The organism is Actinoallomurus soli (assembly GCF_024055715.1).
Taxonomy (GTDB): Bacteria; Actinomycetota; Actinomycetes; order Streptosporangiales; family Streptosporangiaceae; genus Actinoallomurus; species Actinoallomurus soli.
In genome coordinates, this window is record NZ_JAMXMV010000007.1 from 113,169 (window position 1) to 343,854 (window position 230,686).

Below are 230,686 nucleotides of genomic sequence, written 5' to 3' on the forward strand. Positions count from 1 at the left end.
GCAGGTAGGGGTAGTTGTCGAAGGTCAGGTCGATGCCCTTCGCCCGCGCGTCGTCCACCATCGCGATCAGGTGGTCGCGGGGGCCGTGGTAGTGGGAGACGTGCGCCGCGACCCCGCCGGCCTCCGCGATCCGGCGCACCTCGGCCATCCCGTCGCCGGCCTTGGCCTCGTACCCCCGCATGTGCGTGACGTACGGCAGGCCGGCCGCGGCGACCGGCGCGCACAGCGCGGCGATCTCGCCGGCCTCGGCGTACGCGCCGGGGAAGTACTCCAGGCCGGTGGACAGGCCCGCCGCGCCCTCCTCCAGGCCGCGTTCGACGTCGCGGAGCATGGCGGCCAGTTCGTCGGCGTCGGGCGCGCGGCGGGCGGCGCCGAGCGCGTTGCGCCGGATCGTCCCGTGCGGGAGCAGGTAGACCGTGTGGAGGGGAAGGCGGCGGTCGTAGCCGGCGAGCAGCTCCGCGACCGTCACCGGGCCGTCGTCGAGGCCGGGGTGCCGGCCGTTGACCGGCGCGAAGTACCGCGAGACGTACGCCAGCGTCGCCGCGCTCGCCGGGGCGAAGGAGACGCCGTCCTGGCCGAGCACGAAGGCGGTGACGCCCTGGCGCAGGGCGGCGAGCTGGACCTCGGGATCGAAGACCGCGGCGTCGCCGTGGACGTGCGTGTCGATGAACCCCGGCATGACGTACCGGCCGGTCGCGTCGATCTCCGTCGCCGCCTGGACCCCGGGCAGCGAGCCGATCTCGGTGATCCGGTCCCCGGAGATCGCGATGTCGGCGCGGAAGGCGGGCGAGCCGGTCCCATCGACCACCCACCCACCACGAATCACCGCATCAGCCATATCTCACCCCTTAGGTAACGAAACCCCCGAAAAGCGGCGTTCGTCCGCATGGCAGGCGACGTTAGGAGCCGGGGAGCCGGGCGCGCCAGATCTGCAACACAGAATTTTGCGATGCAGAACGTGATCTATCGCCGCAGGTCACAGGGGTTTACGAGCGAGCGTAGCGCCCGATTCGACCCGCCGGCCCGGCCCCAAAGGGGCGGTTTCAGACCCCGCGGGCTTACGGCACGCGACCCAGGCGGCAGTCGTCCTTGAGGTCCATCTTGTTGGCGAGGACCGGGTACCCGTCGCGCTCCCGCGCGTGCACGAAGACCACCGGCGCCCGGCCCCGGACCTCGAGGTACGCCGCGCCCGTCCGGCACAGGGCCAGGGCGTCCGGCGAGTTCGCGTCGGTGGCGGGCAGGTCGGTGTAGACGCGCAGGATCGGCGCGGTCCAGATCACCTCGCGCACGTGCCCGGCGGCCCGGGGATCCGCGCTCCGGTAGTACGCGACGGCCGCCGTGTCCCGGGCGTCGTCACGCCCCGCCGGCACGGTCGGCGCCGCGCTGGGCGCCGCCGGTGTCGGCCGTTCCCCCTCGACCACCGGCCGGCCCGGCCGCCGGTGCGGGGCGGACGGGGTGAGCACGACGGCCACCAGCACGAGCCCGGTCGCCCCGCCGAGCAGCAGGCACACCGGGCGTACGACGGAGACCGGCAGCAGCCGGACGAGCATGCCGGGCACACCGGCGCGCGGCCGCACGTGTCGCCCCCTCCGGCCCCCTGATCGAGTCACGCGTGGAATACTCCGCCGCACCGCACCGACCGACCCACTCGATGGCCGATTCTTCGACCGTCCTTGACTCCCCGATGGAAACCCCGCACTTTCCCCTTGTGGACATCGACCGCCTGGACCAGAGCACCAAGGACGACCTGAAGCAGCGAAATCTGTTCCTACGGCAGCGTGGTACGCCCACGGTCGTGGAGATCCGTGTGGCCGACGGCAGTCCCACCGGGCTTCTCATCGGCTGGGCCGAGCAGGTAGAACATCCGTCTTTCCCGGGAACGCTCGCCTGGCGGGACCACGCTCGTCGTGCCACACTGCAGGCCGGCTACTGGCACCGTCGAGTCGACGCCCCGTACGACGGGATGGAGGGGACTGAGACGGAGTCGCTCGAGCTGGCCATCTCAGAGATACTCGACCGCGCTTCGTACGGGGACGTCCTAGCCGCCCATGAGAGGGCATCCGGCAGGGTGGAGACCTACACCGCCACGATCCATGAGGAACAGGCAGAATGGCTGGCCGACTGCGACGAGCCGAAAGGCATGACCCACCGTGGTGGCGGCAAGATCGAACTCACCAACATCGCCGTCGCCTACCTTCGAGGCTCACCACGAAATACGCCGTACGTCGACGCCAGTAACCAGTTCTACTTCGATCGGTGGGAGGACCCCTACCAACTCACGCTCGAACGCACCTGAACCCCGTCACACGAGGTCAGGGCTCGGCAGCTCCGACACACCTTCTTACAGCGCGATGCGCTCGCGGAGCGTGCCGCGCTGGGCGGGCAGTCCGTCCCCGAGGGAGAGACCGAGGATGGGGAATCCGAATCTATCGGGAGCCGTTGCCCAACAGTATTTCGATGAAAGCTATAACCCCTACGAAGATCACGATGAATGCCAGCCCCCCGATAATACATCCAGCGTCTGTCCTCAAGAATTCAGAAAGAGAAGTAGTTCTTTTTGGCTCGTCGACGGGCCTTCTGATCACATCGCCTGCCTCGGCTGAGGCAGGGACGTCATCTGGTCGGGAGGTAGCGACGGTGATCCCTGTCGTAGCCGACAGTTCAACCTCCCCATTGGTCTCCGCCGGTGGGGGGATGCGGCTCGGTCCGACGGCGTGGGCGTGGTCGAGTCGTCGTAGTGCCTGGGCGAGGGCGGCGGCGTTCGGGTACCGCTGTGCGGGGTCCTTGCGCAGCAAGGTCAGTACGAGGTCGTCCCAGGCGGATGGGATGGTCGTGGAGACGGAGCTGGGGGCGGGGGGTTCCTGGGTGAGGTGAGCCGAGAGATAGCCCACGGTGTCGGGGGCCTGGAAGGGCAGTCGGCCTGTGATCAGCTCGAAGAGGAGACAGCCGAGCGCGTACAGATCGCTGCGCGGTTCCGGGAGGCCGCGTGCTTGTTCGGGCGCCATGTAGGGGGGTGTGCCCACGATGAAGCCGGTCTGGGTGATTCGGTCCGCGGTCGCGTAGGGGTCGGCCGCCCTCGCGATGCCGAAGTCGAGGACCTTCACGTTGCCGGACGGCGTGATCAGGATGTTGGACGGCTTGATGTCCCGGTGCATGATTCCGGCGTTGTGCGCGTCAGCGAGGGCGTCACCTATCTGCGCGCCCCATCGGGCCGCGTCCGGCAAGGCGACGGCGCCTCGGCGCAGCATCGCGTCCAGGCCCTCGCCTCGGAGCAGTTCCATTACCAGGAACGGGACCCGTTCGTTTCCCGCGCCGGTCTCGCCGAGGTCGTGGATGGTGACGATGTTGGCATGCTGCAGTTGGGCGGTGATCCGTGCCTCGCGCAGGAATCTGGCGCGCGCCTCGTCGCCGCGGCTTCCGCCACCGGCGAGTAGGGAGATCACCTTGACCGCGACGTTCCGGCCCAGCGTCTCGTCCTGCGCCTCCCATACTTGCCCCATTCCGCCCTCGCCGAGTTGTCGCACCACCCGGTAACGGCCCCCGAGGAGCTGGTCTTGCACTGTTACGCCTCTCCCGTTTCGAACATTCCTGTCCCTCCTGCCGGCGAACCAGCGCGATGGGGATCATGACGCGATCGCGAAGGCGACACACCCAGCATGCGCGGACCGCCGTCGGTGTTCTCGTCGATGTCGAACACCGTGGTGATCCCGGGGTGGTTCAAGGTGGCGAGATCCCGCTCTCCCACCGGAATCGCGCCACCTCGGCCCCGCCGCCCCCCGCTCAGCGAGAGGATCTTGACCGCGACCGGGCGGAGCAGGCGCAGGTCGACGCCCTGCCAGACCTCACCCGTGCCGCCCTGGCCGAGAGGCGCATCCCGTCGATATCGTCCGGCCGACTCCAAACCACTGCGCATCGGCTCTCCTCGGCCTGGAAGGCGCTGGCCAGATGGACATGAATGTTCGCTGGATCAGCATAGGCCCGGCTTCGGCGACGGCGTGGGCGACGCGTTCGGCGGTGAAGGTGCGTTCCATCGCGGCGAACAGGGCCAGGAGTAGAAAGGCGATGCGGCCCATGCCTTCATCGGCGGTGTTGATGGGCAGCGGATCGGCCGGTGACCGTACGCCGATCCCCTCGTCGAACAGGCGATCAGGAAGATGACCCCATGAACATGGGCATCACGTCGATCGACGAATTGGCGAAAGAGCCGCGTCCCCATGGCCAGAACACGGGAACTTACGACTCAGACCGCTTAGTTCTCGGTTTCGGCGAGCCCGCAGGCTGGGCGGGAACCGGATGCCCAGGCGCTGCTCGGTGGCCGCGGTGGTCTGAACGTCGACGGGCTCGGCGCCCAGCCAGTGGGTCTCGATCTGCTCGGCGGTCAGGCGTGGGCGTACGTACTCGTTCGCGGTCCGTACACCTAGGGCAGGGAGGCGACGAGTTCGGAGACGGGCTTGCGGGCGCCGGTGTAGAAGGGGATCTCCTCGCGGACGTGCCGACGGGCCGTCGCGCCGCGCAGGTGGCGCATGAGGTCGACGATACGGTGCAGTTCGTCCGCCTCGAAGGCCAGGATCCACTCGTAGTCGTTCAGCGAGAACGACGCGACCGTGTTGGCCCGCACGTCGGGGTAGCCGCGCGCCATCATCCCGTGCTCGGCGAGCATCGCGCGGCGCTCCTCGTCGGGCAGGAGGTACCACTCGTACGACCGGACGAACGGGTACACGGAGAGGTACGCGCGCGGCTCCTCGTCGGCGAGGAAGGCGGGGATGTGGCTCTTGTTGAACTCGGCCGGGCGGTGCAGGGCCATCACCGACCACACCGGCTCGGAGGCGCGGCCGAGCGCCGTACGGCGGAAGCGGTGGTAGATCTCCTGCAGGTCGTCGGAGCTCGGCGCGTGCCACCAGAACATGTAGTCGGCGTCGGCGCGCAGCCCGGCGACGTCGTACAGGCCGCGGGTCGTGACGTCCTTGGCCGCCGCCTGCTCGAGCAGGTCCTCGACCTCACGGGCGACCGCGGCGCGGTCGGCCTCGGCCAGGTCGCGGGCCCGGAACACCGACCACATGGTGTACCGGATGACCTGGTTGAGCTCCCGTGCCTTCGGTCGGCCCGTCTCTGCGGCACTCACGGTCGCACTCCTCTTCGCTGTTCGGGGGAACGCCCGGGGTCACACGGGCCGGTCGCCGACCGGCTCGGCACCCCGGTTCGATTGTCCCCGACCGTTCAGATGGTCGAGCACCCGGGCCGCCGCGACCCGGGCGGACGCGACGCAGGCGGGAACGCCGACGCCGTCGTAGGCCGCGCCGCAGAGCGCCACGCCGGGCAGTGCGGCGACCGCCGCGCGGATCCGCGCGACCCGGTCGAGGTGCCCGACGGCGTACTGCGGCAGCCCGCCGCCCCATCGGGTGACCCGCGTGTCGATGGGCAGCTCGGTGACCTCGGCGGTGCGGGCCAGCTCGGTCATGGCCGCGGCCGTCAGCTCCTCGTCGGAGCGCTGGAGGGCGAACTCGTCGCCGTACCGGCCGATCGAGCAGCGCGCGACCACCAGGTCGGGTGAGCCGTCGGTGAGGTGCGGCCACTTCGTGGTGCTGAACGTCACGGCCTTGACCTCGCGCGTCTCGACGGCGGGCACGAGGTAGCCGCTGCGGCGCGGCCGCTCGGGGAAGGCCGTGCCGGAGTAGGCCAGCGTGATGATCGCCATACTGGCGTACTCGACGCGGTCGAGCTCGGCCGCCGCGGCCGGGGACTCCTCCTTCAGGAGGCGTCCGGCGGGCCGGGCGGGCACCGCGAGGACGACGGCGTCGACGTCGAGGGCCTCGGGGGCGCGGGCGGGCCCGATCGTCAGCCGCCAGCCGCCGGGCGTACGGGCCAGCTCGCGGACCATCGCCTCGGTGCGCACGTCGGCCCCGAGGTCGGCGAGTCCCGCGGCCAGCGCGCCGGGCAGCGAACCCATGCCGTCGACGAGCGTCGTGAAGACCGGCCCGGGGTCGGCGGGCGCCGCCGCGACGACGGAGCGGGCGGCGTTGATCAGGGACCGGTGGCTGCGGGACGCGGCGGCCAGCCCGCCCATCGTCGCCTCGAACGACAGCTCCTCGACCCGCCCGGCGTAGACCCCGCCGAGCAGCGGCTCCACCAGGCGGTCCACCACCTCGCGGCCGACCCGCGCGCCGACGTAGTCGGCCACCGACACGTCCTCGCCGCGCGGGGTCTCGGGGCGGACCAGGTCGAGCGGCACCCGGGCCAGGCCGGCGGGCGAGAGGACCTGGGAGCGGGCGAGGGCGGTCAGGTCGGCGGGCACGCCCATCACCTGACCGGCGGGCATGGGGTGCAGCGCGCCCCGGCTCCAGATCGCCGAGGACGTGGTGCCGGGGAAGGCGAGCCGCTCGCCGAGCCCGAGCTCGCGGGCGAGCTCCAGGCCCTCGGGGCGGCGCGCGAGCATCGCCTCGGCGCCCTCGTCCACGGCGACGCCCGCGATCTCGCTCACCCGGAGCTTGCCCCCGACGTCCGGCGTCCCCTCCAGGAGGGTGACGCGGACGCCCTTCTTCGCCAGCTCGTACGCGGCGGTCAGCCCGGCGACGCCCCCGCCGACGACGGCGACGCGGCCGCGATGCGACTCATCGGTCATGGCTTCCACGATGGCAGACGGTCCGGGCGATGGGCGTTCAGGGGCGCGTGTCGGCGGTCAGCGCGCCGACTCCTCGTGGACGAAGTCGACGAGCCGGGTCAGCTTGTCGGGGTCGGCCGCGGGCGGCACGCCGTGGCCGAGGTTGAAGACGTGGCCCTCGGCGGTGCGGCCGCGGGCGAGCACGTCGCGGGTGCGCTCGGCGATGACGTCCCAGGGGGCGAACAGGATCGCCGGGTCGAGGTTGCCCTGCAGCGCCTTGCCGGGCCCGACGCGCAGGACCGCCTCGTCGAGGGGCACCCGCCAGTCGACGCCGACGACGTCGGCGCCGGCCTCGCCCATCAGGCCGAGGAGCTCACCCGTGCCGACGCCGAAGTGGATGCGCGGCACATCGTACGGCTCCAGCGCCTCGAAGATCTTGCGGCTGTACGGCAGCACCGACGCCCGGTAGTCCTGCGGGCCGACGGCGCCGGCCCACGAGTCGAACAGCTGGATCGCGCGCGCCCCCGCCTCGACCTGGACCTTCAGGAAGGTCGCGGCGATGTCGGCGAGCCGGTCGAGCAGCCGGGCCCACAGCTCGGGCTCGCCGTACATCATCGCCTTGGTCCGGTCGTGGGTCTTGGACGGACCGCCCTCGATGAGGTACGACGCGAGCGTGAACGGGGCGCCGGCGAACCCGATGAGCGGAGTGCCGCCGAGCTCGCCGGTGAGCGCCCCGACCGCCTCGGTGACGAAGGAGACGTCGCCGGGCTCGAGCGGGCGCAGCCGGTCGACGGCGGCGGCGTCACGGATCGGGTCGGCGATGACCGGGCCGACGCCGGGCTTGAGGTCGAGGTCGACGCCGATCGCCTTGAGCGGCACGACGATGTCGCTGAAGAAGACGGCCGCGTCGACGGCGTAGCGCCGGACGGGCTGCATCGTGATCTCGACGATGAGGTCGGGCCGGGCGCACGCCTCGAGCATGGGGATGCCCGCACGCGCCTCGCGGTACTCCGGCAGGGCGCGGCCCGCCTGGCGCATGAACCACACGGGCGTGTACGGCACCGGCCGGCGGCGGCAGGCGAGCAGGAAGGGGCTCTCCTCGCCCGGCCCCGAGGCGGCCGTGGCGCTGTCTTGCGGCATGACAGTGCTCTCCTGTCTGGCTTCCCGCGGAAGGTCATGGGCTTGAGGCACGCTCTGGATCGTCCCACGAAACGACGAGCCCCGCGCATCGCCCTGTGGACGACCCCGCTGGAACGGTCCCGGACCGGTTCGCGGTCCCGTACGATGTGGTGCCCGCGCGGGCGGCCGGGGAGCGCCGCCGGGGCGTGGCCCTACGTCCGTTATGAGAATCTTCAGGACACGCCGAGCGAGGTCCTGCGAACACGGCGGGGCGCATGCGAACGTGTGAACGCTCCCCCTGCCGAATCGAGGGAGGTCACCGAGAGATGGCCCTCACACGTCATTGTTCCGCCTGTGGCGGCGAACGCCGCTTCGAGCAGCCGCCGTGCGCGGACGACCACGGCGCGGACTGCCCCGAGTGGGCGTGTGCGGACTGCGGCATGGCGATCCTGATCGGCGACGCGCCGGAGGCTCCGGTCACCGCCCGTTCCGAGGCCGCCTGAGGCCCCTGTGCTGATGTGCCCGTCGAAGCGTTCCGAGGTGTGCCCGGTGGATCGGCCGTACGCCCGATGACGGCGCGGAGTGATCCCGCGCCGGGACCGTTCCAACGCGTGCTCGACACCTTGCGCGCCGTCGTCGACGCCGAACCCACGCGACCCGAGCTCCTCATCGAGGACATGCCGGCGCCGCAGCGGCTGGCGCCGTACGCCGCGGCGATCATGGCGACGGTGTACCGCGAGGACGACACCGAGCTCGCCGTCGGCCGCCTCATCGTGCTGTACGACCCCGAGGGGCAGCGCGGCTGGGACGGGGACTTCCGGCTGGTCGCGTACGTGCGCGCCGAGCTGGAGCCGGAGATCGCGGCGGACCCGCTGATCGGCCCGGTCGGGTGGAGCTGGCTGACCGAGGCCCTGGAGGGCCACCGGGCCGGGTACAAGGCCGCGTCGGGGACCATCACCCGCGCGGTGTCGGAGAGCTTCGGGGACAAGGGCGCCGATCCGGCGACGACCGAGCTGGAGCTTCGCGCCTCCTGGTCACCGACGAGTGATGATATTGCTGGGCATATCAGTGCGTGGTGCGATGTTCTATGTCAGGCGGCCGGCTTGCCGCCGGCGGGAGTCACCTCACTGCCGAGTCCAGGAGCTTGAACACATACGGTAGGCGCGTGGAAGTGTCGGAAGCAGAAGTCGTACCCCTCCTCGAACCGCGGGAGGGCATTCCTCCGGTCATCGAGACCCCGGAGGCGCTCAGGGACGCCGTCGAGCGCCTGGCCGCCGGGGACGGCCCGGTCGCAGTGGACGCCGAGCGCGCGTCCGGCTACCGCTATGGCCAGCGGGCCTATCTCGTGCAGCTGCGCCGTTTCGGCGCCGGCACGTTCCTGATCGACCCGGTCCCCTGCTCCGACCTGTCCGCGCTGGACGCCGCGCTGGCCGGCACCGAGATGGTGCTGCACGCGGCCAGCCAGGACCTGCCGTGCCTGGCCGAGCTCGGGCTCGTGCCGCGGCGGCTGTTCGACACCGAGCTCGCCGGCCGGCTGCTCGGCTATCCCCGCGTCGGCCTCGGCACCATGGTGGAGACCGTCCTCGGCTTCACCCTCGAGAAGGGGCACTCGGCGGCCGACTGGTCCAGCCGCCCGCTGCCCGCCGACTGGCTCCGCTACGCCGCGCTCGACGTCGAGCTCCTGGTCGAGCTGCGCGACGCGCTGGAGGTCGAGCTGAAGCAGGCGGGCAAGCTCGAGTGGGCCCTGGAGGAGTTCGCCGCGATCCTGGCCACGCCGCCGAAGGAGCCCCGGCAGGACCCCTGGCGGCGCACCTCCGGCATCCACCGGCTGCGCAGCCGCCGGAGCCTGGCCGTCGTCCGCGAGCTGTGGACGACCCGCGACCGGATCGCCCGGGACCGCGACCTGTCCCCCGGCCGGGTCCTGCCCGACGCCGCGATCGTCGAGGCGGCGCTCGAACTCCCCCGCACGCCGGACGACCTGGCGGCGCTGTCGACGTTCCGGGGGCGCAACACGCGGCGGCACGCGCCGGCCTGGTTTCGCGCCGTGCAGCGCGGCCGTACGCTGCCGGACGCCTCGCTGCCCGAGCACAGCGTCCCCGGCGACGGACCGCCGCCCGCGCACCGCTGGGCCGAGCGCGACCCGGCGGCGGCCGAGCGCCTCAGCACCGTGCGGGCCGTGGTCGCCGCGCTGGCCGACGAGCACACGCTGCCCACGGAGAACCTCCTGCAGCCCGACACCGTACGACGGCTCGCCTGGGATCCGCCCGAGGACGCGACGCCGGAGGCCGTCGGCGTGGTGCTCACCGCCCTCGGGGCGCGGTCCTGGCAGGTCGAGCTGACGGCCACGCCTCTCGCCAAGGCGCTGTGCCGGCTGGCCGCCAAGCGTGAGGCCTGACCCCCGGGCCGCACGCGCCGCGGGCCGGATCGTCACGCGGCGTCTGGTCCTGGACCGCCTCGATCCCGGCTCCGCCCGTGCCCTCGCCGAGGGCGACTGCTCGGGCGTGGTCCCCGCGCGCGGGTGGCCGACGGACGCGACCGCGATCGTCGCCCACCGGGCGGCCACGGACGCCGAGGCGCTCACCTGGCTGATCCAGCGCGAGGGCGCGGTGATCGGGGAATGCGGGCTCAAACACGCGCCGGGCGCCGACGGGATGGTCGAGATCGGCTACGGGCTCGGCGCGCCCTGGCGGTCGCGGGGGTACGGGACGGAGGCGATCCGCGGACTGCTGAGCCGGCTTGAGGAGTCCCCGGCCTACCGCGGGGTGACCGCCGAGGTCCACGAGGGGAATCTCCCGTCCCGGCGGCTCCTGGAGCGGCTCGGGTTCGCCGTCGACGACTTCACGCCGCCGTACGTCTGGTATGCCCGCGCGCTGCGGTGACGGGCTCGGCAGAGCCCGGGGGAAGGGCCGTCAGAGCTGGATGAAGGACAGGCCACGGGCCTGGAGCTTGGGGAGGACCTTCCGCAGCGCCTTGATGGTCTCGGAGCGGTCGCCGCCGCCGTCGTGGCACAGGAGGATGTCGCCGCCCTTGGCGGCCAGCATGCTGCGCCTGATGTGGGCGGTGCCCGGGCGGGCCCAGTCCCTCGGGTCGATGTCCCAGTCGATCGGCACCATGCCGTGCCGGGCCGCCGAGGCGAAGATCGCCCGTGACCACGCCCCGCCGGGCGAGCGGAAGAACCTCGGGGCGACGCCGGTCGCGTCGGCGATCCGTTCGTGCGCCTCGGTGATCTCCTTGTCGACCTTGTGGGACGACATCTCGGCGATCCACAGCGGGTGGTTCATCGTGTGGTTGCAGAGCTGGTGGCCCGCCTGGACGATCCGCTGCGCGAGTTTCGGGTACTGCTTCACCTGGATGCCGATCAGCGAGAACGTCGCCTTCACGTCGTGCTCGGCGAGCACGTCGAGCATCTTCGGCGTCCACTCCGGATGCGGCCCGTCGTCGATGGTCAGCGCGATCGCGTTGGGCGGCGCGTCGGGGAGGATGTCGTGGATCCGGTACACGGCCTCCTTGCGGCGCGGTACGGGCGTCGGCGACGGCGGCGTGGGTGTCGGCGTGGGCGACGGGCTGGTGTTCACGGGCGGGATGACGGCACGGCCCCGCGCCAGCGGGTGCCGGGCACCGGCGGGCGCCCCCGTGACCCGGTCCCCGGCGAGCAGCAGTGCGGCGCTCGCGGCACCGAGGGCGAACATCCGACGACGGGTCATCACGTCCCGAAACTCCACATGTCGAACGCTATGCCGTAACGGCCGTCGGCGGATGTAATTGATCGGATCGAAACAAGGAGCCGGTACCGGGAACGTGACCGATTCAACATTAAATCGGCTTCTGAGTGACATTCCGGGCTTGCGATCGCGGACCCACTCCCCCAAACTCGGGTTAGGTTAGGTTTGCCTAAGACCCCCGGTCGTCCGAAGGAGCGCGTCCCTTGTTGCTCGGCAACTTCCTCATCGGCCTGCGCGAGGGGCTGGAAGCCTCACTCGTCGTCAGCATCCTCATCGCGTACCTGGTCAAGTCGGGCAACCGCCGGGCACTCGTTCCCGTCTGGACCGGCATCGGCGCCGCCATCGCCCTCAGCGTCGCGTTCTGCGTGGTGCTGAGCGTCGCCTCGGGCGAGATGCAGTTCAAGACGCAGGAGACCTTCGGCGGGTTCCTGTCGATCCTCGCGGTCTGCCTGGTGACGTGGATGGTGTTCTGGATGCGCCGGGCCGCGCGGTCCATGAAGGCCGAGCTCGAGGGCAAGCTGGAGGGCGCGCTGTCCCTGGGGACCGGCGCCCTGTTCGCCGTGGCGATCCTCGCGGTCGGGCGGGAGGGGCTGGAGACGGCCCTGTTCCTGTGGACCAACATCAACGCCGCCCAGGACAGCAGCGCCCAGCCGATCGCCGGCGCCGTGCTCGGCCTGCTCACCGCCGCCCTGCTGGGCTACCTGCTCTACCGGGGCGGACTCCGGCTCAACCTCAAGCGCTTCTTCACGATCACCGGCGCGGCGCTGATCGTGGTGGCAGCCGGGGTGTTCGGCTACGGCTTCCACGACCTGCAGGAGGCCGACATCCTGCCGGGCCTCAACTCCTGGGCGTTCCAGCCGCATACCTGGTTCGACGGCATGGGCAGCGCGGGCCAGTGGCTGCAGACCGCCCTCCAGGGCGTCTTCAACCTGACGCCTCAGGTGACCAAGGTCCAGGCCGTGATGTGGGTCCTCTACCTGGTGCCGGTCATGTTCTTCTTCCTGCGCCCGGCCAAGCCCGCCGCTCCCAAGCCGGAGCGGCAGACCGCCCCGGCGCGCGGCTGATCGCCGGCGGTACGCGCACGGACCCCTGGTGGCAGGGCCCGGGTTACCCGTCAGTCGTTACCGACGAGTAACGTAGGGGTAGGAGTACTCAGGAGTGCTCCGCAGGCTCTGTCAGAAGGAGAACCGACCGTGCCCCGTACCGCACGTGACGTGGTCTTCGTCGACGGCGTTCGCACGCCGTTCGGCAAGGCGGGCCCCAAGGGGCTCTACGCCGAGACCCGCGCAGATGATCTCGTCGTCCGCGTGATCCGCGAGTTGCGGAGGCGCAACCCCTCCCTGCCTGCCGACCGCATCGACGAGGTCGCCATCGCCGCGACCACGCAGATCGGCGACCAGGGCCTCACCATCGGCCGCTCGGCCGCCGTGCTCGCCGGACTGCCCAAGAGCGTCCCCGGGTTCGCCATCGACCGCATGTGCGCGGGCGCGATGACCGCCGTCACGACCGTGGCCGGCGGCATCGCCTTCGGCGCGTACGACGTCGCGATCGCCGGCGGCGTCGAGCACATGGGCCGGCATCCGATGGGCGAGGGCGTCGACCCGAACCCGCGGTTCCTCGCCGAGAAGCTCGTCGACCCCTCCGCGCTGATCATGGGGTCCACGGCCGAGAACCTCCACGACCGGTACCCGCATATCACCCGCGAGCGCGCCGACGCGTACGCCCTGCGCAGCCAGCAGAAGGTGGCCGCGGCGTACGAGGCCGGCAAGATCCAGCCGGACCTGGTGCCGATGGCGATCCGCTCGCAGGAGAAGGGCTACGGCCTGGCGACCGCCGACGAGCCGCCGCGCCCGGAGACGACGCTGGAGGGCCTGGCCGGCCTGAAGACGCCGTTCCGGCCGCACGGCCACGTCACGGCGGGCAACGCCGCGGGCCTCAACGACGGCGCCACCGGCTGCATCGTCGCGGCCGAGGACGTCGCCGCCGAGCTGGGCCTCACCGCCAAGATGCGGCTGGTCGACTACGCGTTCGCGGGCGTCGAGCCCGAGGTCATGGGCGTCGGACCCGTCCCGGCCACCGAGAAGCTCCTGGCCCGCAACTCGATCACGATGGACGACATCGGCCTGATCGAGATCAACGAGGCGTTCGCCGTGCAGGTCCTCGCCTTCCTCGACCACTTCAAGATCGCCGACGACGACGCGCGGGTGAACCCCTGGGGCGGCGCCATCGCGCTCGGCCACCCGCTCGCGTCCTCCGGGGTGCGGCTGATGATGCAGCTGGCCCGCCAGTTCGCCGAGCGGCCCGACGTCCGTTTCGGCCTCACCACCATGTGCGTGGGCATGGGCATGGGCGGCACCGTGCTCTGGGAGCGAGTGTGACGCAGCGAGCGCAGCGGTCCGCCGCCCACCGGTCGCAGGCCGTCCCCGCGGCGGCCCGCGGAGCGAGTGAGGAGCGCGAGCGACCCATGAACAGGGAGAACCCGAACTTCGAGGGGGGCAAGTGACCACGGTGCAGACGTGGCGTTCGCTGCTGGACGCCGGGAACGTCGACCACGACGAGGTCGTGACGCACGCGCGCGTACGCGACGTCGAGCTGCCGTACGGCGCGGGCACGATGGCGCTGATCACGCTCGACAACGGGTTCGACCACACCAAGCCGAACACCTTCGGCCCGCGCGGCCTGCTGGAGCTGAACGACGCCCTCGACCAGGTCGCGACGCGCGACGACCTCGTGGCCGTCGGCGTGACCGGCAAGCCGTTCATCTTCGCGGTCGGCGCGGACCTCAAGGGCGTGCAGGCCCTGGAGGGCCGCGAGCAGGCCGAGCTCGTGGCCCGGCTGGGCCACGACGTGTTCCGGCGCCTCGGCGAGCTGAACGTCCCCTCGTTCGCGTTCGTGGGCGGCGCGGCGATGGGCGGCGGCGTCGAGGTGGCGTTGCACTGCACGTACCGCACGATCTCCTCCGGCGTGCCCGCTCTGGCGCTGCCCGAGTGCTTCCTCGGCCTGGTGCCCGGCTGGGGCGGGACGTATCTGCTCCCCCGGCTGATCGGCGCGGAGAAGGCCCTCAAGGTCATCATCGAGAACCCGCTGAACCAGAACAAGATGCTCCGCGGCCCCCAGGCGTACGACCTGGGCATCGCGGACGTGATGTTCGAGCCGGCCGACTTCCTGGAGGAGTCGCTGCGCTGGGCCGCCCGCGTGCTGACCGGCGAGGTGACGGTCGAGCGCGCCGAGGTCGACACTGGCAAGGCGTGGGACGACGCGGTCGCGCAGGCCCGGTGGTTCGCCGAGGGCAAGCTGCACGGCGCGGCCCCGGCGCCGCTGCGGGCGCTGGACCTCGTCGCGGCGACCAAGGACCGGAGCCGCGATGAGGGCTTCGCCGCCGAGGACGAGGCCCTCGCCGACCTCATCATGAGCCCGGAGCTGCGCTCCGGCCTGTACGCCTTCGACCTGGTGCAGAAGCGCGCCAAGCGACCCGCCGGCGCGCCCGACAAGTCCCTCGCGCGGCCGGTGACGAAGGTCGGCGTGGTCGGCGCCGGGCTGATGGCCTCGCAGTTGGCGCTGCTGTTCGCCCGGCGGCTCAACGTCCCGGTCGTGCTCACCGACCTGGACCAGGAGCGTCTCGACAAGGGCGTCGGCTACGTCCACGGCGAGGTCGACAAGCTCCTCGGCAAGGGCCGGATCTCGGCGGACACGGCGTCGCGGCTCAAGGGCCTGGTCACCGGCTCGCTGACCAAGGACGCGTTCGCCGACGCGGACTTCGTCATCGAGGCCGTGTTCGAGGAGATGGGCGTCAAGCAGAAGGTCTTCGCCGAGGTCGAGGCGGTCGTCTCGCCCGAGTGCGTGCTGGCCACCAACACCTCCTCGCTCTCGGTGACCGAGATGGCCGCCAAGCTGAAGCACCCCGAACGGGTCGTCGGATTCCACTTCTTCAACCCGGTCGCCGTCCTGCCGCTGCTGGAGATCGTCCGCGGCGAGCGGACCGACGACGCGGCGCTGGCCACGGCGTTCGCCACCGGCAAGGCGCTGAAGAAGTCCTGCGTGCTGGTCAAGGACGCGCCCGCGTTCGTGGTCAACCGCATCCTGCTGCGGCTGCAGGCGGAGATCCTCAAGACCGTGGAGGAGGGCACGCCGATCGAGGTGGTCGAGCGCTCCACCAACCCGCTCGGCCTGCCGATGTCGCCGTTCGTGCTGATGGGGCTCGTCGGCCCGGCGATCGCGCTGCACGTCGGCGAGACGCTGCACGCGGCGTTCCCCGAGCGGTTCCCGCTGTCGGCGGGCCTGGCCAAGCTGGTCGCGGCGGGCAAGCCCGGCGTCTACCGGCCGGACTTCACCTTCGACCCCGAGGCCGTGGCGCTGTTCGAGGGCGGCACGTCGCCGTCCACGGAGGAGCAGGTCATCGCCCGGGCCCTCGACGGGCTCGCCGAGGAGATCAGGATCATGCTGGACGAGGGCGTCGTCGCCGCGCCCGAGGACATCGACCTGTGCCTGATCCTGGGCGCGGGCTGGCCGTTCCACCTGGGCGGCATCACGCCGTACCTCGACCGCACCGGTATCGCGGAGAAGGTCAACGGAGTTCGCTTCCACTCCTGACGCCTCGATCCGCCACGGGCGCCCCGGCACACCGTGCCGGGGCGCCCGCGCGTGCGCCATCCCCGGCGCGTCGGCAGAATCGGGCCCATGGAGGTCTTCCGATGCGCGGCCTGTGGCACGATCCTCAGTTCGCCTCTGCAGCGGGTCGCCTTTCCTCACCGCGAGACGCGGCCGCCCGGACACGACGTCCACCGCCCGGCCCGGATGACGTACGGCACCTACGCGATCGATCCGGAGCCGTTCCACTACGCCGTGGAGGAGGTCCTCGACGGCGCAGGGAACCTGATCGGCCGGAGGTGGCCGCCCGCTCCGCGGAACACCTACGTGCTGGCGCCCGGGAACACGCGCAACACGCGGTTGATCATCGAGCGGTGCCACACCGGATGCTGGGCCCTGGACGGAGGCGGTGGCCCGAACCTGGCCTGTGACGGCTGTGCGGCACCGGTGGCGACGCGGATCGACGACTGCGGACGCTGGCTGGAGGTACGGCTCGAGCCGGCGGCGGTCACCGTCGGCACTACGTCCGACGGGGTCGCCGAGGGCCGGGACCCGTTCCCGTGGGAGACCGCCGAGGAGGATCGGCTCGGCGTCGCCCCCTCGCCTGAACCGGACGCCACGCTGCCGGACTGGCTGTGGTTCCAGACCCTGGCGTCGTGTGCGGCGCGGATCCTCGTCGCCGCGGACGGGGAGCAAGTCTTCGTGATCGAAGGCGCCGGCGACCTGATCCACGACCTGCTGTCGACCGTGCTGCGGGGCACGTCGCTGGCCGGGATCCCCCGTCGTCTGCCCGCCCCCGCACCCGTCGCCTCCGGGGCACCGCGCGTGGACGGCGCGGCGAACGCCCTCAGGGCCGCGTTGCCGGCCGGTGGGCGGCCGGTCGCCGTCTGCGACCTCGCGGGTCCGGGCCGGCCTTTCACCGACGTCCGCGGGCTCCTCGGCGTACGGCCCGGCGATCCCCTGCCCGGCGGCCTGCGGTTCATCGCGGTGGTCCCCGTCCCGGGCTCGGGTCCCCGGCACCGGTCCGAGACGAGGCGGTGGACGCGGGACCTTCCCTCGCCGGCGGTACGGAGCGTCGGTCTCGACGTCAGAATCTGGTCCTACCTGGTTCACGACCAGACCCAGACCGTTCGATCGCTGTCCCGTACCCGATGGGGTCACCGGGGGCTCGCCGCCGCCGTGCACCGGGAGGAGGATCTCCCGTCGCGTGACCTCCCGCCGGAGGCCCGGTCGTCGATCGGTCCGTGGGAGTTCGCGGAGCAGCTCGACCGGCTGCCCGGACCGCGTGGTCCCCGGCTGCGCGCGCTGGCCCGGGAGCTCCGCGGCGGCTCGTGAAGGCGGCCGGCCGGGGTCAGGGCGTGTGCGTGCCGCAGGCGTGGCGGAGGGCGTCCCAGCCGGCGAGCTTGACCCGCTCCCCGCGGGCGAGCGTACGGGCCAGCTCGATCTCCTCGGCGTCGATGCGGAGCCAGTCGTCGTACGTCACCGCGCGGACGTTGCGCGCCTCCAGCAGCCCCTCGATCGACGGGTGCTCGCGGGCCCGGCCGCCCAGGTCGGCGAGCAGGGCGCGGACCGTCTCGGCGGCGTCGGCCTTGTTCGTGCCGATCACCCCGGTGGGTCCGCGCTTGAGCCAGCCGGCGACGTACTCCCCCGGCATCGGCGCGCCGTCCTCGCCGAGCACCCGCCCGGACTCGTTCGGCACGACGTACGCCCGCGGATCGAACGGCACGCCGGTCAGCGGAACGCTCTGGTAGCCGACCGAGCGCAGCACCATCCCGACCGGCAGCGTCTCGTACGCGCCGGTGCCGACGACCCGGCCCTCGGCGTTCAGCGTGGTGCGCTCCAGGCGCAGGCCCTCGACCCGGTCGGTGCCGAGGATCTCCACGGGCCGCAGCCAGAACCGCAGGTCGAGCCGGCGCGCCCGGCCCTCAAGCGGGCGCCCGACCCAGTCGCGCATGACGGTGACGTTGCCGCGCACGTGCCGGTCGGACTCGGCGAGCGCGGCGCTCGCCGGGTCGAGCTCCAGGTCCTCAGGCCGCACGTGGACCTCGGTGTACGGCAGCGCGCCCAGCTCACGCAGCTCCTTCGTGGTGAACTTGGCCTGCGCCGGACCGCGCCTGCCGATCATGTGGATGTGGCGTACGGCGCTGCCGCCGAGCAGGTCGAGCACCGGCTCGGGCACGTCGGTGGCGCGCAGTTCGTCCGCGGTCTTGGCGAGGATCCGCGCGACGTCGACGGCGACGTTGCCGACCCCGATGACCGCGACCTCGTCGGCGGACAGGTCGACGTCGAGGCCGGCGGCGTCCGGGTGACCGCAGTACCAGTTGACGAAATCGGTCGCGGCGACGCTGCCGGGCAGGTCCTCCCCCGGTACGCCGAGATGCCGGTCGACCATGGCGCCGGTCGCGTAGATCACCGCGTCGTAGCAGGCGAGCAGGTCGTCCCGCGTGACGTCGGCGCCGAACTCCACGCCGCCGAGGAAGCGCACCCCGGGGTGCTCCAGCACCCGCTGCAGGTAGCGCGCGATCGATTTGATCGACGTGTGGTCCGGCGCGACGCCGTACCGTACGAGGCCGTACGGGGTCGGGAGCCGGTCGAAGACGTCGATGAGTACGTTGCCGTCCGCCTGCTTCACCAGGGCCTCGGCGGCGTAGATGCCCGCCGGCCCGGACCCGATGACCGCCACGCGGAGCGGAGGTGTGTCCGCCACCTCGCCATTGTGCGCGCCGGAGGCGGCCGGCGTCAGGACCGGCGGGGCCACATCACCGGGATTCGACCGACGGTTTACCGGCCCTGCTGTGGGCGTACCCGTACGTGAAGTAGATGGCGAAGCCGATGAGCATCCAGACGACGAAGCGGATCCACGTCTCCACGGGCAGGTTCAGCATGAGGTAGACGCAGGCCAGGACGGCCAGGATCGGCACGAGCGGGGACGCCGGGACGCGGAACGACCGCTCCAGGTCCGGCCGGGTGCGCCGCAGAAGCACGACGCCGACCGAGACGACCACGAACGCGAACAGGGTGCCGATGTTGACCAGGTCGGCCAGGGCGGAGAGCGGGACCAGGCCGGCGATCGCCGCGACGACCACGCCGATGATGACGGTCATCCGGGCGGGCGTGCCGTACTTCGGGTGGACCTTGGCGAGCCACGGCGGGAGCAGCCCGTCCCGGCTCATCGCGAAGAACACCCGGCTCTGGCCCAGGATGAGGATCAGCACGACGGTGGTCAGGCCGGCGAGCGCGCCGACGCTGACGATCGTGGCGAACCCGGAGTGGCCGATCGCCTTGAACGCGTCCGCCAGGGGCGCGTCGACGCTCAGCTGCCGGTAGTTCTGGATGCCGACGACGACGAGGGAGACGGCGACGTACAGCGTGGTGCAGATGGCGAGCGAGGCGATGATGCCGACGGGCAGGTCGCGCTGCGGCTTCTTCGTCTCCTCGGCGGCGGTCGCGACGATGTCGAAGCCGATGAAGGCGAAGAAGACGATCGCGGCGCCCGCGAAGACGCCGGCCCAGCCGTACGTGGACGGGACGAAGCCGAAGATGACCTGGATCAGCGGGGTCTTCCCGCCGTGCGCCTCGGGCGTGGGGACGGCCTTCGGGACGAACGGGTGGTAGTTGGCGCCCTTGATGAAGAACAGGCCCGCGACGATCACGAACAGGACCACCGCGATCTTGATCGCGACGATGACGGCGTTGACCCGTGAGGAGACCTTCACGCCGAGGACGAGGACGCCCGTCACGACCAGCACGATCAGCGCGGCCGGGATGTTGAAGGTCGCGTGTTCGCCGGCGACGGAGGAGGGCAGATCCCAGCCGAGGTCGCTGAGGAGCGTTCTGGCGTACCCCGACCAGCCGACCGCCACGGTCGCCGCCGCCAGCGCCAGCTCCAGGACCAGGTCCCAGCCGATGATCCAGGCGGGCAGTTCGCCGAGCGTCGCGAACGAGAACGTGTACGCGGAGCCCGCCACCGGAACGGTCGAGGCGAACTCCGCGTAGCACAGCGCGGCGAGGCCGCAGGCGATGGCCGCGGCGACGAAGGACAGCGCCACCGCGGGCCCGGACTTCTCCTTGGCGACCTCGCCGGTGAGCACGAAGATGCCGGTGCCGATGATGACCCCGACGCCGAAGACGGTCAGGTCCAGTGCGCTCAGGTCCCGACGCAGCCGGTGACCGGGCTCGTCCGTATCTCGAATGGACCGCTCAACCGATTTCGTTCGGAAGACACGCACCAGAGACTCCTTTGCCGCCTTTTTGGCCCTCCTCTACCCAACGTCGGAGAAAATCAACGAACCGCGTCTATCCGTCCTCGGTCAGGACTCGGTCGGTTCGAGGACTTCGTCCCTGGCGGTGGCCGCCGTGATGTCCCGGGCGAGGCCCTGTGGGGTCAGCCCCATGTCGGCGAGGATCTGCGCGCGCTTGGCGTGGTCGAGGAACCGGTCGGGGATGCCGAACGTCCGGACCGGCACGTCCACGTCGGCGTCGCGCAGCGCCCGCGCCACCGCGTCGCCCACGCCGCCGACCCGGCAGTTGTCCTCGACGACCGCGACGACCCGGTGACCGGCGGCCAGAGCGGGCAGCTCCGCGTCCAGCGGCTTGACCCAGCGCGGGTCGACGACCGTGACGCCGATGCCGTGCGCGTCGATGGTCCGGGCGGCCTCGACCGCCACGCCCGCCATGGGGCCCGCCGCGACGATCAGCACGTCCTGCGCGCCCGAGCGTACGAGCACGTCCATCCCGCCGACCCGGTCGACGGCCGCAACGTCCTCGGCCACCGGCCCCTTCGGGAACCGGATGGCCGTCGGCCCGTCGGCGACGCCCACCGCCTCGCGCAGCAGCTCCGTCAGCCGCGCGCCGTCCCGCGGCGCGGCGACGCGCAGGCCCGGCACGACCTGCAGGATCGACATGTCCCACATGCCGTTGTGGCTCGGCCCGTCGTCGCCGGTCACCCCGGCCCGGTCGAGGACGACCGTGACCGGCAGCTTATGCAGCGCGACGTCCATGAGCAGCTGGTCGAACGCGCGGTTGAGGAACGTGGCGTACACCGCGACGACCGGGTGCATGCCACCGAAGGCCAGTCCCGCCGCCGACGTCACCGCGTGCTGCTCGGCGATCCCCACGTCGAACGTGCGCTCGGGGTATGCCTCGGCGAACGCGGCGAGGCCCGTCGGGTGCAGCATCGCCGCGGTGATGGCCACCACGTCGGTACGCTCGGCGCCCAGCGCCACGAGCTCGTCGCTGAAGACGTTCGTCCAGGTGCGGGAGCTCTTGGCGAGCTTGCGCCCCGTCGCCGCGTCGAACAGGCCGGGGGCGTGGAACGCCTCCTCCTCGTCGTTCTCCGCGGGCGCGTAGCCGAAGCCCTTGCGGGTGATGCAGTGCACGATCACCGGCTCGCCGAAGTCCTTGGCCTTGCGCAGCGCGTGCTCCACGGCCTCCTCGTCGTGGCCGTCGATCGGCCCGAGATACTTCAGGCCCAGATCCTCGAACATCGCCTGCGGCTGCAGGATGTCCTTGATCCCCTTCTTGATGCCGTGCAGCGCCTCGTACGCCATCGGCCCCACAACCGGGGTGCGCGGCACCGTGCGCTTGATCAGGTCCAGGGCGTGCTCGTACCCCCGCGTCATTCGCAGGTCCGCGAGGTGACTGGCCAGCCCGCCGATCGTCGGGGAGTAGGACCGGCCGTTGTCGTTGACGACGATGACCACCCGGCGGTCCTTGCCCGCCGCGATGTTGTTCAGCGCCTCCCAGGCCATGCCGCCGGTCAGCGCCCCGTCGCCGATGAACGGCACGACGAACCGGTCGCCCTCGCCGCGCAGCTGGTACGCCTTCGCGAGCCCGTCGGCGTACGACAGGGCGGTGGAGGCGTGGGAGTTCTCGATCACGTCGTGCTCGGACTCGGCCTGGCTCGGGTAGCCGGACAGCCCGCCCGCCTGCCGCAGCGTGCCGAAGTCCTGCCGCCCGGTGAGCAGCTTGTGGACGTACGCCTGGTGGCCCGTGTCGAAGAGGATCCGGTCGCGCGGGGAGTCGAAGACGCGGTGCAGGGCGATGGTGAGCTCGACCACACCGAGGTTCGGGCCGAGGTGACCGCCGTTCTTCGACGTCGACACCGCGGTGACGAGGAGGTCTCGTATCTCGCCGGCGAGCTGCGGAAGCTGCTCCGGAGCCAGGCGCTTGAGGTCCTCGGGCCCTCGGATCGACTCAAGAAGGGTCACGCGGGTCATCTCCTCGTTTTTTCTGCGGATGCTGATTTTAGTGGCCGCTCGACTATGAGACGCGAAGCCCCTGAGCCGAGTTCACGTGGCGCAGCGTAGCGATCGGATATAAAGAGAGTGATGGATGACGAACGAATCGTGCTGCTGGGCGCCGACGGCCATGCCATCGGCACGGCCCCGAAGGCGTCAAGTCACCACGGCGCCACGCCCCTGCACCTCGCGTTCTCGTGCTATCTGACGGACCCGGCGGGGCGCATCCTGATCACTCAACGAGCGCACGACAAGCGAACGTTCCCATCCGTGTGGACCAACAGCTGCTGTGGTCATCCGGCACCCGGCGAGGGCCTGCGCGACGCCGTACGCCGCCGCGTCCGCCTGGAGCTGGGCCTGGAGATCGAGAGCATGACGCTCATTCTCCCGGAGTTCCGCTACCGCGCGACCGCCGCCGACGGCGTGGTCGAATACGAACTGTGCCCGGTGGTCCGCGCCGCCGCAACGGGCGACCTGCGCCTCCACCCCGGCGAGACCGCCGTGGCCGACTGGCGCGACTGGGCGTCCTGCGTGGCGCTGGTGGACGACCCCTCCGCGTCTCCGTGGTATCGCGAGCAGATGGCCCAGCTCATCCCGCTCGGCAAGCCCGCCGACTGGCCCGCCGCGCCCACCTCCCTGCTGCCACCCGCCATCGCCTGGTAGCCGGAGCCCACCGCCCGGCGCCTCGTCCGCCCGTTCTGAGAACCTCGTTGGCACACCCGGCCCCGTCCGCGCTCGACCTTGACACTGATGTGACGGTCTACCGTCCCGTCATCGACTGATCCCCGAAAAGGAGTCGGTGATGCCGGGTGCAGTGATCATCGGCCGCGTCGCCGCGCGGCGGCGGGACGTTCCTGGAAGCGCATTCGAGCCGGACGACATCGCCGGGCACTACTGGCGCCTCCACGCCCAGCCCCGGCGAGAGTGACAGCGGGAGATCGTCCGCTGGGGTCCTGGGAACGGGAGCGAACCGCGGGGACATGAGAGTGCATGCCCCCGCGGACGCTCTCCGTCAGTTCCCGGTCAGGTCGAAGTCGACCCGGACCAGCTGCTGGGAGGTGTCCTCAGGCCGGTAGTAGGTGAAGTACTGGGTCAGGCCGCCCCGGCTGGAGTACTCCGGGTGCGCGAACATCGCGTAGTCCCACAGGGTGTTGGTCGGCAGGCCGGTGAACATCGGCTTGGGCGCGGTCCACGGTCCCCAGGGGGCCGGCGCGGTCTGGTAGCGGCCGACGTTGTCGTAGAAGCCCATGAACGTGTTCAGATAGCCGTGCAGCGCCGGGACGTACTGGATGGTGGAGCCGGCCGCGCCGTTGCCGGCGCCGACGGTCACCGCCGCGTTCGGGTCGGTCGACCATTCCGGGGTGCCGTCGCCGGACCGGCCCGTGTAGTAGCGCCAGGCGAGCCGGTCCTGGATCCGCCCGGCCGGGACCCTGGCCAAGGCGCAGGAGTTCGCGGTGGTGTCGCACCGGCCGTACGTGTAGATCATGCCGTCGTGGAGCACCATCGAGCCGGACGCGAACTCCTTGCCCGGCGCGAACATCAGCGTCGGGTCGTTCCCCTCCGGCACGGCCCCGGTGACCGCCGGGTCGGGGTGCTCGACTTCGATCAGGCTGAGCTGGTGGGTGCGCATGTCCAGCTGGGCGAAGCCGGTGCCGAGGGCGGTGCCGACGAATCCGGACGCGCAGGGCGTGCCGTCCGGCGCCCCCCGGCACAGCTTGCCGTACGAGAAGATGATCCGGTGCCGGGCGGGGTCCGCGACGACCGGGCCGGGCCAGTTCGCGTACACGGTGCCGCAGTACTGGTCCCCGGCCGCGCAGGGCGCGGCATGCGCGTCCTGGAACTTCTTCTCCGCGTCGGTCAGCGGTATCAGCTGCTTCGGCGCGGTCGAGGAGTCCTCGGTGAACGGGTTGTTGGAGTACAGGTCGATGCCGTCGCGAGCGTCGAGGTCGCTCGTGATCGCGCCGGTGTTCGACAGGAAGTCGTCGGGGTCCCGCAGCATGGTGTCGTCGAAGATCCACACGGATTTCCCGGCGTAACCGGCGCTCTGGCCGTTGTCACGCCCGATGACGTGCGAGTTCTGCCGCAGCGGCGGCAGCTGCGCGGTACCGGTCACGGTGAGCAAGCGCACCGGTGGGACGGAGGTGGCGGCCACCGCCGGTGTCGCCGTGAGCGCGGTGGTCAGCGCCGCGGCGGTGCCGACCGCCGCGAGCGTGGAACGGATTCTCATCTACGCGTCTCCCTTGTCGAGGCAGCCTGGACCGGCCGGAGTAGGCCGGCACGAGTGGAGGGGCGGTGCGAGCGGGATGGGCGACCGGACTCAGGAGCCGCTTGCCAGGGCGTTGATCTCCTTCATGGTCTTGGCGACCCCGGCCGCGGTATCGGTCTTACCGGCGATCGCCGGGTTCCAGTCGGCCATCAGGATGTTGGTGGCCTTGGTGGCCCAGCCATCGAGGAACGCAGACTGCACCTTGATGGGGGCGTTCAGTTCGTACTTGATCGTGGCGGCCATGCTCTCCGGCCCGGGGCCCTGGCCGGCGAGCCCTTGGAAGTAGCCGGTCGAGCCGGGCAGGTACGCGATCGGCGCCACCGGGATCTTGCGCATCGTCTCGTTGAAGACGTTCGTCTCCAGGTACGACACCGCCTTCCACACCTGGTCGGGGTCGCCGAGGGTGGCCGGTGAGCAGACGCCGTTGCTCTCGGTGAACTGCACGTTCTTGGTGACCTGGGGCATCGGCGCGTAGCCCCACTCGAAGGAGGGCTTACTGGAGACCATCGTCTGGGCCACCCACTGGCCCCCGAACAGCATCGGTACCGAGCCGTTGGCGAACGCCGGGATCGCGGGGTCGGAGTTGTAGCTGTAGTCGGGGGTGGTGATCTGCCCGGCCTTGATGGCCGTGGCGTACCGCTGGGCGGCCTCCAGCATCTTCGGGTCGGCGGTGACCTGCTTGACGTTGGTGGCGGTCGTCGCCAGTGGCCGCCCGCCGGCCGAGACCGAGTACTGTGACAGCCCGAACGGATTGGTCAGCAGCGGCCACTGGGTGACCAGGCCCTGCTTGGCGCCGTTACGGCCGGTCAGCTTCGCCGCGTCGGCGAACATCTCGTCGTACGTCCAGCCGGCCGCCGGCACCTTGACGTGCGCCTTGTCGAAGAGTGCCTTGTTGTAGAAGACGCCGTACGTGTTGGCCAGCGTCGGTATGCCGTACAGCTTCCCCTTCGCATACCAGGAGTCCAGCGCGCCCGGTGAGAACTTGCTCAGGTCGATGCCCTGGTTCTTCTTGGCGTACGCCGTCCAGTCATAGAGCAGGCCCTGCGCGGCCAGCGTCTGCTCCTCGGTGTTGCTGCACCAGAAGAAGTCCGGGATCTTCTTCGACATGATCAGTGACGCGAGCTTCTGCGCGTAGTCGGCGTTCGGCGCCTCCTGGCGCTTGAGGGTGATGCCCGTCGACGTGGTGAACGCGCCGAACGCGGCGTCCATCGCGTTGTTCGTCTGGACCGTCTCCCAGGACATCCAGGTCACGGTCTTGGCGCCGTGCGAACCACCGCTGGAACCGCATCCGGCACTGGCGAGAAGGGCCGCGGCGACGGCGGCGACGCCGATCCTGTGAATTCTCATGAGAGCCTCCCGGGCCCGCCTGAATGCGGGTCCGCGCGAAAGGTGAAAAAGCGGGGTGAGAGTGCTACTTGGAGTTCATGCCGAGGGCGCCGATGCCCTGCATGAAGTGCCGCTGCGCGAAGAAGAAGAGCAGCAGTGGGGGCAGCATGTACAGCAGATTGGTGGCCATGAAGAGGTTGTACTGAGACGTCGCCTGGCCGGCGCTGTCGCTGACGAACCCTGCCATTCCCAGGGACAGCGTGAAACGATGGGCGCTCTGGAGGTAGACCAGCGGGTTGAGGTAGTCGTTCCAGGACAGCTGGAAGGACAGGATCGCGATGGTGATCCACACCGGCCGCGTCAGGGGGATCATGATCGACCAGAAGATCCGCAGGTGACCGGCACCGTCGATCTTGGCCGCCTCGTCCAGCGAGAAGGGGATGGCCAGGAAGTACTGGCGAGCCAGAAAGACGAAGATCGGAGCGCCGAGGAACGACGGCACGATCAGGGGGACCCAGGTGTCGATCAGCCCGAGGTCGATCCACAGCCGCTGCAGCGGGATCAGCCCGACGATCTGCGGCATGAAGATGCTCGCCGTGAACGCGTAGAACCAGAACTTGCGGCCGCGGAACTTGATGCGGGCCAGGCCGTAGCCGACGAGCATCGAGCTGACCACCGAACCGATCGTCGACAGCACCGTGACGATGACCGTGTTGGCCAGCAGCCGGTAGAAGTCGACCATCTTCGGCCCGTCGACGAAGTTCGACCACTGGAACTCGTGCGGCAGGAACTGCGGCGGTATCCGGTTGACGTCCGGACCGCTCTTGAGCGCGATCGAGAGCATCCACAGCAGCGGCAGCAGCATCGAGACGCCGAGCACCGCGCACAGCAGATACCAGGAGATCCGCGAGGCGCGCAGCGGCACTCGCATCGCCAGGCCCCCGGGACCGGATCGGACCGTCATTTGTCACCCTCCCCGGCGTAGACCCAGATCGAGGAGAACCGCAGAGTGATCGCGGTGACCACCATGACGATCAGGAACAGCATCCAGACCTCAGCCGTCGCGTATCCCAACTGAGGCGTGGACAGGTAGTTCTTGAACCCGTCGGAGTAGATCTTGTACATCAGCACGTCGGTGGTCGTGCCGGGGCCGCCCTTGGTCAGGATGGCGATCTGGTTGAAGGTCTGGAAGGCCGCATTCATCTGCAGGACGACCTGGAGAAGGAGGATCGGCGTGAGCATCGGCAGGGTGATGCGGAAGAAGGTCCGGATCGGTCCCGCGCCGTCGACCTGCGCCGCCTCGTACAGCTCGGCCGGTACGGCCTGGAGCCCCGCCAGAAAGATCATCATCGTGCTGCCGACGCCCCACAGGCCCACCACGACCACGGCCGGCATGGCCATGCGGGTGCTGCCCACCCACATGCTGGTCGGCAGGTGCAGCGTCTTGAGCACCTGGTTGGCGAGGCCGTACTGCGGGTCGTAGACGTACTTCCACAGCGCCATCACCGCGATGGAGGGCAGCACCACCGGCAGGTAGAAGATGGTCCGGAAGATCCGTACGCCGCGCAGAGACCGGTTGACCAACACCGCCAGCGCCAACCCGCCCGCCAGCATCGCCGGCACGGTGATGACGACGAACAGCAGCGTCGCCCGTACCGACGGCCAGAACGTCGGGTCGTGGCCCAGCAGGTATCTGAAGTTCTTCAGGCCGGTCCACTTGGCCGGGGTCAGGCCGTTCCAGTCGGTGAAGGCGTGGTACCCCGAGGTGACCAGCGGATAGACCACCAGAAGGCCCAGCCCGAGGATGCCCGGCAGGATGAACAGGTGGCCGGTGAGGAACGCGCGTACCGCTCCGCTCCGGCGGCGGGCCCGCGTCCGGGCGCCCCGGTCGACGCTCGCGGTCGAGGCGACCCCGGTCGCCGTCACCGGGCCCCTCCCCCGGCCGATCCGACGTGACCGGCCGATCGCACCAGCCGCGCCGCGCCGATCCGGGCGTCGGCCATGCCGTAGAAGCACAGCAGCCCGGTCTCGTGCGGGAGCAGCGCCGTCGGGAAGACGACGTTGTCCACGGTGCCGACGCGCTCCTGCTCCGACTCCGGCGACAGCAACGGCTCCTTGCTGCGCGCGAGGACGTACCCGGGGTCGTCGGCGTCGAGCAACGCCGCGCCGGCCTGGTACACCTGGCCGCCGTCGCCCGTCGGGCCGACGCCGTGATAGACGAGCAGCCAGCCGTCCTGGACGCGGATCGGCGGCGGCCCCGCACCGATCTTCGTCCACTCCCACGGCTGCTCGGGTTTCATGATCTCCCGATGACCGGACAGCACCATCAGCATGCGCGGGTCGGCGCGTGCCGCCTCCAGGTCGATGTAGGAAAGCCAGATCGACAGGCCCTCGCCGTCGTGGCCCGCCGGGGTGTACCGGCCGAGCTCCCGCCCATCGAGCGCCTCCCCCCACATCGGCCGGTGGAGGACGGCCAGCGCGGGGCGGCCGTCCGGGCCGGCGACCGGCTCGGGCAGGATGACGACGTCCTTGTTGCAGACGAGGTTCAGCTCGACGTCCGCGTCGTCGTCGTAGACGTACACCAGCGGGCCGAGCCGGCGCCAGACGATCAGGTCGGCGGAGACCGCCAGGGCGGTACGCGGTCCGAGCGGTCCGTACGCCACGTACGTCATGAGCCAGCGGTCCAGCGCGTCGATCCGGGTCACCCTCGGGTCTTCGACGCCGGCGTGGTCGCTCGCCCGCTCCCAGCTCCGGTCCGGCTTGAGGACCAGCCCCTCCCGGCGTACGCCCGTCGGGACGCCGTCCTCGAAGGTCACCGTGGCACGGGCGATCCTCGAGACGTTGCCGTCGGTCACGATCCGGGGGAACAGCACGATCTCGCCGGCCGGGGTGACGGCGCCGCCCGGGTTGAGGGTGCCCTCGGCCTCGGCCGGGTCGTCGGGGTCCGGGCTCATCACCACGCCCAGCCGCTCGAAGCGGTACGGGACGACGCTCATTCCGCCACCGCCGCGACCGCTTCGGGCTTGGCCAGCGAGTTGGCGAACTCCAGGTGCAGCTCGCGCAGGTGGCCCATGCCGTTCTCGTGGCCGTTGAAGGGCCAGACCTGGATCCGCTTCGGCCCGCCGTACGCGTTGTGGGCCGCGAACACGCTCGACGGCGGGCAGATGGTGTCCATCAGCCCCACGGAGAAGAAGGCCGGTGCCACCGCACGGCTCGCGAAGTGGACTCCGTCGTGGTAGGACACCGTTCGCTCGGCCCGGTCGAGCTTGTCCCGCTGGACCCGCAGGTACTCACGCAGTTCGGAGTAGGGCGCGTCGTCGGTGATGGTGGCGCACCGCATGATGTCGCACAGGAACGGTGCGTCGCTGATCAGCCCGATGACGTCCGGCCGGAGCCCGGCGACCGCCAGGGAGATCCCGCCGCCCTGGCTGCCCCCGGCCACGATGACGCGCTCCGGGTCGACGCCGTCGAACCGGCGCACCGCGTCGACGGCGCGTACGGAATCGGTGAAGACCCGCCGGTAGTAGTAGTCGTTCGGGTCCTCGATGCCCCGGGTCACCAGGCCGCCGGCCTGTGGCGCGCCGGTGCAGCCCAGGTCGGGGGTGTCCGCGCCGACCTGGCCCCGGCAGTCGACGAGCAGATGGGCGTAGCCGGCCGCGCTCCACATGAGCGACTCGGCCGGCTTCCCGCGACCGCCGGTGTACCCGAGGTACTCGACGACGGCGGGCAGCGGCCGGACGCCGTTGCGCGGCACCATCAGCCAGGCGGCGATGCGCTGTCCCGCGTACCCGCCGAACGCCACGTCGTAGACGTCGATGGTGGACAACCGGGTGTCCACCGGCGTGAACCGCGCGTCGAGCGGATGCGCCGCGGCCTCGGCGAGAGTTTCGGACCAGAAGTCGTCGAAGTCGTCAGGCGCCACGGCGGCGGAACGGAATTCGTACAACTCCTGAAGAGGCAGGTCGAACTGCACGGAGATTCCCCTCTCTGGGACTTCCAGATGACAGGGGCGGTGTCGCATGCGTCGCGTTAATCCCGTGTGTCACTGATGTGTCCCGCGTGTTAAACGCTCGCATACGACTAAGCCGATGTCAACGTTGACATTGTGTGGATGTGAAAGGCCTGACGGCCGGTCTCCGAGGAGGCCCTAAGGGCGCTGCCCGGTGGGCACGCCCTGGCCCCGCAGGCGCATGCGGACCGTCAGGATCTCGAACGGGCGCAGGGTGATCCGCACCCCGTCGCCATCGAGATCCGCCGGGCCGGCGTCCCGTTCGAGCAGGTCCACCAGCCGCGCGTCACGCACCGCCTCGGGAGTCGACAAACGCACCCGTGCCCGGTCGCCCAGCGGCTCGTAGAGCCGTACGACCAGGTCTCCCGAGCCGTCGTCGGCGAGCTTCACCGCCTCCACCACGGCCGGGCCGTCCGTCGTCACCAGCGGCGCGACGTCATCCCCGCCGACGACCGTCCGGGGCGGCAGGTTGATCCGGTATCCCTCACGCACCGCGGTGGCGACGTCGGCGCCGCAGACCAGGGAGTACCGGAAGACGTGCTCGCCCTGGTCGGCATGGGGATCGGGGAACTGCTGCGTCCGGGCCAGCGACAGGGCGACCACCGTCGTGGTGCCGCCGTCCGGGCGGACGTGCCGGGTGGCGTCGTAGCCGTACGTCGAGTCGTTGACCAGCGCCACGCCGTAGCTCGGCTCGCCGACGTGCACGAACCGATGCGCGTACACCTCGAACTTCGCCATCTCCCACGACGTGTTCCGGTGCAACGGTCTGCGGACGTGGCCGAACTGGATCTCCGCGGCGACGGTGTCCGCCCGGATGTCCAGCGGGAACACCGCCTTGCACAACCGCTGCGGTACGTGCCAGTCGACCGTGGTCTCGAAGTCGACCCTGCCGGCGCCGGCGGCCAGCCGTACGCGCTGCACGAACCGGCAGCCGTCGTGGGAGCGGACCACGGTGACGACCGGGACGCCGTCGTCGTCCGTCGCGAGATCCACGCTGTCGGCGTCGCGCAGGTCGAGCGCGGCGGCTCGGTAGTGCTCGTCGACGTCCCACGCGTCCGCGCCCACCGGATGGTCGGCGTGCAGGCGCAGCAGGCCGACGTCCGCGCCGGGCGGCACCAGCTCCCGGCCGCCCACCCGGTCGTACACCGAGACGACGGCACCACGCTCGTCGATCTCCGCCCGGACCAGGTCGTTGTCCAGGACGATCCGGCCCGAGTCGGCGCGCCCCGCACGCGGGACCGCGGCCTCCTCCGCCACCGCCGCGCCCAGTGCGGGTACGCCGTCGCGGTCGTGCGGGGCGGCGTTGAACACCAGCCTGCGCCGGCCGGTACCCGCCAGCGCGGCCATCGCCGCCCGCGCCAGGTCCGCGATCCGCCTCTCGAGTACCGCGTAACGCTCGGTCGTCTCCCGGTAGACCCAGGCGATCGACGAGCCGGGGAGGATGTCGTGGAACTGGTACAGCAGCACCTCTTTCCACAAGGCGTCCAGTTCCTCGTACGGGTAGGGGGCCAGGCCCCGGACGGCCGCGGTCGCGCACCACAGTTCCGCCTCGCGCAGCAGGTGCTCGCAGCGCCGGTTGCCGCGCTTGACCGCCGCCTGGGTGGTGTAGGTGCCGCGATGCACCTCCAGGTACAGCTCACCGGCCCAGACCGGCGCGCCGGCCGCCTCGGCCTCCGCCGCGTCGAAGAACTCGGCCGGTGTGCCGATCCGCACCTGGGGCAGTCCTTCGAGGTCGGACAGCCGGGCCGCGTGCTCGAGCATCTCCCGGGTCGGGCCGCCACCGCCGTCGCCCCAGCCGAAGGGGACCAGCGACCGGCTCGTACGGCCTTCGTCGGCGTAGCGATCCCGCGCTCCGGCGAGATCCTTCGCGGACAGGTCGCTGTTGTAGGTGTCCACGGGCGGGAAGTGGGCCAGCACCCGGCTGCCGTCGAGGCCCTCCCACCAGAACGTGCTGTGCGGAAACCGGTTGGTCTGATTCCAGGACAGCTTCTGGGACAGGAAACGGGTCGCTCCGGCGAGCCGGAAGAGCTGCGGCAGCGCCGCCGAATACCCGAACGAGTCGGGCAGCCAGATCTCGTCGGACTCGATGCCGTACTCGTCGAGGAAGAAACGCTTGCCGTGCACCAGTTGGCGCACCATGGCCTCACCGCCGGGCAGGTTCGCGTCCGACTCGACCCACATGCCGCCGACCGGCAGGACGGCACCGTCAGCCACCGCCGCCCGCAGGCGCTCGAACAGCGCCGGCTGGTGCTCTTTCAGCCAGGCGTGCTGCTGGGCCTGGGAGAAGGCGAAGACGAGTTCGGGATGCACGGCGCGAAGCGCGGTGACGTTGGCGACGGTACGGGCGACCTTGCGCACCGTCTCGCGGATCGGCCACAGCCAGGCCGAGTCGATGTGCGCGTGCCCCACCGCGGTCACCTGGTGCGCGGTGGCCGCCGCCGGGCTGCGCAGGACGTCGGCGATCATCTCCCGTGCGGTACGCGCCGACCAGGTCCCGGTCAGCTCGGTCCGGTCCAGGTAGTCCATCATCCCGGTCAGCGCCCGCATCACGGCGTACCGGCGCGGCCAGGCCGCCGGCAGCACGTCCAGCAGGCCGTCGAGCACCTCGACGTCGGCGACCAGCCGGCGGACCTCGTCGTCGACCACGGCGATCTCCGCGCCGCTGAAGCGGTACAGCGGCTCCCGGCCCGCCGTGCGGACGTCGCCCAGGTCGGTCGGCGCCCACGGGTACGGCTGGTGGATCGTCGGGTTCGCCGCCGCCTCGACGAGGAAGTCCACCCGCGTACCGGCCCGCAGCGGCCCGGCGGCCATGCCGACGCCGCCGGACCCGTCCGGATCGATCGGGACATACCGGTTGAGCGGGTGGATGCCCTTGAGCGGCACGCCGTCCGGTGAGTACACCAGGCCCTCGGCGGTGAATCCGGGGCCGACGCCGGTGAACCCGAGATCGACCGTCGCCTCGGCGTGGCGGCCGACCCACTCGGCGGGCAGCGCCGCCGTGCACCGCAGCCAGGTCGTCCCCCACGGCGGGCCCCACCGCTCCCCCGCACCGAACGGCGCGTAGTCCGCGCCCAGCGCGGTCGCGACGTCGACCGGCTCACCGGGCACGTGCCAGGCGGTCACCGCGAGCGGGAGCCGGGCGCCGTACCGGGCCGGCCGCAGCCGGCGCTCCAGGACCCGCCGCAGCCGTCCACGGAAGAGGTCCTCACTCACTCTGGCCTCCGGACGCGAACCGCAGTGTCACGATCTCGAACGGCCGAAGCTCCAGCACGATCGGGCCGCCCGCCCCGAACGACCGGCCATCCGGGCGCGGCTCCTCCAGCAGGTCGGTCTCGACCGCCGGTCCGGGCGTTCGCACGGACACGGTGGCTCGTGCCCGCGCGCCGCGCGACTCGTACAGCCGAACGATCAGATCGCCCGACCGGTCGTCGGCCAGCTTCACCGCCTCGACCACGACCGCCGGGTCGTCCACCACCACCTCGGGCTCGACCGGACCTCCGCCGGACAGGGTGCGCCGGGGCAGGTTCATCCGGTAGCCCGCACGGACGGCCGCGCCGAGGTCGGCCCCGCACACCAGCCCGTACCTGAAACCGTGGGCGCCCTGGTCGGTGTCCGGGTCCGGATACCGGGGCGCGCGCAGCAGGGACAACCGGACCGTCGAGTACGTCCCGCCGCCGGGGTGGAGCGTGCGCGTGACGTCGTGGCCGTAGGTGGAGTCGTTGACCACGGCGGCGCCGTATCCGGGCTCTCCGACGTGGACGAACCGGTGGGCGCATACCTCGAACCGGGCCGCGTCCCAGGTGGTGTTGGCGTGGGTGGGCCTGGTCAGGTGGCCGTACTGGATCTCGGCCGTGGCGCGGTCGGTGTGCACGTCGATGGGGACGGCGACCTTGAGGAACCGGTCGCGCTCGCGCCAGTCCACCTCCACGCCGAACTCGACGGTACGGCTGCCGGGCGCCAGCGTGATCGTCTGCACCGCCGATGACGAGCCGAAGGACCGCCGCACCCGCACCACCGTGCCCTCGACGTTCAGCGACTCGACCGTGGTCAGGTCCTCGACCCGGTTGCGGTAGAACTCGTCGACGTTCCAGGCGTCGAAGGTGTTGGGCCGGTCGGGGTGCAGCTGGAGGAGGTTCGCCGCCGTCCCGGCGGGCACGATCTCCCGGTCGGCGGTCAGGTCGCGTACGGACCTGACCAGTCCCCGCCCGTCGATGCCGACCCGCACCAGGCCGTTGTCGAGCACGATGCGGTCCGGCTCACGGGTCACCGTGACCGGCGCGCCGTCGTCGCCGGTCTCGGCGGCGCCCAGTGCCGGGACTCCGGCCCAGGGGTGCGGCGTCGCGTTGAAGGTGAGCTCCCGGTCGCCCGTGCCGGCGAGCGCACGCTGCGCCGCGTCACGCAGGACCTCCAGCTCCGCGATCACGCGCCGGTACGTCTCGCGGGCCTCGCGGTGCACCCAGGCGATCGAGGAACCGGGCAGGATGTCGTGGAACTGGTGAAGCAGCACCGTCCGCCAGAGCCGCTCCAGTTCCTCGTACGGATAGTCGGCCAGTCCCCGGCGGGCCGCCGTCGCCGCCCACAACTCGACCTCGCGCAGCAGGTGCTCGGAGCGCCGGTTGCCCTGTTTCATCAGGGCCTGGGACGTGTAGGTGCCCCGATGCGACTCCAGGTACAGCTCCCCCACCCAGACGGGTGCGTCGGGGTACTCGGCCTGCGCGGCGGTGAAGAACTCCGCCGGGGTCTGCACCGCCACCTCGGGCGAACCGGCCAGGTCGGCCTGGCGCCGCGCGCGCTCCAGCATCTCGCCGGTGGGGCCGCCCCCGCCGTCGCCGTGCCCGAAGGCCACCAGCGAACGGCCGGCGGCGCCGGTCTCGGTGAACCGCTCGGCCGCGAAGGCCAGATCGGCCGGAACGAGCTCGGCGTTGTAGTTCTCCACCGGCGGGTAGTGCGAGAAGATCCGGGTCCCGTCGATCCCCTCCCACCAGAAGGTGTTGTGCGGGAAGCGGTTGGTCTCGTTGTAGGCCAGCTTCTGAGTCAGGAACCAGTTCATTCCGGCGAGCGTGGCGATCTGCGGCAGCGCGGCGGTGAAGCCGAACGAGTCCGGCAGCCATACCTCGCGGCACGTGATCCCGAACTCTTGGCGGAAGAACCGCTGGCCCTGTACGAACTGGCGGGCGAGCGCCTCGCCGCCGGGCATGTTGGTGTCCGATTCCACCCACATGCCACCGACGGGAACGAAGGTGCCGGCCGTCACCGCCGCGCGGATCCGGGCGAACAGGTCGGGGTGGGCATCGCGGATCCACGCGTACTGCTGGGCCTGAGAACAGGCGAACCGCAGCTCGGGGTACTGCTCGGCGAGGCTCGTCACGTTGGCGAACGTGCGAGCGCACTTGCGGACGGTCTCCCGGATCGGCCACAGCCACGCGGAGTCGATGTGCGCGTGTCCGACCGCGGAGACGCGGTGCGCGCCGTGATCGGCCGGGGCCGCCAGCAACGGCTTGAGCGTCTCGCGGGCCCGCGCCGCGCCGTCCGCGACCTCGCCGGTGTCGAGGTCGTCGAGCATGCGGGCCAGTACGTGAAGGATCTCCCCGCCGCGGGCCGAGTTCTCCGGCAGCGCCCGCGCCAGCCCGAGCAGCACGTCGACGTCGTGGCCGAGCGCCCGTACGGTCTCGTCGATGTGGATCAGTTCGAGTGCGGTCAGAACATAGAGCGGATCGCGCGGCGCCGTGCGTACGTCACCGAGATCGGTGGGCCGGAACGCCTGCTCGATGACGGGCGGGTTCGCCGCCGCCTCCAGGTAGTAGTCGACGACCTCACCGCCGGCGGCCCGCTCCGCGATGAGCAGTTCGGTGTTGTCCGGTTCGATGCCCTTCACCGGAACGCCGTCGGGCCGGTAGACGAGTCCTTCGGCCTGGAAGCCCGGACCGCCGGAGAACCCCAGGTCGGCGCGGAATGCCACCCTGCCGCCGGACCACTCGGCGGGCACCCGCCCGGTCACGTGGAACCAGCTGGTGCCCCACGGCGGCCCCCACCGGTCACCGGCCCGGGCCGGGACGAACTCCCCGGCGATCGCCTCCAGGGCGGGGATCGGCTCACCGGGCAGGTGGTTGACGGTGATCTCCAGCGGCACGCTCGAGATCACGACGGCCGGTCGGATCCGCTCGCGCAACGCCCGCTCGACCCGTTCCTGGGTGAGCATGCGTCTGTCATGCACTCTCGGTACTTCCCTTCGCTACACCACGGTCGACGTGCCGGGCGGCACGGTGGCGCGGCCTTCTCAGCGAAGCACGAGGACGTGAGATGCAAACGGCGATGCGGCAGAGCCCGCAGCCGGTCCGGCACGCCGAACGTGTCACAGGCGAAGCGAAAATGTCAACGTTGACATCCGGAGCGCCGGAGGCGGACCATGACGACGACGGGCTGGTCGAGCGCGCTTCGAAAGGACCTCTGGTCTCACCGGGTCCGGCGGGACCGGACGGGGGCGAAGGCCGGCTGGTCGTGGACGATCAACTTCGCCCGGACGGTGGTCTGTGTCGGTGCGCGCTCCCGGTCGGCCAGCCGGCGGAACAACAGCTCCGCGCCGGCACTGCCGACCCGGAACGGATCGCTGTCGACCACGGATATCCCCAGCTGCGGTGCGAGATCGAAGTGGTCGAAGCCGACCACCTCCGGATGGCATGCCGCGTATCTCGGCGACTGGAGGATGCCGATGGTCATCCGGTTGTTGTCGGCGAACAGCGCGGTGGGCGGGTCGGGAAGAGCGAGGAGTTCCGTCGCCGCGCGCGCGGCGTCGGCCTCGGTGGTCAGGCCCCGACGGACGAGAGCGGCGTCGACCTCGATGCCGGCGTGGCGCAGCGCCTGGCAGTAGCCGAGCCACCGCTTTGGAGCGCCGTAGCCCTGCGGCGGGTGGCCGATGTATCCGATGCGCCGGTGGCCCCGCCCGATCAGGTGCGCGACCGCGTGCCGGGTGCTCGCCGTGTTGGTGGTGATGACGGCGTCGGTGGTGAGACCGAGCGGCGCGGAGTCGATGAACACGATGGCCGAGCCGAACTCCGACTCCTGGGCCAGGTAGCTGAAATCGGTACCCGTCGGAGAGATGATCAAGCCAGCGACCCGCTGGGCCAGGATGGTCTGGATGGACTCACGCTCCACCGCGCTGTCGCCCTGGGAATCCGCGCTGATCACGAGGTGCCCATGGCGCGCGGCGACCGAATGGATGCCTTGCAGCATCGGCGGGAAGAACGGGTTGGCGAGATCGCCGAGCACGACCCCGATGGTCTTCATCGTCTGCCGGGTACTGCGCAGACCGGCGGCGATGTCGTTGCGGCGGAAGCCGAGCCGCGCGGCCTCCGCCAGCACGCGTTCACGGGTCGACTCGCGCACGTTCGGCGCACCGGACAGCGCGCGCGAGACGGTCTTGATGCTGACGCCGAGCACGACCGCGATGTCCTGCATCCGTGGCCTCGGCACGGGCCCCGACCTGGCCTCGTCCCACTCGCCGTCCCCGATGCTCACCCCTGCGATCCTTCCCGCGGCGGACCGGTCCCCGCATGACCCGGCACTCCGCCGGTAGCCGTGTCCGGTCGGCATACTATGCCGAGTCGGCGCGAGAGCACCGATCCCGTGGTGGGGCCTCGGCGGACGTCCTACCCGGCGGCCTCTTTAACCCGGCGGAACTCCTCGGCCAGCGCGGCCGGCGTGTAGTGCGCGTTCAGGCCGGAGGGATTCGGCAGGATCCACAGCGCCGCCTCAGCCAGCCGCTCATCCTGCGGGCCGATCTTCACCTTCGGCCGCCCGAACGCCGCACGGAACGCGGTGACGCCGAGCACCGCGACGATCCGCGGCCGGTGCCGCTCCACGAACTTCTCCAGCAGCGCGCCGCCCTCCCGCAGCTCCTCGGCGGTCAGCTCGGCGGCCTGGGCGGTGGCGCGGGCCGCCAGGTTGGTGATCCCGGCCCCGTAGGAGGGCAGCAGGTCCTGCTCGCTGGGGTGCAGCAGCCGGTCGGTGAAGCCGGAGCGGTGCAGCGCGGGCCAGAACCGGTTGCCCGGCCGCGCGAAGTGCCATCCGGTCGCGGCGGAGTAGAGCCCGGGATTGATCCCGCAGAACAGCACCCCGCCAGGCGGCGGCACGACGTCCGGAATCGTCCGGTCCCGCGCGGCCTCCAGGTCGGCTGCGGTCGGTCGGCTCGTCACCCTCGGACCATACCGGCCGCCCTGCCGGGACCGGCCAGGACCTCGGCGAGGAACGACCCGATCCGCCCGGCCAGCTTCTCCGGCGACTCCTCCGCCATGTGGTGGCCGCAGTCCAGGCCGTTACCGCGCAGGTCGGTCGTCCAGGGGCGCCACACGGCGAGCGGGTCGCCGTACAGCTCCTCCATGTCGTCCTTGCGCCCCCACAGCACGAGCGTGGGGCAGGAGACCCGGCGGCCGGCGGCCCGGTCGGCGTCGTCGTGCGCGCGATCCACGCCGAGTCCGGCGCGGTAGTCCTCCATCATCGCGTGCACGGTCGCCGGATCGTGGATGGCGTTCTGGTAGTCCGCCCACGCCTCGGGCTCCATGTACTCGTCCGTCGCGGTGTACCAGGCGTCCGGATCGGCGCTGATGACCCGCTCCGCCCGCTTCTCGGTCTGCCCGAAGAAGAACCAGTGCCACCAGCTCGCCGCGAACCGCGCGTCACAGCGCGCCAGCGCCTCCCCGATCGGCACCACGTCCATGGCGATCAGCGCCGTGACGGCGCCGGCGTGGTCGAGCGCGGTGCGCAGGGCCACGTAACCGCCCCGATCGTGGCCTGCGACGGCGAACCGCTCGTGCCCGAGCGCCCGCATCAACGCCACGCAGTCACGGGCCATCGCCCGTTTCGAATACGGCGTGTGGTCCGGCGTCGTGGGCGGTTTGGACGACTGCCCATATCCCCGCAGGTCAGGGCAGACGACGGTGAACCGATCGGCGAGCAGGGGCGCGACCCTGTGCCACGTCGCGTGCGTCCGCGGATGCCCGTGCAGCAGCAGAAGCCCCGGCCCGGCCCCGCCGTACCGCACCCGCAGCTCGGCCTCCCCGACGTCCACCCGCTCAAGGTCGAAACCCTCGAAGAACATGGCGGGCGATCTGCCCTATCAGGCACGTCGCAAACTGACCAACCTTGATCACTGGCCGTCACTGCCGCCTAGCAACAGTGGCCACCAGCGATCACGCGCGTCCCGGTGAATCCGACCGCACCACGCCGACCTCGACACACTCGCCGCCGTTACCCCCGCTGTGGCTGCTCTTACGCCACAGGACGACCGTCGATTTCGTAGGACTCACAGGTACGCCTCCCGCGCTCGGCTCAACAGGTCGAGGGACTCGCCCCGGCTCAGAGCCTCACCCATTATCGTCTCGAAATCCACCCCGGCCTTGGAGACCATCTCCTTGCTTCCGGTCAGCTGACCGACGTCACTCGCCTCGGTGTACATCAAGTCGCTCTCCCGCTCGAAACTGAGCAGGATCAAGTTCCCTACCAGCGCTGCGGGCGTGACCCTGTCGAAGGGCATGATCCGCACCTGAATCCTCGGGGACTGAGCGAGGCCGATCAAATGGTCGACCTGATCGACCATGACCTTAGGGCCGCCGACCGGTCGCCGGAGCACGGATTCATCGAGGACGAACCTCGCGATCGGCGGCTTGTCACGGGTGAGAATCGTCTGGCGTTCCAGGCGACCTGCCACCCGAGCCTCCAGGGTCTCCCCCGGCGCGGCCGGGTCCATGAGGCCGCGCATGTAGTACTCGATCTGGAGAAGGCCCGGGACGACCTGCGGCGCGAAGCAACGAATCCCTACTGCTCTGGCTTCGTAACGCACGTAAGCGTCGAAACCCGGCAGCAGGACACGTCGTCGGCCGGAACTGCGCAGGTCCTCGTAGATGCGGTGAAAGAGGCCGTCGTCGCGCTCCCAGCCCTCGGTCTTGAAATAGGTGTCCAGGTCGTACGCCACCTGCTCGGAGACGGTCTTGTCGGTCTTCTCGAGCTTGTAGATCCACTGCGGACTGCAGCCGAGAGCCTCGGCGAGTCGATTCCTGGACAGACTCGCGTGCTCACGCAGGCGGCGTAGCTCCCGGCTGAAGTGGGCGCGTAGAGCGTCGATGTCGGTGTCGTACTGCTGAGCGCTGGACATGCCGACCTCCCGGTTCGGGCTACGGAGAGTGGAGCGGTACACCACTCTGATGCACACCGCTTCACAACCAACCGTAATCATTTGACAGCGGATTGTCATTAGAATCCAGGCGTTGGCGGCTTGAGGCCATCCAGGGCAGAACGTCCTCCAGCATTGACGTCGACATGGACGGGCAAAGGCGGCGAATCGGTCATCGCTCCGGCAACCGCGACGGCAAGGCGACAACGACGGCGAGCAGGCCGATAACACGCTCCCCAGCCCGTACGCCGGATCGGGCGTCATGCACCCCGTCCACAGTGATGACTCACAGTCGCGGATATCCCTGTGTCGCTCAGTGTCTACGGATCTGTCGACACGCTCCGTACACTGCGAGCATGGGGACGGTGACCGTGAGAGTCAGCGCCGACACTCGTGACCGCATCGCCGCGCTGGCGCGCGAGTCCGGCCGGCCTATGTCCGCCGTCATCGACGAGGCGATGCGCGACTATGAACACAAGAGATTCTTCGGAGATCTCAACCGGCAGATCGCCGCGACCAGAGCGGACCCCGAGGCATGGGCCGACCACCAAGCGGAGGCCGCCGTCTTCGACAAGGCCGCCGGTGACGGACTGTCAGATCTCGACGACACCGACTACTCCGCATGGTGAACACCCCGCGACGACGACCACCGAGCGTGGCTGGCGGACCCACGTCGAAGTCGGCACGCACACCGGACTCCGGCAGACGAGCTGGGGGCTGGTCGAGCAGCTGCGCAGCGCTTCCCCAGTCCGGCTGAGACGCCGGATCGGCGAGGTCGATCCGATGACCATGGAGCGGATCTGCGTGATCGTCCGGAGGCTTCTGGAGATGTGAGACGGGCCGCCTCCCTCTCGGGAGGCGGCCCGTTCGCTCGGGTGGTTACTTCTTCAGGAGGGAGCGCAGGACGTACTGCAGGATGCCGCCGTGGCGGTAGTAGTCCGCCTCGCCCGGCGTGTCGATGCGGACGACCGCCTGGAACTCCTTGTCGCCGGCCTTGACCGTGACCTCGCGCGGGGTCTCGCCGCCGTTGAGCGCCTCGATTCCGACGATGTCGAAGGTCTCGTGGCCGGTCAGGCCGAGTGACTCGACCGACTCGCCGTCCTTGAACTGCAGCGGCAGGACGCCCATGCCGATGAGGTTCGAGCGGTGGATGCGCTCGAACGACTCGGCCAGCACGGCGCGGACGCCCAGGAGCGCGGTGCCCTTGGCCGCCCAGTCGCGGGAGGAGCCGGACCCGTACTCCTTGCCGCCCAGCACGATCAGCGGCGTGTTCTCCGCGGCGTACGCCTGCGCGGCGTCGTAGATGGACTGCTGCTCGCCGTCCTTGACGGTGACGCCGCCCTCGGTGCCGGGCGCGAGGAGGTTGCGCAGCCGGATGTTGGCGAACGTGCCGCGGATCATCACCTCGTGGTTGCCGCGCCGGGAACCGTACGAGTTGAAGTCGCGCCGCTCGACGCCGTGCTCGGTCAGGTACCTCCCGGCCGGGCTGTCGGGCTTGATCGCACCGGCCGGCGAGATGTGGTCGGTGGTGACCGAGTCGCCGAGCAGGGCGAGGACCTTGGCGCCGCGGATGTCCCCGACCGGCTCGGGCTTCTCCGCCATGCCGTCGAAGTACGGCGGCTTGCGGACGTAGGTCGAGTCGGCGTCCCACTCGAAGGTGTTGCCGGTCGGCACCGGGAGGGCCTGCCAGCGCTGCTCGCCGGCGAACACGTCGGCGTAGTCGCGGCTGAACATCTCCTGGGCGATCGCCGAGTCGACGACCTCCTGGACCTCCTGCGGCGACGGCCAGATGTCCTTCAGGTACACCGGCTGCCCGTCGGAGCCCGTGCCGATCGGGCCGTTCGCGATGTCGACGTCCATGGAGCCGGCCAGGGCGTACGCGACGACGAGCGGCGGGGAGGCCAGGTAGTTCATCTTGACGTCGGGGTTGATCCGGCCCTCGAAGTTACGGTTGCCGGACAGCACCGAGGTGACGGCCAGGTCGCCCTCGTTGACCGCCTGGCTGATCTCCTCCGGCAGCGGGCCGGAGTTGCCGATGCAGGTGGTGCAGCCGTAGCCGACCAGGTTGAAGCCGAGCTTCTCGAGGTACGGGGTGAGGCCCGCGCGGTCGTAGTAGTCCATGACGACCTTGGAACCCGGGGCGAGGGAGGTCTTGACCCACGGCTTGCGGGACAGGCCCTTCTCGACGGCCTTCTTGGCGAGCAGCGCCGCGCCGATCATGACCGACGGGTTCGAGGTGTTGGTGCAGGAGGTGATCGCGGCGATCACGACCGCACCGTGGTCGAGCTCGAACTCGGCGCCGTCCAGGCTGACGGTGACCGGGTTGCTCGGCCGGCCGGCCGTCGCGTCGGCGGGGCCCTCGTGGGGCCGGTCGCCGTTGGAGCCGTGCGAGATCGCCGGGGAGTCCGAGGCCGGGAAGGACTCGGCGGACGCCTCGTCGGTCGGGCCCTCGACGCCGTCCGGGACGTAGTCGCGGACGGCGGTGCGCCAGGCGGACTTGGCGTCCGACAGCGCGATGCGGTCCTGCGGGCGCTTCGGGCCGGCGATCGAGGGGACCACGGTGGACAGGTCCAGCTCGAGGTACTCGGAGTACTCGGCCTCGCGGGACGGGTCGTGCCAGAGGCCCTGCTCCTTGGCGTACGCCTCGACGAGGTCGACCTGCTCGGCCGGACGGCCGGTGAGCCGCATGTACGAGACGGTCTCCTCGTCGATCGGGAAGATCGCGCAGGTGGAGCCGAACTCCGGGCTCATGTTGCCGATGGTGGCGCGGTTGGCCAGCGGCACGGCTGCGACGCCCTCGCCGTAGAACTCGACGAACTTGCCGACCACACCGTGCTTGCGCAGCATCTCGGTGATCGTGAGCACGAGGTCGGTGGCGGTGGTGCCGGCCGGCAGCTCGCCGGTCAGCTTGAACCCGACGACGCGCGGGATGAGCATCGAGATCGGCTGGCCGAGCATGGCCGCCTCGGCCTCGATGCCGCCGACGCCCCAGCCGAGGACGCCCAGGCCGTTCTGCATCGTGGTGTGGGAGTCGGTGCCGACGCAGGTGTCGGGGTAGGCCAGGCCGTTGCTGTCGAAGACCACGCGGGCCAGGTGCTCGATGTTCACCTGGTGCACGATGCCGGTGCCCGGGGGGACGACCTTGAAGTTGTCGAAGGCGTTCTGGCCCCACTTGAGGAACTGGTAGCGCTCCTTGTTGCGGCCGTACTCGAACTCGACGTTCCGCTCGAAGGCGTCCTCGCGGCCGAAGACGTCGACCTGCACCGAGTGGTCGATCACCATCTCGGCGGGGTTCAAGGGGTTGATCTTCGCCGGGTCGCCGCCGAGGTCCCGGACGGCCTCCCGCATCGTCGCCAGGTCCACGACACACGGAACGCCGGTGAAGTCCTGCATGATCACACGGGCCGGCGTGAACTGGATCTCCTGGTTCGGCTGGGCGTTCGGGTCCCAGGCCGCCAGGGCGCGGATGTGCTCACCCGTGACGTTCGCGCCGTCCTCGGTGCGGAGCAGGTTCTCCAGCAGGACCTTCAGGCTGTACGGGAGGCGCGCCGAACCCTCGACGGCATCCAGCCGGAAGATCTCATAGGACGCCTCGCCGACGCGCAGCGTCTGGCGGCTGCCGAAGCTGTTCAAGTCTTCTCCTCCTCTACGCGCTCCCCGAGCCTGCACGCGCTCACCGAGCGCGGTCACCGCTCGTTCGGCGTACGCGGGGATTCATGGGTGGATACGTCAGGATCCTGCCCCAGCCGCCCGCTTCCGCGCGCACTGAGGCTCGCCTAACTTCGCCGAAATTTCTCTCGACATCAAGGTATCACGAATATCTCGATATCAAGGTATCGACCCTCCCTGCTTGACTCCGAGCGTTTCCGATATATCGTTCGAGTATCGCGAACGCTCACAGATGGTTCTCGGAAGGGAGTACCGAACATGCACAACGCGACATTCGACTCTCCGTGGCAGGCCTGGGCCGCCGCCGGTCGCCGTGGCGGCCGGGGCGGACGTGGCGCGGGCAGGCGCGGCGGCCCGTGGGGTCCGCCCTTCGGCCCGTGGGGCGGCCCGCCGCCCTGGGCCGAAGGCAGGACGAAGGCCCGGCGCGGCGACGTACGCGCGGCGATCCTGGCCCTGCTCGCCGAGGAGCCGCGCAACGGCTACCAGCTCATCCAGACGATCGAGGAGCGGAGCCACGGCGAGTGGCGGCCGAGCCCCGGTGCCGTCTACCCCGCCCTGCAACAGCTCACCGACGAGGGGCTGATCGAGGGCGATGAGGGCGAGGGCCGGAAGACGTTCCGCCTCAGCGAGGCCGGCCGCGCGTACGTCGAGGAGCACCCGGAGGAGGTCAGCGCGCCCTGGGAGGCGATGACCTCGGACGTCCGCGACGACGTACGGGACCTGTTCAAGACGGCGGCCGGCGCCGGCGGGGCCGTGATGCAGATCGTCCGGACGGGCTCGGAGGCCCAGGTCGCCCAGGCCAAGGAGATCCTGGCGGAGACCCGCCGCCGTCTTTACCACCTGCTCGCCGAGGACGAGTGACCCGGCACCGGAGCGAGGACGAAAGTAGGTGAGCCGATGAACGGCGAGCTGCGGATCGGGGACGCGGAGCGGGACGCCGTGGCGTCGGCCCTGCACGAGCACTTCGCGCAGGGCCGGTTGGATCGGGAGGAGCTGGACGAGCGGCTGTCGGCGGCGCTCGCCGCCAAGACCGTCGGCGACCTGCGGCAGGTCACCCGGGACCTGCCCGGGAGCCCGGACCCGGACCCGGTCGCGCCCGTGGCCGAGGCGGGCCGGGCGACCCGGTCCCGCCGGCAGTGGGGCGGCCCGCACTGGGGCGACCCGCGCTGGGACGGTCTCCCCTGGGGCGGGCCGCGGTGGAACGGGCCGCTCGGGGCCGAGCGGTATCGGGACGGGCCGCCGTGGGCCGGGCATCCGGCGGCGGGGCGGATGGCGTACCGGGGGCACCCGCGGTTCGCGCCGCGCGCCGGCGTGTTCCTCGTCGCGTTCCTCGCGGTCGTGGCCCTGACCCGCGGCTGGTTCCTCGTCCCGATGTTCGCCTTCATCTGGTGCGCGATGGCGTTCACCTGGATCCGGCACGGGCGCCGTCGGCACCGCCTGAGCAGGTGACCGCGCCGCGAGCGGACGCCGGATGGCAGGGCCCCGGTGAGGGGCCCCGCCGGAGGCGCGTGGCGGGAGCCCGGTCAGGGGCCCACCCGGAGACGGGTGGCAGGCCCCCGGTCAGGGAAGCCCCGCCGGAGACGGGTGGCGGGCCCCCGGTCAGGGGAGCCCCGCCGGAGACGGGTGGCGGGGTCCTCCCTGAGGGGCCCCCGCCACCCGTGCCGTCACTGGGCCGTGACGGCGAACCGGTCGAACTGCGCGTTGATGTACGAGTCCAGCGCCACGCCCGACTGGCCGTGGCCGTAGGTCGCGTCGGTGACGGCGGCGACCTCCTTGCCGTCGATCAGCGCGCCGACCGCCGTGCCCTGGAAGCGCAGTGCCAGACGGTGCCAGGTGCCGGTGCCCAGGGCGTCGACCGTTCCCTCGGCGAGGGTCCGGGTCGTGCCGTCGCTCTGGATCACGTACAGGGACCACGCGCCGGTGTCGGACACCTTGAAGTGGTAGCCGTTCCAGAGGACCAGGTTGGGCTTCTTACGCGGGTCGTGCTGGCCGTTGATCCGGCCGAGCAGCTCGGCCGAGCCGGACTGCTCGAGCAGGACGTCCGTGCTCGCCTCGTAGTCGGTCCAGGAGGCGTCACCGACCAGGGTGAGCGGTGCCGGCACCTTCGTCCACTTGTTGGGCTGCTGGGTGATGACCTGGCGCAGGCACTTGCCGCGGTCGGATCGGCCGGCGCACTTCGCCACCTCGAACGCGCCCTCCATGTCGGAGAAGTACTTCGGGGTGGCGGTCTTCTTGTAGCCCTCGAAGGAGTCCTCGAACGGCAGCGACAGGGGCTTGGACGCCGGGGTCGCCGGTGCGGTCGCCTCCGGACGGCTCGGGGCGAGGGTGGTCAGCGTGTAGACGCGCCCGGGTTCCACGGTGAGCCGGTAGGAACCGTCGGCGGCGGGCCGCAGGTCGTCGCCGCGGGCGAACCAGGTCGCCGGGTCGGTCGAGGAGACCTGGGTCGACACCACGTGCAGCGGTCCGCCGGGCAGTCCCGCGCCGGGACGCAGGCTGATCGTCTGCGGTCCGGTGGCCTCGGTCGTCTCGATGACCGTGCTGTAGTCGGGACGCTCGTCCGGCGACCGCAGGGTCACGTACGTGCCGCCGCCGTTCAGGTAGCCGCTCGCCGCGTCGATGTACTGCCAGCCGGGACGGGCGAACTGCCCGGTCTGGGCGACGGTCCACAGGGTCGGGCCGAGCTCGTAGTGGCCCGTCCACGGCTCGTTGGCCTTCAGGAACCCGCTGCCCGCGTACTGCACGGTCGGGTACCAGCCGTACGCCGCCGGCCAGTTGATGAACGCCGTCATGCGCCCGTCGACGTACTCATGGTTGATCTCGGCCGCGAGGCGCGTGCCGCCGGTCATGTAGTCGTTCCAGCCGGACTCGCTGGCGAAGATCGGCTTGCCGAGGCTCAGGGCGTCGGCGGAGCTCGAGCAGTGCACCGCGGTGCAGGGGTAGTGGATGCCGACGACGTCGACGGCCGCGTTGAAGGCCGGGTCGTTCTTCAGGTCGGTCGCGATCTGCCAGCCCGCGTTATCGGCGGCGACGAGCTTGACCTTGTCGTACCCCTCGCGCCGCAGCGTGGCCTTCAGGTCGACGTACCACTGGGCGTTCCAGCCCTTCTCGTTCCACCCGCCGAGGTAGTCGATGTCCAGGTGGTGCCTGCGGGCGCAGCCGAGCCAGTCGGTCAGGTAACCGATGTTGTCCTGGGACCAGAATCCGCCCTTGAACCAGCTGGGCGCGCCCCATTCGAGGCCGTAGAACCTGATGTCGGGGTTGCGCTTCTTCGCCTCCTCCATCAGCCACCACTCGTACCCGCGGTCGCAGTTCACCTCCCCTGCGGCGCGTTCGTGGCTCGGCTCGGCGCCGTTGCTGGAGTTGGTGTCGCTGCCGATCTCGACCTTGAGGATGTTCAGCGAGGCGCCGTAGCCGGGCTTGAACAGGTAGTCGAGGATCTGGCGCTGCTCCCGCTTCGGGTAGTCGACGATCAGCCGAGACGTCCCGCCGCCGCCGCTGATCGCGCCGACGCCCTCGTACACGCGGCCGGTGCCGGTGGGGTCGACGGTGATCGTCTGTGGTCGGGTCTGCGTGTCGTCCGCGGTCGCGGGCACGGCCAGGCCGGTCAGCAGTGCCGCCGATAGGGCGAGCGCCGCCATCGGCCCTCGCCGTACCGATCTCCAGAGTCTCATCGGACTCCCTTTCTCATCGTCCCCCGAGCATGGGCGGAAAACGGCGTACGGACGCGCCGGCCAAGGATGTTCGATATCTCGAACCACGTCCGAGGAATGCCGGGACAATGGAAGCCTGAGATGACGATCACGTCAAGATCCGGCACGGAGCGCGATCGATCCGTCGGAGGGACGAAACGCCCGCCGCGGCCTCCCGCCGGCCTGCGGGAGAGTCAGGCGGCGAGGCTGGTGAGGACCCCGATCGGGTCCTCCAGGAGCGGCGCGAAGGCCAGCTCGGCGGCGCCGATCAGCTGGGCGTCCGAGCCCAGCACGGAGGCCGCCATCCGTACCTGCTCGCGCGGTGCCACGAGGGTCGACCGGGCGACGCTCTCCCGTACGACGTCCTCGGTCAGGGCGAACAGCTCCCCGAGCGGCCCGCCGAGCACGACGATGTCGGGGTTGAAGGTGTTGACGAGCATGCCGACGCCGATCCCGAGCCAGCGGGCCACCCGCGCGGCGGCCGCCACGGCCTTGGGTTCTCCGGCGGCGACCTCGGCCAGCACCGCACGGTAGACCTCCAGGCCGCCGCTGGCCGGCCGGCCGGCGGCGATCAGCAGGGACTCCACGCCGGTCTCGGTCTCCAGGCAGCCGACCGAGCCGCACCGGCAGAGCCGTCCGTTCGGATTGACGCGCAGGTGCCCGATCTCGCCGGCGTATCCGCCGCGGCCGCGCAGCGGTCGCCCGCCGACGAGGATGCCGCCGCCCAGGCCGATCTCCCCGGAGATCACGACGACGTGCTCGTAGCCGACGGCGGCGCCGCGCCAGTGCTCGGCGAGCGCGCCGAGGTCGGCGTCGTTGGCGAGGAAGGCCGGCAGGTCGAGCCGCTCCCCCAGCCGGGCGCCGAGGGGCTGGTCGATCCAGCCGAGGTTCGGGGCGAAGCGCAGGAGTCCGTCGTTCAGGCGGACGACGCCGGGAACGGACAGGCCGACGCCGACGCAGCGGGCGCCGTCCGGCGCCGCCTCCCGGAGGAGGCCGGAGGTCTCGACGATCGCGTCGACCGTCGTGTCGAGGTCGCTCCAGTCCCGCCCGGGATCGGCCTCGACCCGGTCGAGCACGCGCCCGCCGAGCCCGACCCGCGCCACCACCATGTGCCGGACGCCGAGGTCGACGGCGAGGACGTAGGAGGCCTCGGGGCGGGGCACCACCTCCAGTGAGGGCCGGCCGGCCCGTCCCCGAGCGCTCGCGGAGCGCTCGAGGACGAGACCCGCGTCGACCAGTTCGCTGACCAGGTCGCCGATGGTGCTCCGGTTGAGCCCCATCTCCGCGGTCAGCTGGGCCCGGGACCGGCATCCGTGCCGGTGCACCTCCGTCAGGATCGCGCCCAGATTGTGACGACGCACGTCGTCCTGGGTCGATCCGCGGATGCGCCGCCGTGTCACCGGGCCGCCCACGGAGCTCAGCGGCCGGTCGCGGAGCGCCGGCGCCGGGCCAGAGCGTCGATGCTCGCGGCGAGCAACAGGAACCCACCCGTGATCAGGTAGTTCGCGTACGCCTTCGCACCCAGCAGGCCGAGACCGTTGTCGATGATCGCGATGACCAGACCACCGAGGATCGCGTCACGCGCCTTGCCCTTGCCGCCGAACAGGCTGGTGCCGCCGATGACGGCGGCGCCGACCGCGTACAGCAGCGTGTTGCCGGCACCGGCGTCCGGGGTGACCGAGTTCAGGCGGGAGGCCGCCACGATGCCGCTGATCGCGGCGAGCAGCGAACCGATCATGAACACGGACATCCGGATGCGGTTGACGTTGATGCCGGCCCGCCGCGCCGCCTCGGCGTTGCCGCCGACCGCGTACACGTGACGGCCGTAGGCGGTCCGGCTCAGGACGAACGTGCAGATGATGAGCAGGACCGCGACCAGGGGCACGCCCCAGGGGATGCCGCCGAAGAACGGCGCCAGCGGGGTGCGCGCACGGTTCAGGTTGAGGATGTACGCGCCGCCCAGGAGCGCGATCGCGACCAGGACGACCTGGACGACGACGAGCGCCAGGGGCTGGTTGGACAGGCCCTTGGAGTTCTGCCGCTGCCAGCGCAGCAGCCTGACGGCGGCGAACAGGAGGACGCAGACGACCGCTATCGTCCAGCCCAGCCAGACCGGCATGTACTTGTTGGCCAGCGCGTAGACGACCTTGTCGTGGACGGGAACGGTCCCGCCCTCGCCGATCAGTTTCAGCGCGATGCCCTGCAGGCCGAGGAACAACGCCAGGGTCACGACGAACGATGGAATGCGCACGATGGCGACCAGCGCGCCGATGGCGGCGCCGATGACCAGACCGGTCACGGCCGCGGCGAGCACCGCGACGTACCAGGGCTGGCCTCCGTCGACCAGGAGCTTGCCCATCACCGCCGCGCACGCGCCGCTCGCGACGCCCGCCGACAGGTCGATCTCGCCGAGGAGCAGGACGAACACCAGGCCCATCGCGAGGATCGTGACGGGCAGCGCCTGCACGAGCAGGTTCGCGATGTTGCCCTTGCTGAGGAACGTCTCCGGGCGCAGCCCGTAGAACAGGATGATCAGGACGACGAGCCCGAACACCGCCGGCAGCGCGCCGAGGTCTCCGGACCGCAGTTTGACGACGTAACCGCTGAGCGCCGAAGACACCGTCTGCTGACGGGTGTCGGCCGAGAAGTCCGAGTCCGCCAGGGTGGCCGTCGCCGCCCGCTTCTCGGGCGCCGGCTCGACCACGTTCGGCTCGGGGGTTTCGGTGGACATGTAAACCTCAGATGCTTTCTGCCGCGGTCGAGGGGGCGAGGCCCAGGTCACCCGAGCGGCCCGTGGTGATCAGCTCGACGACCTGGCTGTGGGTGACCTCGGACCGTTTGACGTCGGCGGCGACGCGGCCGAGGTACAGGCACGTGATCCGGTCCGCCACCTCGAAGACGTCGTTCATGTTGTGCGAGATCAGCACGACGCCGTGGCCGGTCTCCGCGAGACGGCGCACGAGGTCGAGGACCTGCCGGGTCTGCGCGACGCCGAGCGCCGCGGTCGGCTCGTCCAGGATCACGACCTTGGACTCCCACAGCACGGCCTTGGCGATCGCGACGGTCTGCCGCTGGCCGCCGGACAGGCTCGCCACCTGCTGGCGGACCGACTTGACGGTGCGCACCGAGAGCCTGGCCAGCGTCTCGCGGGCGGCCTGCTCCATGCCGGCCTCGTCCAGGACGATGCCCTTCTTGCGCTCCCGGCCGAGGAACATGTTCTGGGCGATGTCGAGGTTGTCGGCCAGGGCGAGGTCCTGGTAGACGATCTCGATCCCGAGGTCGGCGGCGTCGCGGGGGCCGCTGATGCTCACCGGCTTGCCGTTGAACCTCACCTGGCCCGAGTCGATCGGGTGGATGCCGGCGATGCACTTGATCAGCGTGGACTTGCCGGCGCCGTTGTCGCCGACGAGGGCGGTCACCTGTCCGGGGTAGACCGCGAGGTCGATGTCGTGGAGCACATGGATGGCTCCGAAGCTCTTGTTGATCCCCGCCAGCTCGAGGGCCGGGGTTCCGTTGTCAGACAACGCTGCGTACTCCCTAAAAGGCGCGATGGGGCGCCCGGTGACCCGGGCGCCCCTCGTCCCTTACTGAATTCCGGCGGCCTTGCACTTGGCGGCGTAGGCGCCCTTGCAGAGGTCGGCGGCGGTGATGCCGCTGCCGCCGTCGGTGACGACCTGCTTCACGTTGTCCTTGGTGATCAGGACCGGGTTCAGCAGGATCGACGCCACCTGGCGGTGGCCCTGCGGGTCGTTGGAGGTCGCGTTGGTCTGGGGCTTCTGACCCTTCGCCAGCGCGGTGACGACCTGGACGAGGCTGTCGGCCTCCAGCTTGTTCGGCTTGTAGACCGTCATGCACTGGCTGCCGTCGAGGATGTTCTGCAGACCCTGGACGGTCGCGTCCTGACCGGTCACCGGGACGTTGCCGGCGTGGTTCTTCTTGAGGATCGAGATCGCGGCGTTGCCGAGGCCGTCGTTGGCGGCGAGCACACCGTCGACCTTGCCCTTCTGCTGCGTGTAGATCTGCTCGAAGATCGTGGCGGCCTGCTGGTTGTCCCAGTCGGGCACGGCCTGCTCGGCGACCTTGGTGTAGTTGGACACCTTGTCCAGGACCTCGTGCGCGCCCTGCTTGAACAGGGTGGCGTTGTTGTCCGTGGGCGAGCCGTCCAGGTAGACGATGTTCGACTTCTTGTCACCCAGGCACTTCTGCAGGCCCTGGCCCTGGACCCGGCCGACCTGGACGCCGTCGAACGACACGTAGTAGTCGGCGGACCCACCGAGGGTCAGCCGGTCGTAGTCGATCGTCTGGACGCCCTGAGCCTTGGCCTTCTGCTCGATCGCCGCGCCGGAGTTGGAGTCGAGGTTGACGATCGCCAGCATGGTCACGCCGCTGGTGATCATCTGGTCGGCGATCGTCTGCATCCGCTGCTTGTCGCCTTCGGCGTTCTGGATGTCGGCGGGGATGCCGGCGGCCGCGAACTCCTTCTTGAGCACCGGGAGGTCGAAGTTCTCCCAGCGGACGGAGGACTTCGTGTCCGGGAGGATGACGCCGACCTTGGCCTTCGCCTTGGCCGAGCCGCCACCCTTGGAGTCGCTCTTGTTGTCGCTGCCGCCGCAGCCGGCGAGGCCGGCGGTCGCCATGGCCGCGAAAGCGGCGATACAGGCCGTGCGCTTGAAGATCACGTCGACACCTTCTTCGGGGGTCCCCAGGAACGGTTTGTTTGGGCGCACAACGTATTCCGCTGGCCTGAGTTCGTATAGGGGTAGGAAGCCGGAGAAATCCGACGGTTACGACATCGAAATCTTCTCGTCACATAACACTCAGCAGGCATCAAGTCACTCAGAGCAACCGATTCGGCGAAGTCGTTTCCGGGCCCCCATGACGCCGCGCTCCGGAGCGGTCGCCCGATGGACGGGAAACTGTTTTCCCAGGTACGCCGCGGAATGCGAGCCGGGCGCGTGGCCGCCGGGGCGGGGCGGTTAGTGTCGGCATCATGGGTAGCCAGATCGGTGTCACCGGGCTCGCCGTCATGGGCCAGAACCTCGCGCGCAACATCGCGCGGCACGGGTTCCCGGTGGCCGTGCACAACCGAACCGAGAGCCGCACCAAGCAGCTCATCGAGCACCACGGCGACGAGGGCGACTTCACGCCCGCCTACTCCCTGGAGGAGTTCGTCGCCGCGCTGGACCGGCCTCGCCGGATCATCATCATGGTCAAGGCGGGTGCGCCCGTCGACGCCGTGATCAAGGACCTCATCCCGCTCCTCGACGCCGGCGACATCATCATCGACGGCGGGAACTCGCACTACGAGGACACCCGGCGACGCGTCGCCGAGCTCGCCGAGCACGACCTCCACTTCGTCGGCGCCGGGATCTCCGGCGGCGAGGAGGGCGCTCTGAACGGGCCGAGCATCATGCCGGGCGGCCCGCAGGAGGCGTACGCCCCCGTCGAGCCGATCCTCACCGCCATCGCCGCGCAGGTGGACGGCACGCCGTGCTGCGCCTACATCGGCCCGGACGGCGCGGGCCACTACGTGAAGATGGCCCACAACGGCATCGAGTACGCCGACATGCAGCTCATCGCGGAGGCGTACGACCTGCTCACGCACGCCGCCGGGCTGAGCGCCCCGGAGATCGCGCGCGTCTTCGAACAGTGGAACGAGGGCGACCTGGAGTCGTTCCTCATCGAGATCACCGCCAAGGTGCTCGCGCACACCGACGAGACCACCGGCGGGCCGCTCGTCGACGTGATCCTGGACGAGGCCGAGCAGAAGGGCACCGGCCGCTGGACCGCCCAGTCGGCGCTGGAGCTCGGCGTCCCGGTGACCGCGATCACCGAGGCGGTGTTCGCCCGCGCCCTGTCCGCCCGCAAGGACGAGCGGACCAAGGCGTCGAAGATCCTGCCGGGCCCGTCCGCCGGGCAGGCGGGAGACGACTTCGTCGACGCGGTGCGCGACGCGCTCTACGCCTCGAAGGTCGTGGCCTACGCGCAGGGCTTCGAGCAGATCCGCGCCGCGTCGAAGGAGTACGACTGGGACGTCCAGCCGGGCACGCTGGCGACGATCTGGCGCGGCGGCTGCATCATCCGCGCCCGGTTCCTCGACCGGATCAAGGACGCCTACGACCGCGACCCGGAGCTGTCCAACCTCCTCCTGGACGACTACTTCCGCGACGCCGTCGCGGGCGCCCAGGACGCCTGGCGGAAGGTCGTGCGCACGGCGGTGGAGCTGGGCGTTCCCACGCCCGCGTTCTCCTCGGCGCTGGCCTACTACGACGGCTTCCGCCGGGAGCGCGGCCCCGCCTCGCTCCTCCAGGGCCTGCGGGACTTCTTCGGCGCGCACACCTACCGCCGCACCGACCGCGAGGGCGTCTTCCACACGCTGTGGTCCGAGGACGGCCGCGAGGTCTCCGCGGACTGAGCCCGGCCGCGCCGGTCCATCCGGGCCATCCGGTCCATCCGGCCGCAGTGGTCCCTCCGTCCATCCGGCCGCCGGTGTCCGTACGGACGCCGGCGGCCGGTCGCGTGTCAGCGGGCGAACGGGCCGCCCGTGCCGAAGGCGTACGCTGCGAAGCGCTCCCCCATCCGGCGGTACCCGGCGGCGTTCGGGTGCAGCGCGTCGGGCAGGTCGGCGACGTCCGACTCGCCGAACAGCTCACGCCCGTCCAGGTAGTGCAGGTTCGGGTCCGCGGCCGAGCGCTCGCCCACGATCCGGTGCAGGACCTCCCGGATCACCGAGAGGCTCAGGGCGCCCTCGGCGAGCCGCGCCGCGTCGCCCGCCGTGCGGAAACGCACGGTCCCGTCCTCGATGTCGGGGACGGTCGGGCCGGGCAGGTCCTCCACCATCGGGCACAGGATGGGCGAGACGACCAGCAGCGGCGTGTCCGGATGGCCCTCGCGCACGGTGTCGAGGAAGCCGTGGACGGCGGGCTCGAAGGCCCGCAGCCGCATGGTGTCGCCGTTGACGACGTTGATGCCGAGCTTGAGGCTGATCATGTCGGCGGGCAGGTCGCGGATCGTCCGGGCGGTGAACGGATCGAGCATGGCGTTGCCGGCCAGCCCGAGGTTGAGCACGTTCACGTCGGCGGCGTGCGCGGCGACGACCGGCCAGGTGCCGAGGGGGCCGTCGGCCTCCATGCAGTGGCTGATCGAGCTGCCGTGGTGGACCCAGCGCGGCCGGGGATCGGGCTCCGGCGGATGCACCGGCCCGTCCGCGCGCAGCGCGATCAGCTCGACCTGGGCGCTCTGCGGGAGCCAGATCTCGACCTGCTTGCGCCCGGGCGGCAGCGGGCCGAAGCGCACCGTGGCGGGCTGCCCCGGCGTGACGTCCGGAGGCTTGATCCCGGACGGGTCCAGGGCGAGCACGTTGCCGTCGGGCGTGGGAACCCGCTCGGCCGGCACACCGTCCACGACCAGCGCGAAGACGCCGCCGGGGTTCGGCTCGCCGGTGAACGCCAGCGTCTTGGTGGTCAGCACGTCGAGTTCCAGCCCCGTCGCCTCGGTGACGAACACCATCCGGACGCCGGACGGCATGGCCACCACCAGCTCGCAGAACGGGCTCGGGATCTGCGACCTCGTCCAGCTCGGCAGCCGCCGGGGCCGGAGCCCGGCCGCGGTGCGCTCCAGGTCCAGCGCACCGCGGATCTCGACGGGACCATCGAGCAGGGGGACGTCGGCAGGTGGCATTTCGATCGACCTTTCGTTCCGGGGGGAGCGGCCACCACCGAACGTACGGCCCCGGAGACGCCGCGCGGAAGGTCGCGGAGACGTCGCGTCGAAGGTCACAGGAGCACCGCGCGGGAGGACATGGGCGTCCCCGCGCCGAAGGCCACGAGGACGCCGTGCGGGAGGTCGCGCCCGCGACCTCCCGCGCGCGCCCCTGGTCAGAGGCGGGGATCCACCGGCTCGGACTCGAGCGCGAGCACGCCGAACACCGCCTGGTGCACCCGCCAGAGCGGCTCTCCGGCCGCGAGCCGGTCGAGGGCCTCCAGACCGAGGGCGTACTCCCGCATGGCCAGGGACCGCTTGCGGCCCAGCGACCGCTGCCGCAGCCGGTCGAGGTGCTCCGGCTCGGTGTAGTCCGGCCCGTAGATGATCCGCAGGTACTCCCGGCCCCGGCATTTCAGACCCGGCTGTACGAGGCGGCGCTCCCCGTCCGGCCCGGCGTCCGCCGGGCCCGCACCGCCCCCGGCCGGCGGCAGCGGCTTGACGACCATGCCCTCGCCGCCGGCCGCGGTCAGCTCCGTCCACCACGCGACCGCCGCGGCCTCGTCGCCGTTCAGGTCGACGACGTGCGACCGCGTCGGCGCGAACAGCTCCTCGTCGGCGGCGGCCAGCCGGTCGGCGGCCTCCAGGTGCCACAGGTGGTCCCGCTCGGCGTACGAGCGGCCCTCTCCGGCCAGCACCTGGAACGGCGCCAGGCGCAGCCCCTTCAGCCCCTCCGTCGGCCAGCAGTAGCGCGCGTAGGCGTCCCGGAACAGCTCCGCGTTGGCCGAACGGCGCGCGACGCGGTCCCGCAGCGCCGCCACGTCGAGCCCCCGCGCGGCGGCGCGGTCGAGGGCGTCGGCGGCCATCGGCAGGGCGGCGCGGGCCGCCGCGCCGGTCGCGGCGTACTGGGTGCGCAGCAGCTCGACGGCCTTGGCCGACCAGGGCATCAGCTCGCAGTCCAGCACGAGCCACCCGGTCCCGAGGTCGGCGAACAGGCCGCCGGCGGCCGCCCGTACCCGCGCCAGGAACTCCTCGGTCATCGCCGGGTCCGGGAAGAACGCCCGGCCGGTCCGCGTGTAGACCGCCCCGGTCGTGCCGTCGTCGGCCCCGAAGCGGTCGGCGGCGGTCCGCTCGTCGCGGGCGACGACCACGACGGCGCGCGAGCCCATGTGCTTCTCCTCGCACACGACCCGCGCGACGCCCTGCCGCCGGTACGCCTCGAACGCCTCCGCCGGGTGCTCCAGGTACCCCTCCAGCGCGGACGTCGGCGCGGGGGCCATCGTCGGCGGCAGGTACACGAGCCAGCGGGGGTCGACGCCGAACCGGCTCATGACCTCCAGGGCCGGCCAGACGTTCTCGTCGCGGACGCTGACGCGGCCCATGAGCCGGGTCTCGACCGCCTCCCGTACGTCCGTGACGCGCAGTACCCCGGACTCCCGGTGCGAGCCGGGGACCGCCTCGGCCTCCGGGACCAGCGGGCGGACCGGCTCGTACCAGACCCGGTGCGCCGGAACCGAGACGAGGCTCTTCTCGGGGTAGCGCAGGGCCGTCAGCCGGCCGCCGAAGACACAGCCGGTGTCGACGCACAGCGTGTTGTTGATCCACTCCGGCTCGGGCACCGGGGTGTGGCCGTACACGACCATGGCCTCGCCCCGGTAGTCGTTCGCCCACGGGTACCGCACCGGAAGCCCGTACTCGTCCGTCTCCCCGGTCGTCTCGCCGTACAGCGCGAACGACCGTACGCGGCCCGACGCCCGCCCGTGGTAGGCCTCCTTGAGCCCGGCGTGCGCGACGACGAGGCGCCCTGCGTCGAGGACCAGGTGGCTGACGAGGCCGTCCATGAAGGCCAGGGCCGCCTCGCGGAACTCCTCGGGTTCGTTCCCGAGCTGTTCGAGCGACTCGGCGAGCCCGTGGCCGACCGTGACCCTGCGTCCCTTGAGCGCGCGCACGAGCTTGTTCTCGTGGTTGCCGGGGACGCACAGCGCGGTTCCGGCGGCGACCATGCCCATGGCGAGGCGGAGCACGCCGGGGGTGTCCGGTCCCCGGTCGACCAGGTCGCCCAGGAGGACGGCGGTCCGGCCCTCGGGGTGCGCGGCGCCCACCGGGCGGCCGAGCGGGTCGCGCTCGATCACGTAGCCGAGCTCGGCGAGCAGGTCCTCCAGCTCGGCCCGGCAGCCGTGCACGTCGCCGATCAGGTCGAACGGGCCGGTGAGCCGCCGCCGGTCCGACCACGGCTTCTCGTACGTGACGACGGCCCGGTCGATCTCCTCGCCGCGCAGCACGTACGCGCGCTTGAACTCCCGGTGCAGGCCGCGCAGCCCGCGCCGCAGCTCGCGGCGCTGCCGGGGCACGACGTGGTCGGGCAGGTCGCGGTCGGCCCGGGCGGCGTTGCGCTCCATCGCGACGGACTCGGGCACGTCGAGCACGATCGCGACGGCGAGCACGTCATGCTCCTTGGCGATCCGCACCAGCTGCTCGCGCGAGCGCGGCTGCACGTTCGTGGCGTCCACGACCGTGAGCAGGCCGCGCCGCAGGCGCTTGCGCACGATGTAGTGCAGCAGGTCGAAGGCGTCGGCGGTGGCCGACTGGTCGTTCTCGTCGTCCGACACGACGCCCCGGCAGTGGTCCGAGGAGACCACCTGCGTCGGCGCGAAGTGCCGGCGGGCGAAGTGCGACTTGCCGGAGCCCGACACCCCGACCAGCACGACCAGCGCCATCTCCGGGATCCTGAGCTCCGGGACCTCGATCCCCGGACTCCCCAGCTCGGTCATCGTGTGAACACCCCCATCTGGGTCGGCGGGCCGACCTCCGTGTCGTCGTCACCGACCGGGACGTACCGGACCTGGTAGCCGTACGCCCCGGCGACCCGCGCGGCCCACTCACGGAACTCGGCGCGGGTCCACTCGAACCGGTGGTCCGGGTGCCGGAACCCGGTGAGGCCCTCGTAGCGGACGTTGTGCTCGGCGTTCGGTGTGGTGACGACCACGACGCGGGGCCGGGCGTCGCCGAAGACGACGCGCTCGACGGCGGGCAGACGTGGCATGTCCACGTGCTCGATGACCTCCATCAGCACCGCCGCGTCGTACCCGTGGAACCGGTCGTCCGCGTACGTGAGCGCCGCGGTGAAGAGGTCCAGGCGCTCCTCCTGAGCCTGCGGGAGGCGGCCGACCCTGAGCCGCCGCTGGGCGATCATGATGGCGCGCGGCGAGACGTCGGTGCCCGCGACGAAGCGGAAGTACGGGTCCTGCAGCAGCCGGGACAGCAGCCTCCCGGAGCCGCAGCCGAGGTCGATGACCCGCTGCGCCTCCTCGGCCCGCAGCACGTCGAGCACCGCCTGGATCCGGCGCTCGGCCAGCGGCACCGGCGGGGTCGCCGCCTCGGTGCCGGTCTCCGCGTCGCCCGCCTCGGCCGCCGTCGGATCGGACGCGGCCGGTTCCTCGTCGATCGGGTCGCGGTCGAGCGCGTCGTCCGGGCGGTCGTCGGCGTCGGCGAGCCGGGCCAGCGCCGTACGGACCAGGCCCCTGCGGTTCGCGAGGTACCGGCGGGTGATCCGTCCGTGCTCCGGGTGGGCCGCCAGCCAGCCCTCACCCGCCCGGATGAGCTTGTCGACCTCGTCGGGGGCGATCCAGTAGTGCTTCGAATCGTCGAGGACGGGCAGCAGCACGTACACCTGGTTCAGCGCGTCGGACAGCCTCAGCTCGCCCTCGATCGTGAGGGTGACGTACCGGGAGTCGCCCCACTGCGGGAACTCCGGGTCGAGCGGGACCGGCCGCGCCGTCACCCGCCAGCCCAGCGGCTCGAACAGCCGGCGGGCCGCCTCGGGACCGCCCCGGCACGGCAGCGCCGGCAGCGTGATCGCCAGCGGGATCGGCGTGGCCGCCAACTCGGCGCGGTCCCGGCTCGCGCCGCGCATCGCGGTGCGGAAGACGTTCGCCATCGCCGACGCCAGCAGGGACGACGCGGCGTACGGCCGGTCGTTGACGTACTGCCCGAGGGACAGGTCCGGCGTCTTGCGCGCCTTCGCCAGCTTGATCGGGTCGACGTCGAGGAGCAGGGCCGCGGTGCACCGGTCGGGTGACGCGTCGGGGTAGAAGACGTGCGCGGTCCCGAAGGACTGCGCGAACGTCTGCACCCGCTCCGGGTGTTTGACCAGCAGGTACCCGAGGTCGGTGGCCGGGCGCGCGGTCGTCGTGATCGTCAGCAGCACACGGCAGAGTGTCCCGGACGCCCGCCCTGAGCCCTACCGATTTTCCGCGTGAGCGGCGGGCCTCGTCATCGCCAGACCGCGTTCTGCAGGATCCCCGACAGCTCCGGCATCGAGTCCCTGTCGATGATCAGGACCTGCTGCTCCGGCAGATACCACTCGCGCTGCGAGGGGAAGGAGACGTCCCGGTGGGCGCCCGAATCCTCGCGGCAGGTGTAGGTGTACTCGCTGTAGGTCGCGCTGCGCGAGCCGACGGGGCGCGGCTCGGTCGCCACGGCCTTGTCGGGCGTGACGAGCATGGTGTGAGGCAGGCCGGCGCACGGCACGACCCCGCCGTTCGGGTAGTACATGTGGCCGGGCTGATAGCTTCGCTGACCGTACGCGCCGGTGCTGATCTGGTCCGGCCCCATGATCCAGAATCCCGCGCAGTCGCTCTCCAGGAAGTTCGCCCGGGGGCTGCGGCACGACTGGGGCTGGGTCAGTACGTGAGTTCCCGAATCATCGGTGGCGCTGACGGCCCAGCCGGGTCGGAGCGCCAGTCCCAGGTGGCCGAACCACGTGACGTTCGTCGGCGTCGGCGTGGGAGTGGGCGTGGGCGTCGGTTTCCGGGCGCGGCCGGTCCCGGTGTTCCAGGGGACGAGCGTGACGGCGACGGCCACCAGCACTGCCACGACCACCAGCACTCCGGTGCCCGCGAGCAGCGCCGTCCTCCCGGCGGACCGTGGCCGGGGCACGGCCGGACCGCCCGCGGGTCCGTACGGGCCCGTCCCCGGCCCGTACGGACCCGTCCGGGGCATGGTGACGGGCGGCGCCGCGCCCGGCGGGGATCCGGGGGCCCATCGGAGGGTCGGCCCGGCCACTGTCGGCGCCGGGGCCTGCCCGGAGGACGGCAGCGGCTCCTCGCCGAGGAGCCAGGCCAGGGCCTGCCGCGCCGACGGCCGCCGGGCCGGGTCCTTGTCCAGGCAGATCGCCGCGATCTCCCGCAGCGGCCCCTCGAGGTCGCCGAGATCCGGCGGCGCGTGCTGGATCCGGCTCACCACCGCCCCGAGGTGGTCCTGGCCGAACGGGGCACGGCCCGTGGCCGCGTACACGATCGTCCCGCCCCACGCGAACATGTCCGCCGCCTGCCCCGGCGGCTCGTTGCGCAGTTGCTCCGGCGCCATGAACGCCGGGGTGCCGGTGATGTGCCCGCTGATGGTCGCGTCGACGACGTGCGCCACCCCGAAGTCGATCACCCGGGGCCCGTCGGGCCCCATCAGGACGTTGGCCGGCTTGAAATCGCGGTGCACGACCCCCGCCTGGTGGATGGCGACGAGGGCGGTCGCCGTGCCGATCGCCAGCCGCTGGAGCGCCGACCCGCGCAGCGGGGCGCCATCCCCGACCACCTGACGCAGCGACGGGCCGTCGATGAACTCGCTGACGATGTAGGGCACCTCGCCCTCGACGTCGGCCGCGAGGATCCGCGCCGTGCAGAACGGGTCCACCTTCCGCGCGGCGGCCAGTTCCTTGGCGAAGTAACGCCGCTCGCGCGCGTCGCCGGCGGACCGCAGGAGCTTGACGGCCACCCGCTCGCCCGCCGGCGACTCACCGAGGCAGACGACTCCCTGGCCGCCCTCCCCGAGGCGGCCGAGCAGGCGGTACCCGCCGACCTCCGTGGGGTCCTGGGCGGCCAACGGCTGCAGAGAGGGCATGCCGGGATTCTGCCTCAAAAAGGCGATCGCCCGGCATACTCCGATGCCGGGCGATCAGGACGTCAGCCGATCACATCTGGGGAAGGACCTCGCTCGCGATGAGTTCGAGGTGGTCCAGGTCGTCGAGGTCGAGCACCTGGAGGTACATCCGCTGGGCACCGATCTCCCGGAACCGCCCGATCTTCTCCACGACCTCGGACGGGGTCCCGGCCAGGCCGTTCTGGCGCAGCTCGTCGACCTTGCGGCCGATCGCCTCCGCCCGGCGCGCGATCTCCGCGTCGTCCCGCCCGCAGCACACCACCTGTGCGGCGGAGAAGGTCATCGACTGGCAGGACCGGCCGCCCTGCTCACAGGCGGCCCGCACGCGCTCGTACGCGGCCTTGGTCTCGCGCAGGCCGTTGAACGGGACGTTGTACTCGTCGGCGTACCGCGCGGCCAGCCGGGGCGTCCGCTTCGCGCCGACGCCTCCGATGATCACCGGTGGGCGGGGCTGCGCCGGCTTCGGCAGCGCGGGCGAGTCCTCCAGCCGGTAGTACTCGCCGCGGAAGGAGAACGACTTGCCGGTCGGCGTCTCCCACAGCCCCGTCACGATCTGGAGCTGCTCCTCCAGCCGGTCGAAACGCTCCCCCAGGCTCGGGAACGGGATGCCGTACGCGGTGTGCTCCTCTTCGAACCACCCCGTGCCCAGCCCGAGCTCGACGCGTCCTCCGCTCATCTGGTCCACGTTCGCCACGGAGATGGCGAGCGGACCGGGCAACCGGAAGGTCGCGGCGGTCACCAGCGTGCCGAGACGGATCCGCCGGGTCTCCCGGGCCAGTCCGGCCAGGGTGATCCAGGCGTCGGACGGGCCCGGCAGACCGCTGACGTCACCCATCTTCAGGTAATGGTCAGAGCGGAAGAACGCGTCGAAGCCGTACTCCTCGGTGGCCTTGGCGACACGGAGCAGAGTGTCGTAGCTCGCCCCCTGCTGGGGCTCAGTGAAGATCCGCAGAAGCATGGCACCCATCCTTCTACTCCGCAGCCGTCCAATGCACTATTTGGTCTAGACCTCTTCGCCGCGCCGCGTCCGGCCGATCCACACCAGGAGGAGGCCGACGGAGGCGAAACCGAGCGCGGCCAACGCGACCGTCCCGTACGGGAAGCCGGTGTGCGGCAGGCGGCGGACGCCCGGGTTCGGCCGGGCCGGCATCGGCCGGGCGTTGCGGGTGTGGCAGGCGACGCTGTTGTTCGCCGGGTTGTCGTCCGGCGTTCCGGACGCGACCGTGCTGAGGCAGCGGAGCCTGCCGGGGCGGGCGTGCGGCCGGGCCCGCACGGTCAGCCGGAGCTTGCGGGTCCGGCCCGGCGGGATCGCGCCGAGGGGGCAGACGAATCCCGGTCCCTGCGTCAGGCAGTGGCGGCCCTTACCGATCACGATCGGGGTGTCCGCGCCCGCACCGGGCCGCTCCGGCGCGATGCCGGGCCCGATCGGCGCCTCGGCCGGACCGCTGCGATGGATGCCGCTCTCGGCCGGGGCCTCCTTGCCGGGCGCACCCGCGACGCGGGCCGGGGACGGCGCGCCGCACGGCGGAGCGACGGGGCGATCGGTGAGGTCCGCGGCCGGGCCGTTCGGCGCGGAGCCGCACGCCGGGACGTCCTGCCGCCCCGCGCAGGCGCCGCACGCCGGGGCGTTCTGCCGGTCCGTCTGCTGTCCCGCGCAGGCGCCGCAGGCCGGGACGCCCTGCTGCTCCGCCGGCCGCCCCGCGCACGCCCCGCACGCCGGCCTCGCGGCCGGAACGTCCGCCGCGGGAGTGCGCGTCTCCGGCCGATCCGCCGCGGCGCCTTCCGCCGCCGGTCGCCGCACCGCGCAGGCGCCGCACGTCTGCCCGGCCGGTCGCGGCTCCGAGTCAGGCCGCAGCACGTGCGGCCGGTCCACCGTCGCGCCCTGCGCGCCCGGCTGCTGTGCCGCGCACGCGCCGCACGCCGGCTGCCGTCCCTCCGCTCCGCAGCGGGGAGCGGAGGCCGGATGCGCCTGAGCCGCCGCGCACGGCGGGACGGCGGCCGCCTGGCCGTCCGAGGCCGGCCTGTCCTGCGTGGACCCGCAGAGCGGGTCGGTGGGCTTGAGCGGGGCGCTCTTCCCGGCGAGCGGCCGCACGGGATCCGCCGTGGGCGCGCAGGGCCGCGTGCCCGGGTCCTCGGACCGCACGCCCGGATCCGTCGTCAGGGGTTGCGATCCCGGTCCGCTCGGCCACGCGTCCGGGTCGTTCGCCACCGAGCTGCGGACGACCACCGCCTCGGCGGTCACCGGGCCCTCGTTGGTCACGGTGATCTCGTAGGGGACCTCTCCCCCCGGCCGTACGATCTCCGGCAGGTCGTCACCGGTGACCGCCAGGTCGGTGGGCTGCGACGCCGTGACCGGGGGGAAGGCCATCTCCCGCGTCGTGGAGCCCGGCCGGCCGTCCCAGGAGATCCTGGCCGGGCTGGACAGCGTCCGGCCGTTCGGCGTCCTGGGGTCCACCGTCGCGGTGAGGCCGCCGTGCCTGGTCTGCCGGCCGGGGAGGACGCCGATCCGGCAGATGAGATCCCGTCCGTGCCACCCGCACTTCGGCGGCAGGGCGATGATCTTCAGGTCGTGGTTCGGCGTCGTCGTGAGCGTGACGTTCCGCACCGGCGCCGAGCCGGTGTTCGTCACCGAGTACGGCCAGGTGTACGTCCTGCCGGGCACGACGGCGCTCTGCGGCGCCCGGGTGTCGAAGATGATCTTCGGGCGCGGCGGGATCAGCCCCTTCTCGTCGCGTGCTCCCCCCGCCGGACGGTGGTCCCGGCCGGCGGCGTCGTGGTTCCGGTCCGACGATGCCCCGTGCTGCGATGCGGGATCGCGATCACCGTCCGCGAGCTCGTACTCCCGGCCTCCGGGGCGTGCGCCGCGCTCCCGCCCCGCGGCCCGGTGGTCGTGTGCGCGCGCCGATGGGCCGCCCGGCCCGTCGGCGTGCGCGGGTTCATGCGACGTGAGCTGCGGCATGATCGTGAAGCACGAGACGGCCGCCGCCGCCGCGATGCCCCGGGTTCCGGCACGCGTGGCGCGGCCAGAGAAGTCGATCATCGGTGTCCCCCGTGACGTGCTCGGATGCTTTCGACAACGCCCCGTTGTAACGGACCCCCGGATGGCCACCTAGCAGCGTGTCGGCGTGTCGTCACAATACGTGATGGTAAAAACCTAGGCGATCATGCAGAGATCACGACGCGCCCGGACACACGGCGATAGTTTTCGATCACCCCGACTTAGGAGCCGACCGTGCCCGAGAAGAAGGTCACCGCGGCCGCGATCGCCGGTGCCGTCGTGACCATCGTCGTCTGGATCCTGCGCCTCTCCCACGTCGACGTGCCGGCCGAGGTCGCGGCGGCCGCGACCACGCTGTTGTCCGCCGTCGCCGGTTACCTCGCCCCGCACACCCATCGCCCGGACCTGGAGCCGCCGGCGGCGACGCAGCCTCCTCCCGCCACGCGCTGACCGAGGCCCGCCACGCGCTGACCGAGGCCCGCCACGCGCTGGCCGAGGCGCGGCCCCAGGAGGCCGCCGCCCGTCCTCACAGGCCCATGCGGTCCTCGCAGGCCGGGCAGGAGGCTTCGAGGTAGCGCACGGGGAGCTGCTCCTCGTTCCACTCGATCGACGCCAGCACTCCGCAGCCGAAGCACACCGCGCACAGGCCGACGCCGGAGAGGGCCTGCCGTACGGCGACCAGCAGCCGGCTGGGCGGCAGGCCGCGGATGACCTCGTCCACCTCGTCGCGCGTGCAGCGGATGCGGATGTGCCCCGTCCCCTCGCACTGCGGGCAGTCCCCCAGGCGCAGCAGAGCGGGGTCCTTCTGGATGGTGACCAGCTCGCCGCTGCCGATGCACATCTGGCACGGCATCACGATCCCCTGGAACGCACCGTCGCCGATGGTCTCGTCGCTCATGCGCGGTCCCCCCTTCACGGCACCCCGTCCACCGGCCGCTCGGTCCGGGCACCGGATCGACCCGGCCGGACCCTCACCTGCCAGCTTCCTCCACCGAGAGCCTCGGCACCGCCGGTTTTCCGAGGTCACCCACCACTGGAACCGCGCGAACCACCTCTTTCGGGAGAAGCCGACTGGTATTCCAGCGACATTTCGCGATCATGGTTCGGATCTGCGCTGAGACGCCTCAAGATCACGAAGTGTCACTGGAGTACTAGATCGTGTCGAGCGGAAGGTCGTTGGTGCGCGGGCCGAGTGTTCGGACCGCGACGGCCATCACCACCAGCAGCAGGGCGCAGCCGGCGTAGAGGCCGCCGGACCCGACCGCGGACAGCAGCAGGACGGCGCCGAACGGCAGCATCGCGCTGATCAACCGGGACGCGGCGTACGGAATGGCGATGGAGGTGCTGCGGTTCGCGGTGCGGAACAGTTCGGTCTGGTAGATGTGCACGAAGTTGGACTGGATGATGGTGCTGACCGTGGTGGCGATGCCGGCGGCGATCACAACACCGGCGTTGGTGCCGAGGCCGAACACGACGCCGAACACGGCCGCGGCCAGGGTCGACGCGACCACCAGGGCGCGGCGCTCGAACCGCTCGGTCAGCCAGACGGACAACAGGGAGCCCAGCGGGTAGCCAATGGCCGTCAGCGCCGCGTAGGTGAGCGAGTTCGAGAGGTTGAACCCCTTGGACTGTAGGACGATCGGCGCGATCGAGGCGAAGGCGTAGAACCCGACCGGGGTGAAGATCCACATCAGCCACATCAGCAGCGACCGCCTCCGATACCTGCCTGGGTCCTGCCGCACTGGCGCGGGCGCGACGGGGACGGGCTGGTCGACCGGTGCCCCGGTTCGCCGTTCGATCGACGTGAGGATGTCGTCGGCCGCCGCGGTCCTGCCGACAGCGGCCAGCCAGCGGGGCGACTCGGGCAGGCGACGGCGCGCCGACCACACGAGCAGACCGCCGCCGGCCGCCAGCATCGGCAGCCAGCGCCAGCCGGCCATGCCGAGCACGGGCCCGGTGACGAGCTTGGCCAGCACACCGGCCACCGGAACGGCGGTGAGCCCGAGGGTGTAGCTCCACGCGATGTACCGGCCCCGCCACGGCGCGGGCAGCAGCTCGGACAGGTAGATGTCCAACAGCGTCAGCTCGGCGCCCAAGCCGACCCCGGTGAGCATGCGCAGGAGGAGGAACGCCGACAGGTTCGGGGCGAACGCGGTGGCCAGCGACAGGACCGCGTAAGCGACCAGGTTGATCTGGAACAGCGTGCGGCGGCCGAACCGGTCGGCCAGCGGCGCCAGCAGCAGCGACCCCAGCGTCTCCCCCACGAACGCCGATCCGACGACCATTGACTTGTCCACAGTGGTCAGGGACCACTGGGTGCCGAGCAGGACGCCGAAGAAGCTGCCGAGGGCGACTTCGAAGAAGCAGAAGAACGCGCCCAGTCCGATCAGGACGGCCATTCTGCGGTGCCATCGGGATATCGGCAGCCGGTCCATGCGGTCGCCGATCGTCAGTGATGGGAGGTCGGGCCGGTCGGTGTCCGTGTCCCGGTCAGGCATGCCACCCGGCGTGGGCAATGGCTCTGTCATGGGAGACTTCCTGTCAGGTCAGGCGCCGACCGGTTGTTTCGTGACGGTCGGCGGTTCCGGTGCGTTGGTCGGCGGAACACGGAGCAGGCGGGCCAGTCGGTCCGGTAGCCACCAGTTCCAGCGGCCCATGAGCGCCACCAGGGCGGGGACGAGCAGGGTGCGCACCACCAGCGCGTCGACGAGGATGCCGAAGCCCAGGCCGGTGGCGATCATTTCGACGACGACGTCCGGGGCACTGGACAGTGAGCCGAACGAGATGCCGAGGATCACCGCGGCACAGGTGACCAGCCGTCCGGTGCGGGCCAGGGCGCCGACGATCGCGTTATCGGTCGATCCGGTCCGGTCGTACTCCTCGCGCGTCCGGGCGAGAATGAAGACCTCGTAGTCCATGGACAGTCCGAACAGGAACGCGAACGACAGGATCGGGATCCAGTTGCGGATCGAACCGGTCGCGGCGACGCCGTAGAGCAGATGCGAGCCGATGCCGTACTGCCAGAAGACCACGAGGAAGCCGAAGGACGCGCCGAGTGAGACCACATTGAGCACGACCGCCTTGACCGCCAGGACGACCGAGCGGAACTCCCTGGCCAGCAACAGGAACGTGAGGACCGCGATCACCGCGAGAACCAGCGGGAAGTTGCCGTACACCGCCGTGGTGAAGTCGGAGTTCTGTGCCGTGTTGCCGCCGACTTCGACGCCGCCGGGCACGCCCGCGAGGGCGGTGCGCAGCCGTGCGACGGTCGCGACGCCGGCCGACGTGCTGCCCTCGTCGGTCGGGATCACGCTGATCAGCGATTCGCCGCCGTGGCGGAACGACGGCGTCGCCGGTGCGAGAACCGTGTAGACGCCGGGTGTCGCGGCGGCGATGGCCGCAGCGCGGTCGGCGGCGACCGGTCCGCCGTGGGTGAGCAGTTGGATCGGGAAGGTGACCGCGCTGGGCACCCCGCCGGCCTCCAGGTTGTGCAGCGTGACGGCGGGTGACGCGGCGCCGCCGAGTGAGTTGGCGCGTGGCTGGCCGGTGTTCATGACGAGCGCGGGGGCGGCCAGCCCGAGGAGGATGACGAGCCCGGCGATGGCGGCGATCCAGCGGCGGCGCACGATCATCCCGGTCCATCGCTGCCAGCCTCGGCTGAAGGTCGTCGAGCCGCGCCGGACACGGTGCCGGTCCAGCATGGGGCCGCAGGTGGCCAGGAGAACCGGCAGCAGGGTGGTGGCCGCGGTGATCGCGACCAGCGGGATGAGCATGCCGGCCAGACCGAGGCTGCGCAGGAACGACACCGGAAGAATCACCAGCGCGAGCAGTCCGATCGCGACGGTGAGCCCGCTGAGCATGACGGCGCGTCCCGCCGTGGGGCTCGCCGCGATGATCGCCTCCTGATTCGACTTGCCCGCCTCGCGTTCCTCGCGCCAGCGGGTGACCAGCAGCAGCGAGTAGTCGACGACCACGCCCAGCCCCATCACCGCGACCAGGTACTCGGCGAGGAAGCTGACGTCGGTGAATCGCTCCAGGCCGAAGATGAGCAGGAAGGTCGTCAGGATCGACGGAATCGCGATCAGCAGCGGCACGATCGCGATCGCCGAACCGTACACGAACAGCAACACCGCCAGGGCGCCCACCGCGCCGATGACGGTTTCGACCAGGACGCTGGGATTGCCGCCTTTGCTGGGGCCGGTGCTCTGGAGCTGCTCGAATCCGGTGACCGAGACGGTGACACCGGCGGGTGCCGCTGCCTTCAGAGCCGGGTCGATGCGGTCCATGACCCCGGCCCCGGACGGGATGTCGGGGTTGGGCATGTCGAAGACGGCCCAGGTCGTCCGGTGGTCAGCGGAGATCAGTTCGGGGTTGTGGGTGTTCGCGTAGTCGGCGACCGCGAGATGCCCGGCCCGGTTGGCGGCCGCGAAGGTCCGGGCCGCGATGTTCTGGCCGGCCGCGGTGTCCATGCCCGTGCCGGCCGGCAGTGTCAACACGGCGAGCGTGGGCTGCTCGTTGCCGTCGATGCCGAACGTCCGCAACAGGTGCAGGTTGGTGTCGTAACCGGACATCCCCGGCGTCGCGAAGGAGTGGGTCAGCCGGTTGACCGCCGGTCCGGTGGCCAGCGCGCCGACGACGGTGAGCGCCAGCCAGGCCAGCACGATCCAACCTTTGTGGCGCAAACAGAATCGAGTGACTCCATGCATGGGAGGCAGTCTGGCCACCCCTTCCTTACAGAAGGCTTTCACCTGCCTTTTCGTCCCTCTGGCTGGTGGCCATCACCCTGCATGCCGTCCCGCACCGCCTCGAAGCGGTGCGACTCGCCGTCGGTCGGGTGAAAACCGCGTTCAATGACGCACCCGCCGAAGCCGCAGCAGTTCCTCGACACTGAAATCGGCGGACCGAGACCAGGTGACGATGTTCTGCTCCTCTTCGCGAATTTCCTCGGCTTTCGCAAGGATGCCGGGGATCGCTTCGGTCGGGATGTTCAGCACGCCGTGCTCGTCCCCGTGCAGGAGATCACCCGGCCGGACCGTCAGACCGGCGACCGTGACGTCGGTGCCCACGTCGACCAGCCGCATATGAGAACGGGCGACGCACAGGCCGGTGGCGTACACCGAGTAGGGAAATGTACGAAGCTCATTGACATCCCGGACCCGGCCGTTGGTGATCAGACCCTGGATGCGTAGTGCGGCCAGCAGGCTGCCATTGACCTCGCCCAGGAACGCGCCGGCTCCGGCAGGATCGTCGCGGTCTTCCAGGACGACGACGACCGGACCGTCCGTCTCCGCGATCGCGCGGTGCAGTTGGGAGACGGGGATGCCGTCCTCGCCCGCGTCTCGGGCGACCATCCGGGCGGTGACCGCTCGCCCGACCATCGGCGCGGCTCCGGTGACCCGGCGTACAGAGCCGTTGGTGTAGCCCGCGTTGTACGACCGCAGGCGCAACGCGTCCAGTGCGTTGCTCAGCGCCGGGGTGTCCCAGGCGGCGAGCGCCTCGATCAGTTCGGGGCTGGTGGCCGTCATACGGTCGCTCCTTCGGTGTCAGGCGGCATCGGTGATCAGGTCGATGACCAGGTTGAGATGAGGGTCGACGGTCACCGTGCAGTCGGGGCCCACGGCACAGGACGTTTCGCGTTCCTCGAACAGCACCGGGCCCGCGAAGGTCGTGCCGGGCTGGAGCGTGTATCGGTCGTACACGTCGACGTCGAGCACACCGAAGCCGGTGAAGTACACCGCTCGTCGTCCGCGTGCCGCCGCCGTTGGCGACGGCTGGTAGGCCAGGCCGACCTCGGTGGCGGAAAGGCGGGCCGACATTCGCCAGTTGATGAACTCGGGTGTGCCGTCGCGGATGGTGCGGCCGAACACCGACCGGTAGGTCTCCACGAACGCCTGTCGGATGTCGTCTTCGTGGCCAGGGCCGAGCATGCCATCCGGTAGCGCGACAGTGATCTCGAAACCCTGTCCCACGTAGCGCATGTCGGCAGTCCGGGTGATGACCGGATCGGCGGTGGTGGACCGCTGCAGGAGTCGCCGCGCCCGGGTTTCCATGTCCGTGTACAGGGTGGTGACCTTGTCCCAGTCGACGGCGGTCAGCGGGACCGGATATCCACGGACGTCGTCCACGGTCGGGGCGGCCACCAGAAACCCGAACGCCGACATGACACCGGCGCCGGCCGGGACGATGACCCGCGGGATCTTCAGGCTCTTGGCCAGTGCGTAGGCATGCACCGGACCAGCGCCGCCGAACGCCATCAGGGCGTATCGCCCGGGGTCCCGGCCCCTCTCGGCAAGGTGCATGCGGGTGGCGGCCGCCATGTTCTCGATGACCACATCCTGGATGCCCACGACCGCACTTGGCGCGTCGACACCGAGCCGGTCGGCGAGCGCGTGAACGGCGCGCTGCACATCGGGCAAGGTCAGGGCCAGGTCGCCGCCGAGGAAGTGGTCCGGGTCGAGGTATCCGGCCAGCAGGTCCGAGTCGGTGACGGTCGGCTGTCGACCACCCCGCCCGTAGGCGACCGGTCCCGGCACCGAACCGGCGCTGCGCGGTCCCACCTTCAGCAGCCCGAGATCGTCCACGGCGGCGATCGATCCGCCGCCGGCGCCGATCTCGATCATGTCGACCACCGTCATCCGGAGCGGGAGTCCCGAGCCGGGCCGGAACTTCTCCGTTCGGCCGGCCTCGAACTCGTGCTTGATGTGCGGACGTCCGTTCTCGACGAGACACATCTTGGCGGTGGTGCCGCCCATGTCGAAGGAGATGACCCGGGGCTCGTGCGCGGCGGTGGCGAGGAATGCGGCCGCGATCGCCCCGGCCGCAGGCCCCGACTCGAGGAGCCGAACCGGAAACGCCTTGGCCTGGTCGATGGTGGTGATGCCGCCCCCGGACACCATGATGGACAGTTGCCCGGTGAATCCGATGCCGGCGAGTTCGTGCTCCAGTTGGTCGAGGTAGCCGTGCACGATCGGCTGGACGTAGGCGTTGACGCACGCGGTGTTGATGCGTTCGTACTCGCGGATCTCCGGTGCGACATCCGCCGACAGCGTGATCAGCAGATCGGGGAACATCTCGTGCACCAGGTCGCGGGCCCGGATCTCGTGCGCCGGATTCGCGTACGAGTGCAGGAACGCGATGGCCAGCGCGTCTATGCCGGACCCGTGCACCAGGCTGCGGGCGGCCTTGAGCACCGCCTCCTCGTCCAACGGCTTGTGCTCGGTGCCATCCGCCCGCATGCGGCCCGGCACGCCGTGCCGCAGGTGCCGGGGCACGATGGCCGGGGCGGGGCGGGCGTGCAGATCCTCGGCGTCGAAGCGGATCTCGCGCCCCATCTCCAGGATGTCGCGGAACCCTTCGGTGGTGATCAGTCCGACGGTGGCCCCGGTGCGCTCCAGCACGGTGTTGGTGATCAGAGTGGTCCCGTGCACCACACTGTCGACCCGATCGATCGCGGTGCCCGTGTCGGCCAGCAGTTGGCTGATTCCCTCGACGATGGCCCGGTCGGGTGCCTCGGGAGTGGTCAGTCGCTTGCCGATCGCGGTGACGCCGAGCGCCTCGTCGTGCAGGACGAGGTCCGTGAACGTGCCACCGACGTCGACGCCGATTCGTGCGGTCCGGTTCACGTTTCAGGCACCGGCCTTTCTGCTCGTATCACGGCATCCGTGCCGTAGTCGCGGATCGCGGCTTCCTGGGTGATGAACCCTTCACGCAGGTCCGCGGCGATGGCGGCCCGGTCGCGGCCGGCGGGCGGCCCGTACCCTCCTCCGCCGGCGAAGGAGATGGTGAGGCCGCCACCGGGTCGCACCACGGACACCGATTTGAGGGCGCGTACCGCGCCCTCGTCGTCGACGACTCGCGCCACCGCACCCGGCAGCCCGCCGTTGACACCGAGGGCCGGATGCTCCGAACGGTCGCCGAGCAGCACGACCCGCAGCGGAGCGTCGGTCGTGTTCCTGACCTCGATGTCCTGGCCGAGGCCGCCGCGATGAGTGCCGGCCCCACCGGAGTCGGCGCGGAACTCCTTCTTCTCGAACAGCAGCGGCGCGCTGGATTCCAGGGCCTCGATGCTGCCTCCGCCGGAGTTGGTCGGGAACGCGGTGGTGGGCAGGCCGTCATGCGCCGCGCCCGCGCCCATCCCGGCGCTGGCGAACAGCAGCAGCGCGAACGGCTCGCCCGTCGGCGTACGGCCGGAGAACTGCACCCGCAGTGCGGGCGCCCCACCGCTGTCGGCGATCACCCGGTCCGGCAGCACATCGGCCAGGGCGCGATACACGGCGCAGGACAGCAGATGACCGGTCAGATGCCGGGCCAGAACCGGTGCGGGGAAGACGGGGTTGAGGATGGAGCCTTCCGGCGCGGTCACCCTGATCGACCGGTACGAACCGTGGTTGCTGCGGGTGAACGGATCGAGCAGGATCTTCAGTGGATAGATCGAGTACGCGGTCGTGTAGTTGAGTGTGCAGTTGATCGCGTAGTCCACCTGCGGTGAGCTGCCCGTGTAGTCGACCACCATGTCCTCGCCGCGAACGGTCACCGCGCACTCGATGTGGGTGGGCTGTCCGAGGACGCCGTCCGCCTCGGTGACGGATCGGTAGGTCCCGTCGGGGATGGCGGCGATCGCGCGCCGCATGCCGCGGTCCGCGGTCGTGTGCACCGCCGTGGACAGCGCGGCGAAGTCGGCCTGGTCGGTGTCGCGGAGGAATTCCACCGCGCGGCGGCGGCAGACGTCGTTCGCAGCCATCTGGGCTTCGAGGTCGCCCCAGACCTGACCGGATAGCCGGACGTTGCTCAACAGCAGCGTGATGAGCGCGTCATTGCGCGTGCCGGCACGCTGGAGGTGCATGGGTGGGATGAGCAGTCCCTCGGACATCAGGTCGGTGACACCCATGCCAGGATTGCCGCCGATGTCGGGCACGTGGGCCGCGGTGCCGGTGAATCCGACCAGCACGCCACCGTGGAAGATCGGGGTCACCATGGCGATGTCGGGCAGGTGCCCGGTGCCGATCCACGGGTCGTTGGTGATGACGATGTCACCATCGCACCAGGTCTCGACCGGGAATCTCTCCAGCAGACGCCCGGTGAGCACACTCATCAGCGCGGCGAAGGCCGGGATTCCCGCTCGGCATTCGGCGATCGTGCGGCCCGACCGGTTCATCAGCACGACGGTGTAGTCGTTGGACTCGCGGATGATCGTCGAGAACGCCGTGCGCAGCAGGGTCGTCGCCGCCTCATCGGTGACCGAGACCAACCGGCTCCACCACACCTCGAGCTTGATGGGGTCGAACCCGTCAGTCGTCACGGCCGCGGCCCTTCGTGATCAGGTCATCATCTTCCGTGGGCGGTACGACGACGCCGGCCAGCGGGACGTGGTGCTGCCCTGCGTGCATGTCCCGGTCGTGCAGGCCGCCCTGCACCACCGGGCGGGGGAAGGACACCTTGACCACGCACAGGTCGGGAATCCGGAAGATCCGCAGCGACTCCGCGGCGACGTGGTACAGCTCGCTGATCAGTTCGGCGGTGATGAGGGCGTCCGCGATCCGATAGGTCCGGTCGTCGGGCATGAACGCCTCGAGGGTCAGCCAGAACGGGCCGGCGTTCTTCGACCGCACCTCGATCGCGAGCTCGCCCAGCGTGCTGGAATCCGTCATCGAGTCACCTCCGGCATCTCCAGGCGGAACAGTTCGGTCGGCGAATCGGTGTCGACGACGTGGTTGAGCACGAACTCGTAGGCCGCACCCCGGTCGATGTGTGCGGGCGAGGTGGCGAACGCGAAGCTGGGCAGATGGTTCATGGCCGGCGTCGGCAGGTGCAGGAGCAGCGGGTTGGCCAGCTGCGAGATCGCCGTCGCCGTCTGCTGGTCCCGCGCGTTGACCAGCAGCATCACGCCCACCTCCTGGGGCGTGGCCGGCGCCGGGTCCAACTCGCCGAGGACCGCGTTGTAGCCGTACAACCGGATGTCGGCGTCCCACTCCTCGGGCACCAGCCCCAGCACTTGGACGACCCGCTCGGCCAGCAGCTTGCGCAGCAGTCCCGCCCACTCGTCGATGCCGCGCAGCACCTGCGGGTCCCGGATGCCGACGAAGGACACCGTCTCGTATCCGGTGATCGCCGCGCCCTCCAGCTTGACCGTGTACTGCTCGGCCGGCTCGAACCGAGAACCCTCCACACGCACCACACGGTCGTTGACGGGCATGTAGCGCGCCTCGGTCACGTCGATCGTGCCGCCGGGCTCGCGCATCCGGTACGGGTCGGCGGTTTCGTAGAGCATGTGCGCGGCCACGGACATCGGCGTGCACGACGTGTCCAGGTCCAACGGCTCGACAGTGAAGCCGCCGTGGTCGATCCGGGCGAACACGCCGCCGGAGCGCGGGTCGGTGGTGCACAAACCCCCGCACTCGATGATCTTCGCTGCGTGCCAGGTGGGACCGGGTGGCATGCCGCGCATCAGTGGGACGGCCGCGGACACGGCCGTGTCGGTCGCCCGTCCAGCGAGCACCACGTCCGCACCGCCCCGCAGCGCCTGCTCGATGGGCTCATGCCCCATCACGCCGACGATGTGCACACAGCGGTCGAGTGTCGCCCGGTCGAGTTCGATGCTGGGCGGCAGCGGGTGAATGGCACCTCGGTCGAGCGCGGGCAGCAGGGTCTCGGTGCGCTGTTCGCTGAAGATCTTCGCGACGGTCAGGTCCAGTCCTGCCTCCAGGCAGATCCCGTGCACGATGTCGGCGATCCATTCCACGCCCGAGTCGGTTCCCGAGGTGCCGCAGGAGCCGATGACCAGCGGGATGCCCGCGCCACTCGCGGCCGCCAGGAGTAGCCGCAGATCGTGCCTGACGGCGCGCTCCGTGGTCTTCGCCCGCCCGGTACCCAGGTAGTAGGGGCCCGAGTCGGTCGAGCCGCCGTCCACGGCGATGACGTCGGGGCCGAGCGAGAGGCCACGGGTGATGGTGTCGGGATGGAAGCCGGCACCGAGCATGCCGGCGGGCACCAGGATGCCCACGCTGCCGCGCGGTGGACTTGGTTGTCGCGTCATCTGCGGTCTCCCGAGTGGGCTAGTTTTGCTATAGCGTACTTGCTATAGCAAGTATCAGCCTTCGTCAAGCTATATGCCACAGCAACAAGGGCTAGGTTGAGACCATGAGTTCCGAGCGTTCCGACCTGCCGCCGCTGTTCCGCGGCCAGTCCCTGGCCGAACAGGCGTACCAGGCGATCCGCGAGGGCATCGCCACCGGCCTGTTCGGCAGCGGCGAGCGCGTCACCGAACGCGGCCTGGCGGCCCGGTTGCAGGTCAGCCCGACCCCGGTTCGGGAGGCCCTGCGCCGGTTGGAACAGGAGGGGCTGATCGAACGGGTTTCGGCCCGCCAGCTACGCGTGGTCGACCACTCCGCGGAAACGTTGCGCGAACTCATGCTGACGGGTGCCGCGCTGCGCGCGATGGAGGCCCGGTTCGCGACACACAAGATCACCGACGCCGCGCTCGACCGGATGGAACGTCTGATCGACACCCTGGTCAACGAGCGCGACCTGGACAATTCCGAGCGCATGCGGCTTGCTCGCGAATTCGACGCGGAAATCGAGCGCGCGGCCAACAATCCCACGCTGCGCAGCATGATCGTCAGCCTGTCCGTGGTCGGCCAGGAACGGCGAGCGCGGTCCGTGGAGTCCACGGCCACGCACCCCGAGGTGGGCCGGCAACGAATCCGGGACCACCATGACATCCTGGCGGCGCTGCGCAGCCGCGACCCCGACCTGGTCGAACGGGTCTTTCACCAGCACGCCATCGCAGGCGTCGATCTCCTGCTCGACGACCTCGACTGACTGACCGGGTGACTCGGCCCCAACCGGATCGGGCCTTGGCCGGCAACTCGCGCAAGTCCGAACCATGATCGCGAAATGTCACCGGCACACTAGCCGAGGAGGGCGTAGACGGTGGTGGCGTGGGCCGCGACGGCACCGCCGGCGGCCAGCTCGACGTCCGCGAAGGCCAGCGTGCGGCCGATCTTGGTGATCCGCGCCGTGACGACCACGTCGGCGTCCACGACCGGACGCTGGAAGGTGCTGGACTGCTGCACGGTCGTCATCGGCACGTACGCGCCGCGCGCCGCCGCTACGGCGATCACCGTGGCCGTGTCCGCGGCGGCCATCAGCGCCTGGCCGGACAGCGACCCGCCCTCCCGGGCCAGCCTCGGCGACCAGGGCAGGCGCAGCACCGCGACCCGGTCGCCGACCTCCTCGACGACCAGGCCCAGGTCCTGCACCCAGGGCGCGAAGTTCTCCTTCAGGATCGCGTTGCCGTCGGCGGCGCTCAGCGTCATGGCGCCATCATCCCCGACCGGCGGTCTCGGGCAAGCCCCTCGCCGAGGCGCGCACGCGCGCCTCGGCGAGACGCCGGAGTCAGCCCCTGATCAGGGTGGCGACGCACTCCACGTGCTGGGTCATCGGGAAGGCGTCGAACGCGCGCAGCGCGGACAGCGTCCAGCCGTACTCGGAGAAGAACGCCAGGTCGCGGGCCAGGGTGGCCGGATCGCACGAGACGTACGCGATCCGGCGGCCGGCGAGCTCCGCCACGCGCTTGACGACGTCCCGGCCGGCGCCGGTGCGCGGCGGGTCCAGGACGACGAGGTCGGCGCGGTTCAGCGTGGACTTGCCGCGGCCGAACTTGATCTGGTCGAGGACCTGCTCGACCTCGCCGCGTTCCACGGACACGTGCGGGAGGTCGCGGAGGTTGAAGCGGGCGTCGCGGACGGCCTGCCCCTCCGACTCGATCCCGACGACCAGGCCGTCCGAGCCGACGGCCTCGCCGAGCACGCCGGCGAACAGGCCCGCGCCACAGTACAGGTCGACGGCGATGTCGCCCTTCCGGGGCTCCAGCGTGTCCAGGACGGCCGCGGCGAGCGTCTCGGCGGCGCCGGGGTGGACCTGCCAGAATCCGCTGCCGCTGACCTGCCACAGCCGCCCGGCGGCCTCCTCGCGGACGAACGGCGGCTTGTCCTCCCGCTTACCGCTGACGAGGCGTACGGGCGCGTCCATGCGGGGGACGCGGGCCCGGCCCCGGCTGGACAGGACGGCCAGGCGGTCGCCCGTGCCCGCCGACGCGATCGCCTCGACGCCGGTGGCGCCGGGCCAGCGCTTGCGCTCGATACCGAGCGCCTCGACCTGCGGGTGGGCGATCAGGCACTCGTCGATGGGCTCGATCTGGTGGGAGCGGTGCTTGCGAAGGCCGATCACGCCGTCGCGGCGGACCGCGAACTGCACCCGGGTCCGCCAGCCGAGGCCGTCCGGGGCGCCCGGCACCTCCTCGACGACGACGTCGCGCTCGATGCCGGCCAGCCGGCGGAGCTGCTCCTGGACGACCTCGGCCTTCAGCCGCCGCTGCGCGGGCAGGGAGGCGTGCTGCCAGTCGCAGCCGCCGCAGCGGCCCGGGCCGGCGAACGGGCAGGGTGCCTGGACCCGGTCCGGAGACGCCTCCAGGATCTCCACTGCGTCGGCGCGCAGGAAGTTCTTGGTCTCCTGCGTCACCCGGGCACGTACGCGCTCGCCCGGCAGGGTGTGCCGGACGAACACGACGCGCCCGTCGTGCCGGGCCACACACCAGCCGCCGTTGGCGACCGCTCCGATCTGGAGTTCGATCAGCTCAGACGATTCCACCGGCGGCACGGGTCCCCTCCGATTCGACTTCTTGCTCTGGGCCGTACGGGCGGCGTACGGAGCCGGGGGCCGGCGGCTCGAACCGGCCCTTGAGGCGGTCGGACGAGGCGAGCTGCCAGGGCACGCTCGTGACCATCACACCGGGCTGGAACAGCAGGCGCGTCTTCAGTCGGAGCGCGCTCTGGTTGTGCAGCAGGTGCTCCCACCAGCGTCCCACGACGTACTCGGGCAGGAACACGGTGACCACGTCGCGGGGGCTGCGCCGCCGGACGCTCTTGACGTACTCCAGGATGGGCCGCGTGATCTCTCGGTACGGCGAGTCGAGGATCTTCAGCGGCACGGGCAGCTCCTGCGCGTCCCACTCCTCCTGGAGCCGCTGCGACTCCTCGGGGTCCACCGCGACGGTCACCGCCTCCAGCGTCGAGGGGCGCGTGGCCCGCGCGTACGCCAGCGCCCGCATCGTCGGGCGGTGGATCTTGGAGACGAGAACGATGGCGTGGTTGCGGGAGGGCAGCGCGACGTCCTCCCCGGTGACGGCGAGCTCGGCGGCGACCCGGTCGTAGTGCCGCCGGATGCCCCGCATCATGAGGAACAGCACCGACATGGCGACGCAGGCGATCCACGCGCCGAGCAGGAACTTGGTGATCAGCACCACGACCAGCACGATCGCGGTGACGATCCCGCCGAACGTGTTGATGGCCCGCGAGATCTTCATCCGCCGTCGGGCGGCCGGGTCGGTCTCGGTCCGCAGCAGGCGGTTCCAGTGCCGGACCATGCCGGTCTGGCTCACCGTGAAGGAGACGAACACGCCGACGATGTACAGCTGGATCAGCGACGTGACCGAGGCGTCGTACGCGTAGATCAGCACGCCGGCCAGCGCGCCCAGGATGATGATGCCGTTGCTGAACGCCAGCCGGTCGCCGCGGGTGTGCAGCTGGCGGGGCAGGTAGCGGTTCTGCGCGAGCACCGAGCCGAGCACGGGAAAGCCGTTGAAGGCGGTGTTGGCGGCCAGCACGAGGATCAGGGCGGTCATCGTCGTGAGGTACGCGAAGCCCAGCGGGAAGTTGCTGAACACGGTGTGCGCGACCTGCGCGATCACCGGGTCCGGCGAGACCTCCCTGCCCGCCCGGTCCAGGATGCGGGCGCCCATCGCCGGGTCGCCGAACTTGGTCTTCGTGATGTACGCCAGCGCGACGATGCCGCCGAACATGGAGGCCGCGATCACTCCGAGCAGCAGCAGCGTGGCCGCGGCGTTCTTCCCCTTGGGCTTACGGAAGGCGGGCACGCCGTTGCTGATCGCCTCGACGCCGGTCAGCGCCGCGCAGCCGGAGGAGAAGGCGCGCAGCAGCAGGAAGACGAGCGCGAAGCCGCTGACGCCGACCGCCGTGCCGTGGATCGTCATGTCGGCGGTCGCGGCCCGCAGGTGCGCACCGAACGCCATGCGCGTGAAGCCCCAGATCAGCATCAGGAAGACGCCGAACATGAACAGGTAGGTCGGGATGGCGAACGCGACGCCCGACTCCCGGATCCCCCGGAGGTTCATGATCGTCAAGATGGCGACGATGAGGAGCGCGGCGAGGACCTTGTGCGGCTGCAGGAAGTGCAGGAGGGCGGCGAGGTTCTCGATCCCCGAGGACACCGACACCGCGACCGTCAGGACGTAGTCGACCATGAGGGCGCTGGCCACCACGATGCCGGCGTTGCCGCCCAGGTTGGTGGTGGCGACCTCGAAGTCGCCGCCGCCGCTGGTGTAGGCGCGGACGTTCTGGCGGTAGGACGCGACCACGGTGAGCATGATCACGATGACCGCCCCCGCCACCCAGGGCGTGAAGTGGTACGTCGCGAGCCCCGCGAGGCCGAGGGCGATCAGGATCTCCTGCGGGGCGTACGCCACCGACGACAGCGCGTCACTGGCGAACACCGGGAGGGCGATCGTCTTGGGAAGTGTCTGCTCGTGCGCTTGGGCGCTGCGGAGCGCCCGGCCGAGCAGGAGCCTCTTGACGAGGTCTGGAGCCTTCGACACGACAGGTAAGGCTAGTCGTTCCTCCGACCGTGAGATCCCCCTCGCCCGGGGGATGAATGCAAGTGCCGCCCTTAAGACGGGTCAGGAAGTGCTCCGCGCACCCTGGGCTGTGTAGGTTTCATCAGGTCAAGCGGAGCCAAGCGGACGGCACCGGCGCCGGGAAGGACGACCGTGCATATCGTGATCATGGGTTGCGGGCGAGTGGGATCCACCCTCGCCCACATCCTGGAGGACAAAGGCCATACCGTGGCCATCATCGATCAGAGCCCCGAGGCGTTCCGCCGGCTGCGCGGCGGCTTCAAGGGGCGCCGGATCACCGGGTTCGGATTCGACCGCGACGTGCTGGTCGAGGCCGGGATCGAGCAGGCCTCCGCTTTCGTCGCCGTCAGCAGCGGCGACAACTCCAACATCATCTCGGCCCGCGTCGCCCGCGAGACCTTCGGCGTGGAGAACGTCGTCGCGCGGATCTACGACCCCCGGCGGGCCGAGGTCTACCAGCGGCTCGGCATCCCGACCGTCGCGACCGTCCGCTGGACCGCCGACCAGATGATCCGGCGGCTGCTGCCCGAGGGCGTGTCCTCGCTCTGGAGGGACCCGACCGGCGAGGTGGTGCTGGCCGAGGTGCAGTCGGACCCGAAGTGGATCGGCGCCAAGGTCTCGGCGCTGGAGGAGGCCGCCAAGACGCGCGTCGCGTTCCTGTCCCGCATGGGCGAGGCGCTGGTGCCCACCGGCGACACCGTCATCCAGGACGGCGACGTCGTCCACGTGATGGCGGCGTCCTCCGACATCGAACGCATCAACGACGCCGTGTCCCAGCGGCCCGAGCAGAGGGTGGAGTAATGCGGGTCGCCATCGCCGGAGCGGGCGCCGTGGGCCGTTCCATCGCCCAGGAGCTCCTCGAGAACGGCCACGAGGTCCTGCTCATCGACAAGAACCCCCGGTCGATCAAGGTCGAGGCGGTGCCGCGCGCCGAGTGGCTGCTCGCGGACGCCTGCGAGATCGCCTCCCTCGACGACGCGGGCCTGGAGCGCTGCCACGTCGTCGTCGCGGCGAGCGGGGACGACAAGGTCAACCTGGTCGTCTCGCTGCTCGCCAAGACCGAGTACGGCGTCCCCCGCGTCGTCGCACGGATCAACCACCCCAAGAACGAATGGCTCTTCAACGAGTCCTGGGGGGTCGACGTCGCGGTCTCCACGCCCCGCCTGCTGTCCGCGCTGGTCGAGGAGGCCGTCAGCGTCGGCGACCTGGTCCGGCTGATGACCTTCCGGCAGGGTGAGGCGAACCTCGTCGAGCTGACCCTGCCCGAGGACGCCCCGCTCGCCGGTCAGCTGGTCGGCTCGGTGACCTGGCCGCGCGACACCGCGCTCGTGGCGATCCTGCGGGAGGGCCGGGTGCTGGTGCCCAGCCCGGACGACACCCTCGAGGCCGGGGACGAGCTGATGTTCGTCGCCAGCCAGGACGTCGAGGACGAGCTCGGCGACCTGCTGTCGGCGCACTGACCCGCGCCGGGGTCAGGACTCCGAAGCGCCCGTGGCCGTCTCCATCGGGGTACGGCCACGGGCCAGCAGCCAGACCATGGCGGCCAGCGCCGCCACCTGGAGCGGCCAGCCCATCACGACCTTGGCCGCGCCGAGCCAGCCGACGTGCCCCGCCAGGTAGAGGGGGTACTGAACGGCGACCCGCACGAGGCACGGGATCAGCAGCAGCCAGGTGAGCCGGGAGCACAGCCGGACGGTGTCGCGGTCGCGGTGCCAGGCGGTCGGGTCGCCGGTGACCGAACCGATCAGGAACCCGACGACGGGCCACCGGACGACGATCGACAGCAGCATCGCCGCGGCGTAGCCCGCGTTGTAGAGGATGCCGGGCAGGAACGCGTCGGCGGCCTTGCCCGAGCGCAGCGCGAAGAACGCCGCGATCGCGATGCCGAAGACGCTGTTGAGCACGAACTGGACCGTCGAGCGCTGAACCAGGCGCACGGCCAGCAGGACGACGGCGAGCCCGGCCCCGAGGATCAGTGACGCCTTGAGCTCGTGGCTCACGATCCAGGAGACGGTGAAGCCGATCGTCGGGATCGCCGCCTCCACGACGCCGCGCGGGCCGCCGAGCGCCTTGGAGAGCTGCTTGCGGACGGCCTCCTCGACGGTGTCGTACGCGGCCCGCCGCGCCTCGCCGGCGCCCTCCGCGGGCACCTCGGCACCGGGCTCGCCGTGAAGCCCGCCGTGGGCCTCGGCGTCCGCGGCACCGGCCTCGTCCACGGTCCGTCCCGGGCCCGAAGCCCGCACGCCCTCGTCGTCCGCGGCCTCGGCGCGCCGCCGCTCGCTCATGCGGACTCCTCCGTCGGCCTCATGAGCGAGCCGCCGTGCTCGTCGACTCGCCCGCTCATGCCCCTCCCCGCAGTTCGTACCGCGGGTTGAACATCACCTTGCGGCCGTCCTGGACGCTCACCAGGCCCTCCGCGCGCACCAGCCGGCCGGGCTCGATCCCGGCGATGCGCCGCCGGCCGAGCCACACCAGGCTGATCATGTCCGAGCCGTCGTACAGCTCGGCCTCCAGGGCGGGCGCCCCGCCACGCGGTCGGAGAGTCACAGTACGTAGCGTACCCGCCACGCAGGCGCGTCGCCGCGCGGCGCACTTCCTGATCGGAGTGGCGCCCTCCTCGCCGGTGGTCTTCTGCAGCTCCTCGGCCTCGAGCTCCGCCTTGGTCGAGGTCAGGCGGCGCAGGAAGCCGCGCAGACCCCGAGCTCCCTGTGCGCTCTCCTGTGCCGTCCCGGCAGGCACTTCCTCCATGATTCGCAAGCGTAAGCCATCCCCTGACGGAACAGACCACCACTAAGGGTTTACATCACGGCGTACCGGAGCGAACCCGTGTACGTGCGGCAAATTCCGCTCCCTCCGTGTGCCGCGCGAGAGCCGCCTCCGCCGAGCCGAGCTGCCAGGGGACGCTGGTCATCATCACGCCGGGCCGGAACAGCAGGCGCGCCTTGAGGCGCAGGGCACTGTGGTTGTGCAGGAGGTGCTCCCACCAGCGGCCGACGACGTACTCGGGGATGAACACGCAGACGACGTCGCGCGGGCTCCTGGTACGGATCCGGGTGACGTAGTCGAGCACCGGCCCGGTGATGTCGCGGTAGGGAGAATCGAGGATCGTCAGGGGTACGGGGATGTCACGTTCGGCCCACTCGCGCTCGAGCCGGTCGGCCTCCTCCGGGCTCGTCGCCACGCTCAGCGCGGTCAGCGTGTGCGGCCGCGTCGCACGGGCGAAGGCCAGCGCCCGCAGGGTGGGGGTGTGCACCCGTGACACCAGCACGACGGCGTGGATCCGGCTGGGCAGCGGCACGCCCTCCTCCCCCGGCTCCAGCTCGGCCGCGACCCGCCGGTAGTGCCGCTGGATCCCCTTCATCATCAGGAACACCAGCGGCATCGTCACCACGACGATCCACGCGCCGTGCATGAACTTGGTGAGCAGCACGATGACGAGGACGAGCCCGGTGAGCACGGCTCCGACCAGGTTGATCGCGCGGGCGTGGTGGACGGAGCGCCGTCCGGCCGGGTCGGCGAGGCGGCGCAGCTCACCGGTCCAGTGTCTGACCATGCCGCCCTGGCTCAGGGTGAAGGAGACGAACACCCCGATGATGTAGAGCTGGATGAGCCTCGTGGTGCTGGCGCCGAACGCCCAGATCAACGCGCCGGCCAGCAGGGACAGGATCACGATGCCGTTGCTGAACACCAGCCGGTCGCCGCGCCGCGCGAACTGCCGGGGCAGGTACCCGTCGCCGCCGAGGATCGAGGCCAGGATCGGGAAGCCGTTGAACGCGGTGTTGGCGGCCAGCACGAGGATCGCCGCGGTGAAGGCCTGGACCAGGAAGAACAGGATCGACCCGTGCCCGAAGACGGCCGCGCCGAGCTGGGCGATGACCGTTTTCTGTGCGTAGCCGTGCGGCGCGCCGATCAGCTGGGCCGGGTCGCCGGCCAGGTGCACGCGCGCCGTCCGCGCGAGGACCGTGATGCCGGCGAACATGACCACGGCCAGCAGGCCCATGATCGTCAGCGTGGAGGCGGCGTTCCGGCTCTTGGGCGGCTTGAAGTTCGGCACGCCGTTACTGACCGCCTCGACGCCGGTGAGCGCCGTGCATCCCTGCGCGAACGCGCGCATGGCGAGCAGGACGACCGCCGCGCCCGCCGTGCCGTGCACGGCGCGCACCCCGAAGGCGGCCGACTCCGCGGTCGGCGGGTGCCCGGTCGCCACGCGCAGCAGGCCGACGACCAGCATGAGGAGGACGCTCGCGACGAAGCCGTACGTCGGGATCGCGAACGCCGTCCCCGACTCCTTGACCCCGCGCAGGTTCATCACGGCGAGCACCGCGATCAGCGCCAGGGAGATCGCGACCGCGTGGGGGCTCAGCGCCGGGAAGGCGGAGATGACGTTGGCCACGCCGGCCGCGACCGACACCGCGACGGTCATGACGTAGTCGATCAGCAGCGCGCTGGCCGCGACGAGGGAGGCGTTCTCGCCGAGGTTGGCCCGGCTGACCGCGTAGGCCCCGCCGCCGTTGGGATAGGCGTGGCAGGTCTGCCGGTACGAGGCGGTGACGACCAGGAGCAGGAAGACGACGCCCGCCCCCACCCACCAGGAGAGCGCGAACATCGCCAGGCCCCCGAGGCTGAGCGCGAGCAGGATCTCCTCCGTCGCGTACGCGACGGACGACAGGGGGTCGCTGCAGAAGACGGGGAGCGCCAGTTTCTTGGGCAGCAGCGTCTCGCCCAGCTGCCCGGTCCGAAGCGGCCGGCCGACGAGGAAGCGCTTGGGCAGCTGCAACACGGCTTGCTTCACGATTGCCAGCAAACCGGCCCGAGTCCCTCGAAACCCCGCCCCCTAACGGCCTTCTTACGCCCCGGCACCGCTTCTTAACGCCGCCCTAACGCGGCGGATCGGGCGGGGTCAGGGTTCGAAGCGGTAGCCCATGCCGGGTTCGGTGATCAGGTGACGGGGGCGGGAGGGGTCCGGCTCCAGCTTGCGGCGGAGCTGGGCGAGGTAGACGCGCAGGTAGCCGGTCTCGTTCTCGTAGGCCGGGCCCCAGACCTCGCGGAGCAGCTGCTGCTGGGTGACCAGGCGGCCCACGTTGCGCACCAGCACCTCCAGGACGTGCCACTCGGTCGGGGTGAGGCGGACGTCCGCGCCGTCCCGGCCGACCTTCTTGGCGGCCAGGTCCACGGTGAAGTCGTCGGTGACGACCACGGCGGCCTCCTCGGCGGGCGCGGCCCGGCGTACGGCGGCGCGCAGCCGGGCCAGCAGCTCGTCCATGCCGAACGGCTTGGTCACGTAGTCGTCCGCGCCCACGTCGAGCGTCTCGACCTTCTCCTCGGACGCGTGCCGCGCGGACAGCACGATGATCGGCACGCTCGTCCAGCCGCGCAGGCCCTTGATGACCTCCGCGCCCTCCATGTCGGGCAGGCCGAGGTCGAGCACGACGACGTCCGGACGGCGGCGGGCGGCCAGGTCCAGCGCGGTACGCCCGTCGGGCGCGGCGTCGACCTCGTAGCCGCGGGCCCGCAGGTTGATCCGCAGCGCGCGGACGATCTGCGGCTCGTCGTCCACCACGAGCACCCGTGTCACGTCTCCCCCTCGCCGGTCCGTGCCGTGCGCCCGGTCGGCAGCAAGAAGACCATCGTCAGTCCGCCGCCGGGCGTGTCCTCGGCGCGCAGCTCGCCGCCGACGGCCTCGGCGAAGCCGCGCGCCACCGCGAGGCCCAGGCCGACCCCGCTGCCGCGCGGCCGGTCGCCGAGGCGCTGGAACGGCTCGAACATACGCGGCTTGGCGGAGTCGGGGACGCCCGGCCCGCGGTCGGCGACCCGCAGCTCCACCATGCCGTCCTGCTCGCTCGCGGTCACGCGGACCGGCTCCGGGCCGCCGTGCCGTACGGCGTTCTCCACGACGTTGGCCAGGGAGCGCTCCAGGAGCCCCGGATCGGCGACGACCGGCGGCAGGTCCTCCGGTACCTCGATCTTGACCTGGTCGGCGGGGACGTCGGCCAGCGCCGGCTGGATCACCTCGTCGAGGGCGACCCGGCGGGTGAGCGGGTTGACGACGCCGGTCTGCAACCGGCTCATGTCGAGGAGGTTGGCGACCAGGCGGTCGAGGCGGTCGGCCGACTCCTCGATCGTGGCCAGGAGCTCGGCCTCGTCCTCCGGATCCCAGCGCACGTCCGGCGAGCGGAGGCTGCCGACGCTCACCTTGATCGAGGCCAGGGGCGTCCGCAGGTCGTGCGACACGGCGGCCAGCAGCGCGGTGCGGATCCGGTTGCCCTCGGCCAGGCGCCGGGCCTCCTTGGCCTCCTCGGCCAGGCGGCGCCGGTCGAGGGCCGCCGCCGCCTGATAGGCGAAGGCGGCCAGGATGCGACGGTCGGCGGCCGGCAGGACCCGGCCGTCCAGCGCGAGGATCAGGGTGTCGCTGACCTGCACGGTGACGTCGGCGTCCCCCGGACGGGCGCACGGCTCCCGGCCCGCGAAGGCCACGGACGCCCAGCCCTCTCCGGAGCGTTCGAGGAGGCTCACCGACGTCAGCCCGAACGTCTCCCGGACGCGTTCGAGCAGCTGCGGCAGGGCGTCCTCGCCGCGCAGCACGCTGGTGGCGAGCATGCTCAGGGTGGTCGCCTCCGAACGCGCCCGCGCGGCCTGGGCGCTGCGCCGGGCCGCGAGGTCCACGACCGTGGAGACCGCGACGGCCACGGCGACGAACACCAGGAGGGCCAGGGCGTTCTCCAGGTGGGCCACGGTGAGGGTGTGCAACGGCGGCGTGAAGAACCAGTTGAGCAGCAGGAAACCGGCGACGGCGGCCACGATCGCCGGCCAAAGCCCGCCGACGAGCGCCACGCCCACGGCGACCGCGAGGAAGAACAGCAGCTCGGTGGGGAGCCCGAAGCGCCCGTCGAATGACAGCAGGCCGGTGAGCGCCGGCGGGACGAGCAGCGCGAGCAGCCAGCCGGCCGTGCGCCGCCGGCGGCCCAGGGACGTCGGCGGGACGGTCGCCCATCCCCGGCCCTTGCCCGCGTAGGCGTGGGGGACGATGTGCACGTCCACGTCGCCGGACGCGCGGGCGACGGTCGCGCCGACGCCGGGCCCGAGGACGTACTGCCAGCCGCTGCGGCGGCTGGACCCGAGCACGATCTGCGTGGCGTTCGCGGCCCGGGCGAAGTCGATGAGCGCCTTGGGCACGTCGCCGCCGGTGACCTGGTGGTAGGAGCCGCCCAGGCTCTCGACGAGGGCGCGCTGGCGGGCGAGCGCCTCCGGCGACCCGTCGGCGAGTCCGTCCGTGCGGGCGACGTGCACGGCGACCAGGTCGGCCCGGCCGGCGCGGGCGGCGATCCGGGCGGCACGGCGGATCAGCGTGTCGCCCTCCGGGCCGCCGGTCAGCGCGACGATGATCCGCTCCCGCGCCTCCCAGGTCGCGGTGATGCCCTTCTCGTCGCGGTAGCGGGCGAGCGCGTCGTCGACCCGGTCGGCGACCCAGAGCAGGGCGAGCTCGCGCAGCGCGGTGAGGTTCCCCACGCGGAAGTAGCCGGACAGCTCCGCGTCGACCTGATCGGCGTCGTACACGTTGCCGTGGGCGAGGCGGCGGCGCAGCGACTCCGGCGCCATGTCGACGAGCTGGATCTGGTCGGCCCGCCGGACGACCTCGTCGGGCACGGTCTCGCGGGGCCGTACGCCCGTGATGCGCTCGACGACGTCGGTCAGCGACTCCAGGTGCCGCACGTCGACGGTGGACACGACGTCGATGCCCGCGTCGAGGAGCTCCTCGACGTCCCGCCAGCGCCGGTCGTTGCGGGATCCCGGTGCGTTGGCGTGCGCGAGGTCGTCGACCAGGGCGATCCCGGGGCGGCGCGCGAGGATCGCGTCGACGTCCATCTCGGCGCGCACCCGGTCCCCGTCGGCGAACCGGCGGACGGAAACGGCCTCCAGCCCCTCCAGCAGCGCCGCCGTACGGGGCCGGCCGTACGTCTCGGCGTACCCCACGACGAGGTCCGCGCCGCGCTCCAGCCGCCGGTGCGCCTCGTCGAGCATCGCGTACGTCTTGCCCACCCCGGGCGCGGCACCGAGGTAGATCGTGAGCCTGCCCCGCGTCGCCATCCTGTTCAACCCCCTTCCTGCATTGTGTCCCGTATGCCGGGGCGCGAGACGCCGAACCGGCGGGTGACCGGGCCCGCCGGGGCCCTGCCGGGTCAGGACGACCGTCCGTCCCGTACCGCGTCGGCGTGCGCCGCCGGCGCCGGGTCGGCGAGGCCGGCCGGGCCGGGCCGGCACGCGGGCAGCGAGACGACCATCGTCAGGCCGCCGCCCGGGGTGTCCTCGGGGACGAGGGTGCCGCCCATGGCCTCGACCAGCCCGCGCGACAGGGCGAGGCCGAGGCCCAGCCCCGCGCCGGCGCCGCGGTCACCGGCGCGCTGGAAGGGCTGGAAGATCCGGTCGCGGTCGGCCTCGGGAACGCCGGGCCCGCGGTCGATGACCCGCACCTCGACGTGGCCCGCGTGGGCGCTGGCCGTGACCAGCACGGATTCGCCCGGAGGACCGTGGTGCACCGCGTTGGACAGCAGGTTGACCAGCACGCGTTCGAGCAGGACGGGGTCGGCCAGCACCTCCGGCAGCCCGTCCGGCGCCTGGAGCCGTACGCCGGTCGCGCCGAGCTCGTCGATCGCGCACGGGACGATCTCCCCCACGGCGACGGGCTCCCGGTGGACGCCGAGCGCCCCGGACCGCAGGCGGCTCATGTCGAGGAGGTTGGTGACGAGACGGTCGAGCCGTACGAGGGACTCGTCGGCGGTGGCCAGGAGCTCGGCACGTTCCTCGTCGGACCAGGTGACGTCGTCGGTGCGCAGGCTCTCCACGGCGGCCTTGGCGGACGCCAGCGGGGACCGCAGGTCGTGGCCGACCGCGGTGAGCAGCGCGGTCCGGAGCCGGTCCGCCTCCGCCAGCGGACGGGCCTGCTCGGCCTCCTCGGCGAGGCGCTCCTGGCGGAGCGCGACGGCCGCCTGCGCCGCGAACGCCTCGAGGACGCGCCGGTCGGACGCCGAGGGGGTGCGGCCGCGCAGGACGAGGGCCAGGTCCTCCTCGACGGGAACGTCGGCGTCGCCGTCGCCGGGACTGCACGCCGGTTCGTCGCCGACCGCCGCGACCACCCGCCAGCACTCCGGATCGCGCTGCCGGACCGGGGTCAGCGGCGCCTCCGGCCGGCGCTCCAGCAGGGTGACCGACGCGAGGGCGAACGTCACCCGCAGGCGCTCCAGCAGATGCCGCAGCGCGTCCGCGCGGGCGCCGCCCCAGCCGCGGAGCACGCTGCCCGCCAGGTCGGACAGCAGTTCGGCCTCGGCGTGGGCGCGGGCGGCGTCCCGGGTGCGCCGGGCGGCGATCTCGACCACGACGCTGACCGCGACCCCCACGAGGACGTAGCAGGCGAGGGCGAGGACGTTCTCGTGCTCGGCGATCGTGAAGCGGTACAGCGGCGGGGTGAAGTAGTAGTTCAGCAGCAGCGAGCCGACCACCGCGGCGAACAGGGCGGGGTAGACGCCGCCGGCGAGCGCGATGGTGACGACCGCGACGAGGAAGACGAGGATGTCGCTGGGCAGGGAGAGCCGTTCGCGCAGGTTCGCCAGCAGCAGCGTGAGCAGGGGCAGGCCCGCGGCGGCCAGGAGGACCCCGATCGCGTGGCGGCGCGGGGTCAGCCCGCCGGCGCGGCGCGTCGCCGAACGCGGCCGGTTCACCTCCTCGTGGGTGACCATGTGGACGTCGATCGGCCCGGACAGCGCCGTGGTCGTGACGCCGACGCCCCGGGACAGCACCTGGGCGAACCGGCCCCGCCGTGAGGCCCCGAGGACGAGCTGCGTGGCGTTCACCCCGCGGGCGAAGTCCAGCAGGGCCTGCGGGACGTCGTCGCCGACGACCTGGTGGTAGGTGCCGCCCAGGCTCTCGACCAGGGCACGCTGGCGGGCCAGGTGCCCGGGGCCGGCGCCGGTCAGCCCGTCGCCGGTCGTGACGTGGACGGCGAACAGGTCCGCGCCCCTGGCCCGGTCGGCGATCCGCGCCGCACGGCGGATGAGCGTGTCGCCCTCGGGACCGCCGGTGAGGGCGACGACGACCCGTTCGCGCGCCTCCCACGTCGTGTGGATGTCGTGGTCGGCGCGGTACCGGTCGAGCTGGTCGTCCACCTTGTCGGCCAGCCACAGCAGCGCGAGTTCACGCAGCGCGGTGAGGTTGCCGACACGGAAGTAGTTGCCCAGCGCCGCGTCGATCCTGTCGGGGGCGTAGACGTTGCCGTGCGCCATGCGGCGGCGCAGCGCCTCAGCCGTCATGTCCACCAGCTCGACCTGGTCGGCGCGCCGGACGACCTCGTCGGGCAGGGTCTCCCGCTGCGGCACTCCGGTGATCTGCTCGACGACGTCGTTGACCGAGTCGAGATGCTGGATGTTCACCGTCGTGACCACGTCGATGCCGGCATCGAGGATCTCCTCGACGTCCTGCCAGCGCTTGGCGTTCCGGGTGCCGGGCACGTTGGTGTGCGCGAGCTCGTCGATCAGGGCGACCTTCGGGGCGCGGGCGATGACCGCGTCGGTGTCCAGCTCGGTGAAGGTCGTCCCCCGGTACTCCAGCGTCCGGCGGGGGACGATCTCCAGTCCGTCGAGGAGCTCGGCCGTACGGGGCCGGCCGTGGCACTCGACGAAGCCGACCACCACGTCGGTCCCCCGTTCCTTCCGCCGCCGGCCCTCGCCGAGCATGGCGTACGTCTTGCCGACCCCCGGGGCCGCGCCGAGATAGACGCGCAGCCGGCCGCGTGCCATGCCCGTCACCTCCCTTCTCACCCGCGGTACGGGTACTTCCGGTCGAGTTCGAGGTCGAGCCGCAGGACGTTCACCCGCGGCTCGCCGATGAAGCCCAGGGTCCGGCCGTCCTCGTTGTCCCTGATGGCGGCGAGGACCTGGGCCGTGGTGATGCCGCGCGCCCGCGCGACCCGGGGGGCCTGCAGGCGGGCGTACGCCGGGGAGATGTCCGGGTCCAGGCCGCTGCCGCTGCCGGTCACGGCGTCCGCGGGCACCGCCGGCCGGGCCGGGGCGTCGCCCCGTACCGGGACGATCTCCCCCATCGCGTAGTCCTCGCCGGCCTCGGCGCACTCGACGCGCACGCCCTCGTACGCGGCGACGAACGGCCGGGACACGACCCCGCACTGCTCGTTGACGCTGACGACGCGGGCGGGCCGGATCACGTGGCCCGCCCGGTCGCGCGGGCCGATGACCGACAGCACCGCGCCGACGCCGCCCGGCGTGCAGTACGGGCGGGCGCCGCTGACCCCCTCGAGCGCGCCGACCGCCCTGCTGCGCGCGCAGACCAGGGTCAGGAGGGAGTCACGGGCGGTCCTGGCGGCGATCTCCCTCGCCTTGCCGGCCGGGTTCCGCGGGAGGGTGTCGACGACGTCCTCGGGGCCGAGGTTGCTCGCGCCGGTGGACGTCGGGTCGTAGCCGGCTCCGGCGCTGGAGGGACGGCTCTGGACGTACTGGCGCAGCGGGTTCCCGCGCGGATCCGTGAACGCCTGGCCGATGAGGCGGCTGCCGACGACCTCCCCATCGTGTTCGATCAGGGAGCCCTCGGCCCGGCCGTGCAGGCCGGGGAGGAACGCGACGGCCCACACCGCGAGCGGGTAGACGACCCCGGTGATCACGGTCAGGACCAGGAGGGCGCGGACCGCGGCGAGGTGGTGGCGGATGAGGCTTGGCAGGCGCATCACGACATCCCGGGAAGGAACTGAACGAGCAGGTCGACGAACTTGATGCCGATGAACGGCGCGACGACGCCCCCGAGCCCGTACACGCACAGGTTGCGGGACAGCAGCTTCGAGGCGCTGGAGGGGCGGTACTTCACGCCGCGCAGGGCGAGGGGGATCAGCGCGACGATGATGACGGCGTTGAAGATGACGGCGGACAGGACCGCCGACTGCGGGCTGTGCAGCCGCATGACGTTGAGCCGGTCCAGGCCCGGATAGAGCGCCGCGAACATCGCGGGGATGATCGCGAAGTACTTGGCGATGTCGTTGGCGATCGAGAACGTGGTCAGCGCGCCCCGGGTGATCAGCAGTTGCTTGCCGATCTCGACGATCTCGATGAGCTTCGTCGGGTTGGAATCCAGGTCGACCATGTTGCCGGCCTCCTTGGCGGCGGAGGTGCCGGTGTTCATGGCGACTCCGACGTCGGCCTGGGCGAGCGCCGGCGCGTCGTTCGTGCCGTCGCCGGTCATCGCGACGAGCCGGCCGCCCTCCTGCTCCCTCTTGATCAGCGCCATCTTGTCCTCGGGCCTGGCCTCGGCGAGGAAGTCGTCCACGCCGGCCTCGTCCGCGATGGCCCTGGCGGTCAGCGGGTTGTCGCCGGTGATCATGACGGTGCGGATGCCCATGCGGCGCATTTCGGCGAAGCGCTCGCGCATCCCCGCCTTGACGACGTCCTTCAGGTGGATCACGCCGAGCAGCCGGGCGCGGTCCGTCCCGGCTTCCCGGACGACCTCGCCGACGACCAGCGGTGTGCCGCCGGCGGCGGAGATGCCGTCCACGACGCCGGCGACGTCGGTCTCCGGAAGACCGCCGTGGTCGAGCACCCAGGTGAGGACGGCCGCCGCCGCCCCCTTGCGCAGGTGCCGCGTGCCGCCGGGTCCGTCGTCGAGGTCGACGCCGGACATGCGGGTCTGGGCGGTGAACCGGATCCACGTCGCGTGCGCCAGCTCCCCCGGCGAGCGTTCCCGCAGGCCGTACGCGGTCTTGGCGAAGACCACGATCGAGCGTCCCTCCGGGGTCTCGTCGGCGAGGCTGGCCAGCTGTGCCGCGTCCGCGAGCTCCTGCTCGGTCACGCCGTCGATCGGGATGAACTCCGCGGCCTGCCGGTCGCCGAGAGTGATGGTGCCGGTCTTGTCCAGCAGCAGGGTGTCGACGTCGCCGGCCGCCTCGACCGCGCGGCCGCTCATCGCGAGGACGTTGCGCTGGACGAGACGGTCCATGCCGGCGATGCCGATCGCGGACAGCAGCGCGCCGATCGTCGTGGGGATCAGGCAGACGAGCAGGGAGACCATGACGATGCCGGTGACGCCGTGGGCGTTCAGCGCGAGCGAGTCCGGTACGCCTGGTTCATTCGCCTTGGCGAAGATCGCCAGCGGCTGCAGGGTGGCGACGGCCATCACGAAGATGATCGTCAGCGAGGCCAGCAGGATGTTGAGGGCGATCTCATTCGGGGTCTTCTGCCGGTTCGCACCCTCGACCAGGGCGATCATCCTGTCGATGAAACTCTCCCCGGGCCGCTGGGTGATCTTGACGATGATCCGGTCGGACAGCACCTTGGTGCCGCCGGTGACCGCGGACCGGTCACCGCCGGACTCGCGGATGACAGGCGCCGACTCACCGGTGATCGCCGACTCGTCGACGCTGGCGATCCCCTCGACGACGTCCCCGTCGCCGGGGATGATCTGCCCGGCCTCGACGATCACGTGATCACCCTGCCGCAGCGCGGGCGCCGGAACCGGTTCCTCCACCACCGGCCCGCCGGGCGCCCAGCCCACCAGCCGGCGGGCCGTCGTGTCGGTCTTGGCCCGACGGAGCGAGTCGGCCTGGGCCTTCCCACGTCCCTCGGCCACCGCCTCGGCCAGGTTGGCGAAGGTCACCGTCAGCCAGAGCCACGCGACGATCAGCCAGGAGAACCAGCTCGGCCGGCTCACGGCGAGCACGGTGCTCCAGACCGCCCCGATCTCGACGATGAACATGACGGGGTTGCGCCACATCGTGCGCGGATCCAGCTTCCGGACCGCGTCCGGCAGCGACCGGAGCAGCTGTCCGGGGTCGAGCAGGCCGCCCTGGACCCGGCCGCCAGGGGGCGCCGGCGCGTCCGGGGCCGTCCGGGGTGCCTCGGCGAGTCGTACGGACATCAGTGGACTCCTTCGGCCAGCGGCCCGAGGGCGAGTGCGGGGAGGAAGGTCAGGGCGACGAGGACGACCGTCACGCCGGCGACCATGCCGACGAACTGCGGGCGATGGGTGGGGAGCGTGCCCTCCGACACGGGCGTACGGCCCTGGCGCGCGAGGGAACCGGCCAGCGCGAGAACGAAGATCATCGGCAGGAAGCGCCCGAAGGCCATCGCCAGGCCCAGCGCGGTGTCGTAGAAGGGGGTGTTCGCCGTGAGACCCGCGAACGCCGACCCGTTGTTGTTCGAGGCCGAGGTGAAGGCGTACAGCACCTCCGACAGCCCGTGCGCGCCGCGGTTCAGCGTGCCCCCGCGGCCCCAGGTGCCGGCCATCGCCACCGCGGTGCCGGCCAGGACGCAGATGGGCGTGATCAGGAAGTACGCGGCCGCGAACTTGATCTCCCGGCTGCCGATCTTCTTGCCGAGGTACTCGGGGGTACGGCCGACCATCAGCCCCGCGACGAACACGGTGACCACCGCCAGGATCAGCATGCCGTACAGGCCCGAGCCCGTCCCGCCGGGCGCGACCTCGCCCAGCATCATGTCGACCATCGTCATCAGGCCGCCGAGGCTCGTGTAGGAGTCGTGGAAGGAGTTCACCGCGCCGGTCGAGGTCAGCGTGGTGGCGTCCGCGAACGTCGCCGAGTCCGCCACTCCGAATCGCGTCTCGACGCCCTCCATCGAGGAGCCGATCGCGGTCGGCACCGTGCCGTGGTGGGCGAGCTGGAAGAACGAGAGCAGCGTGACGCTGATGACGGCGAGCGTGGCCATCACCGCGACGATCGCCCGGCCCTGGCGGACGCTGCCGACCATCCGCCCGAACGTCCGGGGCAGGCCGAAGGGGATCATCAGCAGCAGGAAGATCTCCAGCCAGTTCGTCCACGCCGTGGGGTTCTCGAACGGGTGGGCGGAGTTGGCGTTGTAGAAGCCGCCGCCGTTGGTGCCGAGCTCCTTGACGGCCTCCTGGCTCGCGACCGGGCCGCCGGTGATCGGCTGCCGGGCGCCGGTGAGCGTCTGGACCGTGTGCGGGTCGTGGAAGTTCTGCACCGCACCGCCGATCACCAGGATGATCGCGGCGACGAAGGCGATGGGCAGCAGGATCCGCAGGGTCCCGCGGACCAGGTCCACCCAGAAGTTGCCGAGACGGTCGGTCCGCTTCCGGGCGAAGCCGCGCACGAGGGCGATGGCCACGGCCATGCCCACGGCGGCGGAGACGAAGTTCTGCACCGCCAGCCCCGCCATCTGCACCAGGTGTCCCATGGTCGACTCACCCGAGTAGGACTGCCAGTTCGTGTTGGTCACGAAGCTGATCGCGGTGTTCCACGCCTGATGCGTCACCACGGGCCTGAATCCCAGGCTCAGCAGCAGGTGGTTCTGCAGGCGCTGCAGGCCGTACAGGAAGAGCACCGAGACCGCCGAGAACGCCAGCACGCCGCGCGCGTACGAGGCCCAGGTCTGCTCGGCCTCCGGATGGACTCCCACCAGCCGGTAGATCACCCGCTCGGGCCGCGCGTGCCGCGTACCGGTGTAGACGCGGTACATGTGGTCCCCCAGCGGCCGGTGGACCACGGCGAGGGCGAGCACGAGAGATCCCGTGAACAGGACCCCCGCGAGCGTCGCGCTCATCAGAAGCGCTCCGGGAACAGCAGGGCGGCCACCAGGAAGACGGACACGAGCACGGCCAGGATCAGCCCGACCAGGTTCTCCGGGCTCACAGGCGCTCGACCGCCTTGACGACCAGGCCGAACAGGGCGAAGACCGCCACCGTCAGCAGCACGTACACCAGATCCGCCATTGCTCCGTTCCTCCGTCGTTCGCGGACCACGCGGAGGCCTCCAGGCGTGTCATCGCGTCCGCCTCCGGCGTTGCCCGACCTCCGATCTGGAGGTCACGCCTGAAGTCAACGCCTGAAATAGGCGGCTATCGCCGCTATTGACGAACCCTTAGCGCCGCTCGTGGGCGCCTTAACGCGCCCCTAACGGCTCAGGAGCGGGTGACGCGCAGGAGGTGCAGCGCGGGATCGGGGAGCTCACGGCCGCGCACCCACACCGCCCGCAGCACCCGTTCCAGCCGCAGCTCGCTCGGCACCTCGACGAGCCGGCCCGCGGCGATCTCGTCGGCGACGACGAGCGCGCTCAGCACGGCCGGGGCCGTGCCGGCGACGGCGGCGGCACGCAGCGGAGCGGTCGCGCCCAGCTCCAGCGCCGGCTCGGCCGCCCCGCCGTACGGCGCGAGCGCCGCCTCGAACGTCTCCCGCGTGCCCGATCCGGCCTCCCGCAGGAGCAGCGGCGTGGCCACCAGCTCCACCGGGCGCAGCGGCCGCCGCCTGCGCGTCCAGGGATGGCCCGGCGCGACGACGACCACGAGACGGTCCCGGCCCACGGCGCGGCTGTGCAGGTCGCGCGGCGCCCCGCGGCCCTCGATGAACCCCACGTCCGCCTCCGCCGTCCGCACCCGCTCGATGACGTGGGTGCTGTTGGTGACGTTCAACTCGACGTGGACGCCGGGCGCGACCTGGCGCAGGGCCACGAGCCAGCCCGGGATCAGGTGCTCGGCGATGGTGAGGCTGGCCGACACGCGGAGCCGGTCCTCCTGGCGCGAACGCAGCGCCGCGACGCCCTCGACCAGCGCGTTCGCCTGGACGAGGACGGCACGCGCCCAGTCGGTGACCACCGAACCGGCCGGCGTGAGCCGGGAACCGCTGGTGGAGCGCATGAGCAGCCGCACGCCGAGCCGGCGTTCCAGCGTGCTCATCCGCGCGCTGGCCGAGGGCTGACTGATGCCCAGGCGGGCGGCGGCCTGGCCGAGGCTGCCGGTCTCCGCGACGGCCACCAGCAGCTCCAGGGCCTCAAGGTCGGGAAGCCGGGAGGTCATAGGCGAACCCTATGACCTGCCAGGGAAATGCCTGCTACTGCGGGGCCCGCGCGGGCCCGAAGCTAGGGATCATGACGATCTGGACGCCACGACGCGCAGGCGCCGCCCACGTAACGCCGGACTTCGAACGCCCCTTGCCCCCCGCCGGCCAAAGCTCCGCCTGGAACGTGGACGCCGCGCGCCCTCCTGCCCCCGCGACGGACCCACCGGACGCCGTAAGACCGAAGGCCCCGGCGGCAGGCGCACCGGATTCCGCACGGGCGACCGGGCCGGGCCCGCTGCGGCAGCGGTGGGCGCTCGCCCCGGGCCCGGTGCGGCGGCGGTGGATGCTCGTGCCGGGCGTCGCCGCCTGTGTCCCGGCCGTCGCGGTGTCGTACGCCGCGCATCGTGCGGTCGGCACGGTGCCCATGCTCACAGCCGCGCTGGTCCTCGGGGTGCTCGCCGTGAACCTCCGGCTGCTGCCCGCCGCGACCCGGCCGGGCCTGCGGTTCGCCGGGACCAGGTTCATGCGGGCGGGCGTAGTGCTGCTGGGACTGCAGGTCTCGTTCGGCGACATCCTCGCCCTGGGCGCGCGGACGATCCTCATGACGGTGGCGGTCCTCGCCGTGACCTTCACCGGTACCCAGTGGCTCGGCCGCAGGCTCGGCCTGTCGAGCCGGCTGTCCCTGCTGGTCGCCGCGGGCTTCTCCATCTGCGGGGCGTCGGCCGTCGCGGCCGTCGACGGCGCGCTCGGCCCGCGGCCGGGCGACGCGGAGGCGGAACGCGAGACCGCGACCGCCGTCGGCCTCGTCACGCTCTGCGGCAGCCTGGCCATCGCCGTGCTGCCGCCCCTCGCCCACCTGCTCGGGCTGTCGCCGTACGACGCGGGGCGCTGGATCGGGGCGAGCGTGCACGACGTGGGCCAGGTCGTCGCGACCGCCACTCTCGCCGGTTCGGCGGCGCTCGTCCCGGCGGTCGCGGTGAAGCTGGTACGGGTCGTCATGCTCGCGCCGATCACGGCCGGTGTCGCGCTGCGGACCCGGCGCGCGGCCCTGCGGGGCGCGGAACGGCACCGGCCCACGCTGCTGCCGCTGTTCGTGCTCGGCTTCCTGGCGACGATGGCGCTGCGTTCGACGGTGACCGTTCCGCCGGACGTGCTGACCACCGCGAGCACCGTACGGGACGTGCTGTTCGCGGCGGCCCTGTTCGGCCTGGGCGCCGCCGTACGCCTGCCGGAGCTCGCCCGGACCGGCCACCGCGCCCTTCTCCTGGGCCTGACCTCCTGGGTGCTGATCGCCGGCGTCTCGTACGCGGGCGTCCTGCTCACCGCCCACTGAGCAGGCGGGCCGGCTGGGGACGAGGGGTCAGTGCGACTCCCGGGCCACCGCGTCGCCCGAGGACCCGATCAGGAAGTCCAGGTCGGCGCCGGTGTCCGCGCCCATGACGGTGTCGACGTACAGCCGCTCCCAGCCGCGCAGGGGGCGGGCCACGCTCTCCAGCAGCGCCGGTGAGGGCTCCCGGCCGTCGAGCTCCTCCTGCGGGATGTCCACGTCGATCCGGCGGTTCTCCACGTCGAGGACGATCGGGTCGCCGGTCCGGACCCGGTCCAGCGGGCCGCCCGCCGCGGCCTCGGGCGAGACGTGCAGGACCACGGTGCCGTACGCGGTGCCGCTCATGCGGCCGTCGCAGACCCGGACCATGTCGCGGACGCCCTTCTTGAGGAGCTTCTCGGGCAGCGGCATGTTCGAGACCTCTGGCATGCCCGGGTAGCCCTTCGGGCCGCAGCCGCGCAGGACGAGCACGGAGTCCTCGTCGACGTCGAGGTGCGGGTCGTCCAGGCGGGCGTGGAGGTCCTCGATCGAGTCGAACACGACCGCCCGGCCCCGGTGGCGCATCAGGTGCGGGGAGGCCGCGGCCGGTTTGATGATCGCGCCGTCGGGCGCGAGGTTGCCGCGCAGCACGGCGATCCCGGCGGCGGGCTGCAACGGCGCCTCACGGGTGCGGATGACCTCCGAGTCCCAGATCTCCGCCTCGCCGAGGTGATCCACGAGGGGCCGCCCGGTGACGGTGAGCGCGGCCGGGTCGAGCAGGTCCCGGACCTGGTCGAGCACGGCGTGCAGGCCGCCCGCGCGGTGGAGGTCCTCCATCAGGAATCGGCCGGCGGGCTGCAGATTCACGAGCAGCGGGACGTCCGCGCCGACCCGGTCGAAGTCGTCCAGGGTGAGGGGGACGCCGAGGCGGCCGGCGATGGCGAGGAGGTGGACGACCGCGTTGGTCGAGCCGCCGAGCGCCGCGAGCGCCACGATCGCGTTCCGGAACGATCCGATCGACAGCACGTCGCTGGGCCGGCGTCCCTCGTGCACCATCTCGACGGCCAGCCGGCCGGTCTCGTGCGCCCGGGCGAGCAGGCGGCTGTCCGGCGCCGGCAGTCCCGCCGTGCCGGGCAGCGTGGTGCCGAGCACCTCGGCGAGCAGGCCCATCGTGGAGGCCGTGCCCATCGTGTTGCAGTGACCCCGGCTGCGGATCATGCAGGACTCGGACTCCAGGAAGTCGCGCTCGGACAGCTGGCCGGCGCGTACCTCCTCGCTGAGGCGCCACACGTCGGTGCCGCAGCCGAGCGGCACACCGCGGAACGTGCCGGACAGCATCGGGCCGCCGGGCACCACGACGGCGGGCAGGTCGACCGAGGCCGCCGCCATCAGCAGCGACGGGATGGTCTTGTCACAGCCGCCGAGCAGGACGACGCCGTCGATCGGGTTGCCGCGCAGCATCTCCTCGGTCGCCATCGCGGCCATGTTCCGCCACAGCATCGCGGTCGGGCGCAGCTGCGTCTCACCGAGGGACACGACGGGGAGATTCAGCGGCACGCCCCCGGCCTCCCACACGCCCTGCTTCACGCTCTCCGCCACCTCGTCCAGGTGACTGTTGCAGGGCGTCAGGTCGGAGGCGGTGTTGGCGATGGCGATCTGCGGACGCCCGTCGAAGGCGTGACCGGGCAGACCCCGGCGCATCCAGGCCCGGTGGATGTAAGCGTTGCGATCCTGACCCGAATACCACTGGGAGCTGCGCAGACCCGGCATTGTTCCATCCCTTCGAACGGCGACCCATGGCATGGAAGCACACGGGGCCGCTCGACGTCACCCTCCGTACGGGTCGTACGCGGGCCGGCGGCGCCGGGCGGTCAGGAGTCCTCCCCCCACAGCCGGCGTACGGTCTCGAAGACCTTCTGGTTGTGGGAGATCTCGACGACGTTGCCGTCCGGGTCCTTCAGCGCGCAGATATAGCCGACCGGGCCGGGCATGTCGCGCGGCTCCCAGTGCAGGCATCCGAGCTCCCGTGCGCGGTCGGCGAGCGCGTCGACGTCCTCGCGCCGCGGCACCTCGATGCCCAGGTGCGCGAACGGGGTGAGCAGCCCCAGCCTGCCGCCCTTGTCCTCGTTGAACGACACGAGGACCAGCACGAACGGCGTCTCGACCTGCTTGTCGTTGGACAGCCACGCGCTCTCACCGGCGGCGTCCTGGAAACGCTCGACGACCACCAGGGGCGTCAGCGTGGTGTAGAACTCGATCGCCCGGTCGAGGTCCCCGGTCGGCAGCGCGACATGCGTCCAGCGGGCCTGCGTCAGAGCCGTCCCCATCGAGTCCTCCCGAACACCGTCGCGGACGTGACCGTCCTCTCAGGCTACGAACCCCACCCGTCCTCGGTCCACGGTCCGGCGGAACCTCAGCGGCGGGGCCCGACGAGCTCGGCCGGATCGAAGCTCAACTCGAACGGCTCCGCGAGCTTCAGGATCTCCCCCGCGTGCGCGTCGGCCATCTCCACATAGCCGGTTCCGCGGAGCTGATAGACCCGGACCCGTGGTAGCCCCGACAACTCCAGCTCCATGTAGAAGGGGATGCCACCCCGGGCGTAGCGCTGAGGCTTCCACGCAGGCTCGAAGCCCGTATTACCGGGGCTGAGGATCTCGGTCACCATCGTCACGTCGGCAGCGTGCATGGACGAGCCGTCATCGGACAGCGCGGCAACCGATCCGACCATGACGTCCGAAATCAGAAGATCGGCGCCGAGCTGGAGATTAACTTCGCGGTTCGCCGCGATCCCGGGCGGGGCCGCGGCGTCGAAGAGCCTCTCCAACTGTTTGGCGGCCCATTGATGCGGTTTCGGGGGCACGGGGGATACCACCGGTCTTCCCTGGATGAGCTCCTGGCGCATGCCGTTCTCCGGCAGGGCCAGTGCCTCCTCGCAGCCCAGGCCGGAACAAGCCCCGGCCCAGGTCTTACACCGGCTCCACAGGCCGACACCGCCGGCCCGGCGGCCAAAATAAGCTCACCACTCGACTCCTCCGCGACCCCCACCGCGTTACCGGCCGCGGGAAGCGGCTGGATGCCGGGGTCTTCGCACAGCAGGGACACGAACCAGCGCCCCGCCGCATCCTGAGACACCATCACCGTCGAGGGCTCGGCGCCCTCGGGCAGCGGCCGCGACCACACGATGTCCAACGGCTCGGTCATCTTTGCCAGCGTCAGCTTCCCATCCCGGAAGCGGAACCCGCTGCGGGTGTATTCGGCGGACGTGCGGGACTTCTTCGCCTTGAACCGCGGATACCCCGCCCGCTTGGCGAAGAAGTTCACGAACGCGGTCTGCCCGATCCCTGCCCTGCAGGGGTCCGATTCCTCCCCGCCCTGGAGGGCGGGGTCTCCTCGGAGGAGCCTGCGCCATCACTGTACGCATCGATGCGATTACAGATCCCGGAAACGCGAAATCCCGCCCCCGGCCAGGTGCCGGGGGCGGGATTCGGGGTTCGATGGTCAGCGGACCTCGGTGATCTCCGGGCCGCGCTCAAAAGGGTTGAACGGGGACCTCTCGTCGCCGCCGTCCTCCTGCACCGGCCCGCCCGCCTGCTGCGCACCGGCCGGCAGGGACAGCGCCAGCAGTTCGCGGGGCGGCATCGGGTCGTCGCCACGGACGACCACGATGTTGGCGAAGATCTCCTCGACGGCCCGGGCCTGCTCCGGGTCCTGCAGGGCGGCGCCCTGCACGACACCGCGCAGGAACCAGCGCGGGCCGTCGACGCCGAGGAAGCGGACCGGCTGCCAGCCGTAGCCCTGCTCCGCGACCTCCGGCGGGACCTGGTCCTTCAGCTCCTCCGGGATGGCGACCGGGACCATGGCGTGCAGCTCGGTGCCGAACGGCCCCTCCGCCTCCTGGGTCTCCCCCTGCGCCTGCTTGATCTCCTCGGCGATCTCCTCGCGGAGCTCGTCCCACAGGCCGCTCTTCTTCGGCGCGGCGAAGGCCTGCAGCTGCAGGCCGCTCTCACCGGTCACGACGGTGACGGCGACGAAATTCCCGCCGACGAGGTTGCCCTGCGCGTCCTGCTCGGCGTCCTCGATGTTGAGCTGGTGCTCGATCCCCTCGGCGATGGGCACCCGGATCGCACCGAAGTCGACGCGCTCGATCTCGGGGATCGAGTCGGCCGCGGCGTCCCAGGGGCCGCCGTGGGACACTGCCGCGCGATCCTGCTCTCCCTCGGACCCGGCCTCTTCGGCCTCGGACTCCTCGGCCGCGACGGTCTCCTCGTCGGTCGGCTCGAGGTTCTTCTCGGGCTCCTCGTCCCGACGACGGCGTCGAAACACGACTCACGCTCCTTCGTTGTGATGTACGGCCGCGTCCGCGGCGCGGCTCCCCACGGCTCCTGCGTACCCGCCCGTGGATCCGAAACCACCGTCTCCGCGCGCCGATCCCGGCAGGACCTGGACCTCATGGAAGACGGCCCGCTCGACACGCTGGATGACCAGTTGCGCGATGCGGTCGCCGCGCGTGAGCCGCACGGTGTGCTCGGTGTCGGTGTTCAGCAGGGTGACCTTGATCTCTCCCCGGTAGCCCGCGTCGACGGTGCCGGGCGCGTTCACGATCGTCACTCCCAATTTAGCCGCCAGCCCGGAACGCGGGTGAACGAAGGCGGCGTAGCCGTCGGGGATGGCGATCGCGATCCCGGTCGGCACGAGCGCGCGGGCCCCGGGCGGCAGCTCGACGTCCACGGTGGTGACCAGGTCGGCCCCCGCGTCGCCCGGATGGGCGTACGACGGCGCGGGCAGGCCGGGATCCAGCCGCTGGATGAGAACGTCCACAGTCAAGGGCTCCACCTCGTCACGATCTGATGGCGGCGCTCGCCTCGGCGCGCGTCACAGGCCGTGACACTACCGCCTGCGCGACCCTGCGCCGGTGAGCGCGGCGCGGCCGGTCACGGCCCCGCCGGGCGGACTCCGCCGGGAGCGCGGCACCACCGGCCCCGCTCCGCCGGGCGGAGGCCGCACGCGCGCCTGGCACGATCGGCCCGGCTCCGCCGGGCCGAGCCGTACGCCGGCGGGTGTGGCGGGTCCGCGCGGCGGCGTTCAGGAGGCGTCCGAGGACCGGTCGTGCGCGTCGTCCTCGGCCTGGGCGTCTCGCGGATCCCCGTGGCCGCCCTGGTCCCCGTCGGAACCGTCCTCCCGCCGGTCGGCGGGGGGATCGGCGGGCTCCTCCGCCGCCGCGGTGGTCCTGCCGTCCGCCGGCGAGTCGCCGGACCGCGCGCCCTCCCTGGCGTCCTTCCGCCACCGGGACAGCAGGCCGGCTCGGGTGGTCCGCTCGGTCGGCTTCGCGTCGTCCTCGCCGCGCAGCGCGGGCCAGGCCCGGTAGATGACGGCCGCCGTGGGGACCGCGACGGCGGCGCCGGGGATGCCGCCGACGACCGCGCCGACCGAGATGGCGATGATGATCGCCAGTGGGTGGAAGCGCACCCATCGGCCGACGACGAGCGGCTGCAGGACGTGGCCTTCGAGCTGCTGCTCGAGGATCAGGATGCCGAGGAAGACCAGGGCGGCGACGAAGCCCTTGAAGCTGAAGACCACGAGGACCGCGAGCGCCCCGGCGACCAGGATCCCGACGATCGGGATGAAGCTTCCGAAGAACACGATCACTGCGAGCGGCGCCACGAGCGGCACGCCCATGATCATCAGGGTCACGGCGATGACGATCGCGTGGATCAGCGCGACGATCACCGTGCCGTGGACGTACTGCGACAGCGTCTCCCAGGCGGCGCGGCCGGCCCGGTCGATGCGGTCGCGGTGCCGCCCGGTCCCGCCGATGAGCCAGCGCCAGATCCCCGGCCCGTCCTTCAGCAGGAAGAACGTCACGAAGAACATGAAGACCAGCGCCGCGAGCAGCTCCCCGGCGACGGTGGCGCCGGTGAAGGCCGTGCTGAGCAGCTTCCCGCGCTGCTGCTGGATCTGGTTGAGCAGCTGGTCCACGGCCGACTGGAGCTGGGAGTTCTTGAGGTGCAGCGGCCCGGTGACCAGCCAGTGCTGGACGTCGGTCGCCGTCCGCTGGATCCGGTTGACCAGGTGCGGGAACTGGTCGTTGGCCTGGATTCCGACGAAGGTGCCCACGCCGCCGAGCACCCCGAGGGCCAGGAGCATCGTCAGCCAGGTCGCGGCGAGCGGCGGCATCCGCCGGGCCAGCCGTCCGGTGACGGGGTACAGCAGGGCGCACAGCAGCAGCGCGATCGCGCACGGCAGCACGACGATGCGCAGTTTGTCGAGGATGCGGGCGACCGCGTAGATCACGACCCCGATGACGATCAGCCGCCAGCAGAACGAGGCCACGGTCGCCAGCGTCCGCGGCACTCCCGGATCCCGATCGCTCACTGTCCTCCTCCGGACGACGCCCTACCCGCACCGCCGTCGCCGACTCTTCATCGAACCGACGTCTTCATGACCCGGCGCGTGCACCGCGAAGAGCGATTGGCCACATTCGGGCATCGCCGCGCCGGTATCTGGTCAACGAGCCCAAATGCTCTTACCTTGTGCTAACCACGACTTTCGGCGGGGCCGGTCGGTCGAACGGGGAAGGGCTGGGTCATGGGGCACAAGGTCGTACATAGGGCATTGGACGGGTACCGATTCTCCATTTCCGGCGATCAGGATCTTACTCTCCCTTTCACCTCCGTGACGCGGTACGCCGTGGACGGAAGGATCTACGAGCTGACCTCCGGTGACCGCAACGCGGCCTCCGCGTGGGCCGAGGATCTCGGCATTCGTCACTTCGACGATGAATTCTCCGTTCAAGGCGGCCGACTTCGCACGACGCGGGTCACCCATTATGACAACCGCGTCGGCCTGGAAGACCACCTTCTCGCCGTGATGTGGCAGGGCCGCAATTATTCGCTGTTCGTCCCCCTGTACAGCGCCCGGGCCGCCGACGCCGTACGCCTTTTCCAGGTCCTGCGGATCACCGAGCACCAGGACGGCATCGCGGTCGCGTCCCGCGATCCCAAGCGCGCGGGCATCGCCGAGCCCGCCGACGTGGCCAAGGAGATCCCCGGGATCGGCCTGCTGGAGATCACCGCGCTGACCAGGACGACCGCGCGGAGGCTCCCGGCGTGGGCGGGCGCGAAGGTGCCGAGCGGTGAGCTCTTCCGCGACACGCTCGACGACGACACGCCGTACTTCCTGCTCGCCACGTCGTCCGCGATGGTGACCGTGCTGCCGCACGAGTCCCGCCAGGCCACGGCGGTGGCGAACCGGCTCGGCGGGCTGCGCGTCGAGACCGTCGCCTGATGGCGGCGATGCTGGCCGGCATGTCGGCCGGGACGGTGGCGTTGATCCTCCTGGCGGGCTTCGCGGGGCATCTGCTGCATCCGCGGGTCCTGCCCGCGGCCTTGACGGCGCACCGCACGGTGCCCGGCCTGTTGATCTGGCCGGTGGCCGTCGCGGTCGGCGCTCTGGAGGGCCTGTTCGGGGCGGTGACCGGGTACGCGCTGCTGGCCGGACGGCCACGGGCGCTGACCATCGGGGCGACCGGCAGCGCCCTGCTGTTCGCGGCCTACGCGCTGTACGGCCTGTACGTCCTGCGCACCCGGCCGGGCCTCGGAAGCGTGCCGTGCGGCTGCTCGGCCGACGACACGCCGATGAGCGGCTGGGTGGCCGGGCGGGCCGCGGCGCTCGCGCTGGCGTCGGTGACGGCCTCGGCCGGGGCGGGCTCGGCCGCCGCCTCCCACGGCGTGCACGTCGCGATCGTGGCCCTGTCGTCCGTAACCTTCGCGGTGCTGCTGTGGTCGCTCCCGCCGGCCATGGCCGACCCCGAAAGGAGCGTCGCCCGATGAGCTTCGAGACCACCGCCCTGCTGGTGACCTGGGTGGCCATCGTCCTGCTCGCCCTCGTGGTGGCCGGGCTGGTCCGGCAGGTGCACCACCTGACCAGGGCGCCGCGCACGCCCGACGTCGGCCTGACCACGGGCATGCCCGCGCCGGACCTCGACCGGCTCGCGCCCGAGCCGGGCCGCCCGACGCTCCTGCTGTTCCTCGGCGCGGAGTGCCCCGCCTGCCACAGCGTCTTCGAGGAGGCGCTGGGCCAGACCCAGGCTCCGCCGACGCGCGCGCTGTTCTTCGACGACGCCCTCGACGTCACCCCGCCGGACAACATGCTCGTCCTGGCCGACCAGGGTGATCTGTTCCAGACCTACCAGGTGCCCGCCACGCCGTACGCCGTGCTCATCGGCGCGGACGGGCGGATCCGGACGGCCGAGCCGGTCGGCTCGGTCCGCGCGCTGCACGCGCTCATCGTGCAGGCCGGCGGCCGGGTCGTCGACTCCGAGGCGCCCGGTGAGCCGGCGCCGCCGATCACCGACGCGGACACCGCATCCGTGTGAGGACAGGACGGGGAGGATGCCCGATGCTCGAACTCGATGACATTCCCATGCTGAGCGGCCCACGGCCCGAGGGCGCCCGGCGGGCCGCCCGGCGGGTTCCGCACGCGACGGCCGAGGGCGTGGCGCGCCGGTCCATGCTGGGCGGAGCGCTGGCCGCCGGCACCACCGTGGGCCTGTCCGCGCTCGGAGTGTTCGCCCCGGCGCGCAAGGCGCTCGCCGCCGGTTACAGCCTGACTCCGGGCTACTACGACATCTACGGCAAGTGCCCGGCGTACGCCGACCCGTTCGACTGCTCTCCGGGCTGCGGGCCGAGCACCGTCCTGTCGAGCGCGTGCCGGACCAGCGGCAAGTACACGGGCTATCACAAGTCCGGGGTCTCCGACCCGGGGCGTTACAAGCTCCGCCCCAACCAGTGCTACGCGGGCAAGTACGACGGCTGGATCTGGGCGTACGCCCACAAGTGCGGAAATTGCACCAAGTCGGTGACCTGGCGCTGCCACGACGGCTGGAAGAAGAGCGCGGCGGGGCACTGGTACAAGACCGTCTGCCGGTGGGCCCTTGCCTGCGCCAAGTGAGGCCCTTCCGGCCGGCCGCCTGCGCCGGGGGCTGACCGAGCCGCTGCTGCCGTTCGCCGCGCTGGCCCTGCTGGCCGTCGCGGCGGCGGCCGCGCAGCAGACGGTGCTGTGCTGGGCGTCGGTCGGCGCGCTGGCGGGCTACTCCCTGTCCGGCTCCGTTTGAACGCGTAACAGCGACTTCGTGCTGTTCTCGCCGGGTCGGCGGGCCAACGTACGGCAGGGCGAGGTCCTGGCCGTCTTCTCCCTCGGGCTGCTCCTCGGGGGCACGCTCAGCGCCACCGTGCTGTGGCTGCTGTCCGGCTTCGCGGCGCCGCTGCCCCGGACGGTGCGGATCGGGGCGATCCTGGTGTTCGCGGTGGCGGGCGTCGCCCGCGAGGCGGGCTGGATCCGCGTGCCGCTCCCCCAGAACGCCCGGCAGATCCCCCGCGAGGTGCTGCAGTACCGCGTCCGGCGGGGCTCGCTACAGTTCGGCTTCGAGCTGGGCACGGGCGTGCGCACGTACGTCTCGGCGAGCGCGCCGTACGTCGTCGCGCTCGGGCTGGTGCTCGCGCACCAGGGGCCGCTCGCGACGATCCTGACCGGCACCGCCTTCGGCGCCGGCCGGGCGGTCACCGCGACCGCCCGGTACGCCAGCCGGAACGACGAGTGGGACGACCGCCGGGTCGCCCGGATGCCGATCCTGACCAACGCGATCGGCGTGGCCGTCCTGGCTGCCCTCGGCCTGCTCTACGTCTGAGGCGCCAGCGTCACGTCGACGACGAAGCCCTCCTGGGGCTCCGCGTCGAGCGTCAGGTCGGCGATCCGCCCGGCGGCCCGCAGGTCGGCCACGGCGAGGCGGGAGACGTTGGCGCCGCGGACCACGGCCCGCTCGACGTCGGCGCGCATCGAGACCTTCGCCGTCGACTTGGCCTTGCGGACCTGCCGGAGCACGTCCGCGGTGGCGGCGAGGACCGCCGCGTCACCGCCCGCCGGGGCCTCGACGACCGGCCAGGCCGCCCGGTGCACCGAGCCGTCCCGCCACCACGACCAGACCTCCTCGGTGACGTAGGGCAGGATCGGCGCGAACAACCGCAGGACCACCGACAGGGCCTCCCGCAGCGCGGCACGGGCGGACACCGCCTCCTGGCCGGGCTCGCCGTCCGGCGCGCCGTAGGCGCGGGCCTTGACCAGCTCCAGGTAGTCGTCGCACAGGTCCCAGAAGAACCGCTCGGTGCGTTCGAGGGCCCGGGTGTAGTCGTACGCCTCGAAGGCGGCCGTGGCCTCGCGGACGGTGTCGGCCAGCGCCGCCAGCATCGCCAGGTCCAGCGGCTCGGTCACGGCCGCGTCCGCCGGGACGTCACCGAGGCCGAGCACGAACTTCGAGGCGTTGAGGATCTTGATGGCCAGCCGGCGGCCGATCTTGATCTGGCCCGTGTCGAACGCCGTGTCCGTGCCGAGCCGCCCGTTGGCCGCCCAGTAGCGCACCGCGTCGGCGCCGTGCTGGACGAGCAGGTCCATCGGCGTGACGACGTTGCCCTTGGACTTGGACATCTTCTTGCGGTCCGGGTCGAGGATCCAGCCGGACAGCGCGGTGTCGGTCCAGGGCAGCGAGTCGTGCTCCAGGTGCGCCCGCACGACCGTGGAGAACAGCCAGGTGCGGATGATGTCGTGCCCCTGGGGCCGCAGGTCGTACGGGAAGACCCGGCCGAAGAGGTCCGGGTCCCGCTCCCAGCCGCCCGCGATCTGCGGCGTCAGCGACGAGGTCGCCCAGGTGTCCATGACGTCCGGGTCGGCCGTGAAGCCGTGCGGCTTGCCGCGCTGGTCCTCGGTGAAGCCCGGCGGGGCGTCCGAGGAGGGGTCGACCGGCAGGGCGTCCTCCGGCGGCGTGATCGGCCGGTCGTGGACGGGCTCGCCGTCGGCGTCGAGGGGGTACCAGACGGGGATCGGCACGCCGAAGAACCGCTGCCGCGAGATCAGCCAGTCGCCGGCCAGTCCCTCGACCCAGTTGTCGTACCGCCCCTTCATGTACGCCGGGTGCCAGGTCAGCTCGGCCCCGCGGGCCAGCAGCCGCTCACGCAGCTCCGGGTCGCGCCCGCCGTTGCGGATGTACCACTGGCGGGTGGTGACGATCTCGAGCGGCTTGGAACCCCTCTCGTAGAACTTGACCGGCCGGGTGACGGGCCGCGGCTCGCCGTCGAGGTCGCCGGAGGCGCGCAGCAGCTCGACGACGCGCTCGCGGGCCGCCTGGGCGGTGAGCCCGGCCAGCTCGGAGTACGGCTCCGGGGCGACGCCGGCGGGCGGCTCGGGCAGGATCCGGCCGTTCCAGTCGATGATCGCGCGCGTGGGCAGCTGCAGCTCCCGCCACCAGATCACGTCGGTCAGGTCGCCGAACGTGCAGATCATCGCGATGCCGGACCCCTTGTCCGGCTCGGCGAGGTGGTGCGCGACGATCGGCACCTCGACGCCGAACAGCGGCGTGCGCGCCGTGGTGCCGAACAGCTCGCGGTAGCGCTCGTCGTCCGGGTGGGCCACCAGCGCGACGCAGGCGGGCAGCAGCTCCGGCCGGGTCGTCTCGATGTAGACCGGGCGTCCCCCGGACCCGTGGAAGCGGAGCCGGTGGAACGCGCCGGGCTGCTCGCGGTCCTCCAGCTCGGCCTGGGCGACCGCGGTGCGGAACGAGACGTCCCACAGCGTCGGGGCCTCGGAGACGTACGCCTCGCCGCGCGCCAGGTTGCGCAGGAACGCCCGCTGGGCGGCGGCGCGGGCGGGCGCGCCGATCGTCGTGTAGAGCAGGGACCAGTCCACCGACAGCCCCACGCGGCGCCAGACGTCCTCGAAGGCCTTCTCGTCCATCCGGGTCAGCCGGTCGCACAGCTCGACGAAGTTGCGCCGGGACACCGGGATCTGCCGGCCGGGCTTGTCCGGAGGTTCGAACGCCGGATCGTAGGGCAGGGACGGGTCGCATCGGACGCCGAAGTAGTTCTGCACACGGCGCTCGGTGGGCAGGCCGTTGTCGTCCCAGCCGATCGGGTAGAAGACCTCGCGGCCGCGCATCCGCTGGAAACGGGCGATCGTGTCGGTATGGGTGTAGGAGAAGACGTGACCGACGTGCAGGGAACCGCTGACCGTGGGCGGAGGCGTGTCGATCGAGTAGATCTCCGAGCGCGCCTTCGACCGGTCGAACCGGTAGGTGCCGCGCTCGTCCCAGAGTACGGCCCACTTCTCCTCGAGACCGTCGAGCGTGGGCTTCTCCGGCGGACGCGGCTTGTCAGTCATGGCGCCAATGGTATTGGCGCCGGCGGCGGAGTCGGTCCTCGTCGGGTGATCGCCTGTGAGAGGGTCGGACGAGCAGAGCCGGAAACCACACCGATAACGCGGAAGAGGGAGAACGCATGCCGGACAAGGGAGAGCTGGGCTGGCGGCTGGTGGCCGGCGCGGCGGCCTTCGGCGCCGGATTCGCGGCCCGGAAGGCGATCACCTTCGGGTGGAAGCGGGCCATGGGCAAGGAGCCCCCGTCCAACCCGGAGTCGCCGGAGGTCGAGCTGAAGGAGGCGATCGCCTGGGCCGTCGTCGTCGGCGTCGGCATGGAGGTCGCGCGGCTGCTGGCCACCCGCGCCGCCGCGAACCGCTGGCACAAGAGCACGGGCGAACTGCCCGCCGCGCTGCGCACGGCGGTGGACAAGGCCAAGAGCGTCGCCTGACCGAGGTCGGTCGCGTCCGGCGCCCCACGGACCTCCGGGGGCGCCGCTCTCACGTTTCGCGGGGACCCGACCGCGAGGGGGATGGAGAGGCCGGATCAGGCCGGGTCGGCCGGGTCGTCGTCGACGACCGACGGGGGCGGGGGAGCGCCGATGGCGCGGCGGAGATCCTTGCGCACGGTGTCGGCCAGCCGCTTGGTGGCCGTGCGGTTGAGCGTGGCGCCGGCGACGGCACCGGTCAGGAAGGGGCCCATCGTGGTCAGGTGCCGGCCGAGCGTGCGCATCAGGCGCTTGCGCAGGCCGGTTCTGGCCGCCAGGCCGAGCGCGGCGGCGACGCTGCCGGGCTGGAGCGGGTCGAACCCCCGCTGCTGGGCCCAGAGCTGCAGGAAGACCGCGCCGCGGGCGGTGCCGCTGCCGGGCACCTGTACGCCGTAGACCTCGTGCAGCTCGGCGAGCAGCTTGATCTCGATCGCGGCGACCACGACGGTCTCCGCCACGATCTGGGCGGGCGCGGACAGCAGGAGCGGCGGCGCGACGAACTCCACCGCCGCCAGCGCGCCTCCGGCCGCGCCGACCGCGGTCGTCGCGTGCTGTGCGGAGCGCACGAGCGAGTCGGCCAGCCGCTCCCCCGTGAGCCCGCGGTGATGGGCGCGAAGGGTCTGCAGGTCGCGTACGGGGATGTGCGGTCCGATCTCCGCGACGACGTCCGTCAGCCAGCGTCCCCGCGCGAGACCCGCGGCCCTCGCCCGGCGCGCGCTCGCCGCCAGCAGGCGCGCGAGCCGGCCGAGCAGACGACCGCGGGTCTCATTGTCGATCTCATCGTCGGACAGCCGGGCGACCAGCTCCGCCATCTCCTGGCCGAGCCGGTCGTCACCGTTCTCCGGGCGGGCGAGCTCTCCCTCGGACACGGGTGAACCCCGGCGTCAGGCGGCGCACTCGCGGCAGATCAGCTGGCCGTTCTTCTCCTCCGCCAGCTGGCTGCGGTGGTGCACGAGGAAGCAACGAGCGCAGGTGAACTCGTCCGCCTGGCGCGGCAGAACGCGGAGGCTCAGCTCCTCGTTCGACAGGTCCGCGCCCGGCAGCTCGGTCACCTCACCGGCGTCCAGGTCCTCGTCGATGACACCCGTGCTCTTGTCCGCCCGGCGCGCCTGCAGCTCCTGCAGGCTGTCCTCGCTGAGGTCATCGTCAGTCTTGCGTGGGCTGTCGTAGTCGGTGGCCATCTTCTGTCTCCATCCCCCTCGGTCCTTAGTTATGCGCCCCGTCGCGCGGGTCTAACGCTCGGGAGGCCCATCTTGTGCCCGATCCGGGCGGGAAATTCTGTCACGGGATTTGACCCCGAACACGCAAGGCGCGTCGTATCACTCCGTGACTCCCCTCACCGCGCTTCCGAGTTGTCCGATGTGGTGTAAATCACACGGCGCATGGTGAAGCGGTGACCGCCCTCCCCCTGAACCGGATGATGACGGCGAACGTCACAGGTAACGCGATATGGTTTCCCGCCTGTACGGACCTGGCGGGTGCACAGGATAAGGGTTGTGGGAAGGGGTCACACATGCCGGATGCCGCTCCCCTGGAGCCGGGCGATCCGGCCGCGCTGGGGCAGTATCGCGTAGTCGGAAGGCTCGGAGAGGGCGGCCAGGGGGCGGTCTTCCTCGGCCGGTCCCCGTCAGGGGACCCAGTGGCGATCAAGCTGCTGCACGAGCAGATGAACTCCGACTCCTCCGCCCGGACGCGGTTCGCGCGCGAGGCCCAGGCGGCCCAGAAGGTCTCGGCCTTCTGCACCGCGCGGGTCCTGGACTATGACCTGAACGGCCGTCCGCCGTACATCATCAGCGAGTTCATCGATGGACCGCCGCTGTACGACGTGGTCCTTCAGGAGGGCCCTTTCGAGGGGGCGGCGCTCGAGCGCCTGGCGATCGGCACGGCGACCGCGCTCGCGGCCATTCACGAGGCCGGCATCGTGCACCGCGATTTCAAGCCGAACAACGTTCTGCTGGCCTCCGACGGCCCGCGGGTGGTCGACTTCGGCATCGCGCGGTCCGTGAACTCCGAGCAGAGTTCGGTGACCGCGACCGGCATGGTCGTCGGCACGCCCGGATACCTCGCCCCGGAGCAGCTCACGGGTGAGCCCCTGACGCCGGCCGTGGACATCTTCGCGTGGGGCGCCACGATGGTCTTCGCGGCGACCGGGCGGTCGCCGTTCGAGGCCGAGACGCTCCCGATCATCATCAACCGGATCCTCAACGAGGAGCCGGACCTGTCCCGGCTGCACGGCACCATGCGCGAGCTGGTCGCCTCCGCCCTGGACAAGAACCCGCGCCGCCGCCCCGCCGCGCACCAGCTCCTGCTGCGCCTGCTCGGCCAGGTCGGCGCGGCGCCCGGCCCGGCGGCCGACCGCAACGACCTGCTCGACAAGGGCACCCAGATCGCCGCGCAGCTGCCGCCGCCTCCGCCGATCGTGACGCCGCCGCCCGCGATGCCGTCCATGGGTCCCGGCCCCTCCACCCCGCCGCCGATGATGCACCCCGGCCCCTCGACGCCGCCGCCGATGATGCATCCCGGTCCGGCGACGCCGAACCCGATGATGCGGCCGGGCCCCCAGACGCCTCCGCCGTGGCAGGGGCAGGGGCGGCCCACGTACCCGCAGGGCGGCGGGTACGTCCCTCCGCCGCCGCGGAAGAAGAGCAACGCCCCGCTCTTCGTCGGCATCGGCTGCGTCGCCGCGCTCCTGCTCGTCATCGGCGTGCCGATCGCGATCGGCGCGGGCCTGATGCACAAGGTCAACACGAGCGGGCTGCCGTCGGGCTTCGACGGCAGCTGGGCCGGCAACGCCACGCCGACGAGCAACCTGGCGTTCGGCACGAGCAAGTCCCACGAGGTCGACCTCTCGCTCTACCGGCTCATCAAGTCGGGCAACGTCCGGTACGAGACCTGCTCGGGCAGCCTGGACAACCCCCAGGTCTCCGACGACGACAAGCAGGTGACGTTCCAGCAGACCCTCACGTCGTACGGGACGGACCAGTGCCTGTCCCCCTCGTACGTGACGCTGACGCTGAACGGCTCGTCGATGACCTGGCGGATGAGCCAGACCGCCGGCGGCGCTCCGCTCGCCACCGGAACCCTCACCAAGCAGTAGGCCGCGAGAAAGGCCCCAGAACCAGTCCCAGGGAGGACGCCCATGCCCGGAAGCCCGCTGCGGGCCGGCGACCCCGAACGCGTGGGGGCGTACGCCCTCACCGGCCGCCTGGGCGAGGGCGGCCAGGGGGCGGTCTATCTCGGCGACGCCCCCGACGGCCGGCAGGTCGCGGTCAAGCTCCTGCACGCGCAGTTCAGCGGGGACGCGAAGGCACGGGCCCGGTTCGCCGGGGAGCTGGCCAGCGCCAAGCGGGTGGCGCCGTTCTGCACGGCCCGGATCCTCGACGCCGACGTGGAGGGCGACACCCCCTACCTCGTCAGCGAGTACATCGACGGGCCGTCGCTGCGCCAGGTCGTCGACGCGGAGGGCCCCCGGTGGGGCGACACGCTGCAGCGCCTGGCGATCGGCACGGTCACCGCGCTGGCGGCGATCCACGAGGCGGGGATCGTCCACCGCGATTTCAAGCCCTCGAACGTGCTGCTCGCCGCCGACGGCCCACGGGTGATCGACTTCGGCATCGCCCGTGCCCTCGACGCCACCGGCACCCTGTCGAGCACGGCGGTGGGCACGCCGTCGTACATGTCGCCCGAGCAGATCTCCGGGCTCGGCGTCGGCCCGGCGACGGACGTGTTCGCGTGGGGCTGCACGATCGTCTTCGCCGCGACGGGCTCGCCGCCGTTCGGCCAGGACTCCATCCCCGCCGTGATGAACCGCATCCTGCACCAGGAGCCCTACCTCGGGATGCTCACCGGGCCGCTCCGGGAGCTCGTCGCGACCTGCCTGGCCAAGGACCCCGGCCGGCGGCCCACCGCCCAGCAGATCCTGCTGCGCCTGCTCAGCCAGGAGGGGGTCGTCCTGCCGGGCGCGGGTGCGCCGGCGCCCACGACCATGCTGCAGGAGGGCGCGCAGGTCGCGGCCGAGGGGGCGCCGTCCGGCGGGGCGGCCGGTCCCGGCCCGTACGCGGCGGCGGGCGACACACCGCCGCCCGGCCCCTATCCCCCGGCGGGCGACACCCCGCCGCCCGGCCCGTACGCCCCGGCGGGCGACACCCCGCCGCCGAATTCGCCGCCCGGGCCCGACACGGCGCCGTACGGCCGTGAGCCGGATACCGCGCCCGGCGGCCCGTACGGCCCGCCGGCGCCGTACGACCCCTACCGGCCCGGCGGTAACCCGTCGCCGTACGCGCCGGCCGGGAACGGCCGGCGGCGGGTCCGGCCCCGTGTCGCCGCGGCCATCGCGGCGGGCGCCATGGTGATGGTCGGCCTCACCGCGATGGGGGTGTACCGGGCGGTCGACGACTACCGCACGCACTCGGGTCCCGGCCCCACGCCCCGCCCGACGGGCCGGCTGGGCGGCGGCTTCCGGATGGCGATGTACGCCCCGGAGTCCATCGACCCGTCCAACGCCGTGCTCACCTCGGACGTGTTCGTGGCCGAGAACCTCTTCACCGGGCTCACCACGATCCAGCCCAACGGCTCGCTCGCCAAGGCGCTGGCGACGGAGATGACGCCGAACGCCGGCTGCACGCAGTGGCACTTCACGATCAAGCAGGGCACCACCTTCACCGACGGGAGCGCCGTCGACGCCGCCGCCTTCGTCCGCGGCTGGAACCGCGCCGCGCGCGGCCAGGGCATGGGCTACCTGATGACCGGCATCCAGGGCTACGCCGACGTCGCGGCCGGGAAGAGCAGCACGATGTCGGGCGTGGTGGCCGAGGGCGCCGCCGGGCTGCGGGTCACGCTGGCCAAGCCCGACTGCGACTTCGCCATGCGGGTGGCCACCCCGCCGTTCGCGCCGGTCCCCCCGTCCGCGGGTGCTCCGACCAACACCACCTTCAACAGCCGGCCGGTCGGGAACGGCCCGTTCAAGGTCGGCCAGTACACCGCGAACCAGCGGCTGAACCTCGTCCGGAACGACTCGTACGCCCTCGCCCGGCCCAAGCTCGACACGGTCGACGTCACCTTCGTCTCCGACCTCGACCAGGCGCTGACGGGCTTCGACGCCGGCCTGTACGACTGGGCCCAGGTCGACGGGGCGACGCCGATCAACAACGCCCGGTCCCGCCACTCCGCGGACCACAAGCTCATCCAGGTCGCCTCGACCACCATGACGTACCTGACGCCGATCACGGATCAGGGGCCGATGAAGTCCAAGGAGGCGCGGCTCGCCGTCTCCTACGCGCTGGACCGCAATGCCCTGGCCGCCACGTTCGGCCCGGGCTACGCCCCGGCCACCTCCCTGGTGCCGCCCGCGGTTCCCGGCGCCTACGTGGGCGGCTGCACCGCCTGCACCTTCAACGCCGGCCAGGCCCAGTCGCTGGCGAGGCAGGCGGGGATGGGGCCGGGCACGAAGGTGACGCTCACGAGCTCCGACCTCGCCTCCTACACGCCGTTCATGACGCTGGTGCAGAGCCAGCTGAAGACCGTGCTGGGCTGGGACGTCCAGGTGCGGCGCCTGCAGACCAGCACCTTCTACAAGGACATGTCCGGCAAGAACCCGCAGGGAATGTACCGGCTGTCCTGGGCCGCCGACTACCCGTCGGCCGAGAACGTCCTGGACGCGCTGCTGTCGAGCGACGCCATCCAGCGCAAGAGCGACGGCTCCACCACCGGCTCGAACTACGCGCGTTACAGCAGTTCGGCCTTTGACGCCGCCATGAACACCGCCCGCGCCACCCTGGACCAGACCCAGCGGACCGAGCGGCTGCACGCGGCGGAGAAGATCGCGCTGGACGACATGGCCATGATCCCGATCTGCTCGCATCCGGTGTACCGGGTCGCCGACACCGCGTCCTTCGCCGGCATGGACCTGGACTACACCGGCTTCCCGGTGCTGACCACGACCGCGCACAAGTGAGGCGCCGCGCGGGTCAGGAGAGCGGCAGCCGCACCGTCACGATCAGGCCGCCGTCCTCGCGCGGCGTGGCGATCACCGTCCCGCCGTGCGCGCCGACCACCGACCGCACGATGGACAGGCCCAGGCCCGCGCCCTTGGACGACTCGACCCGGTCGGTGTTGAGCCGGCGGAACGGCTCGAACAGACTCTGCACCTCATAGGCGGGCACCACCGGCCCGGTGTTCTCCACCTGGCAGGTCGCCCAGCCGTCCAGCACTCCGGTGCGGACGACGACCATCCCGTCGTCGACGTTGTGCCGGATCGCGTTGTCGACGAGGTTCGAGACCAGGTGCTCCAGCAGCACCGGGTCCCCCACCGTCGGCGCCTCGGTGAGCTCCGGCTTGATGTCGATGTCCGGCCGGTCCGCCCGGCCTCCGGTCTTGAGGACCGTGGACGCGACCTCGCCCAGGTCCACCTCGGTACGGGTCGTCAGCTCGCGCTCGCTCCGGGCCAGGAGGAGCAGCCCCTCGATCAGGCGTTCGTGGCGCGCGTTGTTCGCCAGGAGGGTCTTGCCGACCGTCTTCATGTCCTCCGACGCCTCGGGATCGGTGACCGCGACCTCCAGCAGGGTCCGGTTGATGGCGAGCGGCGTGCGCAGTTCGTGCGAGGCGTTGCTGACGAACCGGCGCTGTGTGTCGAACGCCTGGCTGAGGCGGTCGAGCATGGCGTCGAAGGTGTCGGCCAGCTCCTTGATCTCGTCCTCGGGCCCCTGCATGGCGATCCGCTGGTGCAGGGTGCTCTCGGAGAGCTTGCGCGCGGTCGCGGTGACCTTCTGCAGCGGCGCGAGCGCCCGGTCGGCGACGAACCAGCCGAGGGCCAGCGCGATCAGGCCGACGCCGAGCAGCGCGAACGCCGACTGCACGATCAGCCGGTGCTGCACCTCGTCGATGAAGGCCCGCCGGATCGCGTCCGCCTGCTGCTGCGTCAGCCCCGGCTCGGCCGACTGCACGGTGAACGGGAGGCTCTCCAGGATGTTGGTGACCAGGACGTACGCGACCGTCAGCAGCAGGAACCCCGCCGCGAAGAACAGCCCCCCGTACAGCAGCGTGAGCCGCAGCCGCACCGTCAGGCGGCGCGGCAGCGAGCCGGGCGAAGGGATCAAAGACGGTACCCCGCGCCCGGAACGGTCTCGATGACCTGGGGCTCACCGAGTTTCTTGCGGAGCGTCATCATCGTCACCCTCACCACGTTGGTGAACGGATCGATGTTCTCGTCCCAGGCCTTCTCCAGCAGGTGCTCGGCGCTGACGACGGTGCCCTGCGCCCGCATCAGCACCTCCAGGACGGCGAACTCCTTGGGCGTCAGGTCCACCGGGCGGCCGTCGCGCGTGACGGAGCGGCGGGCGGGATCCAGCCGCACGCCGGAGCGCTCGAGGACGGGCGGCAGCGGCGGCGCGGAACGCCGGCCCAGCGCGCGGATCCGGGCGATCAGCTCGGCGAAGGCGAACGGCTTGGCGAGGTAGTCGTCGGCCCCGATCGACAGCCCCTCGACCTTGTCATCCAGCTCCCCCGCCGCGGTCAGCATGAGGACCCGCGCCGTGGCCCCGTCGGCGACGAGGCTCCGGCAGACCTCGTCGCCGTGGACCCGCGGCAGGTCGCGGTCCAGTACGACCACGTCGTAGTCGTTGACGCTGGTCCGCTCCAGCGCGCTGGCGCCGTCGTACGCGACGTCGACGGCCATCGCCTCGCGCCGCAGCCCGGTGGCGATGGTGTCGGCGAGTACGCGCTCATCCTCGACGACCAGGACTCTCACCCGTTTCCACCCCCTGGAAAGCCACGCGCTGGACCGGCAGCATCAGTTATGTCACAGCGCGTGTAAGCCCCTGATAAGCCGCGTCCAGGATATTCGGAGGTTTACCGCGAAGACCGTCTTGGGTAGGGGTGCCTGGCGAACCATTGAAAGGAGACCGCGTGGGCGAGTTGACGGCCACGATCCACCAGCGCCTGTCCGATGCGTACGATTCGCTCCGGACGGCCCGCGACACGGGCGACGATCTCCTGATCGACGCCCAGCAGGCCGAGATCGACGACCTGCGGCGCACCGCCGCGGACCACGGGATCGACCTCCCGCGCTGCGACTGAGCGGTTCAGGCGCAGGCGACTTCGAAGACGTACGGGGGCCCCGCACCGGATCGGTGCGGGGCTCCGCGTACTCGGTGAAACGGACCCTCCGACGGCCCGCGCCGTCGGCGCGCGGCGTCGGCGCGCGGCGTCGCGAAGTCGGCCCACCGCGCCCCGGTGTCGGCCCACGGCGCCACGGCGTCGGCCCACGGCGTCGCGGTGCGGGCGCGCGCCGTCAGTTCGCGGCGCCGGCCTCGTCGAGGAGGTCGTGCAGCGGGCCGAACAGGTCGGGAGCTGCGGCCATCGTGAGGTCGACGCTCGGCGGGCGGCCGTTCAGGCCGCCGACCGACCCGCCGGCCTCCTGGACGATCAGCCCGCCGGCGGCGAAGTCCCAGAGGTGGGGTCCCTGCTCGTAGTAGGCGTCGACCCGGCCCGCGGCCACGGAGCACAGGTCCACGGCCGCCGAACCGCCGCGCCGGATGTCCCGGACCCGGGGCAGCACCTGGCGCAGGGTCTCGGCCTGCCGGGCACGGCGCTCGGCGGCGTATCCGAACCCGGTCGCGACCAGGGCCTGGTCCAGGGAGACCCCGGTGTTGCACCGCAGCCGCCGGGTCGAACCGTCCGCGCGCACCAGATGGGAGCCCCGGCCGCGGGCGGCGGTGTACAACTCGCCGCGGGCGGGCGCCGCGACGACGCCGACCACGACCTCGCCGTCCACCTCGGCGGCGATGCTGACGGCCCAGTCGGGCAGGTCGTACAGGTAGTTGACCGTGCCGTCGATCGGGTCGATGATCCAGCGGACGCCGCTGGATCCGCCGGTCTCACCGCCCTCCTCGCCGAGGAAGGCGTCGCCCGGCCGGGCGGCCCGGATGCGGTCCACGATCAGCCGCTCGGACGCCTTGTCCATCTCGGTGACGACGTCGGTCGAGCTGCTCTTGGTGTACGCCACGCCGAGATCGGCCGGCCGCTTGTCGACGAGCATGACGGCGGCGACCTCCGCCGTGCTGATCGCCAGCTCCAACAGGTCCTGCACGTTCCCCCCTCACGGATTGGGACTGGTACGGCGCCGTGCGCGCCGGTGGGCGCCGGTCGTCAGCCCGCGCGGCGACAGTGGCCCGCGGCGCAGTGGTCCGGGCGCGGCCCGAGGGTCCCCAGCGCGGGGCGTTCGGCGCCGTCGCGCTCCAGAAGCAGTTCGCGGACCATCGCGACGAACCGGGGATGCGTCCCCGGCGTGGCCGCCCGCTCGATCCGCAGGCCCAGGCGGCCGGCGAGCTCCGCCGCCTCGACGTCCAGGTCGTACTTGACCTCCATGTGGTCGGAGACGAACCCGACGGGCACGATGACCGCCGCGCGGACGCCCTTGTCGTGGATCTCGGACAGGTGGTCGAGGACGTCCGGCTCCAGCCACGGCACGCTGGGCGGGCCGCTGCGGCTCTGGTACACCAGGTCCCAGGGCCGGCCCTCCGCCACGATGGCGGAGATGTCGTTCAGCTCGGCGACGTAGTCCTCCCGGCCGGGCTGGGCCAGCGGCACGCTGTGCGCGGTGAAGACCAGGCTCGCGTCGTCCCGTAGCTCGGCGGGCAGCCGGTCCAGGGCGGCCCGGGTGTTCTCGATCATCGGCTCGACGAAGCCGGGGTGGTTGTAGTAGATGCGGAGCTTGTCCAGCTCGGGGGCGTCCCCGACCTCGGCGCGGGCCCGGGCGATGTCCTCCAGGTACTGCCCGCAGCAGGAGTAGCCGCTGTAGGCGGAGGTCACGAACACCGCCGCCCGGCGTACGCCGTCGGCCTTCATCCGCCGCAGCGTGTCGGCGAGGAACGGGTGCCAGTTCCGGTTCCCCCAGTAGACCGGCAGGTCGAGGCCGTTCGCGGCGAAGTCGGCCTCGATGGCGGCCTTGAGGTCGCGGCACTGCTGGTTGATGGGGCTGGCGCCGCCGAAGTGGTGGTAGTGCTCGGCCACGCTTTCGAGGCGGGCCCGCGGGACCCCCCGGCCCCGCGTGACGTTCTCCAGGAACGGCATGACGTCCTCGGGCCCCTCCGGCCCACCGAAGGACAGCAACAGCAGCGCGTCGTACGGCATGTCCACCATCCAACCAGCCGTCCGGCGCCGTCCGGCACGCCCCTATGAGTACCGGCGGGCGTAGGCCTGGGCCAGGGACAGCACGTTGTTCACGTACGCCTGCGAGTGGTTGTAGGCCCAGACCGCCCGGGACAGGCCGCTGCCGCCGCGGCCCGCGCCGCTCGCGCACAGGTACTTCGCCGCCGCGGGCACGGCGTCGTAGGGGTCCATGATGTCGGCCTTGCCGTCGCCGTCGCCGTCGACGCCGTAGATCCGCCAGGTGGCCGGCATGAACTGCATCGGGCCGAGCGCGCCCGCGCTCGACGGGCCGGTGTTGCGCCCGTGGTCGCTCTCGATCTGCCCGATCGCGGCCAGCACGGTCCACGACAGGCCCGGGCAGAGGCGGGCCGACTGCTGGTACAGGGCGAGGTACGTGCCGGGGCGCCCGGCCGACGTCCGCGGCTGCTGCGCGGGCTGTCCCTTCGGCGGCGTCGCGGACTGGTGCAGGTCGATGACCTGGCTGTGCGCGCCGACGAGCTTGCGCAGCCGCGACCCGAGGTCCGTGAGGTCGGCGCCGGGCGCGTTGACGAGGAGGGCGAGGTCGTGGACGAGCCCGATCCGGCGTCCCATCGCGCGGCCGACGAGGACGTTGATGCCGGGCAGCCCGAGCGGGCCGGAGCCGCCCATGGTGACGAACAGCTGGGTGCGGCCGATGACCGGGTACTGCATCGACTCGCGCAGTCCGTACTGCTGCTGGACCTCGTCGGTGACGACGAACCGGTCCTGGGCGAGGGCGTTCCACAGCGCGTCGTTCTTCGCGGTGCCCGGCGGGGTCCAGGCGCGGAACGCCGACGGGTCGACGGCGAACATGTTCACCCGGCCGCCCTGCAGCTGTACGGCCCCGGCGTCGGCGGTGATCACGTCACGTACGTGCTTGACGTGGGACACCTCGCGCAGCCTGGCCGGGGTGACCGTACGGTCGGCGACGACGAGGAAGTCCGGGTCGACGACCCGTTTCAGCGCGGCGGGCTGCTCGGTGCTCGGCACGAGCGTGGTGACGGGCCCGCCCTTGGCACCGTGGCCCGAAACCGGGGTGCCGTCGTCCTTCGGTGTCGTCGTCCTCGGCGCGGCGGTCACGACGTACACCGCGCCGCTGGCGGCCGTCGCGGTGGCCGCCAGCGCGATGGCCGCGACGGCGGCCGGGAGTCCTCTGCGCACGAAACGTCTCATCGCTACTCCCAACGATCGGACCCGGCCGGTGGTTACCGAAGACCCACGAGGACTCGGACGGTAGTTACCCATGGCCTGCGGGGACTCGACAGGTGCGGGCCGACGGACGAGGATCGGGTCGCCGGACCTACCGGACCTGGGCGGAACACTTGCCGGAGCCGGGCAGAACATGAGTAAATCTCGTGTTATGCCCCCCGTCACACCTCAGACCTGGCGAAACTGGGCCGGTAACCAGCGGGCCACGCCCCGCCGCGTGGTCACGCCCCGGTCCGCCGCGGACGTCGCCGCCGCCGTCCAGGCCGCCGCCGGCGCCGGCCTGACCGTCCGGATGACCGGCACCGGGCATTCGTTCACCGACGCCGCCGCGACCGAGGGCCTGCTCCTACGGCCCGAGGGCCTCACGGAGCTGCGATCGGTCGACACCGCCACCGGCCTCGTGACCGCCGAGGCGGGGATGCCGCTCACGGTGTTCAACGAGCAACTCGCCCTGCACGGCCTCGCGCTCGCCAACATGGGGGACATCCAGGAGCAGACCCTGGCCGGGGCGACCCAGACCGCGACGCACGGGACCGGACGTGACGCGGCGGGCCTGGTGTCACAGATCGCCGGCCTCGAACTCGTCCTCGCGGACGGCGGCCTGGTCACCTGCTCCCGCGAGGAGCGGCCCGAGCTGTTCCACGCGGCGCGCGCCGGCCTCGGCGCGCTCGGGATCGTCACCGCGATCACCTGGCAGGCCGTCCCGGCGTTCCTGCTGCAGGCGCGGGAGGAGCCGATGCGGTGGGACGACGTCCTGGAGGGCCTGGAGGAGTTCGCCGCCGGCAACGAGCACTTCGAGTTCTACTGGTTCCCGCACACCGACGGCTGCCTGACCAAGCGCAACAACCGGGTGCCCGGCCCGGCCGAGCCGCTCGGGCGGTTCCGGCACTGGCTGGACGACGAGTTCCTGTCCAACTCGGTGTTCGAGGTCGCCAACCGCGTCGCCCGCCGCCTCCCCGCCGCCATCCCGACGATCAACGGCGTCTCCGCCCGCGCCCTCGGCGCCCGGACGTACACCGACGTGTCGCACAAGGTGTTCACCAGCCCGCGCCGGGTCCGGTTCAAGGAGCAGGAGTACGCGATTCCGCGCGAGGAGCTGGCCGGCGCGCTCCGGGAGATCCGGGCCCTCATCGAACGCCGGGGCTGGCGGATCTCCTTCCCCATCGAGGTGCGCCTGCTGCCGCCGGAGGACGCCTGGCTGTCCATGGCGTACGGGCGGGACAGCGCCTTCATCGCGATCCACGTGTACCACGCGACTCCGCACGAGGAGTACTTCCGCGGCGTGGAGGAGATCCTGACGCCGCTCGGCGGCCGTCCGCACTGGGGGAAGCTGCACACGCGCGACGCCTCGTACCTCGAAGGGGCGTATCCCCGGTTCGGCGACTTCCTCGCGCTGCGTGACCGTCTCGACCCCGAACGCCGTTTCGCCAATCGCTACCTGACCCAGGTTCTCGGCACCTGAAGGCCGTAGACTCCCCCTTGTCGCATCCCGCTCGCCCGGCGTGCGGTTCACCTCCACTCCGACCGGTAATCGCGCAGAACTCCTGGACCGTCAGCAGCCACCGATCCTCCGGCCACCTCCTCCGACACCGACCGCGTGAGCCACGCAAGAGGGACGGCATCACGCGGCAAAGGATCCACAAGAATGGTTAAGCCCCACGCCCCCGCGGCTTTCCAGCAGGCAAGCTGGGACGACACTGCGGGAACTTGACAAGGATCACGTCGCGAGGGCGGCGATGTTCGGACATGCCGGGTACGGTGCTGGCGGGCAGGTGCGTCCTGACGCGAGACTGGTAGGACCGGGGGAAGGGCACGCATGCGCCCCGAGCCGCGTCGGACAGGGCACGAAAGGACACGCATGCAGGAACTGCGCCTCGTCGCGGTCAGCGAGGACGGGTCGTACCTCGTCCTCGCCACCGCGGGACGGGGCACCCGGTTCACGCTGCCGATCGATGATCGGCTGCGTGCCGTGGTCCGTGGACATTTCTCCCGCCTCGGCCAGTACGAGATCGAAGTGGAGAGTCCCTTGCGTCCCAAGGAGATCCAGGCTCGCATCCGCGCTGGAGAGACCGCGGAGGAGATCGCCGAGACGGCCGGCATCCCGGTGGAGCGTGTCCGCTGGTTCGAGGGACCGGTTCTCCAGGAGCGCGAGTACATGGCGCAGCAGGCGCAGCGCGTGCCCATCCGACGGCCCGGAGAGCCCTCGCCCGCCCCGGCCCTCGGCGAGATCGTCGAGGAGCGTCTCGGCCGGCGCGGCATCGACCTGGAAGAGGTCGAGTGGGACTCCCGCAAGTGCGAGGACCTCACGTGGCGGGTCAGCCTCTCCTTCTACTACGACGGCCGTCCCTACTCGGCGGAGTGGGCGTACGACCCGCGCCGCCGCCACATCTCTGCGGTGAACGACGAGGCCGCGCGCCTGTCCTCGCTCGACGTCGAGGAGTCCACCGACGACACGGTCACCCCGTTCCTGCCGCGCCGCGCCATGAAGGTCGTCGGCGACCCCGTCCGTGACCAGCCGCGCGACCAGGCTCCGCCGCCCCCGCCCCCGCCCCTTCCCGTCCCCATGCCGGGCCTGCGGGAGGAGCCGCCGGCCGAGCCGCCGGTCGTCCGCGACATCCCCAAGCCGGCGTCCGACGAGCCGGCCGCGCTCGCCCCGCGTCCGCGTGAGGCGCGCCCGGAGGTCGTCGCCCGGCCGCAGGAGGTCTCCGTCCCGAGGCCCGTCCCGGCCGCCGAGCGCCCCGCTCCCGCGCCGCAGCCGGCCCGGCCCGAGCCGGCCGCCCCGCCCGCCGCCGAGATCCCGGCCGCCGAGGCCCCCGCCGCGCAGGACCCGGCCGAGCCGGAATCGGTCCCGAAGCCCGCCGAGCCGAAGCAGCCGGAGCGCCCCGAGGAGCCCGAGCGTTCGGAACCGGCACCCGCTGCGGCCGAGCCGCCGGCGCCCGAGCCCGCCGCGCCGAAGCCGCCCGCGCCGAGGCCGGCGCCCAAGCCGTTCGAGGCCGAACCGGCCGCCGTGGCCAAGCCCGCCGTGCCGAAACCCGCACCGCCGAAGCCGGCTCCGAAACCCGCCCCGGCGAAGCCGGCCGCACAGAAGCCCGCCGAGAAACCGGCGGAGAAGGTCGCCGACCGCCCGGCGGCGGCCGCGGCCGCGGCCGCGAAGCCGGCCGCGCCGCCCGCTCCGGAGAAGCGCCCGCCGGCGCGGAAGAGGGCACGGAGCAAGCGCGCCTCGGTCCCGTCCTGGGACGAGATCATGTTCGGCGCCCGCCGCCCGGAGTGACCAGGAGGAGGCCCCCGCCGCTCGCCACCGGATCACCGGCCGCGCGCGATGCGCTGGCACCGCGTCTCAGTGCCACGGCAACAGGTTGAGGCACGATCGCCGGGGGATACCGATCCCCGGCGATCACCGTCCCCCGGGGCCTTTCTGCGAAGCACCGACCCACGCAGGCCGACCGACAGACCCGGAAGGAAACGCCGAACCCCGCGACCACCCTCACACCAGGCCCTCCCGCGAAGCCCCATCCACGCAGGCCGACCGACAGGCTCAGGCACGTCGAGCCCTGGCGATCGCTCGTTAGGCGATCCTGTTCTGGCGGTCCTTTGAGGGCCGTCACCTCTCGGCCCGGTGGGTGTACGGCCTGCGATCGGTCAGCTGCTTGACGGCTTGCGACAGTGTTACCGGCCCCGCCGGGACGAGGGCGTCCGGACTGGCATCAGGGAATCGCCCCACGAGGGCCGCGGTAACGAGCTTCCGGCAGGCGTCCTCTCCGCGACAGAGGGGTGTGGTTCTCCTCCCTCTGGAAGGACGCGAATTGCACACGGTCGGTTGGGACTGGGGTAGCCGGACCCATTCGGTGACGGTGCTGGACGCCATGGGCAGCAAGGCGGCTCGGTGGACGCTCCCGCACACTGAGGCCGGGCTCACCCGGCACGCTACGGCGCCTGGCGGACTACGGCGACGCCTGTGGTCTGCGGGTCGCGATCGAGACGAGCAAGGGCCTGGTGGTCGATCGGCTGCTGGCGGCCGGACATCCGATCGTGCCGATCCACCGGGGATGTTCAACGCGATGCGGCCCCGGTGGGGAGCGTCTCGCGCGAAGAGCGACAGCGCCGACAGCTTCATGCTGGCCGACTTGCTGCGCACCGATGGTCATCTCCTGCGGTCGCTGGCACCGACCGAGACGACCACGCTGGAGCTTCAGGCGCTGTCGCGGCAGCGCAGCGATTTGGTCGCGACCCGCACCGGCTTGACGAACCAGCTGCGGGCCCTGCTGGAGGCGCATTGGCCGGGAGCGACCCGGCTGTTCAAGAACATCGATGCGGGGATCTCGCTCGCGTTCTTGGACCGTTTCCCGACCCCGCAGGCCGCCGCGAAACTCACGCCGGCCAAGCTGGACGCCTTCTTGCGCCGTCACGCCTACACCGGCGGCAAGACCGGAGCCGAGCTCCTCGAACGGCTGCGGACTGCGCCCAAGGCCGCCAGCAGGGTCAGCTCCGAGATCGTCACCGTCATGGTGAACACCCAGGTCGGGCAGGTCCGTGCGATTGTCGAGGCCATCAAATCCCTGGAGTCGGCCATCAAGCAGGTCTTGGACGCTCACCCCTACGCCGAACTGTTCCAGGCACTGCCTCGAGTCGGGACGGTGAACCTGGCGCAGATCATCGGCGAGATCGGGCCCATGCCGGAGCGCGGCCTGACCGCTGAGCAGCTCGCGGCCGAGGTCGGCATGGCCCCGGTCACCCGGGCCAGCGGCAAGGTCCACACCGTGGGCTTCCGGCACGCCGCCAGCCGGGCTGCGCGCAAGGCCCTGCACACCTTCGCCGACAACAGCCGCCATGACGATCCGTGGGCCGCTGACCTTTACCAACGCGCTCGTGACCGAGGCAAACGCCATCCCCAGACCGTTCGCATCCTGGGCAGGGGCTGGCTCCGGATCATGCACGCTTGTTCCCGGGACGGCACACCTTACGATCCCGCCATTCACCACTCCCCGCATCGACCCGTGCCCACTGGAACATAGGCTTTCCGGCCATGGCGAATTTCGAGCACGTTAAAGCCTCCTTCTGGGGAGCGGGGACTTACGGGGTTCAACCGCCGTTGACCGATGCCTTGATCCACCAGGCCGAAGAACTCCTCTCGGTGGATCTGCCGCCCGAGTTGCTGGAACTGCTGCGCCTTCGCAACGGCGGCCCTGTCTCCGACGCGTGGAGTGCTTTCCCCACCCAGCGGCCCACCTCCTGGAGCCCCGACCATGTTCCCTTCACCGATCTGCACGGCATCGGTCACGACGGGAACGCAACGACCCTGCTCAACAGCCCATACCTGACCACGGAATGGGACCTGCCGCCCCGGCTGGTGCTGCTCTCCGGCGACGGCCACTACTGGATCGCCCTGGACTACCGCACCCAGCACGAACCATGCGTCACCTGGTTCGATACCGACCTGGAAGCCGAACTGCACCTCGCCGCCGACTTCCGCACCTTCATCGAAGGACTCATGCCAGCCGAAGACCTGGCCGGATGACTCAACGACGGTCAACGAAGAGCTGCCGCGACGCTTCCGGTCCTCGCTACGCTGCGGTCCGGGTCACCTTGCCACCGATGACCCGGCTCCTCAATGTGGCACCTGAACAGCAGAAACCATTGACGACCGCGCCACCAGCTTGACTCAGGGAACTGTCGCATCGGGGCGGTCTGCGAAACCCTGCGCAGAGTCCGGCCGGTGTGAATGCGCGAACTGGAGGCGGTGTAGCAATCGGTGAAGCCGCTGACAGCCTGCCCATTATCGGGACGAACCACCTGGCAGCCCCGGCTTTCACGAGCGCCATGCTCGTTCGGCCGCCGCGCGCCCGCGTCAGGGGGCGTGGAGTCCGTCCTGTTATCCGGCCAAAGGGCTCTTGAACCGGCTCGATCAACGACTGCGACGTCGTTAGTGACGTCCCAGGCCCGGCAAACCGGTCACCGTCCGTCCACAGCGACGCCACCGAGACAGCGGCGACGGCACAGCGACCGCGACGACGGCACTGAGGCCACGGCGACGGCACGGTGGCCACGGCGACGGCACGGTGGCCACGGCGACGGCACGGTGGCGGTTGCGACGGCGATGGCGGCGGCGTCGCCGGGGATATGGACGGGGCGAGCGGGCCCGGCCCGCCGCCGGTCGGCCCCTGCGATCCCACCGAGCCGGCCGACTCACGCAGCGCTCCCCCAACGACGCGACGCAACGCCTTCCAACAGCGCAACGCCTTCCCAACGACGCGGCCGGCTCACGCAGCGCGTTCCCAACGGGCCCCTGGGCCGCAGCGGGCGCCGGCGGCCCGCCGAGGCGCTCCGGCCGGTCGTGCTCGGTGACGGCCTACGGCGTTTCGTCAGGAGAGGCTTGGGTGCCCGCGAAGCCGTGCCGCATGATCCGGAGAAGGCGCCGTGCGTCCTGCGCGCCGGTGGCCGCGATGGCGGTCGCGTTCGTCAGGGCGAGCACGTCGTCCACGGTCAGGCCGACGTTCACGTCACCGCTTCGCTGGGCTCGGACGAGCAATTCCTGGGCCGTGTCCCGCATGGAACGGTGCCACTGGTCGAACAGCACGGAGCGCCGCTCGTCGCTGTGCTCGGTTCCCGCGGACGCCAGGGCGCGTTTGGTCGCGACGTGAACGACGAAGTCGTCCAGCCACGCGAAGAGTGCGTCGGCCGCCGATTCGGCGTCGATCAGGGCGGCGCCCTTCTGGCAGAGCGTCTCCACCTCGTCCGCGTAGACCGCCACGATCAGCTCGCTCCGTGTCGGGAAGTGCCGGTAGAGGGTCGCGTTGCCGACGCCCGCGCGGCGCGCCACCTCGTCCAACGCGACGTCGGGTCCCCTCTCGTCGAAGAGCTCCCTCGCCGCCGTGAGCAGCGCCCGGGCGTTCCGGGCCGCATCCGTCCTCCGTGGCCGTCCTGAGGGAACCGCCTCGCCCGGCTCCGCCATTCTCACGCTCCCTGCTTGCGAAACGGGGAGTTCCCCGTTTACGGTGACGCCAGTCTAACCGGGGAGCTCCCCGGATCGGCGTCGTCCCTGAGCGGTGCGCCTCCCACACCACGCGAAAGAAAGAGATGCCATGGCTCTCACCTGCGAAGACCGCTTCCTCATCGCCGAGCTGATCGCGATGCACGGGCACCTGTGCGACAGCGGAGAGCTGGAACGGCTGGGCGAGGTCTTCACCCCCGACGTCACCTATGACGTCACGGACTTCGGCCAAGCGCCGTTGCGCGGATTGAGCGCGCTCGCCGACGCGGCACGCGCCCTGGGGGACCGCAATCCCGTCGGACACCACGTCACGAACGTCGTCCTCACCGAGCAGGCCGACGGCCGCGTGCACGCGCGGTCCAAGGGGATCGGCATCAACGCCGACGGCACGAGCGGCAGCGTGACCTACGAGGACACCGTCGTGCGCACCGGCCAGGGTTGGCGGATCGACCACCGCACGTTGCTCGCCCGCCGGGCTCCCCTGGGCGGATGACCTCCGGTCGCCAGGGGCGCCGCCGGGCCGGCCTCGTACCGCCGAGGGGACGGCCCCGCCGGTCAGGCGCTCCGCCAGATGGAAATGGCGCGCTTTTCAACTCCTGACCAGGATGAATACTGACAGTTAATAACCGGTACACCGACAGCCCTTGAACTTCCCCAAGATCGGTATTGCATTCGTGGACCGTTCCGATGCACCATGACGAAGGCCCGCTAGACGATCTTGAACGGTGGGTCCGACCGAGTGCCGCATCACGGAGAGGAGTCCACAGCGATGTCGACCGTGACCGCAGACCACCCCCAGCTCGATGCCCTGAACCCATCACTCGACCTCGGTGAATTCATGATCGAGGGCACGACGGGAAGCAGCAAGGCGGGGACTTTGAGCGACTTCAACACCCCGCAGTATTTCTGGGTCTGAGCAGATCGGCGCGTGCACCGCGGGCTTCGGGCCGGCGGTGCACGCGCGACCTGATGGGCGCCCGGATGGGACACCTGCTTCGGAGGCTGACGAGTGACTGAAATGTGGGAGAAGTCGGTCGAGCGTTTCACGGCATACCTACCGAAATCCGTGTCGACCTGGCTGGTGATCATCGATGCCGCCGCCCACGCACGCCTGGCGGCATCGCTGCTGCCCCGGCTCAGCGGCGATGTGCGGGTCCTCCGACTCGGCGAGGTGTCCGTCGACGAGGTACGGGCGGCGGCGGTCGAGTACGTCGACCAGGACCACGTCGGCCTCATCGCCTTCCACGCCCGGAACTATCCCGAGTACCAGGAGGCGCTGGTGCGCTTCGCCGACTGGCCGAGCCGCCGGGTGAAGCTGTGCCTCGAGGTCTGGGACGACAACTTCGCCGCGCTCTTCGCCGAGGAGCCACAGGAGGTGGCCCGCCGATGCGACGGGCTCCGCCGACGGCTGACCGGCGAACGCACGCTCACCTATCGGGCCGCCGACGACGCGACCGAACTGCTCTCCTTCGACTGCGCGCCGGACGACTGGGTCGCCTACAGCGGTCTGGAGGACTACGACTACCTCCTGCCGAGCGGGGAGGTCGCGTGCGTCCCGGAGAGCGCGAACGGCACCCTGCCGGTCGAAGGGTGGATCATCGGGACCATCCCGTTCGGCCGGAAGTACGGCCGGATCCGCCCGGGCGATCTCACCGTCCACATCGCGAACGGCCGGGCGACCGGCGTCACCGGGCGCAACACCGAGCTCTGCCGGGATCTGGAGATGGCCTTCGACCGGCTGCCGGGCGTGCGTTCGATCGGCGAACTGGGGATCGGCCAGTCGAAGGCCGTCACCGAAGCGGCCAGATCACACCGGGCGGCGTTCACCTGGCACGAGCGCAACTACGGAGTGCACATCGGGTTCGGCGCCGAGCTGAGCGAGACCGCCGACCCCGACCAGCGGGCCACCGCTCACCACCTGGACATCGTCCTGTCCCGCGGGCGGCTGACCGGGCAGGCGGGACTGCTGCTGAGCTGGTGACCGCAGCAAGACGGCCGGCCCGGGTGTGGCCGCACGAGACCGCGGACCGGGGCGTGACCGCACGAGACCGCGGACCCGGGTGTGGCCGCCTCAGAGGCGTACGACGACGAGGGCCGTGTCGTCCGCCGCGCCGCCGGCCACGCCGAGGTCCGCGAGGAGCCGGTCGGCCAGTGACTCGGGATCCAGTCCACTGTGCCGGCCGACACTGTCGGCGAGGCGGCGCAGGCCGTCGTCGATGTCCTCGCCACGGCGCTCGATGAGTCCGTCGGTGTAGAGCACGAGGGTGGCACCCGAGGCGTAGTGCTGCTCGGCCTGCGGCCGCGGCTCGCCCGGCGTGCGCAGGCCGCGCGGCGGGTCGGTGGCCTGGTCGAGGAAGTCGACGGTGCCGTCGGGTTGGAGGAGGACCGGCGGCAGGTGACCGGCGCAGCTATAGGTGATCTTCTGTTCGGACCTGTCGATGACGGCCTGGACGGCCGTGCTCGCCAGCGCCCCCTCGACCGAGAGCGCGTACCGCCCGAGCGCCTGCAGGGCCGGGGCGGGTTCGGCGAGGGACTGGACGGCGGTGCTGAGCGCGCTGCGCAGCTGGCCCATGACCCCGGCGGCCGACAGTCCGTGTCCGACGACGTCTCCGACGGCCACCGCGAGCCGCTTCTCGTCCAGCTCGATCAGCTCGTACCAGTCACCGCACACGTGCAGCGAGTCGACCGAGGGCAGGTAGCGCACGGCGACGTCGTCGCGCTGTTCGAGATCGATCGCCGGCAGCATCGCCTGTTGGAGGGTGAGCGCGACCCGCCGCTCGCGCGCGTACGCCCGCCTCAGCTCCTCATTGATCTCGTGGAGCTCCTTGGCGCGGGCGAACAGCTCGGCCTCCATGGCCTGGTACCGCTCGGGGTCCTCCTTGGCGCGATGGGTGACGAACGCGGTCACGTCCTCGGTGCGCACGACGAACAGCATCGCCTCGCCGTCCGAGCCGAGAACGGGACTGGTGATCGTGCTCCAGTACCGCTCCTCGAACTCCCCGGGGCGGCCCGCCACGGGGATGTCGTACTTCATCGGCCCCTGGATGTCCCGCTGCCGCGTGACCGCGGCGCGACGCACGGACGTCTCCAGACTGCGCGAGCCCCGCAGCCCGGCATCATGTTCCGTGGGGAAGGCGTCGAACATGTACCGGCCGACGAGCTCCTCCCTCGTACGCCCGGTGGTGTCGGAGTAGCACTGATTCGCCTCGACGATCACCAGCTCGGGTGTCAGCACCAGACACGGACTCGGAGTCGCCGCGAACAGCGCCTCGTAGTCGATATAGGCGTGAATCTTGGCAGCCGTGACACACCTCCGGGATGGGCGGGATTACCCAGAGTCTACGAGATCCATCCCCATGACCTGCGAAGATGTTCGTTCATCCGAGCTGCACCGACACCATGATCACTGGCCGTCACTGCTCTCTATGGTCAGCGCACGCCAGTGATCTCGCGGTCAGCCCCACTCGCCGACCCCACGGCAGCGACTTCGACGCAGCTGGTGTTCTCCTCGCCGCTGTGCGTCGACTTCCGCCACTCGGCTCGGATCAGGCCCGGTCGATCCATGTCTGCCCCATCGCTCCGACGATCATGCCGATCGATTCATCCGGCGACAATGCCGCCGCTCGCAAGCGATCGTAAGTCAAAGCGATCTCGGCGATCTCTTCCTTCCTGTCGATCAGCCATCCCCCCTGACGGCCTTCCGCGAAGGCGACCGGCGACTGATCGACGAACTCGAAGATGGTGAACGGCCCGGTGGCCCCGGTCAGCTGCGCAGCGGCGAAGGGCAGCACTTGCAAGTTCACGAATGGCAGGCGGGCCAGGTCGACCAGCCGCCGGAGCTGGGCGAGGGTCATCTCGGCGTTGCCGATCGGCTGCTTCACAACCGTCTCGTGCAACACGACCCAGAGCAGCGGCGGGTCGGATCGGTCGAAGAGCGATTGCCGCCCGAGACGTCTCGCGACGCCGAGTCCGATGTCGTCGTCGCTGATCATCGGCCGGTTCGCGCGGATGACCGCCTGTGCATAGTCCTCGGTCTGGAAGAGGCCGGGGATGAGGCTGTTGGCCCAGATGCTGATCTTGTTGGCCTGGGATTCGAGTTCGACGTAGTGCTCGAACCAGCGAGGGGCCGAGCGGACGAGCTCGGCGAGGCGGGTGAGCATGTCGGGCAGGGCGAACAGCGTGTCCGCGCGTTCGGGGAAGCCGTCCGGTGGGTTGCGGCGGGCGGTCTCGACGCTGGCGACGGTGGACAGCGCCCAGCCGAGCTTGTGGGCGAGCTCGTCGAGGGTCCAGCCGTTCCGCTCGCGCAGGCGGCGCACCTCCGCGCCGAAGAACGCGCCGAGCGAGGAGAACGCGTCGAGCTTGCGGGGCGGGGGCATGGGGCACCTCGATCGTGTAACCGGAATCCTTCCGCAGCGTAATCATGTGGCGACAGTCTGTCCCGGTGAAATCAGCAACCCACGGGAGGAAGTCGTGACACGGTGTGCGCTACCGGGAGAGGTCAGCGGGGTGCTGCTGGCCGACGTACGGCTGGTCAACGCCCCGGAGTCGGCGTCGGCGGCGCGGCGGATCGTCAAGGCCGTCACCTGCGTCTGGGGTGCGGCGGCGGTCGCCGACCGCGCCGAGCTGCTCGTCTGCGAGCTGGTCGCCAACGCGACCAGGCACGCCCGTGACCGGCTCGGCACGAACCTGCGCCTGGTCGTCTCACGCGACGCCGAACGGCTGCGCATCGAGGTCCACGACGCCGATCCCGCGCTCCCCCGGATCCGGCACGGCGGGCTGCTGGAGGAGACCGGCCGGGGCCTCCTGCTCGCCGAGACGCTGGCCGACCGGCTCGGCTGGCAGGTGCTGGCGCGGGGCAAGGCCGTCTACGTCGAGCTGATCGCCTGGCCGCCGACGGCGGAAGCGCGCTGACGAGAGCCTTCTCAGACGCCTGTCAGGGGCTATCAGGCGGATGTGCGTGGGATGTCAGGGGTGCCGAGGACAGTGAAGGTCGTACGCACATGGACCTCACGGAAGAAGACCCCCATGACTTACGCGATCCAGGCGGAGGGCCTGGTGAAGCGGTTCGGTGAGACGGTCGCCCTGAACGGCGTGAGCCTCACGGCGCGCGCCGGCACCGTGCTCGGTGTGCTCGGCCCCAACGGGGCGGGCAAGACGACCGCCGTCCGCATCCTCGCCACCCTGCTGCGTCCCGACGAGGGCCGCGCGACCGTCGACGGCCACGACGTCGTACGGGAGGCCCATCAGGTCCGCCAGCTGATCGGGCTGACGGGACAGTACGCGTCGGTCGACGAGATGCTGACCGGCACGGAGAACCTCGTCATGATCGGCCGGCTGCTCGGCCTGCCGCGGTCGGAGGCGAAGGCGCGCGCGGCCGAGCTGCTGGAGCGGTTCGAGCTGTGGGACGCCCGGGACCGCCCGGCCAAGACCTACTCCGGCGGCATGCGCCGCCGGCTCGACCTGGTCGCCAGCCTGGTCGGGCGGCCGTCGGTGCTGTTCCTCGACGAGCCGACCACCGGCCTGGACCCGCACGCGCGCGGCGGGCTGTGGGACACCGTCCGCGGGCTGGTCGACGACGGCGTGACGGTGCTGCTGACCACGCAGTACCTGGAGGAGGCCGACCAACTGGCGGATGAGATCGCGGTGATCGACCGCGGCCAGGTGATCGCCAACGGCACCCCCGACGAGCTCAAGACGCAGGTCGGCGGGCAGGTGCTCCAGGTACGGCCGGTCGACGACCGGGACCGGGAGACGGTCGCCGGCCTGGTCAGCGTCGTGGTCGGCGACGGGATGCAGGTCGAGGGCGACCTGGTGACCGCGCCGGTGACCGACCCGGCCGTGCTGCCGACGATCGTCCGCCGCCTTGACGACGCGGGCGTGCAGGTGGCCGAGCTGTCGCTGCGCAAGTCGACCCTGGACGAGGTCTTCCTCGCCCTGACCGGCCACCGCGCCGAGCCGACCGACACCACCCCCGAACTCGTCACCGAAGGGAGCCGGGCGTGACCGCCTCCACCGTCACCGCACCCCGAACACTGACCCGGCGCGTCAGCCCCACCGCGACCCTGCGGCACACCGCGACGCTGGCCTGGCGCAGCCTGGTCCAGATCAAGCACAACCCGATGGAGCTGATCGACCTCAGCATCCAGCCGATCATGTTCGTGCTGCTGTTCACGTACGTCTTCGGCGGCCAGATGGCCGGTGGCCATCCGGTGCAGTACCTGCAGTTCGCGCTGCCCGGCATCATCGCGCAGAACGCCATGTTCGCCACCATGAACACCGGCTTCCTGCTGAACACCGACCTGACCAAGGGGGTGTTCGACCGGCTGCGCAGCCTGCCCATCGGGCGCATGTCTCCGCTGGCCGGCCGGATCGTCGCCGACACCGTCAAGCAGGCGTGGTCCATGGCGATCCTGATCGCCGTCGGCATGATCATCGGCTTCCGCGTGAAGACCGACGTCGTCCACCTGGGCCTGGCCTTCCTGCTGCTCCTGGTCTTCGCGCTGGCGTTCTCCTGGATCGCCGTACTGATCGGCGTCCTGGTGAGCGAGCCGGACAAGGTGATGATCTTCGGCTTCACGACGGTCTTCCCGCTCAGCTTCACGAGCAGCGCGTTCGCGCGCGTCGACACGATGCCGGGCTGGCTGCAGGCCTGGGTGAAGGTCAACCCCGTGACGCACCTCGCCGACGCCACCCGCGGTCTCATCAACGGCGGCGCCGTCGCCTCCCCGGTCCTGTGGTCCCTGGCGTGGGCCGCGGCCATCGCGGTCGTCTTCGCCCCCCCCGCGGTACGCGCCCTGCGCCGCCGGGTGTGAGGGCCGCACCCACCGCGTACGGGCCCGCCTCCCTGCGGGCCCGTACGCGCGCCCGTACGGGCGAACGGGTACGAGAGCGAGAAGGTCAGGTCGTGCAGAATTCGGCGTTGAGTGCTTGGCGGAGACCGGCGTCGACGGCCTGGTCGTTCGTTGCGTGCAGGGCGTTCGCGGTGACGGTGAGGTGGCGTTGCCGAGTGTGGAAGCTGTAGGTGACGTATCCGGGGATGTGTCCCATGTGACCCCAGACGGCCCCGCAGGGAAGCGTGAGCTTGACGAGTCCGAGACCGTAGTCCAGGCCCGGTCCGGGCACGGTGCGCTGCATCTGGTTCAGCAGTGAGACGGGGAAGAGCCGGCCTTGCAGGAGCAGGGTGAAGAACCGGTTGAGGTCGGCCGCGGTGGAGACGATGGCGCCGGCCGCCCAGGCGTTGGAGGGGTTGAAGCGGGTGATGTCCTCGGGGTGGCCGCGTTCGTCGGTGGTGTAGCCGCGTGGGTGGGTGCCGCCGATGGCCGGGTTGGTGATGGGGAGCCAGGTGTCGGACAGGCGGTGAGGGATGGAGATGCGTCGCCGGAGGGCGTACCCGAGGGGTTGTCCGGTGATTTTCTCGGCGAGCAGGCCCAGGGCGATGTAGCCGGTGTTGGAGTAGTGCCAGGGACCGCCTGGCCGTGAGGTGGGGGGCATGCTCGTGCCGAGGTCGATGAGTTGCCGCGGAGTGTAGGTGGTGCGGGCCAGGCGCCGGAATCCTTCGGGGGTGTCGTCGAAGGAGGCGCTGTAGTCGGCCAGGCCGCTGGTGTGGTCGAGGAGCATCCGTACGGTGATCTGTCCGCCGCGGGGCAGTAGGCCCGGAAGGTAGCGGTCGATCGGCTCATCAAGGCCGAGCTTTCTTTCGCCGATCAGTTGCAGGATGAGCGTCGCGGTGAAGGTCTTGGTGACGCTGCCGATGCGCCAGCGCCCCGTGGCCGGCATCGGTGTGCGGGTCCGCAGGTCGCCGACGCCACTGGCGCCCGCCCAGCGGCCGTCCTCATCACTGGCCTCGGCGAGCGCGCCGGGGGCGCCGGCGGCGACGATCTGGTTCAGTGCCGCCTGGATGGCGGTCCTGCGGGTGGCCGGGGTGGCCTGGACAGGTGTGGGTGCCGATACCGGTAGCAGTGCCGCGAAGAGGACGAGCGGCGCGAACACGAGCCGTTTCATGGCGGTTACTCCTCAAAGGGGAATCCGGCGGGGCTGTGGCTCGGCGGCCTCCGTCTCGCCCCGTGACTGCGTACCGCGCGGGGGAGACGGAGGCCGCCTTACCGTGACGCTCCCATCGCCCGGCGATCAGCTCGCCTTCGCGGGCGTCGTCGCGGGTGGGCAGCGTGGCGTCTCGAAGGTCACGCCGTCGATGAGGTTGCCGAACGCCGGGTTACCGCCCGCGGCCGACACCGACTCGAAGGAGAAACGGGTGACGGTCTGCCCCGGCGGGACGACGTACACCCCGGTGTAGTGGCGCCAGGCGGTGTTGCCGTCGGAGATGTCCGGGGAGGAGGCCCCGGTCGGGGTCTGCGCCACGGTCGAGCCGGGTGCCCCGATGAGCACCCGCATCACGTCGGTGCCCAGACGGCCGCGGTGGTACAGCGACCAGGTCAGCCGTGTTCCCGGCACGGTGGGCAGGTCCTGGTAGAGCGTGGAGACCTGGGTGGCGTTGAGCTCGGCGAACTGCCCGCCGTCGGCCGATGGAACCCCGCTGAAGCCGGTACGCCAGAACTCCAGCTGGTGATCGGTGGCGGTGGTGCGCCAGCCGACGGCCGGATTGGTCGAGGCGTCGGGAAGCAGCTGGTACCCGGTCACGGGTGGCGCTTCGAAACTGCCGTTGACCAGGGTGACGGGCGTGTCGGTGCACGGGACGGTGACGGTGACCTTGGCGGTGCCGGTCCCGCACGCGGTGGTGATGGTGTAGGTGAAGGTGTCGGTGCCGACGAAGCCCGGAGCGGGCGTGTAGACGATGTTGCCGCCGGAGATCGTCGCGGTCCCGGCCCCGGGCCGGCTGACGCTGCTGATCGTCGGTGCGCTCGCGGTGTCGTTGGCCAGGACCGGCACGCTGACGGGCTTGCCCTGGCTGGTCGCGGTGTCGTCGGCGGCCTTGGTCGGCGAGATCGACTGCCCGCTCACGATCTGGATCGGTGGAGCGGGCGTGTTGCTGCCGAGCTGCCCCGGAGCGGAGTTGTTGCTCCAGATCCCGACCGGCCGGATGGTCATGCTGCGCCCGATGGTGCCCTGCCTGACCCGGAACGTGATGACCTGCGGCGGCGCGTCGGCCTTGCCGCCCGGCGACGGAATCGTCAGGGTGGTACCGCTGATGGAGCCGGCCCCCGTCCGACCGACGATGTCGGCGCTGGCCAGCAGGGACGACAGGTCCCACGTGGTGCGGTACTGAGACACCACCCACGGCCACTGAGCCGTGTGGTGCCGCAGCGTGACCGTGAAGGTGCCGCCCGGCGCGATCTGCCCGCCCCACAGGGACGGAGAGGTCGTGACCGACACCGATCCCCTACCCAGCCGCATCCCGATGAGGTTCTTCCAGTAGTAGTCGACGGGATAGGCCGCCCGCCCCGGCCGCACACACGGCGCGTAGACGGCCCGCGTGACCGCGTGCCGCACCCCGGCGGCGGCGTGGGCGTCGGTACCGGCCGCCACCAGCGCCCCACCCGCCGCCACCAGCGCGGACACGGCACAGGCCGACGCGGTCAGCGCGGATCTGGATCGTTGTGACATCAGCGTGAATCTCCGATCTGTCGTGGGACATGCAAGATCGAATCCACCACGATGTTACGTTGAGTGATCACATAATCGCTGTCAGCTTCCGTCGCGGGTCGCACCGCGGATGCCTCTGCCACTGATCATCTGGCGCCGACCATCGCGGCCGGACAGGTCGCGGACTCCGCCGGCGTCTCCCCCTGTTGCCCGGGCTGGACGATGAAGACGGCGCCGATCACCCGCACGGTCAAGCGGGCGGGGTCGCGGCTCCCGGACGGCTCACCGGCCGGTCGGTGATCGGATCGATCCCCAGGCGCTCCGCGACGTCCTCGGCCCGCAGGGCGTGCCCGCGCGCGTACGCCTCCGCGTACCGCTCGTCGCCGATCGCCTCGCGTACGGCGCGCTCGATCCGCGGCGGATCTGCGAGCGACCGGTCCTCGGCCCCGCGGATGCCGACGGAGGCTCCGAGGAGCAGGGCCGCGCCGCCGGGGTCGCCGCTGCGGAGCGCGTGGTCCGCCAGGCCGACGACGGCCTGCCCGATGATCGGGGCGTCGTGCGCCAGCCAGGCGTACCGGAACGCCTGGACGTGCCGGGCCAGCGCCGCGTCGAGATCGCCCTCAAGTCCGAGGATCATGCCGAGCTGGGTGTTGATCATCGAGGCGAACTGCGGCGGCCCGCCCACCCACTCGCCCAGGGTGAGGTCCTCGAGCGCGGCCCGCGCCACGTCGAGGTCGCCGCGGCGTCGTGCCACGTCGGCCGTGTTGAAGCGGACGACGGCGATGTCCATGGGCGAGCCGCGGCGCTCGGCGCCGCGAAGGGCGGCGTCGAGTTCGGCGCGGGCCCTCTCGTCTTCGCCGAGCGCGGCGAAGGCATGGGCGAGGCGGACGCGCAGGTGGCTGGAGTCGTCGAAGCTCCCCAGGTCAAGCGAGTAGCGCAGGGCCTCCTCGATGTAGTCCTTGGCGGACAGCGGATCGCCCCGCCACAGGGTGAGTTCGGCGAGCCCGGTGAGCGTCAGCGACATGCCCCAGCGTTCGCCGAGGGCGCGGAACCGGTCGAGCGCGGCCGTGAAGCTCTCGTCGATCTCCCCTACCCGGCCGAGATTGATCAGCGCGTGCCCGCGCATCGTCTCCGCGGCGGCCCGGAGCCACGGGTCGCGTGCCTCCCGCAGGGCGTCCAGCGCCGTGAGCGCCTCCTCGATGCGGCCGTCGAACATCATGAGGCCCAGCGGAGCGACGCGGAGCATCGGGTGCAGATCGTCCGGCGGGATGGCGGCGCAGGCCGCCATCGCGGAGTCGATCCTGCGCCACACGTCGTCGTCGCGCAGCGTCGGATCGGCGTCGAGCTTTCCCATCAGCCAGTAGATGGTCGCCGCCGCGTACGCGCCGATCGGCCCCCTGCCGGGCACCGCCAGAGCCTCCCCGGCGAGCTGCTGTCCTTCGAGGCGCATCCCGCGCAGCAACCAGAACCAGCCCAGGGCCGCGACGTACCGGAGGGCGAGCGCGGCGTCCTGGATCTCGATCGCCCAGCGCAGCGCCGAGTGGAGGTTGTCGTACTCGGCGGTGAGGCGGTCCAGCCACCGCAGCTGGTCACGGGTGCGCAGCCTGGGCTCGGCCGTCTCGGCCAGCCCGAGGAAGTGGTGCGCGTGCGCGCGGCGGATCCGCTGGGCCTCGCCGGCCTCGGAGAGCCGCTCGGCGCCGTACGCCCGGATCGTCTCCAGGACGCGGTACCGCCCGGTCGCGTCGATCTCGACGAGCGACTTCTCGACCAGGCCGGTGAGCGCGTCGAGCACGTCGCCGCCGCAGACGTCCTCGATGCTCTCCAGGGTCGCGCCGCCCGCGAAGACCGACAGGCGCCGCAGCAGCGTGCGTTCGGGCTCGTCGAGCAGGTCCCAGCTCCAGTCGACGACGGCGCGCAGCGTCTGGTGCCGGGGCAGGGCCGTACGGCTGCCGCCCGTCAGCAGGCGGAACCGGTCGTCGAGGCGGTCCGCGAGCTGCGCGGCGGTCATCGTACGCAGACGGGCGGCGGCCAGTTCGATGGCGAGGGGCATGCCGTCGAGCCGGCGGCAGATGGCCTGGACCGCCGGCAGGTCGGCTGCGGCGTCGAAGCCGGGCCGCACCGCGGTGCCGCGTTCGACGAACAGGCGGACGGCGGGGTAGCCCAGCGTCTCCCGCAATGAGGAGGCCCGGCCGGGTTCGGCGGGAGGCCGGCGCGTCTCCACGGGGTCCTCGGGCGGGAAGGCGAGCGGCGGCACCGGCCACAGGCTCTCACCGATGATGCCCAGCGACTCCCGGCTCGTCGCGAGGACGCGTACGCCGGGGCAGTCGGCGAGCACCCGGTCCACGAGCCGGGCGCACGAGTCGATCAGATGCTCGCAGTTGTCGAGCAGGATCAGCAGCCGCTCGTCCGCCAGCGCGGCGACGAGCCGCTCGACCGGCTCGACGCTGGTCGGCGCCGAGCCGCGCACCCCGGCGGTCAGCGCGGCCTCACGGAGCCCGAGCGTGTGCAGCAGCGCCTGCGGGACCTCCCCCGGGTCCCCGACCCCGGCGAGCTCGATCAGCCAGACGCCGCCCGGCATCCGCTCGGTCAGGCCGGCGGCCGCCTCCACGGCCAACCGGGTCTTGCCCGCTCCCCCGGGCCCGGTGAGGGTGACGAGGCGGTTCTCCTCCAGGAGCTTGCCGACGCGTTCGATCTCCTCCTCGCGGCCGATGAAGCTCGTCAGCCGGGCGGGCAGGTTGTGACGGCCCCGTGACCGGGCCGGGGCCTGCTCGCCGCGCAGCACGGCGAGATGGACGGCGCGCAGGTCCGGCGACGGGTCGACGCCGAGCTCCTCGGCGAGGGTCCGGCGGGCGTCCTCGAAAGTGGCGAGTGCGTCGGCCTGGCGGCCGGCGGCGCACAGGGCCCGCATGTACTGCCCGCGCAGGCGCTCGCGAAGGGGATGCGCGGCGACCAGCGCCTCCAGCTCGGCGGGGTCGGCCCGGCCGAGTGCCAGCAGCGCCTCGGCGTGGTCCTCGACGGCGGCGAGGCGCTGTTCGGCGAGGCGGGAGACGTGGCCACGGGCGAAGTCGGTGTCGGCGACGTCGGCGAGCGGGGTGCCACGCCACAGGCTCAGGGCCTCGGCCAGGGCGTCCGCCGCGCGCGCCGGATCGTCGTGCAGCAGGCGCCGTCCGTGGGCGACGAGCCGGTCGAAGCATCGGATGTCGACCACGTCGTCCTCGACGACCAGCCGGTATCCGGCGGGGCGCGAGTCGATCATCGCGCCGGGCAGGGTTCTGCGCAGCCGGGAGATCAGCGACTGCAGGGCGTTCGGGGCTCCGGCCGGCGGGTCGCCGTCCCACACGCCGGCGACGAGCCGGTCGGCGGTCAAGACCCGGGGAGCCTCCAGGGCCAGCAGGATGAGGAGCGCGCGCAGGCGGGCGCCGCCCACCTCGACCGGGCGTCCGGCGTCATCGGTGACCTCGAGAGGGCCGAGCAGCGAGATCCGCACGGGTCGATCCTCTCCTGTCCGCCCGGGTGAGCGCCGCCACTTTTCCGTCATCGCGAGATATATCTCGATGAGTCTCGCATAAAAACGGCGGGTCGGCTCCCTGCCGACCCGCCGTCGATGCGGAAAGGCGGCCCCCGGCGCCGTGGCCGGCCCGCGGGCACGAATCGGACCGCGGGCCCCGCGGACACGGACCGTACCTGCGGCGCCGTGACCGCGGCCGGCCGAGGGCGGAGGCCCGGATCAGGCGGCGCGGTCCTGCCCGCTGGCCAGCTCGAACTCCGCGCGCGGCCGCTCGATCCCGCCCAGGGACACCGTCTCGCGGCGGAAGAAGAGCGCGAGCGTCCAGTCGGCCACCACGCGCACCTTGCGGTTGACGGTGGGCACCCGCGACAGGTGGTACGTCCGGTGCATGAACCAGGCGGCGAACCCGCGCAGCTTCACGCCGTACACGTGGGCCACGCCCCGGTACAGGCCGAGGCTGGCGACCGACCCGGCGTAGGAGTGGCGGTACGGCTTGCGCTCCTTGCCGCGGAGGGTCGCCACGATGTTGTCGGCGAGCCGCCTGGCCTGGCGTACGGCGTGCTGGGCGTTGGGCGCGCAGTACTCACCGGGCCGGGTCAGATCCGGGACGGCGCCGCAGTCGCCGGCCACGAAGGCGTCGTCGGCGCCCTCGACGGTGAGGTACTCGGTGGCGACGATGCGGCCCTGGCGGTCCAGGGGCAGGTCGGTGGAGCGGTTCAGCGGGTTCGGCTTGACGCCGGCGGTCCACACGAGCGTGCCCGCCTCGAACTCCGTGCCGTCGTCCAGCACGATGTGGCGGTCGACGGCCGACGTGAGACGCGTGTTCAGCCGTACGTCGACGCCCCTGCGGCGCAGCTCCTCGACCGTGTAGCGGCCCATCCGGTCGCCGACCTCCGGCAGGATCCGGTCGCTGGCCTCGACGAGCACCCAGCGCATGTCGTCCGGACGGAGGTCGGGGTGGTACTTCAGCGCGCCGCGCGCCATGTCCTCCAGCTCGGCCAGGGCCTCGACGCCGGCGAAGCCGCCGCCGACGAAGACGAAGGTCAGGGCGCGGCGGCGCACCGCCTCGTCGTCGGTGGAGCCGGCGGCGTCGAGCTGCGCGAGCACGTGGTTGCGCAGGTGGATGGCCTCGGCGACGTTCTTGAACCCGATGCCGTGCTCGGCCAGGCCGGGGATCGGAAGCGTGCGGGAGATCGATCCCGGTGCCATCACCAGGAAGTCGTAGGAGATCTCGGTCGCCGGCCCGGACGCCGGGCGCACCGTCGCCACGTGGTTCGCGTGGTCGACGGAGACGACCCGTCCGTTCAGGACGCGCGCCTTCGGCAGGATCCGCCGCAGCGGGACGACGACGTGGCGGGCCTCGATGTGGCCGGCCGCCACCTCGGGGAGGAACGGCTGGTAGGTCATGAAGGACTGCGGGTCCACGATCGTGATCGTCGCCTCGTCCGACCGCAGTCGCCGCTGCAGGCGCAGCGCGGTGTACATGCCGACGTAGCCGCCGCCGACGATGAGGATGTGGGGAGTGGTCCGGCTCGGGTTCGGGCTCGTGGCCACGGGTTGCTCTCCTCGCTCGATTGTGAATACATTCACAAGCTACCGCATCCGGCCGGGAATGCCAGCGATTAATCGTGTTAAGAAACGCGAAAGTTCGTGTTGCGCCAAACGAACGCGCTGGTTCCGCCGTGAAAACCGCCATGTCTTCCGGTCCGGCCGACCCACGAGGACCCTTCCGGGCCCGATCCCCTGCCGGCTGCTGGCCGGTCGAGACGGCATCGCCCTCCGGACCGCTCTAGTGTGAGCCGCAGCCCGGCGTCGGTCCGGCGCCGCATCGGGGAGCCGCGGCCCCTGATGCGCCGAATGCGCGGACATCCGCCGGGCGCGGCGTACGATCGTCCCCCGGGAGCTGTGTATCGATGATGACCACGTTGTGGCGGCCGGTGTGCCTGGCCGTCGTCGGGCTGCTGTCCCTCACGGGCTGCAGTCTCTTCGGGCAGAACAAACTCGTGCGCGGCAGCGTGCCGGACTCGATCACGGTGACCAGTCCGGCGTTCCGCGACGGCGCGCCGATGCCCGTCCGTTTCGCCTGCCCACAGTACGGCGGCCGGTCCAAGACGCCGCCGCTGCGCTGGTCGGTCGCACAGAACGGCGTCGGCTCCCTCGCGCTCGTCATCGACGACCCGGACTCCCCCAGCGGCGCGTACGTCCACTGGGTGCTGTACAACATCGACGCCACGGCGGCCGAACTCCTGGAGAACACCGTCCCACCGCACGCCGAACAGGCCGTGAACACCGACCAGAAGGTCGGGTACTCCCCGCCCTGCCCACCGAAGGGAGAGGTGCACCGGTACCGCTTCACGCTCTACGCGCTGAAGTCGAAGGTGCCCCTGAAGAACGGCGCCGATCTCGGTGACGCGCTGGCGGCGATCGCCTCCCGTACGATCGCCCGTGGCCGCATGTACGCGATCTTCCGGGGAGCGGTGGTGAAGTCCTGAGGGACGGGCGCCGCTGGTGAGGGCGCTGCGGCGGGAAGGCCCGCATGGGTTGATGGCACCGGCGGGCCCCAGGGCAAGTACTGTGAATGTAGATCTGTGCGAACCGTATGACAAGGGTCATAGCGGTCGGCGACAATCGGTCTAGCTCCTTGGGGGGCCCGGTGCCGGTGATCATGGGAAAAGGTCTCCGCGTCGGCGTCGACCGCTAGACCATGGCGTTGGGTGGTAGCTATGTGGGGTCTGATCGTTGTCCTCGGCTTGGTCGCGGTCGTCATCCTCGTCGGGGTGCTCGTCGCCCTCGGCATGAGGGCGAGCCGCGCCGGAGACGAAGACGACTGGATGTCCGACGAGGAGCAGCCTCGGGGCCGCCGCGCCGGCAGATCCCGAGGCCGCCACGGCGACGGTGACGACGCGGTGGAGGAGTCCTACGGCGGCGGGGACATGCGCGTGGCCGGGGCTCCGATCGGCCAGCAGCACCAGCTGCCCGCCGCGCCGATCGCCGGTCCCGGCGCCGGTCCGGCCCAGCTGCCGGCTCCGGTCCCCGCGACGCCTCAGGGCAGCCGGAACAGCGACGAGATGGACGACGACGAGTACTGGTCGACCATCACCTTCGACAAGCCCAAGTTCCCCTGGCGGCAGGACGCCGGGCAGCCGTCCGAGGCGCGGGGGCAGGACCCCCTGGCCCACCAGGAGGGGGCGCGCCCCGAGCCGACGCCGCTCGCGGGCCCGCAGCCGCAGGGCATGCCCCTCGCCGGCCAGTCCCCGCACGGCGGATCCATCGACTCCCCCGCGCCGCCGACCAGGCCGCAGCCGGCCGTCCCGGCCCTCGACACGCCGTCGACGCCGCCCGGCCCCCTCGACGTCCCGTCGCTCCCGTCCTCGCTGGACATCCCGTCCTCCGACCGGGTCGCCGAGACCGTGGCGGGCGACGAGATCCCCGCCTACGGCTCGACCGACCAGAGCGGCGGCTTCGGCGCACCCGGCTACTCGAGCGAGCCGTCCTACGGCTCGGAGACGCCGTCCTACTCCTCCGAGTCGCCCTCCTACCTGTCCGAGCCGCCCTCCTACCTGTCCGAGTCGCCGACCTACTCCTCCGAGGCGCCGTCGTACGGCTCCGAGTCCCCTTCGTACGGCTCGGAGGCGCCCTCCTACGGTTCAGAGGCGCCGTCCTACGGCTCGGAGGCGACGTCCTACTCCTCCGAGACGCCCTACTCGTCCGAGTCGCCCTCCTACGGCGGCGACCGCCCGTACGGCGACGACCCGCTGAACACCGGCGAGCGCCCGTCGTACGGCTCCGGCTCCCCCGCCGCGCCGACCCCGCCCCCCGCGGCGCCGGCCCCCTCGCCCCTGGGCTCGTCCTCACCGCTCGGCACCCCTTCGATCAGCGGCAGTGACGACGGCCCCGCCGTCCCGTCGGTCGACGAGCTGCTGGCCAAGATCCAGCGCCAGCGCGCCGGAGACGGCGACACGGGGTCGGGAGGCTCCGCGCCGGCCGCGCCGGGCTCCGGATCGCCCGGCTTCGACCCGCTCACCGACCCGCTGGACACCGGGGAGCGCTCCTACCGCTCGACGCCGGGCGGCTCGTCCACCAGCGGAGGCTGGCCTACCGGCTCCTACGGCTCGTCCGACTCCTACAGCGGCGGCGGCTCCGGAGACTCCTACAGCGGCGGCTCCGGAGACTCCTACGGCTCCTCGACGAGCGGCTCGTACGGGTCCGACCCGCTGTCGGGCGGCTACAGCTCCACCGGTGGCTACACCGCGCCCTCCTACGACAGCGGTTACGGCTCCTCCTCGGGCTACGGCGACTCCTCACCGTCCTCGGGCTCGTCGTCGTACGGCTCGGGCTCGACCGGCCAGGACGACCCGCTGGGCGGCGGGTACACCGGCTCGTCGCCGTCGGACTCGTACGGTTCCTACGGCGGTACGTCCACCGGCGGCTACACGGGAACCGGCGGCTACCCGGCGGCCGGCTCCTCCTCCTACGGAGGTCCGGCCCACCCCGGGTCCGGTCAGCCGTCCGACGACGCCAACACGACGCAGGCATATCCGAGCAGCCCGTACGGCACCTCGTACGGCGACCGGAAGACCGACGACAAGCGCCCCGAAGACTGGAACTACGGCGACCATCGCGGAAGCTGAGGCTCGCCGCCCGGGATAAGGAAACGGGCTCCGTGGTTCGTACGAACCACGGAGCCCGTTTCCGTTCGAGGAGGGGTTTCATCCTCCTGGCGGGCGCAACGGGAGAAACGTCCACCGCGGGATATAAGGATCTCTCTCGGATCGCCCGCGAACGCTCGTTCGATTGCAGGGCAACCGTTTGACCGTTCATATCACGCTGCGTGAATCTCTCCTACGCGATCCGTACACGCTCAGCGACACAGGAGGTCAACCATGTCCCTCAGATTCGTCGGAATCGACCCGTTCACCAACGGGGATAACTGCCCCACCGTGTGGGTGGACGAGAAGACCAGCGAGATCGTCATTCAAGGTTGGACCGCGGACCCCGATACTCGGAGGGAATGCCTGGCGACCGGCCCGATACCCGACCACGAGACGGTGCTGCGGCTACCGGCGCGGATGGCACCGATCCTGAAGGAGGCGTGCGATGTCGCCGGAGGTCCCATCGTTCAATGACCTGCTGGCCGAGTGCGACGAGTCGGCCGTCCACCTGGAGATGCGGGACGGCTACACGCCCGGTGATCCCGTCTACCTCGACTGGAGGGCGGGGCTCCGGATCGACGGGCCGGAGCGCTATCCCGAATGGTTCGCGCTCGTGCGGACCACCATCGCCCGCGGTGTCCGGATCCGGCGCGTCCGCATCGTGTCGGAACCCCTGGCGGACTTCATCCGTTTCGAGTACGACGTAACGGGAGGACTTAACGTCGCGGCCGGCGAGCAGGTACGGTGGCTGCCTCGCCGGCAGGCCTCGGACCTGGCGCTGCCGGGCAACGACTTCTGGGTGTTCGACGGCCGGATCGTACGATTCGGCCACTTCGCCGGAGACGGGCACTTCGTCGGCCACGACGTCTGGGAGGATCCTGACGTGGTGAAGCTATGCACCTCCGCCTTCGAGGCGGCGTGGGAACGCGGAGTCGATCACGATGACTATCGCCCCGCCTGAGCGCCCCCGGCCATCACGGGGGACCGCCGCGTCCACGACATCACCGTCCTCGTCCGTCCAGGCGGCCCGCCAGGCCATCGCCGACCGGCTGCGGGAGATCAGGGTCGACGCCGGACTGACCGCCAAGGCACTCGCCGCCGCCGCCGCGTGGGACCGCACCAAGGTCTCCAAGATCGAGCACGCCTCCCGGCCGCCCTCCGCCGACGACATCCGCCGCTGGTGCGCCGTCTGCCAGGCCGAGGACCAGGTTCCCGACCTCGTGGCCTCACTGCGGACCGTCGAGGGCGCCTACGTCGAGTGGCGGCGGCTGCAGCGCACCGGCCTGCGCCGGCTCCAGGAGTCACGCGTTCCGCTGTACGAGCGGACCCGCAGCTTCCGCGTCTACTGCTCCCAGGTCGTGCCGGGGCTGTTCCAGACGCCCGCGTACGCCGGAGCGCTCCTGTCGGCCATCACGACCTTCCACGGCACCCCGAACGACGTCGAGGAGGCGGTGGCCGCCCGGATGTCCCGCTCCCACGTCGTACGGGACGGCGCCCACCGGTTCGCCGTGCTCGTCGAGGAGTCGGTGCTCCGCTACCAGGTCGGCGGCCCCGACACCATGGCCGGGCAGTTGCACCACCTCCTGGACGTCATGGCGCTGCCGTCCGTGTCTCTCGGCGTCATCCCCTTCGACCACGGCGGCCGCCGGATGTGGACGCTGGAGGGCTTCAACGTCTTCGACTCCGTCCAGGTCTCGGTGGAGCTGCTGTCGGCCGCGGTGACGGTCACCACGCCGGGCGAGGTGGACCTGTACGTCAAGGCCTTCACCGAGCTGTCCGCCATGGCGGTCTTCGGCACGGCGGCACGAACGCTCATCACCGCCGCGATCGACGCCCTCGACTGATGTCGACCTGAGCTCGGCACGGCGCGTACCGGGCCGCGGTCCCGTGCAGCACGCGCGACGGCGGACCGGTACGCCCTGAGCGTGTGCCACACTCGGGCACACTTCTCGCACGCGACTGGTCGGCGGCTCTAACGTCGCGGCAGGCGGCCGTACATCCCGCGCGATGAGGAGACGTACATGGGCGAGGAGACCGTCACCGCGTTAGTCGTCCGGCACTTGCGAGAGCTGCGCGGTGCGCTCGATCAGGCCGGTTTCGAGACCACTCTCGACCATCCCCACGGCTCGTCGCCGTACCTCCGGGCGACCAACCGGCACGCGCCTGTCATGTCGGAGACGATCCGGTGCGAACACCACATCGTCGACGGTGACGCGTACTGGTTCTTCTATTCCTGGGGCCAGCCCATCTGCCCCGCCGTCGACAAGCTCTTGGCGGCCCGGGAGATCAGCCGTGTCATCGGAAACCGAGCCCCCGGACGGCCCCATGAGTGAGCGAAGCGAGCGAATCACGAGCACAGCACCTCTGGGCACTCCTCCGACGAAGGAGGACGCATGAGCTATGACCAGGAGCTGTCGGAGTTCCGGCAGATCCTCGACGAGATGCCCGTGGTCGGGCATCTCCGTCGAGACGCCGAGCTCGCCGAGTTGCACCGGCTGATCGGACGTTATCCCGCGGAGGCGCGGGAGATCTGCGCGAAGTACGACGGCGCGTTCGACAAGCCCGCGTGAGTGAGCGTTCCGGCCGCTCACGCGCACGAACCGGGCCGCGGTGGCGGTGACCACGCCCCCGTCACCGCGGCTCGACCCACGTTCGGGACCGGACCCTCGAACGCCGTGAAAGTTTCATCGGTAAAGTTCGGTAAATCGATCTGTCAGGCTAGGATCCGTCGCTAGGTGCGCTCCCACCGTCCGTTCTGTCCCCGCGAGACGGAGAAACGCGCATGCACCACCGAGGTTTCCTCTCCCGCCGGGCGCTCCGCGCCCTGACCCTGCTGTCGGCGGCGGTGTTGTTCCTGGTCCCCTGGGCCGACGCCGCCTTCGCCCACGGTTCGGTCGTCGACCCCGCCTCCCGCAACTACGGCTGCTGGCAGCGCTGGGGAAGCGACTTCCAGGACCCCGCGATGCAGCAGCAGGACCCGATGTGCTGGCAGGCATGGCAGGACAACCCCAACGCCATGTGGAACTGGAACGGTCTCTACCGCAACGGCCTCGGCGGCAACTTCCAGGCGGGCCTGCCGGACGGTCAGCTCTGCAGCGGCGGCCTGACCGAAAGCGGCCGGTACCGCTCCCTGGACGTCCCCGGCGCGTGGAAGATGACCAACATCCACAACACCTTCTCGGTCCACCTGATGGACCAGGCCAGGCACGGCGCCGACTACCTTCTCGTCTACGTCACCCGCCAGGGGTACGACGCCCTCACCCAGCCCCTGCGCTGGAGCGACCTGGAGCTGATCCGCAAGACCGGCAAGTACGCGCCCGGCAGTGACTACATCGTCGACAACCTCAGCGCCCCCGGCCGTACGGGCCGCCACGTCGTCTTCACGATCTGGCAGGCCTCGCACATGGACCAGGCGTTCTTCTTCTGCAGCGACGTGAACTTCAGCTGATCTCCGTTCCCCGGCCGGCGGGCCGGCGCCTCCCGCACCGGCCCGCGGCCGGGGCCCCGGTCCCCGGCCGGCCTGGACCCCGGTCCCCGGCCGGCCTGGACCCCGGTCCCCGGCCGACCTGGACCCGTCCGCGGCCGGCCAGGGTCCGATCCGCGGGCGGCGCCTCCGAAGAGGGGGTCCGTTCCGGCGAGATCCGCCGTAGCATCGCGGATGTGATCCGCACGCCGGGAGATGACGCGAAGCTCCTCGCCCTCAGCGACCTTCATGTCTCCTACTCGGAGAACCGCACGCTCGTCGAGGGCCTGCGCCCGGGTTCCGACGACGACTGGCTGCTCATCGCCGGCGACGTCGGCGAGAAGCTCGACGACATCACCTGGGCGCTCGACACGCTGCGACGGCGGTTCGCGACGGTCGTGTGGGCGCCCGGCAACCACGAGCTGTGGACACGCCGGGACGACCCGTCCGAGTTGCGCGGCGAGGCCAAGTACCTGCGGATCGTCGAGCTGTGCCGGGAGATGGGCGTGCTGACACCGGAGGATCCGTACCCGGTCTGGCGTGGCCCCGGCGGCCCGGCCGTCGTCGCGCCGCTCTTCCTGCTCTACGACTACACGTTCCGCCCCGACGGCGTCACCACCCAGGAGGCCGCGCTCGCGCAGGCGTACAAGGAGGGCGTCGTCTGCACCGACGAGGTGCTCCTGCACCCGGACCCGTACCCCACTCGTGAGGCATGGTGCCGGGCCCGGCTGGCGGTGACCGAAGAGCGCCTGGCGTCGCTGGATCCCGACCTGCCGACCGTCCTGGTGAACCACTATCCCCTCGTCCGGGAACCCACCCGCATCCTCCGATATCCGGTGTTCGCCCAGTGGTGCGGCACCGAGCACACGGCCGACTGGCACCTGCGCTTCCGCGCGGCCGTGGCCGTCTACGGCCACCTGCACATCCCGCGGACCACCTACCACGACGGCGTGCGATTCGAGGAGGTCTCGGTCGGCTACCCCCGGGAGTGGCAGAAACGCCCGGCGCCGCCGGCCCTGCGGCAGATCCTCCCGACGCCGTGATCGAGGAGCTGTTGCCGCCGGAGGCGGTGGGTGAGGAGGCGTTCGAGGACGCGCCCGCCACCACGCTGTTCCCCGAAGAGGCGGCGCTGCTCGGCCGCGCCGTCGACAAACGCCGCAGGGAGTTCACCACCGTACGGGCGTGCGCCCGGGCGGCCTTCGCCCGGCTCGGCGTCGCCCCCGCGCCCCTTCTCCCGGGCGAACGCGGTGCCCCGACCTGGCCCGACGGGATCGTGGGCAGCATGACCCACTGCGACGGCTACCGGGCGTCCGCGGTGGCCCGGGCCCGTGACATCCAGACCATCGGCATCGACGCGGAGCCCAACGGCCCGCTGCCCGACGGCGTCCTGGAACACGTCTCCCGTCCCGAGGAGCGCGCCTGGCTGGCCGACCTGCGCGCCGCCGAACCCGGCGTGCACTGGGACCGCCTGCTGTTCAGCGCGAAGGAGTCGGTCTACAAGGCGTGGTTCCCGCTGACCCGCAGCTGGCTGGACTTCGAGGGCGCGAGCATCACCGTGGACCCCGAGGCCGGCACCTTCACGGCCGCGCTGACCGTCCCTCCCCCGCAGGTCGACGGCCGCCCTTTGAGAGGCTTCACCGGCCGCTGGCTCGTCCGCAAGGGCCTGATCCTCACCGCCATCTCCGTCCCCCACTCCCCCTCCTGACCGGCGGCCGCCTCCTGATCGACCGGCTCGCGTGAGAAACCGTCCGGCTCGACGCCATGTCGCACACCGCCCCGGATGCTCCTGCAACCGCGTAGCGTCGAGCCATGGCGCTACGTCTCCGCGAGAGGCTCGATCCCCAGCCTCGAGACTGGTACAACGACGCGAACGGCACCGCCGCGAACGGCGGATGCAGTGCTCATGGCACTCCGCCGTGCCATGAGCCCATCGTCGCGAGCCTCATCCTGGAGGACTCGGCGAGCGACGACATCCGTTGGGCGGTGTGCCGGCGAGGACTTGAGCCTTTCCTCGACTGACTTCCGGCTCGACGCCGAGGTCGACGTGAAGCGTTGCGCTAATCATTCGTAGGCGTACGGGGAGACGAGCACGCGGGCACCTTACCGGCGGGCCGTGCGTCCGTCGGCGGTCGTCATGCCGGGCCGAGCAGGTCCCAGCGGTTCCCCGCGATGTCGAGGAACACGGCGACCCGCCCGTAGGGCCCCGTACGCGGGGCGGTCACGAACTCGACACCGGCGGCGACCATCCGTTCGTAGGCGGCGGCGAAGTCGTCGACCCGGAGGAAGAAACCGACGCGGCCGGCGACCTGGTCCCCAATGACCGAGGTCTGCCGCTCACCGTCCGCACGAGCGAGCAGGATGCCCGTTTCGGCCCCCGGCGGCCGTACGACCACCCACCGCTTCGGACGGCCGTCATTGGTCAGCGACGGGGAATCCTCGACCAACTCGAAGCCCAGCACGCCGACGAAGAACCCGATCGCCGCGTCGTAATCCTCCACGACCAGCGTCACAAGATCGACTCGCACCTCCCGAGCATACGGACCCGCCCAGGACGCGCGGTGACGGACGAGGCGGCCTCTGGCCGGGTCCTCAGGACGCCGTACGGCCGAATGTGCCCGTACGGGCGACCCGTTGTCCGCGGAGCACGGATCAGCGGGCGTTCTCCGGCTTACGCCGCCTGCGAATCCTTCGAGTCAACCGCCATCCGATCAGGACGAACACGACCAGGAACAGGATGACGAGCGCCGGGACCAGGACCGCGACGAAACTCATCACCAGTGACATCGCGTCTTCCGCCGCGCTCACGAAGGGCGTTCCGACGCCGACCGTGCCGACGTTGATCACGGGACGCACGCCGGCCTTGGTGACGTGAACGCACAGCGCGACGAGGATGCCCAGCGCCCAGCCCACCCAGGGATGATCGACCATCCACCCGGAGTGGTCGATCCGCGCGGCCGCGTCCGAGGCGGCGAAGACGGCACCGCCGGCCGCGGGCCGTACGAAGGTCTGGATCGCGTCGTTGACATGGTCGACGATGGCGACCTTGTCGAGGACGACCTCCGCGGCGAGCAGGACCGCCACGGCCGCGAGCGCCCATCCGTTGCCCATCCACGCGAACTGGTGCGGCAGGGCGATCACGTCGGTGAAGCGGGCGAGCAGGCCGACCACCAGGATCGGGATATAGGCGTTCAGACCGGCCGATGCGGACAGGCCGAGCCCGGTCAACGTCGCGAACATGCCAGATAAGACGTCATCGTTGCGGCGGAAGGTTCCTCCGGGAACCGCCGCCTGTCACGTCACGCCGCCGCCCACGCCACCGCCGCCGGCTGAAGACCCAGGTCAGCCCTCGGCGGCGAGAGCCCGGCCGTGGTTCTCCGCCGCGATGTAGGTCCGCAGGTGCGGGTGACGGCCGCCGACCGCGATGTCCCGCCAGTATCGCTGCAACGCGTTGTTCGTGGCGAAGCCGCTCGGTCCGTGCAGGTCCAGCATCAGCTCCACGGCGGCCCGGCAGTCGCGGGCGGCGTACGACAGGTCTATCTCCAGCCGCGCGCGTTCGGCCGCCGAGACGTCACCCGCGTCGACGGCCTGCGCGGCGGCGAGCACGGTGCGTTCGGCACGGTCGACGAGCAGCGTCGCTTCGGCCAGCCAGTGCCGCGCCGCCGGGGAGTCGCCCATCCGCGCGTACGCCGTCATGAACGGCTTGCGATCCGAGGCGAACAGCGCGTGCACGACGTCGAGCGCGCCGCGTGCCGCGCCGACCACCGGGGCGAGGACCGTGATCCCGTAGAACACCAGGGTGGCGGAAGCCGGCGGCCCGGCCGGGCTCACCCATTCCGCCGGCACCGGCAGATCATGGGCGACGACGGTGTTACTGCCGGTGCCGCGCATGCCGGCGGAGTGCCAGGTCCGTTCGACGGTCAGGTCGGCCATGGGGATCAGCGCGAACGAGTACACGCCGTCGACGATCAACCCGAGTCCGGCCCAGGCCGCGTCCTCGCAGCCGGAGACGTAGGGCCAGCGGCCGTTGATCCGGATGCCGCCCGGCTCGGGCTCTCCGGTGCCGTCCGGCCGGCCCGATCCACAGGCGAGCGCGTCCGGGTCCGCGTGGAAGTCGGCCGGTACCGCGCCGCGGAAGGCGCCGTCGGCGAAGGTCTTGCCGGTCGCGCAGGTACCGGCGATCCAGGCGGTGGACGGGCAGTACCGGCCCACGTCCGCCAGGTGGCGGGCGACGGTGCCGGCGTCGGCCCAGGCCCCGCCGAACCGTTCAGGCGTCCTGAGCGCGAAGCCGCCGTGACGGCGTACCACGCCGAGGCTGTCGGCGGTCGGGCGATCCTGCTGCTCGGTCTTCTCGGCGTTCTCGAGAAGGATGCGGGCCTGGTCGTGAGGAGTGGCGTCGGTTGTCACGTCCATCGACCCAACCAGTCGCGGCCGCCGACGACCATGTCCGATCGGCCCAGACGCATACTCGTACGACCCGTTCCGGGGTGGCGTGCGGCCTACGATCTGTACGTGGACATGATCAGCGAGGTGATCGGTACGGTCCGTGCCGGCAACGCCTACGCTCGCCGGATCGCGGAGTCCGGACCGTGGGGCGCCCGCTACCCCTCTTTCGGGGGCGTCGGGTTCCACCTCGTGCTGAGTGGCACCGGCTGGCTGATCCGGAGGGGCGGCGAGTCGATCCCGTTGCGGCCGGGTGACGTCGTGCTCGTCCCGTACGGCACCGAGCACGGGCTCAGCCACGCGCCGTGCGCACTCGGCACGCTGCCGGTGGCGAGCATGGGCCCCGAGCCTCCGCGCCCCGGCCCGTCCGACTTCGAGTTCCTCTGCGGGTGCTACCGCCTGGACAACAGCAAGATCCATCAGTTCCTCCGTGACCTGCCGGACGTCATCGCGATCTCGCCGGACTACGAACGCCACCCGCAGCTTCGGTCGCTGACGGCCCTGCTCGGCGACGACGTGTCCGAGGCCCGGCCGGGCAACGACGCGACCCGGTCCGCGCTGGTCGACCTCACGCTCGTCCACGCGCTGCGGCACTGGCAGGAGCAGTCCGGCGACGAGCCATGGCCGGGGATCACCGACCCGGGAATCGCCGCGGCGCTGCGCGCGATCCACGACGCGCCGGACGGCCAGTGGACGGTGCAGCGGCTGAGCGAGATCGCGGACATGTCCCGTACGACCTTCGTCCGGCGGTTCACCGACCTGGCCGGCAAACCGCCGGCGACATACCTGACCGACTGGCGCCTCAGCCTCGGCGCCCGCCTGCTGGGCGAGACCTCGGCGACGTTGGCGTCGATCGCCCGGCAGATCGGCTACTCGACCGAGTTCGCGTTCGCGAACGCCTTCCGGCGGGAGTACGGCGTCTCACCGGGCCGATTCCGGCAGAACATGCGGATCGCCCGCTCGATGAAAGATCGGAACTAGGATGGCGCGGTGAACGACGCGCGGATGTACCTGGTGTGCGGGCTGCCCGGAGCCGGAAAGACGACCCGCGCGCGGCAGATCGTCGAGGCCGCGAAGGCCGTGCATCTGAGTCCGGACGAATGGATCGTCGGGCTCGGCATCAGCCTCGTGGATTACGAGTTCCGCTTCAAGCTTCAAGACTGCATGCTCGTGCACGCGGGCGCCATCCTGCGCTGCGGCGCGAGCATCGTCGTCGAGTTCGGCTCCTGGTCGCGCGACGAACGCGAGACCATCCGGCAGGTCGCGGTACGCGAGGGAGCCGTGACGGAGCTCCACTTCGTCGATGCTCCTCTCGACGAGCTCGTGCGGCGAGTGCGAGCGAGGGGCGGCCCGGAGGCCGAAGCGCTCGCCTCTCAGGTGCTGCTCGGCACCTCCGACCGATTCGAGCGCCCGGGCCCGGAGGAGATCGCACGGTTCGATCGATACGTCGGGCCCGACGACCCATGGTCGCCGCACTAGCCGGAGCAGGCCGTCGTCGTCTTCGGTAAGCGCCCAAGAGTGAGGGGCAGCCCGCACACACCCCTGCTGAGTCAACCGTTGATCATCGGGCCTACTGGCACGGGAGAAGAAATGACCGTAAAGGTTAAACTGAGGGTGGCGTTCCTGGCTTTCGCGGCACTGTGGGCGTTGTTCGTCATGAGCGCCGATCTGATATTCGGTAACTGGGCGGGAGCGGCGATACTCGGCCTGGTAGCGGTGATCATCGGCCTGATCACGTGGACGATTATCCGAGATCACACCCGCACGCCGAAGGGCGAATATCCGTCTTCGGAGTGACGATCCGAGGTCGTTGCATTGACTTGGTAGCGCGCGCGTTGCACCGCTTGGAGAGTTACGGCCGCGTTCGAGGGAGAAGGGGCAAGGCGACGGTGCAGGCCTCAGAGATTCCGCGTGCGGTGGCCGCGGCCATGTCCGCCGCCTCATCACTTGGCCTGACAGCCGACGACGCGATCATTCTTCAGGACTCGAACAAGCTGACTCTGCGTCTGCTGCCTTGTGACGTCCTGGCCCGGGTGGCACCTGTGGCGCATCAGGTCGCACGGTTCGAACTCGAGCTTGCTCAGCGGCTCGCCCAGTCCGGGTGCCCGGTGGCCGCTCTCGAGCCTCGAGCGGAGCCACGCGCCTATGAGCGTGATGGCTTCGTGGTCACGCTGTGGACCTACTACGAACCCGTGACACCCCGGGAGGTCTCACCGACCGACTACGCCAATGCGCTCCGGCGACTGCACGCCGGCATGCGCGAGCTCGACGTCCCGACGCCGCACTTCACTACTCGAGTCGAACAGGCTCAACAACTCGTGGCGGACCGCGACCGTACTCCGGCGCTCGCCAGAGCGGACCGGGAGCTGCTCGGCGACACGTTGCGAAGCCTCAGGCGGGTGATCGGCGAGCGCGGCGGCAGTGAGCAGCTGCTGCACGGCGAGCCGCACCCGGGCAACGTGCTCACCACGAAGAACGGCCTGCTGTTCATAGACCTTGAGACGTGTTGCCGGGGGCCGGTCGAATTCGACCTCGCCCATGCGCCCGAAGAAGTCGGCGAGCACTATCCCGGTATCGATCAAGACGTGCTGCGCGAGTGCCGGCTCCTCGTGCTGGCGATGATCACAACGTGGCGCTGGGATCGAGATGATCGACTCCCGAACGGGCGCCGGCTCGGCGCAGAGTGGCTCGGCCAGATCCGAGCAGCGCTCGATCGCAACGGGCCGGATACCCATAACTGACGCGCTGCGCTCCAGGTCAGCGGCGTGGATGACGGACGAGTCGGCCTGTAGGCCGGGTTCTGTGCCTCCGCTCGCGCGGAGCGACGGTCATCCATCTAGGGCCGCCGTTGCCGGCGGCCTCGAGCGGTCTACCCGCAGGCTCGGGCGGGCCGCCCTCGAACGCCTGCGCGGACCCGCGTGGCGGGTCCTTCTTGACCTTGCTCCGGGTGGGGTTTGCCGAGCCGCCCCAGTCACCTGGGGCGCTGGTGGTCTCTTACACCACCGTTTCACCCTTACCTCCGCATGCGGAGGCGGTCTGCTTTCTGTGGCACTTTCCCGCGGGTCGCCCCGGGTCGGCGTTACCGACCACCCTGCCCGGTGGAGCCCGGACCTTCCTCGTCGGAGCGGAACTCCGACGCGACCGTCCGGCCGACTCGTCCGTCGTTCACCGACTTTACCAAAGGCCCGGTTCGGCACCCTGGCGGAGATGGTGAGTGTCGTTGAGGGACCGTACGACGGCGGGGCCGTCGGCGTACCAGTCGACGACCGACAGGGATGCGACGTCCAGGTGCATCCGGTAGAGCGCGGAGGGCGGGGCGTCCAGTGCCAGGCGCAGGAGCGTCTTGATCGGCGTGACGTGCGACACGACGAGGATCTTCTGCTTCCGGAAGCGGACGAGCAGCTTGTCGCGGGCGGTCTGGACGCGCTTGAGGGTGGCCGCGAAGCTCTCGCCGTAGGGAGGCGCGACGGAGGGGTCGGCGAGCCAGGCGTCCAGCTCGGCGGGCCAGCGCTCGCGCACCTCGGCGAAGGTGTAGCCCTCCCAGTCGCCGAAGTCGGTCTCGCGCAGGTCGTCCTCCACGCGGACCGGGACGTCGAGGACCTGGGCGACCTCCTGGGCGGTCTGCCGCGTCCGCTTGAGCGGCGAGGTGACGATCGCGTCGATGCCGCGGCCGGCGAACGCCTCCCCGGCGGCACGGGCCTGGGCCAGGCCCGTGTCGGTCAGGGGGATGTCGCCGACGCCGGCGAACCGCCGCTCCCCGGAGTACGGGGTCTCGCCGTGCCGGAGCAGCAGCGTCGTCGTCGGATCCGTGGTCGGCGGCCCCCAGCCCGTGGTCGCCGTGGGCGGGTCCGGCTCGTCCTCCTCGACGGCGGACGGCGCCCAGGTACGGCCCTCGGCCGCGGCGTCCATGGCCTCGTTGGCGAGCCGGTCGGCGTGCTTGTTGCGCTCCCGGGGGATCCACGTGTAGCGGACCGAACCGAAGCGGGAGGCCAGCCGCTGCGCCTGGAGGGCGAGCGGCTTCATGTCCGGATGCTTGATCTTCCATCGGCCGGACATCTGCTCGACGACGAGCTTGGAGTCCATCCGGACCTCGAGGTCGGCGTCCGGGGCGAGCTCGGACGCGGCCTCCAGACCCGCGATCAGACCGCGGTACTCGGCGACGTTGTTGGTGACCACGCCGAGGGACTCGGCCCGCTCGGCCAGGACCTGGCCCGTGACGGCGTCGCGGACGACGGAGCCGTACCCGGCGGGGCCGGGGTTGCCGCGGGACCCGCCGTCGGCCTCGATGATCAGCTTCACAGGCCGGATTCCGGGGTGCGGACGAGGATCCGGCGGCACTCCTCGCATCGGATGACGTCGTCCTTGGCGGCCGCGCGGATGGCGTTCAGCTCCACGGTGTTGAGCTGCAGGTGGCAGCCCTGGCACTGGCCGCGCAGCAGCGGCGCGGCGGCGACGCCCCGCTGCTGCTCGCGCAGCTTCTCGTACAGCTTGAGCAGATCGCCGGGGATGTCACCGGCGACTCCGGCCCGCGCGGTGCGGACCAGCTCGGCCTCGCCGTCGATCTCCCGGTTGGCGGCGTCGCGGCGCTCGGTGAGCTCGGCCAGGTCCTTCTCGGCCGTCTCCTTGTCCGCCTCGACGGCGCGCAGGCGGTTCTCGGCCTCCTCGCGGCGCTCCATCACCTCCAGGACGATGTCCTCGAGGTCGGCCTGCCGCTTCTGCAGGGACACGATCTCGGACTGGAGGTTCTCCAGGTCGCGGGCCGAGGACACCTGCCCGGAGTCGAGCCGTTTCTGGTCCCGCTCGGCGCGGGCGCGTACCTGGTCGACGTCCTGCTCGGCCTTCTTCTGCTCCCGGTCGATGTCGCTGATCTCGGTCTGCGCGGCGACGAGCGCGTCGCCGACCCCGCCGAGGCGCTCCTCGACCTTCGTGATCTCGGCGAGCTCCGGCAGGGTGCGCCTGCGGTGGGCCAGCCGGTCCAGCCGGGTGTCCAGCTCCTGCAGGTCGAGGAGGCGCATCTGGGCTTCAGGTGCTGCTTTCACGTACTTCCTTCAAGGGATCGAAAGGTCCACGCGTCGGTCACGACGGTGGAGATCCGGGTCTCCACGCCAGTCTGTCGCACCAGGGCCGCCGCGTCGCCGAGCCACGGCCATTCCGTCGCCCAGTGCGCGGCGTCGACGAGTGCGGTACTCCCATCCTCCCGGAACTCCGACGCCGGATGGTGGCGGAGGTCGGCGGTGAGGTAGACGTCGGCTCCCACGGCGCGGGCCGCGCCGAGCAGGGAGTCGCCGGCACCGCCGCAGACCGCCACCGTACGGACCGGCGCCTCCGGGTCGCCGGCGACCCGGAGGCCCGCGGCGGTGGCGGGCAGGCTCTTGGCCGCGGCGTCCGCGAACTCCCGCAGCGTCACGGGTGCGGGCAGCTCACCGACGCGGCCGAGGCCCCGGCGCGGATCGTCGGCGGACGGGCTCAGCGGCCGCAGGGCCCCGGTGAGCCCGACGGCGCGGGCGAGCGCGTCGGAGACGCCGGGGTCGGCGACGTCGGCGTTGGTGTGCGCGGTGTACAGGGCGGCGCCGGCGGTGATCAACCGGTGCACGGCGCGGCCCTTCGGGGTGGTGGCGGGTACCCCGTGTACGGGCCGCAGCAGTAGCGGGTGGTGCGTGACGATCAGGTCGGCGCGCCAGTCCAGGGCCTCGTCGACCACGTCGCCCACCGGGTCCACGGCGAACAGGACACGACGGACTTCGGCGTCCGGGTCGCCGCAGACCAGGCCGACGGCGTCCCAGGACTCCGCCCAGGCGGGATCGTAGCGATCTTCCAGGATCGTGATGATGTCGGCCAGTGTGGTGGGCACCCTCCGCAGGGTACCGCTCAAGGTCGCGGTGACCACGCATTCAAGATCCCGGAAATCGCGCATAACATCGGCGGGGCGCCGGTGCGGAATCATGGCACTCGGCCGATCGTTGGAGGTTGCGTGAAATCACCGTTTCGACGGCGCCGTAGGCGTCCGCGTAAGCGCCCCGCCGCTGCTCCGGAGCCAGAGGTCATCGACTGGCCGAAGGACGGCAACGGTGGTGGTGGCGGCGGCCTGATGTCGGCCATCCGGGGCGACTCCTCGTCCGGAGCCGGGTTCGGGCCCGGGATGTTCGCGGACCTGCAGGCGGCTTTCGGTGGCGCGGGAAAACAGATCCAGCTCGAGGAGCAGGAGAAGGAGAAGACCCGCCGCCACGAGCTGCACACCAACAGCGCCGGCGGGCGTGACGACCTCGACTCCGGCATGATCAGGATCACTAAGCGCCGTGATCCGGAGGAAGAGGAGAAGGAGTAGGCCGAAGCGGTGGTTCTCCCTTCCTGACGACGTGACCGCGAACGTGCCGCCCGGCTGGCCTTCGGGAGTGCATCCGCCGGGCACCGAGAGATTCGAGGACACGGCGGTGGCCTGGCTCTTCGACCTGGTGCCGGCCGAATACCGCCGGTACGGCGTGCTCCGGCGCTATCCGACCGTGCTGTCGCGCATGGCCCGTCTTCACGTCGCAGCCGATCTGGAGGCGGCGAGGGAGGGCTTCCGCACCGCCCGCGCGGAGCTGGCGGACACGGTCCCCGCCCACGCTGTCGAGGCGGTGCTGGAGATCTACCGCCGGGAGGGCACTCGCCTGGCGTCCGTCGCCCGGGCCGTCGGACTCGTCGACGCCGGCCTGCGCGGCGGCTCGTTCACCCCCGGGCTCTGACCGGCGCCCCGGTCCTGAGCGGCGCTTCCGGGGTCTGGCCGGCGCATCAGGCCCTAGCGGCGCTCCCGGGATCTGGCTGGCGCATCAGGCCCTGAGCGGCGCTCCCGGCCCTGCTCGCAGTCCCAGGCCGCCGGGTTCAGTTGGACGCGCGGAAGAGGTGGGCGGCGGCACCCCGGTTCGGCACCCCGAGCTTGTGCAGGATGCGGGAGACGTGGACGCCGACGGTCCGTTCGCTGATGAACAGCGTCTCGGCGATCTGCCGGTTGGTCCGCCCGCTGCTCAGCAGCGCGAGCACCTCGGTCTCCCGCGCGGTGAGCCCGGGGACCGGCTCCTCCACGGGTGCGGGCTCCTCGGCGGCCGGGACGAGATCGAGCCGGGCACGCCGGGCCAGGTTCTCGATCTCCGGCCGCAGCGCGTCGGCGCCGAGGGCGTCGGCGGTGGCCCACGCCGCGCGCAGCGCCTCCACCGCGTCCTCGCGCGGGCCGCGGACGGCCAGGATCGCCTCGGCCTCGCGGGTCCGGCAGTACGCCGCGCGGTAGGTCTCGCCGAGCTCCTCCCAGAGCGCGGTGACGGAACGCCAGAGGGCCGGGTCCGGGTCCGCCGTCCGGGTCGCCTCCGCCTCGGCCTGGAGACCGTACGCCTCCGGTTCCGGCATCTTGGGCATCGCCGCGAGCATCGCGCGGCTCTCCTCCAGGAGCGGCGCCGCGTCGCCGTGCAGCCCCGCCTCCGCCCGGATCCCCGCCGCGCACAGTTCGGGCCCGATCCGGATGAACTCGCTGCCGCGGATGACGTCGAGCCCCGCCCGTACGTGGCCGCGCGCGGCCGTCAGGTCGTGTTCGAGGATCGCCAGGCGGGCCCGGCAGGCGTGGTAGGAGCTGGCCAGGTCGAGGTCGTCGGTCCGGCCGGTGATCTCGGCGAGGGTGGCGAGGTGGCGCCGGGCGCCGTCGGAGTCGCCCCGGCGCAGCTGCAGCTCGGCCATGGCGAGCGTCACGCCCCAGCGCTGCCACGGCGGCGCCTCGATGTCCATGACGTCGTCGACGAGCCGGTCCGCGTCGGACCAGCGCCCGAGGCGGATCAGCGCGGCGAGCGTGTTGCCGGCGGCGCACATGCAGGTCGTCCGGCCGTATCCGAGACGCCGGCAGATGCCCACGCCCTCCATGCCCAGCTCCGCGGCCTTGGCCCAGTCCCCGGCCCACAGCAGCGCCTCGGTGTAGTTGACGTACGCGCGGCCGACCTCCCAGGCGTCCTCGCGCTCCTTGGCGCTGCGCAGTGCCTCGGCCAGTTCGGCGAGACCGTTGGTCATCTCGCCGAGCATGGCGAGGCTGACGCCCATGGTGTTGCGGGCGTGCCCCTCGATGTCGCGGGCGCCGACGGCCGCGGCCGCCTCGACGGCCTCCCGGCAGGACGCGACGGACTCGCGGAAGCGGCACTGGATCATCAGCGCGTGCCCCTGCAGCCCGCGGACGCGGGCGCGTTCGCGGGCCGACGCCTCGGCGGGCAGCAGCGCGATCGCCTTGTCGTACGCCGCGCACGCGGCGGCCAGGTCCCCGGTCACCCAGCGGATCCGGCCGACCAGGGTCCACAGGCCCGCCGCGCGCGTCGGCTCGGCCACCGGATCGACCTCGCCCATCGCCTCCTCGGCGAGCCGGGCGGCGCGATCGACCTCCCCCGCCGCGGTGGCGACCTCGGCGGCGCGGCCCAGGAGTTCGGCGTACGGCATCCCGGTGCGGGCGGCGGCGTCGGGAACCTCCGGCCACAGGCGGAGGGCACGCTCGTAGTGCGCCAGCGCGACGGCCCAGGCGTAGCTGGCCTGTGCGGCGGCGGCCGCGGCCACGAAGCCGCTGAGCGCCCGGTCCGCGTCGCCGGCGGCGTGCCAGTGGCGGGCGAGCTCGGCGGACGGGCCGTATTTCTCCAGCGCCGTGGCGACGGCGCGGTGCAGCCGGCTGCGTTCGCCCGGCAGCAGTTCGGTGTGCAGGGCGTCACGCAGGAGCGCGTGCCGTACGTCGTATCCGTCGTCCGTGACGACGAGCAGCCGGTGGGCGACCGCCTCGTGCAGGGCGTCGTCCAGCGACTCGGGCGGCAGCCCGGTCACCGCGGCGATCAGCTCCTCATCACCGACCCGGCCGATCGCGGCGACGGCGCGCAGCACCCGCCGGGTTTCGGGGGCGAGGCGTTCGACGCGGGTCAGCAGCACCTCGCGGAGGCTGGCGGGCACCTCGTTCGGGGTGGGTCCGGCCGCGACCAGTTCCTCGACGAAGAACGGGTTCCCCTCCGTCCGGGCGAACAGCGCGCCGACCTGGCGGACGGCGGGGCGGATGCCGAGGATGCCGGCCACCTGGGCGGCCACCTCGTCCCGGGAGAGGCCGGACAGCTCGATGCGCTCGGCGCGTCCCGAGCGCTCCAGCTCCAGCACCGTGCCGTGCAGCGGGTGGCCGCGCACCACCTCGTCGCTGCGGTACGTCCCGATGACGAGCAGGCCGGCGCGGCGCAGGTTCGCGCCGAGCAGGGCCAGCAGGTCGGCGGAGGCGGGGTCGATCCAGTGCAGGTCCTCCAGGACCAGGACGGCCGGACGCAGCGCGGCCATCCGCTGGAACAGCCCGAGGGCGAGTTCGTACAGCCGGCCGCGTTCGGCGCCGTCCCGCCGTGCCGGCGGCCGCCCGCACAGCTCGGGCAGCAGGGCGCCGAGCTCGCGCGGCGCCTCGCCGAGGACGTGCCCCAGCTCCTCGGCCGTGAGCTCGTAGGCCAGCGGCCGGAGCGCGGCGACGAACGGCGCGTACGGCGCGGCGCCCTCGGCCAGGTCGAGGCAGCCGCCGGTGAAGACGAGGGCGTCACGGCGCCGTGCGTGCTCGGTGAAGGTCGTGACCAGCCGAGACTTGCCTATCCCGGCGTCGCCTGAGACGAAGAGCAGGACGGACGAACCGTTCTGCGCCTGGGTCAGGGCGGCGTCGAGTCGTTCGAGCTCGGCCGAGCGACCGATGAGCGTGGGACACGAAACCCGCCTTGTCACATGGCGAGTATGTAGTACATAAGCCCTACAGGTGGTTGAAAAGTAAGCAATTATGCTGATGCGCCCGATCGGCCGGGTAATGATCATGAAGCCATCGGCATCGGCATCGGCATCGGCAGTCGACACGGAGGACGCGACGATGGGGACCGCACAGGTCCGTCAGCACCGCGGCACCACCCCCTACACGCGCCTGCGTGAGGAGCAGGTCCGCCCTCTCTACGCCGCGACGCTCGCGGCGCTGGGGCCACAGCCCGGCACCCGCCTGCTGCACGTCGGCTGCGGAACCGGCACGGCCCTGGCCCTCGCCGCCTTCACCGGCGCGGACGTCGCCGGGCTGGACCCCTCCCCGGACCTGCTGACGCACGCGCGCGACCGGCTGCCGGACGTGGACCTGCGCGCCGCCGAGATCACCGAGCTGCCCTACGACCGGGGCTGCTTCGACCAGGTCATGGCGTTCGACGCGATCCAGCACGCGGCCGCGCCCGCGGTGGCCATCGCGGAACTGGCCCGTGTCACCCGGCCGGGCGGCGTCGTCGCCATCGGCCTGTGGCACAACTGGTCGGGCCGCGAGGCGAGCGCCTTCCTCAGCGCCGTACGGGGCCGGGTGCCCACGCCGCCCACGGACGGACCCCCCGTGCACGACCTGTACCGGCTGCGGGAGGTCATGGTGGAGGCGGGGCTCGACGTCTTCGCCAGCGCGGAGGTCACCCACCGGCACGACTTCGCCTCCCTCGACACCGCGTGGGAGTCGATGATGGCCTCGCCGAACATCGCCCGCGCGATCGACGTCATGGGCGTGGAGGCCGCACACGAGATCTTCGTCGCCAACTTCGCGACGATGCAGCGGTCCGACGGCTCCATCCAGCAGGAGCACCTGTACCAGTACGCCCTCGGCCGCGCCACGAGCTGAGCCGCTCCGGTGCCCGCGCCCCATCGGCATGTCGGCCGGTGCGACCGGCGCTATGGTTACCTCTCGCGTGACCGACGGTAAGAGCGGGAGGACGACCAGATGCCCGAGGGTCATCCGCTGCGACCGGGCGATCCCACGCGACTCGGGGCGTACCGGCTCGTGGGACGCCTCGGCGAGGGCACGCAGGGCGTCGTCTACCTCGGCCGCGACGACGCCGGCACGCACGTGGCGATCAAGCTCCTGCACGCCCGCATGGCGGCCCACCCGCACGCGCGCGACCGCTTCGTCCGGGAGCTGGACGCCGCCAAGAAGGTCGCGCGGTTCTGCACCGCGCAGGTCATCGACGCCGACCTCGCCGGCGACCAGCCGTACATCGTCAGCGAGTATGTCGAGGGCCGGTCGCTGCGATCCCAGATCCTCACCGAGGGCCCCCGGTCGGGCGGCGCGCTGGAGCGGCTGGCGATCAGCACGCTGACCGCCCTCGCCGCGATCCACAAGGCCGGGATCGTGCACCGGGATTTCAACCCGCAGAACGTCCTGCTCGGCGAGGACGGCCCGCGGGTCATCGACTTCGGCATCGCCCGCGCCCTCGGGACCACCCGCAGGAACGAGAGCAACACCCTCGGCACGCCCGCGTACATGGCGCCGGAGCAGATCGCGGGCGGCGACATCGGCGCGCCGGTCGACATGTTCGCCTGGGGCTCCACGATCCTGTTCGCCGCGACCGGGCGCCCGCCGTTCGGCAACGACTCGGTGCCCAGGGTGATGGAGCGCATCGTGCGCGGGGACGCGGACCTCGACCCGCTGCCGGAGCCGCTGCGCTCCGTCGTCGCCGCCTGCCTGGCCAAGGATCCGGCGCGCCGCCCCACCGCCCAGGAGGCGCAGGCCGCGCTGCTCGGGCAGGAGCCCGTCGACGCGCCGCCGGCCCCCTCGGCGTTCGAATCCCCGCGCCCGGGCGCTTTCGCCCCCCCGCCTCCGAATCAGACGACTTTCGACCCTCCGCGGCCGGGCCCGTCGACGTCCGAGCCCCTACGACCAGGACCGACGGCGTACGAGCCTCCGCGACCGGGCCCGTCGGCCTTCGGACCGGCGGGACCGAATCAGGATGGTGAGTGGTCCGGCGCGGCCTCCGCCGTGCCGGACGGGGCGGACGCCGGGTCCCGCGTGGGCGCGCCGGCCGGGTCCCGGCGCTCGGCGGCGCGCTGGGCGGTCGGCGCCGGTGCCGCGACGGCCCTGGTGGCGCTCCTGCTCGCCCTGCTGCTCTGGCCCGACGGCGGCGGCGCCGAGGATTCCGGGAAGACCATGGCCGTCGCCACGACGCCGTCGTCACGCCCGTCGTCCCCCGCTTCGGGCACGCCCACGGACGACAGCCTGCGCGGGGGCCGGACCCCGACTCCGACCCCGACCCCCGGCAGGACCAAGAAGAAGAGCTCCGCCCGCCCGAAGGCGCAGGGCTGTCGCGACTACTCCCGCGCGTACGGGCTGCCCGGCGGCGCCGGAACGGTGATCTTCAAGGGCACCGTCTGCCGGACGGCGTACTCCGGGACGTTCGTCCTGGCCGACACGAAGCCGAAGGACGGCTTCGAGGTCTGCGCGCAGCTGCGCGGCCACCTGAAGGGGTCGCCGGGCGGCTTCATCAGCACCCCGCTGATCTCCTCCAAGGGCCATGGCGTGCAGTCGGTCGACAACGGGCCGACGGTGCGGTTCGGGGCCACGACCAAGCGGACCGAGGACTGGGTCCAGTTGAACGCCGGCCGCTGCCGCCGCTCGGGCTCGACCCTCACGTCGTCCTGGCAGACCCACGAGCGGCTCGCCACCGGCTGACTCCGCGCCGCCGGCCGCCGCTCAGCGCTGGTTCATGAGCTCGATGATCCTCATGAATCCGTCCGTGCCGTGCCCCTGGTCGATCACCCGGCGCGTCAGGTCCTGGACCGTCCGCATCACGCCGGCCTCGATGCCGTGGGCCTCGGACGTGTGCACGATGTGGGCGATGGACGACGCCGCCGAGGTGATCGGATTGATCTCGCCGGAGAAGCTCCCGCCGTCGACGTCCTGCGCGAACTGCTCGAAGATCGACGGGAGGAAGGCGCTGATCCCCGTGGCGAACGGCGCCAGCTCCCCCGCGCTGACGCCCTCCGCCCGCGCCACCGCCAGCGCGTGCGCGTAGCCCGCCATCGTGGTCCAGAAGATGTCGAGCAGCGCGATGTCGTACGCGGCCGCCCGGCCGATCTCCTCGCCGAGATGGGTGTGGGTGCCGCCCAGGGCCTCCAGCGTCGGTCCGTGCTGCCGGTAGAGCTCCTCCGGACCGCTGTGGATGAACGCCGCGGCCGGTGTTCCGACGGTGGTGGCCGGAGTCATGATCGCGCCGTCGAGGTAGCCGATGCCGTGCTCGGCCGCCCAGGCGGCGGTGTCCCGGGCGCGATCGGGGGTGTCCGCGGTCAGGTTGACGATCGTGCGTCCCTTCAGCGCGGCGGTCACCGCGTCCTGCCGCAGCACGGCGTCCGCCGCGTCGTAGTTCACCACGCAGATCACGGTCAGCCCGCTCGCGGCGACCGCGGCCTCGGGCGATGGGGCCCCGACCGCGCCGCGTCCGGTCAGCTCCCGGTCCCTGCCCGCCGTCCGGTTCCACACCGTCGTGCGCAGGCCGGCGTCGAGGAAGGCGCCGGCCAGTGCCCGGCCCATCGGCCCGAGGCCGAGTACGGTGACGGCAGAATCCGGGGTGTAAGAGGTCATGATCGACTCCTGGGTCGTATAGGTGGGATGACGATGACGCGCAGCCGTGCTCGGGACACGAATGTCTGCGGAGTGACCGCGGCGATCGCGGTGATCGACGGCAAATGGAAGACGATCCTGCTCTGGCTGCTGGAATCGCGTCCGTACCGTCCCGGTGAACTGCGCCGGCGGCTGCCCGGCCTGACCGAAAAGGTGCTGACTCAGACGCTCCGGGAGATGGAGGCCGACGGTCTCGTCCATCGCGAGGTGCACGATGAGCGGCCGTTGAAGACCGTGTACTCCCTGACGCCTTTCGGCCGTGACCTGTCCGAAGCACTGGCGCCGCTGTCCGACTGGGGCCACCGGCGTCTGGAGAGACTCGCCGGAAGCGAGCCGGTTTCCTGATACACCGCCGTCCCTCCGTGTTCTCTTCTCGGGCCGTCACGCCGGAGAAGAAGACGATCGCCGCCCGGCGTGACGGCACGGAATTTCCACGACCAAGCTTCGGGCCCCCGAATCCCGCCGACAAGTACCCACAAAAAGGTGGGTATCCGCAGCGCCGTTCCGGACGAGGCGCGGGTCACGTGGCGTCAACCGGATGTTGACCGGCCGGTCAACGGCAGGTCTCACCGCCCTCAGCGGCGCGATCTGAACTGAGGGAGTGGATCTAACACGCAGGAGCCTCCTGATCGGCGCGGCCGGGCTGCCGCTGGCCTCCCGGAGAACGGGCGACCCCTTCACGCTGGGCGTGGCATCGGGCGACCCCACGGCCGACGGCATCGTCCTGTGGACCCGCCTGGCGCCCCGGCCGCTCGCCGACGGCGGGCACGGGGGCATGCCGGACCGGGACGTGGACGTCGAGTGGCAACTCGCCGAGGACGAGCGGTTCACCCGCGTCGTACGGTCCGGCACCGCGACCGCGCGGCCGTCGTGGGCGCACAGCGTGCACGTCGAGCCCGCCGGGCTGCAGCCGGGCCGGGAGTACTTCTACCGGTTCCGCACCGGCGGCCACCTCTCACCGACGGGCCGGACGCGGACCGCCCCCGCCCCGGGCACGGCGCCGGACCTGGCGTTCGGCGTGGTGTCGTGCTCCAACTACGAGCAGGGCTACTTCACCGCCTACCGGCGTCTCGCCGAGCAGCAGCCCGACCTCGTGCTGCACCTCGGCGACTACATCTACGAGTACGCGCCGGGCGGCTACCGGAACTCGACCGGGACGATCGTCCGCTCCCACACCGCGCACCACTGCCAGACGCTCGCGCAGTACCGGCTCCGGCACGCGCAGTACAAGACCGACCCGGACCTGCGCGCGCTGCACGCCCTCGCGCCGTGGATCGCCGTCAACGACGACCACGAGGTGGAGAACGACTGGGCGGGCGTCCACCCGGGTACGTCGGGCCGGCCGGGCTTCGCGCAGCGCAAGACGGCGGGCTACCGCGCCTACTACGAGCACATGCCGCTGCGCCGCTCGGCGCTGCCCCGCGGGTCCGTGATACGGCTCTACCGGCGGCTGGCCTGGGGCGACCTGACGACGTTCCACGTTCTGGACACCCGCCAGTACCGGGACGACCAGGCGTGCGACGACGGCCTGCGCGCCGACTGCGCCGCGCGCCTGGCCACCGGTCGGACACTGGTCGGATCCGCCCAGCGGGCCTGGCTCGCCGCCGGGCTCCGCGCCTCCCGGACCCGCTGGAACCTGCTGGCCCAGCAGATCTTCATGGCCCAGCACGACTACCACCTCGGGCCGGGCAGGGAGGTCGTCGTCGACACCTGGGACGGTTACACCGCCGACCGGGACCGGATCCTGGGCGACGTCGTCGCCTCGGGCGCGCGGAACCCGGTCGTCCTGACCGGCGACATCCACTGTCACTACGCGAGCGACCTGCTCGTCGACTTCGACGACCCGGACTCGCGGCGGGTCGGCGTCGAGCTGGTGACCACCTCGGTGACGAGCGACGGCGACGGCTACGACACACCGGCGGCCCGCGCGATCGAACTGGCCGAAAACCCGCACATCGCCTACGCCGACCAGCGCCGCGGCTTCATCGCCGCCCGGCTGACGGCCACCGAGCTGCGGGCCGACTTCCACACGCTCCCGTACGTGACGAGACGGCACGCCCCCAGCACCGTCACGGCGAGCTTCACCGTCGCCGACGGCGCCCTCCGCCTCTCCCGGGCCGCCGCGCCGGCGCGACGCGCTGCCCCGGCCGCCGCGGCCGAAGCACCCCACCGCCCCTGATCACCTTGGCCGAAGCGCCGCCGCCCCTGAGCGTCGCGACCGAAGCACCCTGCCGTCCTGATCACCGCGCTCGAAGCGCCGCCGTCCCCCTGAGCACCGCGACCGAAGCGCCGCGCCGCTCCCTGATCATCGCGGCGCCCGGGAGCGCTCAGGAGACGGCGTAGCCGAGGAGCTCGCCCGCCGTGCCCGCCTGCACGGCGGTCGTCCGGGAGCCTCGCGCTAGGAACGCGGCGCCGCCGAAGCCGCCGGCGCCCGGCGCGCCGATCAGCAGGTCCCGGCCCCGGACCGCCAGGGACCACCCGAACTGGGCGGTCCCCCCGGCCGGGGAGGTGACGACGGTGCCGCGTCTCAGGCCCCGCCGGCGGCGGCCGTCGAGGATCTGCACGACGCCACCGCCCGGAGCGCCGGCCGCGAGGTCGGCCATGCCGTCACCGGTCAGGTCACCGGCCGCCAGCGCGGATCCCAGCCGGTCCTCGGGGCCGGTCCGGCGGAGCGTCCACACGTCCTCTCCCCCGGAGCCGTACAGGACGTGCACCGCGCCCTGCGCGACGTTGTCCGGCATCGCCGTGTCGTCCTCGCCCGGCACCCCGATGGCGAGATCGTCGGTGCCGTCGTGGTCGAAATCGCCGGCGGCCAGCGCCGCGCCGAACTCGTCGTAGCGTTCGGGAACGCCCCGCACTCCGGGGCTGTCCTCGGTGATCAGCCGGGACCGGTGCGCGGCCGGATCGATGACGGTCACCGCGCCCGACGCCTCGATGCCGTCGCCGGGCGCGCCGACGGCGATCTGCATCCGCCGGCCCCGGCCGAAGGCGCCGAACGCGCCGACCGCCAGGGCCGTGCCGAAGCCGTCGGTCGGGCCCGAGGGCTGCCGCACCCAGGAGGTGTGCTGGGTGATCAGGCGGGCGGTGCGCAGACCGCGGGTGAACAGGCCGACCCCGCCGCCGCCCGCGAGGCCGGGGACGCCGACCAGGAGGTCATCCCGGCCGTCGTGGTCCAGGTCCGCCGCCGCAAGGGCGGCACCGAAGCGATCACCTGCCGGCGTACGGCCGAGGCTCCGCACGCTCAGGGTCATGCGCGGGCGCAGGCCGCCGGGTGAGCCGAAGTACACCGCCACGACGCCCGTACCGTCGGCCCCGGGACGCGCCCGCCCCTGGTCGGAGGCCGCCACTGCCAGGTCGTCGCAGTGGTCGCCGTCGAAGTCGCCGACGGCGACCGTGCCGCCGAACCCCGCGCCGGCCTGCGCGGGACTCGGCCGGAGCCAGGCGGGGCGGCCTCCGTAGCGGACGGCGACCGCTCCGGCCCGGCGGCGGCCCTCGCTCGTCGCGTACGGCGCGCCGACGGCCAGGTCACGGACGCCATCCCCGTCGAAGTCCGGGGCGGCCCCGGCGTGGCAGCGTCGGGCCGGTTCGAAGGCCGCGCGGACGACCCGGGCGCCCGGATGCCGGGCGGGGACCGGCACCGTGGCCGCGGCGCAGGTGGGGAGCAGGACGACGGCGATCAGGCTCAGGCGGGCGATGCTCACTCAGGAACGGTGCCCATAGGGTGGAACGACCGGCTTCCGGGCGGATGACCATCCGCTGACTTCTGCCCGTCGGTCCGGCGTCAGCGGTGGAGGGCGCTGCCCTTGAGCCACTTCCGCCACGGCATCTGGTAGAACGACCAGCCGTTGTCCGGCTCGACCTGCCGGTCCGTTCCCGTGGCGATCACCGGGTCGCCGGGCTGGGAGTGCTTGTAATACCAGATGGCGTCCTCGCGGGACTGGCGGATGCAGCCGTGGCTGCAGTTGCGGTTGCCGAGGCAGCCCTCGTCGCCTGGGGTCTGGTGGAGGTACTCACCGGCGTTGGAGACGCGGACGGCGTAGTGGATCAGTTCGCTGTAGTAGCCGGGGTCGCCGGGCCCGCGGCCCGGGGAGGTCATCGTGACGTCCTCGTCCTTCTCCATGTTGAGGTGGATTCCGCTGGTCGTGGTGTACTCGCGGGTCTCCCCGTTGCCCGCGCTGATCGGGATGGTCCGCACCGGCTTGCCGTCCCAGTCGACGCGCATGTGGTGGCCCGCGATGTCGAGGTGGGAGATCTGCGCCCGCCCGATCCGGTACGTCCGGGTGAAGTCCTTGGTGCCGTAGGTGTCGTTCCCGAACGGAACGCCGGTGAGGTGGGCGACGAGCCGCACCGTCTGGTGGGCCGGCCAGAAGAACTTGGGCCGGTAGACGACCTGTTTGCCCTCGTCGAACCAGTGCCACGCTCCCTCGATCGGCTTGTCGGCGATCACCTGGAGCGCCTTCTCGACCGCCGCCCGATCCTTGATCGTCTTGTCGAAGTTCAAGATGATCGGGAGCCCGACGCCGTAGGTCTCCTTCCGCCGGTCCTCCAGGACGGGGTCCTGGGACACCGTCACCGTGCTGGGCGTCCCCGTCGTGCGGAAGCTGCTCACCGCTGTGGACGTCCGTCCGTCGGCGTTCCGTGCGACGGCGTGGACGCTGACGTTCGCCGCCGGTTCGAGCCCCCATCGGGATCGCCACTCCGTACGGTCCCTGCTGAACTCGCCGGAGACCCTCCGTCCGCCGCTGTCGAGCACGACGTCGGCCAGCCGGCCGCTCGTCGCCCGGACCACGACGGGCTTGTCGGGCCGCACGGCCGAGGTGCCGTTGCCCGGTGCGATCATCACGCGGGCCGCCGCGGCGTCCGCCTTGACCTTCTCGGCGCTCTCTCCGGCGGCCCGGTTACCGCCATTGCAACCCGCGGTCATGACCAGGGCGGTCCCCGTGACCGCGCTGAGCGCCAATTGCGTCCGAATGGCATCGACGTGCATGTCCAGCCCTTCCAACGGCCCAGCCGACGGCAAAAATTGATCCCCTACGAGATACCCATCGAGGATCGGGAGAATGCAGCCCACTTCGGCCGTCACCGCTGCGTCAGGGAGGAAAATGGCACGTCGCTGCCCGTTCTGAGCAGTACGCTACGCTGAAGCTTAATGCCGTTTTACCCTCTTGAGGACCTACATTACGTGATATTCACCGGAAATGCCCGATTTTCGTAACTGGCGTCGAAGGCCCTCCGGAACAACTCCAGCGACCGGCGCACCGCCGACTCGACCTTCGCGTGCTCGGCTCCGTCCCGGACGGTCAGCTTGATCAGCTCGAACGCCTCCCGGGGATGCGCGTCGTCGTACTCCGCGTGCTCGGTCAGCCAGCGGAGGGCGGCCGCGTCGTCGCCGTACCTGTCCCGGAACGCGGGCAGGACGAGGCGCGTCCACTCCCCCGTGACCCCCTCGATCGCGTAGTTCACCGCGCCGAACGCCTCGGCCAGACCGCCCCGGTAGCAGACCGACCACAGGTACTCGTACAGCGCGCCGACCTCCGGGCAGGGCCGGTGCGAGACCAGCTCGTCGAAGCCGATGCCGAGCGCGGCCGCCCAGTCGGCGTACCACTGGGCATGGAGGGCCTCGGTCCGGATGTTCCCGATCAGCCAGTCGCGGGCGAGGTGATCCCCCGGAACCTGGCCGAAGGTGGTCTTGGCCAGATAGACGCCCATGTACTTCGGGAACGCCTCGACCACGCAGAAGAAATCAAGCAGAATCCGCCGCCACGCCTCCTCTGGGAACGGCCCATGGACCGTCTCGGTGAAGATCTTCGCCTCGAGCACCGCGGTCCAGTCCGGCCGGAGCGAATCGACCATCGACCGAGCCCAGGCGGGATGCGGTGTCTCGGTCAGTTCGTTCTTCACCATGCGGTGATGGCGGGTCCGGGAGGGAACCTGTGAATGGCCGCCGGCAGTGGTCGCCATGATCCGACTCCTCGCTCGTCCATACGAGTATCGGCGCGTCCTTCACATAGGGTCAATATCTGCGTTCTCATATGATTTCTGAGCGCACTCCCCGCGACCGGAGACCTCGAGTGAAACGCGAACACGCCATCGTCATCGGCGGAAGCATGGCCGGCCTGCTCACCGCCCGCGTCCTGACCGCCCACTTCGAACGGGTCACCCTCATCGACCGCGACCGGTTCCCCGCCGATCCGGTGTTCCGGCCCGGCGTGCCGCAGTCCCGGCACCTGCACGTCCTCTGGACGCGCGGCCTGGAGATCGCCGAGGCGCTGTTCCCCGGTCTGGAGGCCACGTTACGCGCGGCCGGCGCCGAAGAGGTCCGTGTGCCCGCCGACGTCCTCTGGCTCACCTCGGCGGGCTGGCGCGAACGCTTCGACGCGACGCGGCTGCTGACGTTCAGCCGCCCACTGCTCGACCATGCCGTACGGGACCGGCTCACCGGCCCCCCGGACGGCGGGCGCAAACCCGTCGACGTCCTCGACGGGCACCGGGTGACCGGCCTCCTCCCCCGCGGCGGGGACGTCGCCGGGGTGATCCTCGGCGACGACGGCGAACTCCACGCCGACCTGGTCGTCGACGCCACCGGCCGCGGGTCGCGGGCGCCGGAATGGCTCGCCGCACTCGGCCACCCGACGCCGCCGGAGACCCGGGTCGATCCGCTCCTGGGGTACGCCAGCCGCTACTACGCCATACCGCCCGGGTTCGATCCCGGCTGGAAGGCGCTGTACATCCAGGCCGACCCGCCCGCGACCCGGCGCACCGGCGGGCTGTTCCCCCAGGAGGGCGGCCGCTGGATCTGCAGCCTCTCCGGCGCGGGACGCGACTACGGCCCGTCCGAGGAGACCGCGTTCCTGGAGTTCGCCAAGGGGCTGCGCAGCCCCGTCCTGTACAACGCCATCCGCGACGCCGAGCCGCTGACCCCCATCGTCGCCTACCGCCGCACGGCCAACCACCGCCGGCACTACGAGCGGCTGCCGTCCTGGCCGCGGGGCTTCGTCGTCACCGGCGACGCCGCGTGCGCCTTCAACCCCATCTACGGCCAGGGCATGAGCGTCGCCGCCGTCGCGGCCCTGGTCCTCGACCGCTGCCTGCGCGACCCCCGTCCCGGTTTCGAACGGCGCTTCCAGCGCGGCGCCGCCCGCAGCGCCGCCGGTGCATGGCTCGTCGCCACCGGTGAGGACCTGCGTTACCGGGAGACCGAGGCCGCGCCCGTACGGCTGCGGACCCGCGTCATCAACGCGTACGTCGACGAGGTCGTGGCCACCGCCAACGTCGACCGGCGGGTGTGCGAACGCCTGGTCCACGTGCTGGCGCTGATGGCCGCACCGACGTCGCTGTTCGCCCCGGCCGTGCTCGCGCGGGTCGCCGCCCACCGCGTCCGCCGGCCCGCCCCGGTCGCCATGCCCATCCGCCCGACCTGACCCACCGGTCCGGGGGCCAACCGGTCCCGATCCGCCGGCTCCGGCCCCCGCTCGGATCCCGGCTACTCGTGCCCCGGACCTGTTCGGGTCCGGGCCCTGATCCGGTGTCCTTGGCATCGTGCCGGCCCGACGCCGGGCTACCTGTCGGACGGCGGCGGGAAACGGCGGCGGAAACGGTCGAACCGGCCGGGCGCTCCACCGATGTCACGCTCGGGCGGCGCGGGCGGGGACTGCGTACGCGCGGGATCGTTCGCCGGGTCGTCGACGGAGGGATCGGTCTCCGGCCCCGGCGCGGCCCCCTGTGACGCACCCGGCACGCCCGCGCCGCCGGGTGCCCCGGGGGGATTCGCCCCGCCGGAGGTGTACGAGGTGCCGGGGGCACCCGGCGGGCCGGGTAGGCCTGGTCCGCCGGGGAGACCCGGCGACGGGTACGTCGCTCCCGTGTCCGGCGCGGCACCGGCCGGACCGGGCGTGTGGAACGGCGTCCCGCCGTACGCCGATGAGGAGGGCGGGGCTCCCCCCGGAAGGGGCGAGGAGGCACCGGGAGCCGGCCCCGTGCCCGGAAATGTCGGCGGAGCAGGAGGCACCGGCCGCTGACCCGGCGGCGAGGGAAACGGCGCCGGGCCGAGAGGATCGGCCGCCGCCCGGCCGGGGACGCGCGGGTCGTCCGGCGCCTGCGGAGAAAAGCGCGGGTCGGCGGGCAGGCCGCCCGTCGCAAGCGGGTCGGCGGTCGGCCCACCCGTCGCGAGCGGGTCGCTCAGCGGATCCCTCAACCGCCGCCGACCGGTCAACGGATCGCTCGTCCCCCGCCGATCGGCCAACGGGTCACTCGGCGTCTGTGGAGCGGCCGCCGGGGTACCTGGACTGCGCGGATCGGTCAACGGCCCACCCGGGGTCCACCCATCCGCCAACGGATCATTCGGCACCTGCGGACCGGCCGGAGGACCGCCCGGACGGCGAGAATCGGCCGACGGGGCGCCCAGACCACGCGGATCGGTCAACGGCCCACCCGGAATCCGCCCATCGGCCGGCGAGCCACTCGGCACCTGCGGAGCGGCCGACGGGGCCCCCAGACCGAGGGGATCGGTCAACGGCCCGCCCGGGATCCGCCCATCGGCCGCCGGATCGCCGGGTGCCGGGGAGGCGGCGGGCAGATCGCTCGATCTCCGCGGGTCGGCCGATGAGCCGGTCGGCGGCTCGACCACATTGTGCGGCCCGGTCTGTGGCTGGGCCGGAGCGTGCGGACCGGTCTGCGACTCGGCCAGGGCATGCGGACCGGTCTGCGAACCGGCCAAGGGCTGCGGACCGGTCTGCGAACCGGCCGGAGCCTGCGGATCCGCGGCATGCCGCGCGTGCCGCGCCGAGGTCGTGGGTCTCAGGTGGCTTTTCGCGAACTGCTCCACCTGTGCCTTGGCCTCGTCGGCCTCCGCCCGCGCGGCGTCGCGTTCGGCGATCATCGTGGCCAGCGCGGCGCGAAGCTGGCTCAGCATGCTGGACCGTTCCTTGGCCTGCAGCTGGTACTGCGCCAGCTTGGTCCGCGCCTCCTCCAGCTCACGGCGAGCGGACTCGATCTCCTCGGTGAGCCGTGCGGCCTCCTCCACGCGGGGCCGTGCCGTTTCGAGTTCCCCGCGCGAGGTCTCCAGGTCGGCCCGGACCGTCTCCAACTCGCTCCGAGCGCCGTCCAGCTCGGCACGGGCACGGTCCAAATCGGCACGGGCGCTCTCCGCGTCGCCCCGAGCGGTCTCCAACTCGGCGCCAGTGCTCTCCAGATCCCCGCGAGCGCTCTCCAGCTCGGTGCGAGTGCCCTCCAAGTCGCCGCGGACGCTCTCCAGCTCGGTGCGGGCCTCCTCCCGCTCGGCACGGGTGCGTTCGAGCTCGCCGCGGAGCTCCTCGGCCTCGGCCATCGCCGTATCCCGCTGGCCGCTCACCTCGTCGGCGTGCGCGCGTGCCTCCAGGGCCTGCCGGTCGGCTGCGGCCCGTGCCTGTTCGGCGGCCGCACGAGCGCTCTGCGCGAGTTCGGCCGTGGTGCGCATCTTGTTCAGCTCAGACTCGGCGGCTCGGAGCTGCGAGCGCATCTCCTCCACCGCCGCGGCCCGTTTCTGCAGCTCTTTGGCCTCGGCGAGCTCCGCCCGATGGCGCGCGTTCTCGTCGCGGGCCAGGTCCAGTGCCGAGGTCAGTTCGGCGATCCGGTGGGTGAGACGGTCGCGCTCCTCGCGTACGGCCGTGATCGCCTCGGTCGCCGCCTCCGCCGTCCGGGTCGCCTGGTCCCCGATGTCGCGCGCGGCGTCCCGTTCGGTGCGGGCGGCCTCCAATCGCGAGGTCAGCTCGGCGACGGCGGTCTCGGCCCGCTCGGCCCGGCGCCGTACGTCCCCGAGCTGGGCGAGTACCTGTTCGGCGTCCAGCCGGGCCGCCTCGCGGTCCCGCTGCGCCTCGGCGACGGCGGCGGCCGCCTCCGCCCTCGCCTCGGCGATCCGCCGCTCGACTCCCGCGACGCTGAGATCCGCCGTCAGGGACATCGCCAGCAGCTCGGCGACGTCCTCCAGCCGTTCGACCATGTCCCAGGTCCGCGCGACCTGCCCGGCGAGACCCGGGGAGTCCTGGTCGCGGCGGCGCCGCTCGGCCGCCGTCTGGGCGCAGGCGCCGTCGTTGTCGAGGCAGTACCGCACGACGGGTCCCGCCTCGCCCGGCTGCGGGATCGGACGCCCGCAGTAGGCGCAGGGGCGCGTCACGGCGTCACTCCCGTCCGGGGACGGGAAGGGTCGCGTCACGGCGGCGTCGCTCCCGTCCGGGGACGGGAGCGGTCGCATCCCGTCTTGGGAGGGGGGCGGGTCCTTCTGTCTCGCCGAGGCGTCGTCGGCCGGGTGGGCGTCCGGCCCCGGCGCGCCTTGTTCGGCGAGCCGGTCGCTCTCGCCTTCACCTTCGTCCACCGATCCGGAGCCCGTCTCAGGGGTTTCCTCGTCCGCTCGGGAGGTCTCGTCCCGTACGGCGTCCTCCTGCGCGGGAACGGTGTTCCGGGAGTCCTCCGCCGCCGGGGCGGTATCGGCCGAAGCCGGAGCGGCGTCCGTGTCGGCCGCGGAGCGGTCCGTACCGGGCGGGCCGGCAGGGCCCGGGGCGTCGTCGCCGGAGGTCACGGCGGCATCGGGCTCGGGCACGTTGTCGTCCGTCGGGCCGGACACGCTCATCCCCCTTGCGATCCGTGATCGGGATGATCTCAATTGTCAGCCCGAAGACCGTATCTCCCTTCGTCCCCTCCGGGGAACGCAACGGCGAGGTTCGGTGCCCGGAGATGCCGCGACCGGCGCCGTGAAGAAGATTTCGGCCGGCGACTGAGTACGGGTGACCGCCGAACGCCTCGGAAAGGCCGGACATGACAAGGAGCCACGGATGACCGCCGCACACGGCGTCGTCGCCTCACAGGACGAGGACGCCGCGGTGATCGGACGGTCGTGGCACGAGCCTGATCAGTTCAAAGTGATCTACGACAGGTACTTCCCGCAGATCTACCGGTACGTGGCCGGGCGGCTCGGCCGTGACGTCGCCGACGACGTCGCGGCGGAGACCTTCCTCACCGCGTTCCGCAAGCGCGACCGGTTCGACCCGGAGCGCGGCGCCGTACGCCCCTGGCTGTTCGGCATCGCCACCAACCTGGTCGGGCAGTACCGGCGCGACGAGAGCAGGCGCTACGCCGCACTGGCCCGCCTGGGCGGTGACACGGCGGGCGGCGAGCACGAGGAGCGGGTCGCCGCACGGGTCACCGCGGAGGGCGTGCGGCCACGGCTCGCGCAGGCTCTCGCGGCGCTGCCGGAGGGGGACCGCGACGTGCTGCTGCTCGTCGCGCTGGGCGGCCTCGGCTACGAGGAGGCCGCCCAGGCGCTGGAGATTCCCGGGGGCACCGTCGGATCGCGGTTGAGCAGGGCTCGGAAGAAGCTGCGGGAGGCTCTGGGCGGGACCGACCCCACGTCTACGGAGGAGCAGAAGTCCCATGGATGACATCCGCGAGGTCACCGAACTGCTGGAGGAGGGCGACCCGTCGGCGGCGGTGATGGCGATGGGCCGGCGGCGGCTGGACGAGCTGATCCGTCAGGAGCCGGCGAGGGCTCCGCGCGAGGTGCCCGCCGACCGGAGGCGACAGGGGCGCCGCCGGCTCCGCTGGGCCCTGCCCGGGCTCGGGCTGGTCGCCGCCGGAACCGCCGCCGCCGTCGTCCTCACGGGCACGTCGGCTCCGTCGCACGGCCCCCGGCCCGTACCGGCGAAGAGCGAGCAGCGGCTGTCCGGCCGGGAGGTCCTGCTGGCCGCCGCGGTGAGCGCCGGGAAGACGCCGCCGACGACCGGGAGGTACTGGCACATCCGGCGAATCGACATGATCACGATCTCGGGCCGGCGACCCACGGGGAACGTGCTGGAGACCTGGGCCGCCAAGGACGGCTGGTGGTACATGGGCACGGCCGGCCTGGAGAACGGCGGGGGCGCGCTGGACAAGAAGAAGTACAAGGGCGGCAGGTCCTTCGAGCTGGACGACCACATGCTGTCCTTCGACCGGCTCCGGGGGCTGCCGGCCGACCCACAGCGGCTGACGGCCTGGGCGCGCGCGTTCTCCCGCGGGCTCAACTCGGAGTGGCGGCCGAAGGACGTGGAGGATGCGACCACCGGCACACTGGGCGCGCTGCTGTACGCGGTCCCCGTCTCTCCGAGCGTACGCGCGGCCGCCTTCCGGGCACTCGCGCGGCGGCCCGGCGTGACGGCCGGCGGCCGGGTCAAGGACTCCCGGGGACGCGTGGGACAGGCCGTGAAGATCGGGCCGTACGACCTGATCGTCGACCCGAAGACCGCGTTCGTCCTGGAGGAGACGTCGGGGCCGATGGACAAGTTCAAACGGGCGTCGACGGTCTACCTCGAGGTCGGCTGGACCGACGAGAAGCCCCACGTGCCGGCCGCCTCCTGACCGGCGGCGAAGAGTCCCGGTACGCGACGACGGCCGGAGCGGCCCGTGAGAGCCGCTCCGGCCGTCGTCGTTTCCCTCGTCAGCCGACGCTCATGCCGCCCGTCTCGCTCTCCGGCGGGGTGCTGCCGGCGCCGACGACCACCTCGGCGCCCTCGCCGAGCTGGTAGCGGTCGATGGCCTTCTGCAGGATCTCCTGCTTGATCTCACCGCGCCGGGCCAGCCGGGTCAGCACGGCGAGGGTGATGGACGCCGCGTCCACGTGGAAGAAGCGGCGGGCCGCGGCCCGGGTGTCGGAGAACCCGAATCCGTCGGTGCCCAGCGAGGACCAGTCGCCCGGAACCCACGGCGCGATCTGGTCCGGGACGGCGCGCATGAAGTCGCTGACCGCGACGACCGGGCCGGGCTGCCCGTCGAGCGTGCGGGTGACGTACGGGACGCGCTGCTCGCCGTCGGGGTTCAGGAGGTTCCACTCGTCGCAGGCGACGGCCTCGCGGCGCAGCTCGGTCCACGACGTGGCCGACCACACGTCGGCGGCCACGCCCCAGTCCTCGGCGAGCATCCGCTGGGCCTCCAGGGCCCACCGGACCCCGACGCCGGAGGCGAGGATCTGCGCGCCCGGCGCCTCGCCCTCGACCTGTGGCGCCTCGGCGTAGCGGTACAGGCCCTTGAGCAGGCCGCCGACGTCGAGGTCGGCCGGCTCGGCGGGCTGCTGGTACGGCTCGTTGTAGACGGTGAGGTAGTAGAAGACGTCCTCGCCGTTCGGGTGCTCCTCACTGGAGCCGTACATCCGCCGCAGCGCGTCCTTGATGATGTGGGCGAGCTCGAACGCCCAGGCCGGGTCGTAGTAGACGCAGGCCGGGTTGGTCGCGGCGAGGAGCGGCGAGTGACCGTCGTTGTGCTGCAGGCCCTCGCCGGTGAGGGTGGTGCGGCCGGCGGTCGCGCCGAGCAGGAAGCCACGGCTCATCTGGTCGCCCATCGCCCAGATGCTGTCGCCGGTCCGCTGGAACCCGAACATCGAGTAGAAGATGTAGACGGGGATCATGTGCACGCCGTGCGTGGCGTACGCCGTGCCGGCCGCGATGGCGGAGCCGACGGCGCCCGCCTCGCTGATGCCCTCGTGCAGCATCTGGCCCTGCTCGGACTCCTTGTAGGACAGCAGCAGCTTGCGGTCGACCGCCTCGTACGTCTGCCCGTGCGGCGAGTAGATCTTGGCCGACGGGAAGAGCGAGTCCATGCCGAACGTGCGGTACTCGTCCGGGGCGATCGGCACGAAGCGGGCGCCGATGTTCTCGTCCTTGATGAGGTCCTTGAGCAGCCGGACGAACGCCATCGTCGTGGCGACGTTCTGCCTGCCGGAGCCCTTCTTCAGCTCGGCGTACACCGGGTCGCCGGGGAGCTTCAGCGCCTTGGCCCGGTTGAGCCGCTTGGGCAGGTAGCCGCCGAGGGCCATACGGCGCTCCCGCATGTACTGCACCTCGTCGGAGTCCTCGCCCGGGTGGTAGTACGGCGGCAGCTCCGCCTCCAGGGCCGAGTCGGGGATGTCGAGGTACAGCCGGTCGCGGAACTCCTTCAGCTCGGCCTTGGTGAGCTTCTTCATCTGGTGCGTGGCGTTGCGCGCCTCGAAGTCCGGCCCGAGCGTCCAGCCCTTGATCGTGTGGGTGAGGATCACCGTCGGCTGGCCGACGTGCTCACGGGCCGCCTTGAACGCGGCGTACAGCTTGCGGTAGTCGTGCCCGCCGCGCGACAGCTTGCGGATGTCGTCGTCGGACATGTGCTCGACCATCTTGCGCAGCCGCGGGTCGTCGCCGAAGAAGTGCTCGCGGATGTACTCGCCGGTCTCGACGGTGTAGGTCTGGAACTGGCCGTCGGGCGTGGTGTTCATCTTGTTGACGAGCGCGCCGTCGACGTCCTGGGCGAGCAGCGGGTCCCAGTCGCGGCCCCAGATGACCTTGATGACGTTCCATCCGGCGCCACGGAAGAACGACTCCAGCTCCTGGATGATCTTGCCGTTGCCGCGGACCGGCCCGTCCAGCTGCTGCAGGTTGCAGTTGATCACGAAGGTGAGGTTGTCGAGCTCCTCACGGGCGGCGAGGCCGATCGCGCCGAGCGACTCGGGCTCGCCCATCTCGCCGTCGCCGAGGAACGCCCACACGTGCGACCGGGAGGTGTCCTTGATCTTCCGGTTGTAGAGGTAGCGGTTGAACCGGGCCTGGTAGATCGAGTTGATGGCGGTGAGGCCCATGGACACCGTGGGGAACTCCCAGAAGTCCGGCATCAGCCGCGGGTGCGGGTAGGACGACAGCCCGCCGCCCGGGTGGGAGATCTCCTGACGGAACCCGTCGAGCTTGTCCTCGGGCAGCCGGCCCTCGAGGAACGCGCGGGCGTAGATGCCCGGCGCGGCGTGGCCCTGGATGAACACCTGGTCGCCGGACTCGCCGTGGTCCTTGCCACGGAAGAAGTGGTTGAACCCGACCTCGTACAGGGATGCGGCGGAGGCGTAGGTCGCGATGTGGCCGCCGACCGACAGCTCGGGGCGGTTCGCCCGCGACACCATGATCGCGGCGTTCCATCGGATGTAGGCGCGGATACGGCGTTCGACGTACTCGTCACCGGGGAACCAGGGCTCGCGCTCCGGCGGGATCGTGTTGATGTAGTCCGTGCTGCGCAGGCCGGGCACGCCGACCTGCTGCTCGCGGGCCCGCTCCAGCAGCCGCAGCATGAGGTAGCGGGCGCGCGAACGGCCCTCGGTCTTGATGACCGTGTCGAGCGACTCCAGCCACTCCCGGGTCTCATCGGGGTCGATGTCCGGAAGCTGACTGGGGAGGCCGTCGCTGATGATCGAAAAGCGCTGGCGTCCGGAAGCCACGGGTTCCCCTTCGCTTCGTGCCCACCCAGGTCAGGTGATGGATCGTTGTTGTCCCGACCATCGTCGTACGTCAGAACCGTTAACGCATCTCTACCGCCCGGTAACCGGCCGGTACGGCTTCCCATCGGCCTCGGAGCGTACGAGGCTGTGTGGAGAGCCACCGCTCAGGGGATACCCGCGGTCGGGAGGTGAAACGAGGATGGAAGCGGTCGTTGGCGACCGGTTGCACGTCCACGGGAACACCGTCGGGCAGGCCGACCGGACCGGCAAGATCATCGAGGTGCGCGGCTCCTCCGGGGGACCGCCCTATGTGGTCCGCTTCGACGACGGGCACACGGGCCTGGTATATCCGGGGCCGGATGCCGTGATCGAGCCGGAAGAGTAGACATGTACTCATGATGAGCAAAGTGATTAGCGTGGCCACTGGGAGCAAGGAGGCCGTGCACGACATCACCGGCGAATGCCTCAGATTCCTACGGGACATCGGGGCGTCCGACGGATTGCTCAACCTCTTCGTTCCGCACGCGACCGCCGGGGTCGCGCTCATAGAGCTCGGCTCCGGCAGTGATCAAGACCTCTTGTCCGCGTTGGGCGAATTGCTCCCGGCCGACGACCGGTGGGAACACGCACACGGATCCCGCGGTCACGGCCGTTCCCACGTCATGCCGGCGTTCATCGCGCCGTACGCCACGATCCCCGTGATCGATGGAAAACCGGCGCTGGGCACCTGGCAATCGGTGGCTGTGGTCGACCTCAACGTGGACAATGTCGTGCGCAAGGTGCGACTCAGCTTCATCAGCGGGAGTTGAGAGAAGTGGCCGGGTTCGCTCACTTGCGGGTCAGACACTTGCGCACGGGGTGGTCCGCCGTGTGAACTGTCCGGCAATGCCGCACCCGGAGGGGCGGGCGGTGAACAACATGGGCATGGTTGACAATCGCGGCCCACAACACAGGGAGGACGTTCGTGAGCGCGACCGCGGGTCAGGCGCAGAGCAGCCTGGCCGAACGGCTCGGCATCAAGCCGAACCAGGTGGTGCAGGAGATCGGCTACGACGCCGACACCGACGAGGAGCTGCGCAGCTCCATCGAGTCGGTCTCGGGTAACGAGCTGGTCGACGAGGATTACGACGAGGTCGTCGACGTCGTGCTGCTGTGGTGGCGCGAGGACGACGGCGATCTGTTCGACGCCTTGTCCGACGCACTCACCACACTGGCGGACGGCGGCCACATCTGGCTGCTCACGCCGAAGGCGGGGCGCGAAGGCCACGTCGAGCCGAGCGACATCCTGGAGGCCGCCCAGACGGCCGGGCTGTCGCAGACCAGCAGCATCAGCGCGGCCCGTGAGTGGTCGGGCACGCGCCTGGTGACGCCCAAGGCACGGCGTTGACCTTCTCCGCCGAGGAGCGGACCGTGCGAGGAGAGGGCTGAGCGGCGTGCGTGTGAGGCGTGCCGGCCCCGGGGGCTCCCTCGATCCGTCGGGACGACGGGTGACAGACTGACGTACGGCCATACTCGGCGAGGAAGGGTGCTATCACATGACGGTTGAGGTCGGCGATGCCGCGCCGGACTTCGAGCTGAAGGACCAGCACGGCGCTCCCGTGCGCCTGTCGGACTTCCAGGGGAAGAAGACCGTGGTCCTGGTCTTCTATCCGCTGGCGTTCAGCGGCGTGTGCACGGGCGAGCTGTGCGCGATCCGCGACGAGCTCCCCACGCTGGGCGGAGACGACGTGCAGGTCCTGGCGATCTCGGTCGACTCGATGTTCTCGCACCGGGCGTGGGCCGAGCAGGAGAATTACGAGTTCCCGCTGCTGTCGGACTTCTGGCCGCACGGCGCGGTGGCGAAGTCCTACGGGATCTTCGACGAGGAGCGGGGCGTCGCGACGCGCGGCACCTACATCATCGACAAGACCGGCGTCGTGCGGTGGAAGGTGGAGAACGCCATCCCCGACGCCCGTGACCTCGACGAGTACCGCAAGGCGCTCGCCGACATCTCCTAGTCTCCTGCGACCGGGCCCGCGCGGGCCCGGTCCTGGATCACCCCGGAGGCGCCATGCCCTGCTACCGCTGCGGGGCCCGGCAGACGGACCCGGACCACGGCCCCAGTCCCTGGCGACGCGGCGTCCGTTCGGACCGGCAGGTGCTGATCTGCCCCGACTGCCAGCACGGCCGGGACTGGGCCGCGGAGCTCGATCACTGCGCGGCCTGCGGGGCCACCGCGTTGGTCTGCCGTCTCGGCGAGGTCGAGTGCCGTACGTGCGGGCGCGTACGGGCCGTCGAGCGCGCGCCCGAGACACCGGCGTCCTCCGACAGCCCGGGGCTGTCCGAAGAGGTCGCCGCCGCGCTCAGCCGCCTGCTGGGCAACGACCCCGCCACCTGATCCCGGGGAAACCAGGTCCCGCCTCCTGATCCGGGGAGATCACATCCGGCCACCCGACCTCGGGTCAATTCCGGCAATGTGATCAAAACCCTAATGATCGCTTAATTAACGAAATGTCAACCCTCGGTGTGGCATGATCCTTCCGCTCCTGCGACGGGCGCTCGCAGGGCTGAAGGGGAACGAGCGTGGCGGGACGCCCTGCGCGTGCGATCGCGGGTCTGGCGGCCGCGGCGACCTGTGCCGGCATTCTGGGGATGACCGGCCCAGCGCGGGCCGCCGGGCAGCGGACGCCCCCGGTCCAGGCCGGATTCGTCCAGGTCGTCGCCCACCCCGATGACGATCTGCTGTTCATGTCGCCGGACCTGGCGAACGACATCCGGCGCGGGGAAGGCGTCACGACGGTCGTGCTGAGCGCGGGCGAGGGCCACGCCGGAATCGGCGACGCCCACGACCCCCTCACCTACGTCGCGCAACGCCGCCAGGGACTGCACTCCGCGTACGCCGCCATGGCCGGGGTCCCCGACGGCTGGCGGGTCGAGACGGTGCGTTCCGGTCGGGTGAACATCGAGGTGCACACGCTGACCGCGCGCCCGAACGTCCACCTGGCGTTCCTCAGCCTCCCCGACGGCCGCGACCCGCGCGTCCGCGTCGGCAGGCGGGCGATCGCGCAGCTGGAGGCGGACCGCGGCTCGGCCAAGTGCTCGCCGACCGTGACGCCGCCGCTGTCGCCGTACGCCCACTGCTACACCCATGCCGACGTCGTCCACGCCCTGGTGACCCTGTTCACGCTGTACCGTCCCACGGTCGTGCGGACGCAGGACCCCGCACCGGACCGGCGTTACACCGCCGACCACACCGACCACAAGGCGACGGCGAAGTTCGCGACCGAGGCGGTCGCCGCGTACGGCCGACCGGTGGCCCAGGTCGACTACCGCGACTACAACCTCGGCGACACGCCGGTGAACCTCGGCAGGGCCGTGTCGGCCGCCAAGCAGCGCTACTTCGCCGACTACCGGGCGAACGACTACCGGATCAACCCCGAGGCCAGGAACTTCGCCTCCTGGCAGCTTCGGATGCGCTACCGCTGGCCCCGGGGAGCCTCCTGGACGACCCGCGCGGCGGGCGGGCGGCTCCAGGCCTTCGCCGTCCTGTCCGGCCGCCTCTACACGTGGTGGCAGACGCCCACCGGCTGGTCCGGGCCGGCGTCCCTCGGCGGCAGCGGCCTCGCCCCCTCCCTCACCACCGCCGGCGGCCAGGTCTTCGCCCGCCGCGGCGGCGAACTCGTCGCCGCACGCCCCCGCTACGCCGGCGGCAGATGGACGGCGACCTGGACCGATCTCGGCGCCGCGACGGGAACGCCGATCGCCGTGCCCGGCCGTACGGGTCGGCCCGCCGTGTTCGTCCGCGACGCCAAGGGCGGCGTCAGCGTGAGATGCCAGGCCACGGACGGATCGTGGACCTCGTGGCAGGAGCTGCGCGGCCCCGCCGCCGGGACCGCCCGCAGGCGTGCCCCGAAGCGCTCCTCCCCCAGGCCACGGCCGACCGGTTCGCCGTCGGCGTCCACCACCCCTACCCCGACGCCGAGCGCCTCGCCGTCGCGACGGCCTCCCGTCCTGCCCTCCCTGCCGCTGCCCGGCACGAAGACCACCCCGACCCCGAGCGCCACGCCGACGACCCCGCGGACGACGCCGCGCGGCTCGGCCTCCCCCCGGCGGACCGCCACCACCCCGTCTCCCGGGAAGAAGGCCACCACGGCGCCCGCCCGCAAGCGCCCCCACGTGATCCCGCCGACCCGGGACGTTCAGGACGGCATGGACGCCGTGGGCGGCGGCGCCGGGATCGAGCTGTTCGCGCCGACCCGCACCCAGGTGCTGCAGTGGCGGCAGAGCACGGGCTGCTCATTCGTGTACGCGGGCGCGGTCCCCGGCGTACGGCCGAACGGCCCCATCACCGCCACCCGCGACGCCGGCGGCAACCCGACCCTCGTGTACGAGGAGGCCGGTTCGACGGCGATCCGCCAGGCCAAGGAGACCGGCCGGACCTGGAGCGGCCCCGCGACGCCGCTGCGGGCGGTGTTCCACGAGACCGGCGAGGCCCCGGTGCCGACCGGCAGCCGCGTCCCGCCGCCCGCCCTGCCCCTCCCGGCGGTCGGCGTCCCCATGGTCGCCACCGACGGAACGGGGCAGGTGTACGCCGTGGCGCTGGCCGAGGACGGCCGCCTGTACGTCTCGTCCCGCGGCCCCGCCGGCATCTACGGCCCCTGGCGTCCCGTGGCCTGATTCCATTTCGCGAGCAGGGGGATGATCCCGGTAGGCTGTGGCGCGCCAGGGTCGTTTCCCGGCAGCGGGCGCATAGCTCAGTGGTTAGAGCACTGGTCTTACAAACCAGGAGTCGCTGGTTCGAATCCAGCTGTGCCCACCTCTCGGCGATCATGCGAAAACGGCGTCTGACCTGCGATGACAGGGTCAGGCGCCGTTCGCATGACGTCCGACCGTTGGAGCCGTGGAAGCGATGACGCGCATCATCACCGTGATCACTCCGGTGCATCCGCCGAATGCGCCATTCCTGCGTGAGGCGTACGAATCGCTACGAATCCAGGCGCTTCCGGCCGGCTGGGATTGGCAATGGGTCGTCCAGGAGGACGGCGAGAGCGGTCTGGTCGAGTCGGCGCTTCCCGAGGACCCGCGCATCAGCTTCGGCACCACCCGGGCCAGTGGGCCGGCGGTGACCCGTACGACCGCGTTGGCCCGCGCCACCGGAGAGCTCATCCGCAACCTCGACTCCGACGACCGCCTGCTTCCCGGCGCGCTCTTCCGGGACATCGAGCTGCTGGCGGGCCGACCGGAGATCGGCTGGACCGCGTCCCGGGCCCTCGACCTTCTCCCCGACGGATCGACGAAGAGCTGGGAGGCGAACGATCTTCCGGAGGGTGTCGTCGAGCGCGGGACGGTCCTGCGCACCTGGGAAGAGCAGGGGTGGATCCTCCCGTTGGTGCCGGGAACCCTCTGTATGCGGCGTGGCCTCCTGCTGGCGCTCGGCGGGTGGATGGCGCTCGACACCTCCGAGGACACAGGGCTGGTGATCGCGGCGAACGCGGTGGTCGACGGCTACTTCATCGGGGAGCCGAGCATGCTCTACCGCCGGCACCCGCACCAGACCACCGCCCAGGACTTCCACACCGACCCGCGGAGAAGGCAGCGGAAACGCCGGCTCATCATCGAGCGAGCCCAGGCGCTCGCCTCGCTCGGCAACGTCCTTCGCCGCCCGTAGCCGACGCGAAGAAGCGGTGACCTCTCCCGGTCCGTGTCCGATACGCCGCGACGCCTTCGAGCCGTCCCGCCGGCGCATCGCACACCTCTCCCGGTCCGTGACCTCCGGCGCGCGCCGCCGCTCAGCGCGAGATCTCTCTCCCGGCCGTCCTGCTCCCGTAGTGGGCGGCGAGCGTGGAGAACGCCGCCTTCGGCTCCCAGGGCACGCCCGGGAAGGTCCGGTCGCCGCCGTCCTCGACGACCTTCACGATGCCGTACGACGCCAGGTCCAGGTCCTTCCGGGGGTCGCCGCTCCGGTGCGGCAGGTGGTACTGCGCGAAGGTGTGGACGAAGGTGCCGTCCACGCCCTCGGCCTCGAAGATCTCCAGCAGCTCGCGCAGGTGAGCCGCCTGCGCGGCCTCGTCGCGTACGTGGTCGCCGTTCAGACGGCGCGGCATGGCGCCCTCCCACTCGATGACGTCCCAGGCGGCCGAGGACCGGTCGGCCGCGCCGTGATAGGCGGGACAGCCGAACTCGGTGATCACCACGGGCTTGCCCGCCTCGACGAGCGCGCGAACGCTCCCGGCGAACCCGGCCGCGATCTCCTTGGTCCGGTAGAAGTCGATCGAGACGAGGTCGAAGGGCGTCCAGTCCACGCCCTCGAAGTGGACGGACGCGTACGTGACCCTCCCTCCGAAGCGGCGGCGGACCACGTCCACCGCCTTGACGAGGAAGTCGTTCATGCGGCCGGGGAGCGCCGCCAGGGCCGCCCGGTCGGGCCGGGTGAGCAGGGCGTCGATGCGGTCGGTGCAGACGTCGCCCGGCAGGAAGCCCTTCGTGAACAGGCTGAGCTCCGCGCCGGTCACGAGCACGATCTCGGTGCCGTTCCGGCGCAGCCGCTCGGCCCGCTCGGCGCAGTCGGCCAGGACGTCCAGCAACCGGTCGGTCGTCAGGTCACAGGTGAACGGCGAGAACCACACCTCCAGTCCCGCCTCCGCGGCGAGGGTGGCGGCGATCTCCAGCCGCTCCGGGTCACCCCCGGTGACGCGCACGGCGTCGCAGTGCAGGTCCTCCCGGATGACGCGCATCTCCCGGCGGACCACCTCCAGGTCGAACACCTCACGCGTGCTCACTCCGAGGTTGACGAACCCCGTGTCGTAGCCGATGCCGTACCGACGCATTGCCCAGCGCCCTTCTCTCCTCGCGACCTGCGGCCGCACTTTGACTTAGGGTACGAACCGTACCTTATCGCGCTCAATGTAACAGAGGATGGCGGCGCGCGGTAAGGTACGAGCGGTATCGATCCTGCCGAGGAGAGCATGAGCGGCGAGCGGACGGAGCCGGGTACCACCGGGCCATCGAGGCGGCGTGGGGCCGTCCTGGAGGAGGCGATCCTGCGCGCCGCGGCCGACGAGCTCCTCGAGTCGGGCTATCCGGGGCTGACGATGGACCGGGTCGCCAAACGGGCGGGCACCAACAAGAACGCCATCTACCGCCGGTGGCCGAACCGCGCGGCGCTCGGAGTCGCCGCCTACCGCCGGCTGGTCAAGGCGCAGACACAGCCGCCCGACACCGGCACGCTGCGCGGCGACGCGCTGGCGCTGCTGCGCCAGATCAACTGCGACCGGTCATCGCCCACGGGCGAGATCCTCCGGAGCCTGCTGTCCAGCATCGGCGACGAACCCGAACTGCTCGCGGAGCTCCAGAGCCAGGTCGGTGACGGCGGATCCGCCGCCTGGCTGACCATTCTCGGCCGCGCGGTCGCCCGCGGCGAGGCGCCGCCCGAGGCGCTGCACCCGAGGGTCGCCACGGTGGCGCTGACCCTCCTGCGGAACGAGTACGTCACCCAGGGGATCGACAGAATCCCCGACGCGGTCATCACCGAGATCGTCGACGAGGTCTACCTGCCCCTGATCCACGGCCGAGCGACCGGCTGACCCTGGGCCGCGTCCGGCCTCACGCGGTGGCTTCGCCACCGCTGTGGTCAGCTTGCCGTCGCCGTTGACGGATCGACGACCGATTCGCCGGTTTCAGCACGTCAATGGCGACGCCAAGGCGCTTGGACGGGAACGTTCCAGGGGCCGTCTGATGACCTTCCGTAGATCTCCCGTGTTCGCTGGAGCCCGCCGAGGGCGGGTCTACGTCGTGCTGCCGGCACGACGGACATGCCGAGATCGCGGCGTGGTGTCTGGAGACTCAGGCATGGCAGGCGTGGACGGACGGCCACTACCGGGAGGCCGTGACGCTGGCTCAAGGCGCCCAGACCGTCGCACCCGGCGGAAGCTCCGCTCCATCCAAGCGTCCGCGCAGGAGGGACGCGCCTGGCCCCGGCCGGGAGCGGGAGGTGTGTCATCCGGCGCGATGGAGTCCACGGAACACCTGACTCGAAGTCAAAACTGTCCTGAAGTGGACACGGTGTGATCTTTTCGCGGTCGCGGAGCGTCGTAGTGGTCGTGAAGAAGCTATTCGCCGCCACGGCGGTGTCCGTGGCGGTCGCCGCCGTGCCCGCCGTCGCGTACGCACGGGACGGTGGGAAGCTGCCGACCTGCACGGCCACGTTCGTGGACCACCCCGAGAACGCTCCGTCCGCGTGGGCGCTCGACGACTTCACGCGGACGACGACGTTCGCACCCGGGGACACCGACGGGACGTGGAAGGTCCACATCCACGATGAGGGACATTTCACGACGGTCCCCGGGACCACGTCCGACAGCGGTGACCCGATCAAGCTGAAGGTGACGGGGTCGCTCGACGGCGACGGTGACTACACGGTGACGAGCACGGCCGGGCCGAAGTGCGCCGACGCGGAGGATTACAAGGGCACGGACGGTCCCACGACCGCGCAGTGGCCGCTGCACTACTTCGCGGCGGACACGACCGCCAAGACGAGCGACATCGACCCGTGGCGGTGGGTGTACCAGACGTACTGCGAGAAGATGATCGAGGACAGCCGGTACGCCAAGGTGGACGGCCACCTCACCGGCAAGGACTGTCCGACCCCCACGCCGACGCCCACGCCGACGGACACCACTCCGGAGCCGGATCCGTCCTCGGCGGAGCCGGAGCCTTCGGCGAGTGAGACGACGCCGAGCGATGAGACCACGGCGTCGCCGGCGACCGAGGCCCCTGCGGCGTCGCCGGTGAAGAAACAGCCGCACTTCACCGGCTGAGCCCGCGTGGCCGGCGGGTGATCCGTGGCTCCGGTCAGTCGACGCGGAGGGCGGCGGCGAGGAGATCGGTGACGTGCGGGGTCGCGCGGGAGTAGTCGCGAGGCGATGCGATCTCCTCCAGCAGTGACGCGTCGCGGATGCGGTCGATCCGGAAGATCCGGGGTGCGTCGCGGAGCCGGCACCAGCCGATGAGGTGCCAGTCGCGGACGCCGGCGACGAACGCGACCGGTTCGACCTCGCGTTCGGTCCTCGTGCCGTCGCGACCCGCGTAGGCGAACCGTACGACCTTGCGGGTGGCGACCGCCTCCTCGACGACCGCCGCGGCGGGAACGTCCGGGGCGCCGTCGGCGAGAATGAGCGCGCGGATCCGCTCGGCGAGCCGCCGGTCCTCCGGGCTCTCCGCCATGGACATGGCGGAGAGGATCTTGAGCAGGGCGGCGCGGCCGGAGTGGGCGAAGGGCGACGCGCCGTCGCGGCCGACGGCGGTGGCCAGGGCCACGGCCTCGGCCGGGGAGAGGACGACCGGCGGCAGGGTTCCGACGGTGTCGAGGAACCAGCCGGTTCCGGCGGTGTCGGCCTTGATGGGGACGCCGGCCTCCCGCAGGTCCTCGACGTCCCGCTCGACGACCCGCTCATCGACCTTGAGGCGCCGGGCGAGCGACCTGGTGCTGTAGGACCCGGGGGCGCCCGCACGAAGCTCCTCCACCAGGGCGAGCAAGCGGTCGGTACGGGTCACGAAACCGACCGTAGATCATCGATCGCCCGATTCAAGGTGACGCGCCGGTTGGGTCACGGTATCGGCAAAGTCGCCCAGGCCGGCACCACGGGATCGCAATGACGGCCCCGGTGCGGGCCCGGCCGGACGCACCGGAATGATCTGAACCGTTCCCCGAGAGAGAGGCGAAGGACGTTGCTCGCGGTATCGATGGACACGGTGCGGGTGTTCCTGCACGTTCTGGCGGCGACCGTCTGGGTCGGCGGCCAGCTGACCCTGGGCGCGCTCGTTCCCGCCCTGCGCGGCTATGAGGGGGTGACCAAGGTCGCGGCGCGCCGGTTCAACGCGGTGGCGTGGCCCGCGTTCGCGGTGCTCGTCCTCACCGGCGTGTGGAACATCGTCGCTCTGGACCACCCGAGCGACGCCTACCGGATGACGCTGAACGTCAAGATGGTCTTCGTGGTGCTGTCCGGGGTGGCGGCGTTCCTGCACATGCGGTCCACGTCGAAGCGGGGGCTGGCGATCTGGGGCGCCCTCGGTGCGCTGGGCGCGCTGGTCGCGCTGTTCTTCGGCGTCCAGCTCGGCTGAACCCTCCCGAGGCCGGGGGTTATCGTTCGCCCGCCGCCCAGTGGTACGGCGGGCGGCCGTACCGTTCGATGACGCGCCGGCGCAGGCCGGGGTCGTCTCGCGGCACCGGCTCCAGGAAGACCTCGTAGATCTCGGAGTGGCTCACGCGGAGCTCCTCGCCGAGGCGTACGCACGCGCGTTCGACGTCGGCGGCGCCCAGGTCGTCGCGGAAGTCCAGCCGGGCGCAGACGAGCACCTCGCCGGTGCCGACGGTCATGGTCATCAGGTCGACCAGCGCCTCGATCTCCGGCGCGGCCGTGAGGAGGCGTTTCACGCCCTCCAGGATTCGCGGCCGGGCCTGCCGCCCGATGAGCAGGTCGAGGTTGGTCCGCCCGAGGAAGAAGGCCGCCACCGTCAGCACGACGCCGATGAGCAGCGAGGCGACGCCGTCCCACACCCCGGAGCCGGTCACCTGGTGCAGGCCGAGACCGGCGGCGGCGAGGACGAGGCCGATCAGCGCGGCCGAGTCCTCGAACAGCACCGACTTGGTGGTCGGATCGTCGGTGCTGCGCAGGAACGCCAGGAGCGACTGCCCGTCGGCGCGTGCCTCCCGGCGGGTCTGCCGGAACGCCTGCCGCCACGAGATCGACTCCAGCACCGCCGACACGGCCAGCACCAGATAGCCGACGAACGCGTTCTTGTGCTCGGTCTCCCCGCCCAGGATCGCATGCGCGCCCTGGACGAAGGCGAACAGCGCGCCCATGCCGAAGATGCACACGGCCACCAGCAGCGACCAGATGTAGCGCTCGGTGCCGTGCCCGAACGGGTGCCGCCGGTCGGCGGGGCGCTTGCTGCGGCGCAGGGCGGTGAGCAGCAGGATCTCGTTGGTGGTGTCGGCGAATGAGTGCCCCGCCTCCGAGGCCATCGACGCCGATCCGGTGAGCACCGCGGCGACCGTCTTGGCGAGCGCGATGCCGAGGTTGGCGGCGAGCGCGAGGACGACGGTGAGGCGGCTTTCCTGCTGTTGCTGTTCCCCGACCACCCGTTCAGGGTTTCATGGCGCGACTCGCGTTCCGGAACCGGCCGTCCGTCACACCGAGGTCCCGACGCCGAGGACCGCCTCGGCGGCGGTGGCCAGCTGGATGAGCCGTTCGAGCTCGGTCCGGTGGAACGGCGGGGCGGCCACGCGCGCGAGCAGCAGCGTCTGCCGGGACCGGCCGACCGGGACGGACGCGTAGCGGATCCCGTCCTCGCCGGTGAACGCGCGGGCGCCGGACGCGGGGATGACGGGGAGCGTGAGCGGGTCGGGGGCCTGCCAGCTCGCGTGGACGACGATCCCGTCGCGGCCCAGCATCGCGGCCCAGTCGCCTCCGAAGATCTTGGGGACGGCCTCGACGAGCGCGACGACCCCGTTCGGCGGGTTGGCGGCGATCTGGCCGACCACTTCGACGTCGGAGAAGACGCCGGGCGCCTCATGGGTCCGCCAGACGCCGTCGACCTCGACCCCTCGGACCGAGACCAGGGCGTCGCAGAGGACGTCGAGGGACACGCCCTGGGACCACGAGACGGTGATGTCGTCGACCGCCCGGCCTCCGGAACGCTCCAAAACGACGACCTGCACGATGTCGGCACCCGCGGCGCCCAGTGTCCGAGCGACCGTGCCGAGCGAACCAGGACGGTCCGGCAGCCTGAGTCGTATCCGCAAAAGCGGCATACCGCTCACCTCCTGGACGAACAGGCTGCCATAGTCACGTTTCAGACGTGTTGCGGGACGATGTCGGCCCTCATCTCCGGGCGGGCGGGACGCCCGGGTTCGCCGGCCGGCGGGACGCCCGGGTTCGCCGGCGCGGACGTCACCCGCCGGTCCAGGCGAGCAGGTCGTCCGCGGTCATCGTGTTCACGATCCGCGCCGGGTCGACACCGCAGCGGGCGGCCCGCTCGCACCCGTACGGCTGCCAGTCGAGCTGACCCGGGGCGTGCGCGTCGGAGTCGATCGAGAACCGGCAGCCCGCCTCGACGGCCAGCCGCAGCAGGCGCTTCGGCGGGTCGAGGCGCTCCGGCCTGCTGTTGATCTCCACCGCGGTGTCGTTCGCGGCGCACGCGGCGAACACGCGCTCGGCGTCGAACTCCGACTCCGGCCGCTTGTTCCCGCGCCGTCCGCCGCCCTGGACGATCCGCCCGGTGCAGTGCCCGAGCACGTTGACCCGGGGATTCGCGACGGCGGCGAGCATCCGGCGGGTCATGTCGGGGCCCGGCATCCGCAGCTTGGAATGGACGCTGGCCACGACGACGTCCAGCTCGGCCAGCAGCGCCGGGTCCTGGTCGAGCGACCCGTCGTCGAGGATGTCGACCTCGATGCCGGTGAGGACGCGGAACGGCGCGAGCCGTTCGTTCAGCGCGGCCACGATCTTCAGCTGCTCGCGCAGGCGGTCCGGGGACAGGCCGTTCGCGACCTTCAGACGCGGTGAGTGGTCGGTGAGCGCGATGTAGTCGTGGCCGATCCCGATCGCCGCCTCGGCCATCTCCTCGATCGGCGAGCCGCCGTCGGACCAGTCCGAATGGGTGTGCAGGTCGCCGCGGAGCGCCGCGCGCAGGGCGGCGGCCGCCTCGTCGATCGGGGTCCCCTCGGTGGCCTCGAGCCGGCGCAGGTACGTGGGCGTCTCCCCGCGCAGCGCCTCCTCGACGACCAGCGCCGTCACCTTGCCGACGCCGGGCAGCGCGTCGAGGGTGCCGGCCTGCGCCCGGGCGGCCAGCTCGTCGGCGGAGGTCCGCTCCACCGTCTCCGCGGCCCGCCGGAACGCCCGCACCCGGTACGTCGCCTCATGCGACCGTTCCAGCAGGAACGCGATGCGCTTCAACGCCTCGATCGGCTCCATGCCCGACTCCTACCCGCTCCACGGCGACCACCCCCTACCTGGGTAGCATCCGCGAATCGCTCCGAAGGGGTACGAGCCGGGCCCGGACCCGGCCGTACGCTCTGCCCATGGCCGGTGGACGACGCAGAGCGCTCTACGAGTTCCTGCGCCCGGTGCCGGCCGTCCTCATCGGAGGCCGTACCGACCCGCCGGGACCCGGACCTCGCCGGCTGAGGATCGGCTCGGTGCGGGTCCCGCTCGCGCTGGAACCGCCGCTGGCGCTGATCCTGGCTCTCAGCGGATACGCCCAGTTGCAGTCGCCCCACCCCCACTCCGGCGGCCCGACCTCCCCGCTCATCCTGGCGCTGGTGGCCTTCGGCGGCGTGGTCCCGCTCCTGCTGCGCCGCAGCCGCCCGCTGGCCGCCTGGCGGCTGTCCTTCCTGATGATGCTGGTCGCGGCCGTCGTCATCCGTCCGCGCGTGACGCACGGCGCGCCGTACCTGCCGACGCTCGGCGTCGTCTACCTGCTGTGCCTGTACGCGCTGGCGGTGCGCTGCGAGCGCAGGGTGACCGTCCGCGCCATGATCGTCTCGACCCTCGCCTGCACGGTCCTCGATCCGCCGACCAAGGCGTTCGCGCTGCTGTGCGCCGTGCCGCTCCTGCTCGGGTACGCCGTCCGGCTCCGCCGCACCACCAAGCGGGAACTGGCCGAGCAGGAGGCCCGGCACGAGGCGGAGACGGCCGTGCTGCAGGAGCGGCAGCGGATCGCGCGGGAGCTGCACGACGTCGTCGCCCACCACATGTCGGTGATCGCCATTCAGGCGGAGGCCGCGCCGTACAAGGTCGCCGACCCGCCGCCGGAGCTGGCCGAGAGCTTCGCCGACATCCGGTCCAGCGCGCTGGAGGGGCTCACCGAGCTGCGCCGGATCCTCGGCGTGCTGCGCACCGATCCGGCCGCGCAGACCGCGCCGCAGCCGGGTCTGGAACGCCTGGAGGAGGTCATCGCCTCGGCGCGCGCCGGCGGGCTCAGCGTCGAGACGTCCGTGACCGGGGAGCCGCCGATCCTGCCCGGCGGCGTCGGGCTGTCGGCCTACCGGATCCTGCAGGAGTCGCTGAGCAACGCGATGCGGCACGCGCCGGGCGCGTCGGTGCGCGTGGAGATCGCCTACGAGCCGGACCTGCTGCGGCTGCTGGTGCGCAACGGGCCGGGGAGCCGGCCGGACGGTGACGTACGGGCGGGCGGCGGTCACGGCCTGGTCGGCATGCGCGAACGGGCCGCGATGCTCGGCGGCGAGCTCAGCGCGGGTCCCACCCCCGACGGTGGCTTCCTCGTCACCGTGGCCCTCCCGCTGAGTCCGGTGTCCGTGCCATCGACCGACTGAGCATGCCCCCTGAGCGGAACCCCCGGAGAAAGGGACCCATGAGCATCCGCGTACTCATCGCCGACGACCAGGGAATGGTGCGGTCCGGCTTCTCGATCCTGCTGAACGCCCAGCCGGACATCGAGGTGGTCGGCGAGGCCGTCAACGGGGAGGAGGCCGTGCGCAAGACCGCCGACCTGCGGCCCGACGTGGTGCTGATGGACGTCCGGATGCCGGTCCTCGACGGCCTCGCGGCCACCCGCCGGATCACCGGGTGGCCGGACCATCCCGGCGTCCTGGTGCTGACGACGTTCGACCTGGACGACTACGTGTACGAGGCCCTGCGTGCCGGGGCCAGCGGCTTCCTCCTCAAGGACGCCTCGGCTCAGGAACTGTCGGACGCGGTCCGCGTGGTCGCGGCGGGCGAGGCGCTGCTGGCGCCGACCGTGACCCGGCGGCTGATCGCGGAGTTCGCGCGGCTGGGCGCGCCGAAGGCGCCGGACCGCAAGCGGCTGGAGGGCCTGACGGACCGGGAGACCGAGGTGCTCGGCCTGGTCGCGCGCGGTCTGTCCAACGCCGAGATCGCCGAACGCCTCGTCGTCGCCGAGCAGACGGTCAAGACGCACGTCGGCCGCATCCTCATGAAACTGGGACTGCGCGACCGCACCCAGGCCGTGGTCTACGCGTACGAGACCGGACTGGTGCGCCCCGGCGAGTGACCGGCCCGGCCCGGCAGGCCGCCTCCACCCGGCGCGCGACCGGCCCGGCCGACCGGAAAGACAGGTCATCCACCCCCTACCGGGGATGTACGCGGCAAGTGCGGTCTCCGGGGGGACGCGGGCGACAACGGACGATCCGTAGCTTCCTGATCATTCGCTGATCAGGAAGGACGGGCCCGTGAACAAGCGCCGGGCAGCACTCGTCACCCTCGTCGCCGGCGGCGTCATGCTCACGACCGGGGCCGCCGGCGGCCACGCCTCCGTGCCGCCACCGCCCGTACAGCCGCTGCCCGCGCCGACCGAGGGCGCGCTCGCCGCGCGGTACGCCGCGGAGCGGCAGGCGATCGAGACCGCCGCCCGGCGCGATCCACGGCTGGCGCCGCTGGCCTCGCCGGGCCGGACGTTCGTCGCGTTCGACCCACGCGGCCGTGCCGTCGAGGTCGTCGGCGACCTGGCCACGGCGCGGCGCGTGGCGATCCTGGTCCCCGGCTCGGACACCACGCTGCACAGCTTCGACTCCCGGGGCACCGCCTCCCCCGGCGGCGGGGCGCGGGCGGTGCTGGCCGAGGCCCGGCAGATCGACCCGCACGCCCGGCTGGCCGTCATCGCCTGGCTCGGCTACAGCGCCCCGCGCACCATCAGCCTGGACGTCGCGACCACCACCCGCGCCGACCAGGGCGCCCGCGCCCTGCGGCCGCTCGTCGACACCCTGAACGCCCATGGCACCGCGGTGAGCCTGCTGTGCCACAGCTACGGCTCGGTGGTCTGCGGGCGGGCCGCCCATGACGTCGAGGCGGCCGACATCGCGGTCTTCGGCAGCCCGGGGATGGCCGTCTCCTCCGCGGCGGACCTGCGCACCCGGGCGCGGGTGTGGGCGGGACGCGGGTCCGGCGACTGGATGGCGTACGTGCCGAAGGTCCGGGTGCTCGGGCTGGGCTTCGGCGCGGACCCCGTCGGCCGGGGCTTCGGCGCGCGCGTGTTCGCGGCCGGGAACGGCGGCCACAGCGACTACCTCCGGCCGGGCGGGATCGCCCTGCGCAACCTGGCCCTGATCGCCCTCGGCCGCGGCGCGGAGGTGTCCCGTGCCCGCTGAACCCGTCCTCGGCGCTCCCGCCGTGCCCGCGGCCGGACCCGGCCTCCGTCCTCCTGCCGTACCCGATGCCGGACCCGGCCTCCGTGCTCCCGCCGTACCCGATGCCGGACCAGTCCGCGGCGCCGCCCCACCCGGTGCCGGGCCCGCCCGGGCGCCCCGGCGGGGCGAGCGGCCGCGGCGCGGGTCGTTCCGCGCCCTGGCCGGGCGCCTCGACGCGGCCACTCCCGAGCACCGCGACCGGGCCGTGGACGCGCTGCGGGCCTACGCCATCCTCGGGGTCGTCCTCGGACACTGGCTGGTCACCGCGCTCGTCGCCGCGGCGGCTCCGGGCGGCGGACGGACGTGGAGCGCGCGCAGCCCGCTGGCGTTCCTGCCGTCGCTGGCCCCGGTGTCCTGGGCGCTGCAGACGCTCGCGCTGTTCTTCTTCGTCGGCGGGTACTCCGCGGCCAGGAGCCTGCGCCGCCCGCAGAGCACCGGCGCGTGGGTCCGCTCCCGCGTCGTGCGGCTGTGCCGGCCCCCGGCCGTGCTGGTGGCGGCCTGGGCGCCGCTCGCCCTCCTGCTCGCGGCGACCGGGACGGACCCGATGCCGCTGGTCCGTCTCATGTACAGCCCGCTGTGGTTCCTGTGCGTCTTCATCGGCCTGACCGCGCTCACCCCGCTGCTCGTCCGCCGCGGGCCGTACACGGCGGTGGTGGCGGCGGCCGTGGTGTGCGGGGTCGACCTGGTCAGGTTCGGCCTGGGCGGTCCCGCCTGGCTCGGCTGGCTGAACGTTCCCGCCGCGTGGGCGGTGCCGTACCTGCTCGGCATCTCCTGGGCGAACGGCCGGCTCGGCTCGCGGCGTACGGCCCTGGCCCTCCTCGCCGGCGGGGCGGCGGCCGGGGTGGCGCTCGTGGCGTTCGCCGGCTATCCGGCGAGCATGGTCGGCGTGCCGGGCGCGCGGGTGTCCAACCTCAGCCCGCCGACGGCGGTGGCGGTGGCGTTCGGGCTCGCGCAGGTCGGCGCCGCGCTCCTGCTGCGGGACCGGCTGGCGCGCTGGATGCGGCGCCCCATGGCCTGGGCGCCCGTGGCGCTCGTGAACCTGTCGGCGATGACGGTCTTCTGCTGGCACCAGACCTCGTTCATGCTGGTGACCTTGGCGACCAGGCCCTTCGGTAGGCTGCCCGGACTGCACGACGTCCCCGACCACTGGAGCTGGATCGCGGCCCGGATGGCGTGGCTGCCGGCCTTCGCGTCGGTGCTGGCCGTGTGCCTGGCGGTGTTCCGCAGGTTCGAGGGGACGCATGTGACATGTGGTCGGAGGCGCTGCCGACGACGCGCCTGAGGAGTGGGAGGCTGTTCGCGTGCAGAAAGACCTCGACACCCGCGAACAGACCACTGAGCGGCTCGAACAGGCCATGGGGGCGCTGGGCACCGCCGCGACGGCCAGCATGGAGGAGCGCCTCCCGTGGTTCCGCGCGATGTCGGCGGAGTACCGCTCCTGGGTCGGCCTGGTCGCCCAGGCGGGCATCGCCGGGTTCGTCGAGTGGTTCAAGCACGAGGAGAAGATCCGGCCCGCCATCGCCGGTGAGGTGTTCGGCACCGCGCCGCGCGAGCTGATGCGGGCCGTCCGCCTCCAGCAGACCGTCGAGATCGTCCGGGTCGTCATCGACGTCGTCGAGGCGCAGGTGAACGAGCTCGCGGCTCCCGGCGGCGAGACGCAGTTGCGCGAGGCCATCCTGCGCTACACCCGCGAGGTCGCCTTCGGCGCGGCCCAGGTGTACGCGCGGGCGGCGGAGACCCGTGGCGCGTGGGACGCCCGGCTGGAGGCGCTCATCGTCGACGCGCTGCTGCGCGGCGAGGTCGACGAGTCGCTGCACTCGTGGGCCGCCGCGCTCGGCTGGGCGTCGACGTCGGTGGCCGTCATGGCGGGCAACACCCCCGAGGACGAGCCCGAGGCCATCATCGACGACATCCGCATCGCCTCCCGCCGGGCGCGCGTCGACGTGCTCGCGGGGGTGCAGGGCAGCCGCCTCATCGTCATCGTCGGCGGTGTCGAGGACGACCCGCTCGCGGCGGCCAAGCCGTTCACCTCCAAGTTCGGCCCGGGCGCGGTGGTGATCGGGCCGCGCGTCGACGACCTGTACGCCGCCACGATGTCCGCGCGGGCGGCGCTGGCCGGGCTGCGGGCCGTGGCGGGCTGGCCGGACGCACCGCGGCCGGTGTTCGCCGGGGACCTGCTCGCCGAGCGCGCCCTCGACGGCGACCCGGACGCGCGGGCGTTCCTCGTGGAGGAGGTCTACGAACCGCTGCGCGCGGCCGGGGCCCCGCTCCTCGACACGCTGACGACCTACCTGGAGCAGGGCTCATCGCTGGAGGCGACCGCGCGGCTGTTGTTCGTGCACCCCAACACGGTCCGGTACCGCCTGCGCCGGGTCACCGAGCTGACCGGATACGTCCCCGCCGACGGCCGGGCGGCGTTCACTCTCCGCATCGCCCTGGTTCTCGGGCGTTTCGCCGACCGGCCCGCTTCACTGTGACCGACAGCGCGGCGCCTTGTAGAACCCTCACAAGGCTCGCCGCCGGAGATTCGTACCTCACCGCATGAACATGGCGGAGTCCTACAGTGCATGGTTGAGTGCGTGCTCGTCATCGCCGCGCCCGGGCAGGGCGCCCAGACCCCGGGATTCCTCAACGCCTGGCTCGAACTGCCGGGCGTCGCCGACCGTCTCGCATGGTGGTCCGCCGTCACCGGCCTCGACCTGATCCGCTACGGCACCACCGCCGACGCGGACGAGATCCGCGACACCGCCGTCGCGCAGCCTCTCCTGGTCGCCTCCGCGCTCGTGGCGTACGAGGCGCTGGGCATCAAGCCGGACGTGACGGCCGGGCACAGCGTGGGCGAGCTCGCCGCCGCCGCGATCGCCGGTGTCATCTCCCCCGAGTCCGCCATGGTGCTCGTACGGGAGCGGGGCCGGGCGATGGCCGAGGCGGCCGCCGTCACCGAGACCGGCATGACCGCCGTGCTCGGCGGCGACGCCCAGGAGGTCCTCGCGGCCATCGAGAAGCACGGCCTCACCCCGGCGAACGCCAACGGCGCCGGTCAGGTGGTGGCGGCCGGCACGAAAGAGCAGCTGGCCGCGTTCGCGGAGGAGCCGCCCGCCGGCGCGCGGCTGCGTCCGCTGTCGGTGGCCGGAGCCTTCCACACCCATCACATGGCCCCCGCGGTCGACACGCTGCGGCGGATCACCCCGGGCATGCCGGTGGCCGACCCCGTCACCCGGCTGCTCTCCAACCGCGACGGCGCCGTCGTGGACCACGGCCCCGACTTCGTCGCCCGTCTCGTCGAGCAGGTCAGCGCACCGGTGCGCTGGGACTCATGCATGGCGACGATGGCGGACCTCGGCGTCACGGCGATCATCGAACTGCCCCCCGCGGGCACTCTCGTCGGCCTCGCCCGGCGCGCGCTGCCCGGTGTGCAGCCGGTCGCGCTGAAGACGCCCGGCGACCTCGACAAGGCGCGCGCCCTCATCGAGGAGACGCGCGCCGGCGACGACACTTTGGAGAACGCGTGACGTCATTCCAGCTTCGTACCGGCGCCCCCGGGGCGCGCATCCTCGCGTTCGGCCACTACCAGCCGTCGAACGTCGTCACCAACGACGACCTCGCCAAGACGGTGGACACCAACGACGAGTGGATCCAGAGCCGCGTCGGCATCAAGCAGCGCCGCATCGCGGGCCCGGAGGAGTCGGTCGTCGACATGGCCGTCCAGGCCGGCGGCAAGGCCCTGGCCGGCAGCGGCCTGTCCCCGGACGACATCGACCTGGTCATCGTCGCGACCTGCACCCAGGAGGCGCAGATCCCCAACGCGTCGGCGAGCGTGGCCGACCGGCTCGGCATCACCGCGCCCGGGGCGTACGACGTCAACGCGGCCTGCGCGGGCTTCTGCTACGCGCTGTCCAACGCCTCCGACGCGGTCCGCGCCGGCTCCGCGCGCAACGTGCTGGTGGTCGGCGCGGAGAAGCTGTCGCAGTGGGTGGACTGGACGGACCGCTCGACCTGCATCATCTTCGCCGACGGCGCGGGCGCCGCGGTGGTGACCGGCTCCGAGGACGCGGCCGTCGGCCCCGTCGTCTGGGGCAGCGCCGGTGACCTGGCGAGCCGGATCTACATCAAGGACCGGAACAGCTTCCTGTACCAGGAAGGGCAGGCCGTCTTCCGGTGGGCGACGACGGCGCTGCACCCGATCGCGCGGGAGGCGTGCGAGCGCGCGGGCGTCGACCCGTCCGAGCTGGCCGCGTTCATCCCGCACCAGGCGAACCTGCGCATCGTCGAGGCGATCGCGCGTAAGCTCAAGGCCGAGAACGCCATCGTCGCCGACGACATCGTGAACGCCGGCAACACCTCGGCCGCCTCGATCCCCCTGGCGCTGTCCCGCATGATCGAACGCGGTGACGTGCCGTCCGGCGCGCCGGCCCTGCTCATCGGCTTCGGCGCCGGCATGACCTACGCCGCGCAGGTGGTCCGGATCCCGTAGGGCCGGGCCGTACGCGCGTCGTTCCCCTGAACTCCCTTCGAAGCACACATCGCAACAACAGGAAATGGAGAACTACCCCATGGCTGCTCTTTCCGAGAAGGAGATCCTCGACGGCCTCGGCGAGATCATCGAGGAGATCGCGGGCGTCGACCCGTCCGAGGTGACCCCGGACAAGTCCTTCGTCGACGACCTGGACATCGACTCGCTGTCGATGGTCGAGATCGCCGTCGCCGCGCAGGACAAGTTCGGCGTCGAGATCCCCGACGACGAGCTGAAGAACCTCAAGACGGTCAAGGACGTCGTCGTCTACGTGCAGAACAAGGGCGTCTCTGCCTGAAGTCGAGCAGCAAGGGAGAGCGTGACCATATGAGTACCTCCGTCGTCGTGACCGGACTCGGCGCTACTACGCCTCTCGGCGGCGACGTGGCATCGACCTGGTCCGCTCTGCTGGCGGGCCGGTCCGGTGTGAAGCGGCTCACCGCCGAGTGGGCGGAGAGCCTCTCGGTGCGGATCGCGGCTCCGATCGCGGTGGAACCCTCCGAGGTCCTGCCGAGGCATCGGCTGCGCCGGCTGGACCGTTGCCAGCAGTTCGCCCTCATCGCCGCCCGCGAAGCCTGGCTGGACGCCGGCTTCGCGTTCGGCGACGAGGCGGGCTTCCAGGTCGACGGTGACCGGGTCGGCGCAGTCGTCTCGTCGGGGATCGGCGGGATCATCACGACCCTCGACAACTACGACATCCTGAACGAGAAGGGCTGGCAGCGGGTCTCGCCGTTCGCCGTCCCGATGCTGATGCCGAACGGCGGCGCCGGAGTCGTCAGCATCGAGTTCGGGGCGAAGGCCGGCGCACACGCGCTCGCCAGCGCCTGCGCGTCCAGCGCGGAGGCGATCGGCTACGGCATCGACATGATCCGGTCCGGGCGGGCCGACGTCGTCATCGCCGGCGGCACCGAGGCCGCGATCCACCGGCTCAACCTCGCCGCGTTCGGGTCGATGCGCGCGATGTCCACGCGCAATGACGACCCCGACCACGCCTCGCGCCCGTACGACAAGGACCGGGACGGCTTCGTGCTCGGCGAGGGCTCCGGGATCCTCATCCTGGAGTCGGAGGAGCACGCGCGGGCGCGCGGAGCCCGGATCTACGCCATCGCCGCGGGTGTCGGCTACTCCGCCGACGCGGTCGACATCGTGTCGAACGACCCCGAGGGCATGTCGAAGGCGATGGTCCGCGCGCTGGCCGACGCCGGCCTGGAGCCGTCGGACATCGTGCACATCAACGCGCACGGCACGTCCACCCCGGTCGGTGACACCGGCGAGATCAAGGCGATCAAGCTGGCGCTCGGTGACGCCGCCCACCAGGTGGCGATCACCAGCACCAAGTCGATGACCGGCCACCTGCTCGGCGGCACGGGCGCGGTCGAGTCCATCGCCGCGATCCTCGCCCTGCGCGAGGGTCTGGTACCCCCGACCATCAACATCGAGAACCTCGACGACGAGGTCGACCTGGACATCGTGCGAGACGAACCCCGGAAGCTGCCCGGCGGTCCCGCCGCCGCCCTGAACAACTCGTTCGGATTCGGCGGCCACAACGTGACCGTCGCGCTGAGGAGGCATGAGTCGTGACCGTTGTCGACAGCAGGTCCGCCACGCAGACGCCCGAGTCCGCGGCGTCCCCCGAGCCCGTCGCGCCGGACCCGCGTGACCCGCGGGTCCGCCTGGAGGCGCTCTTCGACGAGGGGTCGCTGCGGCTCCTCACCGAGGAGGACACCAGCGGCGCCCTCGCGGGCGTCGGCCGGATCGAGGGCATGCCGGTCGTGGCGTTCGCCAGCGACCCGCGCGTGCAGGGCGGCGCGATGGGCTACGAGGGCTGCGAGGCCATCGTCCACGCCTACGACCACGCGGTACGGGAACGGCTGCCGATCATCGGTCTGTGGCACTCCGGCGGGGCGCGCCTCGCCGAGGGCGTCGAGTCCCTGCACGGCGTCGGCCGCGTCTTCGCGGCCATGACCAAGGCGTCGGGCGTCGTCCCGCAGATCTCGGTCGTGCTCGGCGCCGCCGCCGGCGGTGCCGCGTACGGCCCGGCGCTGACCGACATCGTCATCCTGTCCGAGGGCGGCCGCATCTTCGTGACCGGCCCGGACGTCGTACGGTCGGTCACCGGCGAGGTCGTCGACATGGCGGCCCTCGGCGGGCCGGAGCCGCACAGCAAGCGCAGCGGCGTCGTGCACGTCGTGGCCAAGGACGACACCGAGGCCCTCGTCAAGGCCCGGCGGGTCGCGTCCCTCCTCGGTCACCAGGGCCGCATGCGGACCGAAGAGGTCGAGGAGATCGACCTCGGCGGCGTGCTGCCCGACAACCCCCGCCGCGCGTACGACGTGCACCCGATCATCAACAAGCTGCTCGACGACCCGGCGGAGGCCATCGAGCTGCACCCGAAGTGGGCGCCGAACATCGTCACGACGCTCGGCCGTTTCGGCGGCCGTACCGTCGGCGTCATCGCCAACAACCCGATGCGGCTGGGCGGCTGCCTGGACTCGACGTCGGCGGAGAAGGCGTCGCGGTTCGTGCGGATGTGCGACGCGTTCGGGGTGCCGCTCGTCGTCATCGTGGACGTCCCCGGCTACCTGCCGGGCGTCGGCCAGGAGCATGACGGCGTCGTACGGCGCGGCGCGAAGCTGCTGCACGCCTTCGCGGAGGCGGTCGTGCCGCGCGTCACGCTCGTGACCCGCAAGTCGTACGGCGGCGCGTACATCGCGATGAACTCCCGCGCGCTGGGCGCGACGCGCGTCTTCGCCTGGCCGACCGCGGAGATCGCCGTGATGGGCGCGGTCGCCGCCGTGCGCATCCTGCACCGCCGCAAGCTGGCCGCCGCCCCGGAGGAGGAGCGGCACGCGCTGGAGGAGCAGCTCGCCGCCGAGCACGTGAAGATCGCCGGTGGCGTGGAGCGGGCCCATGACCTCGGCGTGATCGACGAGATCATCGAGCCGGCCAAGACCCGGCGCGCGATCGCGCAGGCCATCGCCGAGGCGACCCCCGCCCGGGGCGCCCACGGCAACATCCCCCTGTAACCCGCGAGGCCCGAGCGCCCCGTCCAGGAACAGACCTGGGCGGGGCGTTCGTCATTCGTACGGCGCCTTGGGGCGTCCTGGATCCAGGCGGCCGCACGAGCCACTCGGCCGGCGTCCCGGCGCACGCTGGAGTGCCCGATTCGATGGCGTTGGTCGGCTTTCGACGAGCGCAGAACAGCAGCAGTCCGTCGCCGAGGCACCGTTTCGCCGCCGCAGCGACCAGGTCGCCGCCGATGTGGCCGCCTCGCCGCCGCGTGAACCAGGTCTCGCCCTGTTCACGCGTCCCATCCCGTCAACATCGACGGCGATGCTGAATACGGTTGATCGTCGCGAGGTGGGCCGGCGCGCCGTCGTCGTGGATCATCGTCTGGATCCGGTCCGGTCGGATGGCGACGACGCTCCATCCGCTGCCAGGGGTGAAAGCCGCTTCCAGGTCCTCCCGGCTGACGGGGTGCGGGCCGGTGTCGGGACCGTCGTCGCTGAAGCACAGGACGTACAGGGTTCCGCCGTGCTCGGTCACCGACGCCAGGCTCGCGACGTACTCCGGCCGCTCGTCGCGATCGAAGGTGTGGAACAGTCCGCAGTCGAGCACGGTGTCGAACCTGCGTCCCAGACCCCCCAGCTCGAACGCGTCGGCGGCGACGAACTCGGCCTCGATCCCCCGGTCCTCGGCCTTCTTACGGGCGATCGCCAGTGCGGTCTCGGCCACGTCGAAACCGAGAACCGGCAGCCCCAGCGAGGCGACGTGAAGCGCATTCTCGCCGGTCCCGCAGCCCGCGTCGAGCACCGTTCCGGCGAACCCGCCCGCGGACGCCACCCGGACGAACGCCGGCTGCGGCCGGCCGATGTCCCACGGCGCGGGGCCGTCGTGGTAGGACGCGTCCCAGGGCCGTCCCGTCATCCGCTCGTGGCTGGTCGGACGCCGGCCGCCGAACGGTCCTCCTGATCGCTCCGACACCTTCACGCTCCCGTGAGTGAATCTCTCACCCGTGGAATCATGCCCGCAGATCGGTCACGGAGATCTCGACGTGGTCCGGTCCGTTTCCACTGTAGGAGCTCTTGTACCAGGTGCTCACTTCCACCACCTCCCCGAGCGCATCGTTTCACCGCCCGCCGGCCGTCAGGCACGATCACTCCACCGCGCGAAGCCGGTCAGCCGTCCGCGAGCCGTACGCCGCGGCGCCATACGGCGCGGATGTTGAGGGTGTCGGAGATGTCGGCCGTGGGGTCACCGTCGACGAGGAGCAGGTCGGCGCGGTGACCGGCCGCGATGCGGCCCCGGTCGCCGAGGCGGAAGCGGCGGGCGGGGACGCTGGTCGCGGCGCGCAGGGCCTCGATGGGGGTCAGGCCCGCCTGGACCAGGTACTGCAGCTCCTGGTGGACGCTGGCACCGTGGGCGAGACCGCCCAGGAAGGGCAGCGGGAACGAGGCGTCGGTTCCGACGATGAGGTCGACGCCCGCGGCGTGCAGCGCCCGAACCGAGTCCAGTACGTCCTCGATGCGCCCCTGCGGGTATCGGTCGAAGCTGCTGCGCAGCGTCGTCAGCCACGCCTCGTCAAGGCGCGTGCCGACGCGCGGGTCGTCCGCCAGGCCCGCGCCGGTGATGCCCATCATCGACGCGTCGAGGACGACGCAGGGCACGACGAACGCCCCCGATTCCGCGATCAGCTCGATGATCTCCGCATCGTGCGGTCGGTCCATGAACAGGTGGACGAGGCCGTCGATGCCGGCCTCGATCGCCATGCGCGTCGCGTCGACGGTGAGCGTGTGCGCGACGGTCAGCATCCCGTGCCGGTGGGCTTCGGCGACGCCGGCGTTCAACGTGGCCTGGTCGAGCATCGGCAGGCCCGGATGGCCCTCGACCGTACCGTCGTCGACCATGAACTTGATGTAGTCCGATCCCGCCGCCACCAGCTTCGGGATGAAGCCCACCGCCTCCTCTGGGGTGGTCGAGAACGGCATCACGACGTCGGCGAAGGCGGAGCGATCGTCCCCTCCCGGGCGGAAGCCCTCGGGGAACAGCTCACTGGGGTGTCCGCCGGGCGGGGTGATGCCGAACCCAGCGGAGCGGACGTCCGCCAGGGAGTCGTCCTCGCCGATGTGGGCCCGGTTGTGCTTCGTCCACCGTCCCTGCATCTCCAGCTCGGTCGTCACCCCGAACCTCAGCGCGTACGCCAGCGCCTGCTCGGAGGTGTGGACATGGGCGTCGAACAGGCCGGGCAGCAGCGTCCCCCCGTTGGCGTCGACGATGTGCGCGCCTGCGGGCACGTCGCCGCCGACGGAGACGATCCGTCCTCCCTCGACCAGGACGGTGCTCTCTGGGAGCACCCGCTCCCCGTCGAAGACGCGCGCGCCGGTGATGGCTGTAGTGCTCACTGGTCCTCGTTCCTTCGAAAGTACATGCTGTTATGCATAAGTATGACTTACCGCATGCACCTTCGTGACTGCAAGCAGGTACCCGCCCTAAGATGTGCGCGTGACGAGCGGTACGGACCCGGAGGACGAGGCCATACTCGACGGCATCGGACCGGCCTTCTCCCGATTGCGACGGCGCGTGCCCACGTCGCGCAGGGACGGGTCCCGCAATCTCATCCTCAACATCGTCAGCGCCGGGGACGGCGAGATGACCGTCGGCGGCGTGGCCGAGGAACTCGGCGTGGACCAGTCGGTGGCGAGCCGCATGGTCTCCGACTGCATAGCGGCCGGATACCTGCTCCGTACGGCCTCGCAGGAGGACGGTCGGCGGACCGTCCTCGAGATCACCCCGGAGGGTGCAGCCGCGCGGGATGGTTTCGCGAAGGCTCAGCGCAAGGCGTTCGAGCAGATCACCGGCGACTGGCCCGTGGAAGAGCGGCTCCAGTTCGCCCGGCTGCTGCTCAGGTACGTGGAGGACGGCGCGCGGCTGCGCCGGCAAGAGCGGGACCGGCTCGCTTAGGCGTGGTCCCGCACCGTGATGCGGAGGCGCGCGATGACGCCCGCAGGTGAGCGAAGCCGCGGTCCCGCCGGCGTTCCGCGGCCGGATCCGTCCGGCGCCGTCGGCGGTGCGGCGGGTGGCGGGTGGCGGGTGCGCCAGGTGGTGCCCCCGCCACCCATCGGTCAGACCGGGAGGAAGAGCGCCTCGAACGGCGGGGCGCCGACGCCGGTGGTGACGTGGCCCCGCCCCTCGGTGTCGGCGGCGAGGACCATGTCACCCGGGCCGAAACGGCGCCGGTCACCGCCGCTGACCTCCACCTCGATCGTCCCGCGCAGCATCACCACCCACTGCTCGCGCGGTGCCGGGTGCGGTGCGCTGTCGAACTCGGCGCTGCGCAGGAACAGCACTCCACCCGCGGATGGCAGGCCGCCGACGGCCATCGGCGGCGTTCCCTCGGCGACGTGCTGCTCGGCGAGGGCGATCTCGTCCTCCTCGAAGGCCGATCCGCCGTCCTCGGTACGGACGATCCTCGTGAAGCGCATCAGCTCGCTCCGATGAACTGGTAGTCGGCGCGGATCCTGCCGTCGTCGTCCAGGGCCAGGACGTCCAGGCCGCCTCCGACGGCCTCACCGCTGCGCGTCGACGTCATCGACCACCGGACGCCGATCACGTTGGACAGCAGGACGCGGGCATCGGCCGCGGCCTCGAAGACGTGCTCGCCCGGTGCGACGAACATCTCGTACGCGCGGGACACCCGGGCGTCCATGGCGGCGTGGCCGCGAACCTCCAACGGCGGCGCGGGGAAGGCCAGGGCCGTGGCGGCCTGGCGGATCTCCTGGGGCGGGTCGACGAGCACCTGGAATCCGTCCTGCGCCCACAGTTCGCGGATCATCGCGCTGCGCGTCGCCGGATCGGGCTCGTTCCACTGGGCGACATAGCGGGCGGCCAGTGCCTTCACATCGAGTTCGTTGCTCACGCAGGGCAGTCTGCGCCACCGACCTGCGCCTTCGCGATTCCCTCAAGGGAATCACGCGTCGCGGCGGCGCGTGCTCGGGCGGGATTCCTCATCCGGTCGGTAGTGGGGGTTGGGGATCCACTCGGCCTGGTCCTGCGGCCGGTCGGGGAAGAAGACCCGGCCGTCGTAAGTGACGCCGGCTCGCATCGGCACGTCGCCCGGAATGCGCAACGCCCCGACGATGTACCGCCGGTCGATGCCGCCGATGAACGTCACCTCGTCCTGTCCGCCACCGATGTCATAACCACCGGGGGCATCGATCACGTACACCCACCGGTCGTCGCCTTCGCGCCTGAACTGCCGCGCGAACTCCATCGCGGTGTCCACCAGTCGAGAGGTGCAGATGAGCTCCGGGTGGGAGGCGTAGCCCCGCTGCGGCATCGCGAAGCCCTCCTCGAAGATCATTTCCGGTCCGCGGCGGTCTCCGCGGAACAGCGCGTTCCGGTCGAGCCGCCAGCCGACCTCCAGCGGCCTCATCGGCTCGCCCCAGTAGTCACCGCTGTCGCCCCAGTAGTGCGGTGCCTCCTCTTCCTCGCGGTACGTCCTGATCCAGCGGTCGAGACCGGGGGCTCTCCGCTGCGCGGCGGCGGTGTAGTCGATCGGACCGGACGGCGGGGAACCCGCCGACAGCGGCCGGCGTTCGACCGGACCGGCGTCGTTCCGCAGGAACCGTGGGCTCGCCGGCACCCGCGGCAGCGCGCGCAGCGCCGACGGCGGCTGCGTGGCCGGGGACGCGGGATGCAGTTCGCCGTCCGCGCGCCGCAGCGCCCGCACCAGCTCGACCAGGTCGCCGTGCCGCCCGCGCACCTCGGCGCCCGCGTGCCGGTGGACAGCGATCAGGTCGGTCACCGAGAGGCCGGGACGGACCTGGCTCGCCAGCCCGCCGAGACGGCCGACGCCACGCGGCAGGCTTCGTTCCCCACCGGGGTCGGTCGCGTGATTCAGCTCGGCCACCGCGCGCACGGTCGGCTCGTCCTTGCCGAGGCCCAGGCTGCCGGCGATCCGGCGGGCGATCAGCAGGTCGGGGCCCAGTTCGCGGTGGGCGCGCCGCAAGGCCGCGAGCACGTCCTCGTAGTCGCCGCGCAGACCGGGGAAGGACTTCTCCTCGGCGTACTTGTACAGCTCGATCATGTCCCGCACGGCCAGATCACGGGCCACACCGCGGGCCAGAGCGTAGAGGACGGCGTCTCCCGGCCGCGGCCCGCGGTACGCCATTCTCTCCTGGGTTCCGATCCCCAGCTCACCGTCGTGTGCCGCGAACTCGAGGTCCCGCTCGGCCGCTCCGGGATCCGGTACCTCGACCCGTTCGAGGGCGCTCACCACCCGGACCGTGTGATCGTCCCGCTCCGGGATCCCGAACGTGTCCCGGGTCGACCGGAACGCCTCGCGTTGCCGATCCAGCCGGAAGCCCGGCAGGTCGTGGCGGGCCAGCGTGAGCAGGTCGGCGAGTTCGGCACGACTGCGCGCGTACGACGGCTCGAAACCCATCTCGAGGGCGCCTTCGTGGAGGTCCAGCAGGTCGGGGACCGTGGCATCGGGCCCGATGACGTCGCGCGCGAGGTCGCGCAGCGGATGGGAGTCACGCGCGGGACCTCGCGCCGGGTCGTACCCCGGATCGCTGAGCACGGTCAGGTCGTGGACCGCGCGTGTCATGCGGCCGTCGGCGTACCAGAGCCCGTAGTGATCCGCGAGGACCCGTGCCGAGGTCCCGCCCCCGGCCGCGGCGGGCAGGCGGACCGGCTCGGGGATGAGACGGGGCTCCTCGCCGCGCAGCCGTTCGATGAGATGCTCCGGCCCGAACATGACGGCTCTGGAATCGCCGTCGACCAGCCGTGCCAGGCGCAGCACCGCCTCCCGGTCGCTCCGCTCACCGAATCCCGCCTCGTGCGCACGCGCGTCGCCGAGCCCGGCCGCGTGAGCGACCTCGACCAAGCGGCGATAGCTGGCCCGCGTCGCCGGGGAGCCCTGAGTGAGGTGGTTCTGGATCATGCCCAGACTCCTCGCCTCGGCGGGGGTCAGCCCGTGCATCCCAGCGGTACGGGCGAGGCCGCGTCCGATCCTCTCGAACGCGTCGTCGACCGGCGGGTCGTAGGCCGAACTCAGGATCTCGACGAGCTCGCCGCGGTCCCGGGCCCGCCACGGTTCGTGCCCCAGCAGGACGGCGTCGTGGTGGAGGTTCAGCAGGTCGATGATCGAGGCGTCCGGTCCGATGACCTCGTGAGCGAGGTCGGTCAGCGGACCGGCGCCCAGCGGGTGTTCTCCGCCCGGGCCGACGATCTCCGTGAGAGCGTGGAAGAAGTGGGCCGCGTCCTGGCCGGAGACCGAGGTCAGACCGTACTGTTCGGCGACCCGCCGCCCCGCGGCCTCGGTGCCGCGGTCCGGTGCCGCCGGGGCGTGCGCCACGGGCTCCGGTGCCGCCGGGCCGTGTCCGTTCTCGTGGCCGGCCGAGCCGTCGTCGTGGCGGAGTTCCCGGGCGGCGCCGCCCCGCTCGGCCGGGTCGGCCTGCCGGGACTGCGCTTCCGCCGGGGCCGGCGCGTGCTCCGGAACCTTCAGCTCGTAGCTGTTGCTGAGCCGCAGGCGGTCGCCGGGGTGCAACGGCGCCCGTGTGTGCGGCTCGATCCGCCGGCCGTTGATGTAGGTGCCGTTGCTGGAGCCGATGTCGCGGACCCACATCCTCCCTTCGTCGTCCACCTCGAGCACCGCGTGCCGGCGGGAGACGGAGGTCGCGCTTCGGGAGTGCGGGTACAGCGGTGATTCGGATGACCGGCCCAGCAGCACCTCGTGCCCGGGCGCGACGCGCAGGACCTCCGAACCTCCGGCGGTGAACACCACCTCGCTCTCGGGCCCGGCGATTCCGGGCGCCCCGAGGGCGTCCCGTTCCGCGCGCCTCCGCACGATCGCGTCGTCCAGGGCGGCGATCTGTGGATCGGGATCGTGATGGTGCAGCACGGCGGCGCCGGCGAACGCATCCCCGTCCCGCTCCATCGCCAGCCGGAGCCGTTCCAGCTCCAGGCGCGCGATCTCCCGATCGAGGGCCTCACGTGTCCCTGCCGATCCGGTCGCGCGACCGGAGTCCGGGGCCGCGCCGGGGGCATCGGACGTGTGGGCCGGCGGCGCGGAGGGTCCCGGTTCCCGGGTCTCCGGTTGACCTGCCGGGCCGTGCGGCCGGTCCGAAAGCTCCTCATCGAGGCGAATCTCGGAGGTCCGCGACGGATCCTTCCGGCCCGCTTCGGAGGTTCCGCCGGGGCGGGATGCCGCACTGGAGCCGCGGTCCGGGGACGACGCGCCGGCGTCCGGCCGGGCCGTCTCCACCGTCGTCGCCGTCGTCGTCCCGGAGGCGGCCTCAGCCTGTACGGTCCCCGGCCGAGCGGCCTCGGGAGCGCCGGAGCGACCGGAGGCGCGGAGCGGATCTTCCCGGTCGGCCGGCCGGCCCGCGGAGGCCAGGCGATCGGCCGCCGGATCGGCCGCCGGATCGGCCGCCGGATCGGCCGCCGGGTCCGGCGTTGTGGGCACGGCCCTGGACGGCCCGTCCGGTCCCGTCCCGGCCGGCTCGGTGGGCTGCCAGAGGGCCTGAGCCTCGTTCCGGACCACGCCGGTGCGATCGTCGTTCGGGGCCGGCTCGGAGGTCGGCGAAATGGCGCCTGGCCCGGTCGGTGTCGTGGGGACGCCGCCGGGTCCGCCGGCCGGTGTGCTGGGAGCCGGGGTCATGGTGGGGGTCGTCGGCCGCACGCTCGCCAAGGTGATGCCGGCGGCTCCGGGCGGGGTGTCGTGGGATCCGGAGTAGGGCATCAGCGGACCCGGCCCTTCCGGTGTCCCGCTTGATCCGTTCGTGCTGATCGCGGGATGGGGAGCGGGGGTGTCGGTCCGAGCGGGAAGCCGACGATGCGCGGTGGCGGAGTCGGGGCCGGCTCCGGCCAGAGAGCCGGTGGATCCGCTGTGGCCGGTCCCGGACGAGGAGGGTGCCGATCCGCCGTGTCCGGTCCCGGCGGAGGTGGCGGGTGCGGTCTCCCCGCGGTCATGGCCGCCGCCGCTGGTGGTGACGGTCGGGTCGGACGAGCCGATGACTTCGCCTCGCAGGTGGAAACCCACCCCGCCGGCTGAGACCTCGGTGTAGTCGTCTCGGGTATTGACGATGCCGTCCGCGGACACCGGCGGGACGTCGGGCCGCCCGCCCTCGTTCCCGGGCCGCCCGCCCTCGTTCCCGGGCCGGTCGCCGTCGCCGGTCGGGGGTTCGCCGCCGGCGGGGTGAGGCGCGCCGGGCAGGTGGATCCCGGCCTGTCCGAGCAGATGCCTGCCGGCCTGCCCGAACGAGCCGAGCCCGGCCATGCCGAACCCGAACTCGGCCGCGTGTTTCCAGTCGGCCCTGCCCTCGACCGCGTACTGGGCGGCGACGTTCCCGGCCGTGCCGGTGAGCCCGTTGAAGGCCAGCTGAGACGACCAGCCCCGGAGCCCGCCCGCGCCCAGCCACTTATCGCTCAACGCCGCGGCCAGGCGATCGATCCGGGCCACCTGCCTGCCGGCCTCGGCCGCACCGGCCGCGTGAGCGGCCCTGGCGCCCAGCGTCCCGGCCACCCCGTGCATCAACCCGCCCGCCAGCGCGCCCTCACCGACCGCCGTGAGGAACTCCCGCCAGCTGAACTCGCCCCGGGCGCCCTGCCCGATCAGATCCAGCACGCCGCTGTACATCACCGCCTTGGCGATCGCCAGCAAGAAGGCCTTGAGCGTCAGCCCTTCCCGCTGGATCGCCGCCAGCGCCTCCGGGATTCCCCCCGGATTCCACACGGAGATGAACAGGACCGCGGCCATGAACGCGAACGACAACGAGAACTGCCACCGCGCTGCCTTCTTCGACGTGATCAGGTGATCGACCGAATCGGCCAGCCGATCGCAGCTGCCGGCCAGCCACAGCAGTCCGCTCTCCTCCCCACCACCCCGCAGCGCCGCGGCGAAGGAGGCGAACCGCTCCACCGCCTCCCCCGCGTTATTGTCCGTCACTCTCCGCGCGTGACCGTCCACCTCATCGGCACATCTCACGCACGCCCGCCCGACGTCCCGCAACGCATCCCGTATCCGCGCCAGGCCCTCCAGGTGCCCATCCGGCCACTGGACGCCCCCGACCAATACCTCGAGCAAGCCGAAGAGCTGGTCATACCAAGGCGGCGCCGGATCCGAAACGGCCCATGAATCCGCCTGATCCTTCAGAACGTACGGATCGTCGACCGACGTCGCTCCCGCGTCGGCCCCCTTCGAGATCGCCGCCCCCACTGTCGCGGCCTCTTCGGCCAACGCGAACACGTGACCGGCCAACCGCAACGACCCACCCGTCGCCTGCAGCAGATTGACCATGTCCGCCAGATCCGCCAACACCGCCCGCCGGGAGACACCGAACCCGGGCGATCCCTCCGCTCCGTTGAAGAAGGCGGCGCCGATATCGTCGCTACCCCACGCTCCCCCGGCCGCGGACAATTCATCACACAGCCAGTCCACTTTGCCCCGCAACGTCTCCGCCGCCCCGGAGACCCCGGCACCCGACGCCGTCCACGTATGCGGGACGGCGACATGGACTCCAGAGGCCACTGCCACCCCTCACCTGTGTTCGATGCGTCGGGCACGCCGACCGCACAGGGGCACCAGGGCAGACCACCGTCGCCGGATTTCAGGGGCGTCCCATGACCGGTCACATGTCGTCAATGGGGCGGGGGCGTGGTCAACCCGGCCGACACGCCGTGTGTGGTCGTTCTCGCCGAGCCATCCGTCATGATAGGAGCCATTCCCCACCAAGATCGACTTCTTCTAGAGAAATGTCGTCCCGGGGCAGGACCATCCGGTTCCGGAACTCCGCCACGCGCTCGGCGGAGAATCGGCGGGCATCCGTGGGGAGCCCCCGCCGTGTTCCCGACCGGCGAGGGCTCCCGATGGAGACGTCAGCCGGCCGCGTGGAGCCAGCGGACGGGGGCGCCGTCGCCGGCCCGGCGGAAGGGCTCGAGCTCGTCGTCCCAGGGCTTGCCGAGGAGGCGGTCGACCTCGTGCTCGAACGTGGCCTTGCCGGCGAGGGCGTTGGCCATGGCGGAGCGAAGGCGGTCCTCAGGCACGTGGATGTCGCCGTTGGCGCCGATGACCGCCGCGAACACGCCCAGGGACGGCGTGAAGCTGTAGCGGACACCGTCGCAGCCCGGACTGGCGTCCTCGGTCGCCTCGAAGCGCAGCAGCCGCCATTGGCGCAGCGCGGAGACGATGCCGGCCGCCGTGCCCGGCTGGCCCTCCCAGCACAGCTCGGCGCGCATCGTGCCCGGCGCCGCGGGCTGATCGCTCCACGGCAGTGACACGGGCACGCCGAGTACACCTGCGGCGGCCCACTCGATATGCGGGCACAGCGCAGGTGGCGCTGAGTGGACGTAAAAAACGCCACGTGCGGACACCGGACCTCCTGGGAACGTTGCGAGGTTCGTCTTCCCCTACGTCCTCGGCGCTCCAGGTAGATGACCGCTTGGTTATTGTGCCTCATCATCACCAGTCGCACCAGCCCGGATCCCCTTCGCGGCCGGGCTCGGAGCGTTTCCTACTCGTTGGTAGGCTCGACGGCCGGGCGCGATCAACAGGCGCCATCGCGTAGTTCGCTGATGACATCCGAGGAGACTGCCGCATGCGAAGAGCCCTGGTCCTGGCCGCGATCGCGGGGCTCGTCGCCGGCTGCGGTGGTGAACACGGCGGCTCGCCCGCCGGGCCGCCGGAAAAGGACGTCCGACTCACCTCTTGTGTGCTTAGCCGAAAACTGCACGCCGGTCTCATCCACGGTGTGATCACGAACACGGCCGGCCGTACGGCCGGCTACGTCGTCCAGGTCGACATCCTCGACGGCGGCGGCAACCCCGTCGACACCGCGCTGCACGCCGAGACGAAGGTCGCGCCGGGCGCGAAGGTCAGGTTCTCCGCCAACGGCGTGCAGACCTACAGCGGGAAGATCACCTGCCGCGTCGCCTCCGTACAGCGAACCCTCCACTGACGAGCACGACTCCGGCGGCGAGCCAGGGCACGTAGTCGCCGAACCGGTCGTACGGGGTACGGCCCCCGGCAGGCGTGATCTCGGCCACCACCGACCCGCGGCGCGAGGTGTCGAACCAGGCGAGCCAGCGTCCCTTCGCGTCGAAGGCGGCCGACACCCCGGTGAGCGCGGCCTGCACGACCGGACGCCCGGTCTCGGCGGCGCGGAGCGCGCCGAGCGACGCGTGCTGCGCCGGAGCCCAGCTGTCCTGAAACGACGAGGTCGCCGACTCGTACACGATGAGCCGCGCGCCGCGCCGCACGACGGCCCGGCTCAAATCCGGGAACGCGGACTCGAAGCACACCAGCGGCCCGAACGTCACGGCGTCCGGGCCACCGCCCGCGCGCATCAGCACCAGGCCCGTACCGGGGAGCCGGTCCTCCTTCGCCGCCTGGCTCACGCGGGCGATCCAGCCGAGCTCCCGGCGCAGCGGGATGTACTCCCCGAACGGCACGAGCAGGTTCTTGACGTACCGGCCCCGGACACCGTCCGGCCCGATGAACACCGCGCTCTTGGCGATGCGCCCGGACGCGTCGCGCGCGTCCTGGTTGACCAGCAGCGGACCGTGCGCCCGCGCGAGGGCCGTCAGCCGCGCCACCAGATCGGGCCGCCGGTCGAGGTCGAACCCGACACTGCTCTCTCCCCAGACGACCAGGTCGACGGCCGGCAGCTCGGACGTGATCCGCTCACCCTCGGCGAACCGGCGGTCCGGGCCGTCGACGACGCCCGGCTGCACCAGGGCGACGCGCAGCGGCCGGCCGGCGGCCGACGACGACGACGTGTACAGGACCGGTCCGGACAACGCCAGGAGCACGGCGAGGATCGCGGCGGGCGCCGACCGGGTGACGAGGGCCATGGCGACCGCGACGTTCACCGCGACGAGGGCGAAGGTCACCAGCCAGACGCCGCCGAGGGAGGCCAGGCTCAGCACCGCCGGATGCCGCCACTGCGTCGCGCCGTACAGCGCCCACGGCCCGCCCAGGGCGTGCCAGGAGCGCGCCCACTCCCCCACGACCCAGGCACTCGGGACCACGACCGCCGCCGCGAGGAGCCGCCCCGGCCGCAGCAGTGCCCACGCGGCGTAGCCCCACCCGGCCCACAGGACGCCGGCGCCGGCGGCCACGAGCACGAGCGCCGGGCCGAGGTCGGGGATCAGCCAGTACAGCGCGGCGGCGAGGAAGCCGGCGCCGAACCACCAGCCGCGGACGGCGGCCTCCCGGCCGGTCGCCGCGGCCCGTACGAGCAGGAGGCCGGGTACGAGCGCGACCCAGGCCAGCCAGTCGAGCCCCGCCCGGGGGAACGCGAGGACCGGCAGCGCCCCGGCGACCAAGGCCGCCAGCCGGGGCCGGGCGCGCGCGCCCCTCGCGGTGGGCGGGCGTTCGTCCGGCGCGGAACCGCTCGGCTCCGCGCGCTCCGCCGCCGTTCTCATCACCCCAGAGTCCCCTCGCGCCGCCCCGGCCACAAGGACCCGCCAGGGCCGGATCCGCTCGCGATCCACGGTGGCCGGGCCCCGGCGGCCGAGGACCGGCCCACCGCCGGGCTCGTACGGAAACACTGAATCGTCCGGCGACGATGAGTAATCACACGGACACGCCGAGAAGGTGCCCCAGTGACCGATCAGGACGCACGGCTCGAACGGCTCCTCAGCCGCCACCGGGACGCGACCGTGGTCGAGGCGCTCCCCGGCCGTCCGGCGCTCGTCCGCCGTGACCAGGTCCTCGTCGCGGCCCGTGACGCGCCGGCGGTCGAGAACGCCGTACGCCGCTGGTACGACGCGCGGCACGACGGGCCGGGAGTGGTCCGCCTGCTGCTGCGCCCCGGCGCGAAGGTGGACGTGTGCGACCTGGCCGCCCGGCTGTCCGCCGGCGCGCCGCACCGGCGGCCGGCCGTCGCGCCCAACCACCTCGTCCACGGGCAGCCGATGTGGTGGAGCGGCCCGGCGGGGGCGCCGCGTCCCGCGCCGGCGTGCGGCGCGCCGGTCGCCGACGCGACGGCCCGCCGTACGGTCACGGTCGCCGTCCTCGACACGGGACTGTCACCGCACCCCTGGTACTCCTCCGCCCCGTGGTACGCCGAGCAGCGCGAGGAGGTCGCCGAGGTCCTGGACGCCGACCTGGACTACACGCTCGACGCGCAGGCCGGGCACGGGACGTTCGTCGCCGGCGTCGTCCTGCGCCGCGCGCCGTCGGCGCGGATCCGCGCCAAGCGCGTGATCGGCGGCGATGGCGTCGGCGACGAGTTCGGCGTCCTGCACGCCCTGGCCTGGCTGGCCGGCTGGGGACGCGCGGAGGTCGTCAACCTGTCCTTCGGATGCCACACGTACGACGACCGCCCCTCGCCCCTGGTCGCCCGCGCCATCGCCGCACTCGGCCGCCGTACGGTCGTCGTGGCGTGCGCGGGCAACCACGCGAGCGACCGGCCGTTCTGGCCCGCCGCCCTGAAGAACGTGATCGCGGTCGCCGCGCTGGACGGCGACGAACGCGCGGCGTTCTCCGACCACGGCCCGTGGGTGGACGCCTGCGCGCCCGGCGTCGACGTCCACAGCTGCTTCGTCCGCTTCGACGGACCCCGGCCGCGCGTCGCCGGGATCGACCCCGACGATTTCACCGGATACGCCGTCTGGAGCGGCACGTCCTTCGCGGCCCCCGCCGTCGCCGGCGCGATCGCCGCGCTCGCCGCCGCCGAGGACCTCCCCGCCCCGGTCGCCGCCGCACGTCTCCTCGACCCGGCGGCCCACCGCGTCCACCCCGGCCTCGGCGTGGTCGTCCCCTGACGTGAAAGGACTTTCACGCGGCCTGCGGACACACAGAGCGATCCGGACTGGTCGGGCCGCCGGCGCCTCGCCGATCACCGGGAGGCGAGGCCGTGGAACCGTGCGCCCCGCCCGGTGCCGGGCTAGCATCCCGGGCGTCTGAGAGCGCTCCCAGCCCGGCCGGACGCCCGGCGTCCGGACGGGTCCCCGTACCCGCTCGCGACCCCCGGAGGTCACCATGAGACGTCGAGCCATCGCGGTCGCCCTGGCGCTGGCCGGCTCGGTCCTCACCCCGGCGATGGCCGGCATCCCGGCGCACGCCGACACCCAGATCTGCGCGCAGTACGGTTCGACCAAGATCCAGAACAACCGGTACGTCGTCCAGAACAACAACTGGGGCGACAGCACGACCCAGTGCATCAACGTCACCAGCACCGGGTTCTCGGTCACCACCGCCAGCCACAACAAGCCGCAGAACGGCGCGCCCGGCGCGTACCCGTCGATCTACGCCGGCTGCCACTACGGGAACTGCTCCACCGGAAGCGGCCTGCCCCTGCGCGCCGACGACAGCCGGTTCAACACGATCCAGACCAGCGTGAGCATGTCCTATCCCGGCTCCGGCGTCTACGACGCCTCGTACGACATCTGGTTCGACCCGACGGCCCGCACGAACGGCCAGAACACCGGCGCGGAGCTGATGGTCTGGCTCAACCACACCGGCTCGGTGCAGCCCGTCGGCTCCAGGGTCGCCACCGTCAGCCTCGCCGGCGGGACCTGGGACGTCTGGTACGGCAACAGCGGCTGGAACGTCGTGTCGTACGTCCGCACCTCCCCGACCTCCTCGGCCTCCTTCCCGGTGCACACCTTCTACGACGACATGGTGCGGCGCGGCTACGCGCAGCGCTCCTGGTACATCACCAGCGTCCAGGCAGGCTTCGAACCGTGGGTCGGCGGCGTGGGCCTCGCCGTGAACAACTTCTCGTACAGCATCGGCTGATCGCTCCACGCGATCTTCGGAGGGACGGCGCCGTCGTGGCGCCGCCCCTCCCCCAACCGATTGTAATCACTCGAACACTTTCCGCTAATATTCCGGCGCGTGGAGTGCAACGAGACCGGCGAACTGGTGAGGCGAGCGCGGGCGGGTGACCCGGCGGCCTGGCGGGCCCTCGTCGACCGTTACTCGCGGCTGCTGTACGCGATCGCGCGCTCGTACGGACTGAGCGGCGCGGACATCGACGACGTCGTGCAGACGACGTGGCTGCGGCTGGTCGAGCGGCTGCCCCGGCTGCGCGACCCGGCACGGGCGGGCGCCTGGCTGGCCGTCACCGCCCGCCGGGAGAGCCAGGCCGTGCTCCGGCGACGCGGTCGCGAACGCCCCCTCACCGGTCACACGCCGACGGTCACCGGGCCGCACCACGCGGTGTTCGGGCGGGAGCTCGCCGGGTCGGTGGCCGCCGCGCTCGACACCGTGCCGCCCCGCTGCCGGGCCCTGCTCGAGCTGTCCATCGCCTCCCCGCGGCTGAGCTACGCGGAGATCTCGACGGCGCTGGGCGTCCCGCTGGGCAGCGTCGGCCCGACCCGCACCCGCTGTCTGCTCCACCTGCGGCGCCGGCTCGGTGTGGCATGACCGACGAGGAGCTGATCGAGCGCCTGCGCGGGGCGTTCCCGCCGGTTCCGGACCGGCTGCGCGCCGTGGGACTGGCCGCGTTCGACTGGCTGCTCCCGGACGCGACGCTGGCGACGCTCGCCTACGACGCGGCGGACGCCCCGGCCGGGGTGCGCGGCGGCGAGCCGCGGACGCTGACGTTCGCCGGACGGGACGTTCGCGTGGAGATCGAGGTCTGCGGGCGGGAGATCGTGGGGCAGCTCGCTCCCGCGGCGGACGCGGAGGTGATCCTCCGGTCGCCCGGCGGCGAGCGCGGCACCCGCACCGACGAGTCCGGCGGTTTCGTCCTGTCGGAGGTCCCGGCCGGCCTGGTCAGCCTGCTGTTCCGGCCGGCCGACGGCACGTCGATCGTGACGAGCTGGATCCATGTCTGACCTCCCGGCCCCCGCGGCGCACGATCCGCGCGGCGGATACGGGACCGCGTCGGACCTGCCGGCGCTCGCGGCACAGGATCCGCGTGGCGGATACGCCACCGCACCGGACCTTCTGGTGCTCGCGGCACAGGACCCGCGCGGCGTGTACGCCGCCGCGTCGGCGCTGCGGAACACCGGCGACCCCGGGCAGCGCGTGCTGGCGCTGCGCGCCCTCGGCCTGGCCGGCAAGGAGCTGGGCCGGCTCGGGGAGGGCATCGCCCACCTGCGCGAGGCCCTGCGCCTCGCCGAGTCGTCACGGCTCGACTACGCCGCCGCCCAGGTGCGGATGAACCTCGTCGGCCTGCTGGCCGCCGGCGGGGACGTCGAGGGCGCGCTGGCCGCGGCCGACGCGGCGGCGCCGGTGCTGACCGGGGCGGACGCCGACCGGTTGCTGGCCAACCGCGCCTACCTCCTCGCCCGAAGCGGGCGCATCCGCGAGGTCGCCCGCATCGCACGGACCTGCGCCGATCCGGAGGTCCTCGTGGGCCTGCGCATCAACACCGGGCTCGCGAAGGCGTACGCCGGACGGCTCGGACGCGGGGAGGCCGACCTGCGGGCGGCGCTCGCGACCGCCGAACGGGCGGGCCTGCGGCACCAGGCGGCGATGGTCCGGCACAACCTCGCGTTCGTCGCCATGCGGCGCGGCGACCTGGCCCGCGCGCTGGCCCTGTACGACGCGGTCGAGCCGGAGCTCGCCGGCGCGGAGGAACGCCTCTGCCAGCTGCGCGTCGACCGGGCCGAGGCGCTCATCGCCGCCCGGTTGCCCGGCGAGGCCCGTGTCCTGCTGGCGGACACCATCGACCGGCTCACGGCCGGCGGCTACCGGTGCGACACCGCCGACGCGCTCCTGCTCCTCGCGCACGCCGAACTGTCCGACGGGGATCCGGAGGCCGCCGCGGCGACCGCCCGGCGGGCACGGGCGGAGTTCGCGGACCGCGCCGGGTGCGCGCTGTCCGCGGAGCTGATCGGGCTGCGCGCCCGCTGGGCCTGCGGCGACCGGTCCGTCTCCCTGCGCGCGGCGGCCGAGCGGGCGGCCGGACGACTGGCGGAGTACGGCTGGGCGTCCGCCTCGGCCGACGCCCGCACGCTGGCGGCCCTCGTCGCCCTCGCGCACGGGGACCCGGACCACGCCGAACACCTCCTCGGCCGGGTCCGGGGTGAGACCGTGAGCGCCCGGGTCGCGGCCCTGCACGCGACCGCGCTGCTCCGGCTCGCCCGCGGCGACCGGCCCGGCGCGTCCGCCGCCGTCCGCGCCGGGCTGCGCGCCGCCGACGAGCACGCCGCCGCGCTCGGCGCGGCCGAGCTGCGCGGGCGCGCCGCCGGCTGGGCGGCGGAGCTGGCCGACCTGGGGCTCCGGCTCGCGACCGGCCCTCGCGCCCTGCTGGTGGCGGCCGAGCGGGCACGGGCGATCGCTGACCGCCCGCCCGCCGTACGACCGCCCCGCGACCGGCGGCTCGCCGCGCTGCTGGCCGAACTACGCCGGGTCAGCGCCGAGGTCCCCGCCCGCCCGGACCTGCAGACCGCCCAGGGCCGGCTGGAGGACGCCGTCCGCGCCCGGTGCCGCCGCCTGTCGGCCAGCCGTGACAGGGTCGCCGGGTGGGGCTGGCTCGTGCCCGCCCTCGCCGAGACGCTGGGCGATCGGATGCTGGCCGAGTACGTACGCGTGGGCGCGGACCTCGTCGCGGTGACCCTGGCGAACGGCCGCTGCCGCCGCCGGTCGCTCGGCCCGTACGACCGGATCCGTGACGACGTGCGGCTGCTGCGCTTCGCCGTCTCCCGGCTGGCCCGCGATCCCGGCAACGCGCCGGCGCGCGCCTCACTCGCGGCCACCGCCGGCCGCCTCCACGCCCGGCTGATCGAGCCGTTGTCCGTCGGAGAGCGGTCGCTGGTCCTCGCCCCGGTGGGAGCTCTGCACGGCCTGCCCTGGGCCGCCCTGCCCTCCCTGACGGACCGCCCGTCGACGGTCGTGCCGTCCGCCGCGGGCTGGCTGCGCGCGATGCGGGCGCCGTCGGACGGCGGGCACGTGGCGCTCATCGCCGGTCCGGATCTCCGGCACGCGGATGAGGAGATCGGCACCGTACGCGCGCGGCATCCGCGCGCACGGGTCCTCACCGGCGCGGCGGCGATCGCCGAGGAGACCCGGTCCGCCCTCGACGGCGCCTCCGTCGCCCATGTCGCCGCGCACGGAGTCTTCCGGTCCGGCAACGCCCTGTTCTCGGGCCTCCGGCTGGCCGACGGCCCACTCTTCACCTACGACCTGGAGCACCTGGACCGGCCGCCGCGCCTGCTGGTGCTGTCCGCCTGCGACGCGGGCCGGGCGGAGATCTACGAGGGCGAGGCGGTCATCGGCATGGTCACCGCCGCCCTGGGGTTCGGCACCGCCACCGTCATCGCCGCCGTCACCCCGGTCGGTGACGCCGCCGCCCGCGACCTCATGGCCGGCTTCCACGAGCGCCTCGCCGCGGACGCGTCCCCCGCCGAGGCCCTCGCCCGCGCCCCGCGATCGGCCGCCGCCCTCGGCTTCGTCTGCTTCGGCGCCGGCCACGCCTGAAGACGACCGGCTGGCGATCCCGGCGGGCAGGCGCTCAGGAGGTCACGGCGCTCCCCGCCCTGCAGGCGATCGCGCAGAGAGATCATGACCCGCCCACGGCCTCACGGCCCTCTCGACGGCCCAGCTCGTTGAGGGACAGGACCTCTGCCATCGGGCCGGACATGCGGCTGCGGCCGCCGAGCGGATGCCCATCAGCAGCCGAGTGGCGGGGAGTTCGGCGGCCCGATGCCGCATACCGCCCCCTGACCAGGGACGGCTGGGCCGCCGCACTCGACGCTCTCACCGAAGGCGAGCCGAGCGCGGTCGCCGTCGAACCGGTGGCAGCGCGTTTGGGCGCGTCTGCCGAGACTTTTGGCGGTCAGGACCACCAAGGGTCTCGGCACAACGGGTCAGGACGTGGTCGGGAGGCTCGCCCGTCGGCATGGTGGATCCGGGCGACGGGCGCTTTTCGCCGGTAGCGTACGACCCGTGACCGACCGCGTCTTCACGCTCGGGGAGGCTCGAGCGCTGCTTCCCGAGGTGCGCCTGCACATCGATGCGATCATCGCCGCCCGCGCCGACCTCGCCGAGCTCGCCTTCGACCTACGGGCGGGCCGGTCGTCGCCGCTGGGCGGCACGCCGGAGCTGAAGGCCTACGAGGCGCGCATCGACGAGGCGATCGGGTGGTTCACGATCCAGGGCATCGAGGTGAAGGGCGTCACACCGGTCCTCGTGGACTTCCCCGCCTACCTGCGCGGGGAGTCGATCCGGCTGTGCCTGCTGGAGACCGAGTCCGCGCTCACCTGGTACCACCGCGCCGACCTCGGCTTCGCCGGGCGCCGTCGCCTGCCTTAGCGGGGACAGGCCTCGCCATCGCCCCGTCGACACGGCTTCACGGCTGTGCCGTGCAGGCCTCCAGCACGCTGTTCAGCACTGACGGGAAGCGCGCCAGAGTCTCTTCACGCAGGGACACGAAGCAGCGGGTTCCGTCCATGCGGTGATACGTCAGTCCCGCCTCCCGGAGCGTCTTCATGTGATGGCTGAGGGTCGAGGGGCCGACGTCGACGTCGAAGTCGCCACGCGGATGCTCTCGGCGATCCGCCAGCACCGCCACGATCCGCAGCCGGACCGGGTCGCCCAGGGCGGAGAGGACCTCGGCGAGCGACACCGTTCGCGGATCGGGGTGGGACAACCGGCGCGCCATGCGCTCAGTGTACATATATCGATATTCGACGAATATCGATATATGCTCCGGGCAGAGCCACCATCCAAGGAGGAACATCATGGATTTCCTCGTCCGTGTCGACGGGTCCCGTGTCTACGAGCTTCCCGCCGATGAGAGCGCGGCACTGATCGAACGGGAGAGGGTCCGGGGGCGTGAGCTCATGGCCGCAGGGGTGATTCGCCAGTTCTGGCGCATCCCGGGCCGTCGCGGCAACATCGGCATCTGGTCGGCCGCCGACGCGGACGAGCTGGAGGCGGCGCTGACCAGCCTGCCGGTCTGGCCGTACGCGGACATCGAGGTCACCCCGCTGGCCCGTCACCCGATGACCGCGATGTCGTGAAACGCGATGCCCGGCCCCGGCGGGCGGCGTGGCGGTGGGTGACCGCGAGCAGCGGGGTCACCCATACGCGCGGATGATGCGTCCGGTGTCCTCGCCTTCGATGCAGTGCAGGTAGTGGCCGACGAGTTCGTCCATCGGCACCGGACGCATACCGGGGAAATGCTCGGCGAAGGCGTCGACGGAGTCGCCGATCATCGTGGGACTGACCACGTTGATCCGCATCCCCCGCGGTAGCTCGATCGCGGCCGACAAGCCGAAGCCGTGCAGGGCGCCGCTGATGACGCCGCCGCCGGTGACGTGCGGCCATGCTCGGTCGGCGAAGATGCCGGAGGTCAGGGTGAAGGAGGCGCCGTCGGCGCAGTGGTGCTGGCCGGTGAGGACCAGATCGGCCTGCCCGAAGAACTTGGCTCGCATGTTCTCACGCAGCGCCTCTGAGGTCAGCGTCGCGAACTCGTCGAGCGCGCCGTGCGCTGCGACGCTCACGACGCCGTCGACCGCACCGACCTCGCGGTACATGGCCTCGATGGTCGAGTGCGAGGTCAGGTCGACGTGGACGTCGCCCGAGGCGCGTCCGGCCACGACGACGTCGTGACCACGCGATCGCAGCGCGGGCACCAAACGTCGTCCGATGGTGCCGGCACCGCCGACGACCACGACCCTCATCGTGCTCTCTCCTTCCGGAACAGGGTTCCTGGCGCGAGGCGTCGTTCGAGGCTCTGTGCCAGCAAGGTGAGCGCGTCGGCGTCGGGTGTGCCGGGACGCGCATGGAACAGACCGATCCGCTGGTCATCGTCGGGCAGGGTGACCGTCTCGTTCGCCAGAGTCACGCGCCCGACGACGGGATGGTCGAGTTCCCGTAGGTAGTACGAACACGTTCGGACGGGGCGCCGCGCCCACATTCGCGCGAACTCCGGGCTGTCGACGACGAGTTGGCCAACGAGTCGTTCGAGCTCCGGGTCGGCCGGGTGCCGCACCACCGCCTGATGCAGGGCCGCGGCTGTGACCTGCGCTTTGGCGTGCCAGTCGCAGTACAACGCGCGGTGGTGCGGGTCGAGGAACAGCATTCGGGCGACGTTCGGCCGGAGCCGCAGGTCGGGGGCGTCGAAGTCGACATGGCCGGCCAGCAGAGCGTGTCCGAGGCGGTTCCACGCGAGGACGTCGGCGCGGTGATCGATCACGATCGCCGGTGTTCCCGGAATGGCGGCGAGCAGTTCACGTACTGAGGGCCGCAGCTTGCTCCTACGGGCACGAGGGCAAGCCGGCCGTCGCGGAGCGGCGAGGATCCGCAGGTGTTCGTGCTCGGCCGGATCGAGCCGCAGCGCTGCGGCCAGCGCGTCGATGACAGCGCCGGAAGCGCTACCACTGACTCCCTGCTCCAGTCGCGTGTAGTAGCCGACGCTGACCCCGGCGAGCTCGGCCAGTTCCTCTCTGCGCAGCCCCGGCACTCGCCGGCGGGTGGCGCCGGGCGTGATACCCGCGGCATCGGGCGTCAGGCGTTCGCGCCGGCTGCGCAGGAAGCCGCCGAGATCGTTCGCTTCTTTGGTGACCACCCGCCCATCGTCGCGCCGATCGCCGACCTTCCGCCTGCCCCGAACACGGATACGTTCGCGGGCCCGCCGTGTGTTACGTGCTTCTCAACGAGCGGATGTCGGATAAGCCCCTTCAGGGCCGGTGGTGGACCGGGGTCCCGCGAAAGCGGAACCCCGGCCGTGACGGCTATGACCCGGCCTGGTCGCCGGCCTCGACGGGGCGGGTGCCGTCGGCGACCCAGTTGGACCAGGAACCGACGTACAGGGCGGCGGGCACGCCGGCGACGGTCAACGCGAGGATCTCGTGGGCGGCCGTCACGCCGGAGCCGCAGTACGCCCCGACCTCGGCGGCGTCGGTGGCGCCCAGCTCGGCGAACCGCTCGCGGAGCAGGTCGGCGGGCAGGAACCGGCCGTCGACCCCGACATTCCCGGTGGTCGGTGCGCTCACCGCACCCGGGATGTGCCCGGCGACCGGGTCGACGGGCTCCACCTCACCGCGGTAGCGCTCCGGCGCCCGGGCGTCGAGCAGAACACCGCCCTTGGCCAGGGCGGCGGCGCCGTCCGCGTCGAGCGCCGGCAGGCCGCCCGGCCGGGCCGTGAAGTCCCCCGGCCGGACCTTCGGCATCTCGTTGGTGACGGGCCGGCCGGCCTCGACCCAGGCGTGGTAGCCGCCGTCGAGCACGCGGACGCGCCGGTGCCCGAAGTAACGGAGGGTCCACCATGCGCGGGCCGCGGAGGTGGAGTCCGCGTCGTCGTACACCACGACGAGGGCGTCATCGCGGACACCCGCCCGCCGCATCGCGTCCTGGAATGCCTGCCGCTCGGGGAGAGGGTGGCGACCGGCCGGGCCGGGCGGCCCCGCGAGGTCGCGATCGAGGTCGACGAAGACCGCTCCCGGCAGGTGGCCCCGCCGGTACGCCTCGATGCCGGGTGGGCCGCCGAGTCGCCAGCGGACGTCGAGCAGGACGACGTCACCACGGAGTTCCCGGACGAGTGACTGGACGTCGATGAGTGGTTGCACGCCGCCAGTCTGACCGGTAATCCCGCCGTCGGCGAGAGGCCGCTCGGCGTTCATCCGGGATCTTTCCGGGACAGCAGCGGGACGAGTTGCTCGGCGCCGACCAGCGACCCGTGCATGCCGACGAGGGTCGACTCGAGCGGCTCCGCCTCGGTCGCCACCAGGGCCACATCGGCGTACGGAACGGCCAGGACGTCGCCGATCCGGGGGGCCAGAGACGCCTCGACCGGCCCGAACAGGCCCTCGGCGATCGCCTCCTCCCGGGACAGCACCCACGCCCGGCCCGCGAGGCGCTCGCGCCAGGCGGCGAGCACGTCAGCGGCGGCCCCGGGCTCGGCGTACACGTGCCGGGCCCGCGCCTCGCCGCCCAGCAGGGCCACGCCCTCCCTCAGCCCGGCCTCGGCGTCGATGTCGATCCGGTCGGTGGGATCGGTCATGCCGTGGTCCGCGGTGACGTAGAAGGCGGCGTCCGGCGGCATCACCTCGGCCAGCCGCCGCGCCAGCAGGTCGACGAAGCCCAGCTGGTAGCGCCAGGCCGCCGACCGGGACCCGTGCACGTGCCCGGTGGCGTCGAGGTCACCGTGGTACACGGTGACGAAGGCGCGCTCGCCCGCGCGGATCGCCTGCTCCGCGCGGGCGACGAGCTGTCCGAGCGCGTCCGCCGTGAGATAGCGGGCGCCCCGGTAGACCGCGCGGGTCAGCCCGCTGTGCTCGAACGCCCGGGCCGAGACGTGACCCGCCGACACGCCCGCCGCGACGGCCCGGTCGTAGATCGTCGGCGCGGCCTGCCAGGTCAGCGGGTCGATCGCGTCGCTCCAGCGAAGGCAGTTGTGCAGCCGTCCCTCCCCCGGGACCGCGACCTGGTAGCCGAACATGCCGTGCCCGCCCGGCGGCCGGCCCGTGCCGAATGAGGCGACGCTGGTCGCGGTCGTCGACGGGAAACCCGCGGTCAGCGGCCGGCCCGGCAGCGAGGAGAGGTACGGCGCGGCGTCCGGGTGCGCCCGCAGCAGCTCCCAGCCGAGGCCGTCGACCAGGAGCACGCAGGCGCGTGGCAGGTCGGGCAGGCCCAGGACGTTCGTCTCGCCCGGCACGCCCAGCGCGGCGAGCACGGACGGCCCCAGGTCGGCCAGGGACTCCCGGCCGTACGCCGGAACGGGCAGGATCATCGGCCCTGCGCGGACGTGACCTCCGACAGCGCCTGCGCGAACGCGAGGACCTGCTCGACCGCGTCGGCGCCGTCCGCGGCCTCGCTCACCCGCAATGACAGATCGTCGGCGGTGAGCGTGCCGGTGTAGCCGTGATCGGCCTCGCAGGACTCGTCGCCGCAGGAGGCCGGCTCCAGATCGATGTGGGCGATGACGCCCCAGCCGATGGTGAGCATCACCTCGGTCGGCGGCACACCGGGGACGTACGAAGCCGGCTCGGGAACGACGCGCGTCACCGCCACCGACTGGAC

At 71.8% G+C, this 230,686-nt stretch carries 205 protein-coding genes, 1 tRNA gene, 1 other RNA gene and 1 pseudogene (2 of these 208 only partly in view); 95 read left to right on the forward strand and 113 right to left on the reverse strand.

Annotation, left to right across the window (positions count from 1 at the left end; translation table 11 throughout):
• A protein-coding gene (locus tag NDW01_RS19290) for an N-acyl-D-amino-acid deacylase family protein (RefSeq protein ID WP_252822472.1) crosses the window boundary here: on the reverse strand, positions 1-808 show its 5' portion. The gene continues 710 nt to the left of window position 1, outside the view; 808 of the gene's 1,518 nt are visible here — the first part of the coding sequence; it begins with the start codon at positions 806-808; its stop codon lies off the left edge, out of view.
• A 250-nt stretch (positions 809-1,058) separates the two neighbouring features.
• Positions 1,059-1,577 carry a hypothetical protein gene (locus NDW01_RS19295; protein ID WP_252822475.1) on the reverse strand — a complete coding sequence of 173 codons (519 nt, stop codon included), beginning with the start codon at positions 1,575-1,577 and terminating at the stop codon, positions 1,059-1,061.
• Between the two features lie 131 nt (positions 1,578-1,708).
• Here NDW01_RS19295 and NDW01_RS19300 point away from each other — a divergent pair, with 131 nt between their 5' ends.
• Entirely contained in the window at positions 1,709-2,296 is a 588-nt protein-coding gene (locus NDW01_RS19300; protein WP_252822477.1) for a hypothetical protein, read from the forward strand.
• A 130-nt stretch (positions 2,297-2,426) separates the two neighbouring features.
• Here the strand turns inward: NDW01_RS19300 and NDW01_RS19305 are convergent, their stop codons facing one another.
• The 5 genes from NDW01_RS19305 to hemE all read right to left on the reverse strand — a co-directional run bounded on the left by NDW01_RS19305 (position 2,427) and on the right by hemE (position 7,738).
• Positions 2,427-3,560, reverse strand: a complete 1,134-nt coding sequence (locus tag NDW01_RS19305; protein ID WP_252822480.1) for a serine/threonine-protein kinase — start codon at positions 3,558-3,560, stop codon at positions 2,427-2,429.
• A gap of 2 nt (positions 3,561-3,562) precedes the next feature.
• Positions 3,563-3,913, reverse strand: a complete 351-nt coding sequence (locus NDW01_RS19310) for a protein kinase family protein (RefSeq protein ID WP_252822481.1) — start codon at positions 3,911-3,913, stop codon at positions 3,563-3,565.
• A gap of 504 nt (positions 3,914-4,417) precedes the next feature.
• Positions 4,418-5,122, reverse strand: a complete 705-nt coding sequence (gene hemQ, locus NDW01_RS19315; protein WP_319949743.1) for a hydrogen peroxide-dependent heme synthase — start codon at positions 5,120-5,122, stop codon at positions 4,418-4,420.
• A 39-nt stretch (positions 5,123-5,161) separates the two neighbouring features.
• Positions 5,162-6,619, reverse strand: coding sequence for a protoporphyrinogen oxidase (hemG, locus tag NDW01_RS19320; protein WP_252822483.1), 1,458 nt, complete (start codon positions 6,617-6,619; stop codon positions 5,162-5,164).
• Positions 6,620-6,676: 57 nt separating this feature from the next.
• Positions 6,677-7,738, reverse strand: coding sequence for a uroporphyrinogen decarboxylase (gene hemE / locus NDW01_RS19325; protein ID WP_252822485.1), 1,062 nt, complete (start codon positions 7,736-7,738; stop codon positions 6,677-6,679).
• 305 nt (positions 7,739-8,043) lie between these two features.
• On the opposite strand from hemE, the gene NDW01_RS19330 reads away from it, so the two are divergent.
• The 4 genes from NDW01_RS19330 (at position 8,044) to NDW01_RS19345 (ending at position 10,596) form a co-directional block, all read left to right on the forward strand.
• On the forward strand, positions 8,044-8,220 hold the full coding sequence (locus NDW01_RS19330; protein WP_252778410.1) for a hypothetical protein: 177 nt from the start codon (positions 8,044-8,046) through the stop codon (positions 8,218-8,220).
• 66 nt (positions 8,221-8,286) lie between these two features.
• The gene (locus NDW01_RS19335) at positions 8,287-8,865 is read left to right on the forward strand and encodes a DUF3000 domain-containing protein (RefSeq protein ID WP_252778828.1); all 579 of its coding nucleotides are present in this window, start codon (positions 8,287-8,289) and stop codon (positions 8,863-8,865) included.
• Positions 8,866-8,888: 23 nt separating this feature from the next.
• Entirely contained in the window at positions 8,889-10,112 is a 1,224-nt protein-coding gene (locus NDW01_RS19340; protein WP_252822894.1) for a ribonuclease D, read from the forward strand.
• Positions 10,102-10,596 carry a GNAT family N-acetyltransferase gene (locus tag NDW01_RS19345; RefSeq protein ID WP_252822488.1) on the forward strand — a complete coding sequence of 165 codons (495 nt, stop codon included), beginning with the start codon at positions 10,102-10,104 and terminating at the stop codon, positions 10,594-10,596. The genes NDW01_RS19340 and NDW01_RS19345 overlap by 11 nt, the downstream gene beginning before the upstream one ends.
• A 30-nt stretch (positions 10,597-10,626) precedes the next feature.
• Here NDW01_RS19345 and NDW01_RS19350 read toward each other — a convergent pair whose 3' ends face one another.
• Positions 10,627-11,439 (reverse strand): polysaccharide deacetylase family protein, encoded by an 813-nt coding sequence (locus NDW01_RS19350; RefSeq protein WP_252822490.1) that lies wholly within the window; start codon positions 11,437-11,439, stop codon positions 10,627-10,629.
• Positions 11,440-11,642: 203 nt separating this feature from the next.
• Between NDW01_RS19350 and efeU the strand changes: the two genes are divergently transcribed.
• The 4 genes from efeU (at position 11,643) to NDW01_RS19370 (ending at position 17,361) form a co-directional block, all read left to right on the forward strand.
• Positions 11,643-12,503, forward strand: a complete 861-nt coding sequence (efeU, locus tag NDW01_RS19355) for an iron uptake transporter permease EfeU (protein ID WP_252822493.1) — start codon at positions 11,643-11,645, stop codon at positions 12,501-12,503.
• Between the two features lie 129 nt (positions 12,504-12,632).
• Complete coding sequence (locus NDW01_RS19360; protein WP_252822495.1) at positions 12,633-13,817, forward strand: thiolase family protein; 1,185 nt, start codon at positions 12,633-12,635, stop codon at positions 13,815-13,817.
• A gap of 121 nt (positions 13,818-13,938) precedes the next feature.
• Complete coding sequence (locus NDW01_RS19365; protein ID WP_252822496.1) at positions 13,939-16,029, forward strand: 3-hydroxyacyl-CoA dehydrogenase NAD-binding domain-containing protein; 2,091 nt, start codon at positions 13,939-13,941, stop codon at positions 16,027-16,029.
• 87 nt (positions 16,030-16,116) lie between these two features.
• Positions 16,117-17,361 carry a hypothetical protein gene (locus NDW01_RS19370; protein WP_252822498.1) on the forward strand — a complete coding sequence of 415 codons (1,245 nt, stop codon included), beginning with the start codon at positions 16,117-16,119 and terminating at the stop codon, positions 17,359-17,361.
• Positions 17,362-17,377: 16 nt separating this feature from the next.
• Here NDW01_RS19370 and NDW01_RS19375 read toward each other — a convergent pair whose 3' ends face one another.
• The 3 genes from NDW01_RS19375 to dxs form a co-directional block, all read right to left on the reverse strand.
• Complete coding sequence (locus NDW01_RS19375) at positions 17,378-18,733, reverse strand: FAD-dependent oxidoreductase (protein WP_252822500.1); 1,356 nt, start codon at positions 18,731-18,733, stop codon at positions 17,378-17,380.
• 52 nt (positions 18,734-18,785) lie between these two features.
• Positions 18,786-20,255, reverse strand: coding sequence for an amino acid permease (locus NDW01_RS19380; RefSeq protein ID WP_252822503.1), 1,470 nt, complete (start codon positions 20,253-20,255; stop codon positions 18,786-18,788).
• Positions 20,256-20,336: 81 nt separating this feature from the next.
• The gene (gene dxs / locus NDW01_RS19385) at positions 20,337-22,235 is read right to left on the reverse strand and encodes a 1-deoxy-D-xylulose-5-phosphate synthase (protein ID WP_252822505.1); all 1,899 of its coding nucleotides are present in this window, start codon (positions 22,233-22,235) and stop codon (positions 20,337-20,339) included.
• A 120-nt stretch (positions 22,236-22,355) separates the two neighbouring features.
• On the opposite strand from dxs, the gene idi reads away from it, so the two are divergent.
• Together idi and NDW01_RS43015 are read left to right on the forward strand one after the other, a co-directional pair.
• Positions 22,356-22,928 (forward strand): isopentenyl-diphosphate Delta-isomerase, encoded by a 573-nt coding sequence (gene idi / locus NDW01_RS19390; protein ID WP_252822507.1) that lies wholly within the window; start codon positions 22,356-22,358, stop codon positions 22,926-22,928.
• Between the two features lie 139 nt (positions 22,929-23,067).
• Positions 23,068-23,193 carry a hypothetical protein gene (locus NDW01_RS43015; protein ID WP_256512403.1) on the forward strand — a complete coding sequence of 42 codons (126 nt, stop codon included), beginning with the start codon at positions 23,068-23,070 and terminating at the stop codon, positions 23,191-23,193.
• 84 nt (positions 23,194-23,277) lie between these two features.
• On the opposite strand, the gene NDW01_RS19395 is transcribed toward NDW01_RS43015, so the two are convergent.
• The 13 genes from NDW01_RS19395 to NDW01_RS19450 form a co-directional block, all read right to left on the reverse strand.
• Positions 23,278-24,492: a DUF4185 domain-containing protein gene (locus NDW01_RS19395; RefSeq protein WP_252822509.1), complete on the reverse strand. Its 1,215-nt coding sequence runs from the start codon at positions 24,490-24,492 to the stop codon at positions 23,278-23,280.
• Positions 24,493-24,582: 90 nt separating this feature from the next.
• Positions 24,583-25,878 carry an ABC transporter substrate-binding protein gene (locus tag NDW01_RS19400; protein WP_252822511.1) on the reverse strand — a complete coding sequence of 432 codons (1,296 nt, stop codon included), beginning with the start codon at positions 25,876-25,878 and terminating at the stop codon, positions 24,583-24,585.
• A 64-nt stretch (positions 25,879-25,942) separates the two neighbouring features.
• Positions 25,943-26,821, reverse strand: a complete 879-nt coding sequence (locus tag NDW01_RS19405; protein ID WP_252822513.1) for a carbohydrate ABC transporter permease — start codon at positions 26,819-26,821, stop codon at positions 25,943-25,945.
• Entirely contained in the window at positions 26,818-27,783 is a 966-nt protein-coding gene (locus tag NDW01_RS19410) for a carbohydrate ABC transporter permease (RefSeq protein ID WP_252822516.1), read from the reverse strand. The genes NDW01_RS19405 and NDW01_RS19410 overlap by 4 nt, the downstream gene beginning before the upstream one ends.
• Positions 27,780-28,853 carry a glycoside hydrolase family 130 protein gene (locus tag NDW01_RS19415; RefSeq protein ID WP_252822518.1) on the reverse strand — a complete coding sequence of 358 codons (1,074 nt, stop codon included), beginning with the start codon at positions 28,851-28,853 and terminating at the stop codon, positions 27,780-27,782. The genes NDW01_RS19410 and NDW01_RS19415 overlap by 4 nt, the downstream gene beginning before the upstream one ends.
• Positions 28,850-29,830, reverse strand: a complete 981-nt coding sequence (locus NDW01_RS19420; RefSeq protein WP_252822520.1) for an acetylxylan esterase — start codon at positions 29,828-29,830, stop codon at positions 28,850-28,852. The genes NDW01_RS19415 and NDW01_RS19420 overlap by 4 nt, the downstream gene beginning before the upstream one ends.
• Before the next feature lie 174 nt (positions 29,831-30,004).
• Entirely contained in the window at positions 30,005-33,079 is a 3,075-nt protein-coding gene (locus NDW01_RS19425) for an alpha-mannosidase (RefSeq protein ID WP_252822522.1), read from the reverse strand.
• On the reverse strand, positions 33,072-36,080 hold the full coding sequence (locus tag NDW01_RS19430) for an alpha-mannosidase (protein WP_252822524.1): 3,009 nt from the start codon (positions 36,078-36,080) through the stop codon (positions 33,072-33,074). Before NDW01_RS19430 ends, NDW01_RS19425 begins: the two co-directional genes overlap by 8 nt.
• 239 nt (positions 36,081-36,319) lie before the next feature.
• Positions 36,320-37,381, reverse strand: a complete 1,062-nt coding sequence (locus NDW01_RS19435) for a LacI family DNA-binding transcriptional regulator (protein ID WP_252822526.1) — start codon at positions 37,379-37,381, stop codon at positions 36,320-36,322.
• A gap of 131 nt (positions 37,382-37,512) precedes the next feature.
• Positions 37,513-38,058 (reverse strand): G/U mismatch-specific DNA glycosylase, encoded by a 546-nt coding sequence (mug, locus tag NDW01_RS19440; protein WP_252822528.1) that lies wholly within the window; start codon positions 38,056-38,058, stop codon positions 37,513-37,515.
• Entirely contained in the window at positions 38,055-38,960 is a 906-nt protein-coding gene (locus tag NDW01_RS19445; protein ID WP_252822530.1) for an alpha/beta fold hydrolase, read from the reverse strand. The genes mug and NDW01_RS19445 overlap by 4 nt, the downstream gene beginning before the upstream one ends.
• Before the next feature lie 91 nt (positions 38,961-39,051).
• Positions 39,052-39,168, reverse strand: coding sequence for a DUF397 domain-containing protein (locus NDW01_RS44360; RefSeq protein WP_406567737.1), 117 nt, complete (start codon positions 39,166-39,168; stop codon positions 39,052-39,054).
• Positions 39,165-40,013, reverse strand: a complete 849-nt coding sequence (locus NDW01_RS19450) for a helix-turn-helix domain-containing protein (protein WP_252822532.1) — start codon at positions 40,011-40,013, stop codon at positions 39,165-39,167. The genes NDW01_RS44360 and NDW01_RS19450 overlap by 4 nt, the downstream gene beginning before the upstream one ends.
• Positions 40,014-40,387: 374 nt before the next feature.
• Here NDW01_RS19450 and NDW01_RS19455 point away from each other — a divergent pair, with 374 nt between their 5' ends.
• Together NDW01_RS19455 and NDW01_RS44365 are read left to right on the forward strand one after the other, a co-directional pair.
• Positions 40,388-40,660 (forward strand): ribbon-helix-helix protein, CopG family, encoded by a 273-nt coding sequence (locus NDW01_RS19455; protein WP_252822534.1) that lies wholly within the window; start codon positions 40,388-40,390, stop codon positions 40,658-40,660.
• A complete protein-coding gene (locus tag NDW01_RS44365; RefSeq protein WP_406567738.1) occupies positions 40,614-40,865 on the forward strand; it encodes a type II toxin-antitoxin system PemK/MazF family toxin in 252 nt (83 codons plus the stop codon). Before NDW01_RS19455 ends, NDW01_RS44365 begins: the two co-directional genes overlap by 47 nt.
• A 45-nt stretch (positions 40,866-40,910) precedes the next feature.
• Here NDW01_RS44365 and NDW01_RS19460 read toward each other — a convergent pair whose 3' ends face one another.
• The gene (locus NDW01_RS19460) at positions 40,911-43,700 is read right to left on the reverse strand and encodes an aconitate hydratase (protein ID WP_406567742.1); all 2,790 of its coding nucleotides are present in this window, start codon (positions 43,698-43,700) and stop codon (positions 40,911-40,913) included.
• 258 nt (positions 43,701-43,958) lie between these two features.
• Here NDW01_RS19460 and NDW01_RS19465 point away from each other — a divergent pair, with 258 nt between their 5' ends.
• A complete protein-coding gene (locus tag NDW01_RS19465; protein WP_252822538.1) occupies positions 43,959-44,561 on the forward strand; it encodes a PadR family transcriptional regulator in 603 nt (200 codons plus the stop codon).
• A gap of 36 nt (positions 44,562-44,597) precedes the next feature.
• A complete protein-coding gene (locus NDW01_RS19470; protein WP_252822540.1) occupies positions 44,598-45,149 on the forward strand; it encodes a DUF1707 SHOCT-like domain-containing protein in 552 nt (183 codons plus the stop codon).
• 215 nt (positions 45,150-45,364) lie between these two features.
• On the opposite strand, the gene NDW01_RS19475 is transcribed toward NDW01_RS19470, so the two are convergent.
• From NDW01_RS19475 to NDW01_RS19495, 5 genes are all read right to left on the reverse strand, one after another.
• The gene (locus tag NDW01_RS19475; protein WP_252822544.1) at positions 45,365-47,371 is read right to left on the reverse strand and encodes a galactocerebrosidase; all 2,007 of its coding nucleotides are present in this window, start codon (positions 47,369-47,371) and stop codon (positions 45,365-45,367) included.
• Positions 47,372-47,583: 212 nt separating this feature from the next.
• A complete protein-coding gene (locus tag NDW01_RS19480) occupies positions 47,584-48,750 on the reverse strand; it encodes an ROK family transcriptional regulator (RefSeq protein ID WP_252822546.1) in 1,167 nt (388 codons plus the stop codon).
• A gap of 56 nt (positions 48,751-48,806) precedes the next feature.
• Entirely contained in the window at positions 48,807-50,120 is a 1,314-nt protein-coding gene (locus NDW01_RS19485; RefSeq protein WP_252822548.1) for a sugar ABC transporter permease, read from the reverse strand.
• Positions 50,121-50,127: 7 nt separating this feature from the next.
• Positions 50,128-50,913, reverse strand: a complete 786-nt coding sequence (locus NDW01_RS19490) for an ATP-binding cassette domain-containing protein (protein WP_252822551.1) — start codon at positions 50,911-50,913, stop codon at positions 50,128-50,130.
• Between the two features lie 60 nt (positions 50,914-50,973).
• Complete coding sequence (locus NDW01_RS19495) at positions 50,974-52,068, reverse strand: sugar ABC transporter substrate-binding protein (RefSeq protein ID WP_252822553.1); 1,095 nt, start codon at positions 52,066-52,068, stop codon at positions 50,974-50,976.
• Positions 52,069-52,379: 311 nt separating this feature from the next.
• On the opposite strand from NDW01_RS19495, the gene gndA reads away from it, so the two are divergent.
• Complete coding sequence (gene gndA, locus NDW01_RS19500) at positions 52,380-53,804, forward strand: NADP-dependent phosphogluconate dehydrogenase (protein WP_256512410.1); 1,425 nt, start codon at positions 52,380-52,382, stop codon at positions 53,802-53,804.
• 107 nt (positions 53,805-53,911) lie between these two features.
• Here gndA and NDW01_RS19505 read toward each other — a convergent pair whose 3' ends face one another.
• From NDW01_RS19505 to NDW01_RS19530, 6 genes are all read right to left on the reverse strand, one after another.
• Entirely contained in the window at positions 53,912-55,069 is a 1,158-nt protein-coding gene (locus NDW01_RS19505; protein WP_252822555.1) for a GDSL-type esterase/lipase family protein, read from the reverse strand.
• Between the two features lie 197 nt (positions 55,070-55,266).
• Positions 55,267-57,861 carry a polynucleotide kinase-phosphatase gene (locus NDW01_RS19510; RefSeq protein ID WP_252822557.1) on the reverse strand — a complete coding sequence of 865 codons (2,595 nt, stop codon included), beginning with the start codon at positions 57,859-57,861 and terminating at the stop codon, positions 55,267-55,269.
• Positions 57,858-59,297 (reverse strand): 3' terminal RNA ribose 2'-O-methyltransferase Hen1, encoded by a 1,440-nt coding sequence (locus NDW01_RS19515; protein ID WP_252822559.1) that lies wholly within the window; start codon positions 59,295-59,297, stop codon positions 57,858-57,860. Before NDW01_RS19515 ends, NDW01_RS19510 begins: the two co-directional genes overlap by 4 nt.
• Before the next feature lie 65 nt (positions 59,298-59,362).
• A complete protein-coding gene (locus NDW01_RS19520; RefSeq protein WP_252822561.1) occupies positions 59,363-60,985 on the reverse strand; it encodes a serine/threonine protein kinase in 1,623 nt (540 codons plus the stop codon).
• 70 nt (positions 60,986-61,055) lie between these two features.
• Positions 61,056-61,982, reverse strand: a complete 927-nt coding sequence (locus tag NDW01_RS19525) for an LLM class F420-dependent oxidoreductase (protein ID WP_252822563.1) — start codon at positions 61,980-61,982, stop codon at positions 61,056-61,058.
• Positions 61,983-62,027: 45 nt separating this feature from the next.
• Positions 62,028-64,064 carry a hypothetical protein gene (locus NDW01_RS19530; RefSeq protein WP_252822565.1) on the reverse strand — a complete coding sequence of 679 codons (2,037 nt, stop codon included), beginning with the start codon at positions 64,062-64,064 and terminating at the stop codon, positions 62,028-62,030.
• Between the two features lie 192 nt (positions 64,065-64,256).
• On the opposite strand from NDW01_RS19530, the gene NDW01_RS19535 reads away from it, so the two are divergent.
• A complete protein-coding gene (locus NDW01_RS19535) occupies positions 64,257-64,472 on the forward strand; it encodes a hypothetical protein (protein ID WP_252822567.1) in 216 nt (71 codons plus the stop codon).
• A gap of 76 nt (positions 64,473-64,548) precedes the next feature.
• On the opposite strand, the gene NDW01_RS19540 is transcribed toward NDW01_RS19535, so the two are convergent.
• From NDW01_RS19540 to NDW01_RS19575, 8 genes are all read right to left on the reverse strand, one after another.
• A complete protein-coding gene (locus tag NDW01_RS19540; protein WP_252822570.1) occupies positions 64,549-64,920 on the reverse strand; it encodes a hypothetical protein in 372 nt (123 codons plus the stop codon).
• 253 nt (positions 64,921-65,173) lie between these two features.
• Positions 65,174-66,550: an MFS transporter gene (locus tag NDW01_RS19545; RefSeq protein WP_252822571.1), complete on the reverse strand. Its 1,377-nt coding sequence runs from the start codon at positions 66,548-66,550 to the stop codon at positions 65,174-65,176.
• Between the two features lie 18 nt (positions 66,551-66,568).
• The gene (locus NDW01_RS19550) at positions 66,569-68,683 is read right to left on the reverse strand and encodes an MMPL family transporter (RefSeq protein ID WP_252822573.1); all 2,115 of its coding nucleotides are present in this window, start codon (positions 68,681-68,683) and stop codon (positions 66,569-66,571) included.
• Between the two features lie 186 nt (positions 68,684-68,869).
• Positions 68,870-69,547 carry an RraA family protein gene (locus NDW01_RS19555; protein WP_252822575.1) on the reverse strand — a complete coding sequence of 226 codons (678 nt, stop codon included), beginning with the start codon at positions 69,545-69,547 and terminating at the stop codon, positions 68,870-68,872.
• A gap of 18 nt (positions 69,548-69,565) precedes the next feature.
• Positions 69,566-71,644, reverse strand: coding sequence for a hydantoinase/oxoprolinase family protein (locus tag NDW01_RS19560; protein WP_252822577.1), 2,079 nt, complete (start codon positions 71,642-71,644; stop codon positions 69,566-69,568).
• Positions 71,641-73,320: a hydantoinase B/oxoprolinase family protein gene (locus NDW01_RS19565; RefSeq protein WP_252822579.1), complete on the reverse strand. Its 1,680-nt coding sequence runs from the start codon at positions 73,318-73,320 to the stop codon at positions 71,641-71,643. Before NDW01_RS19565 ends, NDW01_RS19560 begins: the two co-directional genes overlap by 4 nt.
• Positions 73,310-73,669: a DUF4387 domain-containing protein gene (locus NDW01_RS19570; RefSeq protein ID WP_252822581.1), complete on the reverse strand. Its 360-nt coding sequence runs from the start codon at positions 73,667-73,669 to the stop codon at positions 73,310-73,312. The genes NDW01_RS19565 and NDW01_RS19570 overlap by 11 nt, the downstream gene beginning before the upstream one ends.
• On the reverse strand, positions 73,666-75,054 hold the full coding sequence (locus NDW01_RS19575) for an acyclic terpene utilization AtuA family protein (protein ID WP_252822583.1): 1,389 nt from the start codon (positions 75,052-75,054) through the stop codon (positions 73,666-73,668). Before NDW01_RS19575 ends, NDW01_RS19570 begins: the two co-directional genes overlap by 4 nt.
• A gap of 104 nt (positions 75,055-75,158) precedes the next feature.
• Between NDW01_RS19575 and NDW01_RS19580 the strand changes: the two genes are divergently transcribed.
• On the forward strand, positions 75,159-75,839 hold the full coding sequence (locus NDW01_RS19580; protein ID WP_252822585.1) for a GntR family transcriptional regulator: 681 nt from the start codon (positions 75,159-75,161) through the stop codon (positions 75,837-75,839).
• Positions 75,840-75,928: 89 nt separating this feature from the next.
• Here the strand turns inward: NDW01_RS19580 and NDW01_RS19585 are convergent, their stop codons facing one another.
• The 3 genes from NDW01_RS19585 to NDW01_RS19595 form a co-directional block, all read right to left on the reverse strand.
• Positions 75,929-76,336 (reverse strand): PaaI family thioesterase, encoded by a 408-nt coding sequence (locus tag NDW01_RS19585; protein ID WP_252822587.1) that lies wholly within the window; start codon positions 76,334-76,336, stop codon positions 75,929-75,931.
• 79 nt (positions 76,337-76,415) lie between these two features.
• On the reverse strand, positions 76,416-77,669 hold the full coding sequence (locus NDW01_RS19590) for a class I SAM-dependent RNA methyltransferase (protein WP_252778443.1): 1,254 nt from the start codon (positions 77,667-77,669) through the stop codon (positions 76,416-76,418).
• Positions 77,656-79,692 carry an APC family permease gene (locus NDW01_RS19595; protein WP_252822589.1) on the reverse strand — a complete coding sequence of 679 codons (2,037 nt, stop codon included), beginning with the start codon at positions 79,690-79,692 and terminating at the stop codon, positions 77,656-77,658. Before NDW01_RS19595 ends, NDW01_RS19590 begins: the two co-directional genes overlap by 14 nt.
• A gap of 171 nt (positions 79,693-79,863) precedes the next feature.
• Here NDW01_RS19595 and NDW01_RS19600 point away from each other — a divergent pair, with 171 nt between their 5' ends.
• Entirely contained in the window at positions 79,864-80,532 is a 669-nt protein-coding gene (locus NDW01_RS19600) for a potassium channel family protein (protein ID WP_252778445.1), read from the forward strand.
• The gene (locus tag NDW01_RS19605; RefSeq protein ID WP_252778446.1) at positions 80,532-81,191 is read left to right on the forward strand and encodes a potassium channel family protein; all 660 of its coding nucleotides are present in this window, start codon (positions 80,532-80,534) and stop codon (positions 81,189-81,191) included. The genes NDW01_RS19600 and NDW01_RS19605 overlap by 1 nt, the downstream gene beginning before the upstream one ends.
• Before the next feature lie 12 nt (positions 81,192-81,203).
• Here NDW01_RS19605 and NDW01_RS19610 read toward each other — a convergent pair whose 3' ends face one another.
• The 11 genes from NDW01_RS19610 to NDW01_RS19660 all read right to left on the reverse strand — a co-directional run bounded on the left by NDW01_RS19610 (position 81,204) and on the right by NDW01_RS19660 (position 96,542).
• A complete protein-coding gene (locus tag NDW01_RS19610) occupies positions 81,204-82,016 on the reverse strand; it encodes a DUF3159 domain-containing protein (RefSeq protein ID WP_252822591.1) in 813 nt (270 codons plus the stop codon).
• Between the two features lie 55 nt (positions 82,017-82,071).
• The gene (locus tag NDW01_RS19615) at positions 82,072-82,479 is read right to left on the reverse strand and encodes an OB-fold nucleic acid binding domain-containing protein (RefSeq protein ID WP_252822594.1); all 408 of its coding nucleotides are present in this window, start codon (positions 82,477-82,479) and stop codon (positions 82,072-82,074) included.
• Positions 82,480-82,534: 55 nt separating this feature from the next.
• Complete coding sequence (locus NDW01_RS19620; RefSeq protein ID WP_252822596.1) at positions 82,535-84,523, reverse strand: APC family permease; 1,989 nt, start codon at positions 84,521-84,523, stop codon at positions 82,535-82,537.
• A gap of 108 nt (positions 84,524-84,631) precedes the next feature.
• Complete coding sequence (locus NDW01_RS19625) at positions 84,632-85,306, reverse strand: response regulator (RefSeq protein ID WP_252822597.1); 675 nt, start codon at positions 85,304-85,306, stop codon at positions 84,632-84,634.
• Complete coding sequence (locus NDW01_RS19630; RefSeq protein ID WP_252822896.1) at positions 85,303-87,816, reverse strand: DUF4118 domain-containing protein; 2,514 nt, start codon at positions 87,814-87,816, stop codon at positions 85,303-85,305. The genes NDW01_RS19625 and NDW01_RS19630 overlap by 4 nt, the downstream gene beginning before the upstream one ends.
• A 92-nt stretch (positions 87,817-87,908) precedes the next feature.
• Entirely contained in the window at positions 87,909-90,518 is a 2,610-nt protein-coding gene (locus NDW01_RS19635; protein WP_252822599.1) for a sensor histidine kinase, read from the reverse strand.
• Positions 90,519-90,535: 17 nt separating this feature from the next.
• Entirely contained in the window at positions 90,536-91,456 is a 921-nt protein-coding gene (locus NDW01_RS19640) for a potassium-transporting ATPase subunit C (RefSeq protein WP_252822602.1), read from the reverse strand.
• Positions 91,456-93,633: a potassium-transporting ATPase subunit KdpB gene (gene kdpB, locus NDW01_RS19645; protein ID WP_252822604.1), complete on the reverse strand. Its 2,178-nt coding sequence runs from the start codon at positions 93,631-93,633 to the stop codon at positions 91,456-91,458. Before kdpB ends, NDW01_RS19640 begins: the two co-directional genes overlap by 1 nt.
• Positions 93,633-95,294, reverse strand: a complete 1,662-nt coding sequence (gene kdpA / locus NDW01_RS19650; protein ID WP_252822606.1) for a potassium-transporting ATPase subunit KdpA — start codon at positions 95,292-95,294, stop codon at positions 93,633-93,635. The genes kdpB and kdpA overlap by 1 nt, the downstream gene beginning before the upstream one ends.
• The gene (locus NDW01_RS19655) at positions 95,294-95,383 is read right to left on the reverse strand and encodes a potassium-transporting ATPase subunit F (RefSeq protein ID WP_252822608.1); all 90 of its coding nucleotides are present in this window, start codon (positions 95,381-95,383) and stop codon (positions 95,294-95,296) included. The genes kdpA and NDW01_RS19655 overlap by 1 nt, the downstream gene beginning before the upstream one ends.
• Before the next feature lie 268 nt (positions 95,384-95,651).
• The gene (locus NDW01_RS19660; protein WP_252822610.1) at positions 95,652-96,542 is read right to left on the reverse strand and encodes a LysR substrate-binding domain-containing protein; all 891 of its coding nucleotides are present in this window, start codon (positions 96,540-96,542) and stop codon (positions 95,652-95,654) included.
• Positions 96,543-96,868: 326 nt separating this feature from the next.
• On the opposite strand from NDW01_RS19660, the gene NDW01_RS19665 reads away from it, so the two are divergent.
• The gene (locus tag NDW01_RS19665) at positions 96,869-97,858 is read left to right on the forward strand and encodes a YeiH family protein (protein WP_252822612.1); all 990 of its coding nucleotides are present in this window, start codon (positions 96,869-96,871) and stop codon (positions 97,856-97,858) included.
• A gap of 27 nt (positions 97,859-97,885) precedes the next feature.
• On the opposite strand, the gene NDW01_RS19670 is transcribed toward NDW01_RS19665, so the two are convergent.
• The 7 genes and pseudogenes from NDW01_RS19670 to NDW01_RS19700 all read right to left on the reverse strand — a co-directional run bounded on the left by NDW01_RS19670 (position 97,886) and on the right by NDW01_RS19700 (position 104,203).
• Positions 97,886-99,601: an IlvD/Edd family dehydratase gene (locus tag NDW01_RS19670; RefSeq protein ID WP_252822614.1), complete on the reverse strand. Its 1,716-nt coding sequence runs from the start codon at positions 99,599-99,601 to the stop codon at positions 97,886-97,888.
• A 101-nt stretch (positions 99,602-99,702) separates the two neighbouring features.
• A complete protein-coding gene (locus NDW01_RS19675) occupies positions 99,703-100,158 on the reverse strand; it encodes a VOC family protein (RefSeq protein WP_252822616.1) in 456 nt (151 codons plus the stop codon).
• 86 nt (positions 100,159-100,244) lie between these two features.
• Entirely contained in the window at positions 100,245-100,733 is a 489-nt protein-coding gene (locus NDW01_RS19680; protein ID WP_252822617.1) for a Uma2 family endonuclease, read from the reverse strand.
• Positions 100,734-100,816: 83 nt separating this feature from the next.
• Positions 100,817-101,161: pseudogene (locus tag NDW01_RS19685) on the reverse strand (RNA-guided endonuclease TnpB family protein); the annotation flags it as partial.
• 168 nt (positions 101,162-101,329) lie between these two features.
• Positions 101,330-102,154 (reverse strand): DUF3710 domain-containing protein, encoded by an 825-nt coding sequence (locus NDW01_RS19690; RefSeq protein ID WP_252822619.1) that lies wholly within the window; start codon positions 102,152-102,154, stop codon positions 101,330-101,332.
• A gap of 3 nt (positions 102,155-102,157) precedes the next feature.
• On the reverse strand, positions 102,158-102,655 hold the full coding sequence (dut, locus tag NDW01_RS19695; protein WP_252778466.1) for a dUTP diphosphatase: 498 nt from the start codon (positions 102,653-102,655) through the stop codon (positions 102,158-102,160).
• A 258-nt stretch (positions 102,656-102,913) separates the two neighbouring features.
• Positions 102,914-104,203 carry an AI-2E family transporter gene (locus tag NDW01_RS19700; RefSeq protein WP_252822621.1) on the reverse strand — a complete coding sequence of 430 codons (1,290 nt, stop codon included), beginning with the start codon at positions 104,201-104,203 and terminating at the stop codon, positions 102,914-102,916.
• A gap of 300 nt (positions 104,204-104,503) precedes the next feature.
• Here NDW01_RS19700 and NDW01_RS19705 point away from each other — a divergent pair, with 300 nt between their 5' ends.
• From NDW01_RS19705 to NDW01_RS19730, 6 genes are read left to right on the forward strand one after another with little or no spacing between them, the layout of a single operon-like run.
• On the forward strand, positions 104,504-105,115 hold the full coding sequence (locus NDW01_RS19705) for a hypothetical protein (protein ID WP_252822623.1): 612 nt from the start codon (positions 104,504-104,506) through the stop codon (positions 105,113-105,115).
• Positions 105,115-105,660, forward strand: a complete 546-nt coding sequence (locus NDW01_RS19710) for a MauE/DoxX family redox-associated membrane protein (protein ID WP_252822625.1) — start codon at positions 105,115-105,117, stop codon at positions 105,658-105,660. Before NDW01_RS19705 ends, NDW01_RS19710 begins: the two co-directional genes overlap by 1 nt.
• Positions 105,657-106,205, forward strand: coding sequence for a thioredoxin domain-containing protein (locus NDW01_RS19715; RefSeq protein ID WP_252822627.1), 549 nt, complete (start codon positions 105,657-105,659; stop codon positions 106,203-106,205). The genes NDW01_RS19710 and NDW01_RS19715 overlap by 4 nt, the downstream gene beginning before the upstream one ends.
• 23 nt (positions 106,206-106,228) lie before the next feature.
• A complete protein-coding gene (locus tag NDW01_RS19720) occupies positions 106,229-106,780 on the forward strand; it encodes a hypothetical protein (protein WP_252822629.1) in 552 nt (183 codons plus the stop codon).
• On the forward strand, positions 106,764-106,943 hold the full coding sequence (locus NDW01_RS19725; RefSeq protein WP_252822630.1) for a hypothetical protein: 180 nt from the start codon (positions 106,764-106,766) through the stop codon (positions 106,941-106,943). The genes NDW01_RS19720 and NDW01_RS19725 overlap by 17 nt, the downstream gene beginning before the upstream one ends.
• Before the next feature lie 18 nt (positions 106,944-106,961).
• Positions 106,962-107,516: a hypothetical protein gene (locus NDW01_RS19730; protein WP_252822632.1), complete on the forward strand. Its 555-nt coding sequence runs from the start codon at positions 106,962-106,964 to the stop codon at positions 107,514-107,516.
• On the opposite strand, the gene valS is transcribed toward NDW01_RS19730, so the two are convergent.
• On the reverse strand, positions 107,507-110,035 hold the full coding sequence (valS, locus tag NDW01_RS19735) for a valine--tRNA ligase (protein ID WP_252822633.1): 2,529 nt from the start codon (positions 110,033-110,035) through the stop codon (positions 107,507-107,509). The genes NDW01_RS19730 and valS overlap by 10 nt on opposite strands.
• A 116-nt stretch (positions 110,036-110,151) precedes the next feature.
• Between valS and NDW01_RS19740 the strand changes: the two genes are divergently transcribed.
• On the forward strand, positions 110,152-110,460 hold the full coding sequence (locus NDW01_RS19740) for a DUF4235 domain-containing protein (protein ID WP_252778475.1): 309 nt from the start codon (positions 110,152-110,154) through the stop codon (positions 110,458-110,460).
• A 95-nt stretch (positions 110,461-110,555) separates the two neighbouring features.
• Here the strand turns inward: NDW01_RS19740 and NDW01_RS19745 are convergent, their stop codons facing one another.
• Together NDW01_RS19745 and NDW01_RS19750 are read right to left on the reverse strand one after the other, a co-directional pair.
• A complete protein-coding gene (locus tag NDW01_RS19745; RefSeq protein ID WP_252778831.1) occupies positions 110,556-111,308 on the reverse strand; it encodes a hypothetical protein in 753 nt (250 codons plus the stop codon).
• Between the two features lie 72 nt (positions 111,309-111,380).
• Positions 111,381-111,677, reverse strand: a complete 297-nt coding sequence (locus tag NDW01_RS19750; protein ID WP_252778476.1) for a DUF4193 domain-containing protein — start codon at positions 111,675-111,677, stop codon at positions 111,381-111,383.
• 332 nt (positions 111,678-112,009) lie between these two features.
• Here NDW01_RS19750 and NDW01_RS19755 point away from each other — a divergent pair, with 332 nt between their 5' ends.
• Positions 112,010-113,593, forward strand: coding sequence for a serine/threonine-protein kinase (locus NDW01_RS19755; RefSeq protein ID WP_252822635.1), 1,584 nt, complete (start codon positions 112,010-112,012; stop codon positions 113,591-113,593).
• 42 nt (positions 113,594-113,635) lie between these two features.
• Complete coding sequence (locus NDW01_RS19760; RefSeq protein WP_252822637.1) at positions 113,636-116,449, forward strand: ABC transporter substrate-binding protein; 2,814 nt, start codon at positions 113,636-113,638, stop codon at positions 116,447-116,449.
• A 13-nt stretch (positions 116,450-116,462) separates the two neighbouring features.
• Here the strand turns inward: NDW01_RS19760 and NDW01_RS19765 are convergent, their stop codons facing one another.
• Together NDW01_RS19765 and NDW01_RS19770 are read right to left on the reverse strand one after the other, a co-directional pair.
• On the reverse strand, positions 116,463-117,590 hold the full coding sequence (locus NDW01_RS19765; RefSeq protein WP_252822639.1) for a sensor histidine kinase: 1,128 nt from the start codon (positions 117,588-117,590) through the stop codon (positions 116,463-116,465).
• Entirely contained in the window at positions 117,587-118,240 is a 654-nt protein-coding gene (locus NDW01_RS19770; RefSeq protein ID WP_252778480.1) for a response regulator transcription factor, read from the reverse strand. Before NDW01_RS19770 ends, NDW01_RS19765 begins: the two co-directional genes overlap by 4 nt.
• A gap of 158 nt (positions 118,241-118,398) precedes the next feature.
• On the opposite strand from NDW01_RS19770, the gene NDW01_RS19775 reads away from it, so the two are divergent.
• Positions 118,399-118,569: a hypothetical protein gene (locus NDW01_RS19775; protein ID WP_252778481.1), complete on the forward strand. Its 171-nt coding sequence runs from the start codon at positions 118,399-118,401 to the stop codon at positions 118,567-118,569.
• Between the two features lie 214 nt (positions 118,570-118,783).
• Here NDW01_RS19775 and NDW01_RS19780 read toward each other — a convergent pair whose 3' ends face one another.
• Genes NDW01_RS19780 through NDW01_RS19790 form a run of 3 tightly spaced genes read right to left on the reverse strand, consistent with a single transcriptional unit; the run spans position 118,784 to position 121,833 of the window.
• Positions 118,784-119,581: an inositol monophosphatase family protein gene (locus NDW01_RS19780; protein ID WP_308211737.1), complete on the reverse strand. Its 798-nt coding sequence runs from the start codon at positions 119,579-119,581 to the stop codon at positions 118,784-118,786.
• A 59-nt stretch (positions 119,582-119,640) separates the two neighbouring features.
• On the reverse strand, positions 119,641-120,624 hold the full coding sequence (locus tag NDW01_RS19785; protein WP_252822641.1) for a ferrochelatase: 984 nt from the start codon (positions 120,622-120,624) through the stop codon (positions 119,641-119,643).
• Between the two features lie 42 nt (positions 120,625-120,666).
• Entirely contained in the window at positions 120,667-121,833 is a 1,167-nt protein-coding gene (locus tag NDW01_RS19790) for a lytic transglycosylase domain-containing protein (RefSeq protein ID WP_252822643.1), read from the reverse strand.
• Positions 121,834-122,020: 187 nt separating this feature from the next.
• On the opposite strand from NDW01_RS19790, the gene NDW01_RS19795 reads away from it, so the two are divergent.
• The 4 genes from NDW01_RS19795 to NDW01_RS19810 all read left to right on the forward strand — a co-directional run bounded on the left by NDW01_RS19795 (position 122,021) and on the right by NDW01_RS19810 (position 127,384).
• Positions 122,021-123,331, forward strand: a complete 1,311-nt coding sequence (locus tag NDW01_RS19795) for a D-arabinono-1,4-lactone oxidase (protein ID WP_252822646.1) — start codon at positions 122,021-122,023, stop codon at positions 123,329-123,331.
• Between the two features lie 396 nt (positions 123,332-123,727).
• Positions 123,728-125,140, forward strand: a complete 1,413-nt coding sequence (gene sepH, locus NDW01_RS19800; RefSeq protein WP_252822648.1) for a septation protein SepH — start codon at positions 123,728-123,730, stop codon at positions 125,138-125,140.
• A gap of 775 nt (positions 125,141-125,915) precedes the next feature.
• Positions 125,916-126,881: an IS110 family transposase gene (locus tag NDW01_RS19805; RefSeq protein WP_252822649.1), complete on the forward strand. Its 966-nt coding sequence runs from the start codon at positions 125,916-125,918 to the stop codon at positions 126,879-126,881.
• Positions 126,882-126,892: 11 nt separating this feature from the next.
• Complete coding sequence (locus NDW01_RS19810) at positions 126,893-127,384, forward strand: SMI1/KNR4 family protein (RefSeq protein WP_252822651.1); 492 nt, start codon at positions 126,893-126,895, stop codon at positions 127,382-127,384.
• A gap of 831 nt (positions 127,385-128,215) precedes the next feature.
• On the opposite strand, the gene NDW01_RS19815 is transcribed toward NDW01_RS19810, so the two are convergent.
• The gene (locus NDW01_RS19815; protein ID WP_252822654.1) at positions 128,216-128,818 is read right to left on the reverse strand and encodes a TetR/AcrR family transcriptional regulator; all 603 of its coding nucleotides are present in this window, start codon (positions 128,816-128,818) and stop codon (positions 128,216-128,218) included.
• 130 nt (positions 128,819-128,948) lie between these two features.
• Between NDW01_RS19815 and NDW01_RS19820 the strand changes: the two genes are divergently transcribed.
• From NDW01_RS19820 to NDW01_RS19830, 3 genes are all read left to right on the forward strand, one after another.
• Positions 128,949-129,350, forward strand: a complete 402-nt coding sequence (locus NDW01_RS19820; RefSeq protein ID WP_252822656.1) for a nuclear transport factor 2 family protein — start codon at positions 128,949-128,951, stop codon at positions 129,348-129,350.
• 276 nt (positions 129,351-129,626) lie between these two features.
• Positions 129,627-129,773, forward strand: a complete 147-nt coding sequence (locus NDW01_RS19825) for a hypothetical protein (protein ID WP_252822659.1) — start codon at positions 129,627-129,629, stop codon at positions 129,771-129,773.
• Positions 129,774-129,923: 150 nt separating this feature from the next.
• Positions 129,924-130,838, forward strand: a complete 915-nt coding sequence (locus NDW01_RS19830) for a M29 family metallopeptidase (RefSeq protein ID WP_252822661.1) — start codon at positions 129,924-129,926, stop codon at positions 130,836-130,838.
• A gap of 90 nt (positions 130,839-130,928) precedes the next feature.
• Here NDW01_RS19830 and NDW01_RS19835 read toward each other — a convergent pair whose 3' ends face one another.
• The 3 genes from NDW01_RS19835 to NDW01_RS19840 all read right to left on the reverse strand — a co-directional run bounded on the left by NDW01_RS19835 (position 130,929) and on the right by NDW01_RS19840 (position 133,233).
• Positions 130,929-132,149 carry a SpoIIE family protein phosphatase gene (locus NDW01_RS19835; RefSeq protein WP_308211746.1) on the reverse strand — a complete coding sequence of 407 codons (1,221 nt, stop codon included), beginning with the start codon at positions 132,147-132,149 and terminating at the stop codon, positions 130,929-130,931.
• Positions 132,150-132,286: 137 nt separating this feature from the next.
• Positions 132,287-132,421, reverse strand: a complete 135-nt coding sequence (locus NDW01_RS44370; protein ID WP_406567739.1) for a DUF397 domain-containing protein — start codon at positions 132,419-132,421, stop codon at positions 132,287-132,289.
• On the reverse strand, positions 132,403-133,233 hold the full coding sequence (locus tag NDW01_RS19840) for a helix-turn-helix domain-containing protein (RefSeq protein ID WP_252778493.1): 831 nt from the start codon (positions 133,231-133,233) through the stop codon (positions 132,403-132,405). The genes NDW01_RS44370 and NDW01_RS19840 overlap by 19 nt, the downstream gene beginning before the upstream one ends.
• A 94-nt stretch (positions 133,234-133,327) precedes the next feature.
• Here NDW01_RS19840 and NDW01_RS19845 point away from each other — a divergent pair, with 94 nt between their 5' ends.
• The 3 genes from NDW01_RS19845 to NDW01_RS19855 all read left to right on the forward strand — a co-directional run bounded on the left by NDW01_RS19845 (position 133,328) and on the right by NDW01_RS19855 (position 135,669).
• The gene (locus NDW01_RS19845) at positions 133,328-133,768 is read left to right on the forward strand and encodes an ATP-binding protein (protein ID WP_252822666.1); all 441 of its coding nucleotides are present in this window, start codon (positions 133,328-133,330) and stop codon (positions 133,766-133,768) included.
• A 114-nt stretch (positions 133,769-133,882) separates the two neighbouring features.
• The gene (locus NDW01_RS19850; protein ID WP_252822669.1) at positions 133,883-134,860 is read left to right on the forward strand and encodes an ATP-binding cassette domain-containing protein; all 978 of its coding nucleotides are present in this window, start codon (positions 133,883-133,885) and stop codon (positions 134,858-134,860) included.
• Positions 134,857-135,669: an ABC transporter permease gene (locus tag NDW01_RS19855; RefSeq protein WP_252822671.1), complete on the forward strand. Its 813-nt coding sequence runs from the start codon at positions 134,857-134,859 to the stop codon at positions 135,667-135,669. Before NDW01_RS19850 ends, NDW01_RS19855 begins: the two co-directional genes overlap by 4 nt.
• A gap of 85 nt (positions 135,670-135,754) precedes the next feature.
• On the opposite strand, the gene NDW01_RS19860 is transcribed toward NDW01_RS19855, so the two are convergent.
• The 4 genes from NDW01_RS19860 to NDW01_RS19875 form a co-directional block, all read right to left on the reverse strand.
• On the reverse strand, positions 135,755-136,858 hold the full coding sequence (locus NDW01_RS19860; protein WP_252822672.1) for a serine hydrolase domain-containing protein: 1,104 nt from the start codon (positions 136,856-136,858) through the stop codon (positions 135,755-135,757).
• A gap of 126 nt (positions 136,859-136,984) precedes the next feature.
• A complete protein-coding gene (locus NDW01_RS19865; protein ID WP_252822674.1) occupies positions 136,985-138,418 on the reverse strand; it encodes an Ig-like domain-containing protein in 1,434 nt (477 codons plus the stop codon).
• A gap of 229 nt (positions 138,419-138,647) precedes the next feature.
• Positions 138,648-141,884 (reverse strand): BTAD domain-containing putative transcriptional regulator, encoded by a 3,237-nt coding sequence (locus tag NDW01_RS19870; RefSeq protein WP_252822677.1) that lies wholly within the window; start codon positions 141,882-141,884, stop codon positions 138,648-138,650.
• 240 nt (positions 141,885-142,124) lie between these two features.
• Positions 142,125-143,459, reverse strand: a complete 1,335-nt coding sequence (locus NDW01_RS19875; RefSeq protein WP_308211739.1) for an NAD(P)/FAD-dependent oxidoreductase — start codon at positions 143,457-143,459, stop codon at positions 142,125-142,127.
• A 359-nt stretch (positions 143,460-143,818) separates the two neighbouring features.
• Here NDW01_RS19875 and NDW01_RS19880 point away from each other — a divergent pair, with 359 nt between their 5' ends.
• The 11 genes from NDW01_RS19880 to NDW01_RS19930 all read left to right on the forward strand — a co-directional run bounded on the left by NDW01_RS19880 (position 143,819) and on the right by NDW01_RS19930 (position 152,039).
• Entirely contained in the window at positions 143,819-144,397 is a 579-nt protein-coding gene (locus tag NDW01_RS19880; RefSeq protein WP_252822678.1) for a YbhB/YbcL family Raf kinase inhibitor-like protein, read from the forward strand.
• A gap of 231 nt (positions 144,398-144,628) precedes the next feature.
• Complete coding sequence (locus NDW01_RS19885; RefSeq protein ID WP_252822680.1) at positions 144,629-146,536, forward strand: hypothetical protein; 1,908 nt, start codon at positions 144,629-144,631, stop codon at positions 146,534-146,536.
• Positions 146,537-146,788: 252 nt separating this feature from the next.
• A complete protein-coding gene (locus NDW01_RS19890; RefSeq protein ID WP_252778500.1) occupies positions 146,789-147,031 on the forward strand; it encodes a hypothetical protein in 243 nt (80 codons plus the stop codon).
• The gene (locus tag NDW01_RS19895) at positions 147,003-147,518 is read left to right on the forward strand and encodes a DUF6879 family protein (protein WP_252822681.1); all 516 of its coding nucleotides are present in this window, start codon (positions 147,003-147,005) and stop codon (positions 147,516-147,518) included. Before NDW01_RS19890 ends, NDW01_RS19895 begins: the two co-directional genes overlap by 29 nt.
• Positions 147,499-148,401, forward strand: coding sequence for a DUF5753 domain-containing protein (locus NDW01_RS19900; RefSeq protein ID WP_252822683.1), 903 nt, complete (start codon positions 147,499-147,501; stop codon positions 148,399-148,401). The genes NDW01_RS19895 and NDW01_RS19900 overlap by 20 nt, the downstream gene beginning before the upstream one ends.
• Positions 148,402-148,578: 177 nt before the next feature.
• On the forward strand, positions 148,579-148,890 hold the full coding sequence (locus NDW01_RS19905; protein ID WP_252822686.1) for a hypothetical protein: 312 nt from the start codon (positions 148,579-148,581) through the stop codon (positions 148,888-148,890).
• 60 nt (positions 148,891-148,950) lie between these two features.
• Positions 148,951-149,127: a hypothetical protein gene (locus NDW01_RS19910; protein WP_252778504.1), complete on the forward strand. Its 177-nt coding sequence runs from the start codon at positions 148,951-148,953 to the stop codon at positions 149,125-149,127.
• A 212-nt stretch (positions 149,128-149,339) separates the two neighbouring features.
• The gene (locus tag NDW01_RS19915) at positions 149,340-150,005 is read left to right on the forward strand and encodes a lytic polysaccharide monooxygenase auxiliary activity family 9 protein (RefSeq protein ID WP_252822687.1); all 666 of its coding nucleotides are present in this window, start codon (positions 149,340-149,342) and stop codon (positions 150,003-150,005) included.
• A 212-nt stretch (positions 150,006-150,217) separates the two neighbouring features.
• On the forward strand, positions 150,218-151,063 hold the full coding sequence (locus NDW01_RS19920; protein WP_252822689.1) for a metallophosphoesterase family protein: 846 nt from the start codon (positions 150,218-150,220) through the stop codon (positions 151,061-151,063).
• On the forward strand, positions 151,060-151,725 hold the full coding sequence (locus NDW01_RS19925) for a 4'-phosphopantetheinyl transferase family protein (protein WP_252822691.1): 666 nt from the start codon (positions 151,060-151,062) through the stop codon (positions 151,723-151,725). The genes NDW01_RS19920 and NDW01_RS19925 overlap by 4 nt, the downstream gene beginning before the upstream one ends.
• A 104-nt stretch (positions 151,726-151,829) precedes the next feature.
• Positions 151,830-152,039 carry a hypothetical protein gene (locus NDW01_RS19930; RefSeq protein ID WP_252822693.1) on the forward strand — a complete coding sequence of 70 codons (210 nt, stop codon included), beginning with the start codon at positions 151,830-151,832 and terminating at the stop codon, positions 152,037-152,039.
• A 113-nt stretch (positions 152,040-152,152) separates the two neighbouring features.
• Here NDW01_RS19930 and NDW01_RS19935 read toward each other — a convergent pair whose 3' ends face one another.
• The 3 genes from NDW01_RS19935 to NDW01_RS19945 form a co-directional block, all read right to left on the reverse strand.
• Positions 152,153-152,545 (reverse strand): VOC family protein, encoded by a 393-nt coding sequence (locus NDW01_RS19935; RefSeq protein WP_252822695.1) that lies wholly within the window; start codon positions 152,543-152,545, stop codon positions 152,153-152,155.
• Positions 152,546-152,669: 124 nt separating this feature from the next.
• Positions 152,670-153,257 carry a DUF4126 domain-containing protein gene (locus NDW01_RS19940; RefSeq protein WP_252822697.1) on the reverse strand — a complete coding sequence of 196 codons (588 nt, stop codon included), beginning with the start codon at positions 153,255-153,257 and terminating at the stop codon, positions 152,670-152,672.
• 102 nt (positions 153,258-153,359) lie between these two features.
• Positions 153,360-154,430: an acyl-CoA dehydrogenase family protein gene (locus NDW01_RS19945; RefSeq protein WP_252822699.1), complete on the reverse strand. Its 1,071-nt coding sequence runs from the start codon at positions 154,428-154,430 to the stop codon at positions 153,360-153,362.
• A 105-nt stretch (positions 154,431-154,535) separates the two neighbouring features.
• Between NDW01_RS19945 and NDW01_RS19950 the strand changes: the two genes are divergently transcribed.
• From NDW01_RS19950 to NDW01_RS19965, 4 genes are all read left to right on the forward strand, one after another.
• On the forward strand, positions 154,536-155,441 hold the full coding sequence (locus NDW01_RS19950; RefSeq protein ID WP_252822899.1) for an AraC family transcriptional regulator: 906 nt from the start codon (positions 154,536-154,538) through the stop codon (positions 155,439-155,441).
• A 9-nt stretch (positions 155,442-155,450) separates the two neighbouring features.
• On the forward strand, positions 155,451-155,939 hold the full coding sequence (locus tag NDW01_RS19955; RefSeq protein ID WP_252822701.1) for an AAA family ATPase: 489 nt from the start codon (positions 155,451-155,453) through the stop codon (positions 155,937-155,939).
• A 111-nt stretch (positions 155,940-156,050) separates the two neighbouring features.
• A complete protein-coding gene (locus NDW01_RS19960) occupies positions 156,051-156,257 on the forward strand; it encodes a hypothetical protein (protein ID WP_252822703.1) in 207 nt (68 codons plus the stop codon).
• A 92-nt stretch (positions 156,258-156,349) separates the two neighbouring features.
• A complete protein-coding gene (locus tag NDW01_RS19965) occupies positions 156,350-157,201 on the forward strand; it encodes a phosphotransferase enzyme family protein (protein WP_252822704.1) in 852 nt (283 codons plus the stop codon).
• A gap of 32 nt (positions 157,202-157,233) precedes the next feature.
• Here the strand turns inward: NDW01_RS19965 and rnpB are convergent.
• The 4 genes from rnpB to NDW01_RS19985 form a co-directional block, all read right to left on the reverse strand.
• An RNA gene (gene rnpB / locus NDW01_RS19970) (RNase P RNA component class A) lies at positions 157,234-157,617 on the reverse strand.
• A gap of 17 nt (positions 157,618-157,634) precedes the next feature.
• A complete protein-coding gene (locus NDW01_RS19975; protein ID WP_252778514.1) occupies positions 157,635-158,759 on the reverse strand; it encodes a bifunctional RNase H/acid phosphatase in 1,125 nt (374 codons plus the stop codon).
• Positions 158,756-159,499, reverse strand: a complete 744-nt coding sequence (locus NDW01_RS19980) for a zinc ribbon domain-containing protein (RefSeq protein WP_252822706.1) — start codon at positions 159,497-159,499, stop codon at positions 158,756-158,758. Before NDW01_RS19980 ends, NDW01_RS19975 begins: the two co-directional genes overlap by 4 nt.
• On the reverse strand, positions 159,496-160,320 hold the full coding sequence (locus NDW01_RS19985) for a Nif3-like dinuclear metal center hexameric protein (RefSeq protein WP_406567743.1): 825 nt from the start codon (positions 160,318-160,320) through the stop codon (positions 159,496-159,498). Before NDW01_RS19985 ends, NDW01_RS19980 begins: the two co-directional genes overlap by 4 nt.
• A gap of 111 nt (positions 160,321-160,431) precedes the next feature.
• On the opposite strand from NDW01_RS19985, the gene NDW01_RS43875 reads away from it, so the two are divergent.
• Positions 160,432-160,785 carry a DUF6191 domain-containing protein gene (locus NDW01_RS43875; RefSeq protein WP_252822719.1) on the forward strand — a complete coding sequence of 118 codons (354 nt, stop codon included), beginning with the start codon at positions 160,432-160,434 and terminating at the stop codon, positions 160,783-160,785.
• A gap of 31 nt (positions 160,786-160,816) precedes the next feature.
• Positions 160,817-161,185 (forward strand): hypothetical protein, encoded by a 369-nt coding sequence (locus NDW01_RS19995; protein ID WP_252822720.1) that lies wholly within the window; start codon positions 160,817-160,819, stop codon positions 161,183-161,185.
• A 136-nt stretch (positions 161,186-161,321) separates the two neighbouring features.
• On the opposite strand, the gene NDW01_RS43540 is transcribed toward NDW01_RS19995, so the two are convergent.
• A complete protein-coding gene (locus NDW01_RS43540; RefSeq protein ID WP_308211740.1) occupies positions 161,322-164,192 on the reverse strand; it encodes an ATP-binding protein in 2,871 nt (956 codons plus the stop codon).
• A gap of 139 nt (positions 164,193-164,331) precedes the next feature.
• Between NDW01_RS43540 and NDW01_RS20010 the strand changes: the two genes are divergently transcribed.
• Positions 164,332-165,102, forward strand: a complete 771-nt coding sequence (locus NDW01_RS20010) for a class I SAM-dependent methyltransferase (protein ID WP_252822722.1) — start codon at positions 164,332-164,334, stop codon at positions 165,100-165,102.
• A gap of 99 nt (positions 165,103-165,201) precedes the next feature.
• Positions 165,202-166,926 carry a serine/threonine-protein kinase gene (locus NDW01_RS20015; protein ID WP_252822724.1) on the forward strand — a complete coding sequence of 575 codons (1,725 nt, stop codon included), beginning with the start codon at positions 165,202-165,204 and terminating at the stop codon, positions 166,924-166,926.
• Positions 166,927-166,947: 21 nt separating this feature from the next.
• Here the strand turns inward: NDW01_RS20015 and NDW01_RS20020 are convergent, their stop codons facing one another.
• Positions 166,948-167,835: an NAD(P)-dependent oxidoreductase gene (locus NDW01_RS20020; RefSeq protein WP_252822726.1), complete on the reverse strand. Its 888-nt coding sequence runs from the start codon at positions 167,833-167,835 to the stop codon at positions 166,948-166,950.
• 72 nt (positions 167,836-167,907) lie between these two features.
• On the opposite strand from NDW01_RS20020, the gene NDW01_RS20025 reads away from it, so the two are divergent.
• Together NDW01_RS20025 and NDW01_RS20030 are read left to right on the forward strand one after the other, a co-directional pair.
• On the forward strand, positions 167,908-168,219 hold the full coding sequence (locus NDW01_RS20025; protein ID WP_406567740.1) for a winged helix-turn-helix transcriptional regulator: 312 nt from the start codon (positions 167,908-167,910) through the stop codon (positions 168,217-168,219).
• A gap of 256 nt (positions 168,220-168,475) precedes the next feature.
• Entirely contained in the window at positions 168,476-170,053 is a 1,578-nt protein-coding gene (locus tag NDW01_RS20030) for an alkaline phosphatase D family protein (RefSeq protein ID WP_252822730.1), read from the forward strand.
• Positions 170,054-170,201: 148 nt separating this feature from the next.
• Here NDW01_RS20030 and NDW01_RS20035 read toward each other — a convergent pair whose 3' ends face one another.
• From NDW01_RS20035 to NDW01_RS20045, 3 genes are all read right to left on the reverse strand, one after another.
• Positions 170,202-171,575, reverse strand: a complete 1,374-nt coding sequence (locus NDW01_RS20035; protein ID WP_252822732.1) for an FG-GAP and VCBS repeat-containing protein — start codon at positions 171,573-171,575, stop codon at positions 170,202-170,204.
• Between the two features lie 80 nt (positions 171,576-171,655).
• The gene (locus tag NDW01_RS20040; protein WP_252822734.1) at positions 171,656-172,861 is read right to left on the reverse strand and encodes a L,D-transpeptidase; all 1,206 of its coding nucleotides are present in this window, start codon (positions 172,859-172,861) and stop codon (positions 171,656-171,658) included.
• A 191-nt stretch (positions 172,862-173,052) separates the two neighbouring features.
• Entirely contained in the window at positions 173,053-173,835 is a 783-nt protein-coding gene (locus tag NDW01_RS20045) for a TenA family transcriptional regulator (RefSeq protein WP_252822736.1), read from the reverse strand.
• 110 nt (positions 173,836-173,945) lie between these two features.
• Between NDW01_RS20045 and NDW01_RS20050 the strand changes: the two genes are divergently transcribed.
• Positions 173,946-175,295: an NAD(P)/FAD-dependent oxidoreductase gene (locus tag NDW01_RS20050; RefSeq protein ID WP_252822738.1), complete on the forward strand. Its 1,350-nt coding sequence runs from the start codon at positions 173,946-173,948 to the stop codon at positions 175,293-175,295.
• 137 nt (positions 175,296-175,432) lie between these two features.
• Here the strand turns inward: NDW01_RS20050 and NDW01_RS20055 are convergent, their stop codons facing one another.
• The gene (locus tag NDW01_RS20055) at positions 175,433-178,471 is read right to left on the reverse strand and encodes a hypothetical protein (protein WP_252822740.1); all 3,039 of its coding nucleotides are present in this window, start codon (positions 178,469-178,471) and stop codon (positions 175,433-175,435) included.
• Positions 178,472-178,679: 208 nt separating this feature from the next.
• On the opposite strand from NDW01_RS20055, the gene NDW01_RS20060 reads away from it, so the two are divergent.
• Entirely contained in the window at positions 178,680-179,285 is a 606-nt protein-coding gene (locus NDW01_RS20060; RefSeq protein WP_252822743.1) for an RNA polymerase sigma factor, read from the forward strand.
• On the forward strand, positions 179,278-180,237 hold the full coding sequence (locus tag NDW01_RS20065; RefSeq protein ID WP_252822745.1) for a CU044_5270 family protein: 960 nt from the start codon (positions 179,278-179,280) through the stop codon (positions 180,235-180,237). Before NDW01_RS20060 ends, NDW01_RS20065 begins: the two co-directional genes overlap by 8 nt.
• 79 nt (positions 180,238-180,316) lie before the next feature.
• On the opposite strand, the gene aceE is transcribed toward NDW01_RS20065, so the two are convergent.
• Entirely contained in the window at positions 180,317-183,103 is a 2,787-nt protein-coding gene (gene aceE / locus NDW01_RS20070; protein ID WP_406567741.1) for a pyruvate dehydrogenase (acetyl-transferring), homodimeric type, read from the reverse strand.
• A 199-nt stretch (positions 183,104-183,302) separates the two neighbouring features.
• Between aceE and NDW01_RS20075 the strand changes: the two genes are divergently transcribed.
• The 8 genes from NDW01_RS20075 (at position 183,303) to NDW01_RS20110 (ending at position 188,750) form a co-directional block, all read left to right on the forward strand.
• A complete protein-coding gene (locus NDW01_RS20075; RefSeq protein WP_252778531.1) occupies positions 183,303-183,488 on the forward strand; it encodes a DUF1918 domain-containing protein in 186 nt (61 codons plus the stop codon).
• A gap of 10 nt (positions 183,489-183,498) precedes the next feature.
• On the forward strand, positions 183,499-183,912 hold the full coding sequence (locus NDW01_RS20080; protein ID WP_252822747.1) for a secondary thiamine-phosphate synthase enzyme YjbQ: 414 nt from the start codon (positions 183,499-183,501) through the stop codon (positions 183,910-183,912).
• Positions 183,913-184,067: 155 nt separating this feature from the next.
• Entirely contained in the window at positions 184,068-184,490 is a 423-nt protein-coding gene (locus NDW01_RS20085) for a DUF3052 domain-containing protein (protein WP_252778533.1), read from the forward strand.
• Between the two features lie 148 nt (positions 184,491-184,638).
• Positions 184,639-185,100, forward strand: coding sequence for a peroxiredoxin (locus NDW01_RS20090; RefSeq protein ID WP_252822748.1), 462 nt, complete (start codon positions 184,639-184,641; stop codon positions 185,098-185,100).
• A gap of 53 nt (positions 185,101-185,153) precedes the next feature.
• Positions 185,154-185,480, forward strand: coding sequence for a hypothetical protein (locus NDW01_RS20095; protein WP_252778535.1), 327 nt, complete (start codon positions 185,154-185,156; stop codon positions 185,478-185,480).
• Positions 185,481-185,665: 185 nt separating this feature from the next.
• A complete protein-coding gene (locus tag NDW01_RS20100; protein ID WP_252822750.1) occupies positions 185,666-187,759 on the forward strand; it encodes a PIG-L family deacetylase in 2,094 nt (697 codons plus the stop codon).
• Between the two features lie 66 nt (positions 187,760-187,825).
• Positions 187,826-187,898: transfer RNA gene (locus NDW01_RS20105), tRNA-Val, on the forward strand.
• Between the two features lie 93 nt (positions 187,899-187,991).
• Entirely contained in the window at positions 187,992-188,750 is a 759-nt protein-coding gene (locus NDW01_RS20110) for a glycosyltransferase family 2 protein (RefSeq protein ID WP_252822903.1), read from the forward strand.
• Positions 188,751-188,871: 121 nt separating this feature from the next.
• Here the strand turns inward: NDW01_RS20110 and NDW01_RS20115 are convergent, their stop codons facing one another.
• Positions 188,872-189,909: a hypothetical protein gene (locus NDW01_RS20115; protein ID WP_252822751.1), complete on the reverse strand. Its 1,038-nt coding sequence runs from the start codon at positions 189,907-189,909 to the stop codon at positions 188,872-188,874.
• Positions 189,910-190,047: 138 nt separating this feature from the next.
• Here NDW01_RS20115 and NDW01_RS20120 point away from each other — a divergent pair, with 138 nt between their 5' ends.
• Both NDW01_RS20120 and NDW01_RS20125 read left to right on the forward strand, forming a co-directional pair.
• On the forward strand, positions 190,048-190,665 hold the full coding sequence (locus tag NDW01_RS20120; protein WP_252822753.1) for a TetR/AcrR family transcriptional regulator: 618 nt from the start codon (positions 190,048-190,050) through the stop codon (positions 190,663-190,665).
• Between the two features lie 516 nt (positions 190,666-191,181).
• The gene (locus NDW01_RS20125) at positions 191,182-191,898 is read left to right on the forward strand and encodes a hypothetical protein (RefSeq protein ID WP_252822755.1); all 717 of its coding nucleotides are present in this window, start codon (positions 191,182-191,184) and stop codon (positions 191,896-191,898) included.
• A 34-nt stretch (positions 191,899-191,932) separates the two neighbouring features.
• Here NDW01_RS20125 and NDW01_RS20130 read toward each other — a convergent pair whose 3' ends face one another.
• Positions 191,933-192,634 carry a helix-turn-helix transcriptional regulator gene (locus NDW01_RS20130; RefSeq protein WP_252822757.1) on the reverse strand — a complete coding sequence of 234 codons (702 nt, stop codon included), beginning with the start codon at positions 192,632-192,634 and terminating at the stop codon, positions 191,933-191,935.
• 174 nt (positions 192,635-192,808) lie between these two features.
• On the opposite strand from NDW01_RS20130, the gene NDW01_RS20135 reads away from it, so the two are divergent.
• Entirely contained in the window at positions 192,809-193,201 is a 393-nt protein-coding gene (locus NDW01_RS20135) for a hypothetical protein (protein WP_252822761.1), read from the forward strand.
• A gap of 19 nt (positions 193,202-193,220) precedes the next feature.
• On the opposite strand, the gene NDW01_RS20140 is transcribed toward NDW01_RS20135, so the two are convergent.
• The 3 genes from NDW01_RS20140 to NDW01_RS20150 all read right to left on the reverse strand — a co-directional run bounded on the left by NDW01_RS20140 (position 193,221) and on the right by NDW01_RS20150 (position 196,056).
• Positions 193,221-194,222 carry a cation diffusion facilitator family transporter gene (locus NDW01_RS20140; RefSeq protein ID WP_252822763.1) on the reverse strand — a complete coding sequence of 334 codons (1,002 nt, stop codon included), beginning with the start codon at positions 194,220-194,222 and terminating at the stop codon, positions 193,221-193,223.
• Positions 194,223-194,270: 48 nt separating this feature from the next.
• The gene (locus NDW01_RS20145) at positions 194,271-194,894 is read right to left on the reverse strand and encodes an ACT domain-containing protein (protein ID WP_252822765.1); all 624 of its coding nucleotides are present in this window, start codon (positions 194,892-194,894) and stop codon (positions 194,271-194,273) included.
• A 139-nt stretch (positions 194,895-195,033) separates the two neighbouring features.
• On the reverse strand, positions 195,034-196,056 hold the full coding sequence (locus NDW01_RS20150; protein WP_252822767.1) for a PHP domain-containing protein: 1,023 nt from the start codon (positions 196,054-196,056) through the stop codon (positions 195,034-195,036).
• Positions 196,057-196,163: 107 nt separating this feature from the next.
• On the opposite strand from NDW01_RS20150, the gene NDW01_RS20155 reads away from it, so the two are divergent.
• From NDW01_RS20155 to NDW01_RS20200, 10 genes are all read left to right on the forward strand, one after another.
• A complete protein-coding gene (locus tag NDW01_RS20155) occupies positions 196,164-197,417 on the forward strand; it encodes a sensor histidine kinase (protein WP_252822769.1) in 1,254 nt (417 codons plus the stop codon).
• A gap of 38 nt (positions 197,418-197,455) precedes the next feature.
• Positions 197,456-198,115: a response regulator gene (locus NDW01_RS20160; RefSeq protein ID WP_252778548.1), complete on the forward strand. Its 660-nt coding sequence runs from the start codon at positions 197,456-197,458 to the stop codon at positions 198,113-198,115.
• 178 nt (positions 198,116-198,293) lie between these two features.
• Complete coding sequence (locus NDW01_RS20165) at positions 198,294-199,208, forward strand: alpha/beta hydrolase (protein ID WP_252822770.1); 915 nt, start codon at positions 198,294-198,296, stop codon at positions 199,206-199,208.
• The gene (locus NDW01_RS20170) at positions 199,198-200,529 is read left to right on the forward strand and encodes an acyltransferase family protein (RefSeq protein ID WP_252822772.1); all 1,332 of its coding nucleotides are present in this window, start codon (positions 199,198-199,200) and stop codon (positions 200,527-200,529) included. Before NDW01_RS20165 ends, NDW01_RS20170 begins: the two co-directional genes overlap by 11 nt.
• A gap of 73 nt (positions 200,530-200,602) precedes the next feature.
• A complete protein-coding gene (locus NDW01_RS20175) occupies positions 200,603-201,724 on the forward strand; it encodes a PucR family transcriptional regulator (protein ID WP_252778838.1) in 1,122 nt (373 codons plus the stop codon).
• 102 nt (positions 201,725-201,826) lie between these two features.
• On the forward strand, positions 201,827-202,759 hold the full coding sequence (locus tag NDW01_RS20180) for an ACP S-malonyltransferase (protein WP_252822773.1): 933 nt from the start codon (positions 201,827-201,829) through the stop codon (positions 202,757-202,759).
• Positions 202,756-203,721 carry a beta-ketoacyl-ACP synthase III gene (locus tag NDW01_RS20185; RefSeq protein WP_252822775.1) on the forward strand — a complete coding sequence of 322 codons (966 nt, stop codon included), beginning with the start codon at positions 202,756-202,758 and terminating at the stop codon, positions 203,719-203,721. Before NDW01_RS20180 ends, NDW01_RS20185 begins: the two co-directional genes overlap by 4 nt.
• 79 nt (positions 203,722-203,800) lie before the next feature.
• Positions 203,801-204,058, forward strand: a complete 258-nt coding sequence (locus NDW01_RS20190; protein WP_252778552.1) for an acyl carrier protein — start codon at positions 203,801-203,803, stop codon at positions 204,056-204,058.
• Positions 204,059-204,087: 29 nt separating this feature from the next.
• Positions 204,088-205,341, forward strand: coding sequence for a beta-ketoacyl-ACP synthase II (gene fabF / locus NDW01_RS20195; RefSeq protein ID WP_252822777.1), 1,254 nt, complete (start codon positions 204,088-204,090; stop codon positions 205,339-205,341).
• Entirely contained in the window at positions 205,338-206,786 is a 1,449-nt protein-coding gene (locus NDW01_RS20200) for an acyl-CoA carboxylase subunit beta (RefSeq protein ID WP_252822779.1), read from the forward strand. Before fabF ends, NDW01_RS20200 begins: the two co-directional genes overlap by 4 nt.
• A gap of 292 nt (positions 206,787-207,078) precedes the next feature.
• Here NDW01_RS20200 and NDW01_RS20205 read toward each other — a convergent pair whose 3' ends face one another.
• Both NDW01_RS20205 and NDW01_RS20210 read right to left on the reverse strand, forming a co-directional pair.
• On the reverse strand, positions 207,079-207,687 hold the full coding sequence (locus NDW01_RS20205; protein ID WP_252822781.1) for a class I SAM-dependent methyltransferase: 609 nt from the start codon (positions 207,685-207,687) through the stop codon (positions 207,079-207,081).
• A 251-nt stretch (positions 207,688-207,938) separates the two neighbouring features.
• Positions 207,939-209,162, reverse strand: a complete 1,224-nt coding sequence (locus tag NDW01_RS20210) for an amidohydrolase family protein (protein ID WP_252822783.1) — start codon at positions 209,160-209,162, stop codon at positions 207,939-207,941.
• Between the two features lie 100 nt (positions 209,163-209,262).
• Between NDW01_RS20210 and NDW01_RS20215 the strand changes: the two genes are divergently transcribed.
• Positions 209,263-209,721, forward strand: coding sequence for a MarR family winged helix-turn-helix transcriptional regulator (locus NDW01_RS20215; RefSeq protein ID WP_252822785.1), 459 nt, complete (start codon positions 209,263-209,265; stop codon positions 209,719-209,721).
• Positions 209,722-209,882: 161 nt separating this feature from the next.
• On the opposite strand, the gene NDW01_RS20220 is transcribed toward NDW01_RS20215, so the two are convergent.
• From NDW01_RS20220 to NDW01_RS20235, 4 genes are all read right to left on the reverse strand, one after another.
• Entirely contained in the window at positions 209,883-210,242 is a 360-nt protein-coding gene (locus tag NDW01_RS20220; protein WP_252822787.1) for a cupin domain-containing protein, read from the reverse strand.
• The gene (locus NDW01_RS20225) at positions 210,242-210,676 is read right to left on the reverse strand and encodes a hypothetical protein (protein ID WP_252822788.1); all 435 of its coding nucleotides are present in this window, start codon (positions 210,674-210,676) and stop codon (positions 210,242-210,244) included. The genes NDW01_RS20220 and NDW01_RS20225 overlap by 1 nt, the downstream gene beginning before the upstream one ends.
• Positions 210,677-210,727: 51 nt before the next feature.
• On the reverse strand, positions 210,728-215,710 hold the full coding sequence (locus NDW01_RS43880) for an FHA domain-containing protein (RefSeq protein ID WP_252822790.1): 4,983 nt from the start codon (positions 215,708-215,710) through the stop codon (positions 210,728-210,730).
• Between the two features lie 929 nt (positions 215,711-216,639).
• The gene (locus tag NDW01_RS20235; protein WP_252822792.1) at positions 216,640-217,134 is read right to left on the reverse strand and encodes a DUF3145 domain-containing protein; all 495 of its coding nucleotides are present in this window, start codon (positions 217,132-217,134) and stop codon (positions 216,640-216,642) included.
• Positions 217,135-217,358: 224 nt separating this feature from the next.
• Between NDW01_RS20235 and NDW01_RS20240 the strand changes: the two genes are divergently transcribed.
• On the forward strand, positions 217,359-217,718 hold the full coding sequence (locus NDW01_RS20240) for an FxLYD domain-containing protein (RefSeq protein WP_252778564.1): 360 nt from the start codon (positions 217,359-217,361) through the stop codon (positions 217,716-217,718).
• On the opposite strand, the gene lnt is transcribed toward NDW01_RS20240, so the two are convergent.
• A complete protein-coding gene (lnt, locus tag NDW01_RS20245) occupies positions 217,678-219,186 on the reverse strand; it encodes an apolipoprotein N-acyltransferase (protein WP_252822794.1) in 1,509 nt (502 codons plus the stop codon). The two genes, NDW01_RS20240 and lnt, sit on opposite strands and share 41 nt — an antisense overlap.
• 180 nt (positions 219,187-219,366) lie before the next feature.
• On the opposite strand from lnt, the gene NDW01_RS20250 reads away from it, so the two are divergent.
• From NDW01_RS20250 to NDW01_RS20275, 6 genes are all read left to right on the forward strand, one after another.
• Positions 219,367-220,530: a S8 family peptidase gene (locus NDW01_RS20250; RefSeq protein WP_252822796.1), complete on the forward strand. Its 1,164-nt coding sequence runs from the start codon at positions 219,367-219,369 to the stop codon at positions 220,528-220,530.
• Positions 220,531-220,747: 217 nt separating this feature from the next.
• Positions 220,748-221,506, forward strand: coding sequence for a GH12 family glycosyl hydrolase domain-containing protein (locus NDW01_RS20255; RefSeq protein ID WP_252822798.1), 759 nt, complete (start codon positions 220,748-220,750; stop codon positions 221,504-221,506).
• A 99-nt stretch (positions 221,507-221,605) separates the two neighbouring features.
• Positions 221,606-222,136 carry an RNA polymerase sigma factor gene (locus NDW01_RS20260; protein ID WP_252778568.1) on the forward strand — a complete coding sequence of 177 codons (531 nt, stop codon included), beginning with the start codon at positions 221,606-221,608 and terminating at the stop codon, positions 222,134-222,136.
• Positions 222,133-222,549 (forward strand): carboxypeptidase-like regulatory domain-containing protein, encoded by a 417-nt coding sequence (locus tag NDW01_RS20265; RefSeq protein WP_252822800.1) that lies wholly within the window; start codon positions 222,133-222,135, stop codon positions 222,547-222,549. Before NDW01_RS20260 ends, NDW01_RS20265 begins: the two co-directional genes overlap by 4 nt.
• On the forward strand, positions 222,542-225,139 hold the full coding sequence (locus NDW01_RS20270) for a CHAT domain-containing protein (protein ID WP_252822802.1): 2,598 nt from the start codon (positions 222,542-222,544) through the stop codon (positions 225,137-225,139). Before NDW01_RS20265 ends, NDW01_RS20270 begins: the two co-directional genes overlap by 8 nt.
• A 468-nt stretch (positions 225,140-225,607) precedes the next feature.
• Positions 225,608-225,973, forward strand: a complete 366-nt coding sequence (locus NDW01_RS20275) for a DUF2203 domain-containing protein (protein WP_252822804.1) — start codon at positions 225,608-225,610, stop codon at positions 225,971-225,973.
• A gap of 37 nt (positions 225,974-226,010) precedes the next feature.
• Here the strand turns inward: NDW01_RS20275 and NDW01_RS20280 are convergent, their stop codons facing one another.
• Positions 226,011-226,322 (reverse strand): ArsR/SmtB family transcription factor, encoded by a 312-nt coding sequence (locus NDW01_RS20280; protein ID WP_252822806.1) that lies wholly within the window; start codon positions 226,320-226,322, stop codon positions 226,011-226,013.
• A gap of 79 nt (positions 226,323-226,401) precedes the next feature.
• On the opposite strand from NDW01_RS20280, the gene NDW01_RS20285 reads away from it, so the two are divergent.
• Positions 226,402-226,683: a muconolactone Delta-isomerase gene (locus NDW01_RS20285; protein WP_252822808.1), complete on the forward strand. Its 282-nt coding sequence runs from the start codon at positions 226,402-226,404 to the stop codon at positions 226,681-226,683.
• A 57-nt stretch (positions 226,684-226,740) separates the two neighbouring features.
• On the opposite strand, the gene NDW01_RS20290 is transcribed toward NDW01_RS20285, so the two are convergent.
• From NDW01_RS20290 to NDW01_RS20310, 5 genes are all read right to left on the reverse strand, one after another.
• Positions 226,741-227,346 (reverse strand): short chain dehydrogenase, encoded by a 606-nt coding sequence (locus NDW01_RS20290; protein WP_252822810.1) that lies wholly within the window; start codon positions 227,344-227,346, stop codon positions 226,741-226,743.
• The gene (locus NDW01_RS43885; RefSeq protein WP_252822812.1) at positions 227,343-228,233 is read right to left on the reverse strand and encodes a helix-turn-helix domain-containing protein; all 891 of its coding nucleotides are present in this window, start codon (positions 228,231-228,233) and stop codon (positions 227,343-227,345) included. Before NDW01_RS43885 ends, NDW01_RS20290 begins: the two co-directional genes overlap by 4 nt.
• 166 nt (positions 228,234-228,399) lie before the next feature.
• Positions 228,400-229,233 (reverse strand): sulfurtransferase, encoded by an 834-nt coding sequence (locus NDW01_RS20300; protein ID WP_252822814.1) that lies wholly within the window; start codon positions 229,231-229,233, stop codon positions 228,400-228,402.
• A 50-nt stretch (positions 229,234-229,283) separates the two neighbouring features.
• Positions 229,284-230,396 carry an alkaline phosphatase family protein gene (locus NDW01_RS20305; protein ID WP_252822816.1) on the reverse strand — a complete coding sequence of 371 codons (1,113 nt, stop codon included), beginning with the start codon at positions 230,394-230,396 and terminating at the stop codon, positions 229,284-229,286.
• Positions 230,393-230,686, reverse strand: partial view of a DUF5998 family protein gene (locus NDW01_RS20310; RefSeq protein WP_252822818.1) — the 3' end only. The gene runs 297 nt beyond the window's last position; only the last 294 of its 591 coding nucleotides appear in the window; the start codon falls outside the window, past its right edge — the gene reads right to left on this strand; the stop codon is at positions 230,393-230,395. The genes NDW01_RS20305 and NDW01_RS20310 overlap by 4 nt, the downstream gene beginning before the upstream one ends.

Excerpts from the sequence above, each read along its gene's own strand:
- NDW01_RS19310 (WP_252822481.1), bottom strand. The coding sequence starts at position 3,913 with ATGCGCAGTGGTTTGGAGTCGGCCGGACGATATCGACGGGATGCGCCT.
- hemG (WP_252822483.1), bottom strand. The coding sequence starts at position 6,619 with ATGACCGATGAGTCGCATCGCGGCCGCGTCGCCGTCGTCGGCGGGGGC.
- hemE (WP_252822485.1), bottom strand. The coding sequence starts at position 7,738 with ATGCCGCAAGACAGCGCCACGGCCGCCTCGGGGCCGGGCGAGGAGAGC.
- NDW01_RS19330 (WP_252778410.1), top strand. The coding sequence starts at position 8,044 with ATGGCCCTCACACGTCATTGTTCCGCCTGTGGCGGCGAACGCCGCTTC.
- NDW01_RS19335 (WP_252778828.1), top strand. The coding sequence starts at position 8,287 with ATGACGGCGCGGAGTGATCCCGCGCCGGGACCGTTCCAACGCGTGCTC.
- NDW01_RS19370 (WP_252822498.1), top strand. The coding sequence starts at position 16,117 with ATGGAGGTCTTCCGATGCGCGGCCTGTGGCACGATCCTCAGTTCGCCT.
- idi (WP_252822507.1), top strand. The coding sequence starts at position 22,356 with ATGGATGACGAACGAATCGTGCTGCTGGGCGCCGACGGCCATGCCATC.
- NDW01_RS43015 (WP_256512403.1), top strand. The coding sequence starts at position 23,068 with ATGCCGGGTGCAGTGATCATCGGCCGCGTCGCCGCGCGGCGGCGGGAC.
- NDW01_RS19395 (WP_252822509.1), bottom strand. The coding sequence starts at position 24,492 with ATGAGAATCCGTTCCACGCTCGCGGCGGTCGGCACCGCCGCGGCGCTG.
- NDW01_RS19400 (WP_252822511.1), bottom strand. The coding sequence starts at position 25,878 with ATGAGAATTCACAGGATCGGCGTCGCCGCCGTCGCCGCGGCCCTTCTC.
- NDW01_RS19405 (WP_252822513.1), bottom strand. The coding sequence starts at position 26,821 with ATGACGGTCCGATCCGGTCCCGGGGGCCTGGCGATGCGAGTGCCGCTG.
- NDW01_RS19415 (WP_252822518.1), bottom strand. The coding sequence starts at position 28,853 with ATGAGCGTCGTCCCGTACCGCTTCGAGCGGCTGGGCGTGGTGATGAGC.
- NDW01_RS19445 (WP_252822530.1), bottom strand. The coding sequence starts at position 38,960 with ATGTTCTTCGAGGGTTTCGACCTTGAGCGGGTGGACGTCGGGGAGGCC.
- NDW01_RS19450 (WP_252822532.1), bottom strand. The coding sequence starts at position 40,013 with ATGTCCAGCGCTCAGCAGTACGACACCGACATCGACGCTCTACGCGCC.
- NDW01_RS19455 (WP_252822534.1), top strand. The coding sequence starts at position 40,388 with ATGGGGACGGTGACCGTGAGAGTCAGCGCCGACACTCGTGACCGCATC.
- NDW01_RS19465 (WP_252822538.1), top strand. The coding sequence starts at position 43,959 with ATGCACAACGCGACATTCGACTCTCCGTGGCAGGCCTGGGCCGCCGCC.
- NDW01_RS19470 (WP_252822540.1), top strand. The coding sequence starts at position 44,598 with ATGAACGGCGAGCTGCGGATCGGGGACGCGGAGCGGGACGCCGTGGCG.
- NDW01_RS19475 (WP_252822544.1), bottom strand. The coding sequence starts at position 47,371 with ATGAGACTCTGGAGATCGGTACGGCGAGGGCCGATGGCGGCGCTCGCC.
- NDW01_RS19485 (WP_252822548.1), bottom strand. The coding sequence starts at position 50,120 with ATGTCCACCGAAACCCCCGAGCCGAACGTGGTCGAGCCGGCGCCCGAG.
- gndA (WP_256512410.1), top strand. The coding sequence starts at position 52,380 with ATGGGTAGCCAGATCGGTGTCACCGGGCTCGCCGTCATGGGCCAGAAC.
- NDW01_RS19505 (WP_252822555.1), bottom strand. The coding sequence starts at position 55,069 with ATGCCACCTGCCGACGTCCCCCTGCTCGATGGTCCCGTCGAGATCCGC.
- NDW01_RS19510 (WP_252822557.1), bottom strand. The coding sequence starts at position 57,861 with ATGACCGAGCTGGGGAGTCCGGGGATCGAGGTCCCGGAGCTCAGGATC.
- NDW01_RS19520 (WP_252822561.1), bottom strand. The coding sequence starts at position 60,985 with ATGCCCTCTCTGCAGCCGTTGGCCGCCCAGGACCCCACGGAGGTCGGC.
- NDW01_RS19525 (WP_252822563.1), bottom strand. The coding sequence starts at position 61,982 with ATGCTTCTGCGGATCTTCACTGAGCCCCAGCAGGGGGCGAGCTACGAC.
- NDW01_RS19530 (WP_252822565.1), bottom strand. The coding sequence starts at position 64,064 with ATGATCGACTTCTCTGGCCGCGCCACGCGTGCCGGAACCCGGGGCATC.
- NDW01_RS19540 (WP_252822570.1), bottom strand. The coding sequence starts at position 64,920 with ATGAGCGACGAGACCATCGGCGACGGTGCGTTCCAGGGGATCGTGATG.
- NDW01_RS19545 (WP_252822571.1), bottom strand. The coding sequence starts at position 66,550 with ATGACAGAGCCATTGCCCACGCCGGGTGGCATGCCTGACCGGGACACG.
- NDW01_RS19555 (WP_252822575.1), bottom strand. The coding sequence starts at position 69,547 with ATGACGGCCACCAGCCCCGAACTGATCGAGGCGCTCGCCGCCTGGGAC.
- NDW01_RS19570 (WP_252822581.1), bottom strand. The coding sequence starts at position 73,669 with ATGACGGATTCCAGCACGCTGGGCGAGCTCGCGATCGAGGTGCGGTCG.
- NDW01_RS19575 (WP_252822583.1), bottom strand. The coding sequence starts at position 75,054 with ATGACGCGACAACCAAGTCCACCGCGCGGCAGCGTGGGCATCCTGGTG.
- NDW01_RS19580 (WP_252822585.1), top strand. The coding sequence starts at position 75,159 with ATGAGTTCCGAGCGTTCCGACCTGCCGCCGCTGTTCCGCGGCCAGTCC.
- NDW01_RS19585 (WP_252822587.1), bottom strand. The coding sequence starts at position 76,336 with ATGACGCTGAGCGCCGCCGACGGCAACGCGATCCTGAAGGAGAACTTC.
- NDW01_RS19605 (WP_252778446.1), top strand. The coding sequence starts at position 80,532 with ATGCGGGTCGCCATCGCCGGAGCGGGCGCCGTGGGCCGTTCCATCGCC.
- NDW01_RS19610 (WP_252822591.1), bottom strand. The coding sequence starts at position 82,016 with ATGAGCGAGCGGCGGCGCGCCGAGGCCGCGGACGACGAGGGCGTGCGG.
- NDW01_RS19615 (WP_252822594.1), bottom strand. The coding sequence starts at position 82,479 with ATGGAGGAAGTGCCTGCCGGGACGGCACAGGAGAGCGCACAGGGAGCT.
- NDW01_RS19630 (WP_252822896.1), bottom strand. The coding sequence starts at position 87,816 with ATGGCGACGCGGGGCAGGCTCACGATCTACCTCGGTGCCGCGCCCGGG.
- NDW01_RS19635 (WP_252822599.1), bottom strand. The coding sequence starts at position 90,518 with ATGGCACGCGGCCGGCTGCGCGTCTATCTCGGCGCGGCCCCGGGGGTC.
- NDW01_RS19640 (WP_252822602.1), bottom strand. The coding sequence starts at position 91,456 with ATGCGCCTGCCAAGCCTCATCCGCCACCACCTCGCCGCGGTCCGCGCC.
- kdpB (WP_252822604.1), bottom strand. The coding sequence starts at position 93,633 with ATGTCCGTACGACTCGCCGAGGCACCCCGGACGGCCCCGGACGCGCCG.
- kdpA (WP_252822606.1), bottom strand. The coding sequence starts at position 95,294 with ATGAGCGCGACGCTCGCGGGGGTCCTGTTCACGGGATCTCTCGTGCTC.
- NDW01_RS19660 (WP_252822610.1), bottom strand. The coding sequence starts at position 96,542 with ATGACCTCCCGGCTTCCCGACCTTGAGGCCCTGGAGCTGCTGGTGGCC.
- NDW01_RS19665 (WP_252822612.1), top strand. The coding sequence starts at position 96,869 with ATGCTCGTGCCGGGCGTCGCCGCCTGTGTCCCGGCCGTCGCGGTGTCG.
- NDW01_RS19670 (WP_252822614.1), bottom strand. The coding sequence starts at position 99,601 with ATGCCGGGTCTGCGCAGCTCCCAGTGGTATTCGGGTCAGGATCGCAAC.
- NDW01_RS19675 (WP_252822616.1), bottom strand. The coding sequence starts at position 100,158 with ATGGGGACGGCTCTGACGCAGGCCCGCTGGACGCATGTCGCGCTGCCG.
- NDW01_RS19680 (WP_252822617.1), bottom strand. The coding sequence starts at position 100,733 with ATGCGCCAGGAGCTCATCCAGGGAAGACCGGTGGTATCCCCCGTGCCC.
- NDW01_RS19710 (WP_252822625.1), top strand. The coding sequence starts at position 105,115 with ATGGCGGCGATGCTGGCCGGCATGTCGGCCGGGACGGTGGCGTTGATC.
- NDW01_RS19715 (WP_252822627.1), top strand. The coding sequence starts at position 105,657 with ATGAGCTTCGAGACCACCGCCCTGCTGGTGACCTGGGTGGCCATCGTC.
- NDW01_RS19720 (WP_252822629.1), top strand. The coding sequence starts at position 106,229 with ATGCTCGAACTCGATGACATTCCCATGCTGAGCGGCCCACGGCCCGAG.
- valS (WP_252822633.1), bottom strand. The coding sequence starts at position 110,035 with ATGACTGACAAGCCGCGTCCGCCGGAGAAGCCCACGCTCGACGGTCTC.
- NDW01_RS19740 (WP_252778475.1), top strand. The coding sequence starts at position 110,152 with ATGCCGGACAAGGGAGAGCTGGGCTGGCGGCTGGTGGCCGGCGCGGCG.
- NDW01_RS19745 (WP_252778831.1), bottom strand. The coding sequence starts at position 111,308 with ATGGCGGAGCTGGTCGCCCGGCTGTCCGACGATGAGATCGACAATGAG.
- NDW01_RS19750 (WP_252778476.1), bottom strand. The coding sequence starts at position 111,677 with ATGGCCACCGACTACGACAGCCCACGCAAGACTGACGATGACCTCAGC.
- NDW01_RS19755 (WP_252822635.1), top strand. The coding sequence starts at position 112,010 with ATGCCGGATGCCGCTCCCCTGGAGCCGGGCGATCCGGCCGCGCTGGGG.
- NDW01_RS19760 (WP_252822637.1), top strand. The coding sequence starts at position 113,636 with ATGCCCGGAAGCCCGCTGCGGGCCGGCGACCCCGAACGCGTGGGGGCG.
- NDW01_RS19785 (WP_252822641.1), bottom strand. The coding sequence starts at position 120,624 with ATGCCGTACGACGCGCTGCTGTTGCTGTCCTTCGGTGGGCCGGAGGGG.
- NDW01_RS19790 (WP_252822643.1), bottom strand. The coding sequence starts at position 121,833 with ATGAGACGTTTCGTGCGCAGAGGACTCCCGGCCGCCGTCGCGGCCATC.
- NDW01_RS19795 (WP_252822646.1), top strand. The coding sequence starts at position 122,021 with ATGCCCCCCGTCACACCTCAGACCTGGCGAAACTGGGCCGGTAACCAG.
- sepH (WP_252822648.1), top strand. The coding sequence starts at position 123,728 with ATGCAGGAACTGCGCCTCGTCGCGGTCAGCGAGGACGGGTCGTACCTC.
- NDW01_RS19805 (WP_252822649.1), top strand. The coding sequence starts at position 125,916 with ATGTTCAACGCGATGCGGCCCCGGTGGGGAGCGTCTCGCGCGAAGAGC.
- NDW01_RS19810 (WP_252822651.1), top strand. The coding sequence starts at position 126,893 with ATGGCGAATTTCGAGCACGTTAAAGCCTCCTTCTGGGGAGCGGGGACT.
- NDW01_RS19815 (WP_252822654.1), bottom strand. The coding sequence starts at position 128,818 with ATGGCGGAGCCGGGCGAGGCGGTTCCCTCAGGACGGCCACGGAGGACG.
- NDW01_RS19820 (WP_252822656.1), top strand. The coding sequence starts at position 128,949 with ATGGCTCTCACCTGCGAAGACCGCTTCCTCATCGCCGAGCTGATCGCG.
- NDW01_RS19825 (WP_252822659.1), top strand. The coding sequence starts at position 129,627 with ATGTCGACCGTGACCGCAGACCACCCCCAGCTCGATGCCCTGAACCCA.
- NDW01_RS44370 (WP_406567739.1), bottom strand. The coding sequence starts at position 132,421 with ATGGATCGACCGGGCCTGATCCGAGCCGAGTGGCGGAAGTCGACGCAC.
- NDW01_RS19840 (WP_252778493.1), bottom strand. The coding sequence starts at position 133,233 with ATGCCCCCGCCCCGCAAGCTCGACGCGTTCTCCTCGCTCGGCGCGTTC.
- NDW01_RS19850 (WP_252822669.1), top strand. The coding sequence starts at position 133,883 with ATGACTTACGCGATCCAGGCGGAGGGCCTGGTGAAGCGGTTCGGTGAG.
- NDW01_RS19860 (WP_252822672.1), bottom strand. The coding sequence starts at position 136,858 with ATGAAACGGCTCGTGTTCGCGCCGCTCGTCCTCTTCGCGGCACTGCTA.
- NDW01_RS19865 (WP_252822674.1), bottom strand. The coding sequence starts at position 138,418 with ATGTCACAACGATCCAGATCCGCGCTGACCGCGTCGGCCTGTGCCGTG.
- NDW01_RS19880 (WP_252822678.1), top strand. The coding sequence starts at position 143,819 with ATGATGACCACGTTGTGGCGGCCGGTGTGCCTGGCCGTCGTCGGGCTG.
- NDW01_RS19885 (WP_252822680.1), top strand. The coding sequence starts at position 144,629 with ATGTGGGGTCTGATCGTTGTCCTCGGCTTGGTCGCGGTCGTCATCCTC.
- NDW01_RS19890 (WP_252778500.1), top strand. The coding sequence starts at position 146,789 with ATGTCCCTCAGATTCGTCGGAATCGACCCGTTCACCAACGGGGATAAC.
- NDW01_RS19895 (WP_252822681.1), top strand. The coding sequence starts at position 147,003 with ATGTCGCCGGAGGTCCCATCGTTCAATGACCTGCTGGCCGAGTGCGAC.
- NDW01_RS19900 (WP_252822683.1), top strand. The coding sequence starts at position 147,499 with ATGACTATCGCCCCGCCTGAGCGCCCCCGGCCATCACGGGGGACCGCC.
- NDW01_RS19905 (WP_252822686.1), top strand. The coding sequence starts at position 148,579 with ATGGGCGAGGAGACCGTCACCGCGTTAGTCGTCCGGCACTTGCGAGAG.
- NDW01_RS19910 (WP_252778504.1), top strand. The coding sequence starts at position 148,951 with ATGAGCTATGACCAGGAGCTGTCGGAGTTCCGGCAGATCCTCGACGAG.
- NDW01_RS19915 (WP_252822687.1), top strand. The coding sequence starts at position 149,340 with ATGCACCACCGAGGTTTCCTCTCCCGCCGGGCGCTCCGCGCCCTGACC.
- NDW01_RS19930 (WP_252822693.1), top strand. The coding sequence starts at position 151,830 with ATGGCGCTACGTCTCCGCGAGAGGCTCGATCCCCAGCCTCGAGACTGG.
- NDW01_RS19940 (WP_252822697.1), bottom strand. The coding sequence starts at position 153,257 with ATGTTCGCGACGTTGACCGGGCTCGGCCTGTCCGCATCGGCCGGTCTG.
- NDW01_RS19945 (WP_252822699.1), bottom strand. The coding sequence starts at position 154,430 with ATGGACGTGACAACCGACGCCACTCCTCACGACCAGGCCCGCATCCTT.
- NDW01_RS19950 (WP_252822899.1), top strand. The coding sequence starts at position 154,536 with ATGATCAGCGAGGTGATCGGTACGGTCCGTGCCGGCAACGCCTACGCT.
- NDW01_RS19960 (WP_252822703.1), top strand. The coding sequence starts at position 156,051 with ATGACCGTAAAGGTTAAACTGAGGGTGGCGTTCCTGGCTTTCGCGGCA.
- NDW01_RS20010 (WP_252822722.1), top strand. The coding sequence starts at position 164,332 with ATGGGGACCGCACAGGTCCGTCAGCACCGCGGCACCACCCCCTACACG.
- NDW01_RS20015 (WP_252822724.1), top strand. The coding sequence starts at position 165,202 with ATGCCCGAGGGTCATCCGCTGCGACCGGGCGATCCCACGCGACTCGGG.
- NDW01_RS20020 (WP_252822726.1), bottom strand. The coding sequence starts at position 167,835 with ATGACCTCTTACACCCCGGATTCTGCCGTCACCGTACTCGGCCTCGGG.
- NDW01_RS20040 (WP_252822734.1), bottom strand. The coding sequence starts at position 172,861 with ATGCACGTCGATGCCATTCGGACGCAATTGGCGCTCAGCGCGGTCACG.
- NDW01_RS20045 (WP_252822736.1), bottom strand. The coding sequence starts at position 173,835 with ATGGCGACCACTGCCGGCGGCCATTCACAGGTTCCCTCCCGGACCCGC.
- NDW01_RS20060 (WP_252822743.1), top strand. The coding sequence starts at position 178,680 with ATGACCGCCGCACACGGCGTCGTCGCCTCACAGGACGAGGACGCCGCG.
- NDW01_RS20065 (WP_252822745.1), top strand. The coding sequence starts at position 179,278 with ATGGATGACATCCGCGAGGTCACCGAACTGCTGGAGGAGGGCGACCCG.
- NDW01_RS20075 (WP_252778531.1), top strand. The coding sequence starts at position 183,303 with ATGGAAGCGGTCGTTGGCGACCGGTTGCACGTCCACGGGAACACCGTC.
- NDW01_RS20080 (WP_252822747.1), top strand. The coding sequence starts at position 183,499 with ATGATGAGCAAAGTGATTAGCGTGGCCACTGGGAGCAAGGAGGCCGTG.
- NDW01_RS20090 (WP_252822748.1), top strand. The coding sequence starts at position 184,639 with ATGACGGTTGAGGTCGGCGATGCCGCGCCGGACTTCGAGCTGAAGGAC.
- NDW01_RS20095 (WP_252778535.1), top strand. The coding sequence starts at position 185,154 with ATGCCCTGCTACCGCTGCGGGGCCCGGCAGACGGACCCGGACCACGGC.
- NDW01_RS20110 (WP_252822903.1), top strand. The coding sequence starts at position 187,992 with ATGACGCGCATCATCACCGTGATCACTCCGGTGCATCCGCCGAATGCG.
- NDW01_RS20115 (WP_252822751.1), bottom strand. The coding sequence starts at position 189,909 with ATGCGTCGGTACGGCATCGGCTACGACACGGGGTTCGTCAACCTCGGA.
- NDW01_RS20120 (WP_252822753.1), top strand. The coding sequence starts at position 190,048 with ATGAGCGGCGAGCGGACGGAGCCGGGTACCACCGGGCCATCGAGGCGG.
- NDW01_RS20145 (WP_252822765.1), bottom strand. The coding sequence starts at position 194,894 with ATGCCGCTTTTGCGGATACGACTCAGGCTGCCGGACCGTCCTGGTTCG.
- NDW01_RS20150 (WP_252822767.1), bottom strand. The coding sequence starts at position 196,056 with ATGGAGCCGATCGAGGCGTTGAAGCGCATCGCGTTCCTGCTGGAACGG.
- NDW01_RS20155 (WP_252822769.1), top strand. The coding sequence starts at position 196,164 with ATGGCCGGTGGACGACGCAGAGCGCTCTACGAGTTCCTGCGCCCGGTG.
- NDW01_RS20160 (WP_252778548.1), top strand. The coding sequence starts at position 197,456 with ATGAGCATCCGCGTACTCATCGCCGACGACCAGGGAATGGTGCGGTCC.
- NDW01_RS20175 (WP_252778838.1), top strand. The coding sequence starts at position 200,603 with ATGGGGGCGCTGGGCACCGCCGCGACGGCCAGCATGGAGGAGCGCCTC.
- NDW01_RS20190 (WP_252778552.1), top strand. The coding sequence starts at position 203,801 with ATGGCTGCTCTTTCCGAGAAGGAGATCCTCGACGGCCTCGGCGAGATC.
- fabF (WP_252822777.1), top strand. The coding sequence starts at position 204,088 with ATGAGTACCTCCGTCGTCGTGACCGGACTCGGCGCTACTACGCCTCTC.
- NDW01_RS20205 (WP_252822781.1), bottom strand. The coding sequence starts at position 207,687 with ATGACGGGACGGCCCTGGGACGCGTCCTACCACGACGGCCCCGCGCCG.
- NDW01_RS20220 (WP_252822787.1), bottom strand. The coding sequence starts at position 210,242 with ATGCGCTTCACGAGGATCGTCCGTACCGAGGACGGCGGATCGGCCTTC.
- NDW01_RS20240 (WP_252778564.1), top strand. The coding sequence starts at position 217,359 with ATGCGAAGAGCCCTGGTCCTGGCCGCGATCGCGGGGCTCGTCGCCGGC.
- lnt (WP_252822794.1), bottom strand. The coding sequence starts at position 219,186 with ATGAGAACGGCGGCGGAGCGCGCGGAGCCGAGCGGTTCCGCGCCGGAC.
- NDW01_RS20255 (WP_252822798.1), top strand. The coding sequence starts at position 220,748 with ATGAGACGTCGAGCCATCGCGGTCGCCCTGGCGCTGGCCGGCTCGGTC.
- NDW01_RS20265 (WP_252822800.1), top strand. The coding sequence starts at position 222,133 with ATGACCGACGAGGAGCTGATCGAGCGCCTGCGCGGGGCGTTCCCGCCG.
- NDW01_RS20270 (WP_252822802.1), top strand. The coding sequence starts at position 222,542 with ATGTCTGACCTCCCGGCCCCCGCGGCGCACGATCCGCGCGGCGGATAC.
- NDW01_RS20280 (WP_252822806.1), bottom strand. The coding sequence starts at position 226,322 with ATGGCGCGCCGGTTGTCCCACCCCGATCCGCGAACGGTGTCGCTCGCC.
- NDW01_RS20285 (WP_252822808.1), top strand. The coding sequence starts at position 226,402 with ATGGATTTCCTCGTCCGTGTCGACGGGTCCCGTGTCTACGAGCTTCCC.
- NDW01_RS20290 (WP_252822810.1), bottom strand. The coding sequence starts at position 227,346 with ATGAGGGTCGTGGTCGTCGGCGGTGCCGGCACCATCGGACGACGTTTG.
- NDW01_RS20305 (WP_252822816.1), bottom strand. The coding sequence starts at position 230,396 with ATGATCCTGCCCGTTCCGGCGTACGGCCGGGAGTCCCTGGCCGACCTG.